237 protein-coding genes, 4 tRNA genes and 3 pseudogenes (2 of these 244 running past the window's edge) are annotated in these 220,918 nt (G+C 63.4%); 122 read left to right on the top strand and 122 right to left on the bottom strand.

The genetic code is table 11. From position 1 onward, the window contains the following. The 5 genes from argF to queE form a co-directional block, all read left to right on the top strand. Positions 1-170 carry the 3' portion of an ornithine carbamoyltransferase gene (argF, locus tag LH20_RS10305; protein ID WP_053556229.1) on the top strand. It extends 757 nt beyond the left edge of the window, so the window shows 170 of its 927 coding nt (coding positions 758-927); the start codon falls outside the window, past its left edge; the stop codon is at positions 168-170. After that, entirely contained in the window at positions 167-1,081 is a 915-nt protein-coding gene (hslO, locus tag LH20_RS10310; protein ID WP_053554118.1) for an Hsp33 family molecular chaperone HslO, read from the top strand. The genes argF and hslO overlap by 4 nt, the downstream gene beginning before the upstream one ends. Before the next feature lie 139 nt (positions 1,082-1,220). Next, complete coding sequence (locus tag LH20_RS10315) at positions 1,221-1,637, top strand: DUF3617 domain-containing protein (protein ID WP_053554119.1); 417 nt, start codon at positions 1,221-1,223, stop codon at positions 1,635-1,637. A 182-nt stretch (positions 1,638-1,819) separates the two neighbouring features. Next, positions 1,820-2,512: a 7-cyano-7-deazaguanine synthase QueC gene (queC, locus tag LH20_RS10320; RefSeq protein WP_053554120.1), complete on the top strand. Its 693-nt coding sequence runs from the start codon at positions 1,820-1,822 to the stop codon at positions 2,510-2,512. A gap of 3 nt (positions 2,513-2,515) precedes the next feature. Then, positions 2,516-3,148, top strand: a complete 633-nt coding sequence (gene queE, locus LH20_RS10325) for a 7-carboxy-7-deazaguanine synthase (RefSeq protein ID WP_053554121.1) — start codon at positions 2,516-2,518, stop codon at positions 3,146-3,148. Positions 3,149-3,151: 3 nt separating this feature from the next. Here the strand turns inward: queE and LH20_RS10330 are convergent, their stop codons facing one another. Together LH20_RS10330 and lipB are read right to left on the bottom strand one after the other, a co-directional pair. Further along, a complete protein-coding gene (locus LH20_RS10330; RefSeq protein ID WP_053554122.1) occupies positions 3,152-3,490 on the bottom strand; it encodes a hypothetical protein in 339 nt (112 codons plus the stop codon). A 9-nt stretch (positions 3,491-3,499) separates the two neighbouring features. Continuing rightward, the gene (lipB, locus tag LH20_RS10335) at positions 3,500-4,153 is read right to left on the bottom strand and encodes a lipoyl(octanoyl) transferase LipB (RefSeq protein WP_053554123.1); all 654 of its coding nucleotides are present in this window, start codon (positions 4,151-4,153) and stop codon (positions 3,500-3,502) included. 134 nt (positions 4,154-4,287) lie between these two features. On the opposite strand from lipB, the gene LH20_RS10340 reads away from it, so the two are divergent. Together LH20_RS10340 and LH20_RS10345 are read left to right on the top strand one after the other, a co-directional pair. Next, a complete protein-coding gene (locus LH20_RS10340; RefSeq protein WP_053554124.1) occupies positions 4,288-5,034 on the top strand; it encodes a hypothetical protein in 747 nt (248 codons plus the stop codon). A 95-nt stretch (positions 5,035-5,129) separates the two neighbouring features. Next, the gene (locus tag LH20_RS10345) at positions 5,130-6,008 is read left to right on the top strand and encodes a hypothetical protein (protein WP_053554125.1); all 879 of its coding nucleotides are present in this window, start codon (positions 5,130-5,132) and stop codon (positions 6,006-6,008) included. A 61-nt stretch (positions 6,009-6,069) separates the two neighbouring features. Here LH20_RS10345 and hemF read toward each other — a convergent pair whose 3' ends face one another. After that, positions 6,070-6,930, bottom strand: a complete 861-nt coding sequence (gene hemF, locus LH20_RS10350) for an oxygen-dependent coproporphyrinogen oxidase (protein WP_053554126.1) — start codon at positions 6,928-6,930, stop codon at positions 6,070-6,072. Next, a complete protein-coding gene (locus LH20_RS10355; RefSeq protein WP_053556230.1) occupies positions 6,927-7,385 on the bottom strand; it encodes a tRNA (cytidine(34)-2'-O)-methyltransferase in 459 nt (152 codons plus the stop codon). The genes hemF and LH20_RS10355 overlap by 4 nt, the downstream gene beginning before the upstream one ends. Positions 7,386-7,608: 223 nt before the next feature. On the opposite strand from LH20_RS10355, the gene petA reads away from it, so the two are divergent. Genes petA through LH20_RS10375 form a run of 4 tightly spaced genes read left to right on the top strand, consistent with a single transcriptional unit; the run spans position 7,609 to position 10,885 of the window. Further along, complete coding sequence (petA, locus tag LH20_RS10360) at positions 7,609-8,166, top strand: ubiquinol-cytochrome c reductase iron-sulfur subunit (protein ID WP_053554127.1); 558 nt, start codon at positions 7,609-7,611, stop codon at positions 8,164-8,166. 13 nt (positions 8,167-8,179) lie between these two features. Then, positions 8,180-9,463 (top strand): cytochrome b, encoded by a 1,284-nt coding sequence (locus tag LH20_RS10365; protein ID WP_053554128.1) that lies wholly within the window; start codon positions 8,180-8,182, stop codon positions 9,461-9,463. Positions 9,464-9,494: 31 nt separating this feature from the next. Further along, complete coding sequence (locus tag LH20_RS10370) at positions 9,495-10,304, top strand: cytochrome c1 (protein ID WP_053554129.1); 810 nt, start codon at positions 9,495-9,497, stop codon at positions 10,302-10,304. Positions 10,305-10,330: 26 nt separating this feature from the next. After that, the gene (locus LH20_RS10375) at positions 10,331-10,885 is read left to right on the top strand and encodes an adenine phosphoribosyltransferase (RefSeq protein WP_053556231.1); all 555 of its coding nucleotides are present in this window, start codon (positions 10,331-10,333) and stop codon (positions 10,883-10,885) included. Positions 10,886-10,990: 105 nt separating this feature from the next. Here the strand turns inward: LH20_RS10375 and LH20_RS10380 are convergent, their stop codons facing one another. Further along, entirely contained in the window at positions 10,991-11,776 is a 786-nt protein-coding gene (locus LH20_RS10380; protein ID WP_053554130.1) for a DUF1134 domain-containing protein, read from the bottom strand. A 247-nt stretch (positions 11,777-12,023) separates the two neighbouring features. Here LH20_RS10380 and LH20_RS10385 point away from each other — a divergent pair. Continuing rightward, positions 12,024-12,116: transfer RNA gene (locus LH20_RS10385), tRNA-Ser, on the top strand. Positions 12,117-12,263: 147 nt separating this feature from the next. On the opposite strand, the gene LH20_RS10390 is transcribed toward LH20_RS10385, so the two are convergent. The 4 genes and pseudogenes from LH20_RS10390 to LH20_RS10405 form a co-directional block, all read right to left on the bottom strand. Then, the gene (locus LH20_RS10390) at positions 12,264-13,469 is read right to left on the bottom strand and encodes an ISL3 family transposase (protein ID WP_083455375.1); all 1,206 of its coding nucleotides are present in this window, start codon (positions 13,467-13,469) and stop codon (positions 12,264-12,266) included. A gap of 14 nt (positions 13,470-13,483) precedes the next feature. After that, positions 13,484-13,717: pseudogene (locus LH20_RS10395) on the bottom strand (transposase); the annotation flags it as partial. 141 nt (positions 13,718-13,858) lie between these two features. Further along, positions 13,859-14,599, bottom strand: coding sequence for an IS21-like element helper ATPase IstB (gene istB / locus LH20_RS10400; RefSeq protein ID WP_053554132.1), 741 nt, complete (start codon positions 14,597-14,599; stop codon positions 13,859-13,861). Positions 14,600-14,683: 84 nt separating this feature from the next. Then, positions 14,684-15,592, bottom strand: a pseudogene (locus LH20_RS10405) (IS3 family transposase); the annotation flags it as partial. A 61-nt stretch (positions 15,593-15,653) separates the two neighbouring features. Between LH20_RS10405 and LH20_RS22920 the strand changes: the two are divergent. Continuing rightward, positions 15,654-16,781 carry an IS110 family transposase gene (locus tag LH20_RS22920; RefSeq protein WP_083455361.1) on the top strand — a complete coding sequence of 376 codons (1,128 nt, stop codon included), beginning with the start codon at positions 15,654-15,656 and terminating at the stop codon, positions 16,779-16,781. A 295-nt stretch (positions 16,782-17,076) separates the two neighbouring features. On the opposite strand, the pseudogene LH20_RS10420 reads toward LH20_RS22920, so the two are convergent. The 5 genes and pseudogenes from LH20_RS10420 to LH20_RS23310 all read right to left on the bottom strand — a co-directional run. Beyond that, positions 17,077-17,340, bottom strand: a pseudogene (locus tag LH20_RS10420) (transposase); the annotation flags it as partial. A gap of 260 nt (positions 17,341-17,600) precedes the next feature. Beyond that, positions 17,601-18,761, bottom strand: coding sequence for a His-Xaa-Ser system radical SAM maturase HxsC (gene hxsC, locus LH20_RS10425; protein ID WP_053554135.1), 1,161 nt, complete (start codon positions 18,759-18,761; stop codon positions 17,601-17,603). Continuing rightward, positions 18,758-20,224: a His-Xaa-Ser system radical SAM maturase HxsB gene (gene hxsB / locus LH20_RS10430; protein ID WP_053554136.1), complete on the bottom strand. Its 1,467-nt coding sequence runs from the start codon at positions 20,222-20,224 to the stop codon at positions 18,758-18,760. The genes hxsC and hxsB overlap by 4 nt, the downstream gene beginning before the upstream one ends. Then, complete coding sequence (gene hxsD, locus LH20_RS10435; RefSeq protein ID WP_053554137.1) at positions 20,217-20,513, bottom strand: His-Xaa-Ser system protein HxsD; 297 nt, start codon at positions 20,511-20,513, stop codon at positions 20,217-20,219. Before hxsD ends, hxsB begins: the two co-directional genes overlap by 8 nt. Before the next feature lie 33 nt (positions 20,514-20,546). Then, positions 20,547-20,819, bottom strand: a complete 273-nt coding sequence (locus LH20_RS23310) for a hypothetical protein (protein ID WP_144423558.1) — start codon at positions 20,817-20,819, stop codon at positions 20,547-20,549. 39 nt (positions 20,820-20,858) lie between these two features. Here LH20_RS23310 and LH20_RS10440 point away from each other — a divergent pair, with 39 nt between their 5' ends. Together LH20_RS10440 and LH20_RS10445 are read left to right on the top strand one after the other, a co-directional pair. Then, entirely contained in the window at positions 20,859-22,160 is a 1,302-nt protein-coding gene (locus tag LH20_RS10440) for a Fic family protein (protein ID WP_200905464.1), read from the top strand. Between the two features lie 543 nt (positions 22,161-22,703). Further along, complete coding sequence (locus tag LH20_RS10445; protein WP_053552601.1) at positions 22,704-23,645, top strand: IS110 family transposase; 942 nt, start codon at positions 22,704-22,706, stop codon at positions 23,643-23,645. A 259-nt stretch (positions 23,646-23,904) separates the two neighbouring features. Here the strand turns inward: LH20_RS10445 and LH20_RS10450 are convergent, their stop codons facing one another. Next, positions 23,905-24,930: an IS110 family transposase gene (locus LH20_RS10450; protein ID WP_053554139.1), complete on the bottom strand. Its 1,026-nt coding sequence runs from the start codon at positions 24,928-24,930 to the stop codon at positions 23,905-23,907. 618 nt (positions 24,931-25,548) lie between these two features. On the opposite strand from LH20_RS10450, the gene LH20_RS10460 reads away from it, so the two are divergent. Further along, complete coding sequence (locus tag LH20_RS10460) at positions 25,549-26,124, top strand: DUF1579 domain-containing protein (RefSeq protein ID WP_144423559.1); 576 nt, start codon at positions 25,549-25,551, stop codon at positions 26,122-26,124. Positions 26,125-26,286: 162 nt separating this feature from the next. After that, a complete protein-coding gene (locus LH20_RS22925) occupies positions 26,287-26,457 on the top strand; it encodes a DUF1328 domain-containing protein (RefSeq protein ID WP_083455376.1) in 171 nt (56 codons plus the stop codon). Between the two features lie 63 nt (positions 26,458-26,520). On the opposite strand, the gene LH20_RS10465 is transcribed toward LH20_RS22925, so the two are convergent. The 6 genes from LH20_RS10465 to LH20_RS10490 form a co-directional block, all read right to left on the bottom strand. Further along, complete coding sequence (locus LH20_RS10465) at positions 26,521-27,450, bottom strand: NAD(P)/FAD-dependent oxidoreductase (RefSeq protein WP_053556233.1); 930 nt, start codon at positions 27,448-27,450, stop codon at positions 26,521-26,523. Between the two features lie 106 nt (positions 27,451-27,556). Then, positions 27,557-28,264 carry a Crp/Fnr family transcriptional regulator gene (locus LH20_RS10470; RefSeq protein ID WP_053554142.1) on the bottom strand — a complete coding sequence of 236 codons (708 nt, stop codon included), beginning with the start codon at positions 28,262-28,264 and terminating at the stop codon, positions 27,557-27,559. A 121-nt stretch (positions 28,265-28,385) separates the two neighbouring features. Next, positions 28,386-29,171, bottom strand: a complete 786-nt coding sequence (locus LH20_RS10475) for a ZIP family metal transporter (RefSeq protein WP_053554143.1) — start codon at positions 29,169-29,171, stop codon at positions 28,386-28,388. A gap of 46 nt (positions 29,172-29,217) precedes the next feature. Next, entirely contained in the window at positions 29,218-30,174 is a 957-nt protein-coding gene (locus tag LH20_RS10480; protein ID WP_053554144.1) for a manganese catalase family protein, read from the bottom strand. Between the two features lie 198 nt (positions 30,175-30,372). Further along, positions 30,373-30,939 carry a hemerythrin domain-containing protein gene (locus LH20_RS10485; RefSeq protein ID WP_053554145.1) on the bottom strand — a complete coding sequence of 189 codons (567 nt, stop codon included), beginning with the start codon at positions 30,937-30,939 and terminating at the stop codon, positions 30,373-30,375. A 33-nt stretch (positions 30,940-30,972) separates the two neighbouring features. Then, the gene (locus LH20_RS10490; protein ID WP_053554146.1) at positions 30,973-33,369 is read right to left on the bottom strand and encodes a membrane-bound PQQ-dependent dehydrogenase, glucose/quinate/shikimate family; all 2,397 of its coding nucleotides are present in this window, start codon (positions 33,367-33,369) and stop codon (positions 30,973-30,975) included. Positions 33,370-33,761: 392 nt separating this feature from the next. On the opposite strand from LH20_RS10490, the gene LH20_RS10495 reads away from it, so the two are divergent. Then, positions 33,762-34,655 (top strand): ROK family protein, encoded by an 894-nt coding sequence (locus tag LH20_RS10495; protein WP_200905465.1) that lies wholly within the window; start codon positions 33,762-33,764, stop codon positions 34,653-34,655. A gap of 78 nt (positions 34,656-34,733) precedes the next feature. On the opposite strand, the gene LH20_RS10500 is transcribed toward LH20_RS10495, so the two are convergent. Further along, complete coding sequence (locus LH20_RS10500) at positions 34,734-35,618, bottom strand: LysR family transcriptional regulator (protein WP_053554147.1); 885 nt, start codon at positions 35,616-35,618, stop codon at positions 34,734-34,736. Positions 35,619-35,708: 90 nt separating this feature from the next. Here LH20_RS10500 and LH20_RS10505 point away from each other — a divergent pair, with 90 nt between their 5' ends. Further along, complete coding sequence (locus LH20_RS10505; protein ID WP_053554148.1) at positions 35,709-37,205, top strand: CoA-acylating methylmalonate-semialdehyde dehydrogenase; 1,497 nt, start codon at positions 35,709-35,711, stop codon at positions 37,203-37,205. A gap of 114 nt (positions 37,206-37,319) precedes the next feature. Here LH20_RS10505 and LH20_RS10510 read toward each other — a convergent pair whose 3' ends face one another. From LH20_RS10510 to LH20_RS10560, 11 genes are all read right to left on the bottom strand, one after another. Then, positions 37,320-37,781 carry a hypothetical protein gene (locus tag LH20_RS10510; protein WP_053554149.1) on the bottom strand — a complete coding sequence of 154 codons (462 nt, stop codon included), beginning with the start codon at positions 37,779-37,781 and terminating at the stop codon, positions 37,320-37,322. Beyond that, a complete protein-coding gene (locus LH20_RS10515) occupies positions 37,768-39,471 on the bottom strand; it encodes an amidohydrolase (RefSeq protein ID WP_053554150.1) in 1,704 nt (567 codons plus the stop codon). The genes LH20_RS10510 and LH20_RS10515 overlap by 14 nt, the downstream gene beginning before the upstream one ends. Before the next feature lie 23 nt (positions 39,472-39,494). Next, the gene (locus tag LH20_RS10520) at positions 39,495-41,897 is read right to left on the bottom strand and encodes a TonB-dependent receptor (protein ID WP_053554151.1); all 2,403 of its coding nucleotides are present in this window, start codon (positions 41,895-41,897) and stop codon (positions 39,495-39,497) included. Between the two features lie 196 nt (positions 41,898-42,093). Then, entirely contained in the window at positions 42,094-43,500 is a 1,407-nt protein-coding gene (locus LH20_RS10525; protein ID WP_053554152.1) for an NAD(P)/FAD-dependent oxidoreductase, read from the bottom strand. Then, positions 43,497-43,862, bottom strand: coding sequence for a cupin domain-containing protein (locus LH20_RS10530; protein ID WP_053554153.1), 366 nt, complete (start codon positions 43,860-43,862; stop codon positions 43,497-43,499). The genes LH20_RS10525 and LH20_RS10530 overlap by 4 nt, the downstream gene beginning before the upstream one ends. Positions 43,863-43,963: 101 nt before the next feature. Beyond that, positions 43,964-44,686 (bottom strand): amino acid ABC transporter ATP-binding protein, encoded by a 723-nt coding sequence (locus LH20_RS10535; RefSeq protein ID WP_053554154.1) that lies wholly within the window; start codon positions 44,684-44,686, stop codon positions 43,964-43,966. Further along, complete coding sequence (locus LH20_RS10540; RefSeq protein WP_053554155.1) at positions 44,683-45,336, bottom strand: amino acid ABC transporter permease; 654 nt, start codon at positions 45,334-45,336, stop codon at positions 44,683-44,685. The genes LH20_RS10535 and LH20_RS10540 overlap by 4 nt, the downstream gene beginning before the upstream one ends. A gap of 7 nt (positions 45,337-45,343) precedes the next feature. Continuing rightward, positions 45,344-46,099, bottom strand: a complete 756-nt coding sequence (locus LH20_RS10545) for an ABC transporter substrate-binding protein (RefSeq protein ID WP_053554156.1) — start codon at positions 46,097-46,099, stop codon at positions 45,344-45,346. Beyond that, on the bottom strand, positions 46,096-47,559 hold the full coding sequence (locus LH20_RS10550) for an NAD-dependent succinate-semialdehyde dehydrogenase (protein WP_053554157.1): 1,464 nt from the start codon (positions 47,557-47,559) through the stop codon (positions 46,096-46,098). The genes LH20_RS10545 and LH20_RS10550 overlap by 4 nt, the downstream gene beginning before the upstream one ends. Then, the gene (gene gabT / locus LH20_RS10555; RefSeq protein WP_053554158.1) at positions 47,556-48,833 is read right to left on the bottom strand and encodes a 4-aminobutyrate--2-oxoglutarate transaminase; all 1,278 of its coding nucleotides are present in this window, start codon (positions 48,831-48,833) and stop codon (positions 47,556-47,558) included. The genes LH20_RS10550 and gabT overlap by 4 nt, the downstream gene beginning before the upstream one ends. 98 nt (positions 48,834-48,931) lie before the next feature. After that, positions 48,932-49,915 (bottom strand): LysR substrate-binding domain-containing protein, encoded by a 984-nt coding sequence (locus LH20_RS10560; protein WP_144423560.1) that lies wholly within the window; start codon positions 49,913-49,915, stop codon positions 48,932-48,934. Positions 49,916-50,653: 738 nt separating this feature from the next. Between LH20_RS10560 and LH20_RS23970 the strand changes: the two genes are divergently transcribed. From LH20_RS23970 to LH20_RS10595, 8 genes are all read left to right on the top strand, one after another. Continuing rightward, positions 50,654-51,661 carry a TonB-dependent receptor gene (locus tag LH20_RS23970; protein ID WP_235527179.1) on the top strand — a complete coding sequence of 336 codons (1,008 nt, stop codon included), beginning with the start codon at positions 50,654-50,656 and terminating at the stop codon, positions 51,659-51,661. Further along, positions 51,604-53,025 (top strand): TonB-dependent receptor, encoded by a 1,422-nt coding sequence (locus tag LH20_RS23975; RefSeq protein WP_235527180.1) that lies wholly within the window; start codon positions 51,604-51,606, stop codon positions 53,023-53,025. Before LH20_RS23970 ends, LH20_RS23975 begins: the two co-directional genes overlap by 58 nt. Continuing rightward, a complete protein-coding gene (locus LH20_RS10570; RefSeq protein WP_053554160.1) occupies positions 53,022-54,371 on the top strand; it encodes an MFS transporter in 1,350 nt (449 codons plus the stop codon). The genes LH20_RS23975 and LH20_RS10570 overlap by 4 nt, the downstream gene beginning before the upstream one ends. Before the next feature lie 31 nt (positions 54,372-54,402). After that, positions 54,403-55,356, top strand: a complete 954-nt coding sequence (locus tag LH20_RS10575; protein ID WP_053554161.1) for a TauD/TfdA dioxygenase family protein — start codon at positions 54,403-54,405, stop codon at positions 55,354-55,356. Positions 55,357-55,558: 202 nt separating this feature from the next. Beyond that, positions 55,559-56,200 carry a PepSY-associated TM helix domain-containing protein gene (locus LH20_RS10580; RefSeq protein ID WP_053554162.1) on the top strand — a complete coding sequence of 214 codons (642 nt, stop codon included), beginning with the start codon at positions 55,559-55,561 and terminating at the stop codon, positions 56,198-56,200. Positions 56,201-56,211: 11 nt separating this feature from the next. Further along, positions 56,212-56,742: a DUF2271 domain-containing protein gene (locus LH20_RS10585; protein WP_053554163.1), complete on the top strand. Its 531-nt coding sequence runs from the start codon at positions 56,212-56,214 to the stop codon at positions 56,740-56,742. A 17-nt stretch (positions 56,743-56,759) separates the two neighbouring features. Next, positions 56,760-57,593: a DUF4198 domain-containing protein gene (locus LH20_RS10590; RefSeq protein ID WP_053554164.1), complete on the top strand. Its 834-nt coding sequence runs from the start codon at positions 56,760-56,762 to the stop codon at positions 57,591-57,593. 65 nt (positions 57,594-57,658) lie between these two features. Next, positions 57,659-58,546, top strand: a complete 888-nt coding sequence (locus LH20_RS10595) for an FAD:protein FMN transferase (protein ID WP_235527181.1) — start codon at positions 57,659-57,661, stop codon at positions 58,544-58,546. On the opposite strand, the gene LH20_RS10600 is transcribed toward LH20_RS10595, so the two are convergent. From LH20_RS10600 to LH20_RS10620, 5 genes are all read right to left on the bottom strand, one after another. Next, positions 58,543-59,319 (bottom strand): energy transducer TonB, encoded by a 777-nt coding sequence (locus LH20_RS10600; protein ID WP_053554165.1) that lies wholly within the window; start codon positions 59,317-59,319, stop codon positions 58,543-58,545. The genes LH20_RS10595 and LH20_RS10600 overlap by 4 nt on opposite strands. Continuing rightward, a complete protein-coding gene (locus tag LH20_RS10605; protein WP_053554166.1) occupies positions 59,258-59,935 on the bottom strand; it encodes a Fe2+-dependent dioxygenase in 678 nt (225 codons plus the stop codon). The genes LH20_RS10600 and LH20_RS10605 overlap by 62 nt, the downstream gene beginning before the upstream one ends. Before the next feature lie 73 nt (positions 59,936-60,008). Beyond that, entirely contained in the window at positions 60,009-62,315 is a 2,307-nt protein-coding gene (locus LH20_RS10610) for a catecholate siderophore receptor Fiu (RefSeq protein ID WP_053554167.1), read from the bottom strand. 118 nt (positions 62,316-62,433) lie between these two features. Then, positions 62,434-63,159 carry an energy transducer TonB gene (locus tag LH20_RS24205; protein WP_053554168.1) on the bottom strand — a complete coding sequence of 242 codons (726 nt, stop codon included), beginning with the start codon at positions 63,157-63,159 and terminating at the stop codon, positions 62,434-62,436. A 38-nt stretch (positions 63,160-63,197) separates the two neighbouring features. Then, the gene (locus tag LH20_RS10620; RefSeq protein WP_053554169.1) at positions 63,198-64,064 is read right to left on the bottom strand and encodes an alpha/beta fold hydrolase; all 867 of its coding nucleotides are present in this window, start codon (positions 64,062-64,064) and stop codon (positions 63,198-63,200) included. Between the two features lie 90 nt (positions 64,065-64,154). Here LH20_RS10620 and LH20_RS10625 point away from each other — a divergent pair, with 90 nt between their 5' ends. Next, a complete protein-coding gene (locus tag LH20_RS10625) occupies positions 64,155-64,946 on the top strand; it encodes an SDR family oxidoreductase (RefSeq protein ID WP_053554170.1) in 792 nt (263 codons plus the stop codon). Positions 64,947-65,064: 118 nt separating this feature from the next. After that, positions 65,065-66,270, top strand: a complete 1,206-nt coding sequence (locus tag LH20_RS10630) for an ISL3 family transposase (RefSeq protein ID WP_083455375.1) — start codon at positions 65,065-65,067, stop codon at positions 66,268-66,270. A 54-nt stretch (positions 66,271-66,324) separates the two neighbouring features. Here the strand turns inward: LH20_RS10630 and LH20_RS10635 are convergent. After that, positions 66,325-66,399: transfer RNA gene (locus LH20_RS10635), tRNA-Val, on the bottom strand. Between the two features lie 71 nt (positions 66,400-66,470). After that, the gene (cpdR, locus tag LH20_RS10640; protein WP_053554171.1) at positions 66,471-66,848 is read right to left on the bottom strand and encodes a cell cycle two-component system response regulator CpdR; all 378 of its coding nucleotides are present in this window, start codon (positions 66,846-66,848) and stop codon (positions 66,471-66,473) included. 138 nt (positions 66,849-66,986) lie between these two features. Between cpdR and LH20_RS10645 the strand changes: the two genes are divergently transcribed. The 5 genes from LH20_RS10645 (at position 66,987) to LH20_RS23490 (ending at position 70,545) form a co-directional block, all read left to right on the top strand. Continuing rightward, positions 66,987-67,856 carry an N-formylglutamate amidohydrolase gene (locus LH20_RS10645; RefSeq protein ID WP_235527182.1) on the top strand — a complete coding sequence of 290 codons (870 nt, stop codon included), beginning with the start codon at positions 66,987-66,989 and terminating at the stop codon, positions 67,854-67,856. 546 nt (positions 67,857-68,402) lie between these two features. Then, positions 68,403-69,083, top strand: coding sequence for a hypothetical protein (locus LH20_RS10655; protein WP_053554173.1), 681 nt, complete (start codon positions 68,403-68,405; stop codon positions 69,081-69,083). A 317-nt stretch (positions 69,084-69,400) separates the two neighbouring features. Continuing rightward, complete coding sequence (locus LH20_RS10660; RefSeq protein WP_053554174.1) at positions 69,401-69,712, top strand: hypothetical protein; 312 nt, start codon at positions 69,401-69,403, stop codon at positions 69,710-69,712. A 19-nt stretch (positions 69,713-69,731) separates the two neighbouring features. After that, the gene (locus LH20_RS10665; RefSeq protein ID WP_053554175.1) at positions 69,732-70,391 is read left to right on the top strand and encodes an SOS response-associated peptidase; all 660 of its coding nucleotides are present in this window, start codon (positions 69,732-69,734) and stop codon (positions 70,389-70,391) included. A gap of 10 nt (positions 70,392-70,401) precedes the next feature. Continuing rightward, positions 70,402-70,545 carry a hypothetical protein gene (locus LH20_RS23490; protein ID WP_158501123.1) on the top strand — a complete coding sequence of 48 codons (144 nt, stop codon included), beginning with the start codon at positions 70,402-70,404 and terminating at the stop codon, positions 70,543-70,545. A 16-nt stretch (positions 70,546-70,561) separates the two neighbouring features. Here the strand turns inward: LH20_RS23490 and LH20_RS10670 are convergent, their stop codons facing one another. The 49 genes from LH20_RS10670 to LH20_RS10895 form a co-directional block, all read right to left on the bottom strand. After that, positions 70,562-71,071, bottom strand: a complete 510-nt coding sequence (locus LH20_RS10670; RefSeq protein WP_053554176.1) for a hypothetical protein — start codon at positions 71,069-71,071, stop codon at positions 70,562-70,564. A 307-nt stretch (positions 71,072-71,378) separates the two neighbouring features. Then, complete coding sequence (locus LH20_RS23495) at positions 71,379-71,540, bottom strand: hypothetical protein (protein ID WP_158501124.1); 162 nt, start codon at positions 71,538-71,540, stop codon at positions 71,379-71,381. 40 nt (positions 71,541-71,580) lie between these two features. Next, complete coding sequence (locus LH20_RS10675; RefSeq protein ID WP_053554177.1) at positions 71,581-71,976, bottom strand: hypothetical protein; 396 nt, start codon at positions 71,974-71,976, stop codon at positions 71,581-71,583. Next, the gene (locus LH20_RS10680) at positions 71,964-72,260 is read right to left on the bottom strand and encodes a hypothetical protein (protein ID WP_053554178.1); all 297 of its coding nucleotides are present in this window, start codon (positions 72,258-72,260) and stop codon (positions 71,964-71,966) included. The genes LH20_RS10675 and LH20_RS10680 overlap by 13 nt, the downstream gene beginning before the upstream one ends. Further along, positions 72,257-72,649 (bottom strand): hypothetical protein, encoded by a 393-nt coding sequence (locus LH20_RS10685; RefSeq protein WP_053554179.1) that lies wholly within the window; start codon positions 72,647-72,649, stop codon positions 72,257-72,259. The genes LH20_RS10680 and LH20_RS10685 overlap by 4 nt, the downstream gene beginning before the upstream one ends. Beyond that, positions 72,637-73,269: a hypothetical protein gene (locus tag LH20_RS10690; RefSeq protein ID WP_053554180.1), complete on the bottom strand. Its 633-nt coding sequence runs from the start codon at positions 73,267-73,269 to the stop codon at positions 72,637-72,639. The genes LH20_RS10685 and LH20_RS10690 overlap by 13 nt, the downstream gene beginning before the upstream one ends. 40 nt (positions 73,270-73,309) lie before the next feature. Then, on the bottom strand, positions 73,310-75,949 hold the full coding sequence (locus LH20_RS10695; RefSeq protein ID WP_144423562.1) for a hypothetical protein: 2,640 nt from the start codon (positions 75,947-75,949) through the stop codon (positions 73,310-73,312). Positions 75,950-76,028: 79 nt separating this feature from the next. Then, a complete protein-coding gene (locus LH20_RS10700) occupies positions 76,029-78,614 on the bottom strand; it encodes a Hint domain-containing protein (protein WP_053554182.1) in 2,586 nt (861 codons plus the stop codon). After that, positions 78,601-78,996, bottom strand: coding sequence for a DUF6950 family protein (locus LH20_RS10705; protein WP_053554183.1), 396 nt, complete (start codon positions 78,994-78,996; stop codon positions 78,601-78,603). The genes LH20_RS10700 and LH20_RS10705 overlap by 14 nt, the downstream gene beginning before the upstream one ends. Then, positions 78,993-79,652 (bottom strand): hypothetical protein, encoded by a 660-nt coding sequence (locus LH20_RS10710; protein ID WP_053554184.1) that lies wholly within the window; start codon positions 79,650-79,652, stop codon positions 78,993-78,995. The genes LH20_RS10705 and LH20_RS10710 overlap by 4 nt, the downstream gene beginning before the upstream one ends. Continuing rightward, complete coding sequence (locus LH20_RS10715) at positions 79,649-80,314, bottom strand: hypothetical protein (RefSeq protein ID WP_053554185.1); 666 nt, start codon at positions 80,312-80,314, stop codon at positions 79,649-79,651. Before LH20_RS10715 ends, LH20_RS10710 begins: the two co-directional genes overlap by 4 nt. Continuing rightward, on the bottom strand, positions 80,311-82,830 hold the full coding sequence (locus LH20_RS10720) for a phage tail tape measure protein (RefSeq protein ID WP_053554186.1): 2,520 nt from the start codon (positions 82,828-82,830) through the stop codon (positions 80,311-80,313). Before LH20_RS10720 ends, LH20_RS10715 begins: the two co-directional genes overlap by 4 nt. A 3-nt stretch (positions 82,831-82,833) precedes the next feature. After that, entirely contained in the window at positions 82,834-83,277 is a 444-nt protein-coding gene (locus LH20_RS24405) for a phage tail assembly chaperone (protein WP_442800463.1), read from the bottom strand. Continuing rightward, positions 83,214-83,627 (bottom strand): hypothetical protein, encoded by a 414-nt coding sequence (locus LH20_RS10730; protein WP_053554188.1) that lies wholly within the window; start codon positions 83,625-83,627, stop codon positions 83,214-83,216. Before LH20_RS10730 ends, LH20_RS24405 begins: the two co-directional genes overlap by 64 nt. 75 nt (positions 83,628-83,702) lie before the next feature. Then, positions 83,703-84,428 (bottom strand): hypothetical protein, encoded by a 726-nt coding sequence (locus tag LH20_RS10735; RefSeq protein WP_053554189.1) that lies wholly within the window; start codon positions 84,426-84,428, stop codon positions 83,703-83,705. Positions 84,429-84,701: 273 nt separating this feature from the next. Beyond that, entirely contained in the window at positions 84,702-85,178 is a 477-nt protein-coding gene (locus LH20_RS10740; RefSeq protein WP_053554190.1) for a hypothetical protein, read from the bottom strand. Next, positions 85,178-85,768: a hypothetical protein gene (locus tag LH20_RS10745; RefSeq protein WP_053554191.1), complete on the bottom strand. Its 591-nt coding sequence runs from the start codon at positions 85,766-85,768 to the stop codon at positions 85,178-85,180. The genes LH20_RS10740 and LH20_RS10745 overlap by 1 nt, the downstream gene beginning before the upstream one ends. Then, positions 85,768-86,088 (bottom strand): hypothetical protein, encoded by a 321-nt coding sequence (locus LH20_RS10750; RefSeq protein WP_053554192.1) that lies wholly within the window; start codon positions 86,086-86,088, stop codon positions 85,768-85,770. Before LH20_RS10750 ends, LH20_RS10745 begins: the two co-directional genes overlap by 1 nt. Before the next feature lie 282 nt (positions 86,089-86,370). Further along, positions 86,371-86,775, bottom strand: a complete 405-nt coding sequence (locus LH20_RS10755; protein ID WP_053554193.1) for a hypothetical protein — start codon at positions 86,773-86,775, stop codon at positions 86,371-86,373. A 42-nt stretch (positions 86,776-86,817) separates the two neighbouring features. Next, complete coding sequence (locus LH20_RS10760; RefSeq protein WP_053554194.1) at positions 86,818-87,261, bottom strand: phage tail terminator-like protein; 444 nt, start codon at positions 87,259-87,261, stop codon at positions 86,818-86,820. After that, on the bottom strand, positions 87,261-87,623 hold the full coding sequence (locus LH20_RS10765) for a hypothetical protein (RefSeq protein ID WP_053554195.1): 363 nt from the start codon (positions 87,621-87,623) through the stop codon (positions 87,261-87,263). The genes LH20_RS10760 and LH20_RS10765 overlap by 1 nt, the downstream gene beginning before the upstream one ends. Positions 87,624-87,682: 59 nt before the next feature. After that, positions 87,683-87,850, bottom strand: a complete 168-nt coding sequence (locus LH20_RS23500) for a hypothetical protein (RefSeq protein WP_158501125.1) — start codon at positions 87,848-87,850, stop codon at positions 87,683-87,685. A 62-nt stretch (positions 87,851-87,912) separates the two neighbouring features. Further along, complete coding sequence (locus LH20_RS10775) at positions 87,913-89,088, bottom strand: hypothetical protein (RefSeq protein ID WP_053554197.1); 1,176 nt, start codon at positions 89,086-89,088, stop codon at positions 87,913-87,915. Next, entirely contained in the window at positions 89,085-89,477 is a 393-nt protein-coding gene (locus tag LH20_RS10780; RefSeq protein WP_053554198.1) for a hypothetical protein, read from the bottom strand. The genes LH20_RS10775 and LH20_RS10780 overlap by 4 nt, the downstream gene beginning before the upstream one ends. Continuing rightward, positions 89,474-89,740 carry a hypothetical protein gene (locus LH20_RS10785; RefSeq protein ID WP_144423564.1) on the bottom strand — a complete coding sequence of 89 codons (267 nt, stop codon included), beginning with the start codon at positions 89,738-89,740 and terminating at the stop codon, positions 89,474-89,476. The genes LH20_RS10780 and LH20_RS10785 overlap by 4 nt, the downstream gene beginning before the upstream one ends. Positions 89,741-89,745: 5 nt before the next feature. Further along, entirely contained in the window at positions 89,746-90,123 is a 378-nt protein-coding gene (locus LH20_RS10790; RefSeq protein WP_053554200.1) for a hypothetical protein, read from the bottom strand. 9 nt (positions 90,124-90,132) lie between these two features. Then, positions 90,133-90,627: a DnaT-like ssDNA-binding protein gene (locus tag LH20_RS10795; protein ID WP_053554201.1), complete on the bottom strand. Its 495-nt coding sequence runs from the start codon at positions 90,625-90,627 to the stop codon at positions 90,133-90,135. Positions 90,628-90,702: 75 nt separating this feature from the next. Beyond that, positions 90,703-90,978, bottom strand: a complete 276-nt coding sequence (locus LH20_RS10800; RefSeq protein WP_053554202.1) for a hypothetical protein — start codon at positions 90,976-90,978, stop codon at positions 90,703-90,705. A 14-nt stretch (positions 90,979-90,992) separates the two neighbouring features. Continuing rightward, positions 90,993-92,048 (bottom strand): major capsid protein, encoded by a 1,056-nt coding sequence (locus LH20_RS10805; protein WP_053554203.1) that lies wholly within the window; start codon positions 92,046-92,048, stop codon positions 90,993-90,995. A 13-nt stretch (positions 92,049-92,061) separates the two neighbouring features. After that, positions 92,062-92,523: a hypothetical protein gene (locus tag LH20_RS10810; protein ID WP_053554204.1), complete on the bottom strand. Its 462-nt coding sequence runs from the start codon at positions 92,521-92,523 to the stop codon at positions 92,062-92,064. Between the two features lie 2 nt (positions 92,524-92,525). Then, on the bottom strand, positions 92,526-93,674 hold the full coding sequence (locus LH20_RS10815; RefSeq protein WP_053554205.1) for a hypothetical protein: 1,149 nt from the start codon (positions 93,672-93,674) through the stop codon (positions 92,526-92,528). A gap of 211 nt (positions 93,675-93,885) precedes the next feature. Then, on the bottom strand, positions 93,886-95,280 hold the full coding sequence (locus LH20_RS10820) for an anti-CBASS protein Acb1 family protein (protein ID WP_053554206.1): 1,395 nt from the start codon (positions 95,278-95,280) through the stop codon (positions 93,886-93,888). Between the two features lie 44 nt (positions 95,281-95,324). Further along, positions 95,325-96,854, bottom strand: coding sequence for a phage terminase large subunit (gene terL / locus LH20_RS10825; RefSeq protein ID WP_235526948.1), 1,530 nt, complete (start codon positions 96,852-96,854; stop codon positions 95,325-95,327). Continuing rightward, a complete protein-coding gene (locus LH20_RS23750) occupies positions 96,835-97,269 on the bottom strand; it encodes a hypothetical protein (RefSeq protein ID WP_053554207.1) in 435 nt (144 codons plus the stop codon). The genes terL and LH20_RS23750 overlap by 20 nt, the downstream gene beginning before the upstream one ends. Then, entirely contained in the window at positions 97,266-97,457 is a 192-nt protein-coding gene (locus LH20_RS10835; protein WP_053554208.1) for a hypothetical protein, read from the bottom strand. Before LH20_RS10835 ends, LH20_RS23750 begins: the two co-directional genes overlap by 4 nt. After that, complete coding sequence (locus LH20_RS10840; protein ID WP_053554209.1) at positions 97,454-97,843, bottom strand: type IV toxin-antitoxin system AbiEi family antitoxin domain-containing protein; 390 nt, start codon at positions 97,841-97,843, stop codon at positions 97,454-97,456. Before LH20_RS10840 ends, LH20_RS10835 begins: the two co-directional genes overlap by 4 nt. Before the next feature lies 1 nt (position 97,844). Continuing rightward, on the bottom strand, positions 97,845-98,090 hold the full coding sequence (locus tag LH20_RS10845) for a hypothetical protein (RefSeq protein ID WP_053554210.1): 246 nt from the start codon (positions 98,088-98,090) through the stop codon (positions 97,845-97,847). Next, positions 98,087-98,920, bottom strand: a complete 834-nt coding sequence (locus LH20_RS10850; RefSeq protein WP_235526949.1) for a hypothetical protein — start codon at positions 98,918-98,920, stop codon at positions 98,087-98,089. Before LH20_RS10850 ends, LH20_RS10845 begins: the two co-directional genes overlap by 4 nt. An 80-nt stretch (positions 98,921-99,000) precedes the next feature. Continuing rightward, the gene (locus LH20_RS10855; RefSeq protein ID WP_053554212.1) at positions 99,001-100,428 is read right to left on the bottom strand and encodes a DnaB-like helicase C-terminal domain-containing protein; all 1,428 of its coding nucleotides are present in this window, start codon (positions 100,426-100,428) and stop codon (positions 99,001-99,003) included. After that, a complete protein-coding gene (locus LH20_RS10860; protein ID WP_053554213.1) occupies positions 100,425-100,862 on the bottom strand; it encodes a hypothetical protein in 438 nt (145 codons plus the stop codon). The genes LH20_RS10855 and LH20_RS10860 overlap by 4 nt, the downstream gene beginning before the upstream one ends. Then, a complete protein-coding gene (locus tag LH20_RS10865; protein WP_053554214.1) occupies positions 100,859-101,080 on the bottom strand; it encodes a hypothetical protein in 222 nt (73 codons plus the stop codon). Before LH20_RS10865 ends, LH20_RS10860 begins: the two co-directional genes overlap by 4 nt. Further along, the gene (locus LH20_RS23505; RefSeq protein ID WP_158501126.1) at positions 101,077-101,253 is read right to left on the bottom strand and encodes a hypothetical protein; all 177 of its coding nucleotides are present in this window, start codon (positions 101,251-101,253) and stop codon (positions 101,077-101,079) included. Before LH20_RS23505 ends, LH20_RS10865 begins: the two co-directional genes overlap by 4 nt. After that, complete coding sequence (locus LH20_RS10870) at positions 101,250-101,912, bottom strand: hypothetical protein (RefSeq protein ID WP_053554215.1); 663 nt, start codon at positions 101,910-101,912, stop codon at positions 101,250-101,252. The genes LH20_RS23505 and LH20_RS10870 overlap by 4 nt, the downstream gene beginning before the upstream one ends. After that, positions 101,912-102,445 carry a hypothetical protein gene (locus LH20_RS10875; RefSeq protein WP_053554216.1) on the bottom strand — a complete coding sequence of 178 codons (534 nt, stop codon included), beginning with the start codon at positions 102,443-102,445 and terminating at the stop codon, positions 101,912-101,914. Before LH20_RS10875 ends, LH20_RS10870 begins: the two co-directional genes overlap by 1 nt. Positions 102,446-102,447: 2 nt before the next feature. Further along, positions 102,448-102,831, bottom strand: a complete 384-nt coding sequence (locus tag LH20_RS10880) for a hypothetical protein (protein WP_053554217.1) — start codon at positions 102,829-102,831, stop codon at positions 102,448-102,450. A 64-nt stretch (positions 102,832-102,895) separates the two neighbouring features. After that, entirely contained in the window at positions 102,896-103,318 is a 423-nt protein-coding gene (locus LH20_RS10885) for a hypothetical protein (protein ID WP_053554218.1), read from the bottom strand. Then, a complete protein-coding gene (locus LH20_RS10890; protein ID WP_053554219.1) occupies positions 103,315-103,983 on the bottom strand; it encodes a hypothetical protein in 669 nt (222 codons plus the stop codon). Before LH20_RS10890 ends, LH20_RS10885 begins: the two co-directional genes overlap by 4 nt. Then, on the bottom strand, positions 103,980-104,132 hold the full coding sequence (locus tag LH20_RS23510; RefSeq protein ID WP_158501127.1) for a hypothetical protein: 153 nt from the start codon (positions 104,130-104,132) through the stop codon (positions 103,980-103,982). The genes LH20_RS10890 and LH20_RS23510 overlap by 4 nt, the downstream gene beginning before the upstream one ends. Beyond that, complete coding sequence (locus LH20_RS10895) at positions 104,129-104,611, bottom strand: hypothetical protein (protein WP_144423565.1); 483 nt, start codon at positions 104,609-104,611, stop codon at positions 104,129-104,131. The genes LH20_RS23510 and LH20_RS10895 overlap by 4 nt, the downstream gene beginning before the upstream one ends. Before the next feature lie 206 nt (positions 104,612-104,817). Between LH20_RS10895 and LH20_RS10900 the strand changes: the two genes are divergently transcribed. Then, on the top strand, positions 104,818-105,069 hold the full coding sequence (locus tag LH20_RS10900; RefSeq protein ID WP_053554221.1) for a hypothetical protein: 252 nt from the start codon (positions 104,818-104,820) through the stop codon (positions 105,067-105,069). A gap of 6 nt (positions 105,070-105,075) precedes the next feature. Here the strand turns inward: LH20_RS10900 and LH20_RS10905 are convergent, their stop codons facing one another. Continuing rightward, positions 105,076-105,297, bottom strand: a complete 222-nt coding sequence (locus LH20_RS10905) for a helix-turn-helix domain-containing protein (RefSeq protein ID WP_053554222.1) — start codon at positions 105,295-105,297, stop codon at positions 105,076-105,078. A 91-nt stretch (positions 105,298-105,388) separates the two neighbouring features. Between LH20_RS10905 and LH20_RS23990 the strand changes: the two genes are divergently transcribed. The 21 genes from LH20_RS23990 to LH20_RS11010 all read left to right on the top strand — a co-directional run bounded on the left by LH20_RS23990 (position 105,389) and on the right by LH20_RS11010 (position 116,561). Then, positions 105,389-106,036 (top strand): S24 family peptidase, encoded by a 648-nt coding sequence (locus LH20_RS23990; protein ID WP_053554223.1) that lies wholly within the window; start codon positions 105,389-105,391, stop codon positions 106,034-106,036. A gap of 3 nt (positions 106,037-106,039) precedes the next feature. Beyond that, complete coding sequence (locus LH20_RS10915; RefSeq protein ID WP_144423567.1) at positions 106,040-106,444, top strand: HIRAN domain-containing protein; 405 nt, start codon at positions 106,040-106,042, stop codon at positions 106,442-106,444. Then, positions 106,444-107,145, top strand: coding sequence for a hypothetical protein (locus LH20_RS10920; protein ID WP_053554224.1), 702 nt, complete (start codon positions 106,444-106,446; stop codon positions 107,143-107,145). The genes LH20_RS10915 and LH20_RS10920 overlap by 1 nt, the downstream gene beginning before the upstream one ends. 13 nt (positions 107,146-107,158) lie before the next feature. Next, the gene (locus LH20_RS10925; RefSeq protein WP_053556239.1) at positions 107,159-107,623 is read left to right on the top strand and encodes a hypothetical protein; all 465 of its coding nucleotides are present in this window, start codon (positions 107,159-107,161) and stop codon (positions 107,621-107,623) included. A 156-nt stretch (positions 107,624-107,779) separates the two neighbouring features. After that, positions 107,780-108,247 (top strand): hypothetical protein, encoded by a 468-nt coding sequence (locus LH20_RS10930; RefSeq protein WP_053554225.1) that lies wholly within the window; start codon positions 107,780-107,782, stop codon positions 108,245-108,247. Next, a complete protein-coding gene (locus tag LH20_RS10935) occupies positions 108,244-108,426 on the top strand; it encodes a hypothetical protein (RefSeq protein ID WP_053554226.1) in 183 nt (60 codons plus the stop codon). The genes LH20_RS10930 and LH20_RS10935 overlap by 4 nt, the downstream gene beginning before the upstream one ends. Beyond that, positions 108,423-108,731, top strand: coding sequence for a hypothetical protein (locus tag LH20_RS10940; protein WP_053554227.1), 309 nt, complete (start codon positions 108,423-108,425; stop codon positions 108,729-108,731). The genes LH20_RS10935 and LH20_RS10940 overlap by 4 nt, the downstream gene beginning before the upstream one ends. Then, a complete protein-coding gene (locus LH20_RS10945; RefSeq protein WP_053554228.1) occupies positions 108,728-109,126 on the top strand; it encodes a hypothetical protein in 399 nt (132 codons plus the stop codon). Before LH20_RS10940 ends, LH20_RS10945 begins: the two co-directional genes overlap by 4 nt. 16 nt (positions 109,127-109,142) lie before the next feature. Next, complete coding sequence (locus tag LH20_RS10950) at positions 109,143-109,925, top strand: hypothetical protein (RefSeq protein ID WP_053554229.1); 783 nt, start codon at positions 109,143-109,145, stop codon at positions 109,923-109,925. Between the two features lie 25 nt (positions 109,926-109,950). Continuing rightward, on the top strand, positions 109,951-110,226 hold the full coding sequence (locus LH20_RS10955) for a hypothetical protein (protein WP_053554230.1): 276 nt from the start codon (positions 109,951-109,953) through the stop codon (positions 110,224-110,226). 14 nt (positions 110,227-110,240) lie between these two features. Further along, positions 110,241-110,744, top strand: coding sequence for an HNH endonuclease signature motif containing protein (locus LH20_RS10960; protein ID WP_144423568.1), 504 nt, complete (start codon positions 110,241-110,243; stop codon positions 110,742-110,744). Next, a complete protein-coding gene (locus LH20_RS10965; protein ID WP_083455380.1) occupies positions 110,735-111,919 on the top strand; it encodes a recombinase RecT in 1,185 nt (394 codons plus the stop codon). Before LH20_RS10960 ends, LH20_RS10965 begins: the two co-directional genes overlap by 10 nt. Before the next feature lie 60 nt (positions 111,920-111,979). Then, complete coding sequence (locus LH20_RS23330; protein WP_144423569.1) at positions 111,980-112,498, top strand: hypothetical protein; 519 nt, start codon at positions 111,980-111,982, stop codon at positions 112,496-112,498. After that, on the top strand, positions 112,495-112,710 hold the full coding sequence (locus LH20_RS10975) for a hypothetical protein (RefSeq protein WP_053554234.1): 216 nt from the start codon (positions 112,495-112,497) through the stop codon (positions 112,708-112,710). Before LH20_RS23330 ends, LH20_RS10975 begins: the two co-directional genes overlap by 4 nt. After that, the gene (locus LH20_RS10980; RefSeq protein ID WP_053554235.1) at positions 112,707-112,919 is read left to right on the top strand and encodes a hypothetical protein; all 213 of its coding nucleotides are present in this window, start codon (positions 112,707-112,709) and stop codon (positions 112,917-112,919) included. The genes LH20_RS10975 and LH20_RS10980 overlap by 4 nt, the downstream gene beginning before the upstream one ends. Before the next feature lie 163 nt (positions 112,920-113,082). Beyond that, positions 113,083-113,331 carry a hypothetical protein gene (locus LH20_RS10985; RefSeq protein ID WP_053554236.1) on the top strand — a complete coding sequence of 83 codons (249 nt, stop codon included), beginning with the start codon at positions 113,083-113,085 and terminating at the stop codon, positions 113,329-113,331. Next, entirely contained in the window at positions 113,331-113,903 is a 573-nt protein-coding gene (locus LH20_RS10990; RefSeq protein WP_053554237.1) for a DUF1643 domain-containing protein, read from the top strand. Before LH20_RS10985 ends, LH20_RS10990 begins: the two co-directional genes overlap by 1 nt. Next, the gene (locus tag LH20_RS10995; protein ID WP_053554238.1) at positions 113,903-114,106 is read left to right on the top strand and encodes a hypothetical protein; all 204 of its coding nucleotides are present in this window, start codon (positions 113,903-113,905) and stop codon (positions 114,104-114,106) included. Before LH20_RS10990 ends, LH20_RS10995 begins: the two co-directional genes overlap by 1 nt. Then, complete coding sequence (locus LH20_RS11000; RefSeq protein ID WP_053554239.1) at positions 114,099-114,413, top strand: hypothetical protein; 315 nt, start codon at positions 114,099-114,101, stop codon at positions 114,411-114,413. Before LH20_RS10995 ends, LH20_RS11000 begins: the two co-directional genes overlap by 8 nt. Further along, positions 114,413-115,117: a hypothetical protein gene (locus tag LH20_RS11005; protein ID WP_053554240.1), complete on the top strand. Its 705-nt coding sequence runs from the start codon at positions 114,413-114,415 to the stop codon at positions 115,115-115,117. The genes LH20_RS11000 and LH20_RS11005 overlap by 1 nt, the downstream gene beginning before the upstream one ends. 148 nt (positions 115,118-115,265) lie before the next feature. Continuing rightward, positions 115,266-116,561 carry a hypothetical protein gene (locus LH20_RS11010; protein ID WP_235526950.1) on the top strand — a complete coding sequence of 432 codons (1,296 nt, stop codon included), beginning with the start codon at positions 115,266-115,268 and terminating at the stop codon, positions 116,559-116,561. Positions 116,562-116,576: 15 nt separating this feature from the next. On the opposite strand, the gene LH20_RS11015 is transcribed toward LH20_RS11010, so the two are convergent. Continuing rightward, a tRNA-Pro gene (locus LH20_RS11015) sits at positions 116,577-116,653 on the bottom strand. Between the two features lie 258 nt (positions 116,654-116,911). Between LH20_RS11015 and thyA the strand changes: the two genes are divergently transcribed. From thyA to LH20_RS11035, 4 genes are all read left to right on the top strand, one after another. Further along, entirely contained in the window at positions 116,912-117,847 is a 936-nt protein-coding gene (thyA, locus tag LH20_RS11020) for a thymidylate synthase (protein WP_268796070.1), read from the top strand. Between the two features lie 94 nt (positions 117,848-117,941). Beyond that, complete coding sequence (locus tag LH20_RS11025; protein ID WP_053554241.1) at positions 117,942-119,255, top strand: 3-methyl-2-oxobutanoate dehydrogenase (2-methylpropanoyl-transferring) subunit alpha; 1,314 nt, start codon at positions 117,942-117,944, stop codon at positions 119,253-119,255. Positions 119,256-119,275: 20 nt separating this feature from the next. Further along, positions 119,276-120,280 carry an alpha-ketoacid dehydrogenase subunit beta gene (locus tag LH20_RS11030; RefSeq protein WP_053556242.1) on the top strand — a complete coding sequence of 335 codons (1,005 nt, stop codon included), beginning with the start codon at positions 119,276-119,278 and terminating at the stop codon, positions 120,278-120,280. Positions 120,281-120,284: 4 nt separating this feature from the next. Then, positions 120,285-121,580, top strand: a complete 1,296-nt coding sequence (locus tag LH20_RS11035; protein ID WP_053554242.1) for a dihydrolipoamide acetyltransferase family protein — start codon at positions 120,285-120,287, stop codon at positions 121,578-121,580. Positions 121,581-121,620: 40 nt separating this feature from the next. Here the strand turns inward: LH20_RS11035 and LH20_RS11040 are convergent, their stop codons facing one another. Further along, a complete protein-coding gene (locus LH20_RS11040) occupies positions 121,621-122,199 on the bottom strand; it encodes a hypothetical protein (RefSeq protein ID WP_235526951.1) in 579 nt (192 codons plus the stop codon). 143 nt (positions 122,200-122,342) lie between these two features. Here LH20_RS11040 and LH20_RS11045 point away from each other — a divergent pair, with 143 nt between their 5' ends. Together LH20_RS11045 and LH20_RS11050 are read left to right on the top strand one after the other, a co-directional pair. Next, positions 122,343-123,542, top strand: a complete 1,200-nt coding sequence (locus LH20_RS11045; protein WP_235526952.1) for an AI-2E family transporter — start codon at positions 122,343-122,345, stop codon at positions 123,540-123,542. Between the two features lie 43 nt (positions 123,543-123,585). Next, a tRNA-Asp gene (locus LH20_RS11050) sits at positions 123,586-123,662 on the top strand. Positions 123,663-123,744: 82 nt separating this feature from the next. On the opposite strand, the gene LH20_RS11055 is transcribed toward LH20_RS11050, so the two are convergent. From LH20_RS11055 to LH20_RS11070, 4 genes are all read right to left on the bottom strand, one after another. Continuing rightward, entirely contained in the window at positions 123,745-123,978 is a 234-nt protein-coding gene (locus tag LH20_RS11055; protein WP_053554243.1) for a DUF2842 domain-containing protein, read from the bottom strand. Then, positions 123,975-124,556: a 5-formyltetrahydrofolate cyclo-ligase gene (locus LH20_RS11060; RefSeq protein WP_053554244.1), complete on the bottom strand. Its 582-nt coding sequence runs from the start codon at positions 124,554-124,556 to the stop codon at positions 123,975-123,977. Before LH20_RS11060 ends, LH20_RS11055 begins: the two co-directional genes overlap by 4 nt. A 221-nt stretch (positions 124,557-124,777) precedes the next feature. After that, the gene (locus tag LH20_RS11065) at positions 124,778-125,266 is read right to left on the bottom strand and encodes a cell division protein ZapA (RefSeq protein WP_053554245.1); all 489 of its coding nucleotides are present in this window, start codon (positions 125,264-125,266) and stop codon (positions 124,778-124,780) included. Beyond that, a complete protein-coding gene (locus LH20_RS11070) occupies positions 125,259-125,465 on the bottom strand; it encodes a hypothetical protein (RefSeq protein WP_053554246.1) in 207 nt (68 codons plus the stop codon). The genes LH20_RS11065 and LH20_RS11070 overlap by 8 nt, the downstream gene beginning before the upstream one ends. Positions 125,466-125,750: 285 nt before the next feature. On the opposite strand from LH20_RS11070, the gene tkt reads away from it, so the two are divergent. From tkt to LH20_RS11095, 5 genes are all read left to right on the top strand, one after another. Then, a complete protein-coding gene (gene tkt, locus LH20_RS11075) occupies positions 125,751-127,718 on the top strand; it encodes a transketolase (RefSeq protein ID WP_053554247.1) in 1,968 nt (655 codons plus the stop codon). A gap of 37 nt (positions 127,719-127,755) precedes the next feature. Beyond that, positions 127,756-128,763: a type I glyceraldehyde-3-phosphate dehydrogenase gene (gap, locus tag LH20_RS11080; protein WP_053554248.1), complete on the top strand. Its 1,008-nt coding sequence runs from the start codon at positions 127,756-127,758 to the stop codon at positions 128,761-128,763. An 82-nt stretch (positions 128,764-128,845) separates the two neighbouring features. Beyond that, positions 128,846-130,042 (top strand): phosphoglycerate kinase, encoded by a 1,197-nt coding sequence (locus LH20_RS11085; RefSeq protein WP_053554249.1) that lies wholly within the window; start codon positions 128,846-128,848, stop codon positions 130,040-130,042. A 99-nt stretch (positions 130,043-130,141) separates the two neighbouring features. Next, positions 130,142-131,011: a fructose bisphosphate aldolase gene (locus LH20_RS11090; protein ID WP_200905490.1), complete on the top strand. Its 870-nt coding sequence runs from the start codon at positions 130,142-130,144 to the stop codon at positions 131,009-131,011. Further along, positions 131,011-131,667 (top strand): O-methyltransferase, encoded by a 657-nt coding sequence (locus tag LH20_RS11095; RefSeq protein WP_053554251.1) that lies wholly within the window; start codon positions 131,011-131,013, stop codon positions 131,665-131,667. The genes LH20_RS11090 and LH20_RS11095 overlap by 1 nt, the downstream gene beginning before the upstream one ends. A gap of 91 nt (positions 131,668-131,758) precedes the next feature. Here LH20_RS11095 and LH20_RS11100 read toward each other — a convergent pair whose 3' ends face one another. Continuing rightward, positions 131,759-132,172: a hypothetical protein gene (locus LH20_RS11100; protein WP_053554252.1), complete on the bottom strand. Its 414-nt coding sequence runs from the start codon at positions 132,170-132,172 to the stop codon at positions 131,759-131,761. Positions 132,173-132,207: 35 nt separating this feature from the next. On the opposite strand from LH20_RS11100, the gene thiE reads away from it, so the two are divergent. Next, complete coding sequence (gene thiE, locus LH20_RS11105) at positions 132,208-132,846, top strand: thiamine phosphate synthase (protein ID WP_053554253.1); 639 nt, start codon at positions 132,208-132,210, stop codon at positions 132,844-132,846. Here thiE and LH20_RS23515 read toward each other — a convergent pair. Further along, the gene (locus LH20_RS23515) at positions 132,831-132,992 is read right to left on the bottom strand and encodes a hypothetical protein (RefSeq protein ID WP_235526953.1); all 162 of its coding nucleotides are present in this window, start codon (positions 132,990-132,992) and stop codon (positions 132,831-132,833) included. The two genes, thiE and LH20_RS23515, sit on opposite strands and share 16 nt — an antisense overlap. 131 nt (positions 132,993-133,123) lie before the next feature. Between LH20_RS23515 and LH20_RS11110 the strand changes: the two genes are divergently transcribed. The 3 genes from LH20_RS11110 (at position 133,124) to LH20_RS11120 (ending at position 136,674) form a co-directional block, all read left to right on the top strand. Continuing rightward, positions 133,124-135,088, top strand: coding sequence for an OPT family oligopeptide transporter (locus tag LH20_RS11110; protein ID WP_053554254.1), 1,965 nt, complete (start codon positions 133,124-133,126; stop codon positions 135,086-135,088). A 105-nt stretch (positions 135,089-135,193) separates the two neighbouring features. Next, a complete protein-coding gene (efp, locus tag LH20_RS11115) occupies positions 135,194-135,757 on the top strand; it encodes an elongation factor P (protein WP_053554255.1) in 564 nt (187 codons plus the stop codon). 98 nt (positions 135,758-135,855) lie between these two features. Continuing rightward, positions 135,856-136,674, top strand: coding sequence for an inositol monophosphatase family protein (locus LH20_RS11120; RefSeq protein WP_053554256.1), 819 nt, complete (start codon positions 135,856-135,858; stop codon positions 136,672-136,674). Between the two features lie 41 nt (positions 136,675-136,715). On the opposite strand, the gene LH20_RS11125 is transcribed toward LH20_RS11120, so the two are convergent. After that, entirely contained in the window at positions 136,716-137,198 is a 483-nt protein-coding gene (locus LH20_RS11125) for a YbjN domain-containing protein (RefSeq protein ID WP_053554257.1), read from the bottom strand. A gap of 214 nt (positions 137,199-137,412) precedes the next feature. Here LH20_RS11125 and LH20_RS11130 point away from each other — a divergent pair, with 214 nt between their 5' ends. The 24 genes from LH20_RS11130 (at position 137,413) to LH20_RS11240 (ending at position 163,796) form a co-directional block, all read left to right on the top strand. Next, a complete protein-coding gene (locus tag LH20_RS11130) occupies positions 137,413-137,787 on the top strand; it encodes an NADH-quinone oxidoreductase subunit A (protein WP_053554258.1) in 375 nt (124 codons plus the stop codon). Beyond that, on the top strand, positions 137,784-138,338 hold the full coding sequence (locus tag LH20_RS11135; RefSeq protein ID WP_144423570.1) for a NuoB/complex I 20 kDa subunit family protein: 555 nt from the start codon (positions 137,784-137,786) through the stop codon (positions 138,336-138,338). The genes LH20_RS11130 and LH20_RS11135 overlap by 4 nt, the downstream gene beginning before the upstream one ends. Continuing rightward, positions 138,338-139,234 (top strand): NADH-quinone oxidoreductase subunit C, encoded by an 897-nt coding sequence (locus LH20_RS11140; RefSeq protein ID WP_053554259.1) that lies wholly within the window; start codon positions 138,338-138,340, stop codon positions 139,232-139,234. Before LH20_RS11135 ends, LH20_RS11140 begins: the two co-directional genes overlap by 1 nt. 35 nt (positions 139,235-139,269) lie before the next feature. After that, positions 139,270-140,487, top strand: coding sequence for an NADH-quinone oxidoreductase subunit D (locus LH20_RS11145; protein ID WP_144423692.1), 1,218 nt, complete (start codon positions 139,270-139,272; stop codon positions 140,485-140,487). Between the two features lie 174 nt (positions 140,488-140,661). Next, positions 140,662-141,330 (top strand): complex I 24 kDa subunit family protein, encoded by a 669-nt coding sequence (locus tag LH20_RS11150; RefSeq protein ID WP_053554261.1) that lies wholly within the window; start codon positions 140,662-140,664, stop codon positions 141,328-141,330. After that, a complete protein-coding gene (locus LH20_RS23520) occupies positions 141,330-141,488 on the top strand; it encodes a hypothetical protein (protein ID WP_158501129.1) in 159 nt (52 codons plus the stop codon). The genes LH20_RS11150 and LH20_RS23520 overlap by 1 nt, the downstream gene beginning before the upstream one ends. Then, positions 141,488-142,777 (top strand): NADH-quinone oxidoreductase subunit NuoF, encoded by a 1,290-nt coding sequence (nuoF, locus tag LH20_RS11155; RefSeq protein WP_053554262.1) that lies wholly within the window; start codon positions 141,488-141,490, stop codon positions 142,775-142,777. The genes LH20_RS23520 and nuoF overlap by 1 nt, the downstream gene beginning before the upstream one ends. Further along, positions 142,777-144,789: an NADH-quinone oxidoreductase subunit NuoG gene (gene nuoG / locus LH20_RS11160; RefSeq protein ID WP_053554263.1), complete on the top strand. Its 2,013-nt coding sequence runs from the start codon at positions 142,777-142,779 to the stop codon at positions 144,787-144,789. The genes nuoF and nuoG overlap by 1 nt, the downstream gene beginning before the upstream one ends. After that, the gene (gene nuoH, locus LH20_RS11165; protein ID WP_053554264.1) at positions 144,786-145,829 is read left to right on the top strand and encodes an NADH-quinone oxidoreductase subunit NuoH; all 1,044 of its coding nucleotides are present in this window, start codon (positions 144,786-144,788) and stop codon (positions 145,827-145,829) included. Before nuoG ends, nuoH begins: the two co-directional genes overlap by 4 nt. Then, on the top strand, positions 145,826-146,314 hold the full coding sequence (gene nuoI / locus LH20_RS11170) for an NADH-quinone oxidoreductase subunit NuoI (RefSeq protein ID WP_053554265.1): 489 nt from the start codon (positions 145,826-145,828) through the stop codon (positions 146,312-146,314). The genes nuoH and nuoI overlap by 4 nt, the downstream gene beginning before the upstream one ends. A 12-nt stretch (positions 146,315-146,326) precedes the next feature. Continuing rightward, positions 146,327-146,938: an NADH-quinone oxidoreductase subunit J gene (locus LH20_RS11175; protein WP_053554266.1), complete on the top strand. Its 612-nt coding sequence runs from the start codon at positions 146,327-146,329 to the stop codon at positions 146,936-146,938. After that, on the top strand, positions 146,935-147,240 hold the full coding sequence (gene nuoK / locus LH20_RS11180; RefSeq protein WP_053554267.1) for an NADH-quinone oxidoreductase subunit NuoK: 306 nt from the start codon (positions 146,935-146,937) through the stop codon (positions 147,238-147,240). Before LH20_RS11175 ends, nuoK begins: the two co-directional genes overlap by 4 nt. Before the next feature lie 4 nt (positions 147,241-147,244). Further along, positions 147,245-149,293 (top strand): NADH-quinone oxidoreductase subunit L, encoded by a 2,049-nt coding sequence (gene nuoL, locus LH20_RS11185; RefSeq protein WP_053554268.1) that lies wholly within the window; start codon positions 147,245-147,247, stop codon positions 149,291-149,293. Continuing rightward, positions 149,290-150,831, top strand: a complete 1,542-nt coding sequence (locus LH20_RS11190; RefSeq protein ID WP_053554269.1) for an NADH-quinone oxidoreductase subunit M — start codon at positions 149,290-149,292, stop codon at positions 150,829-150,831. The genes nuoL and LH20_RS11190 overlap by 4 nt, the downstream gene beginning before the upstream one ends. Further along, positions 150,828-152,267 (top strand): NADH-quinone oxidoreductase subunit NuoN, encoded by a 1,440-nt coding sequence (gene nuoN / locus LH20_RS11195; RefSeq protein WP_053554270.1) that lies wholly within the window; start codon positions 150,828-150,830, stop codon positions 152,265-152,267. The genes LH20_RS11190 and nuoN overlap by 4 nt, the downstream gene beginning before the upstream one ends. After that, the gene (locus tag LH20_RS11200) at positions 152,189-152,989 is read left to right on the top strand and encodes a biotin--[acetyl-CoA-carboxylase] ligase (protein WP_083455382.1); all 801 of its coding nucleotides are present in this window, start codon (positions 152,189-152,191) and stop codon (positions 152,987-152,989) included. The genes nuoN and LH20_RS11200 overlap by 79 nt, the downstream gene beginning before the upstream one ends. 2 nt (positions 152,990-152,991) lie before the next feature. Then, a complete protein-coding gene (locus LH20_RS11205) occupies positions 152,992-153,777 on the top strand; it encodes a type III pantothenate kinase (protein WP_053554271.1) in 786 nt (261 codons plus the stop codon). Further along, complete coding sequence (locus tag LH20_RS11210) at positions 153,774-155,408, top strand: ribonuclease J (protein WP_053554272.1); 1,635 nt, start codon at positions 153,774-153,776, stop codon at positions 155,406-155,408. The genes LH20_RS11205 and LH20_RS11210 overlap by 4 nt, the downstream gene beginning before the upstream one ends. A gap of 21 nt (positions 155,409-155,429) precedes the next feature. Next, positions 155,430-155,690, top strand: a complete 261-nt coding sequence (locus LH20_RS11215; protein ID WP_053554273.1) for a DUF1467 family protein — start codon at positions 155,430-155,432, stop codon at positions 155,688-155,690. Between the two features lie 353 nt (positions 155,691-156,043). Further along, positions 156,044-157,294, top strand: a complete 1,251-nt coding sequence (locus LH20_RS11220) for a lipoprotein-releasing ABC transporter permease subunit (RefSeq protein WP_053554274.1) — start codon at positions 156,044-156,046, stop codon at positions 157,292-157,294. Continuing rightward, positions 157,287-157,964, top strand: a complete 678-nt coding sequence (locus tag LH20_RS11225) for an ABC transporter ATP-binding protein (RefSeq protein ID WP_053554275.1) — start codon at positions 157,287-157,289, stop codon at positions 157,962-157,964. The genes LH20_RS11220 and LH20_RS11225 overlap by 8 nt, the downstream gene beginning before the upstream one ends. A gap of 27 nt (positions 157,965-157,991) precedes the next feature. Further along, positions 157,992-158,468, top strand: coding sequence for a glutathione peroxidase (locus tag LH20_RS11230; RefSeq protein ID WP_053554276.1), 477 nt, complete (start codon positions 157,992-157,994; stop codon positions 158,466-158,468). A 120-nt stretch (positions 158,469-158,588) separates the two neighbouring features. Next, on the top strand, positions 158,589-162,080 hold the full coding sequence (dnaE, locus tag LH20_RS11235) for a DNA polymerase III subunit alpha (RefSeq protein ID WP_053554277.1): 3,492 nt from the start codon (positions 158,589-158,591) through the stop codon (positions 162,078-162,080). Positions 162,081-162,191: 111 nt separating this feature from the next. Continuing rightward, on the top strand, positions 162,192-163,796 hold the full coding sequence (locus LH20_RS11240) for a long-chain fatty acid--CoA ligase (RefSeq protein ID WP_053554278.1): 1,605 nt from the start codon (positions 162,192-162,194) through the stop codon (positions 163,794-163,796). A gap of 120 nt (positions 163,797-163,916) precedes the next feature. Here the strand turns inward: LH20_RS11240 and LH20_RS11245 are convergent, their stop codons facing one another. The 4 genes from LH20_RS11245 to LH20_RS11260 form a co-directional block, all read right to left on the bottom strand. Then, positions 163,917-165,002: a PA0069 family radical SAM protein gene (locus tag LH20_RS11245; protein WP_053554279.1), complete on the bottom strand. Its 1,086-nt coding sequence runs from the start codon at positions 165,000-165,002 to the stop codon at positions 163,917-163,919. Between the two features lie 72 nt (positions 165,003-165,074). Further along, positions 165,075-165,599, bottom strand: coding sequence for a molybdenum cofactor biosynthesis protein B (gene moaB, locus LH20_RS11250; protein ID WP_053554280.1), 525 nt, complete (start codon positions 165,597-165,599; stop codon positions 165,075-165,077). Beyond that, a complete protein-coding gene (locus LH20_RS11255; RefSeq protein ID WP_053554281.1) occupies positions 165,589-167,358 on the bottom strand; it encodes a lytic transglycosylase domain-containing protein in 1,770 nt (589 codons plus the stop codon). Before LH20_RS11255 ends, moaB begins: the two co-directional genes overlap by 11 nt. Positions 167,359-167,361: 3 nt before the next feature. Then, on the bottom strand, positions 167,362-168,150 hold the full coding sequence (locus LH20_RS11260) for a uracil-DNA glycosylase family protein (RefSeq protein WP_053554282.1): 789 nt from the start codon (positions 168,148-168,150) through the stop codon (positions 167,362-167,364). A 119-nt stretch (positions 168,151-168,269) separates the two neighbouring features. Between LH20_RS11260 and LH20_RS11265 the strand changes: the two genes are divergently transcribed. From LH20_RS11265 to LH20_RS11300, 8 genes are read left to right on the top strand one after another with little or no spacing between them, the layout of a single operon-like run. Beyond that, on the top strand, positions 168,270-169,925 hold the full coding sequence (locus tag LH20_RS11265) for an electron transfer flavoprotein-ubiquinone oxidoreductase (protein ID WP_053554283.1): 1,656 nt from the start codon (positions 168,270-168,272) through the stop codon (positions 169,923-169,925). 40 nt (positions 169,926-169,965) lie between these two features. Then, positions 169,966-171,594, top strand: coding sequence for a tetratricopeptide repeat protein (locus tag LH20_RS11270; RefSeq protein WP_235526954.1), 1,629 nt, complete (start codon positions 169,966-169,968; stop codon positions 171,592-171,594). Then, positions 171,594-172,439: a 4-(cytidine 5'-diphospho)-2-C-methyl-D-erythritol kinase gene (locus LH20_RS11275; protein ID WP_053554284.1), complete on the top strand. Its 846-nt coding sequence runs from the start codon at positions 171,594-171,596 to the stop codon at positions 172,437-172,439. Before LH20_RS11270 ends, LH20_RS11275 begins: the two co-directional genes overlap by 1 nt. Beyond that, positions 172,436-173,167, top strand: a complete 732-nt coding sequence (locus tag LH20_RS11280) for an N-formylglutamate amidohydrolase (RefSeq protein ID WP_053554285.1) — start codon at positions 172,436-172,438, stop codon at positions 173,165-173,167. The genes LH20_RS11275 and LH20_RS11280 overlap by 4 nt, the downstream gene beginning before the upstream one ends. 58 nt (positions 173,168-173,225) lie before the next feature. Beyond that, positions 173,226-175,088, top strand: a complete 1,863-nt coding sequence (gene ilvD, locus LH20_RS11285) for a dihydroxy-acid dehydratase (protein ID WP_053554286.1) — start codon at positions 173,226-173,228, stop codon at positions 175,086-175,088. After that, on the top strand, positions 175,088-175,480 hold the full coding sequence (locus tag LH20_RS11290) for a hypothetical protein (protein ID WP_053554287.1): 393 nt from the start codon (positions 175,088-175,090) through the stop codon (positions 175,478-175,480). Before ilvD ends, LH20_RS11290 begins: the two co-directional genes overlap by 1 nt. Positions 175,481-175,531: 51 nt before the next feature. After that, entirely contained in the window at positions 175,532-176,878 is a 1,347-nt protein-coding gene (locus LH20_RS11295) for an NAD(P)H-hydrate epimerase (protein ID WP_053554288.1), read from the top strand. Then, positions 176,875-178,074, top strand: a complete 1,200-nt coding sequence (locus tag LH20_RS11300) for a class I SAM-dependent RNA methyltransferase (protein ID WP_053554289.1) — start codon at positions 176,875-176,877, stop codon at positions 178,072-178,074. The genes LH20_RS11295 and LH20_RS11300 overlap by 4 nt, the downstream gene beginning before the upstream one ends. Before the next feature lie 39 nt (positions 178,075-178,113). Here the strand turns inward: LH20_RS11300 and LH20_RS11305 are convergent, their stop codons facing one another. The 9 genes from LH20_RS11305 to LH20_RS11345 form a co-directional block, all read right to left on the bottom strand. After that, the gene (locus tag LH20_RS11305) at positions 178,114-178,551 is read right to left on the bottom strand and encodes an MAPEG family protein (protein WP_053554290.1); all 438 of its coding nucleotides are present in this window, start codon (positions 178,549-178,551) and stop codon (positions 178,114-178,116) included. 10 nt (positions 178,552-178,561) lie between these two features. Next, positions 178,562-178,993 (bottom strand): MAPEG family protein, encoded by a 432-nt coding sequence (locus LH20_RS11310; RefSeq protein WP_053554291.1) that lies wholly within the window; start codon positions 178,991-178,993, stop codon positions 178,562-178,564. A gap of 86 nt (positions 178,994-179,079) precedes the next feature. Beyond that, the gene (locus tag LH20_RS11315) at positions 179,080-180,456 is read right to left on the bottom strand and encodes an alpha,alpha-trehalose-phosphate synthase (UDP-forming) (RefSeq protein ID WP_053554292.1); all 1,377 of its coding nucleotides are present in this window, start codon (positions 180,454-180,456) and stop codon (positions 179,080-179,082) included. Next, positions 180,453-182,246 (bottom strand): glycoside hydrolase family 15 protein, encoded by a 1,794-nt coding sequence (locus LH20_RS11320; protein WP_200905367.1) that lies wholly within the window; start codon positions 182,244-182,246, stop codon positions 180,453-180,455. Before LH20_RS11320 ends, LH20_RS11315 begins: the two co-directional genes overlap by 4 nt. Beyond that, positions 182,231-182,962, bottom strand: a complete 732-nt coding sequence (gene otsB / locus LH20_RS11325; RefSeq protein WP_053554293.1) for a trehalose-phosphatase — start codon at positions 182,960-182,962, stop codon at positions 182,231-182,233. Before otsB ends, LH20_RS11320 begins: the two co-directional genes overlap by 16 nt. A gap of 66 nt (positions 182,963-183,028) precedes the next feature. Continuing rightward, on the bottom strand, positions 183,029-184,222 hold the full coding sequence (locus LH20_RS11330; RefSeq protein ID WP_053554294.1) for a type III PLP-dependent enzyme: 1,194 nt from the start codon (positions 184,220-184,222) through the stop codon (positions 183,029-183,031). Positions 184,223-184,376: 154 nt separating this feature from the next. Continuing rightward, on the bottom strand, positions 184,377-185,549 hold the full coding sequence (locus tag LH20_RS11335) for a carboxynorspermidine decarboxylase (RefSeq protein WP_053554295.1): 1,173 nt from the start codon (positions 185,547-185,549) through the stop codon (positions 184,377-184,379). Positions 185,550-185,564: 15 nt separating this feature from the next. After that, entirely contained in the window at positions 185,565-185,915 is a 351-nt protein-coding gene (locus LH20_RS11340; RefSeq protein WP_053554296.1) for a DMT family protein, read from the bottom strand. 87 nt (positions 185,916-186,002) lie between these two features. Then, the gene (locus LH20_RS11345) at positions 186,003-187,211 is read right to left on the bottom strand and encodes a saccharopine dehydrogenase family protein (RefSeq protein WP_053554297.1); all 1,209 of its coding nucleotides are present in this window, start codon (positions 187,209-187,211) and stop codon (positions 186,003-186,005) included. A 67-nt stretch (positions 187,212-187,278) separates the two neighbouring features. Between LH20_RS11345 and LH20_RS11350 the strand changes: the two genes are divergently transcribed. The 4 genes from LH20_RS11350 (at position 187,279) to LH20_RS11365 (ending at position 191,011) form a co-directional block, all read left to right on the top strand. Then, positions 187,279-188,268: a threonine ammonia-lyase gene (locus LH20_RS11350; protein ID WP_053554298.1), complete on the top strand. Its 990-nt coding sequence runs from the start codon at positions 187,279-187,281 to the stop codon at positions 188,266-188,268. Between the two features lie 49 nt (positions 188,269-188,317). Then, positions 188,318-188,767, top strand: a complete 450-nt coding sequence (locus LH20_RS11355; protein WP_053556249.1) for a hypothetical protein — start codon at positions 188,318-188,320, stop codon at positions 188,765-188,767. A 20-nt stretch (positions 188,768-188,787) separates the two neighbouring features. Beyond that, on the top strand, positions 188,788-189,384 hold the full coding sequence (locus LH20_RS11360) for a GNAT family N-acetyltransferase (protein ID WP_053554299.1): 597 nt from the start codon (positions 188,788-188,790) through the stop codon (positions 189,382-189,384). Between the two features lie 163 nt (positions 189,385-189,547). After that, the gene (locus LH20_RS11365; protein ID WP_158501130.1) at positions 189,548-191,011 is read left to right on the top strand and encodes a DUF1570 domain-containing protein; all 1,464 of its coding nucleotides are present in this window, start codon (positions 189,548-189,550) and stop codon (positions 191,009-191,011) included. 63 nt (positions 191,012-191,074) lie between these two features. On the opposite strand, the gene hemA is transcribed toward LH20_RS11365, so the two are convergent. Together hemA and murI are read right to left on the bottom strand one after the other, a co-directional pair. Next, complete coding sequence (hemA, locus tag LH20_RS11370; protein ID WP_053554301.1) at positions 191,075-192,295, bottom strand: 5-aminolevulinate synthase; 1,221 nt, start codon at positions 192,293-192,295, stop codon at positions 191,075-191,077. A gap of 115 nt (positions 192,296-192,410) precedes the next feature. Beyond that, positions 192,411-193,217, bottom strand: coding sequence for a glutamate racemase (murI, locus tag LH20_RS11375; RefSeq protein WP_053556250.1), 807 nt, complete (start codon positions 193,215-193,217; stop codon positions 192,411-192,413). 132 nt (positions 193,218-193,349) lie between these two features. On the opposite strand from murI, the gene plsY reads away from it, so the two are divergent. The 4 genes from plsY to topA all read left to right on the top strand — a co-directional run bounded on the left by plsY (position 193,350) and on the right by topA (position 199,537). Next, positions 193,350-193,952: a glycerol-3-phosphate 1-O-acyltransferase PlsY gene (plsY, locus tag LH20_RS11380; RefSeq protein ID WP_053554302.1), complete on the top strand. Its 603-nt coding sequence runs from the start codon at positions 193,350-193,352 to the stop codon at positions 193,950-193,952. Positions 193,953-194,236: 284 nt separating this feature from the next. Further along, complete coding sequence (locus LH20_RS11385; RefSeq protein WP_235526955.1) at positions 194,237-195,781, top strand: vWA domain-containing protein; 1,545 nt, start codon at positions 194,237-194,239, stop codon at positions 195,779-195,781. Positions 195,782-195,895: 114 nt separating this feature from the next. Beyond that, a complete protein-coding gene (locus LH20_RS11390) occupies positions 195,896-196,888 on the top strand; it encodes a hypothetical protein (protein ID WP_053554303.1) in 993 nt (330 codons plus the stop codon). 99 nt (positions 196,889-196,987) lie between these two features. Further along, the gene (topA, locus tag LH20_RS11395) at positions 196,988-199,537 is read left to right on the top strand and encodes a type I DNA topoisomerase (RefSeq protein WP_053554304.1); all 2,550 of its coding nucleotides are present in this window, start codon (positions 196,988-196,990) and stop codon (positions 199,535-199,537) included. Positions 199,538-199,682: 145 nt separating this feature from the next. On the opposite strand, the gene LH20_RS11400 is transcribed toward topA, so the two are convergent. From LH20_RS11400 to lepB, 4 genes are read right to left on the bottom strand one after another with little or no spacing between them, the layout of a single operon-like run. Continuing rightward, positions 199,683-200,057, bottom strand: a complete 375-nt coding sequence (locus LH20_RS11400) for a hypothetical protein (protein ID WP_053554305.1) — start codon at positions 200,055-200,057, stop codon at positions 199,683-199,685. A gap of 8 nt (positions 200,058-200,065) precedes the next feature. Further along, on the bottom strand, positions 200,066-200,959 hold the full coding sequence (era, locus tag LH20_RS11405) for a GTPase Era (RefSeq protein WP_053554306.1): 894 nt from the start codon (positions 200,957-200,959) through the stop codon (positions 200,066-200,068). Continuing rightward, positions 200,956-201,639, bottom strand: a complete 684-nt coding sequence (rnc, locus tag LH20_RS11410; RefSeq protein WP_083455383.1) for a ribonuclease III — start codon at positions 201,637-201,639, stop codon at positions 200,956-200,958. Before rnc ends, era begins: the two co-directional genes overlap by 4 nt. Beyond that, a complete protein-coding gene (gene lepB, locus LH20_RS11415) occupies positions 201,636-202,454 on the bottom strand; it encodes a signal peptidase I (RefSeq protein WP_053556252.1) in 819 nt (272 codons plus the stop codon). The genes rnc and lepB overlap by 4 nt, the downstream gene beginning before the upstream one ends. 203 nt (positions 202,455-202,657) lie before the next feature. On the opposite strand from lepB, the gene pgi reads away from it, so the two are divergent. From pgi to LH20_RS11430, 3 genes are all read left to right on the top strand, one after another. Beyond that, entirely contained in the window at positions 202,658-204,163 is a 1,506-nt protein-coding gene (pgi, locus tag LH20_RS11420; protein ID WP_053554308.1) for a glucose-6-phosphate isomerase, read from the top strand. 107 nt (positions 204,164-204,270) lie between these two features. Beyond that, the gene (gor, locus tag LH20_RS11425) at positions 204,271-205,617 is read left to right on the top strand and encodes a glutathione-disulfide reductase (RefSeq protein WP_053554309.1); all 1,347 of its coding nucleotides are present in this window, start codon (positions 204,271-204,273) and stop codon (positions 205,615-205,617) included. Positions 205,618-205,710: 93 nt separating this feature from the next. After that, positions 205,711-206,727, top strand: a complete 1,017-nt coding sequence (locus LH20_RS11430; RefSeq protein ID WP_053554310.1) for an NAD-dependent epimerase/dehydratase family protein — start codon at positions 205,711-205,713, stop codon at positions 206,725-206,727. 164 nt (positions 206,728-206,891) lie between these two features. Here the strand turns inward: LH20_RS11430 and LH20_RS11435 are convergent, their stop codons facing one another. Beyond that, positions 206,892-208,301, bottom strand: a complete 1,410-nt coding sequence (locus LH20_RS11435) for a helix-turn-helix domain-containing protein (protein WP_053556253.1) — start codon at positions 208,299-208,301, stop codon at positions 206,892-206,894. 109 nt (positions 208,302-208,410) lie between these two features. On the opposite strand from LH20_RS11435, the gene LH20_RS11440 reads away from it, so the two are divergent. From LH20_RS11440 to LH20_RS11475, 8 genes are all read left to right on the top strand, one after another. Next, a complete protein-coding gene (locus LH20_RS11440; protein ID WP_053554311.1) occupies positions 208,411-209,943 on the top strand; it encodes an acyl-CoA carboxylase subunit beta in 1,533 nt (510 codons plus the stop codon). A gap of 123 nt (positions 209,944-210,066) precedes the next feature. Further along, the gene (gene mce, locus LH20_RS11445) at positions 210,067-210,507 is read left to right on the top strand and encodes a methylmalonyl-CoA epimerase (RefSeq protein ID WP_053556254.1); all 441 of its coding nucleotides are present in this window, start codon (positions 210,067-210,069) and stop codon (positions 210,505-210,507) included. A 114-nt stretch (positions 210,508-210,621) separates the two neighbouring features. Further along, positions 210,622-212,769, top strand: coding sequence for a methylmalonyl-CoA mutase (gene scpA / locus LH20_RS11450; RefSeq protein WP_053556255.1), 2,148 nt, complete (start codon positions 210,622-210,624; stop codon positions 212,767-212,769). After that, a complete protein-coding gene (locus tag LH20_RS11455) occupies positions 212,766-214,046 on the top strand; it encodes an O-acetylhomoserine aminocarboxypropyltransferase (RefSeq protein ID WP_053554312.1) in 1,281 nt (426 codons plus the stop codon). Before scpA ends, LH20_RS11455 begins: the two co-directional genes overlap by 4 nt. Then, positions 214,043-214,492 carry a hypothetical protein gene (locus LH20_RS11460; RefSeq protein WP_053554313.1) on the top strand — a complete coding sequence of 150 codons (450 nt, stop codon included), beginning with the start codon at positions 214,043-214,045 and terminating at the stop codon, positions 214,490-214,492. The genes LH20_RS11455 and LH20_RS11460 overlap by 4 nt, the downstream gene beginning before the upstream one ends. A gap of 15 nt (positions 214,493-214,507) precedes the next feature. Next, positions 214,508-215,533: a biotin synthase BioB gene (bioB, locus tag LH20_RS11465; protein WP_053554314.1), complete on the top strand. Its 1,026-nt coding sequence runs from the start codon at positions 214,508-214,510 to the stop codon at positions 215,531-215,533. After that, a complete protein-coding gene (locus LH20_RS11470) occupies positions 215,530-215,922 on the top strand; it encodes a lysozyme inhibitor LprI family protein (protein ID WP_053554315.1) in 393 nt (130 codons plus the stop codon). Before bioB ends, LH20_RS11470 begins: the two co-directional genes overlap by 4 nt. 5 nt (positions 215,923-215,927) lie before the next feature. Continuing rightward, entirely contained in the window at positions 215,928-217,949 is a 2,022-nt protein-coding gene (locus LH20_RS11475; protein WP_053554316.1) for an acetyl-CoA carboxylase biotin carboxylase subunit, read from the top strand. 25 nt (positions 217,950-217,974) lie between these two features. On the opposite strand, the gene rsmA is transcribed toward LH20_RS11475, so the two are convergent. The 3 genes in view from rsmA to LH20_RS11490 are tightly spaced (at most 2 nt apart) and all read right to left on the bottom strand, a layout consistent with a single transcriptional unit that may run on beyond the window. After that, positions 217,975-218,805 carry a 16S rRNA (adenine(1518)-N(6)/adenine(1519)-N(6))-dimethyltransferase RsmA gene (rsmA, locus tag LH20_RS11480; protein ID WP_053554317.1) on the bottom strand — a complete coding sequence of 277 codons (831 nt, stop codon included), beginning with the start codon at positions 218,803-218,805 and terminating at the stop codon, positions 217,975-217,977. Positions 218,806-218,807: 2 nt separating this feature from the next. Beyond that, a complete protein-coding gene (gene pdxA / locus LH20_RS11485) occupies positions 218,808-219,827 on the bottom strand; it encodes a 4-hydroxythreonine-4-phosphate dehydrogenase PdxA (RefSeq protein ID WP_053554318.1) in 1,020 nt (339 codons plus the stop codon). Next, a protein-coding gene (locus LH20_RS11490) for a peptidylprolyl isomerase (RefSeq protein WP_053554319.1) crosses the window boundary here: on the bottom strand, positions 219,827-220,918 show its 3' portion. It continues 249 nt past the right edge of the window; the window shows 1,092 of its 1,341 coding nt (coding positions 250-1,341); the start codon falls outside the window, past its right edge; the stop codon is at positions 219,827-219,829. Before LH20_RS11490 ends, pdxA begins: the two co-directional genes overlap by 1 nt.

Genomic DNA, 220,918 nt, shown 5'->3' on the forward strand with positions numbered 1-220,918 from the left:
TGGGCGCGGCGAAAGCCGACGCGCTCTTCCTCCACTGCCTGCCTGCGCACCGCGGCGAGGAGGTTGTCGACGCGGTGATCGACGGACCGCAGTCGCGCGTGTGGGACGAGGCGGAAAACCGCGTTCATGCACAAAAGTCCGTGCTGCTCTGGGCCCTGGAAAAACTGTGAGCGCCGCGGTCGAAACCTGGTTCGATCAACCGCTGGTCTTCACTATCGCCGCGCGCCATGTGCGCGGGCGGCTCGTGCGGCTTGGTCCGGTGCTGAACAGGATTATCTCAGCGCACAGCTACCCTCCGGTCGCCGAACAGCTGCTCGCCGAGGCGCTCGTCCTCACCGTGCTTCTCGGTTCAACGCTCAAGGACGAAACGAGCCAGCTCACGCTCCAGGCGCAAACGGGCGGCGGGCCGGTCGAACTGCTCGTGTGCGACTATCGCGGCGGCGAGCTTCGCGGCTATCTGAAGTTTGATGCCGATCGCCTCGCCGAGGCGGGGCCCGAGCCTACGCTCTTCGGGCTTTTCGGCGAGGGCTTCCTTGCAATTACCTTCGATCATGCAACGACGGGCGAGCGCTATCAGGGGATCGTACCCCTCGAAGGATCGTCGATCGGCGAGGCGGCTGAACATTATTTCGAGCAGTCCGAACAGATTCCGAGCCTGATCCGCCTCGCCGCGCGCCACGATGCCGAGGCGGGCTGTGTTGCAGGCGGTCTCTTGCTTCAGCATCTGCCCGAGGGCGAAGTCGGGCGCGACCGGCTCCATGTGCGCCATGACCGGCCCGAATGGGACCATGCGCGAACCATTGCAGAGACGCTCAAAGCGGAAGAACTCACCGATCCTGCGACCTCGCTCGAAACACTCGCCTGGCGGCTCTTCCACGAAGAGGAGGTACGCGTCGACCCTGGCGTGATCGTGTCGCGTGGCTGCCGGTGCAGCACCGGATATTTTGCCGGGGTGCTCGCGCAATTTCCCGAAAGCGAACGCCGCGAGATGGCCGATGAGGCAGGGCTCATTCAGGTCGACTGCGCCTTTTGCTCACGCATTTTCCCAATTCCCTTGGGCGAAATCGGCACGTCCGAATAGGCCTCGCTGCGGCTTGTCTTCCCGGCAAACCGTGGCGATTCGGGGGCGAGCGGTTGAAAGCTCGCGGCCGGATTGCTATCTGCTGGAGAACGGGGTCGCGCTCTCGCCCGGTTGTGGGTGGCCAGGTGGATAGGTGGATATGGCGATCTTCTCTCCCTTTTTACGATGGATGTTTGCGGTTGCGTCGCTGGTGTTCGCGAGCGCTCCGGTGCCGGCACAGGCCCCTTCGCTTGCGATGCTCGACCGGCTCGAAAAAGGGCGCTGGCAGCTCAGCGAACGCGGCAAGACCGAAGCGCTCCAATCCATTTGCCTCGGTGACGCGCGGCGCATGATCCAGATCTACCATGCGCGCAGCAATTGCTCACGCTATGTGATCGAGGACAAGCCTGCGTCGGTGACGGTGCATTACACATGTCCGGGGGCGGGGCACGGGCGCACGACGATCCGTGCCGAAACCAACCGGCTCGTCCAGATCGACACGCAGGGCATTGCGAACGGCAAGCCCTTTTCGCAGGCGATCGAGGCCCGGCGCGTCGCGGCCTGCGCCGGCGGGTGACCACGGGTAACGCGAAATTAACCATCGCGGCCTATCAAGGTCGCACGACGCACCCTTGTGTGTCCTTCTCCCTACGGCTTCATGCCGAACTGGGCCGCCGGCGATCGCCGCGCGGCCCATTTTCTTGATGCGGTGCAGCACGCGCCCTTGCGCGCCCGGCTGGCGGGGCGTATCGGGCGCCAATGCACGCCATTATGGGAAAAACGGTCATCGTCCTTCTTTCGGGCGGACTCGACTCCATGGTCTGCGCTGGCCTCGCCCGCGAAGCTGGCGCGCACATCGTCGCGCTCACGGTCGACTATAACCAGCGCCACCGGGTCGAACTGGAATCGGCTGCGCGCATTGCCGAGCATGTCGGCGCCGTTGAACATATCGTGCTGCCGCTCGACCTTCGCCGCTTTGGCGGATCGGCGCTGACCGCCGACATCGACGTGCCCAAGGACGGTCCGCTCGGGGAAGAAAACGCCATCCCGGTCACCTATGTGCCTGCCCGCAATCTCATCTTTCTCTCGCTCACCCTCGGGCTCGCCGAGGCGCGCCAGGCGCAGGACATCGTCATCGGGGTCAATGCCCTCGATTATTCGGGCTATCCCGACTGCCGCCCCGAATTCATCAGCGGCTTTGAAGCGCTCGCGCGCCTCGCTACACGCGACGGCGACCGGGGCGTCGATTTTCATATCCACGCACCGCTCCAGCACATGACCAAGGCCGATATCGCTGCCGAGGCGGCGCGGCTCGGCCTCGATGCGGGAATGAGCTGGTCGTGCTACGATCCCACTCCTGCCGGCCTGCACTGTGGGCGCTGCGATAGCTGCCGGCTGCGCAGCAAGGGCTTCGCTGACGCTGGCCTCGCTGATCCGACGCGCTACGCCTGACCCATGGCCTATGCCGTCAAAGAGATTTTTCTGACCCTCCAGGGGGAGGGCGCGCAGGCGGGCCGCCGCGCGGTATTCTGCCGCTTTTCCGGCTGCAATTTATGGACGGGGCGCGAAGCGGACCGCGCGAAAGCCGTCTGCCGCTTCTGCGACACCGATTTTGTCGGCACCGACGGGACGCTCGGGGGAAAATATGCCGATGCCGCGGCGCTTGCTGACCAGATTGCCGGTATTTGGGGCGAAGGTCCCGATAACCGCTACGTTGTGCTGACCGGTGGCGAGCCAATGCTCCAGGTTGACGAAGCGCTGGTTGCGAGCCTGCATGAACGCGGTTTCACCATCGCGATCGAAACCAACGGCACATTTCCTGTCCCGCGCAGCATCGACTGGATCTGCGTCAGCCCGAAGGCGGGGAGCGTGCTTGTCCAGACGAGCGGCGACGAACTGAAGCTTGTCTGGCCGCAGCCGGGCAGCGATGTCGAGTATTTTGCGTCGCTCGATTTTGCCCATCATCTGGTTCAGCCGCTCGACGATCCGAACGCTGCCGACAATGTTCGCGCCTGCATCGAGCTGGTGATGGCGGATCCGCGCTGGCGCCTGTCGCTTCAGACGCACAAGAGCCTCGGGCTGCGCTAAAGCTTATTCGGCCGCCGTCTTGGCGGCGGGTGCGGTCACGGCCTTCTTGGCTGCAGGGGCAGCGACGGCATCGGTATCGCCCGCTTCGGCCGCATCATCGCCGCTGCTCTCCTCCGCCGCATCCGTCTTCTCGGCTTTTTTGGAGCTTCCCTCATCGGGTACGCTATTGTCGATCGCGGTGCCGTCGAGGCTCGTATCGTCGAGAATGATCATCGCATCGCTGATCGTCCCGGGCTGAACCTCGATCGCATCGAGCTTGGTCGTCGACGAACCTTCCGATTCGCTGCCTCCGCAAGCCGCGAGCGACAGGAAGAGGGCTGAAGACAAGAGATAACGGGTCATGGCTACCTCCTAATCGCTCGGCGAAAGCTTGTCGAGAAAGGCAGGAAAGGCGGCCGCCAGCGCAGCATCGACCTCGCCGAAGCCTACCTCATTCCCGAGAGCCGCAAGACTGGTGACGGGGAATTCGGCGATGCCGCAGGGCACGATTCCACCAAAATGGCCAAGGTCGGGTGCGATGTTGAGCGAGAAACCGTGCAGCGTCACCCAGCGCCGAACCCGAACGCCGATGGCGCCGATCTTCGCCTCGCGTCCTGCCGGATCGTCGGTCCAGATGCCGATCCGGCCCTCGGCGCGCCGCGCCGCGACGCCAAGCCGTGCAAGCGCGTCGATCACCCAGCCTTCGAGCGCGGCGACATAGGCGCGAATGTCGCGGCCGCGGCGGCCGAGGTCGAGTTGAACATAGCCGACCCGCTGGCCTGGTCCGTGATAGGTATACCGCCCGCCGCGTCCCGCATCATAAATCGGAAAGCGCGGGTCGAGAAGCTCGGCGGGGTCGGCGCTTGTCCCCGCCGTATAGAGCGGCGGATGCTCGACGAGCCAGATGCGCTCGCCGGCCTCTCCTTCATGGATGGCCGCCGCGCGCTCTTCCATGTCGGCAAGCGCGGCGGGATAATCGGTAAGACCGGGGGCAACGCTCCATTCGGGTGACGGCAGTCGGGTCATCGCCCGCGTCCTGCCCGGCTCGACGCCCCAGCGCAAGAGGGAGGCCGCCGGTGGAATCGTTAACAAGGCTGGACAAGGGGAGGGGAGGGCGTCAGTCTCGCGCTTTGAGGGGCTAATCAGACACGGAAGTATCGATGCCGAAATTCGACATGGGCGCTGCCTGGGAAGACAGCATGCTTCTCCTGCGCTCGCATAGTGCGCTTACGGGAGCCATCGCGGCGGTTTTTCTCTTCTTGCCGACGCTTGCAGTGAGCTGGTTCGGCCCCGTGCCGATCGAGCCTGCCGCCGGGGCCAGTTTCGATCAGGTCATGGCGACGATGCGTGCCAACGTGATCCAGGCGGTACCCTATCAACTGTTTGTCGCGATCGTCTCGGGGATCGGCGGGATCGGCATCCTGCGTCTCTGGCTGTCGCGCAGCGGCATCAGCGTCGGTGAAGCGCTGGTCTTTGCGTTGACGATGGTGCCGACGGTGATCGTCATCCAGCTCCTCTGCGGGTTGATTGTCGGAGTCGGCTTTGTGCTGCTGATCGTGCCAGGCCTCTATCTGTGGGCCCGGCTCGCGATCGTCGCGCCGGTCGTTGCGGACCAGAGCGAACGCAATCCTCTCGCCGCGATCCGGCAGGGCTGGACGCTGACGAAGGGCAATGGCTGGCGAATCTTCCTCTTCATGTTTCTCGTCACGCTCGTGATCCTGGTCATCGCCGTGATCCTCGCCGGTGTCACAGCAGCGGTGCTCGGCACCGATGAGGGCATCGCACGCATGCTGACGGGGCTCGTCGAAGGCGCCGTCGCCGCCATCAGCGGCATGGTAACGCTCGCAATCGCGGCGGCGACCTATCGCCAGCTCGCGGTGCGCGCCGCCAGCGACATATTCAGTTGAGGGCATGGGAGCTCCCTTCCGCGAGGGCAGGAAGGGGCGCGGGTTAACAAGAGAAAAGAGGGACGCATAAGGTTCAACAAGGCAGGGGAAACAACATGGTCAAGATGAGTATCGGTGCGGCTTTTTCCGAAACCTTTGCGTTTCTGAAAGCCAATTGGAGGCAGATGCTGATGTGGCTTGGGGGCGCTGTAGTGCTTGTCTGTCTGCTCGGCTGGCTCTTTCTGCGCAACACGGTGGCGACCATGATGATGGCACAGGGCGATCCCTCTGCCGCCTTCGGGGCGATGGGGTCATTTTTCCTCTTCGCGATAATCGCCGGGGTGATCGTGACTGCCGCGAGCCTGCTGATCTGGCGGTCGGGCCTTGTCGGCGGCGAGCCCGCGAGCGACATCGGCTGGGGCCTCGGTGCGGGGGCTGCCTATATGTTCGCGATGATCGTCGTCTACATCGCGACCATCATCCTCATGTATATTGTGCTCTTCATCGTCGGGCTACTCGCTGTCGCGATCTTCGGCGCGAGCGGCATGTCTTTAGAAAGCCTGGCAACGGGCGGGGCGTCAGCGGGGCTCATCTTCTTCGCATTCCTGTTCTACGCCGCGATCCTCGTCTTCTTCCTGTGGTTCTTTGGCCGACTGTCGGTCACCGGACCGCTGATGGCAGCGAGCCGTTCGTCAAATCCTTTCACGGCTTTCGGCGAATCGTGGCGACTGACCAGCGCATCGCAGTGGACGATCGTTGGCTTCAACATCCTGATGGCGATCCTGTTTTTCGTCTTTCTCTTCATCGTGTCGATGGTGCTTGGAGGGGTCATAGGCGGAGCGATGTCGTCACCCGATGCGGGGGCGGGCGCACTGATCGGCGCGCTGATCGTTGCGCTGCTTGTCTACGTGCCGATGGTGCTGGTGTCCGTGTCGATGCCAGCCGCGGTCTACCGCTGCGTCGGATCGAGGACCGAAACCGACGTATTTGCCTGACGGGAAGGGATCGAGGTCACTAAAGGGGGCGTCCCGGTGACGGGGCGCCTCTCTTTTGTGGTCAGGCCCATTTGGCGAGCGGCGGCAGGCTCATCAGGATCGCGTCGATATTGCCCCCGGTCTTGAGGCCGAACAAGGTTCCGCGGTCGTAAACGAGGTTGAACTCGGCATAACGCCCGCGCCAGATGAGCTGCGCCTCGCGTTCAGCCTCGGTGAAGGGTTGGTGCATGCGGCGCCGGACAATCTGCGGGAAGATATCGAGGAACGCCTCGCCGACCGCCTGCGTGAAGGCAAAGTTGCGATCGAACTCAGCATCGTCGCCGCATTCGAGATGATCGTAGAAAATGCCGCCGACCCCGCGGTGGACGCCGCGGTGGGGGATGAAGAAATATTCCTCCGCCCATTTGGCGTAGCGCTCGTAGACATCGGGCCCGTAGGGCGCGCAGGCGGCGCGAAACCGCGCGTGGAAGGCGTCGGTGTCCTCGGCATAGGGAATCGGCGGATTGAGGTCGGCGCCGCCGCCAAACCAGCGCTTCGTCGTTACAAGGAAGCGCGTATTCATGTGCACGGCGGGAACGTGCGGGTTCGCCATATGCGCAACAAGGCTGATGCCGGTGGCAAAGAAACGCGGATCCTCGGCCGCGCCGTTGATCGAAGCCGCGAAATCGGGCGCGAAGGCGCCGCCGACCGTCGAGACATTGACCCCGACTTTTTCGAAGACCTCTCCCGTCATCACGCCGCGCACGCCGCCTCCGCCTTCGCCGGGCTCAAGCCCCTCGGCCTCGCGGTCCCAGGGCGTGTAGGTGAAACGCGCCGCGCTGCCTGCTTCGGCTTCGATCGCCTCGAATTCGGTGCAGATGCGGTCGCGCAGCGCCTCGAACCAGTGGCGGGCGGCCTGTTGCTGGGGATCGAGCGAAATCATCCTGGAAAGCCTTTCGTTTGTCTCAGAGCTTCGGCGAGCGCGATGCCAGCCGCAACCGCGACATTCAAGGAGCGAAAGCCCGGCTGCATCGGAATCGCGATCCGCGCTGCTGCCGCTGCATGGACATGCGCCGGCACGCCCGAAGATTCAGCGCCGAGCAATAAGAGATCTGCAGGCGTGAAGGAAAAAGCGGTGAGGGGCGTCGCGCCCGCGGTCGTCAAGAGGACGACCCGCTTGCCGGCGCCTGCAGCCCAGTGGCTGAACGCCCTCCAGTCGGCGTGGCGTCGGCAGTCGGCGCGGGCGGCATAATCCATGCCCGCGCGGCGCAAGGCGGCGTCGGAGAAGGGAAAACCGCAAGGCTCGATGATATGGGCGGGAGTGCCGAAACAGGCTGCAGTGCGCAGCGTCGTGCCGACGTTTCCGGCGATGTCGGGCTGAAACAGGGCGATTTCCACGTGCTCGCCATAGCCGCTAGGGACGAGGGAATCGAGCCCGATCGCGGCTGCTGGCACTGCCAGCGGCGATGAGGGAAATTGCCTGTTGGCAAGCCCCGGATGTGCGGCTATCAGGCCCGCAATTCCCGGAGGGGCCGCCGGGATGCGCCGCGTCCTGCGCGCGCAAACAGGGCGACCCGGCATCCGCGCGAATTTGTCAGTTCAGCCATGCAAGGGCAATCGAATGGCCAGTGAAACCAGTCTCAACGCCGGCATCGACGATGGCGTGCGGCGCCGGGATTTCATCAATATCGCCGCAGTCAGCTTTGCCGGAGTCGGGGCCGCCACTGTGGTCCTTCCCCTGGTCAACCAGATGAACCCGTCCGCTGACGTGCTCGCTCTCTCGTCGACCGAGATCGATATTTCGGCGATCCAGTCGGGACAGGCGATCAAGACGAGCTGGCGCAAGCAGCCGGTGTTCGTGCGCAACCTCACCCCGGCCGAGATCGCTGAGGCCAACAAGGTGTCGCTTGGCGACCTGCGTGACCCGCAGACGCTCGCGGAGCGTACCAAGGAGGGCAAGGAGAATTGGCTAATCACGCTCGGTGTCTGCACCCACCTCGGCTGCGTGCCGCTCGGGGCCGCAGAAGGTGAACCGCGCGGCGATTTTGGCGGCTATTTCTGTCCGTGTCACGGGTCGCACTACGATACCGCGGCGCGCATCCGCAAAGGTCCGGCGCCGACGAATCTGGTCGTGCCGCCTTATGAATTTACCAGCGACACCGTTGTGACGATCGGCTGAGGAGCAAGATAAGATGAGCTTTCCCTGGGCCAAGAATTACGAACCCCAGCAGCCGCTGATGAAGTGGCTGGACGAGAAGCTGCCCCTACCGCGCCTCGTCTATAACGCGGTCGGTGCCGGCTATCCGGTTCCGCGCAATCTCAATTATTTCTGGAACTTCGGCGTTCTTGCCGGCGCAGCGCTCGCGATCCAGATCATCACAGGTATCGTGCTTGCGATGCATTACGCGGCCAATGCGGGCGTCGCCTTCGACTCGGTCGAGCACATCATGCGCGACGTCAATGCCGGCTGGTTCATTCGCTACGCGCACATGAACGGCGCGAGCATGTTCTTCATCGTCGTCTATCTGCATATCTTCCGCGGCCTCTTTTACGGTTCGTACAAGGCGCCGCGCGAGATGGTGTGGCTGCTCGGCGTCGTGATCTTCCTCCTCATGATGGCGACCGCCTTCATGGGTTATGTCCTCCCCTGGGGCCAGATGAGCTTCTGGGGCGCGCAGGTGATCACCGGATTCTTCTCGGCGATCCCGGTCGTCGGCGAGCCGATCCGCGTGTGGCTGCTCGGCGGTTTTGCGCCCGATAACGCGGCGCTCAACCGTTTCTTCTCGCTTCACTATCTGCTGCCCTTCGTGATCGCGGGCGTCGTCGTCCTTCATATCTGGGCACTGCATATCCCGGGATCGAGCAATCCGACCGGCATCGAGGTGAAGGACGAACAGGACACCGTCCCGTTCCACCCCTATTATACCGCGAAGGATGGCTTCGGGCTCGGCGTCTTCCTGATCCTGTTTGTCGCGCTGACATTCTTCAGCCCGAACCTTCTGGGCCACGCCGACAACTATATCCCGGCAAACCCGCTTTCGACCCCGGCGCATATCGTTCCGGAATGGTATTTCTGGCCCTTCTACGCGATTCTGCGCGCCTTCACCTTCAACTTCCTGTGGATCGACGCGAAGCTCTGGGGTGTGATTGCGATGTTCGCCTCGATCGCGCTGCTGTTCTTCCTTCCCTGGCTCGACAGCTCGCCGGTCAAGTCGTCGAAATATCGTCCGCTCTACCGCATCTTCTTCTGGGTGCTCGTCGCTGACGTTTTCCTGCTGGGTCTGTGCGGCAAGATGCCTGCAGAGCAGCCGTGGGTCATCCTCAGCCAGATCGGTGCGGCTTATTATTTCGCCCACTTCCTGATCATTCTGCCGATCGTCTCGCGGATTGAACGCCCGCTGCCGATGCCGAATTCGATCACGGAAGCCGTTCTCGCGAAGCATGCCGACGCCTCGTCGGCTTCGGCAACGGCCTGAGCGCCGGACTTTAATAGGAGCTGAAACAGCCATGGTTCGTCCGCTCGGATTTCTCGTTGGTCTGGGGTTTATCGTTGCGCTGCTGTGCGCGATCTTCACCACGCCGCTGACGAATGAGCCCCAAGCCGCTCACGCGTTCCACAAGCATCCGCGTCACCTCGCGCTGTCGAGCGACGGTCTGTTCCCGCACTGGGACAAGGCCAAGCTTCAGCGCGGGATGCAGGTGTACAAGGAAGTCTGTTCGGCCTGCCACAGCCTCAACTATGTCGCCTTCCGCGACATTGCTGAGCTTGGCTACACCGAGGGCCAGGTGAAGAGTTTCGCCAAGGGCTTCCAGGTGCCGTCGATCAACCCCGACACGGGTGAGCCGGCGACGCGCGACGGTCTGCCTTCGGATCATTTCCCGGCGCCCTATGCCAATGAGGTCGCAGCGCGTGCGGCGAACAACAATGCGCTCCCGCCTGATCTTTCGCTGATCACCAAGGCGCGCGAAGGCGGCAAGGACTATGTCTATTCGCTGCTGACCGGTTACCAGAACCCGCCGAAGAACCTGCCGAAGGAGCTTCAGCCTGGAACAGGGCTGCACTATAACCCCTATTTCGCCAACCTGAACCTCGCCATGGCGCCGCCGCTCGCCGACGGGCAGGTGACCTTTGCCGACGGTTCGCCGAACGATGTGAAGGCGATGGCGAGCGACGTCGCGGCCTTCCTCGTGTGGACCGCCGAGCCCAAGCTGGTGAAGCGCGTCTGGACTGGGTGGGCGGTGCTCCTCTACCTGCTCATCTTCACCGGTCTCACCTATATGGCATACCGGAACATCTGGGCCGACAAGGAACATTGAGGGACAAGGAAGGGCGATTGTCGCCGATGATCGCCCTTCCGCCCCGACCAGCGCTTGACCTTGCGGCGCTCGTCCGCACCATCCCCGACTTTCCGAAGCCGGGGATTTTGTTTCGCGACATCACCACGCTCATAAGCGACGCCGCTGGCTTTTCGGAAAGCGTGCGCCGCCTTAGTGAGCGCGCCGCTGCTCATCGCCCCGACTTGATTGTGGCGGTGGAGGCGCGCGGTTTTCTCTTCGGCGCTGCCATGGCGAGCGCGATGGGGCTTGGCCTCGTCCCGGTCCGCAAAGCGGGAAAGCTTCCCGGCGTCACCATCGGCGTTGACTACGAACTGGAATATGGCACCGACCGGCTGGAACTGCACGAAGGCGCGGTTGTCCAAGGCCACCGCGTGGTGCTGGTCGACGATCTGCTTGCCACGGGCGGTACCATTCTTGCTGCGGCCCAGCTGATACGAAATGTCGGCGCCGAAGTGGCGGCCGCTATGTTCGTGATCGACCTTCCTGATCTTGGGGGTTCAGAGCGGCTGGCTGCGGCGGGCCTTGTGTGTGAAACGCTGATCGCCTTCGACGGGGATTAGGAACCGGTCCTCCTGAGGCGTGCCCGCACGACGGCAAGCCCGCCTTGCGCAAAGAAAAGCCCGCGCCGAAGCGCGGGCTGTCGCCCCCTTGGCAAGCAGGCGGAATCAGAAGGGTAGCCAACTCTGTTTCTTGCGGAACTTCATATAGCCGACATTGGCGCCAAGGCGGGCACCGACGCCGACGCGGATCGGGATGAGCACGATGTCGCCGCTGCGCATATAGGAGGCATTGAAGCCGCCGATCAGATATGCGGCGCCTTCGCCGGCGGGAAAGCGCTTGTAGAGGTCCTCGCTGTCGAAGAGATTGTAGACGAGAATGAAGGTATTGCCGGCATTGGCCCCCGCGTCGAACCCGATCGACGGGCCCGTCCAATAAGCCGGACGCTCGCCCTCGACCTTGTGATAGAGCGTCCCTGAACCGTATCGCAGGCCGAGACCGATCGCGCCGCTGGCCTCGCGGCCCACAATATAGGCGTTGGGTTCCCCCTGCTTCTTGAGGATGTCCTCGATCAGCCCGGCAAGACCCTGCGCGCCCTTGCCGAAGACGCCCTCGGCAGCGCCGATCAGGTCATCTTCCTTGTAGGTCTCCCCTGGGGTGGCGTTCGTTGCGGCCGCCTGCGGGTCGATGGGCGTCGCAGGCGCCGCTTCGGCCGCTTCCGACACGCCGCTCGTCTGCTCGTCATCGGTGGCAAGATCGCTGTCGAGCGCGGGATCGGCATATGGGTCCGTGGATGTCACCGGGGGCGGGGCGGGCTGGGGGTTGTCGAGGTCCGAGTCGAGTACCGTATTGGGATCGACCTCGGTCATCTGCGCGGCAAGGGGCAGGGGCGAAAGAGCGAGCCCAAGGGCTGCAATCCCCATTGTGGCGAATTTGGTAAACATATGGCGCATTATAGTCCCCCAAGGGTTGGCTGCGGTCCGCATTACAGCCGCAACCCTGCGTTAATCATGACTCTCTTTGCAAGGGGGGCAATGAACGCTCGATGACCCGAGTCGATTTCGGGCTGGATCGAATCACGCTCGCGGTCAAAATCGCGTCCTCTTAGGGACAAAAGGATAATATTGGTCGTTGCGGCGCGCTGCCGGGCTGGCTATAGCGCCCGCCAAGGCCAAACTGCCGTTAGCCCGGCAGCCATGCGGAGACGTGGGTGAGTGGCTGAAACCAACGGTTTGCTAAACCGTCGTACTGGTAAATCCGGTACCGAGGGTTCGAATCCCTCCGTCTCCGCCAATATCCTGATTCGTGAAAACTCAAATCGTATCAAAAACGGCTGATTTCGGCTCTTCCCCGTGAACGGGGGATGAGGGTGGATCAGACCCGATTGATGACGCCATTCCAACCGCAGGCTCTTCCCCGTGAACGGGGGATGAGGGTGGATCAGACCCGATTGATGACGCCATTCCAACCGCAAAGAGCGAGCACGCGCAAGCGGTAGTTGTGAAAGTTGCGGAAGCCGAACGCGCGGCGCGAGATCATCTCCATCTTTGTGTGAAAGCCCTCGGTGATTCCATTGTTCCTGGAAAAGCGCCACATGCGGGCGACGGGCTCGAGCCAGCTGGTCAGGGTATCGGCGAGGGACTTGAGGGGGCTGGCGGCGAACTGATCGATCAGCCTGAGCAGGTCGGGGATAAGCTGGCTGGCCTTTTTGGCATTGAGGGATTTTTGCGTCAGCAGGAGGGCCATGTCCTGCTTGGCAGTGTAGAGGGCTTCGAGCACCGGATTGGCTTTCAGGTAGACGGCCAGCCTTTTGCGCTGTTCTTCGCTTAGCTTCCATCGATGGCGCCGCATCAAACTGAGCAGCCCGCGATTCTTTCGGCCCTCGGGATCGAAGCGCTTCCATCCTTCGAGGAAATGCTGGTTGAGCAGCCGAATGACATGGAAGCGATCGGCGACGATCTTCGCGTTCGGAAAATATTTGCGGGCGATTGCGCGATAGGTTTCCGACAGGTCCATCACGATGACCTTGACCTTGTCGCGCCCTGGCAACCTTCGCAAATAGCTTCGTAAACTGTCTTCCGAGCGTCCCGGGACGACATCGTAGACCTTGTGATTCTTCAGATCGACAAATGTCGTCGCATAGCCTCTCTTGCGCGAGAAAAAATGCTCGTCGATCCCCAGGACCTGCGGGCAGGGCCGACCGGACAGCTCCGAGACGCGCTGTTCGATGAAATGATGATACCAGCGCTCGATGGTTGCACTGCCGATCGCATGGGTGCTCGTCAACTGGCTTTGGCTGATGCCTCCGTGGTGACCGTCGAAGACCTCAAGACGGTACGTCTCCGTCGCGCGATAGCGCGGACGGATGCCCGAAAAGCGATGACGGAAATAGCGGCCGCAACCGGCACAATGATATTTGGGCACCGCAAGGTGCACGATCAGGATCTGGTTGCCTTGACGCGTGTGCTTGAGCTCGCGCTCATAAGTCGCCTTGATCCGCAGCCCCCCGTGGCCGCAATAAAGGCAAACAGGCCGCTTCGTTGGCCGCGCCCACACACGAATGTCGCGTCGCCGCTCGACACGGACAATCTCAACATCCGACAGCCCTAATATGCCGTCGATTCCCTGATCAGCCTTCTTCTTCATCAGACTTGTCCTTCCTATGACAAGTCTAACCCAATTTCCCTCATCCCCCGTTCACGAGGAAGAGCCCAACCGCAAAGAGCGAGCACGCGCAAGCGGTAGTTGTGAAAGTTGCGGAAGCCGAACGCGCGGCGCGAGATCATCTCCATCTTTGTGTGAAAGCCCTCGGTGATTCCATTGTTCCTGGAAAAGCGCCACATGCGGGCGACGGGCTCGAGCCAGCTGGTCAGGGTATCGGCGAGGGACTTGAGGGGGCTGGCGGCGAACTGATTGCGGATTCCGACGATCGCGCGCATGTATTCCGATCTGATGCCGCGCAGCGTTCCGATTTGATCGCGCGCAGTTGGAGCACCTGATCGTCGGGTAAAGATGTCATGTTGCTAGTGGCCGGGTCAAGCTGCTGCGACGGCGAGTTGCCTGCGCATGGATTCTCCGGTGAGTTCGAGGCGGTGAGCGTTGTGAACGAGGCGGTCCAGGATGGCGTCGGCGTAGGTTGGATCGCCGATCAGGTCGAACCAGCTGGCCACCGGGAGCTGACTGGTCACGAGCGTTGACCGGCGGCCGTATCGGTCTTCGAGGATCTCGAGCAGATGGTGGCGGGCATTGCCGTCGAGCGGTTGCAGGCCCCAGTCGTCGAGGATGAGCAGGTCGACGCGGGCGAGGCTCTTCATGCGGCTGGCGATCCGGCCATCGCCTTTGGCGAGCGACAGGTCGTCGATCAGGCGGGGCAGCCGGGTGTAGAGCACGGAGCGATTGTCGCGGCACGCCTTGTGGCCCATGGCGCAGGCGAGCCAGCTTTTGCCGACGCCTGCAGGCCCGATGATGGCGCAGTTCTCGTGGGCGGTGATCCAGTCGCCCCTGAGCAGCCTCTCGAACAGCCGGGGATCGAGCCCGCGCTGCGCACGGTAATCGACGTCTTCGGGAACAGCATGATGGCGCAGCTTCGCGTGGCGCAGGCGAAGGGCGAGACGCCGATCGTTGCGGTATGTTGCTTCATGATCGAGTAGCAGCCCGAGCCATTCGGCATGGCTGAGGCTCGTCGCATCGCCATTATGTTCGAGCTCGCAAAACGCGTGCGCCATGCCGGAAAGGCCGAGTTGGTTCAGCTGATCAAGTGTCGGATGTTTGAGCATTGTCGTCCTCTCAGTGAGGTGGTCCCGCCTTCTTGGACAGGTTGGCGGCTAAGTTAAGCTAATCCCGGTTGTCGTTCATGCCGCCTATTTGATCATCAGATCATGGGGGGCATGCCCCCCATGATCTGATTGCCCTATCCGCCGATAGGCCTCTGCCGGGGTTCTCCCGGCAAGGCCCGAGTGTGGACGCTGGGTGTTGTAATAGGTGATCCACCGGCCAAGACCAGCCCGCAACTCGGAGCCGGTCTCGAAGGCGTGCAGATACACGCATTCGTATTTCAGCGATCGCCAGAGGCGCTCGATGAAGACATTGTCCATCCACCGGCCCCGACCATCCATGCTGATGCGGACCTCGGCGTCGCGCAACACGCTGGTGAAGGCGAAGCTGGTAAACTGGCTGCCCTGATCAGTATTGAAGATCTCGGGTTTGCCGAAGCGCGTCAGCGCTTCCTCCAATGCCGCGACGCAGAAGCTTGCGTCCATGGTGTTCGACAGCCGCCATGCCAGCACCTTCCTGGTTGCCCAGTCCATGATCGCCACCAGGTAGAGGAAGCCTCGCCGCATCGGGATGTATGTCACGTCGGCGCACCAGACGTGGTTCGGCCGCTCGATCGCCAGCTTGCGCAGCAGATAAGGATAGACCCGATGCTGCGGATGCCGATCGCTCGTACGCGGCCGCTGGTAGATCGGCGACAGACCCATCTTCGCCATCAGCCGCCGCACCCGTCGTCGCCCAACGTCATGACCATTGCGGCGCAGATGCCGGACCATCTGCCGGCTGCCGTACCACGGCATGTCGAGGAACGCCGCGTCGATCACCCGCATCAGCGCCAACGTCTCCTCGGTCTCCGGCACTGGCGCGTAATAGTAGCTCGACCGGCTGATCGACAGCAGCCGGCATTGCGCCGCAATCGACAGGCGATGGTGAGCAGGCTCGATCATCGATCGCCTCCGTGCCACGCTCATCGACCGGAGGCTTTCGCTAAAAAGATCCTATGAGGGCAGCGTTGGACCAGCCGGTATCCTGTCGCTGTCGTCATCGAGGAGATTGGCTATGACAATTGGGAAGGAACAAAGCGAACGGCAGCAAACACTCTACGCGGCGATTGAGCTCAGCAAGAAGAGCTGGGTCCTATCTGTCGCGCACCCAGATCGCACGAAGCCGAGCATTTATCGCTTGGCGGGCGGCGACTTTGAAGCCTTGGTCGCGCGATTGCGCGCAGCGGCCGGCGCTGTAGTCAGGATCGTGGTCTGCTATGAGGCAGGGTACGATGGCTTTTGGCTCGCGCGGCGGTTGGGCGGCGCGGGTATTGAATGTCGAGTGCTGGATCCAGCGAGCCTTCAGGTGAACCGCCGAGCCCGGCGCGTGAAGACGGATCGGATCGACGCGTTGATGCTGCTCAGGGCAGTGATTGCGATTGACCGAGGAGACCATCACGTTTGTGCGGTCGTACGAGTACCAACCATAGAGGAAGAAGATGCTCGCCGCTCTCACCGCGAACGTCAGCGCCTGGTGCGCGAACGAACGGGCCATATCAATCGAATCAAAGGACTGCTTTTCGGCCAAGGAATACGGGGCATCGAACCGAAGCTTCGCCTCACCCGCATCGACTTCGCGGCTCTTGTTACCGCCGAAGGCCATTCTTTGCCCGATCGCCTGCGGCGGGAACTGGAGCGTGAGTACGCCCGCCTCGCCGTCGTTGAAGATCAAATCCGATCCGTCGAGAAAGAGCGAGATTTGGCGGACGCGCAAGACCCGAGCGTCGAAAAGAAGCGCCAGATGCTGATGTTGATACCAGGGATTGGCGGCACGACAGCCGCGGTCATGGCGCGGGAAATTTTTGCTAGGTCGTTCAATAGCCGATCACATCTGGGATCATATCTCGGGTTGACGCCAAGTGCGTTCGACAGTGGCTCATCGACGCGATGCCAAGGTATTTCCAAAGCCGGCAACAGCTGGGCGAGGCGCATCCTTATCGAGATCGCATGGATTTGGCAGAGCCGACATCCGGAAAGTCCGCTGTCAAGGTGGTATAAAGCGCGAACGAAGGCGCAGTCGCCAAGAATCCGGCGCATTATGCTGGTGGCCATGGCACGAAAGTTGGCCATCACCCTCTGGCGATACGTGGAGACTGGCACCGTGCCGGAGGGCGTCGAACTGGACGCCAAAGCCTTCGCCTGACGGCGGAACTGAACAGTTTCAGACCCTGGCCAGGGTCTGAAAGCGGGGTGACGGAATTCGAGAGCGCGATTGGTGCGGAAGGCACCGGTAAAAAGTATGAAGCCGTCCCCTCGATCGTCTGTGCTGTGCATGCAGGATTGTGGCAAGCCGTCACGGAGCTGCCGGATATAAGTTGATGCGCCAGGCGCACGGCTGCACGATGATGATCGACCCCGCAGAATTCTATCTCATGCGCAAAGCAGTCCCAACGGGACGGCTACCGACGAATTGCGCCCTCCTTGACAAAACGGCCCTCATATAAATCCCGCTCGACCAGCAACTGCCCGATCTTCGCATGCAGCTTGTCTACCTCGGCCTCGCTCGCTGCCCTGGCCGCTTCACCTGCACCGGAAAATGTGCCCGTCATCCCCGCGATGGCCTGCCGCTTCCACGACGCAATCATCGTGTGGTGAACGCCATGCTTTGCGGCCAGCTCCGCCAGCGTCAGATCGCCCCGGATCGCTTCCAGTGCCACCTTCGCCTTGAAATCCGCGCTGTAGCGCTTCCTCGTCGTCTTCATTCCCGTACCATTCCTTCAGGTCGGGAATAGCTTAACACCCTGTCCGGAAAACCGGCACCACCTCAGACCGCCATCGTGGAGGCAGCCATGCCCACGCCAGCCGTGGACAAGGCGGCGGGGGCTGGGATGGGATGAATTTGCGCGCGATCAAGCAACCCGCTTGTAATTCTCACCCGACCTCGCATGGCGTGCGCAAACCAAGCATAAAGCAGAATTACCGTGCCATGATAGCACCTAGATATTCAGACATCGCAGGAGGTTCACGCTACAATTGCGTTTATACGGTCACTATACCGATATTTTGCTGACGCAAAGAATCCGGCGCAATCTTCCTTCACGGAACACCCATCGCATTCGGGCATATATTCCTGCTTCCAATCGCTGATCGAGCGCTTGGCAAAACGCCAGATGCTCTGGTCTGTCAGGCAGAGTTGAGCATTGTAGAGAGAAACCCGCATACGGGCGCGGTCGAGAATGCCAATCGCTTCGGTTAGCTCGCTCCGGTAGTCATCGGGGTCAATCCACAGGGCATCGAGATTGGCACGGGTGAACCCCATCATCTCCAAGCCCATCAGGGCGACGTGATCCACAAACAGGAGATTGCGCGCGAGAAAAGCGGCCAGCGCAGGCAGGCGCGTCACCGTTTGTTTGTGCAGGACTACCCTGACTTCCACCCGCACTCCATGACGTTTCAGGTTCAAGATGCCGCGAATAGTCTCGTCAAACGCACCGTCCGCCTGCACGATATAGTCATGGACGTGGGGGAGATCGGCATAGATCGGAATGCCGAGCATCAGGTCGTGATGATGCAATGACCCAAGCGCCCGCGCGAATGCGTCATCACTGAAGGTGCGCCCGTTGGTCAGAATATGGAGAGCGGTGCGCGGCAGGTATGATTTGCACGCCTGCACCAGCTCTAAGAACCGACCGCCCAGAAGGGTCGGCTCGCCACCCGTAAAACCAATCTCTCCCGTGTCAGGGTCGATAAGCGGGATCGTTTCAAGGATTTCGTCAACGATCCAGCCATCGTTCACATCGCGCGGGGGCTGCGAACACATGAGGCAGTAGTTGTTGCAGCGTTCCGTCAGCAGAAAGCTGTTATGCGGGGATGACCGCCGATAGAGTGTGCGGATTTCCCCGCGCTCCGGCACCAATCGCACCACATCGCCATCTTCCAGATAATCAAACTCTGGCGGGAGATGGACGCGCCGCTGCGCGGCCACATTCTCTGGGCACCGGCCATTGGGGAGCACGAGATAAGAAGCAAAACCAACGGGGGCATCGTCACCCCGAACAAGGAATGCTTCACGAGCGCGCAGCGGCAGCGGGCGGTGGAAATCCGTCGAGACGCGAACGATCGCGCGTGGGTCGATCTCTTGCGCCGCAGTGAAATCAATCTTTCTGGAACCGAGCGTAATCATCTGATGTTCGCCCACCGTTCAAATACTTCGCGCACATGCGGGCGATCATTGAGGCGTTCTAGCAGCCCTTTGAAGATCATCATGTTGCGTCCGCAGAAAGCGGATAGCGGCTTCTTCCCTACGAAATCGCCTTGCGTGGCATGGTGGAAAACCGGATCAGAGCCACACCACGGCTCGAAAGCGCACCACGAGCACATCGGGACACTGGCAGCAAATGACTGTTCCAAGGGATCGAGCAAGGCGTCTCCGAGAAAAATCTCCTCATAGGTGTTCGCGTGGACGTTCCCGATGCGAAAACGGGTATCGCCCATTTCCGCCAGCATTCGGGCTTCATCGGACGCATACACGTCGCCATCGTAGTTATAGACCACCGCCCCAATGCCGATACCGGCCGGACTCATTAGATCAACATAACCCGGCTGAAAGGGAGTGAGCATCTTCTGCAAGATCATCGCCGCATAGTGTTCGACGAACGGGAAGCCGCCAAGGTTCAGGTCGATGATATAGTCTAGACCTTCAAAATAGAAATCGAGCCACTTGGTTTCGTTGTATGCGGCATAGGATTTCGTTTTGACGGCAAACCCATACGGGCTGAGCGGTCGCAGGAAGATGCCGTCGAAATCCTGCGCAATGTATTCGTCAATTATGTCGCGCACCCGCGACAGGCTGGCCGCCGTGGTCGTCATCAACGCGCCCACTTGGTCACGGCCCAACGCCATGCGCGCGCGATGAATGCCCGCGATGGCACGGGCATGAGAGTCGCCGCCTGGGCGCGGCCGGTTTTTGTTGTGCAGATCGGCAGGCCCATCAAGCGACGTGGAAATCAGGACTTGATGGCGGGCCGCCAGCGCCAGCGCTCGGTCATCTAAGACGGCAAGGTTGGTTGCCAACACGAACGCCAGATCGCGCTGTTCGTGTTCGTTCCGCCGTTTGGCTTCCTCAATGATAAACTCGACCAGATCGAGGTTCAGCAACGACTCACCGCCCTGAAACTCAATCTTGATGGCGGGCGATGGCGAACGAAACACGAGATCAAGGCTCTTGAGCGCCGTTTCCCGTGTTATATCGAACTCGCGGCGATCATCGTTGGCGCGAGACACTTGGCAGTATGGGCAGGAGTGTTCGCAGCGAAGCGTCACCACAAAGATGTGCAGGCCGGTAAAGTTGGCCAGCGGGCTTAGCTTGGTGCGGACTTTGAGGGCCAAGAGATCGAGCGCAACGTCAGAGTCGCCGTCTATCAGGAAATGCTTGGACTTTAGCTCATTGTATAATTCGTCCTGATACGAAAGCTGCCCATCGGCAAAGGCACGCAGGGACTTACGTTCCGTAATGACGAACTCGCCAACGAGATTGGTCAACACATAGCGATCACCTGAAAGCGGCATAAACCGATAGGGCAACGGCTGGTAGCCACCAGCCGCCATCGGCTTCTCATATTCGGCAAGGGTAAGGAACTTAGCCATTTTGGGATAGGTGCGAGAACGCCAGCCCAAGGATCATATTGCGCAGCGGCTCGGTCTTGGCTTCGACTTCAAGCCGCAAGTCTTGGTCGAGCACTTCGCGCTGAAAGTCGCGCACAAGCTGCGCCACGTCCTCACCTGACGCTGGCTCAATCGTGCAGCGCACTTCGGCATCACTCGGATCAATGGAAATGGTCCCTCGCGCCATGAGGGCGTAGGCAGCCCGCTTAATCGCTTCAAGCGAGTATAGACCGGCCGCAAACGCGACCGTCGCACCCCCAACCTGACTCACATTCCCCCCTAACCGGCGGACGAACCGCCGTTGTTAATACGAACTGGAGTAATGCGAGCGATGGCTCGAATGGGACGAGTGCGAACTATGCGACGAGTGCGAGCGATGAGAAGAATGGGCTGCAAAATGAACAGCCGCGTCGCTGGCGCGATCAATCGTCAGGTCAGCACCGGCAAGCGGTTCGGCAGATGCAATGCTGGCCGCCGTCTTTTCCGAGACAAGCTCAGGAACCGCAGCTTGCGCCTGCGCGGAACCGAGTAGCGCTGCTACGGATACAGCTAACGGCTTTAGAAACTTGCGATTCATCCACTACCCCCTCTTACTCAACCACTTTGCGCGCCCCACTTGTTCACGCGCCAGATCAATCGGATACCACGACAATCGCGCAAAATAGTTATTAAAAAGTATCAGGAAAGCAGTCGAGAGTCCATGCTTGTGGAGGCATGGGGGCGTATCACGGCGACACAACTAGCGATGACGATGGAGCGATGTGAGATTCCTGCTCGTGAACGCCCCTACCGAATCGGATGGAAATGGATGGATAATTGGTTTATCCCGCCACAGGCATCGGATGGAAATGGATGGAACAATAGCATGGCGCTCGAAATTTCAACGCTTCGCATCACCCCCGCAATCCTGTCTTTGATCGCCGAGATTGACGAGTTCAAGGGGGCGTGGCGCGCGTTGGGACGGATCGCGCCGGAACGGCTCTCCAATTTGCGACATGTAGCTACCATCGAAAGCATAGGTTCTTCCACCCGCATCGAGGGTGCGAGACTCAGTGATCGCGACGTGGAGAAGCTGCTGGCGAATTTGCGTATCGGCTCGTTCGCCACACGCGATGAGCAGGAGGTGGCGGGCTATGCCAAGGCGATGGACACGATATTCGGGGCCTATGATTCGATACCGCTGACCGAAAATCATATCCGGCAACTTCACCGCGACCTTCTGGCCCATTCGGCAAAGGATGAGCGGCATCGCGGGTCATACAAGACCTTGGCGAACCACGTGGAAGCCTTCGATGAGGACGGGAAAAGCCTAGGCGTCATATTCGAGACGGCCACGCCGTTCGACACGCCCCGCCGGATGGCGGAACTGCTGGAATGGACGGCCGAGCGGGAGAAGGACAAGAGCCTTCACCCGCTGCTGGTGATCGGAATCTTTGTCGTGGTGTTTCTCGCCATCCATCCCTTTCAGGACGGCAATGGCCGTCTTTCCCGTATCCTGACCACGCTGATGCTTATGCGCGCCGGATATGCCTATGTGCCCTACAGTTCGCTGGAAAGCGTGATCGAGCAGAACAAGGACGGCTATTACCTGTCGTTGCGGCGCACCCAAGGCACCATCGCAACCGCCGACCCCGACTGGAATCCGTGGCTGGAATTCTTCCTGCGGGCATTGCAGCGCCAGAAGCAGCGGCTTGAAAAGAAGATGGAGCGCGAGCGGATCATTCTTGCCGATCTTCCCGAACTGTCCGTCCTGATCCTCGAACTGGCGCGCGAGCATGGCCGCATCACCGTGGCAGAGGCGGCGCGTGCAAGCGGCGCGAGCCGCCACACCGTCAAGGACCATCTCAAATCGCTTGTCGAGCAGGGCCATCTAGCCTTGCACGGTGCCGGGAGGGGCGCTTGGTATGGCCTTGCATGACCACAACGCTTGGCTGCTGCAATTTTTTGTGACTTAAGGGGCGATGTTTGCAACTTTTTGGGGTTTAAGGCCGTCGCGCCTGCCTGACTATTGACCCATTGCACCGATCCACCGAAGGTGAATTGCCGTGCAAATGCAGGCAAAAAATCCGGCATGGTTTGGCTGTCGATTTGCCGAGTGTGGGAGCAGGTGTGGGAGCAAAATCTGACCTATTTACACAAAAGTATAAGAAACAAAACGATTTTTATGGAGGTTCTACAGCCTCCGTCTCCGCCAACATCTCAATTGTCCAGCCCGGACACATGGGTAACGTTTCGTACCGGAGACATGGGTCGTCTTGTCTTATGACTTTTCTGGCGGTTGTGGGCATTAAGGGCTGCCCGATCCGGGGTGGCCACCCCGGATCGGGCGGAAGGGGATGGATCGAAGTTGTCTCGGTCGTGGAGGACCGTCGATTAGTGTGATCACCCCTTTCTTTTCCACCAGACCTGGACGGAAACCAGGGCTTCGGGCCCGGATGACAAGAGTAGGACAGCGGAAAAGATGGACAATCCCATACCCCAAACCATCGGCATCGACATCTCAAAAGCGACCCTTGATGTATATGCCCATCCTGCAGGCTGCGAGCGGCAATTCACCAATACCGCCAAAGGCCACAGGGAGCTGATAGATTGGCTCGGGCAATGGCAGATCGATCGGATCGCCTATGAGGCTACTGGCGCATACCACCGACAGCTCGAGCAGGCTTTATCGGACCTGCCATGCGTCAAGCTCAACCCGGCTCGCGCACGGCGGTTCGCCCAAGCGATAGGCACTCTCGCCAAGACGGATAAGATTGATGCGGTGATTCTGGCCCGTATGGCGACGACGCTCCAGCCTCCCGTACGCCCGGCAAATACGCCCAAGCAAGCCAAGCTCGCCGAATTGATCAGCGCTCGCGATGGCTTGGTCCGTGATAAGATCGCGCTTCAAAATCAAGCGAAGAACCTGACGCTACCTCTCCTCAAGCGTCAGCACAAAAAGCGCCTGGATCAGATTGAGCAGCATATCAAACAGGTCGATGTCGAGCTTGCGACGATCATTGCTGCTGACGCAGAGTTGGCGCGGCGGCACGAAATCATCTCCAGTATTGCCGGGGTAGGCACACGTACCGCCGACCAGTTGGTCGCAACCATGCCAGAGCTAGGAGCACTGGATCCTAAACAAGTCGCTTCCCTTGCAGGCCTGGCTCCCGTCGCCCGTCAATCGGGGCAATGGAAAGGGCGCAGTTTTATTCAAGGGGGACGGGCCAATGTAAGACGTGCGCTTTACATGCCGGCCCTCGTTGCCGCCCGCTACAATCCAGATCTCAAAGCAAAATATCAAAGCCTCATCGCGTCCGGAAAACCGGCAAAGGTCGCTGTGGTCACACTTATGCGCAAGCTCATCGTCATGGTCAACGCGCTGATTAAAGCCGACCGCCTATGGGTTGAAAAACGGGCTTGATCACAACGGAAACTAATTGCGGACACCTTTCGCGGTCTCTTTTTCCATTTTCGAAGCCTAATGCCTGCCTTGCCGGTTGCAGGGTCGTCTTCGCGGTCGACATGAGTCGCCGCATGATGGAGCTTCGCGGGGTGAGCCTTCCAATGTTACACGCGCACTCGGCTGAGCCAGCGGTGCATCCCATGTCTCGGAATGGCTCTGCCCACGCCCCGGCAGGGAGGCGCCCAGGCGACCCAAGGAGCGAGCGCCCGGGACGACTTTACTGCGCGGCTGGTGCACTCCTTTCGAAAAGCGTTCCTGACTTGAGCATCGCATGCATGGTGACGGCGAGCTTGCGCGCCAGTGCGACGGCGGCTCGCTTGAAGCCGATCCGTTCCTTGAGCTGAAGTCCCCAAGTTCGCAGCCGGTTGTCGGCGGTGCTTCGCGTCAGCATCACGGTTGCCGCCTCATAGAGCAGCCCGCGCACATAGCTGTCGCCCCGCCGCGAGATGTGCCCGTCATAGTCGACCTCGCCCGACTGGTAGCGCCGCGTCGTCAGCCCCAGCCAGGCGCCGACGGATCGTGATTTCCTGAAGTTCCCGGGGTCCTCGATCGCCGTGGCAAACGCCGTCGCAGTCACGGCGCCCACCCCTGGAATCGACATCAGGATCTGGCACGCCTCGCTCTTGCGCGCGGCCGTAACGAGCTGCTCGCCCAGCTCTGCTGCGCGCTGGCGGGCCGCACGCCAGACCTCGAGCAGCGGCCGCACGATCGACGCTACTTCCTGCTGGTCGATGAGACGCTCCTGGACATGTCTCTCGAACCGGCTGCCCTTGCCGGCTGGGACAACGAGACCGAAGGTCTTCATCAGCCCGCGGATCTGGTTGGAGAGTTCGGTCGTGATCCTGAGCAGTCGCATGCGCGCGGCGATCAGCGTCCGCGTTTGCATACTGTCAAAGCCCTTTACGCGCACTTCGCGGAAGAAGCCCACTTCGGCGAGCTGCGCCAGGCCATCGGCGTCGTTGGCGTCGGTCTTGTTGGCTGCCATATCCAGTGCCGCCTTCGCATGACGCGCATCGACGCAGATCGCCGGCAGACCCTCCTGCCTCAGTGCATGATAGAACCACACCGACAAAGGTCCGGTCTCGAACACGACCCGCTTTGCGCCAGGCGCATGCTTGCGGATCAACTCGGCGATCAGCTTCGGGTCTGAAGGGCACTTTCCGCGCCAGATCCGCTCCCCCGCCCGGCGAATGGAAACGGCAGTGTCTTTCATCGAAACGTCAAGGCCAATATACTCGTCCATGGCTGTTCTCCGTTGATGTTGGGCCCGGCGTCTGATCGTGAGCCCGTACTTCCATCATACTGGGGAACAGCCACTCCTGGCATCACCGCGCGAACCACTAAACCCGCAATTACACCATGTTACAACCTCGCGCCGAACGGGTTGTCGAGGGAGCGCAAGGCTGATTAGCCCAGCGTTCGTCCATGACCTTGCCCAGTCGAGTGTCATCGGGACCCCGAGTAGGCGGCCGAAGAACGCGATCTCCACCGGTAGCGGCAGGTTGATTACGAGCGTCCCAAGAAGAACCGAGGGCCACCAGTCCCGCGGGGAGCGCACGCGCCATGCGAACCAGCCGATCCACAAGAGCAGGTTGGTCCCAATGAGCAGCGACCAGAATGCGAGCCGTTTCGGGAGGGGAAGGTCGAGTGTTGCAAAGGCGCCTGACGTCGTCATCAGCAAGATCGCCGCCGCGCCGCCCGCGAAATAGATCGGAAGACCCGGAAGGTTGCGTGCGCGGTTCACGAAGCCAAGGACCCGGTTCGCGAAAATGCGATTGCCGACCCTACCCTGTTGTTTTTCCCTGAAGCGCGCACCCTCATTCATGAGGGCCTCATGACATTGCAAGAGAAGAGGAACAAGATGAGACGCCTTATCCCTGCATCGATCGCCATGCTCTTGATTGCGCCAATTCCGGCCAGCGCTGTGGCTGGACCGGAGAGTTCTGCTGCCCGGATCGCGGCGGAGCGGGAGGCGATGCGAAAATTTTCCTGGATGGACGGCGAGTGGCGCGGCGTCGCAGTGACACAAACGCCTGCGGGCGAGCAACGCATTACTCATACCGAGCGCGTGGGTTCTACGCTTGATGGTTCGGTGCGCCTGATAGAGGGGCGCAGCTACCGGGCCGATGGCTCGACCGCATTTCATGCCCTCGCTATGCTGAGCTTTGACCCCGATACCAGATCCTATCGACTGACAAGCCATGCCGAGGGGCGGTACGGAAGCTTCCCCCTTGTCCCTACAGCGTCGGGCTATAGCTGGGAAATAGCCTCGGGGCCCGTCACGATCCGCTACACCGCCACATTTCAGGACGGGGTGTGGACCGAGACTGGCGTGCGTGTGGTGGGAGCTGGCTCCCCGACGCCCTTCTTCCGCATGGAATTGAAGCGTATCGGGGACAGCAGCTGGCCGGAAGGCGGCGGCGTCAAGCCCCTCTAGCTTGCGGATGCACACTGTTTGCCCAGGCTGAGGGGAGGAACTTTCGCCGAAACACGGCGTCTCTTCTCCATTGCAACAAGATGATCGGGCGGGTCTCCTCGCCGCTCCTGCACGCCATGTGCGGGGAGGATGGAGCACGCTCTCGTGAAAGGGAGAATAGTCATGCTTCGTTGGGCCATAATCTTTGCCGTCATCGCGCTCATCGCTGCGCTGCTCGGGTTCGGCGGCATCGCCGGCCTGTCGGCCGAATTTGCAAAAATCCTCCTAATCGTCGCAGTCGCCCTCGTTGTTCTCGGCCTGATCTTTGGTCGCGGCGGACGCCGGGTGCCCTAAATCCCTTATCATCTCTAAGCTTTCCTGCCGGCGGCCAGTGGCCGCCGGCATCTTGCGCATCGGCTATATCGAGGGGCGCAGCAGGGGGCGGCGGTGAGCAAGATCGTTCCTGATCGTCGTCGCGGCCACGCCCCCTTCACCCATCGCGTGGCTGATCTGGTCCAGGCCGAGTACCACGTCGCCTGCGGCATAGAGGCCTTCGACATCGGTACGCTGGTGCGCATCGACGAGGAGGCAGCCCTCCTCGCTCCGCCCCGCATCCACGTCACCTGCAAGTTCGGAGCGCACATCGGAGCCGAGCGCCGGATAGAGGGTATCGAACCGTTCGGTAAGGGGACCGAAACCCAGTTCGATTTCCTTGTCCTTCACGCTGATTGTATCGCAGCCTTCGATAAGCCGAATTCCCGCGCGCTCGATTTCAGTTCGGTGCGCTTCGGATAGCGGCGCTGCACCCTCAGGCAATGCGAGCGTGACATTTGCCGAATAGCCACGCAGAAAAAGCGCCTCCTTCAGCCCCCGCTCCCCGCTCCCCAGAACCGCGATCGCCTTGTCGGTGACCTCATAGGCATCGCAAATCGGGCAATAGCGCAGCAGCCCTGCGGCAAGCGCCTTACGCTGCTCGTCTTCCCCGAGCATCGGCGGCGGACGGTTGACGACGCCGGTTGCCAGAAGGACAGTTTGCGCCCGAAGCGGCCCCGACGGGCCCTCGACTTCGAATAGGCCGCCCCGCTTCCTCAAGGCGGTTGCTTTCTCGGCAAGGATCCTCGCCCCGTAAAGCTCGGCCTGACGGCGCATCCTGACGAGGAGGTCGTTGCCGCTGATTCCTCCTGGAAAGCCTGCGTGGTTGCGGGTGCAAGGGATGAGGGCGGCGCGGCTGTCACCCGCGTCGAGAACGAGGATGTCGAGAAGAAAGCGCGCCAGATAGATTGCGGCGGTGAGGCCGGCGGGGCCTCCGCCGACCACGAGGCAGTCATAGATGCGGTCCTTTTCCATGTAGGTCTCCCCGTGTCCCGCGCGCGCGGGATGCGCGGCCATCCTACGCACGCGTGATGGGCGTTGCCGTTCCACTCGCGCGTAGGAGAGCTCGCCTGCCCTGGAGCTATGCGGCGGCGGCGAGGCGGGGCAGGGGACCGGCGGCTTCGGCGGCGAGATAGGCGCACTCGAACCCGCAAAGCTTCGCGAGACGATCGAAATCGAGAACCCGCAGCCGGCGTCGGCGCAACTCGATGAGACCGTGCTCTTTGAGCTCCTTGAGCGTCCGGCAGACATGCACGGGCGTCATTCCGGTGAAATCTGCCATGTCCTGCTGTGACAGGGGGAATTCGCAGCGATCCTCCTCGACCCGGTCGCTTGCGGCGAGCCGGCAGAAGAGTTCGCAGATGAGCTGGCTGAGCCGCTCGGTCGCGGATTTGCATCCGAGCGTGACAAGCCATTCGGACTGAGCCCTGAGCCGCGCAAAACCCTCAAGCGCCCATCGGCCCGAAAAGGCGGGGTCTGAGTGGAGTCGCGTCTCGATCCGCGCCCGATCGAGCGCAATAGCCTTGATTGGTGTGATCGACACGACCAGCTGATCGACACCGTCGGCCGCGAGCCAGCTCGGATCGCACAGATCCCCCGGAATATAGAAGCGCGAGATGTGGCGCCGGCCGTCGCGAAGGAGCTTGTAGCCCGACGCCCAGCCTTCCTCGATCAGCCAGAGCGTCCTTGGTCGCTCGCCGCGATGCGCAAGAAAGCTGCGGCTGCGAAAATGCGCTCTCGCGGCGGTACCGGGGACGGTGTCAAGGAGCGAAGCGGAGGGGAGGGGCATGGTCTTCTCCTGAGCCCCCGGCCCACCTTCGCACCATCCTCTTCTTCGGGCGATAACCTAGGTTTCCAAATTTGCACGACAATCATTTACGAAAGAAAAGGGCTCTGCTGCCGGGCGATCGTCAGCCCAAAGTCGTGTCGAGGAACAGCATGGCACCGAGACCGATCATCAGCCCGGCGGTCGCCTTGCGCCCATCGAGACGGCTGTGTGTGTCGGGAATGATCTCTGAGGCGACCACCCAGATCATCGCGCCGGCGGCAAAGCCGAGCCCCCATGGCAGGAGCGGCTCCGCCAGCGAGACGAGCGCGGCACCGAAAATGCCCGCGACGGGTTCGACAAGGCCCGAGGCGAGCGCCGCGCCGATCGAGGCGCGCGGCGAATAGCCAAGGCTCGCGAGCGACCCCGCGACCGCGAGACCTTCAGGAATGTTCTGAAGGCCGATGCCGATCGCGGTTGCGACCCCTGTTGCATGATCGCCCCCGCCGAAGCTGACCCCGACAGCAAGGCCTTCGGGAAAATTATGGAGCGTGATCGCTGCAACAAAGAGCCAGATCTTTCGAAAGCGGGCGTCGGCGATCCCTTCCGGCCCAAGGCCCCAGCGGTCAAGCGGCGGAACGAGAGCATTGACATGTGCAAGACTGAACCCGCCGATGAGGATCGCAAGAACAACCATCCCCGAGGCCATCGCCCGGTTTGCGCCCTGTGCTTCCGCCTGCTCGATGCCGGGTATGATCAGCGAGAAGAAAGAGGCGGCGAGCATGACGCCGGCGGCAAAGCCCAGCATGAGATTTTGCTGCTGCTCGGTCGGACGGCCGATAGAGAGAATGGGAAGCGCTCCCAGGACGGTCGCCAGCCCGGCGAGCAGGCTGGCGACAAAGCCGGTGAGCACGACCGAGTCTGCGATCATGGGTGGATGCGCCGGCGCGAGACGCCATGACGGGAGGCTTTCCGTGTCATTTGGGCGCCTTGCCGTCCGCCATCGATTTCGCGTCGGCCATATCGGCAGCGCCGCCCATATCCTCGTCTGTGAGCTTGCCCGCGCCCGGGCCGGCGCCGAGATCGGCGCCCGTTGTCGGGTTCGCCTCCGGCACGGACTGGAGCCGGGTCATCATGGCCTCGAGCGCGTTCATCTGTTTTTTGGAAACGTCGACTGACGCAAGACCGTCGCCGCCGTCGAGCGGCAGGTTCGCTTCGATGTCATCGAGCCTTTCCCACTGTTCGCCCTCGTTCCAGGGGCCGGTCGTGTCACCTTCGCCCTGCGAGGTGTTGACGTAGAGATTGGCATAAGGCTCGAGCCCCGGCAGCTTTCCTGACGGGAAATTGTCGGCGATCGAGTAGAGCGCTTTTTCAAAGCTTTTCTGATGGGCGACCTCGCGCGTCATCAGGAAGCCGAGCGCGTCCTTGATGCCCGGATCGTCGGTGATGTTGATGAGCCGCTCGTAGATAATCTTGGCGCGGCTTTCTGCCGCGATGTTGGAGCGAAGGTCGCAGGTCGGATCGCCGCGGCTGTCGACATAGGCCGCGGTCCACGGCACGCCCGAGCTGTTGGTGAGCGATGGGCCGCCGCCGTAGAGCAGCGACTGGGTGTGACTGTTTCCGCCGGCGTGGAGCGACATGTAAAGATCGGCTTCCTCGAGCGCGGCTTCGGATAGCTCCGACTTTACGCCCTTGTTGAGCATGGCGACGATCGAGCCGATCACCTCGAGATGACTAAGCTCCTCGGTTGCAATGTCGAGAAGCATGTCCTTCCGCCCCGGGTCGTCTTCGGCGAGGCCTTGCGTGAAATAGCGCATCGCGGCGGCAAGTTCCCCATCCGGACCGCCAAATTGTTCGAGCAGCAGCGATGCCAGCGCGGGATTGGGCTCGGAAACACGGACGGTATATTGCAGACGTTTGTTATGCATAAACATGGCAGCTTCTCCTTCACATGGGCGAAGCGCACGCTCTTCGTAACCTGTTCCTGTTCTTGCTGCAGGTTAGAAACTTTAGGGTTTTTGTCGCGAGTCGGGGGCTCGGGCGCGCGCCCGACGCGACGTCGCGGTCGCTGGCAGGATGGCGCCAGCGACCGCGACAATGGTGCATTTGGAACGTAACGCGGCGAGCCTGCGTCAGGCAGCCGCGAACCCCGCCTTGTTCATGGCATGGGTGACATGCTTGTTCCCATCCTCGCCGAGCGCGGCGCGCAGGCGGGGGAAGAGTTCTTCTTCCTCCTTGCGGACATGCTCTTCGATGTCGGCTCGAAAATCGCGCACCTTCGCGATCCATGCGGGGTCGTCGGGTGAAAGTTCAGAAAGGTCGAAGAGATACTGCTTCACATAGCCATGGTCGTGAACCAGGCCGTCGGCCTCCTTCACCTGTCCATGATCGCGCATCGCGGGGTAGACAACATTTTCCTCTTCGAAGGCATGTTTGCTGAGCGCGTGCTTGAGCTGTACGAGAAGCATCTTGCGGCGCACGCCCTGCTTTTCGCTCGTCGCCTCGATGGCATCAAAGAGCTTCAGGGTCGCGCGGTGCTCCGCCTTCAACTCCTCGTCCCATTCGCCTTGCACGGCGGAGACACCTTGTACGATGGCCTTGCGGCCAAGATTGGCCGCAAGACCGACGACAAAACCGGTTGCGACCGCGCCGGCGAGCGATGCGGGATGCTTGAGTGCTTGCGATGTCAGGTTTACCATTTTTATCTCCTTGCTTGGGGAAGGGGGGGCTGGTCAGGGGAGGGCATAGGCAATGACCTCGTCGCCGATCGGCGTTTCCATGAAATGATGTCCGCCAGCGTAAATGACGACATATTGCTTGCCGTTTGCCTCATAGGTCATCGGCGTTGCCTGGCCGCCTGCGGGCAAGACGTCCGTCCAGAGGGTCCGGCCCGTCTTGAGGTCGATTGCGCGGATCAGATTGTCGGTTGCGGCCGCGATGAAGATGAGTCCGCCCGCCGTGACGGCCGCGCCCCCATTGTTCGGGGTGCCGATCGTCACCGGTAGCATCGAGGGGATGCCGAACGGGCCATTGGTCCGCGCGGTGCCGAGCGGACGGTCCCAGATCGTCTTGCCGGTCGCGATATCGATGGCGCGGATGCCGCCATAGGGGGGCTGCTTGCAGAGCAGGCCGGTCCAGGGCAGGCGCCAGCCCGCATTGACGTCGATGGCATAGGGTGTGCCGGCCTGAGGATCGCCTGCCCCCTCGGCGCCGCCGATATTGCCGCGCGCCTGGTCCCGCGGCGCCCAGCCCCTTTTATCGGCTTCCGCGCGGGGCACGAGACGGACATAGTTGGGCATGTCGTTGTAATTGGCGATAATCACCCCGCGGACCGGGTCGACCGCGACGCCGCCCCAGTCGGTTCCGCCGTTATAGCCTGGATATTCGATCGAGCGGCGGTCGCTCGTCGGAGGAGTGTAAAAGCCCTGGTAACTCGCCTTCCGGAACTGGATGCGGCAGACCATCTGGTCGATCGGGGACATGCCCCACATGTCGCGCTCGGTGAGATCCGTCCCGCGCAAACTATGCCAGAGCGACACGATCTGGGTCGGCGCGCGTTCGGCGGGTTCGACCCCGCCGCGGGGCGCCTTGATCGTTCCGATCGGGGTGAGCGGGCGCCCAGTCCGCCGGTCGAGGATATAGATGTCGCCCTGCTTGCTCGGGAGCACGAGCGCCGGGGTCGCGCCTTCAGGGCCCGGAAAGTCGATCAGCGTCGCCTGGGCACCGAAATCATAGTCCCACACGTCCTTCTTCACCGCCTGGAAGCGCCAGCGCGGCTTGCCTGTGGTCACATCCAGCGCGACGAGCGACGTTGCGTATTCATTTTCCGGGCCGCGGCGCAGGCTTGAATAATAATCGGCCGCGGCGTTGCCCATCGGCAGATAGACAAGCCCCAACGCTTCATCGCCCGAGGCAATCGTCCACATGTTCGGCGTCCCGCGGGCCCAGGTCTCGCCCGGCGGGGGATAGCCCTTCCAGTCGGGGTTCATCATGTCCCATGCCCAGGCAAGCTTGCCGGTCACCGCGTCGAAACCGCGGATGACCCCCGATGGGGCCCAGCGGTCCTGGCCATCGAGGACCTGATGGCCCGTAACGATGATGCCGCGCACGATCGTCGGAGGCGAGTTGATGGAAACATACCCCGGCGGGGTGGGGCCCATGCCGATCTTGGTGTCGACCTCGCCATTGCTGCCAAAGTCCTGGCACGGCCGCCCGGTCGCAGCATCAAGGGCGAACAGGCGGGCGTCAAGCGTGCCCAAGATGATCCGCTGCGCGCAGGGCTGTCCTGCCCCAGGGTTCGGCACGCCATAATAGCTTACCCCTCGGCACGCCGCGGTATAGGGGATCGCGTCGTCTGGGACCTTCGGATCAAAGCGCCATTTCTGGCGCCCGGTCGCCGGATCGAGCGCTAGGACAATATTCTTCGGCGTGCAGACATAGAGGCTGTCGCCGATCTTCAGAGGCGTATTTTCAGCGCCATAAGTCCCGTGCGCAGCCTTCGAAGGCAGGTCTCCCGTGTGGATCAGCCAGGCGCGCTTCAGCTTGCCGACATTTGCAGGCGTGATCTGATCGAGCGGCGAATACCGCCGCGCGCTATAGGTGCCGCCATAGGCGGGCCAGTTTGAACCTGCCTCCATGAGCGCGGGATCGGCCATCGCCCAGCGTTCGCCCGGCAGATCGCGCAAGGGCCGCGCGGTGTTGAGCCATCCAAGCATTGCGCCGCCCGCCGCAACCAGCCCGATGGCAAGAGCGCTTGCAGCAAGCGCTCGTCGCCAGCGGTGGGGCCGCCGGGACAAGGACGCCACCGCGAAGAATACCAGAATCAGAAGGAAGACGGGGGCGATGATGCGCGGGACGAGGGCCCAGCCGTTTGCACCAACCTCCCAGAAGGCCCATATCAGGGTGAAGAAAAGGATTGCGGCATAGAGCCAGCCCCCGGCCATGCTGCCGCGCATCAGAAGGGCGCCCGCTGCCAGCATCGCGGCGCCGGTCACAAGATAATAGGGCGAGCCCCCGAGAGCGGCGAGCCACGCTCCTCCCACCAGCAAGACGACCGCGATAAGAGCGAGGATAAGCCCCGTCAGCAAGGCGAGCCAGGGAGCCGGGAAAATCTGCCGCAGCCGGTTCATCGCCTCCGCCTTCCAATCCTGCCGGGCCGCGCGCCCGCTGGCGGCGCGCCCTCTGCAGCCGCGAGGGGCGCGCGGTTACTCGCGCATTCGAGGAGAGGCGCGCGCGCGCGCCTCTCCTCGAAGCCGGGCCGGGTTAGAGCAACGCGCGCCATGGGGATCATCCTCTCTCCCTTGAGACGCGGGCCATGGGTGAGGGTTCCAGCCTCTCTTGCGAAAGAAGCATCGCAAAACCGCCCAGTCGGGAAAAAATTGATCTATGTTGTGCGCATCGCTTTGGGGCGCCGCCAATAGAATGCGGGGGCGATCGGCGCAGTCCGGCAGACCCGCAGGCGTGAAACGCAAGGGAGCATCAGAGCCGATGAACGGCTCCTCATCGCGAGGTAGATGTGCAAATGGCCCATTCTCGATTGATTGCAGGACTCGAACTGGGCGGCACCAAATGCGTTGCCATCCTGGGAAGCGGACCCGGCGATGTGCGCGCGCTGGAAACATTGCCCACGAGCGACCCCGAGGCGACACTTGGCGCACTCGAAGAGATCCTCGGCGGCTGGCATTTCGATGCTCTCGGCATTGCATCCTTTGGTCCGCTCGATCTTGATCCGCTTAGCGCCGACTTCGGATCGATCCGCGCGACCACCAAGCCCGGCTGGAGCGGGGCCCAGATCGCGCGCCGCTTTCGGGCGCGCTTCGGCGCGCCGCTCGCGATTGAGACCGACGTCGTTGGCGCGGCGCTCGCCGAGCAGCGATGGGGAAGGGCGCAGGGGCTCTCAAGCCACTGCTATATCACCATCGGTACAGGGGTCGGTGTGGGGCTGATCTCGTGCGGCATGCCGGTACAAGGCGCAGCGCATGGCGAGGCGGGGCATATGCGCGTGCCTCGCGCGAGCGGCGACAAATTTGAAGGTTCGTGCCCCTTTCATGGCGACTGCGTCGAGGGTCTGATTTCGGGGCCAGCCCTTGCCCGGCGGTTCGGCCGCCCCGGGCAGGAGATTCCCGATGGGGGCGCCGAATGGGACCTGTTCGTCCACGATCTTGCCGCACTGTTGCACAATCTGGTCGTCACCGCGGCGCCCGAGCGCATTTCAATTGGCGGCGGGGTAATAGCGTCCCGTGCCGGGCTGTTTCCGAGGCTGCGCGCCGCTCTTGCCGCCAATATCGCCGCCTATGGAGCGCTTGCCGACTATGCAGACCAGCTCGAAGATCGTCTCGGCCCGCCCGGGCTCGGCGTAATGGCCGGCCCTTTGGGTGCGCTTGCCGTAGGTTTGCGCGCCGCGACGGGCGCCTAGGCGCGGCCGCGATAGCGTCGCCGGTGGGCGCACGGTGCGCCGGTGGCCGGGCTTGCGGCTATCCTGCCGGCCAATACCTCAGAAGCGGTATCGCTCGCGCGCGACGAGGTTGGCAAGAAAGTCCGCGACCGCCCGAATACGGGGGAGTTGGCGGAGGTCGGCATGGATGACGAGCCAGTAACTGCGGATCGCTTCGATTTCATCCTCAAGGACGCGCACGAGCCGGGGATCATCACGAACCGCGATGTGGTGAAGCATGGCAAGGCCCGTTCCGGCCGCCGCCGCGGCTATCTGGGCGGCGCTGGTGCTCGCGCGGAACACGACCTGCCCCTTCATGTCCATGCGCCCGAGCACGAGCAATTCTGGAACTTCCACCAGATCGTCAACATAGGCGATGAAACGGTGATCGGCGAGCGCATCTGCCGAGTGTGGCGTGCCAAAAGTCTCAAGATAAGAGGGCGCTGCATATAAGCCGAGCCGGTAGTCCGTGAGCTTTCGCGAGAAGAGCCGGCCGTCCGCCGGGCGGCGGACCGCGATCGCAATATCCGCTTCGCGCTTTGAGAGGCTCGTCGCCCGCGACTCTGGCACGAGCTCGATGACGAGCTCGGGATGCCGGGCGGCAAGTTCGGGTATCAGCGGGGCGAGGAAGTCGGAACCGAAGATTTCGGGCGTCGCGACGCGCACCGTCCCCGCGATCGGCACGTCGCGCCGCGATACGGCATCGGCGGCGACGATGAGCTCGCGCTCGATACGCTCGGCGTGTGTGAGAAAGGCAGTCGCGGCGTCGGTCGGCGCAAGCCCTCGGGGTGAGCGGTCGAAAAGCCGTGTTCCAAGCTGGGCCTCGAGGCTCACGAGGCGCCGGGATACGGTTGAATGATCAAGGCGAAGGCGGCGTGCCGCTGCAACGCAATTGCCCTCGCGGATCACCGCGAGAAAAGCGCTTATCTGGTCCGAGTTCAGCACGGGAATTCCTGCACACCGATTTAGCTCTGCTTGGCATTTTAGCGCAAAGCGCGCGCATGTAACGCGATTTCCTCACACGAAGGAGGAATTATGCGAACGATTCATCATTTCATTCACGGGGAAGCGCAGCCCGGAGGCGAGCATATGGCGCCCGTCCATAACCCGTCGATTGGCAAGGTACAGGCCATGGTTCCGCTCGGCGGGGCCGATCTCCTCGCGCGCGCGGTGGCCGATGCAAAGGCTGCGCAGCCTGCATGGGCCGCGGTCAATCCGCAGCGGCGCGCCCGCATCCTCTTCAAACTCAAGGCCCTCATCGAACGCGATATGGACGAGCTTGCCCATCTGCTTTCGAGCGAGCACGGCAAGGTTATTGCGGACTCGCGCGGCGACATTCAGCGCGGGCTCGACGTCATTGAATTCGCATGCGGCATCCCGCACTTGCTGAAGGGCGAATATACCGAGGGTGCAGGCCCCGGCATCGACGTCTATTCGATGCGACAGCCTCTCGGAATCGTCGCGGGTATCACGCCGTTCAACTTTCCCGCGATGATCCCGCTCTGGATGATCGCGCCCGCGATTGCTTGCGGCAATGCCTTCATCCTGAAGCCATCGGAGCGCGATCCATCGGTCCCGGTTCGCCTCGCCGAGCTTGCGATCGAGGCCGGCTTGCCCGCCGGCATCCTGAACGTCGTGCATGGCGACAAGGAGATGGTCGATGTGATCCTCGATTCCCCCGACATCAAGGCAGTGAGCTTCGTCGGCTCGTCGGACATTGCAAATTATGTCTACGGACGCGGCGCGGCCGCGGGCAAGCGCGTGCAGTGCATGGGCGGCGCGAAGAACCACGGCATCGTGCTTCCCGACGCCGATCTTGACCAGGCGGTCGCCGACATCATTGGCGCTGCGTATGGCTCAGCGGGCGAACGCTGCATGGCGCTCCCTGTTGTCACGCCCGTGGGCGAGACGACCGCTGCGGCGCTGCGCGAGAAGCTGGTCAGCGAAATCGCGAAGCTTCGCGTGGGCACGGCAACCGATCCCGATGCGCATTATGGCCCGGTGGTGAGCGCGGAGCATAAGGCACGCATCGAGGCCTATATCGCGATGGCGGCCGAGGAGGGCGCCGAAATCGTCGTCGATGGCCGCGGGTTCACGCTTCAGGGTCACGAGGAAGGCTATTATCTCTCGCCGACCCTGATCGACCATGTCACCTCCGACATGCGCTCCTACAAGGACGAGATCTTCGGCCCGGTGCTTCAGATCTTGCGCGCCGAGACGCTGGAAGAGGCCATCGCCTATCCCTCGCGCCACCAATATGGGAATGGCGTTGCCATCTTCACACGCAATGGCGACTTTGCCCAGCGCTTTGCCTCCGAGGTCGAAGTTGGCATGGTCGGCATCAACGTTCCCATTCCGGTGCCGGTCGCTTACCATAGCTTCGGCGGCTGGAAGCGCTCAGGTTTTGGCGACCTTGATCAATATGGAACCGACAGCATCCGCTTCTACACCCGGAGCAAGAAGGTCACGAAGCGCTGGCCTTCGGGCGGCGAGGTGATCGACCAGAGCTTCGTCATCCCGACGATGCGCTAAGAGCTGAGGCGAGGAAAAAGGGGCGGGGGCAGCACCGAAGGGCTGCCCCCGCCAGGGGGAGAGAACTGTTTATGACGGGACCGGCCAAGCGCGCCGCGGCCCTCCCGCGAAGGCTCAGGGCCTGCCCCCGCTCTCGAGACGGAAGAAAAGGCCTGCATGACCATTTTGCTGGAGGCCGAAGCGTCCGGTGACCCGGATCTCGCGGCCGAGCGGCAGTCGCTCCGCCTTCGCAAGATGCACCTCGATCACTTCGTTCGGCCGCGCGGCGGCGTGGTAGGGGCAGTCAGGTGAAGAGCGCGAGAGCAGGAAATGATCGCTCTCTGCGTCCTGCCCAAGCAGAACCGCATACCCACCAATTGTGAGATCCTCGCCGGCCAGCGCCAGGACGTCAGCGGGGATCCGGGCGCGATACTGATAGTCGGGCGGTGCCTGCGAGACGGCGACCTTGGCAAGCAGCGCCCAGTGGGGATCGTCCGATACATCGGCATGATCCCCCTCGCCATGCGCAAGTGCCGGCGCCGCGCCGAGGAGGAGCAACGCGCCGAGCGCGGCGCGAAGCCATCTATTTGCGCTCATAGACAATCCTGCCATCGATGATCGTCATCGCCACCGGGATTTCATCGATCTCGGCGGGCGCCGCGGCGAGCGGGTCCTTTTCGAGAACCACGAAGTCGGCGAGTTTGCTGACCTCGATGCTGCCCAATGATTTTTCGAGGTAATTCGCCTCGGCCGCCCAGATGGTGAACATCTTGATGCCCTCCATCACCGTGATCGCCTGCTTGGGCTGGACGATTGTTCCGAACTTCGTATCCCGGCGCACCGCGCGCTCGATCGAGAAGAGCGGCGAAGTCGCAAAATTCTGCGTCCCGATCGTGTCGACGCCCCCCGGCGGGTGCATGCCGCGATCGATGAGGTCGCGCAGCGGGAAGAATTTGACCGCGGGCTCCTTCACATTGGTGTCGGTGAGGCGCCAGAGAAATGCGACCTGCGGCGAGGGGATGATCCTGTTTTCCGACATCCGCCGCAGCCGGGCCTCGGTCCGTTCAGGATCCTGGGTGAGAAAATGCGCAAAATGCTCGATCCGGTCCCGGCTGTCGGGGTTCGCCGCGATCTTGTTCGCCTTTTCGAAGGCGCTGATCACCATGTCCTGGGCCCGGTCGCCGTTTGCGTGGGTCAGGACCTGCCAGCCATGCTCGCGCGCCGATAGAATGATGGCGTCGAGCGCGGTCTGATCCATGCTGGTGCCGCCATAATTTTCCGGCACCCAGGTCGTTCCCGATCCCTTCCATGCGGGTTTGTACGTCGCCGCCGTCGTGCCCCAGACGCCGTCGATGAAGAGCTTGAGGCCGCCAACCCGCATCCAGTCATTGCCGAAACCCGTGAAGAGGCCGGTGTCGAGAAGCTTTCGGGCCGAGGCGGCGTCGCGCGCGATATAGTTCATCCGGATACGGGTCGGAAGCCGGCCCTCATCGAGAAGTTCGGCATAGGCGCGGTAGGTCTCGCCGGGCGAGAGGTCCGAGACGGTAGTCACGCCTTTTTCAAGGTAGAAGTCATTGAGGACGCCGCGCACGGCTTCCTTCATTTCAGGGTAGGTGAATTCGTCCTTCGGCCACGGCGCAGGCGCGTCGCGGACAATCGCAACTTCGCCGTCCGCCGTTCGCTCATAGCGTCCGGTCGAGCCCTTGGGCGGATCGGGAAAGTCGCGCCCCATCCCGAGCACCACTGCCGCGCGGTGGTTGATCAGCCTGTCGTGCGCGCTCCAGTCGAGCCGCACTGGGTTGTCCGGGAATGCGGCGTCGAGCTCCTCGCGGGTCGGAAAAACCTGGTTGTATGTGCCTTGGCCAATGATCCAGGCACCCGCCGGCTTCTTTGCGGCAGCCTCGCGCAATTTTGCGATAATGGCTTTCGTGTCGGCCAGCGGCGGCACCTGCACATTGACATAATGCGCCTCGACATTGGCCATTCCTGCAACATGCGAGTGAGCATCGATGAAGCCGGGGAGCATCGTGCGGCCTTGAAGGTCCACGATCTTCGTCGCGGGGCCCTTCCATGGACCCGTCTCGCCGACAGCGACGATCCGGTTCTTCCGGATCGCGACGCTGTCGACGATACGTTCCTCGCTATCGACGGTGACGACCTTACCGCCGGTAAAGATGACGTCCGCGTAGAGCGGCTCGCCGGGTGACTGCGCTGCGAGCGAGACGCTCCCGAACGCCGTTGCCAGAAGCATCCCCGCCGTCAACCGACGAATTCCGGTCATCATCATCGATAGCTCCTTCGCGTCTGCGATCAGTAGCGGGCGATGAGCTGCAACCCGAGCGTGCGCGGGCGAAGCGTCATGCCGCGCCACAGCGGGCCCCGGGCGTAGGTCGGGCCATCCGTGACATAATCGACATTGTTGAGCAAATTCTCGGCGTAGACCTGAACGTCCACTGGGCCGAGGCTGACGCCTGCGCGCACGTCGAGCGTCGAGGGCTCGGCGGGGAAGCGGCGGGTGGGGTCATAGCTCGTCGAAGTCGGGACCTGGTAGAGGAACGGGCCGCGGTTGACCGACTTGTAGTTGTACTGGACGCGGATGAATGGATCGAGATCGCCTGCATCCGGATAGCGGTATTCGGCGTTCACATTGATCGTCCAGGGCGTCGCGCCAAGCTGCTGGCCCGCGACGACGATCGGGGCGGTGCCGATCTGGATGGTGTCGTCGTAGGTCGCGTCAGTGTAGCCGACCGCAGCGCCGAAGCTGAAGCTGTCATCTGGACGGATGTTGATGTTCGCCTCGAAGCCCTTCGAGGTTGCCGATGCGGTATTCGCAACGAGGCTGAAGGCGCACTGCAGGCGAAGCTGCTGCTGGATATTGTTCCACTTGGTGTAGAAGGCACTGACGTCGAGCTGGAGAGCGCCGCCGAGCATGCGGTTCTTCATCCCGATCTCGTAGCTGTCGGTACGGTCGGACTTGTAGACATTGGCATTGCCGATGCCGAGCGCCTGGGCTTCGGCGTCGCAAATATTGGGCAACGCCTTGTTCACCCCGCCAGTACGATAGCCCCGCGCGAAGCTGGCATAGTAGAGCGCATTGGGGGTCGCCTGGAATGACAGACCGATCTTGGGGAGGAACGGATTTTCCTTGAGCGACCCCGCGGCCGTCGAAACACCGGTCGCGTAGGATACGCCGCGCTCGACCACGTCGAAATCGAGCTTGTCGCGCGAATAGCGGCCGCCGAGCGTGAGGGTCAGGCGGTCGACGAGCTTGACGTCGACGTTGGCGAAGAGAGCCAGGCTCTTCTCGATGGTGCTTTCATTGCCATAGTAGCGGGCATTCCCGTTGACGAGCGGCGGGACGCCGGCGGCCTCGGGGGTGCGTCCGTAACGAATGAAATAGAGCGCATTATAGTGGGGCTCGAAAATCGGGAGGTCCGACTTGATCGAACCGCGCGAATAATAGGCGCCAACGGTCCATTTGATCGGATCGTCGGCCGTGCCACCGGCGAAGCGGACCTCCTGCGTGAAGACCTTCTGGTAGATGTTGGGGTTCTGCCAGGTGATCGACTGATCAAAGCCCGGTGTGATCGGGAAGAGATAGGCGTTGCCGAAGGACGCGCGGTCGTTGATGTTGGTCGCGTCGTTCACATCCTCGACGTGGCGGTCGAAATAGGAGGTGACCGACGTGATCGAGAAGGAGCCAGCATCATAGCCAAGCTTGAGAGCAGGGAGGTAGAAGCGGTCGCGGCTCGGCTGGCGCAGCGACGCATAGGAGAGGAACTTGCCCGCCTTGGGATCGGACACGCCGTTGACGCAGGGAACGCGTGTGGGATCGACCGGGCCGCCAACGGTCTCGGGGCAACGCGTCCAAAGGTCGGCGCGGTCGTGGAATTTCAGATCCTGGAAATAGATGCTGGGCGAGATGGAAAGTTCAGGCGTCGGCTCCCAGAGCGCGGCGGCGCGCAGGACAGTCGTGTCGCTTGAGTTGACGTTATTTTCCGCGTCCGTCGGGTCCTGCCAGCTCTGACGGTCGATCCAGCCCGCATCGTGCCGGCGGTAGGCGCTCAGCCGCAGGCCGAGCGAGCCTTCGACGATCGGCACACCGACGGCGATGCCGCCTTCATAGCCCATACCGCCATTTTTTACGGTGTTGACCGCGGCGCGCCCGTAAACGCTGAACTCGCTGAGGCTCGGTGTCGGCGTCACGAAGCGGACCGCGCCGCCTTGCGAGCTTGCACCGAACAACGTTCCCTGGGGACCGCGCAGGACCTCGACGCGTTCCAGATCGAAGAGGAAGGGAATGGTCGTGCCATTATAGTTGAGCGAGGCGTTGCGCGCCATGATCGGCGTGTCGTCGATATAGACGGCCGAGGTCGCCGCACCCGCGGTCGAATCAATCCCGCGGATCGAAATGCGCGTCTGGCCCGAACCGCCCGTCGATGCGCGCGAGATGTCGAGCCCGGGCGTCTGGTTCGCGACGTCGCGGATGTCGCGGATGCCGCGCTGATCGAGGCCTTCCTGGCTGTAGGCGGTGATCGAGATCGGAACCTTCGAAACCGATTCCGAACGCTTCGTGGCGGTCACGACGATATCCCCCGACATATCGTCACCCCCCTCGAATGCCTCCTGGGCTGCGGCGGGGAGAGCGACCAGCAGCGCCGAGGCGACTGCGATGGCGGAAAGGCCGGTCATATGTTGTGTTATCTTGCGCATGATTATTGTGCTCCCTGTGATGATTTCCCTGATCAGGCAACGCCGCACGTTGCTGACCGGGCTCCTCGCTTCTCATGTGAAATCTGACTGCCGCCCCTTCGGGCGGGAAGTTGCGAAAGTTCGGTCAGATGTTGACCTTTCGACACCATTGGTGTCGCATTTAGTCCGGTCGCCGCCGAGCAGGCTTCGCGCGCGCTCATTGATCGCCGAGATATTCGGCAAAGCGGGCGTCGAACGGACGCTTGCGCTGCGCGCTTTCCGCCTCGTCGATCCGGGCGAAGGCGCTCTGCACATAGCGCACCCCCATCCAGCGGAAGGGCTCGACCTCCCAGCGCGGCGCCCGCGGGCGGTGGACCGGGAGGCTCTCAAGCCCGGTCGCCCATCCTCCGATAAGGCCTGAAAGAAGCTTGGCGCACAGCGCGCTCGTCGAGACGCCGCGCCCTGTATAACCGTAGAGAGTCGCAACGCGGCTGGTCTTGTCGAAATTGACGGTCGGCAGCCAGTCGCGCGGCACGCCGAGATAGCCGCCCCACGCGTGCGTGAAGGAGAGGTCGGCAAGCTGCGGCCACCATTCGCGCACACAGCCGCGCATCCATTCGAAGACTGGCTCGTCGCGGATCGCATTTTCCGGCATCGCGGACCCGAAAAGGTAGGAGGCGCCCCGGCTTCCGTAAAGGATGCGTCCGTCGCAGGTCCGGGTGAGGTAGTTTTTCGTGTGTACCTGCGAGCTCACGCTTTCGCCGCCGTGCCAGCCAATGTCAGCCCACTGGCTCGGCGTGAGCGGCTCGGACAGCACGATCATCGAGGACATCGGGAGCAAGGAGCGCCGATGGCCCGGGAGGGTAGTGCGATAGGCCTCGCAGGCCACGACGACCGCTTTACGGGCTCTTACCGTGCCGCCCCGGGTGAGAATGGCAGCGTCGGGTGCGGGGCGGACCGCGGTTGCCTCGCTGCCCTCGCAGATCACCGCCCCAAGCTTCTCGACCGTGCGAGCAAGGCCGCGCACGAGCTTGCCGGGATGGACATTCGCGCCGTGACGCGACTGGAGCGCGCCATGAAGGCGGGTCACATTGATGCGCTCGCGCGTCTCGCTTTGCCCGAGGAGGCGGTTGCCGTCCTGAAGCCCGAGCGATTGGTAGGTTGCCAGGGTCGCTGCAAGGCCGATCAACTGCTCTTCGCTGCGTGCGAGGCTGAGGAGGCCCGTTGCGCGAAAATCCGCGTCGATCCCTTCCTCATCAAGGGTGCGTCCGATCTCGTCGACGATCTGCTGCTGAGCGAGGATCGTCTCGCGCGCGCGCTCGGCGCCGAAGCGCTTGACGAGCGCGCCGGGATCGACCGGGAAGCGGGGCGAACACCAGCCGCCATTGCGGCCCGACGCGCCGTAGCCGCAAATTTCGCGCTCGACGATCAGCACCTCGAGCGATGGCTCGTTGCGCAGAAGGTGATAGGCCGTCCAGAGCCCCGAAAAGCCGCCGCCCAGGATCGCGACGTCGACCTCGACGTCGGCCGAAAGCGGCGCGCGGGGGGTGAGGTCGTCGCCGGAGTCCGAAAGCCAGAAGTCATTGCTGATGGGGCGCGGCTGCGCCTTCGAACCCGAGCTCACGAATCGCGCTCTTCGTCGAGCACCATGAAGACCTTGCGGCTCGTCTCGAGAATCTCCCAGACGCCGCGGCTATTCTCGGGGAAATGGGCAACGTCCCCTGCGCCGAGCGTGATCGGTTCGCCGTCTTCGGGGGTGAAGATGGCCTTGCCGCTGAGGAAATGGCAGAATTCGGCCTGCTTGACCTGGCGCACCCAGCGGCCCGGTGTGCATTCCCAGACCCCGAGCCGCGTCGATGCGCGCGAGCTTGAAGGAAGGGAAATCGAGCGGACCGTCGAGACCGGTTCGCCTAAAGGTACGGGGACCGCTTTGGGTGGGGGGGCGGTTTCGAACAATGACGCGACATTGAACAGCGTAACGGACATCGGACGGCTCCAGCAAGATGGGAGCCCTTCATTGCGTCATGGCCGGCGGCCTCAGGAGTTGTGTAGCGCTTACATGCCGGTGTGAATTAATCACCAGTCCTTCAATGATGAAGAACCCGCTCCAGAAACAGGCGGGCGCGTTCGGTGGAGGGCGCTGTCAGCACGTCGCGTGCCGGGCCGTTCTCGACGATCACGCCCTCGTCGATGAAGAGCGCGCGGTCGGCCACCTCGCGGGCAAAAGCGATTTCGTGCGTGACGACAACCATCGTCATCCCGTCCTCGGCCAGCTCGCGAATGACCGCGAGCACTTCGCCCACGCGTTCAGGATCCAGGGCCGAGGTTGGCTCGTCGAACAATATGGCCTGAGGCTGCATGGCAAGCGCGCGGGCGATACCGACGCGCTGTTGCTGGCCGCCCGAAAGCTGCCCCGGATAGGCATCGGCGCGGTCCGCCAGACCCACCCGCTGCAAGAGTTCGATTGCCCGGGCGCGTGCCGTCTCGGCATCTTCGCGCAGCACGTGGACGGGGCCTTCGATGATATTCTCGATGACCGTCCGGTGCGGGAAGAGATTGAAACGCTGGAAGACCATCGAGACCTTGCGGCGGATCGCAGGCAGGGTCTTGTCCGAAAGAAGCGTGCCATCGACGGTGATCCGCCCCGCGTCATGGCTTTCAAGGCCATTGATCGTGCGCAGGATCGTCGATTTTCCGGATCCCGAAGGGCCGATGAGACAGGCGACTTCGCCGGCGCTCACAGTGAAGCTTATATCGCGCAGGATCTGCCGTGCGCCGAAAGCCTTTGCGACGTTGGAAAGTTCGATCACCGCCAGGCCGCCTTCTTCTCGAGCGCGCGCACGGCCATGGCGAGCGGGATGCTCGCGGCCAGATACAGAAGGGCAATCAGCACGTAGACGGTTCCATTTTTGAAGGTCGAGATGGCAAGAAGCTGACCCGACCGAGTGAGCTCGGCGACGGTGATGGTCGAGGCGATCGAGCTGTCCTTGAGGAGCATGACCGTCGTGTTGCCGAACGAGGGAAGCGCGGTGCGCAGGCCGAGCGGCATGACAATGCGCCGCGTGATCATCCCCCGGCTCATGCCAAGCGCGGTGCCCGCCTCGATCAGTTGCCGGTCGACCGATTCAAATCCGCCGCGCAGATTTTCCGCCTGATACACCGAATAGGCGATACCGAGGCCGATGACGCCGGCAAGGAACGGCGGGAAATCGATCCCCCAGTCGGGAAGGACAAAATAGACGCAGAACAATTGTACAATGATCGGAATGCCGCGGACCGTGTTGATGACGAGCTTGTTCGTCCAGCGTAGCGGCGCATGATGCGACATGCCCATCAACGCCCAGACAAGGCCGAGCGCGAGGCTGACCGCAAGGGCACATAGGGTGAGCAGGACCGTGGTCCACAAACCGCGCGCCAGCACGGGAAGAAACGCGACCGCGTCGGTCAGAAATTCGGACATGATCAGGTCAAAGCCCCCATTTGCGGTTGATGGCCGGTATCTCGCGCGCCTTAAGACGGGCGATCGCGGCATTGATTTTGGGCAACCGTGCGTCGTCCGGCCGCATGACAAGGCACAGTTCCTCAAGCGCGGGCGCCCGGAACTGCTCGACGATGCGGACGTTGCGGCGGCTGCCAACACGCAGCTGGTACCTCAGGATAGGCTCGTCGCCATAGCCGATGTCGATGCGGCCGTTTTCGAGATCGCGCATGATATCGACGAGCGATTCATAGGTCGCGACATTCGTTGCCCCCGCCGCGTGGAGCTGGTCGATGAAACGCGATCCGATCTGGGCGCCGACGCGCGTCGCCCCGATTTCACCCAGGCTGACGATGACCCGCGGGTCGTCGCCGCGAACAATAAGGGCGCCTGCATAATGGTAGACGGGGTCGCTGAACGCAACGACGCGCTCGCGCTCTGCCGTGCGCAGCATCGCTGCTGCGATCATGTCGATCTTTCCCGCGACGAGGGATGGAATCAGTGCGGAGAAGGGCGTGATCGCCGTTTCCGCCTTGAAACCGGCTCTGCGCACGACCGCAGTTGCCGCATCGACCATCGATCCGGTGAGCGCGTTGGTCCAGGGATCAACGAAACTGAAGGGAACGCCGGTCGGCGAGGAGCCGATCACCACCGTTGCAGGGTCACGCTCACGCCTGCGGCAGCCCGCGAGCATCGCCGCTGCAAGCGGTAACCACAACATGTCCCGGCGGCCGAATATTGTCATGCGGGCGCAATCTCCGCGACAACGAGCTTGATCGACACATAGTCGTCGATCCCGAATTGCGACCCTTCCCGACCGAACCCTGATTCCTTGATCCCGCCAAAGGGCGCGACCTCGGTGGAAATAAGCCCAGTGTTGAGGCCGACCATTCCATATTCGAGGGCTTCGCTGACCCTCGTTGCGCGGCTGTGGTCCGCCGTGAACAGATAGGCGGCGAGCCCCGCGGGCGTATCATTGGCGAGCCGGATCGCTTCTTCCTCATGGTCGAAGCGGATCAGTCCGGCAAGAGGGCCGAAGGTCTCCTCGCGCACGAGGAGCGCGTCGGGCGCAACGTCAACGAGGAGCGTCGCCCGGGCGAAATGTCCCTCGGGCGGACCGCTGACCTGACCCCGGGCAAGAATCCGCGCGCCGCGTTCGACTGCGTCGGCGCAGTGACGTTCAACCTTTGCCACCGCTGCGGCATTGATGAGCGGGCCCTGATCACTCGCGCCCGCGAGGCCATCGCCTGCGTTCAGCATTCCGACCTTTCGGGCGAGCGCGGCAGCGAAGCGGTCGTATATTCCGTCCTGAACAAGGAAACGATTGGCGCACACGCACGTCTGCCCGCTGTTGCGGAATTTGGAGGCGATGGCGCCCGAAACGGCCGCGTCGATATCGGCATCGTCAAAGACAATGAAGGGCGCATTGCCGCCAAGTTCGAGCGAGACGCGCTTGACCGTCGCCATGCACTTTGCTGCAAGCATTTTCCCGACCGCCGTCGAGCCCGTGAAGCTGAACTTGCGCACGCGCGGGTCCCCGGTGAGGACCTCGCCGATCGCGGGCGCCTCGCCCGAGACGACATTGAAGACGCCCGGCGGTACGCCCGCCTCGGCGCCGAGATGAGCAAGCGCCAGGGCGGAGAGCGGGGTCAGTTCCGAAGGCTTGAGAACGACCGTGCAGCCGACGGCCAGGGCAGGGGCGACCTTGCGCGTGATCATGGCGGCAGGAAAGTTCCAGGGGGTAATCGCCGCGACGACGCCAACCGGCTGGCGTATCACCGTGAGACGCCGGGTGGGGGCATTGCCGGGAATGACCGAGCCATAGACCCGCCGCGCCTCTTCGGCGAACCAGAGGAGAAAGGAGGCGGCATAGGCGACTTCGCCCCTTGCTTCTGCGAGCGGCTTGCCCTGCTCGGCGGTCATCAGCCGGGCAAGATCCTCGGCGCTTTCGAGAACAAGCTCGTGCCAGCGGCGAAGTATGGCGGCGCGCTCGCTTGCTGTCGTGGCTGACCATGCGGCGAGCGCTGCGCTCGCCGCATCGACTGCGCGCGTCGCCGCCTCGGCGCCATGCTGCGTCACACGCGCGAGGCAGGCACCCGTCGCCGGGTTCAGCACATCGTAGCGGGTATCGCTCTCTTCCCAGCGCCCAGCAATAAATCCCTCGGTTCGCAGAAGGTCGGGGCGCGAAAGCCAGGCATCGCTCATGCCCTGAGCGCCCGCTCGATCGCGGCAAGACCTTCGTCCACGATTGCGTCGGAGGCGGTGAGCGGCACGAGAATACGGATCGTCTCGCCCGAGGGGCCGCAGCTCAGGAGAATAAGGCCTTCCTCGGCGGCGCGCATCGTGACGGCCTTTGCGCCATTGATCGCGACGGTATCGGCGCCGCGGCTTTCGAGGATGTCAAATGCGATCATCGCGCCGAGCCCGCGGATGTGACCGATCGGGAGAAGGTCGCTGCGCTGGGCGAGCTCATGAAGACGGCCCGTAATCCGCTTGCCGATCGCGTCGGCGCGTCCGAGAAGCCCCTCGTCCTCGATGATGTCGAGAACCGCAAGGCCCGCGGCACATCCGAGCGGGAATCCCCCGTAGGTTCCGCCAAGCCCGCCCGGCTCGACCGCGTCCATCACTTCGGCGCGGCCGATCACGCCCGAGATCGGCAATCCGCCGCCCATCGACTTTGCGACTGTGACGAGGTCGGGCTCGACCCCGCTATGCTCGATGCCGAACAGGCGGCCCGTGCGGCCGAAGCCGGTCTGCACTTCATCTGCGATCAGCATGATGCCATGCTCGTCGCAAAGCTTGCGCAGCTCGGCGAGCAATTCCCTCGGAGCAGCGTGGAAGCCGCCCTCGCCCTGTACGGGCTCGATGATGATCGCTGCCACATCCTCAGGCGGCAAGTCGGCGGCAAAAAGATAATGGAGCGCGCGCAGCGTGTCCTCGACCTCGATCCCGTGATGGGGAACGGGGAAGGGGAGGTGATAGACATGGGGTACAGGGGCTCCGAAGGCACGCTTGTAGGGGGCGACCTTGCCCGTCAGCGCCATCGTCAGCGCCGTCCGGCCGTGGAAGGCGCCGGTGAAAGCAATCACACCGGGGCGGCCCGTCGCAGCGCGCGCGATCTTGACGGCATTTTCCACGGCCTCGGCGCCTGTCGTTAGCAGCAAGGTCCGAGCCTCGCCCGAGAAGGGGGCGAGTGCGTTCAAACGCTCGGCGAGTTCGACATAGGGTTCATAGGCGGTGACCTGGAAAGCAACGTGCATGTAATTGTCGAGCTGCGCACGCACCGCGTCCGCCACGCGGGGGTGGCGATGACCGACATTGAGAACCGCGATCCCGCCTGCAAAATCGATGTAGCGCTGTCCCTCTTCATCCCACAGTTCGGCATTTTGCGCGCGCGAAACGAAGATGGGGAGCGCGGTTGCGACGCCGCGAGGGACCGCGACGTTGCGGCGGCTGAGCAGTTCGATGTTACGAGCCATGGGGGGCCTCCTTTTCGGCCCCTGCCTTCGGCGAACCGCCCCTCGCGGGGCAAGTTGACTATCCCCCCGCCGCCGTTGTTCGTTAGTCACCGCATCGATCAGCTCGCGAGCGCGCGTTCGATCCAGCGGCGGAAATGGACGAGAGCTTGCCCGCGCCAGCGTGTCCGCCGGGACGTGAGAACATAGGAGCCGAGATAGACCGGAGGAAAGGCGCCGACCTCGACAAGTTCGCCATCGCGCAGGCTGTCACCGACGAGCAGTGCGTTGGCAAGCGCAATGCCCTGGCCGCGGCGCGCTGCGGCGAGCGTGAGATGGCCCTGCCAGAATCGCGGTCCCTCAAGCTTGCTCGCGCTGTCGACCCCGTGCTGCTCGAACCAGCGGCGCCATTGGTCGAAGCTCGCCTCGTGAAGCAGGGGTACGCCGAGAAGATCGGCAGGCTCCTTGAACGGTGGCACGCTCGCGAGAAAGGCCGGACTGGCCACCGCGAGAATTGGCGGGCGCAAGAGCTCGACCGAGCGAAAAGCCGGGCCTTCCTCATATCCGGTCGCATCGACGACATAGTGAATGTGCGCATCGACATTATTGTCGACCGCCTCGGGCAGGATTTCGATCGGCTGCAACTCGATCTGAATGTCGGGAAAGGCTGCGGAAAATTCGCCGATCCGGCCCGTCAGCCACTCGGACGCGAGGCCTGGTGCGCACCAGAGCACGAAATGCTTGTCGTCGAGCTGCGGGATAAATTCCATTGCAGCAGAGGCAATGTCGGTGAGGCTCTGCGCGATCGCCTTGTGGAAGCGGGCGCCCGCCTCGGTAAGTTGCCCGTTGGAGCCCGAGGCGCGATCGAAGAGGGGGGTGCCGGCCCATTCTTCAAGCGCACGCAAATGCCGGCTGATCGCGGCATGGTCGATCGACAGTGCCTCCGCCGCGCGCCGAATTCCGCCGCAGGTGCCGATCGCTTCGAAGGCCTTTAGTGCAGCAAAGGGCGGGAGCGCGCGCCGCTGGTCGGGCGTCAACCCATAGTGCACGACATTGGCCCGCGCGCCCGCGGGATCGCGCTGCTTTGTATCCGCCTTCATTGCCATGCGCGGCCGATAGCATTGAGGCGGCCCACTGTCACTTTCGATGAGATGCCCTTGCCGCAGGCGCGACAGAATGTGCGGCTCAACGTCGGCGTTGCGACGCGACCGGGGCGAAATCAGTGTGTCTGAAACGATGTTTAGGCGCAATTCGTCGCGAGAAAGATTTTCTTCACCGCACGTATCGCGGTGCCGGGTTGACGCGGATAATATCTATCTTTTAAGTTGAGTTTGTCATCGGGAAATGGTCGATATCGATGACAGGCTCTCCTCCTTCGACCCGCGGCTTTTGACCGGGAAGCAGCTTGCTCCGCGTTACCAACGGCTAAAGCGCGTGATGCTCGGGCGACAGCGCCAGGCATTGCGTTCCCCCAATAGGGGTATTGCGATGCGTATGTGTAGCACCAGTTCTTAATCCAATGCCGATGGCATCGGGCGCCGGGTAGCGGACCCACCGCGCCTGGCCCTTTTTCATCGGCCTGTCCCTCATCCAGGCTGCGCCTCCTCACGCGAGCATAGCGCGGTTTTGTGTCCGGCGCCGCTGTGCGCCGGCAGCAGGTGAATCATGCCTTCGCTGACCCGATCCGACCTGTCGGACCTGGCCCGCTACCCTGCGTCCTTGCGCAGCGCCGCCCGTGCGCTGTGGGGGGCAGAGCTTGCGGCTGTCCGGTCCGCACCGGCGCCTCGCGCCGCCATTCATCACACAAAAAAGGGGGCGGGATTGCCGCCCGGGGAATTTTCATGATGTCCAGAGTCTCTCCCGATCATCGTTTGACGCTTTTGCTGGGGGCCGCGCTGATGGTCCCGGCTGCGCCCGCTCGGGCCGAGGCAGCCGCCGCGGATACGGCGGTTGCAAGCCATGACGAGGCCGAAATCATCGTCTCGGCGCGCCGCCGCGACGAAAGCGCGCAGGACGTGCCCATCGCCTTGTCGGTGGTCGGGTCCGAAACGCTCGAGGCAACAGGCAATTACACGCTGGCCCAGGTTCAGCAGATCGTGCCGAGCCTTCAGGTCTTCAGCTTCAATCCGCGTAACACCAATATCAATATTCGCGGGCTCGGCAGCAACGTGTCGCTGACGAACGACGGGCTCGAAAATGGCGTCGGCTTCTACGTCGACGGTGTTTACTACGGCCGCGTTGGCCAGACCCAGTTCGATCTGGTTGATCTTGCGCAGATCGAGGTTCTGCGGGGGCCGCAGGGGACGCTGTTCGGCAAGAACACGACGTCGGGGGCGATCAACATCACCTCCAGGCGGCCGAGTTTCGACCCGGAATTCGCGGGCGAGGCGAGCGTTGGCAACTACGGCTACTATCAACTGCGCGCCTCGGCGTCGGGCGGATTGGTGGACGAGCTTGTGGCCGTGCGGCTCAGCGGTGCGGTTACGGGCCGCCGCGGCTTTCTTTACAATACGGTCCAGAAGGCGCGCGCGCAGGACTATTCGAACTGGAGCGTGCGCGGGCAGCTGCTGATCACGCCCACGCCCGACTTTGAAGTCCGGATCATCGGGGATTTCTCGCGCCAGAAGCAGAACCACGTGCTCAATGTCTTCGCCGACTATTTTGGCACCTATGCGAACGGCGCTGCCATCCCCAACAATTTTGCCGAGCGTGCCGCCCGGTTTCCAGAATATGCCTTCCCTGCAATCGCCCCTTCGCCCGGCTCGGGGAGGCCGACGGTCATTACCAGTCGAACATGGACGGCTATGGTGTGTCGGCCGAGGTCGACTGGGATGTCGGCCCCGCGAAACTGACATCGATCACCTCCTACCGCGGTTGGAAATGGAACCCCGCCAATGATGGCGATTCAACCGCGCTTCCCGTGGTCACGCTCGCCGAGCAATCGAACCGGCAGCGGCAATTCAGCCAGGAGTTCCGCCTCGCCTCGGACAGCGATGGTCCTCTCGATTATGTCGTGGGCGCCTATTATTTCTGGCAGATAATCCGCGGCTATGGGAAGACCGGCTATGGCAGTGCTGCGCCGGCATGGTTCATACCCTCTGTGCCGGCGGCCGGTGCCCAGGCCGCGCTCGTCGGCTTCGAGGCCCATTCCACGTCCGATCCATCGACCAAGAGCCTCGCCTTCTTTGGTCAGCTTGACTGGAAGATCAACGACCGGCTGAGCCTCACCACGGGGCTTCGCTATACGCGGGAGAGGAAGGCTGGGTCGTTCCACCAATTCTGGGCCGCAGGTATCGACCCAGGGACCCTGCCGGGTACGCTCGCCGCCGCAGTGATCGCGATCCGCGGCAATTTCAATCCGGTCACCAGTCGGTCGACGAGCTTTGCCGACAACAGCCTCTCGGGTCTGGTGACCCTCGCCTGGAAGGTCACCGACGACGCGCTGATTTACGCAAGCTATGCGCGCGGCAACAAGTCGGGGGGCCTCAATCTCACGAACCTGCCCGCCGATGTCGAGCTCGACGTCGCGCCCGAAACCGTCGACAACTATGAAATTGGCGTCAAGAGCCAGCTATGGGGCCGGGCGATCACATTGAATGCCGCGGCCTATTGGACCAGGATCCGCGATTACCAGACCGCGATCTTTGAACGGGTCTCGGATTCGATATCGCGCCAGTATATCGCGAATATCCCCGGCGTTCGCTCGCGCGGCTTTGAAGCGGATCTCTCGGTGGCACCCGCCGAGCGGGCGAGCTTCTATGTCTCGCTTGCCTACGCTGACACCGAATATCTGAGCTATCCCAACGCCCCCCAGGCGCCCGAACGCCAGAATGAGGGCGGAGTCCAGGACCTGACCGGCGAAAAGCTGCCGGGGGTCCCGAAATTCACCTACACGGTGGGCGGCGACATTTCGGCGCTGCTCGGGCGGCTCGGCGGACGGGACCTCGCGGTCTATGGCCATGCCGATTATTCGCACCGCTCGAGCTTCAACACATCCTCGAGCAACAGCGCCTATGCCGATGTGCCCGCCTTTGGCATCGCCAATGCACGGATCGGGCTGCGCACCGAGGACGGCCTCCTCGATCTGTCACTCTGGGCGCGAAATCTGTTCGACAAGAAATATTTCCAGACCTTGTCGCCTGGTGCGACCGGCCTCGTCACAGCGCTGATCGGCGAGCCGCGCACCCTTGGCCTCACGCTGAGGACGAAGCTGTGAGCGCCGCTCCGCCCACCGCTGGCCAGCTCATCCGCTTTTCGGCGCTGGCCGTACCGCTTGCCGCCGCTGGCCTGCCGCTCGGCGTCTATCTTCCCGCCATTTATGCGCGCGACTACGGCCTTTCGCTGACGGTGATCGGCGTAATCTTCCTCATCGGAAGGCTGTGGGATGCGCTCGCCGATCCGGTGATGGGCTCCCTCAGCGATGCGACCCGCAGCCGATTTGGCCGGCGAAAGCCCTGGATCGCGGCAGGCGGGGTCATCTTCGCCATTTCGGCGGCTTTCCTTTTCTTCCCCCCCTTCGGCGTGACGCCGCTGTCGCTCGGGATCGTACTTTTTTTCCTCTATCTTGGCTGGACCGCAGTTCAGATCCCGTTCCAGGCCTGGTCCGGCGAGGTTTCAGGAGATTATCACGAGCGGACACGCATCGCGACCTATCATCAGGTCGTGGCGGCCTGCGCCCTCTTGCTGACGCTCGTTCTGCCGACGATCGCCGACCAGCTTCGCCCCGGCGATGGGCGCTTGCAGCTCAGCCTGATGGGCGGCCTTGTACTGCTGACGATCGGCCCTGCGCTCCTCTTGTCGCTGACCGCCCTTGACGAACCGCCGCTGCCCGCGCGCCCGCCCAGCAAGCCAGAGCTTCGCGTCGTCGTTCGCGCGATCATCGGTGAGCCCCTCCTCCTTCGCGTCCTTGCGTCCGATTTCGCGGTCACCCTCGCGCAGAATATTCGCGCCGCGCTGATCGTCTTCTTCGTGACCTTTTACATGGGCCGGCCCGAATGGGCGGGTGGATTGTTCCTCTTCCAGTTCGTCTTCGGCATTTTTGCAGGGCCGATCTGGCTGAGGGTCGGTCGGCGTTACGGCAAGCATCGCACCGCCGTTGCGGGCGAGTTGCTGCAGGTCGCGATCAACTTCGCGCTGCTGCTCGTCACGCCCGAGACCTTCCCGCTGCTCTTGGCGCTGACGCTCGCGCAGGGGCTCGCGCAAGGGTCGGGCAATCTGATGCTGCGTGCGATCGTTGCCGATGTCGCCGACAAGCACAGGCTCGACAGCGGCGAGGACCGCACCGGCCTATATTATTCGGTGTTCAGCCTTGCCGGGAAGACTGCGACCGCGGTCGCGGTCGGCATCGCGCTTCCCCTCGTCAGCTGGCTCGGCTTTGACCCCAAGTCGGCCAATGGCCCTGACGCGCTCGGTGGCCTGCTGCTTGTCTTCGCGGCTGGCCCCGCCATCGCCCACACCTTGTCCGCTGCCCTCATCGCGCGCTTTCCGCTCGATGAGGCGACGCACGCCGAAATTCGCCGACGGCTCGATTCCGCACCCCCGGATTACGCCTTCGCCGAATGACCCCGCCTACCAAACCCCAAAGGAGACTGACATGAGTGATCTGCACAATAGCTACGCCAATGCACGCGACAAGAACATCCCCCTCGACATCACCCCGGTGACCGGCACCATCGGCGCGATCGTCGAAGGTGTGGAGTTGTCCGGTGACCTGCCCGCGGCGGTGGTGCAGGCGATCGAGGCGGCGCTCGTTCGGCACAAGGTTCTGTTCTTTCGCGACCAGCACCATCTCACCGACCAGGAACATGAAGACTTCGCGGCCCTGCTTGGCGATCCCGTCGCACACCCGACCGTTCCCGTCGCGGAAGGATCACGCTACCTCCTAGAGCTCGACAGCAAGGAAGGCTACGCCGCGTCGAGTTGGCATACCGACGTGACCTTCGTCGATGCCTATCCCAAAGCCTCGATCCTGCGCGCGATCACCATCCCGGAGGCGGGCGGCGATACGCAATGGGCCAATGGCGAGACGGCCTATGAAGGCTTGCCCGAGGTGCTGCGCCAGCTCGTCAACAATCTCTGGGCGACGCACACCAATCTCTACGATTATGCCTCGATCCTCCAGTCGGCACCCGATGGGGAGACAGCGCGCGAGCGGATCGCGCAGCACCGCAGCGTCTTCGCCTCGACGGTTTACGAAACCGAGCACCCCGTGGTTCGTATCCATCCGGTGAGCGGGCAGCGAAGTCTTCTGCTGGGCCATTTCGTGAAACAGTTCGTCGGTCTCAATGCGGTCGATTCGGCCCGGCTCTTTCAGACGCTCCAGGACCACATCACCAAGCCGGAGAATGTCGTGCGCTGGCGTTGGCGTGCCGGCGACGTTGCGATCTGGGACAATCAGGCAACGCAGCACCGCGCGACCGCCGATTTCGGGCTCCAGCGCCGGACACTGCGCAGGGCCACCATCCACGGCGAGGCCCCCGTTGCGATCGATGGTCGCCGCAGCCGGACCGTGCGGCAGGAAAAGGCGGTCACTTACGAGCCTGCCTGACCGAATGAGGCCGGCGCGAAGGCGCCTCTCCTCCAGCAAAAGCGCCGGCTAAACTGCGGCGCGCCGGGGTGCTTCGCTCCGGCGCGCCGCCTCTCCTTTGAGGGTCCGCTCATGGACATTCGATCGCTCGCGCCATTTATTATTGTAATTGATAATCGTTCGCGATAGAGGCAGCTCGTTCCCATCTCAGTCAGACGATCCGATGCATGCACCCTTGTCTCCGCGACCGGCACAGAGGAAGAGCCGGAAGGCCTTCTGGCTGAAACAGCTGCACATGTGGCACTGGACGAGCTCGGCCGTGAGCCTCGTTGGCCTCCTGCTGTTCGCGATCACGGGACTCACGCTCAATCACGCCGCGGATATCGAAGGGCAGCCCATTATCGCCGAGCGGTCGGCGCAGCTCCCCCCGCCACTTGTCCGCGCCGTCGCGTCGGGTCCTCCCGAAGGCAGGGCACGCCTGCCGCGGCCCGTTGCCGCCTGGGTCGAGGAGGCGCTGCCTCTCCGGGCGTCGGCAGAGGCTGAATGGTCCGAAGGCGAAGTCTATCTCCCCGCGCCGCGTCCCGGCGGCGATGCGTGGGTTGCGATCGACCGCGCGAGCGGGGCGGTGACAGCGGAGATCACCGATCGCGGCTGGATCTCTTATCTCAACGACCTTCACAAGGGCCGCAATTCGGGCGCCATGTGGAGCCTGTTCATTGACGTGTTTGCCGGCGCCTGCCTGATCTTTGCGCTCACCGGACTCTTGCTGCTCCAGCTTCACGCAGCGAAGCGGAAGAGCACCTGGCCACTGGTCGCCTCCGGCTTTGCCTTCCCGGCCGCGCTCGCCATCCTGTTCATCCATTAGGAGTATATCGCATGCAGCCCCTCTCCCGTGCCGCTCTCACTGGCCTCACGCTGGGATTGAGCGGGACGCTCGCGGCTCCGCTGCTCGCGGCCGAGCCCGCGACGATGGACGTGACCGTCACCATTCCCCGGCTGAAGGTGGCCGAATATCACCGCCCCTATGTCGCGATCTGGGTCGAGAAGGCCGGGGGGGCGGCGAAGAGTGTCGCTATCTGGTACGATTATGACATGAAGAACAACGAGGGGACCAAATGGCTCCGCGACGTGCGCCAATGGTGGCGTGTGTCGGGCCGGTCGCTCCGTTTCCCCGCCGATGGCATCACCGGGGCCACGCGCGCGCCGGGGACGCACAAAATCTCCTTTTCGCGCGCGCAACTCGGCGCGCTGGCGCCTGGTCAATATATTCTCGCGATAGAGGCTGCTCGCGAGGTTGGCGGGCGCGAACTGCTGCGCATCCCCTTCAGCTGGCCCGGCAAGGCGGGCGCCGGCGGCCGCGCAGTGGGCAAGGCCGAACTCGGCGCCGTCTCCATTTCCTTCCGCTAAGCTGAGAGGAATAAGCAATGAAGAAGCATATTATTGGTTTCGCGGCGACGGCCGTGCTGGCGGTTCTGGCGGCGGTGCCCGCAAGCGCGCACCGGCAATGGCTGCTCCCCTCGTCGACCATCGTGTCGGGCGACGACGTCTGGGTGACGGTCGATGCGGCAGTGTCGAACGACCTTTTCTATTTCGAGCACCAGCCGCTCCGGCTCAATGCGGTGAAGGCGTGGGCACCTGACGGCAGCGAGGCGCCGATCGAGAATGCCTCAACCGGGCGCTATCGCAGCACCTTCGACGTGCATCTCACGCAAAGGGGAACCTGGCGGATTGCCTCGGTCTCCGATGGGCTGATGGGCAGCTATGACCTTGGCGGCAAGACCGAGCGGCTGCCGCGTGGAACGACGGGTGCGAATCTCGCCGAGCGACTTCCCGCAGGCGCGACCAATGTGAAGACGGTGGAATCGAACAGCCGAAACGAGATTTTTGTGACCTTGGGCGAGCCGACGACCGGTTTGTTCACGCCCACCGGCAAGGGCATCGAGCTGGCGCCGGTCACTCACCCCAACGACCTCTTCGCGGGCGAAACCGCGATCTTCCAGTTTCTTCTCGACGGCAAGCCGGCCGCGGGGCTGCCCGTGACAGTAATTCCGGGCGGTATCCGCTACCGTGACCAGCTCGGCCAGATCGACCTGACGACCGATGCCGAGGGCAAGGTAGACGTGACGTGGCCCGAGGCCGGCCTCTACTGGCTCAATGTCACGACGCCGCGCGCCGGGGGTGACGAGGGGGCGGCCGAGACGGCGGAGCCGCAGCGGCGGGCAAGCTATGTCACGACGCTCGAAGTGATGGCGCCCTGACCGACCGTATCCTGATCCCGCGGGCGCTGACGCCTGCCGCTTTCACTGCCCGCGACAGCGGCGCGGTGATCGAAACCTTCGCCGGCGAGACCATGGGGACGCGCTGGTCGCTTCAGGCTGTCTCGCCCCCGGTAGGGGTATTGCAGGGCGTTCAGTCGGTACTTGACCGCGTGGTCGCGCAGATGAGTCAGTGGGAAGCGGCGTCCGACCTCTCGCGTTTCAACCGCGCCGCGCCCGGCGCCTGGCGCGACGTGCCGGCGGAGCTTGCCCATGTTCTGGAAGCTGCGCTCGCGATCGAACGATTGAGCGGCGGCGCGTTTGAGCCCGCGCTGGGCCGGATCACCGAGCAATGGGGTTTTGGAAGCACGGGGCCGGTCGATCAGGCGCCGGACGACACCCCCGCAACCGGCCGGATCGAGCTTGATACCGCGCAACGGAGAGCGCGGCGAAGCCAGGACGCGCTACTCGACCTTTCGGGAATCGCCAAGGGCTATGGCGTCGACGCAGTGGCTGCATGGCTGCTGGCGGGGGGCACGCGCCATTTCCTCGTCGAAGTCGGTGGAGAATTGCGCGGCGAAGGCATAAGGCCCGATGGCCAGCCCTGGTGGGTCGATGTCGAGCTGCCGCCGTCCTGGTCCGGCGCCGGCTGGCGGATCGCATTGCACGACCTCTCGGTAGCGACTTCGGGCGACTATCGCCGCGGCTTCGAGGTCGATGGCCAGCGTTATTCGCACAGCTTCGACCCGCGCACCGGCCGGCCGATCGTCAACGGCGTGCGCTCGACGACGGTGATCCACCGCAGCTGCATGATGGCCGACGGCTGGGCGACGGCGCTCACGGTTGTAGGCCCGGAGGCCGCGATCAAACTCGCCGATGAACAAGGGCTCGCCGCCTGTGTGCTGGCGCGGGGGCGGGAACATATCTCGCGCGCGTGGCGTGCGATGCTCGATTAGGGGCTTTTCCCGCGCAGCATGAAGGGGATTTCGACCAGTCCCTTGACTTTCACGGCCTGTCCGCCCCGTATCGTCGGCGCCCAGCGCCATTTCCGGACAGCCCGAAGGGCCGCCTCGTCAAGACGCTGAAAGCCGCTGCTTTCCGCAACCGAGATCGCCGCAACCGAACCATCGACATCGAGCGTCAGCGCGAGAACCACCGTGCCTTCCTCGCGATGACGCCGGCTTTCCCGCGGATAACTTGGCGGTGCTCCCGAGATCATGCGCGTGCCCAGATCGTCTGTCTGGACCGTCGCGGGTGGCGCCGGAGGGGCCGGAGGAGCAGGGGGAAGGGCGACCGGCACCGGCGGGGCCGGGGTCGGGTCCGGCGTGACCAGCAACGGCGGCTGCTCGTTCGGCAATGTGACGAGCGGGCGGGGCGCGGCGACCGGCGCCTGTTGTTGCTGCGGCACATCCTGTGGTGCGGGCGGCGGCGGGGGCAGGACGGCAGACAGGTTGACCACCGCCAACTTTGCAGCCCCGGTCTGTGCGCGTCGATAATTCGTCTGGGCTAGCGCCGCGAGCAATATCGCCGACAACAGCAGCGTTAGCGTGGCTGCGGGCAGATTCGGCTTGCGATCCTCGCCATAGCGGCCTGGCGCCAGGCGCGTGCCGGCGGGCGTCGCGCAAGCGCTTCCCCCGGCCTCGCTGCGACGCGGCGCTTCGACCTCGTCAGGTCTCGGACCAGTGCCGAAGGAGGTTGTGGTAGACGCAAGTGAGTTGGAGGACAGCATCGTCGTCGGCTCCGTCGAGCGTGAGTTTCTGGATCGCGGTATCCATTTCGAACAGCATCCGCCGTTGTTCGTTGTCGCGCACCAGACTCTGGATCCAGAAGAAGGATGCGAGCCGCGCGCCGCGGGTCACCGGCTCGACACGGTGAAGGCTGTTTGCAGGATAGAGGATGGCGTCGCCCGCTGGCAGCGCAATCCCGCGCCCGCCGGGGCTGCCGCTGATGATCAGGCGGCCGCCGTCATATTCCTCCGGATCGCAGAGGAAGAGCGTACAGGACAAATCCGATCGCAGATGTTCGCCGTTCGCCATCTGCATCACGGAGCCATCGACGTGGAACCCATATTCGCCGCCGCCGGCGTAGCGATTGAAGCGCGGCGGCAGGATTTTGCGCGGAAGCGCCGCGGCAAAGAAGGTCGGATTGCGCTTCAATGCGGCAAGGACCGCAGCACTGAGTTCGACCTTGAGCGGAGAGGTGTCGGGCAATTGTTCGTTGCGCTTGACCTTGGCACCCTGCGCCCCGACCGTTTCACGCCCGTCGGTCCAGTCGGCACCGTCGAGGCGGCGGCGGAACTCGGCCACCTCGTCGGGCGTCAGAACTTTCGGGATGTGCAGCAACATGCCGGTCTCCAATATCTTTCACACGGCAAAGGCGGTAGGCAAGCCCCCCGCCATGCCCCGGTGCCCTTCCTGCCTAGAAGCGGAAGTCGGCACTGAACAGGAAGGTTTGCGGCTGCCCCGGGACGTAGCGGTAGCCACTCTTGTTGATGGCGGCGACATAATCTTTGTCGAACAGATTATAGGCGTTCGCGCGCAGCTTGACGTTGTCGTTGATCGCATAACCGAGCATCGCGTCGACGACCGTATAGCCTTGGGTGCGTGGCGGCGTCCCGACCGCGCCATCAGTCCCGCGCCGCATTCCGCTGGTGTAGCGAACGCCGCCGGCCAGCTCGAGGCCGAAGGGCGTGCGGTAGCTGGTCCACGACGAGAAGCTGTCGTCGGGCGCATAGGTCAGGCCGCTGCTGCCGTCGACCGCGACGGCGTCGCCGTTGGTCACCTTGGTCTTCTGATGCGCGTATCCGGCGGATATCGACCAGGCGTCGGTAATATTGCCGACCACTGACAGTTCGAAGCCCCGCACCCGCTTCGAGCCGCTCTGGATGTCAGAGGGGTCGGCGGCGTTGATTTCGTTCAGAACCTTGGTCTGGAACACGGCCGCGTTAAGCGCGAGTGCGCCATCGAGGAGGTCCCACTTCAGGCCCGCCTCGATCGTCCTGGCTTTCTGGGGAGCGAAGTCGGGGTTGTTGGCGTTGTTGCCGGTCGCGAGCGTGAAGGTCTCGCCGCCTGGGGGCTGCTGTGACAGCGCGTAGTTCACATAGAGGCTGACCGGCTCGCTCGGCTTCAGGACGGCGCCGAGCTTCCAGTTGAAGAGCGTATCCTTGGCCTTCAGGTCGGCAGTGGTGACAATCGTGCCGACTGGCGCGGTGCCGCAAGGCACGGCGCCGCGGCCGGTTCCGTTGTTGCAGACCGCATTGGTGAAATAGGTCGTCTTGAAATGGTCGACCCGCACGCCGCCGGTGACCAGCAACAGCCCGTCAAAGAATTTCGCGGTGTCAAAGGCATAAAAGGCGAGGGTGTTCGTCTTACCCCGCGACGCGGCGCCGTTGCGCGAATGGGTGTAGTCGCTCGTGTCGTTCCAGTCGGGATTATAGAGATTGGCGACCGGCAGTGTGCCCGTGGAGCTGTGGCTGTAGAGGACCTGCTTCTCGCCGGTGATCTCGGCGCCGATGCTGAGATTATGCTCGATCGCTCCGATCGCGAAATCGGCCCGAAGGTTGAGCTGGTTGGTGAGGATGCGATTTCTGCTGTCGCGGATCGTCGGGTTTCCGCGCGTCATGTGATAGGCTGAAAGGTCGTCAGGATTGGCTGGATCGCCACTAATATTGGCTCCTGTCGACATGAAGGCGGTCAGCAGATAGTCCTGCCGGGTCTCACCGGCGCGTGCGATATTGGTAAGCCGAACGCTGTCGGAAAAATCATGCTCTATGATGAGCGTTGCCATTCTCGCTGTCACATCGTCGTGATCCTTGCGCGTGCCGTAGAAATTCTCCGAACGGACCGGATGGCCGGCCAGCGGCTCCAGTCCAGGTTGCGGCTGCCAGCCGGGGAGGGCGATCGTCGGGACATAGCCGTCGGGAATATTGTCCTGATCGACGTAGAGAAGATTGAGCCAGGCGCGGGTGGAGGTGTCCAGCCCGAGGCCGAGCGAGGCGGCAAGGCCGACGCGCTGGTTCTCGACATGGTCGCGCCCCGGAACGTCGCTGTCCTGCCACAAGAGATTGAGGCGCAGCGCGTTGTTGCTGGAGGCGCCGAGCGTCTGGTTGACGTCCGCCGTCACGCGCCTCTGCCTGTCGGTCCCAATCGATAGCGCCCCCGAAAGCGCGTTTTCCAGCGAAGCGCGCTTGGTCACCATATTGATCGCCCCGGTCGGGGCGGTGCGGCCGTTGTCGGTGCCTGCCGGCCCCTTCGCGACCTCGACCGCTTCGGTATTGAAGACATCGCGCGAGATCGAGCCGAGGTCGCGAATGCCGTCCACGAAGATGCTGCTCGACGTGTCGAAGCCGCGCATGCGGATCGAATCGCCGCTCGTCGTGTTGCCGTTCTCACCGGCATAGAAGGTGCCGACGCCCGGGCTGTTGCGCAGCACTTCGGCCAGCGTCGTCGCGCCCTGTTCGGTGAACAATTGTTTGTCGATGATCTGGATCGTCTGCGGCGTGTCGCGCAGCGGCTGGGTGAATTTGGGCGAGGAGGGCTTGTCGACCTTGTAGCCGTCTTCCTCGATCGCGGTGTCGACAACGGTGACGCCGCCGAGCACGGGATGCTTGGCTTGTTGTCCGCTCTCTTGCGCCGTTGCAGGATAGATGGCGACACCGAAGCAGCTCAGCGCCAGATAGGCCGGCGCCGCCGCGGACATGGTTTCGCGCAAACGCAAGATCGACATCAATTTCCCCTTTTATTTCGAGTGTGTCCTTTGACCAGAGGGCTGCTATTGCGAATCGATCGCAGTGTCAATGAAATTGAGAATCGTTCGCGATATAGTCGCAGCCGGGGAGGTGAGATCAGCGGCGGGGCTCAAGCCACCAAGTCTGGCGCCAGCCATAAGGGGTCGCTACAGGCGTTCCGCGGCCATCGGTCGCGGGCTTGAAGCGAAAGCGCATTTCGATCAGGCGGCACGTCGTCGCATCGAGCGACGGATCGCCGCTGGACTGAGCGATGCGGCAACCGGTAACATGCCCTGTTGTCTCGATGGTGAAGCGAACCTCAACTTCGCCACCGACCTTCGCGCGGGCCGCGGGCCTCGGATAATCGGAATCGCGGATCGTACCGCTAATCCAGGCCGGACGTGTTCCCCCGCCGGTGCCGATGCCCGATCCGCCGGCGCCGAGTCCGTCACCGCGGCCGCCCGCGCCAGAACCCGTTCCGGCGGTGGGCGCGGCACCCGCGGAGGATTCGCTACCCGCGCCGGGTGCTGGCGCGGCGGGGACTGTCGGCTCGAACGGCTTCAGCTTGGCTTTGGGCGCCGCGACCGGGGCGGCCTTGGCTCTCTTGTTTGCAGCCCCCTCTTTGCCGCTCGCTTTTTCGGCGAAGCGCGGCTCCGATGGAGGCTCCTCGCGGGGTGGCGGGGGTGCTGCTATGGTGATTGCGCTGATCGCGGCCTCCGCGACACGGACGACCGAGAGATCGAGCCCGCTTACCAGACCTGTTCCCACCGCCGCGACGGCGAGCACCGTGGCAGTTGCCGCGATCCCGCGTTGCCGGCCCGAAATCTGACCGCTGTAGTTCATCGTTCCATCCACGGCGGCCAAGCGCCTCGGGGCTGAGCCTACAGAAATTCGTCTAGCGTGGACATGAACCGTTCGAACTGGTCATGATGCAGCCAGTGGCCGGCATTTTCAAATTCAATCACCTTAGCGTTGCGAAAATGGGCGAGCCGGCCGTCCTTTTCCGGGTTCGAGGCCCAGCTGTCGGCACCGTAGAGAAGCAATGTGGGGCAGGTGATGGCCGACCACAGCGCCTCGATATCGGCCTCGGGCATGTCGAACACCGACCAGACGTTGAGATAATTGTCGAATTTCCAGCTCCAGCTCCCATCCTCGTTTCGGTTGATTCCCTGGACGGTGAGGTGGCGCGCCTGCTCGGGAGTGAGATACGCGTTTTCGGCCATCATCCGGGCGAGGGCGTCGTCGAGCGTCGCATAGCGCTTGGGGATTCTGCCCGCCGCCGCGCGCTTGTCCTCGATCCATTTGCGGAAGCGCTCGGCAACCGGCACCGCCGCGCGTTCTGCACGCTCCTTTGGGGAAGGCCCCAGGCCTTCGATCGCGACGATCTTGCGGACATGGTCCGGGTAAAGACCCGTGTAGCGCAGCGCAATATTGCCCCCCATCGAATGGGCGACAATCGTGATCGGGGCGAGGTCGAGCTGGTGGATGAGCTGCGCGAGGTCGTAGACGAAGGCGTCCATGTCGTAATTGGCGTCCGGTGACCAGGCGCTGTCGCCGTGGCCTCGAAGGTCGGGCGCGATGATATGATAGCGGTCGGCAAGTTTCTCGGCGACCCAGTCCCAGCTTCGGCAATGGTCGCGTCCGCCGTGCACGAGCAGCAGCGGCGGGGCGCCTTCATTTCCCCAGTCGACATAGTGCAGCTTCAATCGCTGCGAAATGAAGCTGTTGGAGGTGGGGCCTCTTGCCATCGGTTCGTCCTTGCTGTCTGGTTGGGTTTCAAAAGGCGACCGAATCCGATCCGTCAACCCCGGATCGTGCGCTTCAGGGGAGATAGCAGCATGACGAGTTTTCGCGACAATCTGTTCGAGGGCAAGACGGCATTCATCGCCGGCGGGACGAGCGGGATCAACCTCGGCATTGCCAAGCGTTTTGCCGGGTTGGGGGCCAAGGTCGCGGTCGCCGGCCGCGACCCTGACAAGGCCCAGCGCGCGGCCGCCGAAATCGGCCATGATGCGATCGGCCTTTCGGGCGATGTGCGCGATTACGCCGCCATCCGCGGCGTGATGGAGACGGCCGCGGGCAAGCTTGGCGCGCTGGACTTCGTCATCTCAGGTGCGGCGGGCAATTTTCTCGCCCCTGTGCTTGGCATGTCGGCGAACGCCTTTCGCACCGTTGTCGACATTGACCTTAACGGCACCTTCAATGTCTTTCGCGGCTGCCATGATCTGCTCAGCCGCCCGGGCGCCTCGCTGATCGCGATCACGGCGGGGCAGGCGGTCAACGCCTCGGCGCTGCAGGCGCACGCCTGCGCCGCGAAGGCGGGGATCAACCAGCTTATCCGCGTGCTCGCACTCGAATGGGGCCCCGACGTGCGCATCAACGGCATTTCGCCCGGCCCGATCGCCGATACCGAGGGTATGAAACGTCTGGCCCCCGATGCCGCCACGCGCGAGGCGCATTATGCCCGGATCGCGATGAAGCGCTGGGGCCGGATCGAGGAAGTCGCCGAATCGGCCGTGTTTCTCTGCTCGCCTGCCGCTGGCTACATCACAGGGACGATCCTCGACTGCGATGGCGGCAGCCAGATCGGCGACGCCTCGCGCGGCGACCTCGCGCGCGGCATGGCTTGATCTGGGCGCAGGACGACGAAACGCAAAAACGCCGCCAACCCCGAAAGGGTCGGGCTCTTCCTCGTGAACGGGGGATGAGGGAAATTGGGTTAGACTTGTCATAGGAAGGACAAGTCTGATGAAGAAGAAGGCTGATCAGGGAATCGACGGCATATTAGGGCTGTCGGATGTTGAGATTGTCCGTGTCGAGCGGCGACGCGACATTCGTGTGTGGGCGCGGCCAACGAAGCGGCCTGTTTGCCTTTATTGCGGCCACGGGGGGCTGCGGATCAAGGCGACTTATGAGCGCGAGCTCAAGCACACGCGTCAAGGCAACCAGATCCTGATCGTGCACCTTGCGGTGCCCAAATATCATTGTGCCGGTTGCGGCCGCTATTTCCGTCATCGCTTTTCGGGCATCCGTCCGCGCTATCGCGCGACGGAGACGTACCGTCTTGAGGTCTTCGACGGTCACCACGGAGGCATCAGCCAAAGCCAGTTGACGAGCACCCATGCGATCGGCAGTGCAACCATCGAGCGCTGGTATCATCATTTCATCGAACAGCGCGTCTCGGAGCTGTCCGGTCGGCCCTGCCCGCAGGTCCTGGGGATCGACGAGCATTTTTTCTCGCGCAAGAGAGGCTATGCGACGACATTTGTCGATCTGAAGAATCACAAGGTCTACGATGTCGTCCCGGGACGCTCGGAAGACAGTTTACGAAGCTATTTGCGAAGGTTGCCAGGGCGCGACAAGGTCAAGGTCATCGTGATGGACCTGTCGGAAACCTATCGCGCAATCGCCCGCAAATATTTTCCGAACGCGAAGATCGTCGCCGATCGCTTCCATGTCATTCGGCTGCTCAACCAGCATTTCCTCGAAGGATGGAAGCGCTTCGATCCCGAGGGCCGAAAGAATCGCGGGCTGCTCAGTTTGATGCGGCGCCATCGATGGAAGCTAAGCGAAGAACAGCGCAAAAGGCTGGCCGTCTACCTGAAAGCCAATCCGGTGCTCGAAGCCCTCTACACTGCCAAGCAGGACATGGCCCTCCTGCTGACGCAAAAATCCCTCAATGCCAAAAAGGCCAGCCAGCTTATCCCCGACCTGCTCAGGCTGATCGATCAGTTCGCCGCCAGCCCCCTCAAGTCCCTCGCCGATACCCTGACCAGCTGGCTCGAGCCCGTCGCCCGCATGTGGCGCTTTTCCAGGAACAATGGAATCACCGAGGGCTTTCACACAAAGATGGAGATGATCTCGCGCCGCGCGTTCGGCTTCCGCAACTTTCACAACTACCGCTTGCGCGTGCTCGCTCTTTGCGGTTGGAATGGCGTCATCAATCGGGTCTGATCCACCCTCATCCCCCGTTCACGGGGAAGAGCCAAGGGTCGGCGGCGTTTTGAATGGTGGGCGTGGCAAGGATTGAACTTGCGACCCCTGCGATGTCAACACAGTGCTCTACCACTGAGCTACACGCCCATCCCTTGGGGTGACGCGCCCCCTAATCACCTCGACGCGGCTTGGCAAGCCCTTCGCACGTCGAGGCGGCGTTATTGTTGACTTGACCGGTCGGCGCGGCCGAAGAGATTGTCGACTTCGCGCACCAGATCCTTGAGGTGAAACGGTTTCGACAGCAGTTTCGCTTGCGGAACATTTTCCTCGGCGCGCAGCGAGACCGCAGCGAAACCGGTAATGAACATGACCTGCGTCTGCGGGGCGGCCTTCGCCGTGTGCTGAGCAAGTTCGATTCCGTCCATCTCGGGCATGACGATGTCGGAGAGTAGCAGGTCGAACGTGCCCGAATCGATATAAGGCACCGCCTCGGTGCCGCGGTCGACCGCGGTGACGTGATAGCCGGCGCTGGTCAGCGCGCGCGCGAGATATTCGCGCATCACATCATCATCCTCGGCGAGCAAGATGCGAATCATGTGAACTTCATGCCCCTGGTCCCGTGCTGCCGCCTTTGGGGCGAAGCCTTCAAGTGACGGCCCATATAGCGCGAGAGATTTAACAAATTGACCCCGCGCGGCTGGATTCGCGCGCGCTTTTTTGGCACGCCTCTTTCCATGCCGCGCCGCTCCATTCCGCCGCCTGCCATCGCTGTCAACCGCCCCGCGGCGAACGGAAGCGTGATCGTGTCGGTTCCGCACGCCGGGCGCATCTACCCTCCCGAAATACTGGCTGCGATGCGGGTGTCTCGCGAACAGCTCGAGCGTCTCGAGGATAGCTGGTGCGACGCGATTGCTGCGCGGGCCTGCGAGGCCGGGGCCGTCGTTGTCGAGGCTCTCTGGGCCCGCGCCGTCGCGGACTGCAACCGCGGCGAGGGACAGATGGCGCCGGGCGAGGTCGACGCCTCGCTGCACGCGCAGTTCTCGGCGCCGGGGCGCAAGGAACGCGCCGGCCTTGGCGTCATACCGACTCGGCTTGCCGGCTGCGGCCCGCTCTGGCGCCGCCCCATCGATCGCGCGGCGCTGCACTGGCGGCTCGAAGCGTTCCACCGGCCCTATCATGCCGCACTCGCCGAGGAGCTCGCGGCCGCGCGGGATCGGTTCGGCCGCGCGGTCCTCATCGATCTTCATAGCATGCCCCCCATCCCCGAGGGGCAGCCGGGGCACGGCGCGCAGATTGTTATCGGCGACAGATTCGGGACGACGGCGGACGCCGAACTCGTCGATCTCGTGATGGAGGCGGCGAGGGGGCTCGGTGTGCCCGTGGTGCGCAACCAGCCCTATGCGGGCGGTCATATTGTCAGGACGCACGGGACGCCCGAGCGCGGCGTCCACGCTGTTCAGATCGAGATTGACCGGCGCCTTTACCTTGCCTCCGACCGGATGCCGGATCGCGCCCGGGCCGCGTGGCTCGCCGACTGGTTCGCGCATCTGGTCGCGCGCCTTGCCGAGACGGGCGACGATTCGCTCCCGCTTGCCGCTGAATAAAAAACCACCTCGTACCAGGGTACGAGGTGGCCAGGGTCAAGGGAGGACGCGCCCACGTCATGCGACGGGGCACTCGCCGTAATGGAAAGGGGGTAAACCAGAACGGCGTGACACCAATCTAGGTGTTCCGCGCGCAGGTTACAAGAGCAGTGATTGCGAAAGGAACTGGTCGGGGAGAGAGGATTCGAACCTCCGGCCCCTGCCTCCCGAAGAGAGGGGACGGACTTAAAAGCCGCAGATTTCCGTCAGACAGGTGCAGTTGCGTTGAGTGTGCGCGAGAACAAGCGCGGAACATCACCCGCCTTTCCGGGCCTTTCACCGGAGCAACACCGGAGCGTCGGCGCTGATGGTTTGCCAGTGCGTCGACCTGCCGGGCGGAGGATCCGCGATCGTCTGCGGACCTCGCCAGCGTACGCGCAAGTGCGTGAGCTGCGGCCTCCCCGCGGGGCTTCTGTGCGACTGGAAGGTGAAGACCAAGAAGTCGGGCACTTGCGACGCGCCGATCTGCGACCGCTGCACGCACGTTCCTGCCCCTGACAAGGATCTATGCCCGAAGCACGCGGCGGAATGGAGGGCGAGGCAGCGATGATTTCGCACGGCGAGGGCTTCCTCGCGCGCCATCGCAGCGGGCGATATCTTGACGCTCGAGCGCATTTCGTCACTCTCAAGACCGTCGACGGCCGCGACACCGGCATGCACGATCCGGTGCATCCGATGGCGACGATATTCTCGCTCGTCGATAGCCCCTTTGCCGCTGCGCCTGTCCCCGACCGAGGAAAGCTCGAGGAATGGCTGCGGCTACATGACTGGGGTTTGGTCTGGGACCAATGGGAGATTGTGCCCGGCCCCGGCTGCATCGTATGCGGCGAGCGCTGGCACCACCCGATGAAGACCGACACGCGCGGCGAGCATCGGTGCAAGAAGCATCACGGCCGCAATCCCTGCGCCATCGAGGGGTGCAAGCGGACGACCGCAGCGAAAGGGTTCACGGCGTCCGATCAGTATCTCTGCGCCGAGCATTGGCGACGATACGTCCCGGCGCGCTCTCGCATGCGTAAACTATATTTCGCGCACCTTCGCCGGGGAAAGCGATACGGCTGGAACCGCAAGAGCGCTCGCGCCTTCGAGAGGTTATGGCGCTTCATTGTCAAGACGGCGCGCGCCAGACATGAAGGCGGGTTTCTCGACGAAGCCGAGATCAACCGCATCATGGGATGGGACAAATGATGGACGACTCGCCGCCCTCGCTCACAAAGACGTGAACGCATGAGCGATCGTTGTTCACATATTTGTGACCAGCTGCCCGTTAACCGATATGGCGGCGAGCCGACCGGGAACCCCCTGTCCTAACTCGCCGCGCAATCCCCCCATACAACAATAACCAAATTGAGGACAGTTCCGTTCGCCAGCGCGGGCTCGATTCCATATGATGCTCGCGGCTGGCCGGCTCCTGTCTTGAGAAGCGGGGGCTTTAGGGCGATGCTCTTGGTGCGCTCCCCTTGGGAGTGTGGTTTCGCCCGCCAGTCGCTATCCTGCGACAAATCATGAGTCGGGAATATGTATACGAGGCGCGCGATCTCGTTGACGCGGGGGCGATGCACTACAATGTGCTCGCGCGCTGCCCGTGCGGTCACGCGTCGATCCTCGAGAGCATCGATCTATGGGACTGGTTCCGGCGCCGCGGCTGGGACATTCGGATGCGCTCGGTCCCGCGGCGGCTCAAGTGCTCGGCGTGCGAGGACGCGGGGCGGGCTCGGCAGGGTCCCTCAATCGAGCTCGTGCGGAAAGAGGCGACAGTGATGTTGCCGAGCGCGGACATGCGCGAATTCAAGCGTGAGGTTCAGCGACGCCGTTGACTCTCGATGCGCGCGCGCCATGCTCGGGGGCGTGTGCAACCTCTACACCACCAAAACGACCGTGGCGGAGATAGCCGACCTGTTCCGCGCCCAGCCCGCGCGCGGCTTCAATGCGCCCGAAGACACCTATCCCGGCTATCCCGGCCTCGTCGTGCGCGAGCAGGACGGTGAGCGCATCATAGAGCAGATGGCGTGGGGCTTCCCCCGTCACACCGTCAACAAGCGCACCGGGAAGCCGAACAAGCCCCAGCCCGTCAACAATCTCCGCGACGATCGACTCTGGACCTTCTGGCGAAAGCAATTCGTCGACCCCGCTGCGCGCTGCCTGATACCCTTCACCGCCTTTGCCGAGGCTGAGGGCGAGAAGGGCCAGATGACCCGCACGTGGATCAGCGTCGCCGACCAGCCGATCGCCGCATGGGCGGGGCTTTGGCGGCAAACCGATGAATGGGGAAATGCCTATTCCGGCGTGATGTGCGACGCGACGCCGGAGATGATGGATATCCATGACCGGATGCCGGTTATCCTTCACCCGGAACATCACGACGCCTGGCTGCGCTCGCCAGCGGAAGAAGCGATGCACCTGGTCACGCAATATGCTGCCGATCGGCTCGTCGTGAACCGGACCGATCAGCCGTGGTTCGCGCGAAAGGCCAAAGAGAGGCCGGCACTGATTTGAGGGGATGACGATGACCTACAAAGTCCGTGGACCTGATCCTGATGGAGATTATTTCATCGTCGAAGTGATCGACGGCGAAGAGCACTTTCTGGACGAGACCTTCCGCTGCGAAGAAGATGCGCTTGATGCTGTTCGCAGGATGGGCGGCAGTTAAGGAACTGCCGCCCCATTCACGCTGGAACGCAGATACGTGTCTTCGAATGCCACATCCTGTCAGCCGCTTCCACAACGGGCGCGACCTGCGGCTCAGTGACAACAGCCTTCTTGTCGCCAACAGTCGTGGTGAGCCAATATAGCCATCGCCGGAGGATGAAACCGCTGAAGGTCGTGTGAAGTGAGTCGAACAGCAGCGCGCTCAACATGAAGCGGCCGAACTGTACACCTTGGCCGCCCGTCAATTCTGGCATAGGTCGAGGTGACTTCTTCGGGTGCAATACGGCTTTCAGAGCAATCCGGGTCATGCGGCCCGAACCAAGCTCCCCAACGACAAAATCTATAAAGTCGCCGATCCGCGGATCAAGGTGGCGATCTTCCAAGAGAACTCGAGCCGACTGCTCGACGTTGTCCCAGATCTTCTCTGCGTAGGCCAACCGCGCCTTCGCTCGACGAAAATTCCACGCGATCACATACGGGCCGATTATGGCGGCGATGATGGCAGCGACCGCGATGTACACAGACATGCTAGCCTCCTTTCCGGCGATTGGGTCGATTCTGCCGCGCATTGCTTAACCGACGCTTACCAGGGGCGGTGCGCGCGTGCAGCTTCTTCATCTCGCTCCGGTATTCAATATAGGCTTTCACCGGTCCATTTGGCAAGAATGACACCAAAAATGCCAGCCCCATTATAACGAACACGAAAACGAAAGGATGCCTTCCAGCCGCCTCTAATAAGGCGGAAAGAAAATTCGATGCTTTTTCCGCATCGTCTAGCGAATCGGAAACCCCCATCGGCCCCTCATATTAATTCAGGGGGGAGAAATCTACTTGTTACTCTGGCGGCTCCGGCCCGCAGTCCACCGGTGTCGTCGCGAACTTATTGTAGAGCTGACACCAACGCCATGCGACGCCGTTCCGGCGCTCGCCCCAATCGAAAACGTCGCTCACCCATGCCTCATAGGCGGCCTCGCTGGTCGCTGCTGTCTCGGGCATGATCGGGCGGGGCTGTGACCGCTGATCCGTCGCAAGACGCTCAGGGGGCGGCGGCAGGTGCCGGACATCGGCGTCCCTGCCGCATGAGCTCCCGGCAAGCGCGAGCCCGCTGACGATCGCTGAGAGGCTGATCAGGTAGATTCGCCGTTTCATCGTCCAGTGCCTTTCGGTTTTCGGTGATGCTGGTTTCGAGCGCGTCGGCATCCTTGGCGTCCGCCGCACCGAGCGCCGCCATCGCGTCGTCGCGCTCCTTACGGATTTCGGCGACCTCGGTTTGCCATGCCGCGCGTTCATAATCTCGGCCCCGATCCCATGCCCAGCAATAGGCGGCGTAGAGCGCACCGAGGACGAGCAGGGCGATGAAGGCCCACGACGCGGCCTTGGCGAAGCGCTCGCCTACCAGACGGGTCGCGAGGGGCAGGATTAAGCCGAGCATTTCCAGCTGCCCGAGCTTTGCGATTTCAGCCAGCGGAAGCGGCAGAACGCATAGGTGATGAAGGCCGTGTCCGCGCCGACGAAATGCCAGCTCACCGGCGTGTCGGCGAGCGCATGGGCGAGCAGGGCAGGGGACAGGAGCGCGAGCCCCAGCCCGAGCAGCCACTCGCAGCCAGCATGCCAGCGACCCCGCATGGCGATGATTTTGGGCATGTTGCTATGCCAGGTGAGCAGCGCCATCGCGCCCGATGCGGCAGCGAGGCCGAAATTGATTGCCGCGTTCATTCGCGTTCTCCCGGTAGCTTGAAGCCCCCAGGCAGGTTTCCGAGACGATCCTTGAGCCCTCCCCCGAATGCGAGAAAGCCCTCTGCGAGCGATTGCGACAGGCCGCCAGCGAGCGCCATCTGAGCCTGAAGGCCCAGCGAACCCCATAGCCAGACGTCCGCGGTGACTTCGTGCGCACCGGCCGCGAGAATTGCCACGAGCGCTCCCGTGAAGAGCGACAGGACGATGCCCTTTCGGGTCTCAGCGCCGCGGAACGATCGAACAGCATAGGCAGCGCCGAGCGCGAGCAGCATCCCGCCCGCGAAGGCCGGAACCGGCGCTGCAACCCCGAGGGCGAGCAGGATCGCCGCGATGATGCCGTTGATCTCTTGTCCGGTCACCGTGCCCATGCTCCCGTCTTTCCGTGCAGCCACGTCAGAAACTGGCCCACGGTCTTGCCCCTCAAGATCGAAGGGTTCGCGTTCGTTGCTGCCGTTCCCGCGATCAGATCCGCGCGATCGTCGACGTCTGCGCCGATGACCTTCGCCGCGGTCAGCGGCCCGAAGAAGTGCGCCGCGTAGAGCGAGGCCCGGTTGATCGGGATGCCCTGCCTTTTCAGATAGGCCGCGTTCTTTGCGGTGAAGGTCTTGGCGCGGGCAAGCTGCTCGTCAGCGGTCGGTTGCAGGCCGCCGAACGCTTTCATGGGATCGGTGCCCCATCGCCCACCTTCACCCTCCCACGTCGACTTGATGAACTGGTAGAGCCCCGACGCGCTCGAATAAGGCCGCCCTGTCTTTGGGTTGATCGGCGGCAGTGCATAGAGCCGGTCATTGCTCTCGATCTTCGACAGCATGGGCCAATAGTCTTCGGGGATTTCGCCGGTGGCGGCATTCTGCTCGGTCGAGGGGCGCGGGGGCAGCAGTTTGTCCAGCTCAGCCAGCGTGTCCTTGCCCGCCCATCCGTCGACCGGATCGAGCCCCGCGCGCTCCTGAAACAGGCGCACGAATGCGTCATCGCTGATAGTCGTCATCGCGCGTCCCCTTCATGGGTGTGGAGTTCGGATTGGGAGGTCACGCCGTCACCTCGATCACGACATAGGCGTTGTCGTCTTCCGCATCGAGCGTGACCGCCAAGGCGCCCGACAACACGCTGCCGACGACAGTGGCATTCTTGCTGTCCACGACCATAAAGCCGCGTCCGATCAGGTCGGCGGGGATCGGTAAGTGGACGAGGCCGCTCCGGTCGCGCCAGTCCTTGATGATCCATGTCGAACCGGGTTGCCGGACGATGACGGTATCGGGATCGCCGTCGACCATCGAGACGACCTGCCGATAGGCAACGATCGAATAGGTGTCGCCGGGCTGGGCATCGTGGACGCCCTTGTCCAGCGCGCGGAAATAGACCTTGCCGTTGGTCGCGAGTTGCAGCGCGCAGTTCGATACGCGGGTACGGCGGACATCGAGGGCGGCATCGCCGACCGGCAGGAAGCCCATGACGAGGGCATTGGCGCCATAATCGACGATGACCCGGTGACCATATTCGCCTTCAGCCTGAAGTTCATCGCTGCCGAAGAGAATTTCTTCCTCGCCCGCAACGGCGATGTCGGCGGCTTCGCCCATCGCGAAGTTCACGCTGTTGCCCTGATAGGTGAACGGAACCGCGCTGGGGACGATGATTTGCTCGGCACCCGTCATCATGTGCTGGAGCCCGCGCAGATAGGTGACCGGCGTTTCCTTGACGAACAGCCAGTTCCAATAGATCGACATCTGGCCATAGGCGTCGAAGCGGTAGGCGGTGTTCGTCCAATAGGAGGGATCGCCCTCGGGCTCGCTCCCCGCCGAGGCGCCGCCGTTGGCGATCCACCAATTGATGATTTCCGACCGTGCGAGCATCCCACAGGTTTCGGAGATCAGCACGCTGTCCGAATAGTCCCATGCCCCCTCGTGCTGGGCGACGGGGCTGCCATCGACCTGCACCGACCGCGTCAGGCTTGTGTGGGGCGGGTACCACTGGATGTTGCCGCCGTTCGCCGTGGTGGTGAATGACCCGGTATTCGTCGCGCCGCTCACATGGGTAAAGGTACCAACCGCTGGCCCGAGGTTCGCCGTGCGGCGTGCGAGCAGAAGCGTATTGGCGTCCACGACCTTGACCAGCACCGATTCATTGCCGCCGCTCGACCAGACAGATCCTTCATCGTCCGAGGTCTTGCCGTGACCTGTGCAAGTCGAACTGTTGAGCTTGAACCCGTGATTTGCACCAATATCGTCGGCCCAGACGCGATCCGGCGCGATATTGTCTGCCCCTGCGTGGACCTGGGCGCCGCCGAGATAGGCCCCGGTCAGGTTGAGACGGCAGGGGAAGGCGGTCAGGTTCGCTGCGGGAAAGGCGATGAAGTCATGCCGCACCGACTGGCCCGAACGGGCGCTTTCGACATTGCTGGCATTGGAGCCGTCGCCGGAGAGGGTGACACGCCCAAGCCCGCTGCTTACGCTCCTCTCGACCGCATCGCCGCGCACCGCCGTATAGGGCGCGAAATAGGGTTCGTAAGGCAGCGCCTCTTCGCCCTCGTTGATCATGATCCAGTCGGGTTTCGGGAAGGTCGGAGACCGGACCGTAATGACCATGTAGTGCGCGTCCGCCGGCGCCTGGACCGTTCGCGTACCGTTCGAGCCGCCCGTAGCGCCGAGCGACGATCCGGTATCTGCGGCAGCGCTGTAAAAGCCAATGCCAGCCTCGCGGTTCGCCGACGCGCTGACCGTGTAATACTGGCCCGCCTCGACTGGAATGAAGTCGGATGCCCTCCAGCCCCCTGCCGCGCCGATGTTCCCGCTCGTCGTGTTGACATAAAAGCCATCGCGCACGGCAGCCGGGTTGAACAGGTTGGTCGGGGTAACGGTCGTCAGGATGTCCGCCGCGATCGTGTCCAGAAAGGCTTCCGTAGGCTTGGGCAGCGCCTGCTCCTGAAGGCGCGTCGTCGCCGCCGCGAACGCAACCCAGCGCAGCGGGATGGCACCTTCGTTGACCATGATCCATGCGGGCTGGGTGATCGCGTTCGACTTGACGTTGATCACCATATATTTCGCCCCGGCAGGCGCGACGACGGCCCGCCAGCCCTCCGACCCGGTGCTGCCGCCGAGCGACGATCCGGTGTCATTCGCCGCGCTGTAGAAAGCGACGCCCGATGGGCGCGCCTTGGCGGCGCTGATAGAATAGGTCTTGCCTTCCTCAACCGGAATGAAGGCTGAGCAGGACCATGCCGCGTCGGATGCGATGTTACCACTCGTCGTGTTGACATATTTTCCCGCGCGGATCGCCGTGATGTCGAACATATTGTCCGACCCCGATACCTCCTGCACGATGCCGTTCAGGCTGTCCGCGATCCCCTGCACTTCATCGACGAGGGGTTGGACCGCAGCCGCAAGGGCGCCAGTGAATGAGTTGTCCACCTCCCACTCGCCGTCCTTGACGATCCAGAATGTGTTGTTGCCGGGATCCTCGTCCGCGAAGACGCGGGCTTGCTTGCCATCGTCATCGGCTGTCACGGCGGGCAAATCATCCGTCGTAGGGTAGGAAGGAATGCCGCTGACGATGCCTGTGATGTTTTGCTGCATCTCGGAAAATGCAGCCAGCACCCCCTCACGCGAAGGCTCCATCGTTGGCGAAGGGGGGTTCCCGAAGAGTGCGTCCCTGAGGGTGTCGACTGCGCTCATGCTAGCACCTTTGAAAGATTATTACGCCGTCATACAGAATGCGGCAATAATCAGCAAGCGCAGCGAAATTTTCGGAAACTCAGACCTCGGGTTTGATGTTGTGCGAGAGGACGCCCGCCGAGATGTACGTATGCGCATCCTCGACTGTGATCTTCGCGACCATCGCCACTCCGTCGGGTTCGCCAAAGCTGCCGATTTCCGTCCATTCCCCATCGAGGAAGAAGCGGTGATGCTCCGTCGCGCGCGGGTAACCGTCCGCCTTGAAGACCGGCTGCTCGACGAATTCGATCGCGGTGACGCGATACGCGCCGATCTTCATCGTGATTTCGTGGTTGGTCCAGACATAGTCACCGACGCGGATATCGGCCGCGATCTTCTCAGCGCCAGGTCCGCGCCGGTCGCCGCGCGCCATGAGGATCGGCGTGTCGACCGTGACGCAGGGCCCGCCCGGGTTGCCGCCGCCGCCGCCGCCGCTTGAGCCGCTGGTCGGCACGTAAAAATAGCCCATATAGTGCCGCCCGGGGTTGGCCTCGCTGGTCCGTGCCTCGTTGTCATCGGCATAGAGGTCATAGGTCACCGTCCCGCCGGCGCGATTGATGTCGTCATAGGCCACCGATCGGCCATCGCCCGGTGAAAGCCCGGTCGCGATGACGTCCCCCTCGACCTCAAGGTCTGGATAGCCGTCGGGATAGCGGCGCGTATGGTCGATGATGGTAAGCGTGCCGTCTGAGGCGATCGTCATCACCGCTTCGCCCTGCGACGCCTCGACAATCCAGCTGTTATAGATGGCGAGTCGAAGCGCCGCAGTGATCGCCACGACGCTCGACGGCTCGGTCCAGTCCGACGACAGCCCCGACGCGGACACGGCGCGCATGCGGACCAGATATTCGGCGCCCTCAATGATCTGCGGGGAGAGGGCAACGCCGTTCTCCATGTCGACGTTCATTGCCGCCCATTCGTCGGAAGGGTCGTCGGCATAGGAGGACGCGAGGATATATTGCGCCTCAAAGGTCACGTCCTCGCGCGTCGGCGCGTCGAACTCGGTACGGATCCGCGCATCGGCAAAGGTCGAGGACAGGCCGGTCGGCTCGGCAGGGGGCACGCGGCCCGCATCGGCGCTGTCGAGCACCGGCTGCGACTTTTCCTCGCCCTCGAGCAGCGTCCAGCGGTTCTCATTGATCGGCACGGCGCCGAAACTCGTGAAGATGCCGGCGCCTTCAAGCTCGACCGGCGTCGCGATCTCATAGTCGCCCGCAAAGGTATTGTCGTAATTGAGGTTAATGATGCGCTCGTGCCGCGCGCGGAGACCGCGGAGCCCGACCGTCGGCGCGATCTTGTGAAGCGGTTGCGAGCGTAGGCCGATCGCCTTGGCAAGGCGCATCGCCTGATTGTGGTTCTGGCAGGCGAGGATGTCGACGGTCAGGAAATTCGGTGTCGTCTCTTCGTCGTAATAGTAGGGGTTGAGCCAGGCGCGCGAGGGCTGCGGCGTGTAGTTCGCATTCGGGTCCGTGTAGCGCACGATAACGCCCTGCGTGTCGCTCTCGCCGTCCTGCGCCTCGACGCTCTCCATCGCCATGATGTCGCGGTTTCGGCTGAAACTGAGCGTGGGCGCGTACCAATAGCCAGCCCGCGCCCATGTCTTGCCGTCTTCGTCGAAGACAATGAGCCCGTCCATCGCGAGAAGGATCTCGATTTCGGCGTCGACGCGGCGCTTCGTGTCGATGATGCCGACCCCTGCCTCGTAGCGCTTTTGCGTGCCGTCGATACCGACGACCTCTTGATCGCAGATGTCGGCCTGCTCGGCGACGCGCTCCCAGTTGATGCTGCTCTCGGGCTTGTTGCGGCCGTAGGGATGCGTGCGGAACCATGCCCAGATGAGCGCGGCGTTGCGGCTGGGCTTGTACGTCGTGCGATCGCCGAGCGTCTGGGTCTCGTCGCGCGGATCATAGACGTTCGACCAGTCGGCAACGACGCTAACCGAGGGCTCGCCGAGACCGATCGGACCGCGCGAGCGGTAGATCTTGTAGCGATGCTCCGGCGGCAAGGCCTTCATCTTCACGACGCTGAACGTCGTGCCGACCAGCCGATGGTCGCTGGTCCATTTCGTGGGGAAGGCGCCGTCGAGCGCGGTGATGCGCGGCGGCGTCGGGTTGGTTTCGGTGTAAGTCGTGGTCCAGATTTGGACGTATCCCGTTCCTTCGCCGTCGACGGTGGCGGCGTCCTTTTCCTTGTTGTTTTTGAGGCGGAAGTCCTTCTGGATGACGGTATGCGAGCCGTCGATCGTGACCGGCTGATCGTCGAGAAAATAGGCGGGGGTTCCGGTCATGAGGCTATCGCTGTGAACGACGAGATACCAGAGGTTCCCGGCGCCATCGAACTCGGCGAAGAGTACGCCGCCGCCCTGCCGGGCGCGTCCGGCGTTCAGCCAGCGCGAAGGCTCGGCAATGCGGACGTTGACTTTGCCCGCGTCCATCGCCGGCGTATCGCGCCCACCCATCAACACCTTTTGAATAAGCATCGACCCGACGGCAAAGGCGACAGCGCCGAGAACGCTGGCCAGAAAACCTTGCCCGACTAGCCCGACGAAGATGTTTCCCGCGCCAAGTGTGAAATAGGCCAGGGCCCCGATCGCGACGATCGCGACCAGCTTCTTAACGAACGACACGCCACGCCCCCCGCCATTTGACGAACCGCAGGTCGACCTCAGTCACGCCGCGCTCAAGCCGAACCGCGACGCCCTCGCCCGTGCAGAGCGCGCCAATCGTGTCGATTTCGCTGTGCACGAGCTCGAGCGCGTCACCGCGCTGCGGCTGCCCCTCGACCCGCTCGAGCCCCATTGCCGCGAACAGCGCCCCGGCGCCGCCGTGCTCTTCCATGATCGCGAGCGCTTCGGCCTGCGTCGAATATCGCCCGAGAAAGTCGCCGGTGATATCCTTGCCGCCTGCCGCAGCGACATATTTGCCCATCGAGAGCATGCAGTCGCTCTCGCCGTAAACGAACGGATGCGAGCGCCAGTCCCGGAGCGTGAGGTCGACCAGGTCCGTCATGGGATTTGATAAGTCCGGTTGGCGAGCAGCGCGAGATATTCGGAGCCTCGATCGACCGTGACGCCGAGCTGGGCCGCGTGGCGCTTCTGCATCGTGTCGGCATAGGTGCGCCCGGGGATCATGCTCCGGCCCGAGTTGCTGTCGCGGGCGATGACCGAGCAGCGATATTGCTTGGTGATCCGCCCGGCATTGTCGCGGGTGATCGACTCCGAGAACTTCGGCGCCTGCATCACGAGTTGCTTGTAGAAAGAGAGGGGAGAGCCGGGCCGCACTCCTTCACCGTCAAGAAAGAGCGCAAGATAGCAGGTGAGCGTGCGGCCCGAGACTTTGGCCTGCTCTGCCTTGAGGCCGTTGTAAAAGGCGAGGGCGTCTATTTCTTCGGAATTGGGTAAAATGAGCTGGAAAGTGTAGGATGCGCTCGTGCCGTCGCGGCCATCTTGCAGTCCGGGCGTCGTGTGCATATTTCCGCCGTTGGCATCAATTGTTCCCAACCATTCGTTGCCATCAGAGTCTATGAAGATACCTTGGCCGTCCCAGAGCCGAACCGGGTCATCTCTGAAATCGTAGAGCCAGCACTTGCGGACCGTCGCCCGAATGTCGGCGACGCTATCGGCGTCCCCGATGATCGCGTCGATTTGATCGTAGAATTCGCTCATACGATCGCCTCGTGAAGGATGATGTTGCCCGGCTTTACATGCCCGAGGCTATTGTAGGCGTCGCGGATATCGCCGCCGTTGCTGATCCGCCCGGTGAACCAAGGCCGCAGATAGCAGTTATCGCCCGCGCCGACGTCGCGGCGCAGCGGCGGCGTGATGGTCGCAGTCGCGACGTCGCCGTCGTAGGTGATCTCGTCGACCAGATAGCAGTCATATTCGTGGCCGATGACATGCCCGGGCCCGACGATCGGCCCGACGCCGGTGAGGTCAAACTGGACGGTCGTCGTGCCCTTGAGCGAGGCGGCCGCAAAAGTGGCGGTGAAATCGCCGTCCCAGTCCTCCTGATTGGACCATGACTGCCCGTTGTCCCACGGCACGGCCATCATGCCCCGCTTGCGGCTGTAGGCGACCTGCGGGGAGGGGGCGAGGCGCACGCGGAAGACCTGCCCGCTGATCTTCGACATGACCCACGAGGCGAGAGGCACATCCCATTCGGTGTCGATGATCGCCGGCGCGATCTCCAAAACGCCGAAGCCGCCGGGCTCGGGAGAGATGAACTGCGCGCCGCCCGAGGTCAGGCCGCCATCATAGCCCGCGCCCGGGGTGTGGAAGAGCTGCCGCTCAATCCGGAACGTGGGGAACTGATAGATCTTGATCGTCATTGCAGCGTCCCGTCCTGATCGAGCTGAACAAGCATTGAGCGCAACTCGCGGCGGATCTGCTCAATAGTAGCCTGCCCCCCCTGCCGGATCATGGCGACTGCGGTTTCAGGGGTGAAGCCACCGTCGATGCGTATTTCTTGATGGATATCTCCCATCTTGATTGTTGCAGGACTTCCACCGCCACCGCCGCCCATCGCATGAACGCCGAGCTTCCCGTCAGGCGTGCGCCCGAGGGGCATAACGGCTTCCGGGCCCGCCTCGCCCATCAGGCCAAGCTTGGTCCCCTTGGCGAATTTGAAGAGGGTCGGGGTCGATATGATGCTATTCGCGAATGCCGATCCAGTCGCGAAGCGCTGCGCCTGATCAAAGGCGCCGCCGTGCGCGAAAATCGAAGGGTTATTGGCGATCATCGTAAGAGACGAGGACTGTAGCTTGGCCGCGCTGGACGGGAACAGGTTGAATAGGAAATCATCCAACACTTGGTTCAACAGCTTGTCGATTATACGATCGAGCGCGTTAGTTGCTGCATCGGCGAAGGCCTGAAAAGCGTTGCCGCTCTGGCGCAGTCCACTCATCATGTCCGTAAAGAAGTTCCGCGCGATCTCGCGCGTGTCCGCGATCTTCTTCGCCTGCTGGTCGAGCGCATAGCGCTGGGCTGCGTAGGCTTCGGCCGCGTCATAGATCGCCGCAAGTTCGGCGGGCGAGAGATTGATGCCGGCACGCTTGGCGTCGTTGAGGCGGTCGACAATGAAGGAGTATTCAAGCGCGGCTTGGCCGGTCAGCTCGAGCCCCGCACGCTCAAGGTCCATCGCATAGGTGGCATCCTCGGCGCCCTGCTTTATCTCCGCGATGCGACGGTCACGATTTGCCTTCTCGATATCGTCGGACATCCGGCCAGTCAGATTGTCGCCAACATAGATCGACCCCTCGGGAAGAGACCCCCGCAACTTGCGCTGGGCGTCCTGTTCGCGACGCGCGCGATCATAGGCCTCGCCACGAAGCCCGATCAGCGCGATCTCGTCGGCGATCGCGTCACGCTGACGCTGAATCTCGTCGGTCGTCTTTTTGACCACCTCGGACGTGTCCGCGTCGACCTTGGCGGCGGCGTATGCCTTTGCGAGCTTGTCGATATCTTCGGTGAGCTGGGGGGTGATCTTGATTTTCGACTGCTCGGCCTGATTGAGCAGCTTGGTGCGCTGCTCGAGCTCCGCGGCCTCGACAGCGCTCATCTCGATCGCCTTGGCGCGCGCCTCCTCGACCTCGATCGCGTCTTTCGCCTGGCGGATGAAATCAGCGATGCGCTCGGCCTCGGTCTTTCCACCCCCGCGAGTGCCCGACGTGCGGGCGCGTCCCGCGGGACCGTCTTCGCGGAACACGTCGGACAGACTGCCCGTATCGAGCGATTTCTCCAGCTCTTCGGCAATTTTTATTTTCGCGACCGAAGAATAGCGCTTCGCAAGCGTGTTCAGAAAGTCGCTCTCGCTAATCCCCGTTTTGGAGAAGTCGATATTTCGTGCCTCTTTGGCCGCCGCGCTCTCGCCCAGAATCCCAATATCGACCCGCCGGGCGATATCTTGCAGCTTCTCACGTTCGAACTGCGATGCCTCATATGCTCGCGGGTTGAGCGTCCGCTGAAGAGCTCCGGCATAACCGCGTATCGTGGCGTTGCGCGCATCAGACAGACCGGACGCCGCCGCCTCTTTATCCCTCGCCGCCTCACCGCGCAAATTGGCCGCCATAAGCCGGGCGTTCAGGATTAGCATCTCATTCTGAGATTTAATCTTGCCTGTGGTTAGATCGAAAATCTTGCCGAGCGCACTTTGGGCATCACCCAGCCCGTCAGACGCCATCTCGACGGCCTTCATCGCCTTGTCAGCTTCCCATAGGCCGGCGACCCATTCCATCACGGCGCCAATGAGCGACCCGATGATGACGCCGACAAGCCCGCCTAGTATGCCCATGAGTCCGGATGCTAGCGATGACGTCGTCCGCGTAGCTGCGCCCACGGCGGTAACCTGTGCCGCCGCCGTCCCGCTGGCCCCAGCCGCCGCCTTGTTCGCCGTCGCCAGACGTTCCAGATTGGTCCGATATGCGATGACGTGGCTATCGGCCTGCTGCGTCAAGGCAGAGAGACGCGTGACCGCCGTCGCTGTGTTGGTCACGCTGGTCGCGGCCTGGTTGGCCGCAGCGGGCAGGGAGGCAAGATGCTTGCGGTAAGCGTCGATATGAGCGTTCGCGCTGGCAAAGCTGCGACCGGTGTTGTCATTCGCAGCCACGAGCGCCCGGTTCGCTCGCGCGACGGTGTCGGCAATGCGGCCGATGCTGCCCGACGCTTGATCGGCGGCGCGTGCGGCGCGGTCATATTCCTGCCCGAGCTTCGCCGTGCTGCCGGTGCTGCTGACCTTCTTCGCGGCGTTGGCGGCGCGATCGGAGGCGGCCGCAAAGCGGTCGAGCCGGTCAATGGCCTGCTCGACGGGTTCGGAGTTGATGTTGAGGGCGAGGGCGGCGATATCCACGGCCTACTTCCCCCTGCGGCCCGATGTGGCGCTTCGGAACGCCTCCATCGGCGAGCCTACGGCTGGGATGCTGTCCTCGGTCTTGTTCATCCGCATCATGTAGACCCTGTCCATCTCGCGGATGCAGACTTCGAACATTTCTACATCCTCGTAACTCCATCCGGCGACGTGCCGGTCGATCTCACTTTGCGGGATAGGTCCGACGCCGAATCCGATCTGGCGGTTGGTGGAGAGGAGCCAGAAATCCTCGTACCAGCCGCCGAAGCCTTCGAGGATTTCGGGGGGCTCCAAGATTTCCGGGATCTCGGAGCCCTCCGCGTCGGCCTTCGCCTTGGCTGCCTTCCACTCCTCGTTGTGGTCGAGCGACCAGAGGAGCGCCGCCGTCAGTTTCCCGCCGCCTCCTTCGCTGCACTCGAGATCCGTTCGGCGACCCGGTCGCCCGCATATTCAACGCCGCGGCGGAAGGTCTCGCCGATGCCGAAATCATCGTCTGCAGTCAGGATGGCGAGCGCGCGCTTGGGGTCATACTTGACCGGCTTGCCGCCCTCTTTCACGCCGTCCCAGTCGAGGAGGATATGCTCGGCGAGGGGCTTGCCTGCGCCGATCGTGTAGGAGACCATGCCTTCGTCGGTGCGGAGCTTCTTGCCGCTGCGACGCGCGAGCCCGGCGGTTGCGACCCGGAAGGGCTTGTAATTGGTGCTGCGGACCTTGAAGCGGACGCCTTCCATGTCCGGAATGTCGTCGATCCAATGGCCCTCGTTGAGGTCAACTTTCTTGTTGAGGTTGGCAATATCCATCGTGGTTCTCGCGGGGGTCAGTTCGGGGTCTAAGAGCGGCGGCCGACCCCGAGCAGGCCGCCGCCCTTAGCTTGTTCAGACTTCGACGATGTTGCTGTCGACCGCGATCGACCAGTTGCGCAGGAGCGCGGTGTTGGCCGCGCCGCCCTGCTTGGCGCCGGGCATGGCGAGGCCAAAGAAGAGATCAGTCTGGCCCGCCGGCTGCGCGGTGGCGGTGATGCTGGAAGCGGTCGCGGCGACCGTGGTCTCGATCGCTTCGCCGCCGGGCGTTGCCGCAACGCTGAACGCGGTCGGGGTCAGCCCCGCTTCGACGACGTAATAGACGGTGTCCGGCGAGAGACCGGTCGGCAGGTTGCCGCCAGTCGGCGTAAAGATGACGGGCGAACCTGCCTCGAGGCCGTGACCGCCTGCCCATGTGACGACGCCGGGGTCGGCAACGCTGATCGTCACCGGGCCTTCGTTCGCGCAGCCAGCGCCCCATTCGACCTTGAAGGCATAGGGCGAGCAGCTGTCGATCGCGGCCTTGAACTTGGTCTGCCCGGGATCGTTCGCGATCGGCGCGAAGGTGTTTTCCATGGCGCCGCCGATGCGAGTGCCCTTGATCTGCCGCTCGCGGCCCTCGCCGATAAAAGGCTGGGTGATGAGGTTTTGCGTGTCGCCGAGGGCGCCGCTCTGGGTCCAACCGCCGATCTCGGTCCACTCGGTTTCCTGCGCGGTGAAGTCGGCCAGCGTTACCTCACCCTTGGGCGCGACCCGCGTCCCGATGAAGATTTTCGATCCATTGACAGCCTGCAATGCCATGTCCCGGCGCTCCTGTTTCCCACGAGGGGGCGGTTCCAAAGTGACGGAACATTACATCACAGAGAGCAGATGCGCAATAATCTTACATTCAAGGCTTCTTATCGTGCGCCATCGAAAAGGGCGGCCCCGGAGAGCCGCCCTTCCCTTGCGGTGACACGCCATTCCTGGACTTGCCGTGCCAAGACGCGCCCCGCCCCGCCTGCCGCGCCATGCGTCGCCATTCCTGGCCTCGCCTCACCACGCCTAACCCCGCCAGCCATGTTTTGGGCCCATTTAGGCGGCCCGAGCCTGATCCATCGCAGCGAAAATCTCCGCGAGTTCGACCAGCTCTGCATGACGTTTCCGCCATGCTTCCAATTCCGCCCATGCCGCGGCGACGACTTGGGCCCGAAGTTCATCATCCGACAGAGCATGTTGGACTGAGGTATAAGACCGATCCGCGTCACGCTTCACCGACACGAACGCGCGGATCGGTTTCGGCTCGGTCGCGTCTTTCGTGATGACGACATCGATCGATCGGATGAGATAGCCCGCCTGATCCAGTCGATACGCAGACGCTGCCTTCTTGTCGTCCCATTCGAACGCCGGATGGAGCGGCGATTTCTTGTCCCGCGCAGCATCGACGACATCGGCGTTTTCGAGGCGCCCGTTATTCCTGACGCGGATGCGCTCAAGCTCCTCACCGGCGACCTGCGCCTCGATCGCGGGCGAGTGGTGCGCGCCCGGCTTCCAGCTATAGACCATGCCCATTATTCAACCTCCTCGCTGCTCGCGACATGAAACCGTCCATAGGAGCCGTTCTTCTCGGGTCGCCATTCGCCGATGCCGACGCCGAAGCCGGCTGCGTTGAGAAGATTTGCGATCTGCTCGGCGCTGATGACGGACGCATTAAATTTGATCATGACCGGGATTTTCCATTCAGGAAACTCCGGGCGATAACGAATGTCAGCAGTACCCATGCCGACGCGCACCATATCCTCGCGCGGTCGTGGCTCGCCGTTCACGGTCAGCATTTCGCAATCGATGTGGAAGGCTCCGCGCATCACCGTCATCTTGGCGTCAACGAAGCGGCATGCAGAAACCATCGCGGCCTTCACGCCGATCGCCGGGAAGCCGTAGGCGCCGGTTTCGGTCTTGTAGAAGCATGCCTCATAGTCAGCCTCGGGGTCTTTGGCCTCCTTTGCCTTCGTCGCCTTTTTCATCTGCTTGTCGAGCATCTGGCGCTTTGCCTTCTCGCTCCATGCGTGAACGATGAGCGGGCTATCGCCGATGAGGACGAAGGTTACCGTCTGAATGTTCAGCGGGGGCAGCTCAATTGCGGCTGTGGATTTTGTGACCATCACGCGGCCTCCCCGAAGGCGATATGATTGCAATGCAGGGCGGTCGCGACCAAGCGAGCCACACCGTTGAGACTTTGCGCTTTGATGCTGTCCCGGAGGGTGCGGATACTGTTTTCATAGATCTCGCCGTTACGCGCGCCCTTGAATGTCTGGTCTCCGAGGCCCTCGCTCATTTCTAGGGCTGCCGCCATGAAGGTCAGCATAGCGTGCGCTTCGGCCAAGCAGTCTTCCGCGGCGTGCCTGGCAGACCAGAAGGGCTTCATGCCGCCAATATCGAGGTCGACGATGCGCGGATCGGCGTGTAATGTATGCGTAGCCATGCGATCACTCCTGTTGATCGTTTCGGTTAGGGCGGCGGGGAAGGCTCAATTTCCCTTGCCGCCCGAACTTTATGGCGCTATGAAATCGGCATGTCAACAGATAATAGCGCTAACAAATCAAAAAAGATGGGGCGCCCGCCGGTGGACTCGGAGGCCGTCAATGTCCGTTTCGAGCGCTCAATGCTCGACGCGATTGACAGCTTCCGTCGTGAGCAAAGCGATTTGCCATCCCGGCCCGAGGCCGTTCGGCGCCTGGTTGAGCGCGGCCTTAATGGGACTGAATTATAACGCTGGATCGATGTTGACGACCTTAAGGCAGTGCCGTCGCATTTTCTCAACTTGCTTGGCGACTCGCTTTTTATTTACCGGATGGCGATAGAAAACGCGGAGCACGATGCTTCCATCGACCTCCCTTACCTTGAAGGTCTGCCAAGGCTCATTGACGGTGCCGCCGAAAAAGCCTGATGATGCTTTAAAATCGATATCGTTTCCGCCGTCGGCGGGGATGACTGTTGCGCTGCCGGACCTGCTCAGTTCCCTTGTGATGCATGCGGTCGCCTCAGTCACGGACATGTCGAGCGTGGCGACCTGCCCCCAGTCCCTATGGGGATAGTCCGTGTCCGATCGCGCGGATGCGGATGCGGATAATGCCAGGCTGGCGGCGAGCATGGTGAAGGCGCGGGTCATGGCGCGGAAAGTGCCACCAAAGCCGAAGATTGAACAGCCCTTCTAAATCGACGACCAAAACACCCGCACGACGGCGACCCGGTAAGCGCCATCGACATAGTCCTGCATCGCGTCCGCGTCGCGCGTCGTCCGTAGGCGCGATTGTCCAAAGTTCATGCACGTATCGGCGGGGAAATGCGCTGCGATCTGTCCGGCAATCTCCCTGAGCTGGGCATGCGTCACCGCGCGCGCGATCGGCCACTGCACCGCGAGCATGAGCGTGCCCGAGCGGATATGGTCGACGCCAACGACGGGCCGCGCGGAGAGGCCGACGCGGACTGGCTCATTCGTGACGTCGGAGAGCAGGATATACGGCGCGGGTCCGTTCGCGTCGGTCGGCGGGGTGAGGATGTCGCCGGGCTCGAATTTCGTCATCGCCGGATTGGTGACCAGCGTGTCGATGCGCGATTTCAGCGCCAGCCAATCCGTCGTCTGAATTGATGGCATTACCTCCCTCCCATCTTGGCGGCCTGCTCTTTGACGATCGCGGGCCACTTCGCTGCGACACGCTCCGCAAAGCCGTTTCCACTCTGGTTATAGGTTCTTCCGAGCGAGTCTTCGCCGACGAAGCCGTAGTTGACGCGCGCCGAGTAGATCGCCTGCCAGCCCACATACGCTTCGCCACCTGGCACGAGCTTTGTAACGCCGAGCTGAAAGTCTTCCGGCTCGTGTTTCTGATCGGGCTCGCCGCGCTTCGGTGGTTTGTCATCGACTACCACCGACTTGGCAAGGTTGCCGGATTTCACAGGAACCTCCGCCGCAGCCGCCTCCGCAAGCTTCTGGACAGAGTTCCGCAGCAGCGCCGTCATGCGCTTTTCCGCGTTATCTGCCCACGCAGCCGGGTTCACACCTGACCAGCCCGTAGCCATTATTTTTTCGGCTTGGCCGTGACCTTGCCCGAGAGGGGCTTAATCTCTTCCGGCACGTCTTTCTCGATCGCGACGACGCCAGCAGCATAGCCGCCGGTCGGCTCGGCTTCGACGAAACCGATCTTCTCGCGCAGCGCGGTCACGGTGAGCCCTGCCGCCTCGGCCATGCGGCCATGGAGGATCGCGGAGCGGATTCGCGCGCAGTTCTGACAAGGCATGTTCGTTCTCCTCAGGTTAAGCCGTATGCAAAGTTTAGGAAAAAGTCGGTGCCGCATCGGCAGTTGGCGTTGTTCTTCACGCCGCCCGCCGGGTCGTGACTGTGAAGCATGACGCTGCCATCGGGCAGGAAGAACGGTGCATTGATGCCCTTGACGACCTTCCCGTCCATGGCTTCGTGCGTATCGCGGGCATTCAACGGGTCGCCGTAATGGCGCCACGTCTTCTCGACCGCTTCGGCAGGCAGTCCCTCCTTGTCGAGCGCTTGCTGATAGGCCTCGGCGCGGGCAAGCATGACGCCCTGCGCCGTTTCTGTTCGCGCGATGTCCTCGGCACGACGGGCAACCAGCCGGTCCGAATATTTGGCTACCATCTCGTCAATCTTGTCGCCAGCGAGCGGATTGGGCTTCCCTGCAGCGACCGCGGCAATCGCCTTCTTGATGGCGGGATCGAATCGACGATCGCGCAGCGTCATTCCCGTGCCGGGAACCCATTTGCCCTGCCTATCGAAGCGGCCGAGCACCTTCATCATCTCCTCAGGGTCACCGGAGAGCAGGCGCCGGCGCATGTTCTCGACGTATCCGGCCTGTGGGTCCGAGAGCCCTATTATCCCGCCTTCCCGGCGACCGCTCAGCGGATTGATGCGCCCAGCGATATCCGTTGCAATGGTTGTCGGCCCCTCTCCTCGTGCGAAGCCGTCAGCAATCACCTTGCGAGCAGTGTCGACCTGTTCGGAGACATAGCCCGCGACGCGCGCCGCGGCCTCGCTGCGGATTTTCTCAGCCGCGCGAGGATTCGACATGTCGAAGCGAAACGTCACGCTACCGCCGCCGGGCGCGGCCAATGTCGGCGGAGGCGGCGGATCACCGGACGGCGGGAGCAGCGGCGAGCTGATCGAAGGCAGGTCCGTCGTCTCGCGCTTTGGGAGCGCGGCGCGGCGCTTCGTGATCTGCTCGGACACTGCGGCGCCGGCATCCGCATATCCCGATTGCCGCTCGAGAAGGTAATGAGAGAACGCTGAGCTTTCGATATTCAACGCCGCAATGGCCCGATCAACATCACCTGCGCGCAGAGCAGCTTCCAGCGCGGGCATATCGATGCCGTCGCGTAGATCGCGGATCGCTGCGAGGAACGCGTCGCGAAGCCGCGGCTCGAGCTCGTCAATAAGGGCCTGCAGGTCGTCATTCATCGCACGATGAACCGGATCGCGCAGACTGTGCCAGCGGCTGGGATATTATCGATCTTGAGGACGGTGACCGGTGCGCCGTCGATCTTGAGCACGTCGCCGGGCTCATAGGTGCCGCCCCATGGCGAGACGATGACCATTTTGTCAGTGGCGACGATCTGGCCGCCGGTTTCGACAGGGGCGCCGATCAGTTCCTTCGCGACGCCGCGCGCTGCGCCGTGGAGCGTCGTGACCTGAGGCGTCGGCGCCGTAGGCGGATCCCAAGGGTTCGTCGGCTCAGCGCCCGGAACCAAGCGCACGAGCTGGATGGAGCCTTGCCCGAGTCCGCCTTCACTGGTCGGGGCGAGCAGTTCCGTCGCCATCTGGCGCGCGTCGGCGTAGAAATCACTCACGACAGCCTCACGAGCGGTGACGTCTCAATCAGATGTCGATCGTCGCCGATGAGATAGGTGTTTTCGATCGTCGTCTCGACGCCGTAAGGCGCATAGCCTTCCGGTGCGGCCGCCTCGGCCTCAGCGCGGGTGAGGAATATCGAGCCGCCGGGATATTCCTCGCCGGGCTTCTGTGGGTGCGGACCACGGCCAAGCTTGTGCAGTTCGCCTCGCTCTCGGAAGTAGCGCTCATAGTTTTCGCGATATCCGATGGTATAGAGCATGCCCATCACTCATCAGCCACGTATTCCGCCGTGACGACGCCGTCGGCGACCGCGAGCGTGACCGTGCCGCCGTCTACCAAGAGCTCCTGCCCGTCGGTGACGATCGCCTGATCGCCGGGCAGATAAGCGGGCTCTTCATCGCCGACGCCGCCGACGCTCACCGTCGCGCCAGGCGACAGCGCGCGGGCGTAGACTGGTACCAGCGGGCCGATGATGTTCTTGCGGTGGCCGTGGGCGCTCATCTCGACATGAAAGCTCTCGCCCTCGGGATCGCCGACGCTCACGAGCGCCTGGCCTGAGGTGACGATGATCGACTTGCAGGTCGCGCCGCCCATCCCGACGATTTCGGTCCATTCGTCCGCGCTCAGTTCATGCAAAGACATGTCGTTCTCCTAACAACCCAGTGTCCAAAGGAAGGCGGCCCCGCTGTCGTCGCAGACGAATTGCGAGAGAAGCCCGTCGATCTGGCTGTCGATGAACGACGGACCGCCGCCGATCTCCGCCTTGCCGTCGTCGAAGAATTCGCGCTCGATGACGTCGACCTTCTGGCGCTTCACTCGCGAGCCCGCAGTGCCCGCCGAGCCGTTGAGGATGCCCGGCGTCACTGCATCGAGCCATGCGGCACGGTACGCAGCGGTGATGACCGCGGGAGGGATGACGTCGTCGGGAATCGCCATCGTGCAATTGACGGTCGCCCCGGAGCGCGGCCAGCCCAGCTTCTGCGTCACGCCTCCGGCGCGCTGGCCCGTCCAGAATTTCTCGTAGCTGTCGACATAGAGGCTGCCCCGGGCGCGAAGGACAGCGGGCGCGGGTGCGTCAGCGGGCAGCACAAGGCCTTGCTCGGCGAGCCAAGCCTCAAATCCCTCGTCGTCGCCATATGCCGCCATAGGTCACCTTCAACAAAAAGGGCGGGCGGCTATTCACCGACCCGCCCCTGTGCGCCCCGGGAGAGGAAAGGGCGATTAATTCGCGCCGGCTTCGCGCTTCAGTTCGATAGCGGCCTTGATGTCGGCGACCGTCGCGTTCGCTTCGACCTCGACACCCTCGGCCTCGGCGATCGCGAGAAGGTCGGCCTTGTTCTTGCCGGTCAGAGCGACAGCGCCTTCCTTCGGGTCGCCGTCGATCACGACATAGCGCCCGGCCCAGCCCTTCGGCTCTTCCTTGACCTCGAGCACGGTGCCGATTTCGACCTCGCCCGTCGTCCCGTAAATGCCGCCGGCGGTGATGCGGATTTTCATGGCGCTCGCTCCTGTCAGGCGTTGACGACGGTCGAGTAGAAGACACCCGACTTGCCGTTGTAGTCCGCGCGGATTTCGATGCCCATCGCATCCCAGACTTCGAACTGGTAGTTCGCTCGGGGATGCAGGCGGGGCATTGCGACGGTCGAGGTTGCCATGGCGACGAGCGGGCGGATGTACTCGCTCGACGGCACGAAGCCGAAGAACTCGTTACCCGAGAGCTCGAACGACACCGCGATCTTGTTGATGCGGCGGTTGGTGAGCAGGTAGCTCAGCAATGTGCCGCCCTTGAAGCCGTCGGCGCCCGAATAGGAGCGATCGAGGTTGCGACCGATCTCCGGCGAGACGTAGATGTTGACCTTGCCGGTGATGAAGTTCGCATCGAGCATCGCGCCCAGCGTCTGGGCGAAGAAGGTGTCGATCTCATCCGAGGTCGTTGCCGCGTCGGTGAGGTCGATGTCCGCACCGCCGGCTGCGCTGCCGAGGTTGATCGCCTTCGACAGGGGCGAGGTCCGGATGCCGTAGGCGGTATAGCCCTCGACAACGATCGAGGCGTCGCCGTCGAGCACGTACAGCGCGTTGTCCTGCCGGATCTTGGCGACTGCCGCTTCCTGATCGTCGCCCAGCGCGTCGAAGTTCTCGCTCTGCAGCGTGTTCCACTCGCGCCACTCGCGGCCGTAACCGGTCGAGAAGATCGGCACCGGCGTGCCGCGATAGTCGTAGCTGACCTTGTCGAGGGTCGTCGGCACCTGGCCCGACATGCTGCGCGTCACGCGGCCCGCATCCGACGACACGCGGTTCAGGTGAACCAGCTTGCCGATGTTGACGGGCTTCGCGAGCGGCATGAGGTCGGCCATCCAGACCTGGCCTTCATCGGCGCGCATGACGCGGCGGGTGATGCCGTCGAGGTCGAGCCATGCGTCGCGCGGCAGCACCGCAGCGGCGTTGCCGAGCGCGGCGAGACCATCCTCGGTCTGGTGGAAATGCTCGCGCACAACGCTGAGTTCGTCCCACCATACGCCGTGCTGGCGGGGGTGGTTGGCGATGAGCTGCTGATCGAAATAGCGCATTTCAGATGCCCCCTTATGCCGCGGCCGAGAGATACGACTGGCTGCCCGCCGGTCGGATCATGAGCAGCTGCTCGCTGCCCGAGTTGTTGTTGTAGATCTCGGCCGAGTAGGCGACGATGAGGTCACCGGTCGACGCGATGCCGAGCGTGCCGTTGGCGGCGGGGGTCAGCGCCGTGCCCTTGGCAGCGACGTTCACGCCGTTGGCGATGCGAGCCGCGTAGAGGCACTGGTCGTCCATCTCGATGGCGACCGCGGTGCTGTCCTGCGCCCAGTCGGTGTCCACGCCCTTCTGAGCGAGGTAGTTGTCCTGCACGAGCAGGACTTGACCGATGGTCGCGGCGCCGGCGAGGGCGAACTTGCCCGACGACATGACGACGAGGCGGCCCGGCTTGAGGGCGGCGGCAGCCACAGCCTCGCGAACCTGCGGGAAGTTCTTGTCGGTCGGGCCGAGAAAGATCTTGTTGTAGCGCGCCATGGTCAGTCATCCCCCTTGGGAGCGGTGAAGCTCGGCTTCTTGTCGCCGGGCTTGAACGCATTGTTGACGCGGAAGGCGGTGCCCGACTGCTCGGCCTTGGCCTTCTCGAGGAGGGCGTTGAGAACCGGAGCGGGCGAGGCCTTGGCCAGTTCCTCGGTCAGCAGCTCGGCTTCGACGACCTGGTTGACGAGAGCGGCATGTTCCTGCTCCGCCTTTTCCTTGTCGGCCTTGGCCTGCGCTTCGAGCGCGTCGGCGATGGGCTTCACAGCGTTACCGACTGCGGCGGCGATCTTGTCGTCGAGGCCGGTGACGGCGTCGGACAGAGCCGCGACCTTCCCCGAAAGCTCGTCAAACTGGGCTTTATCCATGGTTTCCTCGCTTGCATTCAGGGCTGCGCCCGGTTCACTTTCGGGCGTCGGGTCGCCCTGAACGATGTCGGTGATATACTTTTTGATGCGTTCGATCAACGAAATTTGTTTTTTCCGTTCAATGCTGCGCAACATACTTTCAATAGACCAGCCGATATCGCGGTCGATGTCGTCGACGAGGCTGCAGTTGATGACGTCGATCTGGGCGCCATCCTCGGCCTTCGCGGCGTTCACGAGCAGACCCACGCCCTGCGCCGGGGTGGCCGCACCTTCCTCGCCGATCAGGATGGCGTCATGATCGAAAACGATATCGGATGCTTCCCAGTCGACCTCGGCGTCGTTCTGGACCGCGGTCAGCATGCAGTAGAGGCCCGTCGACGAATGGATCGGCTCGCCCTTGTCGATCACTTCAAGTACGGCTTTGCCGCCGTCGAGCTGGTTCGCGGTGGCGACGTCGATCACCTTGTCGAGGAAGACGCGGCCGTTCTCGCGCCGGACGTTCTTGTTCCACGCGCCGATCCAGCCGCGGGCGAGGCCTTCGGGGTCTTTCGCCGAGACGAAAGCGCCCTCGATCGTCGGATGGCCGAGCGGGGCAGGAGTGTTTTCGAGGCTGCCGAACGCCTTGGCGATCTCGTCGGCGGGGTAGCGCACGCGGTTCATGACGATGCCGTCGGGCATGGTGGCGCTGGGGACGATAATGTAATCGCGGCCGTCGCGGCGCTCGCGGCGGATGGCGCTGTTGTCGATCGCGTGGCGGACGTTGACGCGGACGGTCTTGCTCATGGTCAGTCTCTCTTCGGCTCCGGGGGTGGTCCAGGAGGCGGCGGGTAAGCAGGAATGGTGATAGTGACAGGCGCGCTTCTCCACGGGCCGCAGCGCCCGCAGACGCATTCCTGTCGCCAAGCGCGACGGCGCAGCATCTTCGGGGCAACCCAGCGCATCGTGTCGCCGCATTCGCACTCGTTCGTCGCGAGCACCTTCCGGGGGTAGAAGTTCATTCCACCACCTCATCACCGGGGATTGTCTGCGTCGGCCCATCCTCGGCCATCTCGCGGGCCCGGGCCTCGCGCTCGCGCATGAACTCCTCGAAGCCCTCGACCTCATCGCCGGGCTTGTAACCGGCCTCTTCCCTGATCTCGTCGGGCAGGAATACCGGCTCACTCCCGGCCTGCTGGTTGATCTGCGACATCTTCGCCGCGCGATCGAGCTTGTCGTCGGGCGAGGCCTCGAGGAGGCTGGTCCAGCCGATGGTCCAATCCTTTTTTTCGAGCACTCCCCATGAAACGAGGCGCTCGACGAACTCATTCAGGATCGGCAGCACGCGGTTTTCGCGCCGCGACATGCAGGTTTCGGCCCACTCGGTCTTGTCTTCGGTGCTGGCGCGCTCGCCGGTGATGTTGCCGACGAGGATCTTGAACGGGATGCCCATCGATGCCGCGAACGACTGCACGCAGGGCTCCCAGAATTCCTTTGGCTGCGGGAGGGTGATGGTCATCGGCTTGGCCGAGAAGCCGCCGATCATGAGCGCCTTGTCGAAGCCTGCCTGAAAAACTTCGACCTTCTCGTTGAGCTTTTCCAGCACCTCCTCGTTGGTGGAAGCTCCCATCCCGCGCTTAACGTCTTCGACGGTCACGCCCTGCGGCGCTTCGATGATCGGCGCGCCGCGGGCCGACTTCCAGAAGCCTTCGCCGCCGGCGCCCTTGACCTTCATCGCGTCGCAGAGGTCGTCATACCCGGGCTCGAGCGCGGAGCGGCAGTTGAGCGTCCCGTCATCCGACCAAATCAGCACGCGGTCGCGGTGAATGCGCACCTGGCTGTTTGCGGTATTCTGGGGATTGCCGACGGCCTGCTCGTCGAACTGGTAGAACATGGGCTCGCCATAGGTCTCGCTGCCTTGGACGCTGTCCCAATCGACGACGGTGAGCTGGCCCTGCCACGCGGGGATGATTCCCGCGATGCTCTCGACGCCGCGGCGTACCCCGCTGACCGGCTGGTCGAGCGGCTTGCCGTCGCGGAGCAGGATGATGGCACCGGCATATTCGCCGACCATCGACCGGCGATCAGCTTCCATGAGCGAGCGCCAGATGTTCTTCTTGGCGAAATGCTTGCGGATCGCGACCTCGGCCTTGCTCTCGGCAGGCTTCTCGCTTTCCCAGAGCGCGGGCATGGTCTGCCACGTTTTTGCGATCGTCTTGTCGACCGCTGCGGCAGCGAGGCCGGAGCGGCAGTACATCCGATAGAACTGCTCAAACCCGAGGCATTCAGGCCAGCCGTAGTCCTTTGCGAAGTCGTGCTTCGAGTTGAAGCCGTAGGCCCACGGCATGAGGCGCGCGAGGCGATCGCGGATCGCACCGGCGGCATTTGCGATGAGAGAACCTTGCGCCTGCATGGCGCATAGTTACGCGATGTTGCGTTTACGCGCAATAATGTTGCTCAGATGAACCAGCCGCTCTTCTCTTGCCCGAGGGCCAATTCGTTGATTGCGTCGGACAGTGCGTCGACCTGGTCGTCGTTCGCTCCCGCGGGGAAGGCGCAGACCTCATCGAGGAAGGCGGTGACCCAAGGTCCGCGCAGCAGCTTGATATTTCCGGCTTCGGCCTGCGCCGCAGCCGGGCGTGCACGAACAGACTTCTCGCCGGTCGGGCGCACCTTTGTGACTGGATATCCCTTGAGGAGCTTCACCTTGGTCTCAGCGTCCGCCTTGCCAGCGGCGCCGGGATCTTCGGGAATTCGAACCGTGACATCGGGCCCGTCCTGCGACGCGGTGTTTTTGAGCACGGTCTCGACGCCCGAGGGCTTCCATTGCCCACGCTCGACATCCTCGACGATGAACAGGTCGCCGATCAGCGCAGCCTTGAGGCCGACGGTCCAGTCGGGCTTGCTGCCTGCCTTGGCCTCGCTGGCCGCGAAGTCCCAAGCGCGCACGCGGCGAGCCTCGCCGGCGGGCAAGGCGTCGATGATCTCGAAGTCCGAGCGCTGGAACATGCCGCCCGAGCGCGGCGTCGGGCGCTGCTGGTACTGGCCCGAATAGGCATAGGAGCCCTTGGCCTTCTTGAGCCGTTCGATTTCGAGCCGCGGGAATCGTTCGGGAAACAGCAGCTCGCCGTCTTCGGTGCGCGGATCCTCGAAGAAGAGTTCGCCGTTGACGTATGTCTGGCAGCGACGGTCCGCCTCAAACTCCATCGGGAGGTTGAGATGCACGAAGCCGATATCGAGCTCGAGCGCCACCGCGGCGATATCCTGCTCGTGGAGCCGCTGCATGATGATGACGATCGCCGACGAGGTCACGTCGTTCAGACGGTCGGTGATCCCCTCACGGAAGATACGGACCGCGGTCTGCCGCTCGGTCTCACTCTCGGCGGTCTCGGTCGAATGCGGGTCGTCGATCTTGACGCGGTCGCCGCGGCCGCCGGTCATCGAACTGAACGGTCGCGCCTCGGAGAAGCCGTTGCCGGTATTCTCGAATTTGCCCTTCGCGTTCTGGTCGTCGCGCAGCTTGAGCGGCCAAAGCGCCTGGTACTTATCGCTCTCGACCAGCCGGCGGAGCTTGACGTTGTCGCGCAGCACGTTCGGCTGGCTGTACGAGGTCGCGAGAACCTGAATATCGGGCCGACCCTTAGGGCCCCACTCCCATGCCGTCCAGAAGACGAGCAGGAGCGATTTCATCATGCCGGGCGGCACGGTCATGAGGAGGAACTGGATAAGCCCTTCCGTGACCGCGGTCAGGTGCTTGCACATGGCGAGCAGGGCCCAGCCGAACCGAAGCTCGCGCTTGGGCTCGAGGATCGTCCAGAACTCCTGAATGAAGCCGTCAAGCGTCTGGCAGCGCTCGCGGATGAGCGCCTCGTTCTCCGCGGTTACGCGCCGCGCCTCTTCCGCACGCCGCGCCTCTTCGCGCCGCGCGCGCTCGTCGAGCAACGCAAGATATTCCCGGTTATCAAGTTCAATCGGTGTCGACGCCACGCGCTGCCTCATGCGCCCGGATGCGGGCTTCGATTTCTTCGTCGGACAGGTTGCGGTACTCGATCGGCGCGCCGTTTCGCCCGGTGTGCTCATGGCGATCGGGGAGAAGGCCGAGCACCTTTGCCTTGCCGAGCGTGGCGCTCACGGCCGCGGAGCTCTGCTTGTTCTTCCTCGCGAACTCCCGGTCTTCATCCAGCTGCTTGGCGATGTCGGCGACGGTGACGACGGTCTTTTCCGCGGCGCGAGACTGCAGTTCGGCGATGCGAGCTTGCACGCTTTCATTTGCGTTCAAGCGGGCAGCGTTGCCGCGGTTGGCTCGGAACCCGGCGGCGACATAGGATCTGTCCACGGAATTGCCCTTGGCGCGCTCCTGCGCGAACTTCTCGTGTCGGGCGTTTTTCAGGGGGCCGCTCATATCGATTTCACCAGTTCCAATGCCTGCGCCTCGCTAAATCCCTCCGCGACATACGCGAGGAACAGCGTGCGGCGGCTGTGCGCGATATCGGTCGCGACCTTCGCCAATTCACCCCAGAGGCGAGCCATGTCGCGTGCGCCTTCGGCCATGTTCGCCTTAGGCGGCTCGCTGCGGTTCAAGTCTTTCATGATCCCGGTCCTTCCACGTCGGCGTAGTGCGTTGCGCCCCGGACGATGCGCCCGACCGAATCCCGCCAGCCGTCGCGCCATGAGCAGAGCGCCGAGTGACCATCGACCCAGAGCAGCACGTCGCGGCCGTCGCGGCGATCATCGGGGATATATTCGATCCCGCGCCAGAAGATCGGCGAGACCGCGGTGCTCCGGCGCGCGGAGAAGTTCTCGGGATCGTCCATGTAGCCGCGAAGCTCAGCTGCGGGCACGAAGACGCGCGAGCCGCGCTTGATGCGGGACAGGCGCCCCGATGCGACGAGATTGTAAACCTCGTAGTACGACTTGCCGCTCGCCTTCGCGGCGTCGTTGAGGCTCACGAGCGGGATTTGTTCCATCATCGCCATCTCATCTTCTCCTCGCGTAGCCAGGCCGTGTCAGGCATTTGACGCCCTTGGGCAGGACGGTGACGACGGCGATCGCGCTGCAAACAACGCGGTGGCCGCTGGGCAGGATGACCGAGCCCCCGCCCATCTTGGCGACCATGTCGAACTGAGGCCCGGTCAGTGTCTGGACGATGCACTCGTCGGGGATATCCTCGACCCGTTCGCGGTAGCGAGTGATCGCATGGTCGGTGACGGTCAGCACGGTCATTGCACTCCTGCTGCGGTGGCGGAAACGTGGATGCCATGCTCGGCGAGGCGCTTGCGGGCGGCTTCGAGTTCGTCGGGAGAACGGTCTCGCTGGGGGCGGGGCGCAGGCGCTGTGGCGCGAGCGAATAGGCCGCCCGGCTCGTCTCGGCCGCGGTCGTAGTTTCCTTCGAGAACCTTGAGGATGTTCTCGTCGTTTCGGATCAGCCAATCGAGACTGAACCACGAGGGCGCCGGGTCAGACGACAGGAGAGGGCTATGCCATGCCTTGGTGAGGGCCTGGCGCCAGCCTTCGAGACCATGCACCCGCAGCCTAGCCGCCAGCTTCTTTCGGCGCTGGTCGGTCAACGCCCTCGGGACGGGCCAGCCGCGCTTACGGGCGGATACTGACCATTGCTCAATCGCCGTGTCGATATCGGCTTTCGAGACTTTCGGCTGCGCAGGTATCCCTTCATCGGAACAACCCTGAGCATCCGCCGAATGCGAATTCGCAAGAACCGTAGGTTCTATATATTCTTGTCTTTCTTCTTTTATGTCCCGCTGCTGTCCCGCTGCTGTCCCGGTAGGCGTCCCGTTTGCTGTCCCGGTTGCGCCGGGCTGGCTCTGATATTTGTCGTAATTACGGATAGTTACGATCAACTTGCCTGTCCCGGCATCTGTCCCGATCATTGTCTCGGTTTTCAAACGGGTCAAAAACCGGTCCACGGCAGATTTCGACCATCCCCATGCCTCGGCGAGCTCGCGAACCGAGCAACAGAACTGGCCACGCTCGAGCGTGATGATGCGCCCGGCAACGTCGAACCGGGTCGGTTTCCAGCACGCGCGGGCGACCATCCAGAACCACGCGCGGAAGCGATCGCCATCCTTGAGCAGCGGATGGTCGAAGACGTCGCGAGAAAGATTTATCGTGCCGCTCATGCCGCTCCCCGAACAGCTTGGTTCTCGCGCACGAACTGACCCACGGCGGTGCCCTCCGGCCCGTCGCGACGCTTCGCCACGATGAATTCGATCTTGTCTTTCAGAGCCTCGCGATCGGCTTCCCACTCGAGGATGCGGGTCTCGTACATCTTGTCCGATTCCAGCGGCCGCGCTCGCTCGTGGTAGTAGGATTCGCGGTAGACGAACACGATCTTGTCGGCATCCTGCTCGATGCTGCCGCTCTCGCGGAGGTCCGACAGCTGGGGGCGCTTGTCCTCGCGGTTCTCGACCTGGCGGCTCAGCTGCGAGAGCGCCATCACGGCCACCTTGTGACGCTTGGCGATCTGCTTGAGGCCGCGGCTGATATGCGTGACCTCTTCGGTGCGGTTGCTGGTCGCCCGGCCTGCATTCATGAGCTGCAGATAGTCGACGACGACCAGCCGGAGCGGCGTGCCCTTGGCGGCAAAGCTGCGAGCGAGGCGGCGGACAATGCCGTCGAGGCGCGCAATTGTGAGCGACGCGGTATCGACGACCGTGAGCGGGATCTTTCGGGCTTCCTCGCGGATAGCGCGGGCCCGGGCCTTCTGGTCGTGGCCCATCCAGCCGTTCGTGATCGACGCGAAGGCGATCGGGTGCGAATAGGCGGCAATGTCCGCAAGCGCGCGCTGGCCGATCTGCAGGGCCGACATCTCGAGGCTGATAAAAGCGACGCCGCCGCCATCGGCGCGCTCGTCTTCGACCGGCGAAATCGCCTGCCGGGCGACACCGACAGCGTAGGATATGGCCGCGGCAGTCTTGCCCATGCTCGGGCGCCCAGCGAGGATTATGAGGTCGTCGGGGCGCGAGCGGCCCATCGTCTTGTCGAGCGACAGGATGGAGCCCGAGAGCACGCCCGTCGGGGGCTTGTCCCATTCTTCCTCGACCTGGCCCATGCAGTCGGCCAGGTGGAAGGTGATCGCATCGGAATTGTCGCCGGCGACGCTCGCGAGGTTTTCCTCGGCGTCCGATATCAGCGCCTCGGGGTCGATGCCCGCCGCGGTGTCTCGTGCGCGGGCGGCAAGTTCCTCGGCGATCGTGATGACGCCCCGGAGCTTCGCGAGGTCGCGGATCTGCGCCGCGAAATCGCGCGCACCGATGACGCCAGCGCCCGAGCCGGTGAGCTGGGCGAGATAGCCGACGCCGCCGACCTCCTTCATCGCCTCGTCAGCCTCGAAGAAGGGTTTGACCGTGACCGGGTTCGCAACCTTGCCTTGAGCGGCAAGCGTCGTGATCGTCTCGAAGATCCTGCCGTGCAGCGGCTCATAGAATTCATCCGCCGACACGCGATCGGCGACGCCGTCGATGACCCGGTTATCGATCATCATCGCGCCGATGAGCGCCGCCTCGGCCTCGACGTTGCGGGGGAGTTTGAAATCGTCCGTCACGCGCGCACCGCCAATCGCTCGACGACATTGCGGGAGGCCTCGCCCATTGTGATGACTTTGCCGTATCGCCGGAAAAGCGGCCGCTGATGTGCGCAGCCTACATCCGAGCGGATGCCGCACTGCCAGCAGGGAACGACCGGCTCCGAAGCGACCGCGGTGCAATCCTTCTTCCGTGCGTCGGCCTCGCGCACGCGCTTCACGTCCTCGGGGTGCGCCGTGTGCGCTCCGGTCGCCATGATGGTCACGACGCGCTTGCCGCTGCCGTAATTGGCGATGTCGATGATGCCGGCGTCCTGCATCTGGTAGAGCGCGGAATTGACGCTGGTTATCTTCACGCCCGACCGCTGCGCTATCTGGGGCCCGGTCGGCATGATTTCATTGACGGCGATCGTCTCTTTGATGACGCGGAAGACGGCGGCTTGGTTCGATGTCATGCGCCTTTCCCCCGCCAGCTCGCGACCATCATTTCCATTGCGCTGGGGGCGCCGCGGAGACTGATCTTGACGCCGGGCGCATAGGGTGCGGGCTCGGCCGCGCGCTTCGGCTTGACGACGACGACCGCGACGGCATTGGCGCGCCACTTGCCGCGGCACGAATAGAGGCGGCCGTCTGCGTCGATGGCATATCGACCGGGATGCGATACGGAGTTCATCCCCGCGCCTCCCGCATCCATTTGAGCACTTGGTCGGGGGTGGTCTTCACCAGCGGCGCGACGGCATTCGCTATGCGCTGGTCTGACATCGGGTGCCGGTGAGCATCCGCGCGGAATCGGGCCACCTCTTTGAGCGCGATCTTGCGTTGGAGTTTCAATGCTTCGGGCTTCATGCGGCCTCCGCCATCATGTCGAGTAGGGATCCCCACTGGTCGGCGCAGGCGTCGGCCATTCCGGGAAAGGTGTCTGAGCGCAGGCGCGAACGATCGGGGCCGGGCTGCATCCGGTGAATGCGGCTCCACGCCTTGTGCTCATCGGTTCCGGCCTTGGGCGGGATCAATCGATTGGTCGGTGTCAGCTTCGGCAGGTTGATGAGCTCAAAGCCGGTCGCCTTGAAATATGGATCGCCAAACCACCACGGCTGGACAAACTGCGTCGGGCCGCGCTTGGTAAGTTCCTTCGCGTATCGGTGCATGACCGGGTTTTCCAGCGCGCGCCGCGGGCAGTCGCCCGTTTCTCGGCACGCGCGATAGAAGGCGGCGGCGCGTTCGAGCTCCGACCAGCGCGCTTCGTCGCGACCGTTGACCTTCTTCCCGCCGATGTAGAGCCACCGGCCACCGCTATTGCAGAGCAGCGGGCAGGGCGGGTGCAGGAGGATGAACAGACCGAACCGACCCGATCGCAGGACTTCCAGAACGTCGCCGATGATATGGCGGTTGGTCCGGTCGTATGAAGGCTCGAGGTCGCAGGACCATGCGTCGTAGCCTCGCGCGAGAAAGGCCCGGCGCATCATGCCCGACCGTTCGCAGCCGATGAGAACGCTTCCGGCCATTATCCCACCCTCCCCAGCGGAAGCGGCGGGTCTTTTCGCCAAGGCGGCACGATGTTTTCGAGCGCCAGCCCATGATCCAGAATGTGCAGTGCATCGGCCTCGTTATCGTTGCCGGGCTTCATCCCGAGCTCGCGGGCCGTGCGGATGCTGAGCGCCTTCCACTCGGCGCTGCTCAGCCGCTTGCGTTCGGGGTTGAGCTGGGTCGCCTTCCACGCGCGATTGTTCGCCTCGTGGCAGCGGACGCGCTTGCACTTGAAATAGAACTCGACGAGCGCCGCCAGCGCATTGGCTAGGCGGTTATTGTACTCGTTAGTCTGCGCGTCGCCGCGGATGGGCGATTCGTAATAGACGACGTCCGGCTCACCGAACGCGCACGTCTCGTTGAGGCGCTTGTAAAGCTCGACCATCGCGCCGGCGCGGTCGGTGTATTCGTTTCCGAGCTTCCACGTGCCGAAGGTCGGACGCGCATCGCCTTCACGATAGCGCGCCCAACCCGTCGCGGATTTGCTCAGGTCAAGGCTGAGTACATCCATGGTCAGTTGACGACCGGCATATCGATCTTGTCGGCCGCGCCGGTCGGCACGACTTCCAGATCAGCAGCGTTGACGCCCTGCATCATGTCGACGGCGTCAGCGTGGAGGCGCACGCCGTTCTGCTCGAGGCCAACCTTGAAGGAGCGGAGCCAGGCCTGCTGCTCGGCTTCCTCCATCTCGGCGACCTGCTGGGCCTTGTGGTAGCCGCCCTTGTGGACGCGGCATTCCTTCTTGATGGCCTTCCACGCATCACCGGCCTCTTTCATGGCCTGTTTCTGCGCCTTGTGGGCGGGCATCACGTCCTGCTTGTAGATCCGCTGCGCCTTCTCGAAATCGGGCGGCGTGATCGGGCCGCCGTTCTGGCCACCCTTCTCTTTCTTAGCCATTGGCCATTCCTTTCTTCATCGGCAGGTCAACATCAGGCCGCGCTGCCGATCCGCGGCGGTGAGACTAAGGCGGGAGAGAGCCGGAGCCCTCCCCCGCAGTGCTGAGCGCCGGGCTAGCTCCCCGTCCGGCGTCCAGTGGATTGGTTGCGGCTTTCCGCGCAGCGCGGCGGGCAATGATCTCGGCCTCAATCTCAGCGCGCGGACGCGGCGGGTTCGGCGCTGCTCTGCGCAGCGCTTCGGTCGTGGCAGCCCGGAGGGCGCGTGTTGCGCTGTGGGCGGCCTTACCGGCCTCGACATGCTTGTGATGGTTGAGGTCGAGCCGGGCCTCTGCCCGGAGAGCGCGGGTCTCGGCGTCGACCATGCACGCCTTGAACAGCCGGGCCGACGCTCTCGCCGCGCTCAGGCGGGACCCGAAATAAAGGGCGGTCGCTCCCGACGCAGCAAGCGAGGATGCAAGCGATAGCGCGATGGTCGAGGTCCACGTCATGCGGCCTCCGATACGTCGGAGGCGGGGGCCTGCTCCAAATGATCCGCGGGATAATCCTGCAGGCGCTCAAGGCGCTTCCGGCAGGGAGCTATCCAACGGAGTTTTGTGTTGCCGCTGCCGTGGCGCTTCCAAACTAGCCAACAATAGCTCGTCGCTGTCGACGCCTTTGGATCGTATCGACCTTTGACCATCGGGACGCGCTCGGCGAACTGAAATAGATAGTCGGGCGGATCGATTGCATAGAGCGTGTGGTAACGGTCGATGCCTTCAATAAAGGCGCTGCGGACGAGCGCCGCGACGCCGCTCAGGCTTTCCCGTTTGGCCTTTTGAATGAATTGCTGCGCGAGCCGAAACGGCGGGTTCATGAAGGTCCAGTTGACCTCCATCAGGTCGCCGCCGAACAGATAGTCCTCCTGACGATAACCTGCGCCATAATCGTGAATGTCGAGGGCATCGACGGTGACGAAATATTCTTCGAGCGGCCGAACCATGAAGCCACGATTCGCACATGGCTCACGCGCCGTGTCGTTCCGGTGGATCAGCCCGACACGGTGCAGCTCGTCGAGCAGCGCCCGCGTCGCCCAAGGCGGCGTCGGGAAATCGTCGAGGCTGTCGTGCGGCTCACTGCGCTGCTGCATGACGGCGGCGGATCTGTTCTGGCTCATTCCCGCCCCCGCAAGCGCTCAAGCTCGGCCTGCGCGTCGTCCAGCTCATCGAGCAGGTTGAAACGGGCCGAGAGGTTGTGCGCGCAGCCGAAGATCAGGCCGACGAAGCCGCCCGCGAGGAAAATGTCGATGGCGAGCAGGGCGTTCATGCCGCGATCCCCAGCCGCTCGGCGCGCGCGATCAGCGAATTGACCAGCCGCTGCGTCGCCTTGAGCTCTGGGAGCATGTCGGCGAGCTCAAGGTGCGTGATCGCTTCTTTGCCGTCGCTGTCAGGGTCCGTTGCCAGAGACAGCTTGTGCAGGCTGCCTGTGACGGCGGAGAGGGACACCCGGGCGTCCGCGCCTTCCCGCGGCACGTTCCGCCCGCCGAAGCATGCCGACCAAGGGTCGAGGCATTCGGGACCGAACCGGGCGCCGAGCTTCGCGATCGTTTCCTGATTGAGGTCAGTCCGCTCGTTGCGGACGTTGCGGATCGTGCCGTCGCTTACGCCGAGAAGATCGGCCAAGCCCTCGTCGGTGAGGCTGTTCGAGGCCTGCACTGAGCGCACGATCTGCGCGAGAGCCTTCCGAAGTTCATTTCGGGTCGGCAGGCACATCGGCAGCAAGCCATTTCGGAAGGAGTCAGTCAATTAGACCTCCATGAACAGGGGTTTCGCAAACAATCGCCCGGCCATGATGTCCGTCACAATGACGGGCGATTTCAGGCTGCGCGCGCAGGCCTGCGCAAAGGTGTCCCGGCTGGCCGAAGAGGGGGAAAGACCAGCCGGGACTTCGCCGGGACCGGCGGCGAATGGCGAGGGGGCGCTCACGCGAGCACCGAAGCGAAGGAGGAGAGATGGAGCACGGATCGGTGCAGATGGGCCTCGCGCTCGTCACCGGACTGCGCGATGCGGGCGTCATCACCCCGAGGCAGATGGAGCGCGTCGGTCGATCGATGGTTGAATTCTTCAAGGAGCCGTCGGACCTTCTCAGCCCGGCCGACCTCGAAGACCTGCGCGGCCTGGCGGGCGACATCGTGCTTGAAAGCGGCGCGCCTATCAGGCGATGCGACGGGTTCGACGCGATCGTTGAGGTTTGGACGGCGTGACATCGGTCAGTTCGACACTGCCGCGATTTCAGCCTCGCGTTCTTCGACGAGAACGGCGAGCGCCTTCTGCAATTCGAAGAGCTTGTCCGCCGTCGGGCGCGTCAGGCCACGCTTCCAACGAGATGGGGTGGTGGGGTCGACCCCAGCCCGCTCACAGACGCGCGACATGGGGATGCGATTAGCCTTTGCCGATGCAAACAGGCTGTCCAAGGGGTGCTGCTGTTCCATGTCTAGGCGAGATATAGGCATTTCTGCCTAAATGCAAATGCAAACTTGCCTAACGCCTAAAATAGGCATCCCTGCTATCGCTCGCGCCGATATGAGCAGCGTTCAGGATGATATTCGCCTTGTGCAGGAGCTGGTTGAGTGGTCAGGGACCAACGTCAACCAGATATCCAAGCGGATCGGCGTCGCTAACACGACCATCAATCGCTTCGCGAACGGATCCGCGACCGGTCGCCTTCATCGCGACACTATTGCGAAGCTGAGAGATGAATTTCCTGAGTTTCCGGGCTTTGCCACACTCGGCCTTCCGGCGGTTCCTCAGGCCTCGGAGGACGACGTCGAGATCCAGCAATGGGACGTCGCCTATGGCATGGGCGCCGGCGGCTATCTAGACCTTCCGGTCACCGGTGCGAAGCACAAATTCTCGCGGTCGTGGCTGCGGCAGTTCACTTCGGCCCCGCCTGACAAGATATTCCTCGCGGACGGGACGGGGGATTCGATGTTTCCGACCATCCTCGACGCCGACAAGGTGATGATCGACACGACACAGCGCGAACTCCGGATGAGCGATCGCATTTGGGCCGCGGCCTATGGGCAGACCGGGATTATCAAGAGGCTCCGCCCGGCGCCCGACGGCAGTGTTAAGATCCTATCTGACAATCCTTCCGTCCCGCCCGAGGTCGCCTATGACGGTGAGCTGCATGTCGTCGGCCGCGTCGTGGCGATCGTGCGCAAGACCTGACCCATGCGGGAGATGTCGCTCGCGGTCGTTGGGGTCGGGTTCGACAACAAGAAGGGACCGCCGCGGCAGTTTGAAATCGCGATGTGCACGCCAGGCGAGCCGGTGAAGCTGGTTCCCGAGCCTCGCAATCCGGCCGACCCCAACGCGATCGCCGTCTATTCTGCGAGAGACATCCAAATCGGCTATTTGCGAGCCGAGCGCGCGCCGATGATCGGCGCGGCAATGAGGCGCGGTGTCGTGATCGCGATATTCCAGCGGAAGGAAGAATGGGGCGCTACAATCCGGGCGAACCTCGAGGGGAGGGCGCCCACGCTGCCAGCCGAGCAGGAGCGCCGAGCAGCGCCAGCGGAAGGCGAGGGGGATGGGGCCCCGGATTGGTGGCCTGACGAAATTTGGGAGGATGATTGATGAAGAATTATGTCCATGGGGCGGCCGCTGCGGGGATCGCACTTGCTCTGGCCTTTTCAGCCAGCGCCGAGCCCAGCTCGGGGGCTAGGCCGTTCGACTTCAAGGGTGTGGCGCTTGGTACGACTATCGAAGAGTTTCGTGCCATGCCGCACCCCGACGGCAAGGCGGCGGAGGTCGTATGCACTGGCGAGAAGATCGAGGTGACGCGTAATTACAGCCGCGAGCCGATCGACGTCATGGTCTTTGATGAAACCGAAAAGACGCTCGGAGTTCGGCGCTGCGTCTGGATCACGGTCGATTCGCCATATGGCAAAGGCAGCGCGGCTATGCTTTCGTTGGCGAGCTCGGGCTATGGCACCGGGCACTACAGCTTTTCGTTCGTCACTGACCCGGTGGACGGAGAGATGCGCTTATTCAAGTTTATGGGGACATCGAACGCGGCCGCCTACCCCGCGACGATCGAAGCCCTGACCGGGAAATGGGGGAAGCCGGTGACCGAGAAGGGCACAGTGCAAAACCGAATCGGCAACACCTTCGACAAAGAAACAGCCGTTTGGGCCAATCCAGCCGGATCGATCCTCGTCGAATCCCGCTTCAGCAAGATCGACGACATGGCGATCATCATGACCGATGCGAGGCTGTCGAAAATTGTGGTAGATGCAGAGGCGGCAGCGAAGGCAGCGAAGCCAAATGCGATTTGAAATGGGGAAAAGAATGAAGCGATATCTACTTGCGATCACCATCGCACTTGCGAGCGCGCCCGCTGCAGCGCAGAACATCAACCCGGCCCCCGCTGAGGCCCCGCCGACCTACCAGTCTGTCCTAGCGATGAAGGTGCCAGTCGTGGCTGGAGATATCACCGATCGCCCTTATCGCGTCGTCGGCGAGATCGAAACCGGTGTGAAGAAGCTGACGCTCTTCAGCAAGGATCCGTCACAAGAGAAGGTTTATAAGGAGTTATGGGAGCGCGGCAAAAAGATGGGCGCCGACGCTGTCGTGAATGCGACCTATGGCGATCCGCGCGTCACCTTTATGAGCTGGGGTTCGCGCAAAGCGCGCGGACAGGCGATCAAATTCCTCACCGATGAAGAGATTGCAGCGCGCACTGTTACGCCGCCGGCGCCGATCGTTACGCCAGTCGATCCGCCGCAACCGGTGAACGTCGACGCGCCACAATAGGCACTAGTAAATAGCTCTTACGCCCCGCCCTCACCCGGCGGGGCTTTTTGTAGCCGAAACGAGAGAATAGGCACGCGCGCATAATTATGCTTGACTGCCTAGGCATCTTTGCCTAATCAATCTCCATCAGCCAATCACGGCAGATGGAGAACCCCAGTGGCCCGCCACTTCAAAATCCCCGCCGACACACTCCGCCAGACGCTCGACTATGCCGAGCAGGTCTGCGGCAAGTTCAACTTTCACCTGCTCAACGGGATCGAGGATCGGCGCGTTGACTTTCGCATGGTCGCCGGTCGGCTGCTCGACATGGGCGCGCCGATCGCGGACTGGCGCTTTGATCCGCGGGTGTTCGAGGTTCGCATCCCCGATCATCTGCCCGTCTATTACACGAGCACGCATTCGCGTGAGGACACGAAGAATTACGGCGGCGAGGCGGCCGAGACCCTGCGCGGCATCCGTGAAGAATATCGCAAGCGCCTGACCGACTGGCTGTTCGCCGACAAGGCGCCGGTGGACTTCAAATCCGACGAAGCCTTGGTCTGCGTCTGGCTCATCCATCACATGCCCACGGTCGAGGAGTTCATCGACGAGGGATTTCCGGTGACGGGGAGGGTGGCGGCATGACCACCCTCCAAGCCGCCGAGCGCCCGAGCGTCCTGAACGCTGTTTCGGACATGCCATCCGACGAGCGCCGCGAATTCCAGGCCTTCGCCCTCGGCTGGTTCGGCCAGGCGAGCCCCGACGAGGCGCGCCGTTGCCTTGAGAATTATAGGCGGATGAAGGCTGAAGGGGTGAAGGCATGACCCCCGACACTTATCGCGGCTGGGAAATCCACCAAGGTCGCTGGCCCGAACCCGCATGGTACGCGGTCGGCCCCAACTATGACGCCTCTTATGAGGGGCCTGAGGACGGATGGGTCGACAATGGCGAGAAGGCCTATGCCGACACCCGCGCCGCACTGCTCGACGAGATAGACGCTTGGTTTGAATATCAGGCCGAGCCCGCGCCGAGCATCACCCTCCGCTTTGCCATAGGCCTCGCGTTGATCGTCACCGCGATGATCGGTGCGCACGCGGTCTGGGCGGCGAACGGGATGCCGACGCTGTGACCCGCTCGGCTCGCCCCTATGCCGCAGGCGCGGAGAATGCGCAGCGCTTCGACGGGATCGACGTCGAGGAACCCGTCGCGGGCTTCTATCGGATCCGGCTTGGCGCCGAGACCGTCGCCGTCGGCATTCGCCTCTGGTTCGGCGCACCGCTCGACCCTCTGACCGGCGAGGAATTGGACCGCGGCTGGCGCTGGCAGGCTCAAGCCGACGACGGCTCAATCCTCGACTTCGAGCGCGTCTGGCCCGCCTGCGCCCGCGATCCGATCACCGAAGCGGACTTCAATGCCAGGCGCGCCCGCCGCGCGTGGGCCCGCGAGAACGCGCCGGACAGCGCATACGCCGAACTCGGTCGGAAGGTCGACCGCCTCTCCCGATCCGAACCTTTGCCGTTTTAAGAAAGGACAGACCGACATGGCCACCAATCCCGTATTCCCCGACGCTCCGGCATGGCCCGGCGCCAAGGCTGGCCCCGCGCCGATAGGCCACAATGCCCCGCCGCTCGAAGAGCGCATTCCCGAGGAATTCCGCGCGGCTCTGCTCGAAGAGCGTCCCGACTTCCTGAAGAAGCTCGACGACATGCTCGGCGCTGGCGACCCGAACAGCGAGGAGTACCGCCCGGGCGCCGTCCAGCGCGCGAAATGCGTCGACACTGACACGATGGCGCGCTGCGCTTCGCTGGTCGGCTTGCTCCGCGCGGCCGAGAAGCACGTCGGCGAAATCCATACGCAGATGAAAAAGCCATATCTCGAGGCTGGCCGACTGGTCGACGCGCAGAAGAACGCGATTGTCGCCCGCATTCAGGTCGGGCGCCAGAAGGTCGAGGACATGCAGGCGGCTTATGCCCGCGAGCAGCGCCAGGCCGAATTGAGGCGGCTCGAGGCGGAAGCCGAGCGGCGCCGCAAGCTGGAAGAGCTGGCGAAGGAAAACGGTCTCGCGGAGGCTGTGCCGCCGCCGCCTGAACCCGCCCCGGTGAAGCGCGCGCCGCTGCGCTCGGACGATGGCGCGACGGTGTCGACGACGACCGTGCTGGTTCCGACCGTCACCGATTACGCCAAGGCTTTCCGCCACGTGAAGAACGACGCGAAGGTCCGCGAGGCGATCGACGCCGCGATCGCGCGGCTCGTGAAGGCGACGAAGGCCAAGGAACTGGCGGGCGTCACGATCACCGAAGACGTCGTCGTCAACAATCGCTGAACCTCCAACCCGAAGGAGAATGACAATGCCCCAGTTCGTCGCCTGCAAATTCCGCCCCGATGACCAGCGCTCCTACACCTATGTTTGGGACGGCGAGCCGCTGAATGTCGGCGACGTGGTCAAGGTGCCCGATCGCTCCGGCGATGGCTGGAAGCGCGTTCACGTCGCTTCGATCAGCAACGATGCTCCGCCCTTCGAGTGCAAGCCGATCCTCGGCCTCGCTCCTGAGGAGGATGAACCCGCCCCCGAACCCGAAACTGCAGCGTCCGCCCTCGATGGCGATGACGGTCTGCCCTTCTGAAAGGAATAGCTTACATGGCAACCCAGCTCGCCAATCGCGAAACTTGCCGCCCTGCGTTCTCGCGGGACGATATAGCGCGGTTTCAGAGCCGGGTTTCCCCTGAGCCGAACAGTGGTTGTTGGCTATGGCTTGGAGCGGCCAATGAGCAGGGTAGGGGATCGTTTCGCTATGGCATGGCTGGCGAGCAAAAGCGGACCGGGCTCGCATCGAGGATCTCCTACGAAATGGCAATCGGGCCAATTCCCGATGGCATGCAGGTGCTGCATCGCTGCGACGTTCCGCTTTGCGTGAACCCTGACCATTTGTTCCTTGGCACCGTCACCGACAACATGCGGGACATGGTGGCGAAGGGACGTCACCGCCTGACCGGTCTTCCGCTCGAAAACAGCCTCAAAACGCACTGCCGACACGGGCACCTGCTCGACGGCGACAACCTTTGGATCCGGGCCGACGGCGCCCGCATCTGCAAATCTTGCCGCGCGAGAATTGCGCGCAATTACCGGAGGAAATGCAAATGAATGCCCAGACGCAAATCGCCACCCGAGCGGACAATCCGCTGGCGATCCTCAAAACCCAGATCGACGAGCGCGCAAAGGAATTTCAGGCCGCTCTCCCCAGCCACATTTCGCCGGAGAAGTTCCAGCGCACCATCCTGACCGCCGTTCAGGCGGACCCGGAATTGCTGAAAGCAAGCCGCAAGAGCCTGATCCTTGCTTGCATGAAGGCGGCAAACGACGGGCTTCTTCCGGACCGGCGCGAGGCGGCGCTGATCGTCTTTAAGCGCAACTACAAGGATGCGCAGGGCGCATGGCAACAGGCGCTTGAGGTCCAGTATCTCCCGATGGTTTTCGGGCTCCGCAAGAAGATCCTTCAATCGAAGGAGGTCACCGATATCAAGCCGAACGTCGTTTACCGGCGCGAGGTCGAGGAGGGCCATTTCATCTACGAGGAAGGCACCGAAGCCATGCTTCGCCACAAGCCCATCCTCGACCTTACGGATGAGGAATCGTCGGACGATAACATCGTCGTCGCCTATTCGATCGCGACATACAAGGATGGCACCAAGTCGTACGAAGTGATGCGCCGGTTCGAGATCAATAAGGTCCAGAACTGCAGCCAGACCGGCGCGCTCATCGATAAGCGCGGGAAGCCTCGCACTCCGAGCGGGCCTTGGGTCGACTGGTATCCCGAGCAGGCCAAGAAAACGGTGATGCGGCGGCACAGCAAGACGCTGCCGCAGTCCGGCGACCTGGTTGACGTCGAAGGCAGCGAGATTGATCAGCAGCGCGCCGCGCTCTCGGCAATGGGCGCGCTCGGGGCAGGCGAGCCGATCGATGCCACTCCGGTGGCGCCAGCGCTGCCACAAGCTGACGACCTTCCCGACCACGACGCCGATACCGGCGAAATCATCGACACCGTGACCCCCGATAACCCGAACGCTGCGGAAGGCCGCGCCGACGAACAGCACGGCGACCAGCACGACGGAACCGAGGAACCGCAGGGCGACGAAGACCAGCCCTATGCCGCGACCGTCTCCGAACTCATCGAACGCGCCGCGGCTGCCGGGACCGTCATCGACCTGAACGCGGTCGAGAAGGACTGGCAGAAGCACATGGCGGCGCTGCCCGACGTCGAGAACGCGCGCATCGACACGGCCGTCAAGGAACGCCGCGACCAGCTGACCGCGAAATAGGTTTCGACCTGAGAGAAGGCGGGCGGGCACCTAACAAGGCCCGTCCGAGAATTTCGAGCAATGACCGACACTGTGACGCGCCTCATTGCAGGTCACGCCGTTACTGGCTCCTACTGCCAGCCTGGCGGATTTTGGACGACATTCTGCCGATGCGAAGAGACTTTTGACGGGCCGACAAAGGACGCGTCTCTAGACGCTTGGGCGGAACATGTCGCCGCCCGCGCCGATGGGGGATCGGCCACCCCGATGCGGGAGGCGGCAAGCAGCGTGGGGGCGGACGCACTCGCCCATCTCGAAAGCGAGGCTAGGCGGTTCGCTGGTTTCTATAAACCCAACAGCGACATGGCAAATACGCTCAACATTCTCGGGAACAAGATCGCCGCCCTCGCCGCCATCTCGACCGCACAGGTTGATGAAACCGAGCGTGTCACCGTGCCGCGCGAACCCACCGAGGCGATGTATCTGGCCGCTTTCAACAGTGACCTATGGGGAGGCAGGCAGCCAATCCGCCGCGTCGTGGACGAAATATGGGACGCCATGCTCCGCGCCGCCCTCGCCCCCGAAGGAGATGCGCGGTGACTGACGCGCACAAGCATTGCTTCGCCTATTGCGGCGATGACCGTTGCGACTGTCCTGCTCGCGAGGCCTTCGAATTGCTGGGGCGCGTCTCAACCGCTCTGCCGGTCCTCGGGACCATGCTCCACAAGATTGGCGCAAACGGCGGCGCTCGCCTCGCCACCGAAATGCAGGAGGAAGTCGCCTCCCTGAAAGCTCGGGAGGCGCAGGCATGATCGTCAAAATCCAACGACCGATTGTGTCGAACGCCGACGAGCCAATGGCGCTGGTCTACAACCGCGACCGTTCGCTTGAAGCGCACATGCTGATGACGCCCGGCATCGAGGCGCTGTTCGCCGATGGATCGCTCAAGGTCTATCATCGGGCCAGCCTTCGCGGGACGGAGCTGCACATCGGCCGCCGTGTGAAGGAGCCGAACTGGTGAGAGGGCACCGAACCTATCTCGACATAGGAAACCCGCATAGGCCGGGCAAGTTCTACGTGCCGCCCGCCCCTGTCACGCCAGAGCAAGCGCGGAGGATGCGCGGGCCGATCCTGCCGATGGAGGATCGCAAAGGCTTGTTCGCGCGGATGCGGGGGAGGGCGCTGTGAGCCTCGCCAACCTCCGCGCCGCCGCGCGCCTCGCCCGCGAAGCATCGCAGGGACGGCGGACTATCGAGCTGGTCCTGACCGAGGAAGGTCTGCTCGTGCGCGGGTGGACCGTCGTCGACCCCGAGTTCAAGCGTCGGGCCTCGCGCGACGTGCCATGGCCCGAACTGTCCAGCCCCGCTGACCTCGCATCAAATGCCGTCGAACTCGTCGATCGCGAGCTTTCGGCGATGGAAGGGAGGGCGTGATGGCCGAAGCTCTCGACCTTCTCGGTGAGCCGGTGATACGGCGCGATGCGACATTCCTGCGCCCCGGCGTGCGGCTGACACTGTCTCGCCGCTGGGGGCCGGGCCCGATCGCTTGCGTGATCGGCTGCAATCCATCGGACGCCGATGCACTCAAGGATGATCCGACCTCGAAGTGGTGGAACCGCTGGTTTCAGCGTTATGGTTTCGGCGGATACGACGCCGTGAACGTCTTTCCCTTCTGCTCGCCTGACCCGCGCGTTTGTAAGGATCGCGTAGCAGCGTGCTTCCAAGGGGAATGGCACGATCGCGACGCGCTGCACGCCAATTTCAGCCACGTGTCCAATCTCGCCAAGGCGGCCGATCAGGTTTTCGTCTGCTGGGGCAACATCGCGCGCGACATAGACTTCGATTGTGTCGAGCAGATGATCGAGGAAATACAGTCGAACGAAGGGCCGTGGCCCGATCTATGGTGCTGGGGAGCAACAAAAAGCGGCGCGCCCGTACACCCGATGGCGCGTGGCAAGCATCGCATCGATCCGCTCGGCCCGGCGATCCTTTGGAGGGCCGCGTGATGCCCTACGCCGTCCACAACCTGCACACCCGAAGCGTCGAGATTGACCACGAGCTGTCTTACGAGATCCAGCCCGGCGGTCCGCGCTTCACCGTTGCCCCGCTCAGCATGGGCGACGGGCCGGCGATCTTTCCCGATTTTGATGAGGCCGAGGCTTGGCGAGAGAAGCGCCTGGCCGAGATGGAAGGCGAAGCCAATGGCTGACGACCCGGTAAAAATGAACAAGACCCCCGAATATCGTGAGACGCAGGGCGTCGCGCTTCCTCTTGGGCTGCAGCTCATTGAGACCTCGCGCGGCGTAATCCGCGCCGTGGACGCGCCCGGCTACACGACGCTGACCATTAAGCATCTCGACCCCGAGTTCAATCGGGTCGGAATGTTCCTTTATGCGCCCGAAGAAGGCGGCGTCGGTGCGGGCATGATCGCCCAGATGACGCCGACCGAAGCGCGCACAATGGCGGCCTCGCTTCTCAAGTTGGCGGCCATGCTGGACCCCGGAAAGCCGAACTGATGACCGATCGCCCCATCCTCTTTTCCGCCCCGATGGTCCGCGCGCTGCTCGAAGGCCGCAAGACGCAGACTCGGCGCATCCTCAATCCGCAGCCGTTCGCCAATGGCTTCCATTACAGCGCCGAACTCGGGGACATCCTTTGCCACAACGATTACTTGCCGCCATCCGCGCTGCTGAGGCGCGTTGGCAAGGGCAAGAATTCTTACGTCGCCTCCGACCTCGAGGGCGGGGCAGAAGGCATGTCGGGCTATTATGTGGGCGATCGCCTCTATGTCCGCGAAGAGTGGTTCACGACGCCAGCCTATGACGACCTCGCCCCGTCCGAGATGGGCGGTGACGAGCCGCTGCGATACAAGGCTGACGACGCCACCTTCAATTGGACCGAAGCCGACGGATCGCGCGTGGGTCGCCGCCGCGCCGGCATGCACATGCCGCGATGGGCGAGCCGTCTGACCCTCACCGTCACCGACGTCCGCGTCGCGCGGTTGCAGGATTGCAGCGAGGCCGACGCGCTCGCAGAGGGCATCGGGCAATTCGGCCGCTTCTTCGGCCTGCCGGATGCGGATTGGGATGAGGGCGAACTGTCTGCCGTCGCGGCTTATCACCGGCTCTGGAACAGCATCAACGGCCCCGGCTCATGGGAAGCGAACCCTTGGGTCGTCGCCGTCACTTTCGCCGTCGAGAATAGGAACATCGACGCATGACAGACCTTTCCGATCTCGCCCGCCACTGGATTCGCCAGACGGACTTGCGGAAGGGCATCCGGCTCGAACCGACGCATCTCGACCTGCTCAACGCCCTCGGCGTGGGCGAACTCATCGTTGCGAAAGCTGCAGAAGCACAGAGGCACCAATGTCTGAAACGAACGACCCGCTCTATTCCCGCGGAAAATACCGACTCGACTGGGACCGAAGGAAGGACGGAACCCTCCGCTCCCCGTATCTCCAAGTCTTCTGGTACGATCCCGCCGCAGGACGTGAGCGCAGCCGCTCGACGGGCACGAGCGAGGTCGTCGACGCGGAAAAGGAGCTCGATCGGATCTACCTCGAGCGAGAGCGCGGACAAGCCGTCTGCCCGACCTGCCACCGGCCCCTCACCGACAAGACCGGGCTTCTGCTGACCCAGAGCATTTCGGACTATCTGCTCGCGCGTGAAAGCGTGCCGTCGATCGTGTCGATCCGGGCGCGGCTCGACCATGTGCTCGATTATCTCGACGCCGAGAACCGCAACGACGTGACGTGCGAAGAGGTCGGCGATGATTTCATCCGCAAGTTCAGGAAATGGTCCGCGCGCCAGCCCGTCATTGAGGGCACCGTGAACCGGACCGTTCGCGATCGGGCGCCTGGCACGACCGAAGCCAGCGTGCGGTCGCTCGCCGCGGCCATCAATTATTCGCACAAGCGGAAGGACACGCCTTTCCCCGCTGGCTTCGCTGCGCTGCCGGCGGCGCAAGTGAGCCATACACCGACCTATCGCTCGGACGTGCCCGAACTCGCCAAGATGTTCCGCTATTGCCTGCATCCCGTCGCCCCGGAGGGGGAGGCGTGGAGCGACGCAATGGTCGCCCGGCAGGTTCTCCACCGCCACAGCCTACTCCGCTTCCTGCAGGCCAGCGTGGCGACGTGGGCGCGGCCCGATGCGATCTACGACATTTCCACTGACCCCGAGCGCCGCCAGTGGCTTTCCAATGCCCAAGTGCTCGTGCTGAACCCACGCGGTCGCGCGCAGACGAAGAAATATCGCCCGGCGGTCCCGGTGCCTCCAAGGTTCGCGCGGCTGCTCGACGAGACGGACGGGTTCTTCGTGACGGTCAAATCGGTGCGCAAGGCCTTTGAGGCGATGCTGGATTTCCTCGGACTGCCCCGCGATCGCGAGACGGGCCAAAAGCTCATCCGCCGTTCGATGGCAACGATCGCGCGCAAGCGCCTTGGCGAGGAACATTGGCAGCAAGGGCGGATGATGCTCGGGCACGTCAAGGCGGACGTGAGCGACCTCTACGCGCTGCCGGACCCCGCGAATCTGGGCCTGGCATTGGCTGTCACGACGGCGATCATCGACGAGATTGAGGGGCTTACGCCGGGCGCTTTCACCGGAGCAACACCGGACCTGAAATTGATCCAAGGAGGAGCGGCAAATGCAAACGCTTGAGAAAAGCGGAGAAACTGGTCGGGGAGAGAGGATTCGAACCTCCGGCCCCTGCCTCCCGAAGACAGTGCTCTACCAGGCTGAGCTACTCCCCGACCGATCCTGCGCTGGCGGACCAGCGCGAAGGCAGGGCGGTCCTCTAGACGCGCGTTTCGTGAACTTCAAGCGCCAATCGGCACATTGGCTGTGATTGCCGTTTCGAGGCGGGTGGAAGAAGGCTGACGCAGGCACGCGGCGCTCCGAACTGGACGGAGAGCCGGGACGCAGCCGACCTTTAAATTGGCCGTCGCCCGCCGGAGCTTGCCGCCTCGGCGCGCGGGCCTTAGCTAGGTCGGGCAACCCGGGAGCGATTCTTGCCTGATTCCACTCATTATGAGCTCCAGTACCTCGACTTGATGCGGCGGATCTGGAGTGAAGGCGACGAACGCGTTGATCGCACCGGGGTCGGGACGCGCTCGCTGTTCGGCGAAACAATGCGGTTTTCGCTCGCGGACGATGCCGTCCCGCTGCTCACCACCAAGCGCGTCTATTGGAAAACCGCGCTGCGCGAGCTTTTGTGGTTCCTCACCGGGAACACCAATATACGTCCGCTCGTCGCGCAGGGCGTGCGCATCTGGACCGACTGGCCGCTCGAGCGCTACCGCCGGGAAAGCGGCGAGGCGATCAGCGCGGCCGATTTCGAGGCGCGCATTCTCGCTGACGAGGAGTTCGCCGCGACCTGGGGCGACCTCGGGCCCGTCTACGGGCATCAGTGGGTGGATTGGCCGCGTTATGAGCCCGTGGAGGGCGGACTCTATCGGCGTGCCGAGCGCGGGCATAACCAGATTGCAGCGCTGATCGAGGGGCTGCGCCATAATCCGGGCTCGCGCCGGCACATCTTCACCGGCTGGAACGTCGCCGATCTCGACCGGATGGCACTGCCCCCCTGTCACATGACCTATCAGTTCCACGTTCGCAGCGACGGCGGTCTCTCGTGCCTGCTCTTCCAGCGCTCGTGCGATCTTGGCCTCGGCTTTGCCTTCAACGTTTTCGAGGCGGCGCTGCTGACGCGGATGATCGCCCAGCAATGTGATCTTCACGCGCATGAACTGGTGTGGACGGGGGGCGATGTGCACCTCTACCTCAATCACGCTGACCTCGTCGAAGCGCAACTCGCCCGCGTTCCCGCCGGCGCGCCGAAGTTGCGGATCCTCCGGCGTGCAGAGACGATTTTCGATTACCGGTTTGAAGATTTCGCGGTCGAGCATTATGCACCGCAGGCTCATATTCCGGCGCCCGTGGCGGTCTGAGGTGCAGCCATTGCATTGGCGGCATGAAAGCAATAATATGTCGAAAAATTGAAATATAACGGCGCGGCGATTCGCGCCTCGAAGGGACGAAGATATGCCCGAAACGCCCCCCGAACGCAGTGAGGGGAGCCGGCCAGCGAGCAATTTGCCGCCATTGTCGCTCCACATTCCCGAGCCGCGCTACCGCCCCGGCGACACGCCCGATTTCGGCGGCATCGAAATCCCCGCGGTCGAAGCGACACCGCGCCCCGGCGAAGCGACCAAGCCCGATGCGATGCGTGACCTTTGCTACGGGCTCGTGCGGGTTCTCGACTTCGATGGCGCCGCGAAGGGGCCGTGGAACCCCAACCTCGCGCCCGACCGGCTGCGCTCGATGCTGCGCACGATGATGCTGCTGCGCGCGTTCGACGACCGCATGTTCAGGGCACAGCGCCAAGGCAAGACGAGCTTCTACATGAAGTCGACCGGCGAAGAGGCGACCTCGGTCGCCTCGACGATGGCGATCGACCGGACCGACATGGTTTTTCCCAGCTATCGTCAGCAGGGGATCCTGATCGCGCGCGACTATCCGCTGATCCAGATGATGAACCAGATTTATTCCAATCGCGGCGATCATCTGCTCGGACGGCAGTTGCCGATCATGTACTCGGCGCCCGAGCACGGATTTTTCAGCGTTTCGGGCAATCTCGCCACCCAGTATCCGCAGGCCGTGGGCTGGGCGATGGCGTCGGCATCGAAAGGCGACACCCGCATCGCGACCGCCTGGTGCGGTGAGGGCTCCTCGGCCGAGGGCGACTTTCATTCAGCGCTCACCTTCGCCACCGTTTATAATGCGCCCGTCATCTTCAACGTCGTCAACAACCAGTGGGCGATCTCGAGCTTTTCAGGCTTCGCCGGGGGAGAGCGGACCACCTTCGCGGCGCGTGCCGTCGGCTATGGTATCGCGGGCTTGCGCGTCGATGGGAATGACCCGCTCGCGGTCTATGCGGCGACCCAGTGGGCGGCGGATCGGGCGCGGACCAATAACGGCCCGACATTGATCGAACATTTCACCTACCGCGCCGAGGGGCACAGCACCTCCGACGACCCGAGCGCCTATCGCGCGGCACAGGAGGCAAGCGCTTGGCCGTTCGGCGATCCGATCGCGCGGCTACGCCAGCATCTCGAGCGGCTCGGCGAATGGGACGCCGAGCGCCACGAGGCGCAGGAAAAGGAGCTCGACGACCTCGTCAAGACGACCCAGAAACAGGCAGAAAAGCTTGGTATTTTGGGCCATGGTATGCACCAGCCATTCGAAACGATGTTCGAGGACGTGTTCGAGGAGATGCCATGGCACCTCAAGGAACAATGCGCGCAGATGCTGGCCGAACAGGAAGCGAAGTTCGGACCCGACTGGAAGCCTGAATGATGGCGCACGACACCAAGACCATGAACATGATCGAGGCGATCAACAGCGCGATGGACGTCATGCTGGGGCGCGACGACAAGGTCGTCGTGCTGGGCGAGGACGTGGGCTATTTTGGCGGTGTGTTCCGCGCGACCGCGGGGCTGCAGAAGAAGCACGGCAAGACGCGCGTGTTCGACACGCCGATCAACGAATGCGGCATCATCGGAGTGGCGGTCGGCATGGGCGCCTATGGGCTGCGCCCGGTGCCCGAGATCCAATTTGCCGACTATATCTACCCTGGCCTCGACCAGCTCGTGAGCGAGGCGGCGAGGCTGCGCTATCGTTCGGCGAATGACTATATCTGTCCCATGACCGTGCGCACGCCCTTTGGCGGCGGCATTTTCGGCGGCCAGACGCACAGCCAGTCGCCCGAAAGCATCATGACACATATTTGCGGCGTAAAAACCGTGATCCCCTCGAACCCCTATGACGCCAAGGGGCTGCTGATCGCCGCGATCGAGGACAATGATCCCGTCGTGTTTCTCGAGCCGAAGCGCATCTACAACGGCCCCTTCAGCGGCTATTATGACCGCCCCGTCGAGCCGTGGTCCAAGCATGCCGCAAGCGCGGTACCCGAGGGCTATTACCGCATCGACCTTGGCAAGGCTGCGACCGTGCGCGAGGGTGAGGCGGTGACCGTACTCGCCTATGGCACGATGGTTCATGTGGCCAAGACGATCATCGAGGAAATGGGCGTCGACGCTGAAATCCTCGATCTGCGCACCTTGCTGCCGCTCGACGTCGAGGCGATCGAGGCGTCGGTGAAGAAGACCGGCCGCTGCCTCATTATTCACGAAGCGACACGGACCTCGGGCTTTGGCGCCGAACTTGCCGCTTTGGTGCAGGAACGCTGTTTCTATCACCTTGAAGCCCCGGTCGAGCGCGTCACGGGCTTCGACACGCCCTACCCGCACAGCCTCGAATGGGCCTATTTCCCCGGCCCCGTTCGTATCGCAACGGCGCTGACCAAGATTTTGAAGGACTGACGTCATGGCCCGCTACTCATTCCGTCTGCCCGACATCGGTGAAGGCATTGCCGAGGCCGAGATTGTCGCCTGGCACGTGCGTGTCGGCGATCGCATCGAGGAAGATGCCCAGCTTGCGGACATGATGACCGACAAGGCGACCGTCGAAATGGAGTCGCCGGTGTCGGGAACGGTAGTCGAAATTGCGGGCGAGGTCGGCGATCTCATTGCAATCGGATCGACGCTCGCGGTGATCGAGACCGACGGCGAGGTGGACGAGGTCCCCGACGAGGAAGCGCAAGAGGTTGCTGCGCAAACGCCGGGCGCGGAAGAGGTGTCCGAGGCCGAGGTTGCAAAGGCCGCGCCCGAGCCGGTGCGCGCCGAGCCTGCCGAAAAGCCCGCCCAGGCGCCTCGAGAGACGGACACGGTCGCACCCTCCCCAAAGAGCGCAGGACAGGAAAAGCCGGTGCTTGCATCCCCCGCGGTTCGCGCGCGTGCCAGGGATTTGGGCATCGACCTGTCGCAGGTTCACAGCGAGGGCGAACGCATCCGACACTCGGACCTCGATGCATTCCTGCGCTACAATAGCGGCGAGGGCTATCACGCGCCGGGCGCGAGCCGTGCGCGGGCTGACGAGCCGGTCAAGGTTATCGGGATGCGCCGCAAGATCGCGGAGAATATGGCGGCATCGAAGCGCGCGATCCCCCATTTCACCTATGTCGAGGAAATGGACGTGACGGCGCTCGAAGAGATGCGTGCCGATCTCAACGCCAATCGCGGCCAGCGTCCCAAGCTGACCATGCTGCCCTTCCTCATTGTTGCCATTTGCCGCACGATCCCGCAGTTTCCGATGATCAATGCGCGCTACGATGACGAGGCGGGCGTGGTGACGCGCCACGGCGCGGTGCACCTTGGCATGGCAACGCAGACCGATGCCGGGCTCATGGTGCCCGTGATCCGCGACGCGCAGGACAAGAATGTCTGGCAGCTTGCAGCCGAGATCAGCCGCCTTGCCGAAGCGGCGCGCAGCGGCAAGGTGAGGTCCGCGGAACTGACGGGCGGAACGCTCACCGTGACCTCGCTCGGCCCGCTCGGCGGCATCGCGACAACGCCGGTCATCAACCGGCCGGAGGTGGCGATCATCGGCCCCAACAAGATCGTCGAACGCCCGGTTTTCGACGGTGACGACATCCGCCGCGCCAAGCTGATGAACCTGTCGATCAGCTGCGATCACCGCGTCGTCGATGGCTGGGACGCTGCAAGCTATGTGCAGGCGCTCAAGAAGCTCATCGAAACGCCGGTTCTCCTGTTCGCTGAGTGATGGAAGGGTGAGGCGAGGGGCTATCGCCCCGCGCGCGTCTTTAGCGGACCACGCCGCGGAACATCAGCTTGCCCGAGGCCCCCGCCGGAATCGGCTTTTGAATCGCCCAGCGAAGATGCGTGACGTCGGCGGGCTGCGCAGGGCGGCGCGTACCGTCAGCAAGCGCGACAGTCATTTCGCCAAGCCGGCCCCACGTGCGTCCGCCATCGACGGAGACGAGGGCGGTGTTGTCGCCGGCATCAGCGTATCGCACCGCCGCGGGAAGGGGATTGGTGATGACGAAGCGGTCCGCCGCGCGCTCACTGGCGTTACGATAGTTGAGCACGAACACCAGCCTGTCGCCGGGAACGACGGCCTTTGGTTCTTCGAGCCGAATGCGCGTCCTTCCAGCGCCGTCCCTTGTCACGCGCTCGACGAATATATTGTTATCGAGCGCGATCTGGTCCGCAGCCAGCGCCTCCGCTGGCGCGAGCGCCGCGAAGGCAAGGAGGGCGGCCATCCGCACGACGAGCGCGCGAGGCGGCAGGGAAGGGGCGAGGGCGTGCGTCCGGCTCGCGCCGGCGGCGCGCACGAAAGGCAGGAAGGCTGGAATGATCGCGTCTCCGATGGCTGATCCCACGGGATGTCCTGGAACCGAAACGGTAATTTATGGTTAACATCGCGGTTACTTTGTTGGCCGGTTCTGCTGCCCCGTTTGGCACCCGGCTGGCGCGGCGAGCAAAGCTCGCGTAAGAAGAGGCGATTGACCGGGAGACAGGCAAGGTGGCGGACGACGGGGGGAAAAGGGAGGCTCGCGGCCCTCGCGCCAATCCCCTGCATCAGATCGAAGTCGACGACCTTCGGCGCGACCGCCTTCTCGCGGCCTTGACGCTGATTATCGGGGCCGCCTTTTGCCTCGGCCTTCCTTTCGCGCTTCAGGCGGGCGCAGAGTTCTTCTTGCCTTTGACCGCAGCGATCGTGATCGCGATCGCGCTCGTTCCGGTGCTCGAGTGGCTCGAGCGGCGCGGTGTGCCGTCCGCGCTCGCGTCCTTTCTGTCGCTTGCGGCCTTCTTGCTCGGGATCAACGCGGCGCTCGCAATCATCGTCGTGCCCGCGACCGGATGGTTCACGCGGCTCCCCGAGTCGATTCCGCGTATCCAGAGCAATCTCGCGCCGCTCATCGACTTTTATTCCACCCTCCAGAAATTCGTCGATCGGACGCTCGCTTCGGTGGCCTCGGGGAGTGAGGCGACCGCGCAGGCGATGGCGGCAACCGCGCCGACCTCAGTCGTCGACTATTTCATCTCGGCGGCGCCTGCTGCGGCGATCCAGCTCTTCTTCGCTGTCCTTGTGGTCTTCTTCTTTCTCGCGGGCTGGACGAGGCTGCGCAAAGGGACGATTCGCCGCCGCGGCAGCTTTGACGGTGCGATGCAGACTGCACGGGTCATCCAGAACGTGGTCGATGCGACCGCCGATTATCTGGCGACCATCTCGATGATCAACGCGCTTCTGGGGCTCATCGTGTCGCTCTTGCTGTGGGCGCTTGGCATGCCGTCGCCCTTCATGTGGGGCGGCATCGTCGCGATTTGCAACTTCGTGCCGTATCTCGGGCCTATTGTCGCGGCAATTCTGCTCGCGCTTGGCGGCCTCATGACTTTTGATGTGGTTGGATTTGCGCTGCTGCCTGCCCTGATCTTCATCGGCGTCCATCTCGTCGAGGCGAATCTGATCACCCCGCTGGTTCTCGGCCGACGACTGACCGTCAATCCGCTGCTGATTCTCGTGTCGCTGAGCTTCTGGGGTTGGGTGTGGGGCACCCCCGGGGCCCTTCTTGCCGTGCCGCTGCTGCTCATCCTCCAGACGATCCTGCACTCGACCGGAACGCCCGATTTCGCAGGATTCCTTTTCGAACGCGGCACGCTGACAACTGCCGACGAGATGCGCGCGCGTTTAAATCGCGACAAGACCGAAAGCGACGGTTGACAGGCCGCGACGCGGCGCATATTGGCGCGGCTCCCAAGCACACGCGGGTGTAGCTCAGTTGGTTAGAGTGCCGGCCTGTCACGCCGGAGGTCGCGGGTTCGAGCCCCGTCACTCGCGCCATTTCTTGTCCCTCTGGACGAAATGGCAACCGCAGCTTGGGAAGCTCATGTCATGCGGCAAGGCCCCGCGCGGGCGCGGCTCCTTAGCTGCGCCAGCGCCCCAGTTCCATCCAGCGCAGCAAGGGTTTCAGCGGCAGGATCCAGACGATACCCGCCGCGAGATAGAAGATCGCCTGGACAAGGATCGGCCAGGCGCCGACCCACGGCGACAGGCTGACGATGAGGACGGCCCAGACCGCGATCAGCAGCAGGATCAGGAAAATGCCCGCTGGCTTGCGCCAGCTTGGCTGCTCAGGACTGGCGGGATCTTCACTCACAAGCGGTCTCCACAGACGATAAATTCCTGCTCTGTCAGCACGGCGTCGAGCCGCGCGTCGGTCGATTCGGCAGGTATGGCATCGACTTCCTGCACCGACCAGCCGACGCCGATACGAAGGATGTGGGGATGCGTGGCGAAATAGCGGTCATAATGCCCCCCGCCCTGGCCGAGCCGGCCCCCGGTCCGGTCGAAGCCGAGAAGCGGGCAGAGAATGAGCGCGGGCTCGACAGGGCGCCCTTCGTCAGCAGGCTGATGCGTGCTCCACGGCCCCTTCGCCAGCGCCTCACCTGGAGCCCAGCGCCGAAATTCCATGGTCTCGCTACGCTCGCGATGGAAGGGAAGAGCCAGGGGATAGCCTGCGAGCGCCGGGAGGACATCGGGCTCATCGCCCCAGGCGACATAGGCCGCGACCGGATCGCGTCTCGCGATGAGGTGGGTGAGCAGCTGGGGGATGGTACGGAAGGCAGCGAGACCCGCCATGCCATCCAGATTTGCCGTAAAATGCCGGCGGCGAAAGCGGAGCCGTTCGCGCAGAGCCTGCTTTTGCCGGACAGGGTCGGCGGGGATGTCGGTCATCGCCGTTCCTGGCTCTTTCTATCGGCGGGTTGGCGGGACCGCCATGGTCGTTTGCCGGAAAATCCTCTGACGCCAGTAACGTCAGGTGGGGGCCATATACGTCGGGCCAGGGCCCGGGCAGGGACAGCTCCCTTGGATGATGTATCGCCTCAGGGATATTCGCAGCGGCTCGTGCCGGGCAGTGCCCGCCGCCCCCTATTTAGGGACGCGCGGGCGGCGCCTCAAGGGATTTGCTCGACTTTCGTCGCAAGCGCCTCGATCCGGTCCGCAATCTCGATCAGCGCGCGGTCGTGACGCCCGGAGGGCGGGGTGGGGACGACTGGCGCGCCCTGGCGCAGCTTTTCGAGTTCGGCAAGGGCGGCCGCCTCCCGCTCGGCAGCGGCGCGCGCTTCGGCCAGTGCCTCCGTCTCGCGTAGCTGTGCGGCCTTAAGTTCATCCTTCGCTGCCGCCTCGCGGCTTTCGGCTAGCGCAACCGCTGCGCGAAGCGAATCGGTCTGGGGCGTCGCCTTTTCGACCTTGCCCCGCGCCTCCTGCGTTTCGTCGGCGAGCATGAGCGCCGCGAAGAGAAGCTGGCGAACCTCGGTTCCGCCCTGTACGCTACGCGCCTTCTCGTCGATGACGGCAGCGAGCTGGCGGAGCCGATCCTCCTGTCCGTCGGCGCAATGAACGTCATAGGCGCGCCCGGCAATGCTCAGGCGGACGTCAGCCATGCTTCGCCTCCGCGATCAGCCGGTCGAGTTCACCGATAACCGCCGCGACCTCGGCCTTCAGCGCAGAGGATTCCGGGGGCGAGGCTGGTGCCAAGGGGGCAGGCCGCGCGGCCCGCTCGGCCAGCGCCTTCTCGATCCGGCTCAGCGCCCGTTCGATGCGGCCGATGGCGAGGCTGGATTCGTCGAGATCGAGTTCCATGGGCGAAGACGTAGCAGCGGCGCCCGGCGGGCGCAATTGCCGAGCCGGCCTGGCAGGGGCAATCGCTTCTTGCCAAGGGGACTTGGCTTGGACGTGCTGGGCTGATTCAGCGTAGCTCCCCTCAGGAAGGGGCATTTGATGGTGGGGACTGCGTCGCTGCTGCAGAACGCGGTCGGGGCGCGAAACCAGCTTTTTGCGGGATTTCTTGCCATGGGCGGTTGACTCCTGCCCGCCGCGCCGCAAAGGGCAGTCGCGCACGCCAGCCCAGCCATTTCCGGGGGACGAATGACACTGCCCGAACGCCAGCTCGCCAACGCCATCCGCGCGCTTGCGATGGATGCCGTACAAGCCGCGAACAGCGGTCATCCGGGAATGCCGATGGGCATGGCCGACGTCGCGACCATACTCTATTCCGACTATCTGAAGTTCGATCCCGCCGACCCGGCGTGGCCCGATCGGGACCGATTCGTTCTGTCTGCAGGGCATGGCTCGATGCTCGCCTATGCGACCCTTCACCTTGCAGGCTATGAGCACCCGACGATCGAAGAAATCCGTGGATTTCGCCAGATTGGCAGCCCCTGCGCGGGGCACCCGGAGAATTTCGAGCTCGCCGGCGTTGAAACGACAACCGGGCCGCTGGGGCAGGGGCTTGCGACTGCGGTCGGCATGGCGATGGCCGAGCGGCACCTCAACGCGATCTATGGCGACGCGCTGGTCGATCACCGTACCTTTGTGATCGCGGGCGACGGTTGCTTGATGGAAGGGATCAACCATGAGGCCATTGGCCTCGCGGGGCATCTGCAACTTTCGCGGCTGGTCGTGCTGTGGGACGACAATAAGATCACCATCGACGGATCGACGGATCTCTCGACGAGCGAGGACGTCAAGGCGCGCTACGCGGCCACCGGTTGGCACGTCGAGGCGTGCGACGGGCACGACCCCGCCGATATCCGCCGGGCGATCGACGCCGCGCTTGCGGACCCGCGGCCGTCGCTGATCGCGTGCAAGACGATCATTGGCTTTGGCGCGCCGAACAAGCAGGGCACGTCAGCGACGCACGGCGCTGCGCTCGGCGCCGACGAAGTCGCGGCAGCGCGCGAGACGCTCGGCTGGAGCGCAGAGCCCTTCGTGATTCCCGACGATATTGCCGCCGCCTGGAAAGGCTTCGGCGACAGGGGCAAGGCGCTTCATGCTGCGTGGAAGGACCGCCTTGCAACGAGTGAAAAGAAAAAGGATTTTGAGGCGCGAATTGCAGGCAAGGTAACGCCAGGGCCGGCCTTCCAGGCCTATCTCGACGGGCTCGTCGCCGAGCCGCCGAAGGTTGCGACCCGCAAGGCGTCGGAAAATACGCTGAGCGCCCTCACCGCCGACATCGCGGCGCTCGTGGGGGGAAGCGCTGACCTTACGGGTTCGAACAATACGAAAACGTCTTCGACCAAGCCGTTGACAAGAAACGACTATTCTGGACGCTACGTCTATTATGGCATTCGCGAATTCGGCATGGCCGCGGCCATGAACGGCATGGCCCTGCACGGCGGCATCATCCCCTACGGCGGGACATTCCTGGTCTTCTCGGACTATTGCCGCGGCGCCATCCGCTTGTCGGCGCTTCAGCGTCAGCGCGTCATATATGTCATGACGCATGACAGCATCGGACTGGGCGAGGACGGGCCGACGCACCAGCCGATCGAGCATCTCCAGTCGCTGCGGGCGATGCCGAACCTCGTCGTCATGCGTCCCGCCGATGCCATTGAAACCGCCGAGTGCTGGGCGCTCGCGCTGGCGCAGGAGGATCGTCCGACCCTGCTCGCGCTGACGCGCCAGAACCTGCCGCCACTGCGCCATGACGTCACGGAAAATCTTTGCGCAAAAGGTGCTTATCGTCTTCGCGATGCCAAGGCCGCGCGCAAGGTCGTCCTTGTTGCAACAGGCTCCGAGGTGGCGCTCGCAATCGAGGTCGCTGACCAGCTCGAGGCGGCGGGGCAGGGTGCCGACGTCGTCTCGATGGTGTCGTGCGAGCTGTTCGACGAGCAGGACGCGGCCTATCAAGCCGATATTCTGCCCGAGGACATGCTGATCGTGTCGATCGAGGCAGGGACCACCTTCGGATGGGAACGCTATACCGGACGTCGCGGCCTGCGCTTCGGTATCGACAGCTTCGGAGCGTCGGCGCCGATTGAAGACCTATTCAAGCATTTCGGCCTTACTGCCGATGCTATCGCTCCCCAAATCCTGACCCGGCTGGGCCAGTAAGGACCCCGCCGCTCCCACGCAGAAAGGACGTTTCGTCATGGCAGTGAAAGTCGCAATCAACGGTTTCGGACGTATCGGCCGCCTCGTCGCGCGCGCCATTCTGGAACGCCCCGATTGCGGGCTCGAACTCGTTGCGATCAACGATCTAGCAGACGCGAAGGCCAATGCCCTTCTTTTCAAGCGCGACAGCGTCCACGGGCCTTTCCCCGGCGAGGTAAAGGCCGAGGGCGACCAGATGTTCGTGAACGGCAAGGCGATCCGCGTGACCAAGGAACGCGACCCCGCAAACCTGCCGCACGGCGAACTCGGGGTCGATATTGCACTTGAATGCACCGGCTTCTTCACCGACGCCGAAAGCGCCGGCAAGCACCTTTCTGCCGGTGCGAAGCGCGTCCTCATCTCCGCCCCGGCCAAGGGCGTCGACCAGACCGTTGTCTACGGTGTCAATCACGACAAGCTCACCGCCGATCACAAGATCGTCTCGAACGCGAGCTGCACCACCAATTGCCTCGCGCCTGTCGCGAAGGTGCTCAACGATACGCTCGGGATCGAGCGCGGTCTTATGACGACCGTGCATGCCTACACGAACGACCAGAAGATTCTCGACCAGATCCACAGCGACATGCGCCGCGCGCGCGCAGCCGGCATGTCGATCATCCCGACCACGACGGGCGCGGCGCGCGCGGTCGGCGAAGTGTTGCCCGAACTCAAGGGCAAGCTCGACGGGTCGGCGATCCGCGTTCCAACGCCGAACGTCAGTCTCGTCGACCTCACTTTCACGCCGAAGCGCGACACGAGCGTCGAGGAAGTGAACAAGATCCTCAAGGATGCGTCGGAAGGTGCGCTGAAGGGCGTTCTGGCCTATTCGGATGAGCCGCTCGTCTCGATCGACTATAATCACTGTCCGGCAAGCTCGACCGTCGACAGCCTCGAGACCGCAGTGCTCGAGGGCAAGCTCGTCCGTGTCGTGAGCTGGTACGACAATGAATGGGGTTTCTCGAACCGCATGGTCGACACCGCGACCGTGATTGCGGGGCTCCTCTGATCCTCGATCCCGCTCGGGCTGAGCTTGTCGACGCCGGGGCGGGGCAATCCCTGGGCAGGTTCAGCGTGGGCGGAGTATAGCAATGGGCGGTTTCAAGACCCTCGACGATATCGGTGACGTCACCGGCAAGCGCGTGCTCGTGCGCGTCGATCTCAATGTTCCGATGTCCGAGGGCGCGGTTGCTGACGATACGCGCATCCGCGCGGCGATGCCGACGATTCGCGAACTGGCTGACAAGGGTGCGATCGTCCTCTTGCTCGCCCATTTCGGGCGGCCCAAGGGCGCCAAGAACCCCACCCAGTCCTTGAGCCTCGTGATCGACGGCGTCGCCGATGTGCTCGGTCACTCGGTGATGTTCATTCCCGATTGCATCGGCGACGGCGCCAAGGCGGGAGTGGCAGTGCTCGCCGCGGGCGACGTTGCCGTGCTTGAGAATACGCGCTTCCATGCGGGCGAGGAACTGAATGACCCCGCCTTTGCCGATGCGCTTGCCGAAGTGGGCGATCTTTATGTCAACGATGCCTTCTCGGCGGCGCACCGCGCCCATGGCTCGACCGAAGGCATTGCGCACCGGCTGCCAGCCTATGCAGGGCGCGCGATGGAGGCAGAGCTCAAAGCGCTCGATGCCGCGCTTGGCAATCCCGCGCATCCCGTCGCAGCCGTGGTTGGAGGCGCGAAAGTCTCGACCAAGATCGACGTGCTCCGGAATCTGGTCGGCCGGGTCGACCATCTGATCATCGGCGGCGGAATGGCGAACACTTTCCTTGCAGCGCGCGGGGTCGATGTCGGCAAATCTTTGTGCGAGCATGACCTGGTCGAGACCGCGAATGCGATCTTCGACGCCGCCGACAAGGCGGGCTGCACGATCCATCTGCCCTATGACGTCGTGGTTTCAAAAGAATTTGCGCCCAATCCGCCGACGCGCACAGTCAATGTTCACGAGGTCGCCGCCGACGAGATGATCCTCGATGTCGGCCCGGCGGCGGTCGAGGCGCTCGCCGATGTTCTCAAGAATTGCCGTACACTTGTGTGGAACGGTCCGCTCGGTGCGTTCGAGACAGCCCCGTTCGACGCCGCGACGGTGGCTCTTGCCAAGACGGCCGCGGCGCTGACCCGCGAGGGATCGCTCATTTCGGTCGCGGGCGGCGGCGATACTGTCGCCGCGCTCCGCCATGCCGGCGTCGCCGATGATTTCACTTTTGTTTCGACCGCGGGAGGCGCCTTCCTCGAGTGGATGGAAGGCAAGCCGTTGCCCGGTGTCGATGCGCTGAAAGCATAGAGTTTTCGTGCCATTGCATCCGGCGTGCGGGACCGCTATGCGCCCGGCCACATACGTATGCAAACTACCGGAGATCTTATGACCACCGCCAATGCCGCCATGCTCGACCAGATCAAATCGGGGCAGGGTTTCATCGCCGCGCTCGACCAGAGCGGAGGCTCGACGCCCAAGGCATTGAAAGGCTACGGCATCGGCGAGGACGCCTTTTCAAACGACGAGGAGATGTTCGCCCTCATTCACGCGATGCGCAGCCGCATCGTCACGGCGCCCTGCTTCAATGGCGCAAAGGTCATTGGCGCAATTCTCTTCGAGCGCACTATGGACGGTGAAGCCGGGGGAAAGCCGGTCCCCGCGCTTCTGTGGGAGCGCGGCGTCGTCCCATTCCTGAAGGTCGACAAGGGGCTGGAGGCCGAGGCCCAGGGTGTTCAGCTGATGAAGCCGATGCCCGACCTCGATGCGCTGTGCGATCGCGCGGTGGCAAAGGGCGTGTTCGGGACGAAGATGCGCAGCGTCATCAACCTCGCCAATCCCGCGGGCGTGAAAGCGATCGTCGAGCAGCAGTTTGCCGAGGCGCGCCGGATCGCGGCGCACGGCCTTGTCCCGATCATCGAGCCCGAGATCAACATCAAGAGCCCAGAACGCGACGCCGCCGACCGCCTGCTCCTGACGGAAACTCTCGCCGCGCTCGACGCATGGGACGGGGCGCCGGTGATGCTGAAGCTGTCGCTTCCGACCGAGGCGGGTCTGTTCCAGCCGCTGGTCGACCACCCCAAGGTGCTCAGGGTGGTCGCGCTGTCGGGCGGTTTCTCGCGTCCCGAGGCTTGCGCTGAGCTGGCGAAGAACCCCGGCATCATCGCGAGCTTCAGCCGCGCCTTGCTCGAGGATCTTCGCGCCTCGATGAGCGACGAGGAATTCAACGCCTCGCTCGCTGGCGCGATCGACGAGATTCACGCCGCGTCGGTGGCCTGATGGCGAGCGGCTGGAAAGCCGTCGACGACTATATCGCCGAAAAACTGCTCGGCGAGGATGAGGCGCTGTCCGCAGCGCTTGCCAACAACAAGGCGCAAGGCTTGCCCCCGATTGATGTATCGGCGGCGCAAGGCAAGATGCTGTCGTTACTCGCGCACGCGATCGGCGCGCGCCATATCCTCGAGGTCGGGACGCTTGGCGGCTATTCGACGATCTGGCTTGCGCGGGCGCTGCCCGAGGGCGGAAGCCTCGTCACGCTTGAGATCGATCGCAAGCATGCCCAGACCGCGCGCGAAAATCTGGAGCGTGCAGGCGTATCGGACAAGGTCGAGATCAGGGTCGGCCCCGCGAGCGATAGCCTTGCTGCTATGAGCGCCGGGAAGCCCTTCGATTTCGTTTTCATCGATGCCGACAAGCAGGGCAATGCCCATTATGTCGCCGAGGCGATCCGGCTCGGTCGCAGCGGTACGCTTATTGTCGTCGACAATGTCGTGCGCGAGGGCGGGATTCTCGACGCGAATAGCGGCGATTTGCGCATTGACGGCACGCGCGCGCTTTTCGACATGCTGAGCGCCGAGCCGCGCCTCGACGCAACCGCCGTGCAGACCGTGGGGGCCAAGAAATGGGATGGGTTCGTGCTGGCGCGGGTGCGATAGGCCGATCAGCCTTTCTCACCGGGCGCGTCGAGGCCTTGCCTCATGGTCCCTTGAGCAAGCAGGCGCCCGCGCATAGCTGATGCCGAGGGCGTCAAAGACCGCCGTCGAACCGAAAGGAAAAGCGATAGTCCTCAGGCCTGATCGGCCGATCGACCTCTTTTGGCGGCGTGACGCTTTCAAGCAGGAGCGTGCCGTCCGCAAGTGGGACCCGCTTCCCCAGAATTGCCTCGAACGGCTGCGCCCGGGCCCCGGGTCGGATCCACAGCATCTTGAGACGCACCTCTCCGGCCCAGACGCAGTGGACATCAGCGGGGCAGCGGCTGTCTTTGAGGAGCTCCACCGGCTGGATCACCGGTCCCTCGGCATAGGCACTCTGTCCGAGCGCGACACTGGAAGCCTCGGCAAGCGGCGGCGACCCGGACAGCGCAGCGGGGCTTGCGGCACAGGCCGAAACACCGAGCGAAAGGACGAGCAGGAGGGCTTTATGATGCGGCATCTTCTGCATTTGCCCGGCGATGCCCGCGTGGCTATGAACCCGCCATGACCAGACCGAATTGCCAGCTTTATCTGATTTCGCCGCTCAAGGTTGATGGCGATTTTCCCGCAAGGCTTGAGGAGGCGCTTTCCGCCGCTCCTGTCGCGGCCTTCCAGTTTCGCGTCAAGGGCGTGGACCAGCATGAAGCCGCGCGCCTTGCCGCACCGCTGCAGGCGATCTGCGCGGCGCACGACACCGCGTTTATTGTCAACGACGATATGGCGCTCGCGAAGCGTTTGCGCGCCGACGGCGTGCATCTGGGGCAGGGCGATGGAGACCCCAGGGAGGCGCGGCGCCTGCTGGGACCCGATGCCCAGATCGGTGTAACCTGCCATGCCAGCCGCCACCTTGCGATGGAGGCGGGTGAGGCGGGGGCCGACTATGTTGCTTTTGGCGCCTTTTTTCCGACCACCACCAAGGCGATCGAGCATCACGCCGACCCTGAGATCCTGCGCTGGTGGCAAGGCCTGTTCGAACTTCCTTGCGTCGCGATAGGCGGGATCACGCCCGCCAATGCCGGGGAACTTGTCGACGCCGGCGCTGATTTCCTCGCGGTCTCGGGCGCGGTCTGGAACGACAAGGACGGGCCCGCGTCAGCCGTGCGCGCTTTTGCTGCTCTGCTCGAGGATCAGGGGGCCGGATAGTCGCGGTCGGGGGCGTCGCTGTCCTTGTCTCGCCGTCGTTCGTCCTTGCGCCAGCCGAACAGGCCCGCGCAGGGCGTTGCGCGCCGCGGGTTTTTGGGCGCCGTCCGGCGCGGGGGGCGAAACTGGTCGCTATGATCGATGCTCATCATGCGCGCCGCTATGACAGCGGCGTGCGGGGCAAGATTGGATCGATGCGACAAATCGGCTTCGGTTCGTCGCCTTTTCGCTTGCGCAATGCGCTTCGCGGCGCAACAGCATGGCGCCGGGGAGACATTTTATGACAACGACCGATCAATCCGCCCTGGGACTGCGCGAACTCACGCTGCGTGGGATCATCCTCGGCGGGCTGATAACCCTCCTGTTCACCGCGGCAAATGTCTATCTCGGTCTCAAGGTCGGTCTTACCTTCGCGACGTCGATTCCCGCGGCAGTTATCTCGATGGCCCTGCTGCGCTTTCTGCCGGGCTCGACGATCCTTGAGAATAATATCGTCCAGACGATCGCCAGCGCGGCAGGGACACTCGCGGCGATTATCTTCGTGCTGCCCGGGCTCGTGATTGTCGGTTGGTGGCAGGGTTTCCCTTATTGGACGACCGCCGCGGTCTGTTTCATCGGCGGGACGCTTGGCGTGATGTTCTCAGTGCCGCTGCGCCGCGCGCTCGTGGCGGGATCGGACCTGCCTTATCCCGAAGGCGTTGCCGCGGCGGAAGTGCTGAAAGTCGGCACGCGAGCCGGGGACGGGGCTGAGGAGAACCAGCGCGGGTTGCACACGATCATCCTGGGCTCGGTCATTGCGGCGGGTTTCTCGCTGCTTGGCGCGATGAAGGTCGCCGCGACCGAAGTGGGCAGGAATTTCAAGCTGGGAGCAGGCGCCAGCGGGGTCAGCGCCAGCCTGTCGCTCGCGCTGATCGGTGTGGGCCATCTCGTCGGGCTTTCAGTGGGCCTTGCCATGTTCATCGGCATGCTGATCGCCTGGGGCGGGCTGATGCCAGCCCTCACTGCAGCCCAGGGCGTCGCCGGGCCGGTCGACGATGTCGTCGGAGCGGTCTTCTCGCAGCAGGTGCGCTTTATCGGCGCGGGAACAATCGGCGTCGCGGCGCTGTGGACCCTTCTCAAGATCGTCGGACCGATCATCAAGGGAATCCAGGGTTCGATCGCCTCATCGCGGGCGCGCGGGCACGGCGAGGTCGTCGAACTTGGAGAGCGCGACCTGTCGTTCGGCATCGTCGCCGGCACGATTTTCGGCTCGCTGATCCCGATCGCCGGACTGCTCTGGTTCTTCGCACAAGGCGGTCCGATCGCGCAAAATCCGGTGGGCGTGATTTTCGCAACCCTGCTTTTCGTTCTCATCATGGGCGCCATCATCGCCGCTGTCACGGGCTACATGGCCGGCCTGATCGGCGCGTCGAACAGCCCGGTGTCGGGCGTGGGCATCCTCGCGGTGATCGCCGCTTCGCTGATGCTGCTCCTTTTCTTCGGCCGCAGTCACGGCGAGGCCGACACTGCAGCGCTTGTCGCCTATGCGCTCTTCACCACTGCGATTGTCTTTTCGGTCGCCACCATCTCGAACGACAATCTCCAGGATCTGAAAACCGGACAGCTCGTCGGCGCAACGCCCTGGAAACAGCAATTCGCGCTCGTGATCGGCGTCGCTTTCGGCTCGCTGGTCATTCCGCCCGTGCTCGACCTTCTCAATCAGGCATTCGGCTTTGCCGGCGCCGCCGGAGCAGGCGAGAATGCGCTTCCCGCACCGCAGGCGGCGCTGATCAGCGCGCTTGCCAAGGGAGTGCTCGGCGGCGATCTGCGCTGGGATCTCATCGGCTACGGCGCCTTGATCGGTGTGGGCGTGATCGCGCTCGACGTGGGTCTCGGCCGCCTGGGCAAGATGCGGCTTCCGCCGCTCGGCGTCGGCATGGGTATCTATCTGCCGATGTCGCTGACACTCCTGATCCCGATCGGCGCGCTCATTGGCCATTTCTGGGAGAAACGCGCCGCGCGCAGCAGCAAGCCTGAATTCTGCAGCCGCATGGGCGTGTTGCTTGCGACCGGCTTCATCGTCGGCGAAAGCCTGTTCGGGGTGCTCTTTGCAGGCATTGTCGCTGGATCGCGAAGCGATGCACCGCTCGGTGTCATGGGCGCCGATTTCGAAACGGCCGCGATCGTTATCGGGGTGCTGCTGTTTGCCGGCGTGATTGCCTACGCCTACCGCCGGACGCGGACCATGACCGACGGCACGGCCTAAGTCGCTTGCCCTTGAGCGCGTCGGCGGCTAAGGGCGCGCTCCTGTGACCGGTGCGCAATTGTGCGCCGGCGGCTCTTTCCATCCTTGTTGAAGCGAGTGTGCGCGATGAAGATCACCGGCGTTGAAATCCGTCCCGGCAATATTATCGAGTTTGAAGGTGGCATCTGGAAGGTCACCAAGATCCAGCACACCCAGCCGGGCAAGGGCGGCGCCTATATGCAGGTCGAAGCCAAGAACCTCATCGACGGACGCAAGCTCAACAACCGTTTCCGCAGCGCCGACACCGTCGAGAAGGTCCGGCTCGACACCAAGGATTTCCAGTTCCTCTACGCCGAGGGCGATGACCTCGTGTTCATGGACAAGGACACATTCGAACAGATCAACATCGCGAAGGAAGTCGTCGGCGAGGCGCATGAATTCCTGCAGGACGGCATGGACGTCGTGCTCGAGCTCTGGGAAGAGCGTCCGATCTCGGTCGAACTGCCCGAACAGATCGAGGCAACGATTGTCGAGGCTGATGCGGTGGTGAAGGGCCAGACAGCGTCATCCTCCTACAAGCCCGCCATCCTTGACAATGGCGTGCGCGTTATGGTGCCGCCGCATATCACGAGCGGCACGCGCATTGTGGTCAACGTCTATGACCGCGAATATGTGCGGCGCGCCGACTGAATAACGTCGCTCCAACGAAAGCTGGGGCCGCAATCATTTTAGAATGCCGACTGCGATCCTGAGCTTGCGCCGGGACGACATGTTGGAGGAAAAGAGCAATGGCCATTTCCGGCATCATCACCGTCATGGAACGCGCGGCCCGCAAGGCAGGAACCAAGCTTCGCCGCGATTTTGGCGAGATCGAGCATCTTCAGGTTTCGCAAAAAGGCCCGGCCGACTTTGTGTCGAAGGCCGACCAGGCCGCCGAGCGCACCCTTTACGACGAACTTAGCCACGCCCGCCCGGGCTGGGGGTTCCTGATGGAGGAAGCGGGCGAAATCGCGGGCGAAGAGGGCAAGCCGCGCTTCATCATCGACCCGCTCGACGGCACTTCGAATTTCCTTCACGCCATCCCGCAATTCGCGATCTCGATCGCGGTGCAGGAGCCGAAACTCGGGGGAGGCTGGGGCGATATTACCGCGGCGCTCGTCTACCAGCCGGTGACCGATGAAAGCTATTGGGCCGAACGTGGTCGCGGCGCGTGGCTGCACGATCGCCGCCTGCGCGTTGCATCGCGCCGTCATCTTCATGAATGTCTGATCGCGACCGGCATCCCCTTCATGGGACACGGCGACATGGCGCAGTGGAGCCGCATTTTCGGCGCGGTGGCGCCCGAAGTCGCCGGCATTCGCCGCTTCGGGGCGGCGAGCCTCGATCTTGCGTGGGTCGCCGCCGGCCGCTTCGATGGCTTCTGGGAAAGCGATCTCAACGTCTGGGACGTGGCTGCCGGCATGCTGCTGGTGCGCGAGGCGGGCGGCTTCGTCAGCGATTTTCGCGGCGGCGACCGAGCGGTCGAGCGCCGCGAATTCATCGCAGGCAGCGGCGCGGTCCATTCCAAGCTGCAAAAGCTGGTTGCCGGCGCCCTGCGCGGCGCCTGACCCGGAAGGAACGAGGCTTCCCTTCCAAGGGCCGCGCCGTCCTACTTCTCGAAGATGTGCTCGCGAAACGAGTCCATCAGTGATGCCCATGTATTGAGCGTCTCGCCGACATTCTCGCGCGGGATTCCCGCAAAATCGAGATCAACGTCCATCTCGAGCACCGGGTCGCCCTCGTCGTCCTTGTAGGCGCGGGCGAAGCGCTTGGTCTTGTTCCACTCGTTGAAACGCTCAAGGTCGAGATTCTTCGCGTCGCTGAACCCCATATAATATTGCAGGGTCTTGCACCGCCGGTTGTCGGTGCAATTCATGAAGATGACGAGGAACTGCACATTGTTCCGGGTGCTTTCGATATAAGGGTCCTTGCCGTCTTCCAGGACAAGCCTTGCGGGCCAGCCGCGCGACTCGAGGATCGCCCTGATCGCCGCGGGGTTCTGGGCGCTGACAAGTTCGGCTTGGGCAGGTGTCGCGGCCAGCCCCGTGGCAGCGATTAGGGCGAGAGCCGCCCCGAGCATCGATTTCGGCATGAAAACTCCCCATTCTCGGCCGGGCGCTGGCTGCCCGGCTCCTCGACCCGCTGCACGCGTAACACAGCGGCAACACCCGCCGCCAGCCGCTCTTGCGCTTTTGTCAGCAGCGCCCGCATTTTCCTGCCCGCAATGCTTGCGAGCCGCGACGTGCTGGCCTAAAGCGCCCGCACAAATGGGTGGCCCACACCCGAAAACATGACTGCGAGCTCCCATGGTCGACCTGACGCAATATCTGCCAATCCTGATTTTCCTGGCCATCGCGCTCGGATTGTCGGCGGCCTTCGTCTTCTTGCCGATGGGGGTTGCCCGCCTCACTGGCGCGCACAAGCCCGACCCGGCCAAGCTCACCGAGTATGAATGCGGTTTTCCCGCCTTTGAAGACGCCCGCAGTCAGTTCGACGTGCGATTCTATCTTGTCGCCATTTTGTTCATCATCTTCGACCTCGAGGCCGCCTTCCTCTTTCCCTGGGCCGTCAGCCTGAAGGAAATTGGCTGGGCGGGCTGGGCGACGATGATGGTCTTTCTCGCCGAGCTTTCGATCGGCCTTGTGTACGCGTGGAAAAAAGGCGCGTTGGATTGGGAATGAGCAGCTCAACGATCCTGACCCCCGGCCAGATGCCGGTCGCCCCTGGCACCAACCCCGACCAGGGCTTCTTTGACGATCTCAATGCCGAGGTCGGGGACAAGGGCTTCCTTGTCACCTCGACCGAGGATCTGTTCAACTGGGCGCGCACCGGTTCTTTGTGGTGGATGACCTTCGGTCTTGCCTGCTGCGCGGTCGAGATGATCCACGTCAACATGCCGCGCTACGACATGGAGCGTTTCGGCGCCGCGCCGCGCGCATCTCCGCGCCAGTCGGACGTGATGATTGTCGCCGGCACGCTGTGCAACAAGATGGCGCCGGCGCTGCGCCGGGTTTACGACCAGATGTCGAACCCCAAATATGTCATCTCGATGGGCAGCTGCGCCAATGGTGGCGGCTATTATCACTACAGCTATTCGGTGGTTCGCGGCTGCGACCGCATTGTGCCGGTGGACATCTATGTCCCTGGCTGCCCGCCGACCGCTGAAGCCCTGCTCTACGGCGTCATGCAATTGCAGCGGAAGATCCGCCGCGTCGGAACGATTGAACGCTGATGACACATCCCGCTCCCCTCGTTGCGCCGCGCGAAAATCTCGCCGCCGCGCTGGAAAAGCTGCTTGGCAGGGACCTGCTCGCGCATGTGCGGGCTGTGGACGAAGACAGCATCACTGTGACCCGCGACGCGATCGCCGGGGTGATGCTGCAGCTTCGCGATGCGCTTGAATATCAGCAGCTCATGGAGATGGCCGGGGTCGACTATCCCGATCGGCCCGAGCGCTTCGAGGTGGTCTATCACCTGCTCAGCGTCACGAAGAATCACCGGCTGCGCGTGCGCGTTTCGACCGATGAGGCGACGCCTGTGCCCTCGGTTGTGCCGGTATGGCCGAATGCGGGCTGGCTCGAGCGCGAGGTGTTCGACATGTATGGGGTGCTCTTTAGCGGCAATCCCGACCTTCGCCGCATTCTCACCGACTATGGCTTTGAGGGCCATCCGCAGCGCAAGGATTTCCCGCTCACCGGCTATACCGAGCTGCGCTATTCCGAAGAGGACAAGCGCGTCGTCTATGAGCCGGTGCGACTGGCGCAGGACTTTCGCAACTTCGACTTCCTCTCTCCGTGGGAAGGGGCGGACTACATCCTGCCAGGCGATGAGAAGGCTGGCGGCACGGGTGAGGCGCCTGGCAAGGGCGCGCCGAGCCCGATGACCGCGGATGCGGTCAAGAAGGCTGACGAGGCGAAGGCCCCGCCGCCGCCGACTCCGAAGACCACCGACCGCGAAGCGCAAACAGGGGCGGGAAAAGGCGCGAACAAGGCGGCCGCCCGGCCGAGCAAGGACGGCGCGAAGACAAGGCCCGCGGCAAAGGCCAAGACGCCGGCCACGGCAAAGGCCGAAAAGGCTCCCGCCACGACGCCCGCGAAACCGCGCAAGCCTAAAGGAGGCGACGCATGACCGACTCTCCCCAGGTCAAGCATCACGGCAGCGACATGTTCGAGGGCTACCCGGTCGATACCGCCGACACCGCGGGCGATCAGGTCGTCACCAATTACACGATCAATTTCGGGCCGCAGCATCCCGCGGCGCACGGTGTGCTGCGCATGGTGATGGAGCTCGACGGCGAGATCATCGAGCGCGTTGATCCGCACGTCGGACTGCTTCACCGCGGCACCGAAAAACTCATCGAATACAAGACCTACCTGCAGGCGCTGCCCTATTTCGACCGGCTCGATTATTGCTCGCCGCTTTGCATGGAGCACAGCTATGTTCTCGCGATCGAGAAGCTCCTCGATCTCGAAGTCCCGGCACGCGCGCAATATCTGCGCACGCTGTTTGCCGAGCTGACGCGCATCTGCAATCACATGCTCAACATCGGGTCGCACGTGATGGACGTCGGCGCGATGACCCCGAACCTCTGGGTGTTCGAGCTGCGCGAGGATTGCCTCAACTTTTTCGAACGCATGTCAGGCGCGCGCATGCACCACGCCTGGTTCCGACCGGGCGGCGTGCATCAGGACGTGCCTGAAAAGCTGCTCGTCGATATCGGTGAGTGGGTCGAGACGCGGCTGCCCAAATTGTTCGGCGACGCGATGAGCCTTGTCGTCGACAACCGCATCTTCAAGCAGCGCAACGTCGACATCGCGACGGTGAGCAAGGAGGACGCGCTGGCCTGGGGCTTCTCGGGCCCGATGATCCGCGGCAGCGGCATTCCCTGGGACATCCGCAAGGCGCAGCCCTATGACGCTTATGCCGCGATGGAGTTTGACATCCCGGTCGGCACCAAGGGCGACTGCTATGACCGTTTCATGGTCCGCGTGCAGGAAGTCTATCAGTCGGCGCGCATCATCAAGCAGTGTCTGCGTGACATGCCTTCCGGTCCCGTTGCGAGCCTCGACCGCAAGGTCGTGCCCCCGAAGCGTGGCGAGATGAAGCAGTCGATGGAATCGCTCATTCATCACTTCAAGCTTTACACCGAGGGATTCCACGTTCCGGCAGGCGAAGTCTATGTCGCGACCGAGAGTCCCAAGGGCGAATTCGGCGTCTATCTGGTGAGCGACGGCACCAACAAGCCGTACCGCTGCAAGATCCGCCCGACGGCATTCAGCCACCTGCAGGCGATGGACATGATGTCGAAGGGCCACATGCTCGCCGACACCACCGCGATCATTGGCGCCATCGACGTCGTGTTCGGGGAGTGCGACCGGTGACGCGCTTTCGGTCGTCCGCCATCCCCCCGCTTTCGATGGCCGGCAGAGCCTTTGCCGCAGGGTGGCTCCGGAACAGGTGCGGCGTAGCCTTCGGTAGGGCGAATTCTATCGTTGGCGCTGCTACGGTTCTTTTGTTCGCCTGTCTGGCGATGCGTGATTTCTGGAAGCTCATTCATGGCTGACGCACCCCAAATTCCCGACGAAGCCGAAGTCCGCGCGCGCTGGGGCGCGTTTGCATGGACGCCGGAAAATGCCGAGAAGGCCAAGCAGATTGTCGCGCGCTACCCCGCGGGGCGGCAGCGCTCGGCGGTGATGCCGCTTCTTGATCTTGCACAGCGCCAGGTCGGGGCCGAGACCGACACGCAGGGTTGGCTGCCAGTCCCTGTGATCGAATATGTCGCAGCGCAGCTCGATATGCCCTACATTCGCGCCTACGAGGTCGCGACCTTCTACACCATGTACAATCTGGCGCCGGTAGGCCGCTATCATGTCCAGGTGTGCGGTACGACGCCGTGCCTATTGCGCGGGTCCGACGATGTGATGGCTGCGTGCAAGAACCGCGGCATGGTGAAGGGCCGGACCACGCCCGACGGCCTCTTCACGCTGACCGAGGTTGAATGCATGGGCAATTGCGCCAACGCGCCGATGGTTCAGATCAACGACGATAATTATGAAGATCTCGACTATGACAGCATGACGCGCATCCTCGACGATCTCGCGGCAGGCAAGCAGCCGAAGACCGGGACGCAGAACCCGCAGCGTCACACGAGCGAGCCCGAAGGCGGCCCCACGACGCTCAAAGCCATGGTCGAGGCCAATCACGACTACCGGAAGGATTGGTGATGACCCAGAAGGAAATCATCACAATTCTTGCGATCATCGGCGCGCTCGTCGTGCTCGGCTTTGTGCTGCGCGTGACTTTCGCGCTGCTCGGGCCGCTGCTGATCCTCGCGCTCGCTTATATTGCTTACACGATGCTCAAGAAGGGTGGGGGTCGCTGATGCTCGCCGACAAGGACCGGATTTTCACCAATCTCTACGGGTTCCAGCCTTGGAATCTTTCCTCGGCGCAGGCGCGCGGTGACTGGGATCAGACGAAGGATCTGATGAGCCGCGGCCAGGACGCGATCATCGAGGAGATCAAGGCGTCGGGCCTGCGCGGCCGCGGCGGTGCGGGCTTTCCGACCGGGCTCAAATGGTCGTTCATGCCCAAGGAGCCGCGCCCCGACCGGCCGAGCTTCCTCGTCATCAATGCCGATGAATCCGAGCCGGGTTCGTGCAAGGATCGCGAGATCATCCGTCACGATCCGCACAAGCTCATCGAAGGCGCGCTGATTGCGGGCTATGCGATGCGTGCGCGCGCTGCCTACATCTATATTCGCGGCGAATTCATCCGCGAGGCCGAAACATTGTTCGCCGCGGTGCGGGAGGCATATGATGCGGGCCTCCTTGGCAGGAATGCGGCGAAGTCGGGCTATGATTTCGACGTCTTCGTTCACCGCGGCGCCGGCGCCTACATCTGCGGCGAGGAAACCGCGATGATCGAGAGCCTCGAGGGCAAAAAGGGCCAGCCCCGCCTCAAACCGCCGTTTCCGGCGGGCGCGGGCCTCTATGGCTGCCCCACGACGGTCAACAATGTCGAGAGCATCGCGGTCGTCCCGACGATTCTGAGGCGCGGTGCGGCCTGGTTCTCAAGCTTCGGGCGCGAGAACAACAAGGGCACCAAGCTCTTCCAGATCAGCGGCCATGTGAACAAGCCGTGCGTTGTCGAGGAGGAGATGGGCATCACTTTTCGTGAACTCATCGATACCCATTGCGGCGGCATCCGCGGCGGCTGGGACAATCTGCTCGCCGTGATCCCGGGCGGTTCGTCGGTTCCGCTCGTCCCGGCCGCGCAGATCATGGACGCGCCCATGGATTTCGACGGACTGAAGGAACTGGGCTCGGGCCTCGGCACCGCGGCCGCCATCGTGATGGACAAGTCAACCGACGTCGTTCAGGCGATCAGCCGCATCAGCTATTTCTACAAGCATGAAAGTTGCGGGCAGTGCACCCCGTGCCGCGAAGGGACCGGCTGGATGTGGCGCGTGATGGAGCGGCTGCGCACCGGAGACGCCGACATCAGCGAGATCGACACGCTGTTCGACGTGACAAAGCAGGTCGAGGGTCACACCATTTGCGCGCTCGGTGACGCCGCTGCCTGGCCCATCCAGGGCCTGATCCGCCATTTCCGCCCCGAACTCGAACGCCGCATTCGCGAAAATGGCGGCGCGCTGGAGGCCGCCGAATAATGCCTAAAGTCACCGTAGATGGCGTAGAGATCGACGTCCCGCAGGGGGCGACCGTCCTGCAAGCGTGCGAGCTGGCGGGGAAGGAAATCCCCCGCTTCTGCTACCATGAACGCCTGTCGATCGCCGGCAATTGCCGCATGTGTCTTGTCGAGGTTTCGCCGGGGCCGCCGAAGCCGCAGGCCTCGTGCGCGCTGCCCGCGGCCGATGGACAGGTAATCAAGACCGACAGCCCGATGGTCAAGAAAGCGCGCGAGGGGGTGATGGAGTTCCTGCTCATCAATCACCCGCTGGACTGCCCGATCTGCGACCAGGGCGGCGAGTGCGATCTGCAGGACCAGTCGATTGCCTATGGCCGCGGCGCCTCGCGCTTTGACGAAAACAAGCGCGCGGTGACCGAGAAATATATGGGTCCGATCGTGAAAACGGTGATGACGCGCTGCATCCAGTGCACGCGCTGCGTCCGTTTCGCCGAGGAGGTCGCGGGGGTCGAGGACATCGGCGCGATCTATCGCGGCGAAAATATGCAGATCACCTCCTATCTCGAGCGCGCGGTCGCGAGCGAGCTTTCGGGCAATGTCGTCGACCTTTGCCCGGTGGGCGCGCTGACGTCGAAACCCTATGCGTTCGAAGCCCGCCCGTGGGAACTCACCAAGACGCTCGGCATCGACATGATGGATGCGGTGGGGACCAACGTTCGCATCGACAGCCGGGGACGCCAGGTCCTGCGCGTCCTGCCGCGCGTCAACGACGAGGTGAACGAGGAATGGGCGAGCGACAAGACGCGCCATCACGTCGACGGCCTCATCCGCCGCCGCCTCGATCGTCCGTTCGTTCGCAAGCACGGCGAGCTTGCCGAAGCGAGCTGGGCCGAAGCGTTTGAAGCGATCCGGGCCGCGAACGCCGGCGCGTCGGTCGCCGCGATCGCGGGTGACCTCGCCGATTGTGAGACGATGTTCGCGGCCAAGGCGTTGGTAAGGGCGCTCGGCGGCCATCTCCTCGAGGGACGCCAGACCGGTCTCGACTATGACGTCACCAGCCTGGCGGCGGTCAACTTCAACACGACGATCGCCGAGGCCGAGAATGCCGACGTGATCCTGCTTGTGGGCACCAACCTGCGCTGGGAGGCGCCGCTCATCAACACGCGCGTCCGCAAGGCGGTGTGGAAAAAGGGCGCGAAAGTGTTCGGCATCGGCCCCGAAATCGATCTTACATACAAGGTCGAGTGGCTTGGCGACGACGCCTCGCTGGTCGCAAAGCTGCCGTCGCATGTGACCGACGCGCTGAAGAACGCCGAGCGGCCGATGCTGGTCTTCGGCGGCGGCGCCCTCTCGGTACCGGGCGTCCACGGCGCGGGTCTTGGGCTTGCCAAGGCGGTGAACGCCGTCAAGGACGGGTGGAACGGCTTCAACGTTGTCCATTTCTCGGCCGCGCGCATGGGCGCGCTGATGCTCGGCTATTCGCAGCCGGGCGGAATCCGCGACATCATTGCGGCAAAGCCGAAACTTGCTTTCTTCCTCGGCGCTGACGAGGTCGATTTTTCGGCCTTTGCGGAGACGTTCAAGGTCTATGTCGGCCATCATGGCGACAAGGGCGCACACGCGGCCGACGTCATCCTGCCCGCGGCCGCCTGGACCGAGAAGGATTTCACCACGGTCAACACCGAAGGCCGCGTCCAGCGCAGCGAGAAGGCGGTGTTCGCGCCAGGTGACGCCCGCGAGGACTGGAGCATCTTCCGCGCGCTCGCCGATGCGCTCGGCGTCCATGTCGGCTTCGACAGCTTTGCTGAATGCCGGGCCGCGATGATTGCCGAGGTCCCGGCGCTCGGGATCGAAGGGCTCGCCGATTACGGCTGGAATGTTCCGGACTTGCCCGCAAAGCCCGAGGCAAGCGCGATTCCCTCGCCGATCAAGGATTTCTATCTCACCAACGCCATCTGCCGCGCTTCGCCGACGATGCAGCGCTGCTCGGAAGAATTGCTACACGGCGTCGACTATGCGGAGGCGGCGGAATGACCGCGTTTTTCCAATCGCTTGGCATGTCCTATGAGTGGGCGTGGGGCGTCGCGACGGTTTGCGGCATCTTGCTGATCGCACTGCCGCTGATGCTCGCGGTCGCCATGATCATCTACGCCGACCGCAAGATCTGGGCGGCCATGGCGCTGCGGCGCGGACCGAATGTGGTCGGGCCCTTCGGTCTGCTCCAGAGCTTCGCCGACGGTCTCAAGGTGTTTCTGCAGGAAACGATCATCCCGAGTTCGGCGAACCGCGGTCTCTTCCTCATCGCGCCGATCATCACCTTTACCGTCGCGCTCATGGCGTGGGCGGTAATCCCGTTCAATTCGGGCGCGGTGCTCGCCGACATCAACGTGGGGCTTCTTTACATCCTCGCGGTGAGTTCGCTCGGCGTCTATGGCGTCATTCTGTCGGGTTGGTCGTCGAACTCCAAATACCCCTTCTTCTCCGCGATGCGCGCTTCGGCGCAGATGATCAGCTATGAGGTCTCGATCGGGTTCATCCTCATCGGGGTCGTGCTCTTCGCCGACAGTTTCAACCTTAACGAGATCATCAAGGCTCAGATCGGGCACGGGCTCGGGCTCGTCAACGCCTTCGGCTTCAACCTGCTCCTCTTCCCGCTCGCGGTACTCTTCTTCATCTCGTCGCTCGCCGAAACGGCACGCACGCCGTTCGACCTCACCGAGGCCGAAAGCGAGCTCGTCGCGGGCTATCAGACCGAATATTCGTCGATGAGCTTCGCGCTCTTCTGGCTCGGCGAATATGCAAACGTGCTCCTGATGTGCACGCTCAACGCCGTGCTCTTCTGGGGCGGCTGGCTGCCTCCTCTCGACTGGGCGCCGCTTTATGCCGTTCCGGGGATCATCTGGCTGTTCGCGAAGATCCTCTTTTTCTTCTTCGTCTTCAGTTGGGTGAAGGCGACCGTTCCCCGTTACCGCTATGACCAGCTCATGCGCCTGGGCTGGAAGGTCTTCCTGCCGATCTCGCTGATCTGGGTCTTCCTGGTCTCCGGCTATCTGATGCTGACGAGGTATTCATGAGTTCCATCGCCCACTTCGTCAAAACCTTTACCCTGTGGGAATTCGTGCAGGCGCATTGGCTGACGCTCAAATATTTCTTCAAGCCGAAGGCGACGATCAACTATCCCTTCGAGAAGAATGCGCTGAGCCCGCGCTTTCGCGGCGAGCATGCGCTGCGCCGTTATCCGAACGGCGAGGAACGCTGCATTGCGTGTAAGCTGTGCGAGGCGATTTGCCCTGCACAGGCGATCACGATCGAGGCCGAGCCGCGCGACGACGGCAGCCGCCGAACGACGCGCTACGACATCGACATGACCAAGTGCATCTATTGCGGTTTCTGCCAGGAAGCCTGCCCGGTCGATGCGATCGTCGAGGGGCCGAACTTCGAGTTCTCAACCGAGACGCGCGAGGAACTGCTGTATGACAAGGCGAAGCTGCTCGCCAACGGCGACAAATGGGAGCGCACGATCGCGGCCAACCTTGCCGCCGACGCGCCCTATCGGTAAGGGCGCGCGCACATGATTCAGCTCATCGCCTTCTATCTCTTCGCGTTCCTCGTCATCGCCTCTGCAGCGATGGTGATTTTCGCGCGCAACCCGGTCCACAGCGTCATGTGGCTGATCCTTGCCTTCTTCAACGCGGCGGGTCTGATGCTGCTCGCGGGCGCCGAATTTATCGCGATGCTGCTCGTCATCGTCTATGTCGGCGCGGTCGCGGTCTTGTTCCTGTTCGTCGTGATGATGCTCGATATCGATTTCGCCGAGCTTCGCGCCGGTTTCGTCCGCTATCTGCCGCTCGGCGCGCTCGTTGCGATCATCCTCGCGGCCGAGCTCGTCTTCGCGCTGGGCGCATGGAGTGCTGGCGGCATCGACCTTGCAGCGCGTGCCGCGCCCGCCGTCGCTGACAAGAGCAATATCCAGCAGATCGGCGAACTGCTCTACACGCGCTACATCTTCCTCTTTGAAGCGGCGGGCATCGTCCTTCTCGTCGCGATGATCGGCGCGATCGCGCTCACGCATCGCCAGCGCGGCGGAACCCGCAGTCAGAAAATCGCGGCACAGAACCGCCGCCGTCCGGACGAAGCGACGCGGCTGGTCGATCCGGGTGTCGGGCAGGGGATGGAACTGTGATTTCGGTCGGCCATTATCTCGCCGTTTCGGCAGTGCTCTTCACGCTCGGCGTGCTCGGCATCTTCATCAACCGCAAGAACATCATCGTCATCCTGATGGCGATCGAGCTCATCCTGCTCGCGGTGAACATCAACCTCGTCGCGTTCAGCGCGGCGCTCGGCGACCTTGTCGGGCAGGTGTTCGCAATGTTCGTGCTGACCGTCGCCGCCGGTGAAGCGGCGATCGGGCTTGCGATTCTCGTCATCTATTTCCGCGGCCGCGGCACCATTGCCGTCGACGATGCCAACCGGATGAAGGGGTAAACCGGTGATTCAGGCGATCGTTTTCCTGCCGCTGCTTGCGGCTCTCGTGGCAGGCCTCGGCCAGCGTTTCATCGGCACCGCCGCATCGAAGATCGTGACGACCGGCGCGCTCTTTGCAAGCTGCGCCTTGAGCTGGCCGATCTTCCTTTCTTTCCTCGGCGGCGATGCCGAGGCGAGCGTGACGCCCGTGCTCCACTGGGTCTCCTCGGGCGCCCTTCAGTTCAACTGGGAGCTGCGCGTCGACACGCTGACCGCGGTGATGCTGGTTGTGATCACGACCGTGTCGGCGCTCGTCCACCTCTATAGTTGGGGCTATATGGAGGAGGATCCGGACCAGCCGCGCTTCTTCGCCTATCTCTCGCTCTTCACCTTTGCGATGCTGATGCTGGTGACGGCGAACAACCTCGTTCAGATGTTCTTCGGCTGGGAAGGCGTCGGTCTCGCTTCCTATCTCCTCATCGGCTTCTGGTACAAAAAGCCGAGCGCGAACGCCGCGGCGATCAAGGCATTTGTGGTCAACCGCGTCGGCGATCTAGGCTTCATGCTCGGAATCTTCGGCACATTCCTCGTCTTCAATACCGTGTCGATCCCCGAGATCCTGGCCGCAGCGCCCGGCATGGCGGGCTCGACGATCGGCTTTCTTGGCCAGCGGTTCGACACTATGACCGTGCTCTGCCTGCTGCTGTTCATCGGCGCGATGGGCAAGTCGGCGCAGCTTGGGCTGCACACCTGGCTTCCCGACGCGATGGAAGGCCCGACACCCGTCAGCGCCTTGATCCATGCCGCGACGATGGTCACGGCGGGCGTGTTCATGGTCTGCCGCCTGTCGCCGATGTTCGAGGTTGCGCCGATCGCGCTCGGCGTCGTCACCTTCGTGGGCGCAGCGACCTGCCTTTTCGCTGCCACGGTTGGCACGACGCAGTGGGACATCAAGCGCGTCATCGCCTATTCGACCTGTTCGCAGCTCGGCTACATGTTCTTTGCAGCAGGCGTTGGCGCCTATGGCGCCGCGATGTTCCACCTGTTCACCCATGCCTTTTTCAAGGCGCTCCTGTTCCTCGGCGCGGGGTCGGTGATCCACGCAATGCATCATGAGCAGGACATGCGCTACTACGGCGGTCTTCGCCGGCACATCCCGCTCACCTATTGGGCGATGATGGCGGGCACGCTGGCAATCACGGGCGTTGGCATCGCGGGCATATTCGGCTTCGCAGGCTTCTATTCGAAGGACGGCATTCTCGAGGCGGCCTATGCGTCCGGTGGGGGCGGCCAGATTGCCTTCTGGGTCGGAACTTTCGCCGCGCTCCTGACGAGCTTTTACTCGTGGCGTCTCGTTTTCCTGACCTTCTTCGGCAAGCCCCGCTGGGCCGCGAGCGAACATATTCAGCATGCCGTTCACGGCGATCATCACGATCACCCGGCCGACGAACATGCAGGGGGCGATGTCCACCACGCCCACGCGGCCGACGCGCACGAGGGGACGGCGGGCTATCATCCGCACGAAAGCCCGCTTTCTATGCTCATCCCGCTCGGCGTGTTGTCGATCGGCGCGATATTCGCAGGCTATCTCTTCCACCACCCGTTCATCTACCCTGAAGAGGGAATGGCGTTCTGGAATGGCAGCCTCGCATTCGACGCGCATCTGATGCACGCAGCGCACGAGGTGCCGACGATCATCAAGTGGATGCCTTTCGCGGCGATGGCGATCGGGCTCTTGATTGCGTGGAACAGCTATATTCGCAACACGGCGCTGCCCGCGCGGTTCGTCTCGCAATTCGGGCTGCTTCACCAGTTCCTTTTCAACAAATGGTATTTCGACGAGCTCTACAATCTCCTGTTCGTGAAACCCGCTTTCGCGATCGGCCGCTTCTTCTGGAAGCGCGGGGATGAAGGCACCATCGACCGCTTCGGTCCCGATGGCGTCGCGGCGCTCGTCCAAGGGGGGACCCGGCTCGCGGTCCGGCTGCAATCGGGTTATGTTTATGGATATGCGTTCGTGATGCTGCTCGGTCTTGTCGGCCTCGCCAGCTGGGCGATGGTGAGGTTCCTGTGAGCGGGCTTCCCATTCTTTCGCTGATGCTGGCGATCCCTGCGGTCGCCGCCATTTTCTGCCTGTACCTTGAGGCAAGGCCTGCGCGGGTCGTGGCGCTCGCGGCGACGCTCGTCGATCTCGCGCTCGGCATCGCGCTGTGGGCGAATTTCGATATTGGCGGTGCCCAGTGGCAGTTTGTTGAGCGCGCCGATCTGTTCGGCCGTTTCCAGTGGGCGCTTGGCGTCGATGGCGTTGCGATGATGCTGATCGTGCTCAGCACCTTCCTGATGCCGCTGTGCATCCTTGCAAGCTGGGAATCGATCAAGCAGCGCGTCGGCCTCTACATGGCGATGTTCCTGATCATGGAAGTCATCATGATCGGCGTCTTCGCCGCCCAGGACCTGCTACTCTTCTACATCTTCTTCGAAGGCGTGCTGATCCCGATGTATCTGATCATCGGCATCTGGGGCGGACAGAACCGCATTTATGCGTCGTTCAAATTCTTCCTCTACACGCTGCTCGGCTCGGTCCTGATGCTGCTTGCGATGATCGCGATGATCCGCGAGGCAGGGACGACCGAGATTCCCCTTCTCATGAACTACGACTTCCCGCCCGAAATGCAGACATGGCTGTGGCTTGCCTTCTTCGCGAGCATGGCGGTGAAGATGCCGATGTGGCCGGTCCACACCTGGCTTCCTGACGCGCACGTCCAGGCGCCAACCGCAGGTTCGATGATCCTTGCCGGTGTGCTCCTCAAAATGGGCTCCTATGGCTTCCTGCGCTTCATGATGCCGATGTTCCCGGACGCGTCGGCGCAGTTCATGTGGCTCGTCTTTGCACTGTCGATGGTGGCGGTGGTCTACACCAGCCTCGTCGCGCTGGTGCAGAGCGACATGAAGAAACTCATTGCCTATTCGTCGGTTGCGCACATGGCGATCGTCACCGCGGGCCTCTATGCCTTCAATCAGCAGGGGATCGAGGGCGCGCTGATCGTCATGCTGAGCCACGGTGTCGTCTCCGCCGCGCTCTTCTTCTGCGTCGGGGTGATTTACGACCGGCTGCACACGCGTGAGATCAGCCGTTATGGCGGGCTGGCCGTCAATATGCCGGCCTATTCGCTCTTCTTCATGCTTTTCACCATGGCGTCGATCGGCTTGCCGGGCACGAGCGGCTTCGTTGGCGAATTCCTCAGCCTCGCCGGCATTTACGAAGCCTCAAGCTGGACCGCGTTCGTCTGCACCACGGGGATCATCCTCGGTGCCGCCTATATGCTCTACCTCTATCGCCGCATCGTGTTCGGCGAACTCACCAAGGACGATGTGAAGGCCATGCCGGACATCACGCCCCGCGAATGGGCGATTTTCGTACCGCTTGCCGCGGTCGCGCTGTGGATGGGGGTCTATCCCGAAAGCTTCCTTGCGCCGATGCGCGGCGATGTGACCACAGTGGTCGCACGGCTCGCCCCGGCAAAGCCTGAAGGCGACGCCGGTCTGACGGCAGGCAAGCCAGAGGCCGCGGCGCCGCACGGCGAAGCGCATCATGCCGGAGGCGTCCAATGACCGGCGATCTCGCGCTCATCTGGCCCGAGCTGATCCTGACGATCGGCGGGCTCGTCACCCTGATGCTCGGCGCCTTCGCGGGCGATCGTCGGGTCGGACTTTATCAGCTCGCTGCGCTGTTGACGCTCGCGGCGGCGGCAGCGGCAGTGGTCGCCTTGTTCGGTACCGACGCTTCGGTCTTTTCAGGCACGCTCGCGGTTGACGGCTTTGGCGGTTTTGCAAAGCTCATCATCTATGGTGCAAGCTTGATCTGCATCGCTGTAGCCCCCCGCTATTTTGGTGAGGCGATGCGCGCCGAATATTCGGCGCTGATCCTGTTTGCCGCGCTCGGCATGGGTATCATGGCGTCCTCGCGCGACCTCATGACCCTCTATGTCGGGCTCGAGCTCAATAGCCTTGCCTCTTATGTGCTTGCGAGCTTCCTGCGCGGCGACGACCGGTCGAGCGAGGCGGGTCTCAAATATTTCGTGCTCGGCGCGCTCGCCTCGGGCATTCTTCTGTTCGGAATCTCGTTGCTCTACGGCTTTTCGGGCACCACCGATTTCGCTGGCGTTGCGACCGCAATGGGCAGCGGGATCGATATCGGCCTCCTGTTCGGTATCGTCTTCGTGATTGCCGGTCTCGCCTTCAAGATCAGCGCGGTTCCCTTCCATATGTGGACCCCTGACGTTTACGAGGGCGCGCCGACGCCGGTCACGACCTTCTTCGCCAGCGCGCCGAAAGTTGCCGCGATGGCGCTGCTGACGCGCGTCCTCATCGACGCGATGGGCGCTTCGGGTCCGGCGCTTGCCGCCTGGCAGCAGATCATCATCTTCCTCTCGCTCGCCTCGATCATCCTCGGGGCGGTCGGTGCGATCGGGCAGAAGAATATCAAGCGGCTGCTCGCCTATTCCTCGATCAACAACGTCGGCTTCATGTTGATCGGCCTCGCTGCGGGAACGCAGCAAGGGGTTGAGGCAGTCCTCACCTATCTCCTCGTCTATGTTGTCACGACGATCGGTGCCTTTCTGTTCGTCATGCAGTTGCGGGATGCCGACGGGCGGATGGTCGAGAGCATCCCCGCCTATGCCGGCTTGTCGAAGCGCCAGCCCGGGCTTGCCGCGGCCATGGCAGTGTTTCTCTTCAGCCTCGCGGCGATCCCGCCGCTGTTCGGTTTCTGGCCGAAGTATCTGGTTTTCGAAGCTGCAGTGAATGCGGGGCTCGTGCCGTTGGCGGTCGCGGGCGTCGTGGTCTCCGTGATCGGCGCCTTCTATTATATCGCGATCGTCAAGACGATGTTCTTCGACGACGAAGCCGAGTCGGCGATCCGCAATGATGGGACGAGACTCGAAGGTGCGGTCATCGCGGCAAGCGCCCTGTGGCTGTCGCTGATCGGCTTTTTGTTCATCCCGATGCTCGCGGTGGCAGCTCAAAGCGCCGCGTCGGTGCTGTTCTGATCGCGCCGATCGAGCGCATCGCCGAGACCGGTTCGACCAACGCCGATCTGCTCGCGCGGCTTGCGCGCGGCGAACATGTCGGCGAGGGGCACTGGCTGATAGCCGACCGGCAGACCGCTGGGCGGGGGCGGCTCGGCCGCGCCTGGGGCGACGGAGAGGGCAATTTCATGGGCTCGACCGTCGTGCAGCTGACGGCGGGCGATCCGTCGCCGGCAACGCTCGCGCTGGTCGTTGCGGTCGCGCTTGCAAGAGTGGTCAAGGCATTGGCGCCGGCGGTTGCCTTCGAGCTCAAATGGCCGAACGACCTCATCGTCGATGGCGCGAAATGCTCGGGCATCCTGCTTGAACGCACCGGAGACGCGGTGGTCGTGGGTGTCGGGGTCAATCTTGTCTCGGCACCCGACCTGCCGGACCGGCCGACCTTTGCGTTCGCGAACGCAGGGATTGCGGTCGATCGCGACCGCTTCGCCGAGGCGCTGGCGATCGCGCTCGTCGATGCGCTGCGTAGCTGGCGGCAGGAAGGCGTCGAAAGCATCGTCAGGGCCTGGCTGCCGCTCGGTCATCCGGTCGGAACACCGCTTCGCGTGTCTGAGGCGGATGTCGCCGGGACATTCGACGGTCTTGCCCCTGACGGCGCGCTGCGCTTGCGCCTGGCAGGCGGGAAGGTCATGCTCATCCATGCGGGAGACGTCGAGCTTCGTCCCGCCGATAAAGGGGAATAACCGTGCTGCTCGCGATTGATGTCGGCAACACCAACGCCAAATTCGCGCTTTATCGCGGCACCGAGCTGCTCGCGCGCTGGCGGATCGCGACCGACGACCGCCGCACGGCGGACGAATATATGGTCTGGCTCGACCAGCTTCTGCGCATCGAAGGCCACGACCGCGGCGATGTCGACGCGGTGATCATTTCGACCGTCGTGCCGCGTGCGCTCCACAATCTGCGCCTGCTGGCCGACAAATATTTCGGGGTCGAGGCGCTCATTGCGGGCCGCGAGCCGGTGAGCTGGCGGATTGCGCTCAAGGTCGACGAACCGCAGTCGGTTGGCGCTGACCGCGCGTGCAATGCGATTTCGGCGCAGGCGATTGCCCCCGGCGTGGACAAGCTTGTCATAAGTTTCGGGACCGCGACCACCTTCGACCATATCGGGCCTGAAGGCGGCTATCTTGGCGGGATCATCGCCCCGGGCGTCAATCTTTCGCTTGAGGCACTGGTCGCTGCGGCCGCAAAGCTGCCGCGGATCGCGATCGAAGCACCGGCGAGCGCAAGCGTCATTGGCCGCACGACCGAAAGCCAGATGCTGATCGGCGTCTATTGGGGCTATGTCGCAATGATCGAAGGGCTCATTGCGCGGATGAAGGCCGAGGTCGCGCGGCCGATGACCGTCATCGCAACGGGCGGCCTTGCCACGCTCTTTGAGGAACATGCCCATTTGTTCGACCGAATCGAACCCGATTTGACGCTGAACGGCCTGATGCACCTTTATCAGCAGCGGAGTGCTGGCGCATGACGACACCCGGCAAGGAACTGCTCTTTCTCGCACTCGGCGGGTCGGGCGAGATCGGCATGAACGCAAATCTTTATGGCTGCGACGGCAAATGGATCATGCTCGACCTCGGCGTGACCTTCGGCAGCCAGGACTATCCGGGTATCGACATCGTCATGCCGGACCTTGAATTCATCGAGGATCGCAAGGAGGATCTGATCGGCATCGTGCTCACCCACGGGCATGAGGATCATATCGGTGCCATTCCCTATCTCGCGGCCGACCTTGGCGTCCCGCTTTATGCCAACCGCTTCACCGCGGGGCTTATTGCGCACAAGCTAGCCGAAGAGGGGCTGGAGAAAGACGTCGAGATCAAGGTCGTCGATATCGACGACAATTTCCAGCTCGGTCCCTTCGGCATTCGGCTCGTCCCGCTGGCCCATTCGATCCTCGAAATGAGCGCGGTGGTGATCGACACGCCCTATGGCCGCATTTTCCATACCGGCGACTGGAAGCTCGACGAAGAGCCGATCCTCGGCGTTCCCGCGACCGCCGAAGCGCTGACGGCGATTGGCGATGAAGGAATTGATTGTCTCGTCTGCGACTCGACGAACGCCTTCAATGTCGAAGCCTCGGGCAGCGAGGGCGCCTTGCGCAAAGGGCTGGAGGCAGCCGTCGGCGCCGCAAAGGGCAGGGTGGTCGTCACGACATTCGCCTCGAATGCGGCGCGGCTCGCGACGCTCGGCGCAGTTGCAAGAGCCACGGGACGCAGCCTGTGCGTTGCGGGGCGCTCGCTTGACCGCATCCTTGGCGTTGCGCGGTCGGTTGGCTATCTTAAGGACTTTCCCGCGACGGTCGATTTCGATGAGGCCATGCGCCTTCCGCGCGACAAGCTGATGGTGATCGCCACCGGCGGGCAGGGCGAACCGCGCGCAGCGCTCGCGCGCATTGCAAACGACATGCACCAGATCAAGCTCGAGGCGGGCGACACCGTCGTTTTCTCCTCGAAGCAGATCCCGGGCAACGAGGTCGCAATCGGACGGATCATGAACCAGCTCGCTGCGCGCGACGTGCTCACCGTTACCGAGAAGCAGGCGCATATTCACGTCAGCGGTCACCCCGGTAAGCCCGAACTCGCAGCGCTTTATGGCTGGCTGCGGCCAAAGCTCATCGTTCCCGTTCACGGCGAAATCCGGCACATGCATGAGCAGGCCCGCTTCGCTCTCGAAAGCGGTGTGCCTGGCGCGCTGGTACAGGAAAATGGTGATCTTGTCCGCCTCGCCCCAGGTCCAGCCGCGATCGTCGAACGCGTCCGCTCGGGCCGCCTCATCCTCGATGGCGACGTGATCCTCCCCGCCGATGGCGATACGATCAATGAACGGCGCAAGCTCGCGCTCCATGGCCATATTTCGGTGGCGACGATCTTCTCAGGCAACCGCTTCGTTGAAAGCGCGATCAGCTATCGCGGCGTACCCGTCGAGGATGATCGCGAGGCTTTCATCGATGAAATGCGCGATGCTGCGGAACAGGCCGCCACGGGACCTGCCCGCGACCGCGAAAAGCTGCGCGAGGCGATCCGGCTCGGCGTGCGGCGGATCGCGACCGACTGGACGGGCAAGAAGCCCGTCGTCGACGTCATGCTTGTCGATATCTGACCAGCAAAGGTAGCGATTGCGATGAAATGGACCTCGGCGCTTGCCATCTATCTGCTCTTCTGGGCGTTCAGCGCCTTTTTCGTGCTACCCTTTCACGGCCGCAAGGCTGAGGATGATGCGGAGCCCTTGGTGAAAGGGCAGGAACCAGGGGCGCCGGCCACAGTCCGCCCGCTCCGCATTCTCGCGCAGATGACCATCGTCGCGACGATCAGCTTCGTCATCTATTACATCGCTTATGTACGCGGCTGGGTCGATCCTGACGTGCTCAGCGGGCGGGCCTGAACATCGCTTGCGGGAGAGTCACAACGCCCGGGCCTCGCAAGAGACCCGGGCGCCTGTGACGAACACTCGCCATCCCCCTTTGCGCAGACCAGGCGAATGGACTGCACTCCCTGGCACCGGGCCTTTCGCCGCTTGAACCAGATGGTGATGGGCTACGTTGATCGCCGGGCTTTGTCACCCTCGGCAAGCGCTCGTCTGCCGCTTTTGCCTCGCCCTGTGGCCGATGGGCAACAGGTTGTCGCGAACCGTTCGCAAAAGCGCGACTTCGGCGGCCATTGCCAGCGGCGCAGCGCGCCCTTAAAGCGGCTGACATGTGTATCGCTACACATGCGTTCTGAAGGACCTTCCAACCGATGATTCTGCGTCCTTACGAGCGCACCATCTTCAAACGTTACATGCTGCCGCAGCGCGGCGAGGGGTTCATCTTCGTCGCCGCCGCTTTCAGCTTCATCGCGGTTACGCTCGGCGTCGCCGCGCTGGTCATTGTGATGAGCGTGATGAACGGGGTGCGCGCAGATCTGTTCGACAAGATCGTCGGGCTCAATGGCCATGCGGTCGTGCAGGGCTTCGGCGGCCGACTTGATGACTGGCAGGATGTCCTGAAACAGGCGCGCGCCACGCCGGGGGTGGTGTCGGCGACGCCGCTGATCGAACAACCCTTGCTTGCCACGTCGAGCGGTCGCGTCGAGGGCATTTTGGCGCGCGGGATGCTGGTCTCGGACATTCGCCGCAACGAGACGCTCAACGCCAAGGTTTTGCAGGGCGGCCTCGATACGCTGACCCCTGGATCGGGCAATGTTGCGATCGGCAGCGAACTTGCGCGCAATCTGGGGGCGCAGGTCGGCTCCACGTTGACGATCATCAATCCTGCGGGCCGCTCGACCCCCTTCGGCACCGTGCCCCGCGAAATCGGCTACCGCGTGTCGGCGGTGTTCGAGATCGGCGTCTATGATTTCGACAAGGCCTATGTCGTCATGCCGATGGAGGACGCGCAGCTTCTTCTGCTCACCGGTGACCAGATCGGGATGATCGAGATCAAGACCACCGACCCCGACAAGGTCGGCGCCATTCTGCAGCCGCTCGCCGAGAAACTGGCCTCGCAAGCCGTGATCTCCGACTGGCGTTCGATGAATTCGAGCCTGTTCGAGGCGCTCTCGATCGAGCGCGTTGCCATGTTCGTGATCCTGTCGCTGATCGTGCTCGTTGCAGCATTCAATATCGTGTCCTCGCTGATCATGCTGGTGCGCGCGAAAACCCGCGACATGGCGATCTTGCGCACAATGGGCGCCCCGCGCGATGCAGTGCTGCGCATCTTCATGGCGATCGGCCTTTCGATCGGCATTGCGGGCACCCTCTTTGGCATGGCGATCGGTTTCAGCCTCCTTTATTTCCGGCAGGGTGTGCTGCGTAGCGCCGAATTCATCACCGGCCAGCCGCTTTGGGATCCCTCGATCCGCTTCCTGTCCGAACTGCCGTCGAAGCCTGATCCCTTCGAGATCGTCGGCATCGCGGTGATGGCAATCGTTTTCAGCTTTCTCGCGACCCTCTATCCCGCGTTAAAGGCCGCCAACACCGACCCTGTGCAGGTCCTGCGCTATGAGTGACGTCGTGCTCGACCTTGTCGGCCTCAAGCGCAGTTTCACCCAGGGCGAGGTGACGATCGACGTGCTGCGCGGCGTGTACGCGCATCTGAAGCGCGGCGAGATCGTCGCGCTGCTGGGCCCGTCGGGCTCGGGCAAGTCGACGATGCTGCAGGCGGTGGGCCTTCTCGAAGGCGGCTTTGGCGGCACAATCCGCATCGATGGCGAGGATGTCACCCGGCTGAGCCAGGGCGAGCGCACCCGCACGCGGCGCGAAAAGATCGGCTTTGTCTATCAATTCCACCACCTGCTTCCCGATTTCAACGCGATCGAGAATGTCGTGCTGCCGCAGCTCATCCGCGGTGCGCCGCAGCGCGAGGCGGAAGAACGCGCTGCCGATTTGCTCGGACGATTGGGCCTTGCCGAGCGATTGCACCACAAGCCGAGCAAGTTGTCGGGGGGGGAGCAGCAGCGCGTTGCCGTGGCGCGCGCGCTTGCGAACCGTCCGCTGCTGGTACTCGCCGACGAACCCACGGGCAATCTCGATGAGGCCACCGCCGACCGCGTGTTCGACCAGTTCGTAAAGCTGGTCCGCGACCATGGCTCGGCCGCCCTCGTTGCGACCCATAACGAGAGACTTGCAACGAAGATGGACCGCGTGCTGCGCTTGCATGAGGGGCATATCGAGGCCTAGGCTGGCAAGGACAGAAGGGGAGGAACCATGGCGCTTTACGATCTTTCCGCGCCGCTACCGGGTGGCGGCACGCAGTCGATGGCCGATTATCGCGGAAAGGTGCTGCTCATCGTCAACACCGCGTCGAAATGCGGCTTCACGCCCCAATATGCCGAACTTGAAGCCCTCTACCGCGATTACAAGGACCGCGGATTCGAGGTGCTGGCCTTTCCGTGCAATCAATTCGGCGGGCAGGAGCCGGGCGACGCCGACGAGATCGCGAACTTTTGCTCGCTCACCTATGATGTGACTTTTCCGGTGATGGCGAAGATCAGCGTCAACGGCAGCGATGCCGACCCGATCTTCAAGCATCTAAAGCGCGAGAAAACCGGGCTGATTGGCAGTGGGATCAAGTGGAATTTCACCAAGTTCCTGGTCGATCGCAGCGGCAAGGTCGTCTCGCGCCATGCGCCAACAACAAAGCCTGAGCAGCTTCGCGCCGAGATCGAGGCACTGCTGGGATAGAGGGGCAAGCGGGGGATAGCGCAAGGTCGAGCGGCAATCTCCCCATGCTGTGTCCTCAAGACGCGCTGAGCGGGTAGATGGGCCTTTTCCGAATCGTCCCGTCCGCCTAGCGTCACCCGCATGGCCTACAGCCCCTTCGTTCCGTTGCGCGTCTTTTCCAGCTTCACGATGCTGGAGGGTGCGATCGAGCCCAAGACGATCGCCAAGGCCGCGCGCGACCGGGGCTTTCCCGCGATTGCTGTTGCCGATCGCAACGGGCTTTACGGCGTCATGGCTTTCGGCGATGCGTGCAAAGCCGCGGGCGTACAGCCGATCATCGGCGCGCTTTTGAGCATCGCGCGGCCTGGCCAGCGCATGGCGAATGGGGCGCCGCTGATCGACTGGGCGGCGCTCTATGCACAGGACGCCAAGGGCTACGACAATCTTTGCGCACTTGTTTCGGCCGCGCACCTTGATCGACCCGTCGAGCAGGATCCGCATGTTGCGCTTTCAGCGCTTGCCGGGCGCACCGATGGACTCATCTGCCTGACCGGCGGGGGTGAGGGGGCGCTGGCGCGCCTCCTGGCGGATGATCAGAAGACACCGGCCGAGGATTATGTCGAGCAGCTCGAGGCGCTTTTCGGCGACCGGCTCTATATCGAGCTGTCGCGGCGCGGCGATCCGGTCGAGACGGCCGCGGAGGCGGCGCTGATCGAGATGGCCTATCGACGCGCATTGCCTTTGGTCGCAACCAATCCAGCCAATTTTGTCGAGCCGCAATTTCATCCCGCGCACGATGCCATGCTCTGCATTGCCCAATCGGCCTATGTCGAAAGCGAGGATCGGCGCGTATCGAGCCCCGAGGCCTGGCTGAAGCCCGCCGAGGCGATGGAAGATGCGTTTTCGGATCTGCCTGAGGCGATACGCAACACGCTCGTCGTCGCGCAGCGCTGCGCCTTCATGGCGCCAAAGCGCGCCCCGATCCTCCCCAGCCTGGCCGGCGACCGCGAGGGCGAGGCGGCGCAGCTCAAGGCCGATGCCCACGCGGGCCTTGCCGCGCGCCTGGCGCTCTATCCCGATCTCAGCGATGCGGAGAGGCAGGCCTATGTCGACAGGCTTGAATATGAGATCGGCGTTATCACGCAGATGGGGTTTCCCGGCTATTTTCTGATCGTTGCAGACTTCATCAAATGGGCCAAGGCCCATGATATTCCGGTCGGGCCGGGGCGCGGTTCGGGCGCGGGGTCGGTGGTCGCCTGGGCGCTGACCATCACCGATCTTGATCCGCTCAAGCTCGGCCTCCTTTTCGAGCGCTTTTTGAACCCTGAACGCGTGTCGATGCCCGACTTCGATATCGACTTTTGCGAGACGCGGCGCGGCGAGGTGATCCGCTATGTGCAGGAAAAATACGGCCGCGACACGGTCGCGCAGATCATCACGTTCGGGAAGCTGAAAGCGCGCGCTGTTCTCAAGGACACCGGCCGCGTGCTCCAGATGAGCTATGGCCAGGTCGACCGGCTGGCAAAGCTCGTACCGAACCACCCGACCGATCCCTGGACGCTCGAGCGCGCGCTGAACGGCGTGTCCGAGCTCATGACCGAATATAAGCAGGACGACGGGGTTCGGCGCCTGTTCGATATGGCGCGGCAACTCGAGGGTTTGCCGCGACACAGCTCGACCCACGCGGCGGGGGTGGTCATCGGCGACCGGCCGCTCGACCAGCTCGTGCCGCTCTACCGCGACCCGCGCTCGGATATGCCGGTGACGCAGTTCGACATGAAATATGTCGAGAGCGCAGGGCTGGTAAAGTTCGACTTTCTGGGGCTCAAGACGCTTTCGGTTCTGAAAGAGGCCGGGCGCCTCCTAGCGCTGCGAGGGATTGACGTTGACCTGGGGCAGCTCGGCTGGGACGACCCTGCGGTCTATGAACTGCTCCAGCGCGGCGATACCGTCGGGGTGTTCCAGCTGGAATCCGAAGGCATGCGGCGCACGCTGTCAGCGGTGAAGCCGACAAATTTCGGAGATATTATCGCGCTCGTGGCCCTCTATCGTCCAGGGCCGATGGACAATATCCCCCTCTTCGGCGCCCGCAAGAACGGGCGCGAGGCCATCGCCTACCCGCATCCACTGCTGAAAGACATCCTCGAGGAAACCTACGGCATCTTCGTCTATCAGGAACAGGTGATGCAGGCCGCGCAGATCCTCGCGGGCTACAGCCTCGGCGGCGCCGACCTCTTGCGCCGCGCGATGGGCAAGAAGATCCAGGCCGAGATGGACGCCCAGCGTGAAACCTTTGTGAAGGGTTGCGCTGAACATAATGGAATTGACGCAAAAAAGGCGAACGAGCTGTTCGATTTGATCGACAAGTTCGCAGGCTATGGCTTCAACAAGAGCCACGCGGCCGCCTATGCGCTTCTCGCCTACCAGACCGCCTGGCTCAAAGCCCATCACCCGCATGAGTTTTTTGCCGCCTCGATGTCGTTCGACAGCCACCAGACCGACAAATTGTCCATCTTCATCGACGATATGCGACGGCTCGACATCGCCGTTGCGCCTCCTTCGGTGAACGAGAGCGAGGCGGATTTCTCGGTCGGCCGGACCGACGAAGGGCTCGTGGTGCGCTACGCGCTCGGCGCGCTCAAGGGCGTGGGCGAGCGCGCGATGGAGGAACTGGTTGCCGAGCGGCGCGCGCGCGGCGATTTTGCGAGCCTCGACGATTTTGCAAGCCGTATCGATCCCAAATTGCTCAATCGCCGGCAGATCGAAGCGCTGGCAGGCGCGGGCGCGTTCGACGGTATCGAGCCCGACCGCCCGCGCGTCTTCGCGGGCGCAGAGGCGCTGCTCGCCTGCGCCAATGCGTCGGCGCACGAACGCTCGACGGGGCAAGGCGGACTGTTCGGCGGCGACATCGATCTCGCGCCCGTCCTCCAGCTTCCCGCTGCGGAACCCTGGACGCTTGCCGAGCGGATGAGCAGGGAAAAGGACGCTTTCGGCTTTTATTTCTCGGCGCACCCGGTCGAGCAATTTGATGCGATCGTAGCGGCGCGCGGCGCGCGAACCTATGGCGAGATCTGCGAGACGGTCGAAATGACGCCTGGCACGCGAATTCCGATGACGATGGCCGCGATGGTCGAAAGCGCGCGTCCGCGCGTTTCGCAGCGCGGTAATCGCTTCCTCAACCTTACCCTCTCGGACCGCAGCGGACAGTTCCAGTCAAGCTGCTTCGACGAGCAGGCGGGCAAGGTTCTGGAAACCCTGGCCGCGGACGGGGGCTGCGCTCTGCTTTCGGTCGAACTTGATCTGCTCGAAGGCGAGGAGACGCCCCGAGTGACGGTACGCGGGGCGCAATCGCTCGCAGACATGGCGGCAACCGCCGCGCTGCAGCTGACCTGCCGTATCGAGCAAGCGAGCGCCATCGACGACATGGTGCGGATATGCGAACGCCGCGATGACGCGCGGGGGCGCATTATCATCACGACCGAGGATCCGCTCACCGGCGATCCGGTACGGATCAATCTGGGCCGCAACTTTGTCCTCGGCCCCGACGTGGTGGCGCGGCTCGAGGTCGTGGCCGGGGTCGCCCAGCCGTCGCTCTCGCTTTACACCCCCCGGGATTTTCGGGCGCGCGGCTGAGCCTTGCAGCTCCCACGGCGCGCCCAGACGGCTTCCACGCCACGCGCTTGATGCTTGCACAGCGCGCAATCGCGATTATCCCATAAACCATAGCAATGAGAGGATGCCGATATGGGAATGCAAGGCCAGCCGCTTCTCGTCACCAGCCTGATCGATCATGCCGCGCGCGAGCACGCGAACCGTGAGATTGTTTCGCGCTGGGCCGACGGCCGCATCACGCGCTCGACCTGGGGCGAGGTGGGGGGCGATGCGCGCCGCTTCGCGTCGGCATTGACCAGGCTCGGCATGAAAAAGGGGGACCGCATTGCAACGCTTGCGATGAACCATGGCCATCACCTCGTCAGCTGGTACGGTACGGCAGGAATGGGCGGGGTGCTTCACACGGTGAACCCGCGCCTATTCGACGAGCAGCTCGTCTATATCATCAACCATGCCGAAGACCGGATGCTGTTCCTCGACGCCGCCTTCTTGCCGATCGTCGAGCGGTTGCGCCCGTCGCTTGCGAGCGTCGAGCATTTTGTCCTGTTCGACGCGCCCGCGCAGGAGGGTTATCTGTCCTACCGCGAACTGATCGCCGGGGGCGATGCCGCCTTCGCCTGGGTCGATCTTGATGAGCGCGATCCGGTGGGCCTTTGCTACACCAGCGGAACGACAGGCAATCCCAAGGGCGTGCTCTACGAGCATCGCTCGAACGTCATTCACGCCGTGACCGAGATTCAGCCCGACGCCTTCAATCTTTCCAACCGCAGCGCTGTCCTTCCGATCGTGCCGATGTTCCACGCCAATAGCTGGGGCATACCCTTTGCGGCGGCAACCGTAGGCGCAAAGATGATATTCTCGGCAACCAACGACGCTGAGTTGCTCTGCGAGCTCATGCATGCCGAGGGGGTTACCCACAGCGCTGGCGTACCCACGGTATGGCTCGCCATGTTCGCGCACATGGACGCGACCGGGATCGATTATGGCGCCCTTGAGCATGTCATTATCGGGGGATCAGCAGCGCCGCGCGCGATGATCGAGCGCTTCATGAAAGCGGGGGTCTATGTCGGGCACGCTTGGGGCATGACCGAAACGAGCCCGATCGGCACGATGGGGCGGCGGCCATGGAACTGGGACGGGCTCAGCTTTGACGAGCAGGTCGATGTCATCTGCCGCCAGGGCTGCCCGCCGTTCGGGGTCGAGCTGCGCATTGTCGACGATGAGGACCACGTCCTGCCGCGCGACGGTCAAACCAGCGGACGGCTTCAGATCCGCGGGCCGTGGATCATCCAGCGCTATTTCAAGGGCGAGAGTGACGCTGCCGATGCCGATGGCTGGTTCGACACCGGCGATGTCGCGGTCATTCATCCCGACGGGGTCATGCAGATCACCGACCGGGCAAAGGATGTGATCAAATCGGGAGGCGAATGGATCAGTTCGATCGAGCTGGAGAATGCCGCGGTCGGCGCGCCAGGTGTGCAGGAAGCGGCAGCGGTCGGCGTCTACCATCCCAAATGGGATGAGCGCCCTATTCTGCTCATCGTACCCAAGCCCGGCGCCGAAGTGAGCGCGTCCGCTATCATCGATTATATGAAAGACAAGGTCGCCAAATGGTGGCTGCCCGACGAGATCGTTTTCGTCGACGCCTTGCCCCACACCGCGACGGGCAAGATCCTGAAGCGCCAGCTTCGCGATGATTACAAGGATTACAAGCTGAAATCGCTTGCAGAGACCTGATTCCAGCCCGCCTCCTCGCACTCGGGGGATACCCGACGCCAACGCGAGACGCCTGGTTTGGGCAGGCCTGACGCGCGAAGGATCGCGCCCTTTTTCCCCGGGGATGCACCTCGCTTGAGGTCAGAATAATTCCATCTGCCCGCCACGTTCGGGCGGTCGGAAGAGGTCGGTGCGGATCGCGGGAAAGCTCCGGTCCATACCATTCGCGCGCGCTGCGCGCTTCACTCGTTGACGGATCAGTTGCGGCCAGATGCCGCGACCTTTCATACGGCTGAAGAAATTGGGATCGTTGTCGCGGCCGCCGCGAATGTCCTGAACCATATGCATCACCTTGTCGGCGCGATCGGGGTAATGCGCTGCCAGCCATGACCTGAAAAGGGGGGCGACCTCGAAGGGGAGGCGCATCAATATATAGGAAGCTCGGATTGCCCCCGCGCCGGCTGCGGCGGCCATGATCGCTTCGATTTCATGGTCGGTAATCGCGGGGATGATCGGCGAGATATTGACCTGCGTCGGGATGCCCGCGTCGATCAACGCGCGGATCGCCGCGAGGCGGCGCTGCGGATGCGGCGCGCGGGGCTCGAGGGTGCGGGCGAGTGCAGCGTCAAGCGTTGTCACCGAAATCGCGACCCCGACAAGCTCGTCTTTCGCCATCTGCGTCAGCAGATCGATGTCCCGCAGAAGCCGGTCGGACTTGGTGGTGATGAGCAGCGGATGTTTTGTTTCGGCAAGGACCTCGATCACCGACCGGGTAATGCCCCAATCGCGTTCGATCGGCTGATAGCCATCTGTGTTGGTTCCGATGGCAAGCGGTGCGACCTTGTAATTGGGCCTCGTCAGCTCCTGCCGCAGCAGCTTGGCGGCGTCAGGCTTGGCGAACAGCCTGCTTTCGAAGTCGAGCCCGGGAGAAAGATCGTGGAAGGCGTGGGTCGGACGCGCGAAGCAATAGATGCAGCCATGCTCGCAACCGCGATAAGGGTTGATCGAGCGGTCGAACCCGATGTCGGGAGAGGTGTTGCGCGCGATGATGGTCTTTGGATGCTCGATCGTTACGGTGGTGCGCAATCGGGGCGGTGCGCCGTCGATTTCGGCCGCTGCGTCGAGCCAGTCGCCGTCGGCCTCGCGGTCGAGCGAGCCTGTGCGAACGGGAGGTCGATTTTCGGGTGCGCCGCGGCCGGCGAGGGGAGGAAGGGGCTTGGCAGGCACCCTCCAAGACTATCGCAATAAATAGAACAAAGAAAGAACATTCTTGGCCCCGTCAAATGCCGGGGTCTGCGATCACTCCATCAGCCGGGGCATGAGCTCGACGAAATTGCAGGGCCGGTGCCGGCTATCGAGCTGCGTCGACAAGATTCCCTCCCAGGCATCTGTCACTGCGCCCGTCGAGCCGGGGAGCGCAAAGATATAGGTGCCGCGTGCGACAACGGCGCAGGCACGCGACTGGATCGTCGAGGTGCCAATCGCCTGATAGCTCAGCCAGCGGAAGAGCTCACCAAAGCCAGGAATCTCCTTCCCGTCGAGGCGGCGGAGCGCCTCAGGTGTCACGTCGCGTCCGGTGAGCCCGGTGCCGCCAGTCGTGATCACGGCGTCGACGTCGGGGTCGTCGATCCAGTTGTGAAGGCGCGAGACGATGAGGTCGGCCTCATCGCGGATGATCGCGCGCGCGGCGAGGATGTGGCCCGCCTCGGTGAGCAATTGCTCGAGCCTATCGCCGGATCGGTCGTCGGACGCGCTGCGGCTGTCTGAAATCGTCAGGACGGCGATGCGGACGGGCTTGAAGGGGAGGGCCGGATCAATCGGCATTGCCGAGGCCGCCTGCCCAGGTCAGGCGGATGCGATCCTTGCTGTCCGGAAATCGGGGCCATTTGCCCTGTGCGAGGGCGGCACGGCTGACCGAGGGCTTGCCCTGCTGCGCCTCGTACATCCAGTAGTTGCGCAGGACCGTGCCGACATAGCCCCGGGTTTCCCAATAGGGAATCGACTCCATGTACAGCAGCGGATCACCTTGATCTCGAATTTCGGTCTGCCAGCGGGCGACGGGGGCGGGGCCGGCGTTATAGGCGGCGATGACCTTGGGCAGGAGTCCGCCGGTCGAGGCGTCGCGGCTCAGATACTGAAGATATCGCTGGCCCAGATCCATGTTTACCGACGGGGTTTTGAGATCTTCAAGCGCTGCCTTGATCTTGTCGCCGTCCCAGCGGGCGACATCACCCGCGGTGCCGGGACGCACCTGCATCAGCCCATAAGCGCCCGCCGGGCTGACCGCAGTGCGGCGGAAGCGTGATTCCTGAAGCGTGTGCGCGAAGACCAGCGCCGGGTCCACTTTCCAGCCGCCATTGGGCTCCCACTTGGGCTGCGGATAGCGCATGGAGGCTGCGAGCTTGCGGCCTTGCGGCGTGTTGTGGGCAAGCCAGAGCTGGGTCTCGGGAAGGCTCAATGCCTCGGCCATGCTGATCAGCTGCTCATGCTGGCGGGGATCGCCGATTTGGGCCTGGCGACGGAGCGCTTCGCCCGCATAATTGTCCTCGCCAATCTCCACGAGCGCGATCGCGGCGCGGACATTGGGCTGTTTCTCAAGCGCGCGCCACGCGCTGCGATCGGCGCGCAGGTTCTCGCGCTGGCTCGCCGCTTCCTGCCCCAGCGTTTCGCTCGCAAGCAGGCCGTAGAAGGTTTCAGGGTTCGCAGCCGCAGCGCGCAGGCGCGACTGGACGAGTTCGGGCCGGGCCGAGGCGATGGCGGCGCGCGCGGACCAATAATAGCCTGCGGCTCGCAATTCGCTGTCGGGGGCTTCCCTGGCAACGCGGTCGAAAGCGGCGAGCGCGGTGGGATAATCGCGCATGCGCCACGAGGCGAGGCCCCGCACCCAGGCGCCCTGCGTCGCCCAGGCGCTCTTCCCGCCCGTGCAGTCGGTTGCAAGGCGCAGCGCGTTCGCGTCGTCATTCTCGATATAATAGGACCATGCGACCTTCTGGCGCCATTCGTCGCGGGCCTCCGGGCTGAGCTTATCGATCACGGCATTGAGCAGCGCCTCGGCGCCCGCGGGGTCGTCCTTCTTGATCCGCTCGGGTATGCTCGTTGCAAGGCCGGCTGCGAACGGGTCGCTGACCGTGTCCGCCCCGCGACGCCGCGGCGCGCTACCCGCCCAGGAAAGAGCCGTTTCGGGCGGAAGGGCTGGCAGGTCGCTCGCGCCCCGCCGCGTGGCAAGACGTCCCAATTGGGCTGCTTGCGGCAGCCAGGGCGAACGCGAGAGGATCGGCATGATGTCGGCGACTTCAGCGCGCGGGCTATTGGCCGCCAGCCAGAATTCGGCGCGAAGGAAATCGTCGAGCGGTCCGTCATTCGCGTCTGCGAGCATGGACTTCGCATCGGCCCAGCGCTGGCCGCGGATCGCTGCAAGGACCTGCGAATAAAATTGCCTTTGCTTGGCTGAAAGGATCCCCGGCACCGTCTGCGGCGCGCCGTAAAGGGCGGGATCGCCGGCGTCGGTCGCCATCGCAGGCGACGCGGTCGCTGCGGCGGCAAGAAGGAGCGGAGCGGTCAAGGCCGCAATCGAGGTCTTCATCTGTCAACGTCCCCGGTTGAACAGTTTGAGGCTATCCCAGGCGGCCGCCTTGTGGGCCGGACGGGCGAGCAGCATTGCAGGATGCGCGATCGCTGCCGCGGGTACCCTGCCGCCTGAATGGTTAATATCGAGTAACCTTCCACGCGCATCGGGAAGCGCAAGGCCTGCCGCCATCTGCACAATGTCACCGCCGATCAGCAGCAGTTTTCCAGGATCGGCCAGCGCCAGATGATGGGCGAGCAAGCGTTCAAGTTCAGCGCGGTCACGCGCGTCGCAGCGCCCTCCCGGCGGACGTGTGACAGCGAGACTGGCGAGGTAGCAGTCATCGCGCGCTGCCCCGATCGCCTTCAGCGCAGCGTCGAGAAGCTTTCCCGGCGCGCCGCTGAACAAGGCGCCTTCGCGCTGATCGTCAATCTCGGGCCAGGCGGTAAGCAGCATCAAGGGCGCGCGCTGCGCGCCCACAGGAAGCACTCGGCGATTGTCCCATTGGCTCCCCGGCACGTCCGGATGATCAGCCAGAAACGACTGAAAGCCGTTCCAGTCATCGGGGAAGGTCACGGGCCCCTCTGCTCGGGGGGCGGCGTCCGCCAGGGCAGCGCGCTGCAGCGCGGGAGGCAGGGGCGGGGGGGCGGTTTCGGCCGCGACAGGCGGACGCGCCCTGTGCGCCGGGTCATTTGCGGGCGGCGCAAGAAGCCAGCCCGCAGGCTTTTCTCCGACGAGTGCGTCTACCCCCGCAAGCGACCACCAGTCGCAGATGCTTTTCGCCAGCAAGGCCGATTTTTGCCCACCCATGAATTTGTTTCAAACAGGCAGTTGACGGACGCGTCAATTGGCGGGCATCGCAATTCGTGACAAGGTGAGCGCCGAACGCGATGAATGATCGGCGCGGGGACTGCAGAAAGGTATTATCGGTGAGCGAACGGGAATCGATGCCCTATGACGTCGTCATCGTCGGCGCAGGTCCGGCGGGGCTTTCAGCGGCGATCCGCCTCAAGCAATTGGCGAACGAGGCTGGCAGCGACCTCTCGGTCTGCATCCTTGAAAAGGGATCCGAGGTCGGCGCGCATATCCTGTCGGGAGCCGTCATCGACCCCAGGTCGCTCGACGAATTGATCCCGGACTGGCGGGAGATGGGCTGCCCGCTTGCCGAGGTGCCGGTCAACGACAATCAGCACTGGGTGCTGACGAAGAAGAAGAAATTCGCTCTGCCTGAATTCATCTCCCCGGGTTTCATGCACAACAAGGGGACTTACACCGGCAGTCTGGGCAATCTGTGCCGCTGGCTTGCCGAGCAGGCCGAGGGACTGGGAGTTGAAATCTTCCCCGGATTTCCCGCCGCCGAAATCCTCTACAACGAGGATGGGTCAGTGAAGGGTGTCGCGACAGGCGACATGGGCGTCGCGCGCGATGGCAGCCACAAGCCCGATTATGCGCCCGGCCTTGAACTCCACGCCAAATACACCTTCTTCGCCGAGGGCGTGCGCGGGCACCTAACAAAGATATTGAAGCCGCAGTTTGCGCTCGATGCCGACTGCGAACCGCAGGTCTATGGCCTCGGCGTCAAGGAATTGTGGGACATTGATCCTGCGAACCACGCGCCGGGCCGGGTGATTCACACGCAAGGCTGGCCGCTCGATTCCAACACCAATGGTGGCGGCTTCCTCTATCACCAGGCCAATGGCCAGGTCGCTTTGGGCTTTGTCACCTGGCTCAACTATCGCAACCCGCACACCTCGCCTTTCCAGGAAATGCAGAAGTGGAAGACGCATCCCGAGATCGCGAAGATATTGAAGGGCGGCAAGCGTGTTTCCTATGGAGCGCGCGCGATCAGCGACGGCGGTTATCAGTCGGTACCAAAGCTCGCATTCCCGGGCGGCGCGCTGATTGGGGATAGCGCTGGCTTTCTGAACGTGCCGCGCATCAAGGGAACGCATACATCGATGAAATCGGGCATGATGGCCGCCGAGGCAGCTTTCGCCGCGGTCACCGCCGGGCGCGGGGGCGACACGCTTGAGGCCTATCAGGCGGCCTATGACGAAAGCTGGGTCAAGAAAGAGCTCAGCATCGTCCGCAACGTCCTGCCGCTTGTTGAAAAATATGGTGATCTTGCAGGCACAATTTTGTCGGGCATCACCATGTGGCTCGAAAGCTTTGGCCTTCGCATGCCGTTCACGATGAAGCATCACCCCGACAATACGACGCTTTACCGGGCCGACATGATGCCCAAGCCCGACTATCCGAAGCCCGACGGCGTTTTGACGTTCGACCGATTGTCCTCTGTATTTCTTTCGAATACCAATCACGAGGAGGACCAGCCTGTCCACTTGCAGCTGAAAGATCCGTCGATTCCGGTCGAGTATAACCTGCCGCTCTACGATGAACCCGCGCAGCGATATTGTCCGGCTGGCGTTTACGAAATTGTCGGTGCCGAAGAGGGCGACCCGAAGTTCGTGATCAACGCGCAGAACTGCGTCCATTGCAAGACGTGCGACATCAAGGATCCAACCCAGAACATCAACTGGGTCACTCCTGAAGGCGGCGGAGGCCCCAATTACCCGAATATGTAAGCCTGCTCGTTCCATTGCGATCCTGACCACTCTTGCAGCCGTGCTTGCGGCGCCCCCCGCGCGCGCGGCGGCCGATCGCGGCGGCGAGGCACTGAATGCGTTCGTTCGCGCACGGCTCGCCCAGGAAGCGGGCGAGCCAGCCGCTGCGCTTTCGGAGCTGAAGACGGTGGCGAGCCTTGCCCCCGATCTTCCAGGCGTGCGGGGGCAGATTCTCGAACAAGCGATCCAGGCCGGTGATTTCGCCGCCGCCCGCGGCGCGGCGGCAGCGCTTTGGAAAAGCGGCGATCGCCGGTTCGATGCGCAGCTTGTGCTCCTTGTGGACGCGTTCCGCCGCTCGGACTGGAAGGGTGCACGCGCCCTTATGGCGGGGCGGCCCGACAAGGCCGGGGTCGATGCTGTGGCAAGGCTCATTACCCCCGCAGTCAATGCCTGGATCGACGTGGCCGCGCGCGAGCCTAATCCTGAGCGTCATCTCATTGCCGCCAGTCCCGCCGCGCGCCCCGAACCTTCGCTCTTGCTCGAGGCGGCGCTCGTTGAACTTGCAGCGCGGCGTCCCGCCGACGCCGTCGCGCAGGTCGACACGATCACGCTGAGCGACCGCTCAAGCCAGCTCGTCGCGCTGCGCGTCGCGGCCTCGCTCGACCAGGCGGGAAAGGCTGCCGCCGCCAAGGGACTTCGAGGGCGCATCGCTCTGGCCGCCGGGGAGCGCGATGACCCGCTTTTGCTGTTGCCCGACCAACCGGTTTCGACGCCGCGCGCAGGGGTCGCGCACTGGTTCGGGCTGCTTGCCGACGGCCTGTCGCGCACCCCGCACAGCAGGCCCTCGGTTCCGCTGCTCTTTGCGCGCTCGGCGCATTGGCTGAACGAGGAGGATCAACAGGTCCAGGTCACCCTGGTCGAGGCGCTCCACCGTAACGGGCAGCAGGAGAGCGCGCTCGCTCTGCTGTCCGGAGGGCGAACAGCGCTCCCGCCGGTGCTCGAAATGCGCCGCGCGGAGTTGCTCGCCGACGGCGGCGAGATGACGCGCGCCCTGAGTGCGGCCGAAGCCGCGGTGGCGGGGGAGGGGCAACCGCGCAGCCTGCTCCTTCGTCTCGCCGACCTCGCGCGCCGATCGGGCGACGGCGACGCGGCCTTGCGCGCCTACACGCGACTGGAAGCGGGTCTTGGCGAGCGTGAGGAGGATCGTGCGCTTCGCGCGCTCCTCCTGATCTCGCGCGCGGACCTGCTCATGAAGGCGGACGACTGGGACGGCGCGGAAGCGCTGATCGAGCAGGCCGTTGCCTTGCGGCCCGACGATGCGACCGTGCTGAATTTTGCGGGATATTCAGCGCTCGAACGGCGCAAGAATGTCGAGCGATCGCTTGAGCGGATCGAAGCGGCCTGGCGGAAGGAACCGCAGGACCCGAGCATCACGGACTCGCTCGGCTGGGCCTATTTCCTCACAGGGCGGATCGACGATGCCGTGCCTCTGCTTGAGAAGGCGCAGCGCGGTGATCCTGAAAATGCCGTGATCGCGGAACATCTGGGCGACGCTTATTGGAAAGCGGGGCGCCGCTTTTCGGCGCGCTATGTCTGGCGCGCAGCTTCGCTGACCGCCGAGGCGGACATGGCGACGCGGATTGCCGCAAAGCTGCGCGACGGGCTCACGCCTGCAACCGTTGCACCGTGATGCGCTTTGCCGAAACGGGCTGGGCGAAGATCAATCTCGCGCTGCATGTGCGGGCGAGGCGCCCTGACAATTATCATGAAATTGAGACCCTGTTCGCATTTGCCGACGGGGGCGACGCGCTCGAGGCGGCCATCTCCAGCACCGATACGCTTGCGATTGCGGGCGAGTTCGCAGCAGGGCTGAGCACGGGTCCCGACAATCTGGTGCTCCGCGCGGTCACCTTGCTGCGCGAGCGCTATGGTGCAGCGCGCGTTCCGCCGCTTGCCGTGCGGCTCACCAAGACATTGCCGGTCGCGGCGGGCATCGGGGGCGGGTCGGCGGACGCTGCCGCGATGGTGCGGCTTGTGCGGCGGCATTTTCTTCCCGAACTTGGCGATGAAGCGCTCGCGCGGCTGGCGGCTCCGCTCGGGGCCGACGTTGCTGCTTGTATTGCCAGCGAAACCTGCCTTGGCGTCGGGACGGGCTCTGAACTTGTCGCAGCGCCCGAAATCGCGCTTGCCGGAACGCCGGTGCTTTTGGTCAACCCGAGGCAAGCTGTCGCGACCGGGCCGGTGTTCGCAGCGTGGGACGGAACTGATCGCGGACCGCTCTTCACCGGCGCCGATCATCGCGCGCAGCTTCTTGCCGCACGCAACGATCTCCAGCGCCCGGCGGTCGCACAATGTCCCGCGATCGCCGAGATATTGACCGAGCTCGGCGGGCTGAGACCGTGGCTCGCGCGCATGTCGGGGTCGGGTGCGACCTGTTTTGCACTGTTTGACGCGCCCGCCGAACGGGATGCAGCGGCCCTCTATCTGAAGGAGCGCAGGCCGCAGTGGTGGCAGATGGCAGGAGCGTTGAGATGAACGAAGCCTGGCGCGATGTTGGGACACCGCGCGCAGGCGGTGTCCTGCTGATCGGCGATCACGCGGCGAACCATGTCCCGGCCGATATCGACCTGGGAATCGATCCCGCCCTCCTCGAAACGCACATCGCGATCGACATAGGCGTTGCCGAGGTGGCGGCGCTGCTCGTCGAAAGCGGGGCCGTCGATGCCGCGATCCTGGGCGGGGTGTCGCGGCTGGTTGTCGATTGCAATCGCGATGAGGAAGCGCCAGGGGTCATCCCGATCGCGAGCGACGGCCATGCCATTCCGGGCAACGCGCTCACCCCTGCTGTCCGGGAGGCGCGGCTTGAGCGCATCTTCCGGCCCTATCATGCCCATATCGCCGAGGTTATCGCAGCGGCACGGCCCGCGATGATAATATCGCTGCACAGCTTCACGCCTGAACTTGCGAGCGATCCCGAGCAAAAGCGACCCTGGGACGTTGGCATACTCTACAATGCCGACGATCGCCTTGCACAGCCCGTGATCGCGGCGCTTGCGGGCGAGGGGCTCCTCGTCGGAGACCAGCAGCCCTATTCGGGCAAGCTCCTCAATGCGACGATGAACCGTCACGCCGAGGCGAACGCGATTCCTTATGCAGGGATCGAAATGCGTCAGGATCTGGTCGGCGATGCGGCAGGGCAGGCGCGCTTTGCAGATCTCCTGGCACGCACGCTGCGGAAAGCGGCGTTGAAACTGCCGGCATAGGCGTGTAGAGGCCCCCCAAGCGCTATTTCATGAAATAAAATTATCAGGACGTCTCCAAATGCCTTCTTATCGTTCGCGAACCACAACCCACGGCCGCAACATGGCCGGCGCCCGCGGATTGTGGCGCGCAACGGGGATGACGGACAGCGATTTCGGCAAGCCGATCATTGCGGTGGTCAATAGTTTTACGCAGTTTGTTCCCGGGCACGTCCACCTCAAAGACCTCGGTCAGATGGTCGCGCGCGAGATCGAGGCGGCGGGCGGTGTTGCCAAGGAATTCAACACGATCGCGGTCGACGACGGCATCGCGATGGGTCACGACGGCATGCTCTATTCCTTGCCAAGCCGCGACCTCATTGCCGATAGCGTCGAGTATATGGTCAATGCGCATTGCGCCGATGCGATGATCTGCATTTCCAACTGCGACAAGATCACCCCGGGGATGCTGATGGCGGCGCTGCGCATCAACATCCCGACGATTTTCGTCTCCGGCGGACCCATGGAAGCCGGCAAGGTTGTGCTCAAGGGCAAGGAAATCGCGCTCGACCTGGTGGATGCGATGGTTGCGGCCGCCGACGAACATTATAGCGATGAAGAGGTCGCTGCGGTGGAGCGCTCGGCATGCCCTACCTGCGGCTCCTGCTCGGGCATGTTCACCGCCAATTCGATGAACTGCCTCACTGAGGCCCTCGGCTTGTCGCTGCCCGGCAATGGATCGACCCTGGCGACGCACGCTGACCGCAAGGCGCTGTTCCTTCGCGCAGGACACATGATTGTCGACATGTGCCGCCGCCATTATGAGGAAGGTGATGAGCGCGTGCTCCCCCGTACGATTGCGAGCTTTGAGGCATTCGAAAATGCGATGAGCCTCGATATCGCGATGGGCGGATCAACGAATACGGTGCTCCATCTCCTGGCAGCAGCGCACGAGGCGGGCGTCGATTTCACGATGGAGGACATCGACCGGCTATCGCGCCGTGTGCCGTGCCTGTCGAAAGTCGCGCCCGCGAAGAGTGACGTCCACATGGAGGATGTCCACCGCGCGGGGGGTATCATGGCGATTCTCGGCGAACTTGAGCGCGCGGGGCTGATCCACGCGCATCTGCCGACTGTGCACAGTGCAACGCTCGGCGATGCGCTGAGCAAATGGGATATTGGCCGCACCAATGATCCGGCGGTGCAGCAGTTCTTCATGGCCGCACCGGGCGGCGTGCCGACCCAGACCGCATTCAGCCAGGAGAGGCGCTGGCCCTCGCTCGACCTCGACCGCGAAGCGGGGGTGATCCGCTCGGCGGAACATGCGTTCAGCAAGGATGGCGGGCTCGCGGTGCTCTCAGGGAATATTGCGCGCGACGGCTGCATCGTGAAGACCGCCGGCGTCGATGAGACGATCCTCCAGTTCACAGGTCCTGCGAAGGTCTATGAAAGCCAGGATGCGGCGGTCGCCGGGATACTGACGGGACAAGTCGAGGCGGGCGACGTGGTCGTCATCCGCTACGAAGGGCCGAAGGGTGGTCCGGGTATGCAGGAAATGCTCTATCCGACGAGCTATTTGAAGTCGAAGGGGTTGGGCGCAGCCTGCGCCTTGATTACCGACGGGCGCTTTTCGGGCGGCACATCGGGGCTCTCGATCGGGCACGTATCCCCCGAAGCCGCCGAAGGCGGGGCAATCGCGCTCGTCGAGGATGGCGACCTCATCAAGATCGACATTCCCGCGCGCACGATTGACCTCATGATTCCCGACGAGGAGCTCGCGGCGCGCCGCGCGGCGATGGAAGCAAGGGGCGAGGCGGCCTGGCAGCCCGCCAAACCTCGCCCGCGGAAAGTTTCGGTCGCACTTCAGGCCTATGCCGCAATGACGACCAGCGCCGCGCGCGGCGCGGTGCGGGACCTCTCGCAGCTGAGGAAAGCTGGAGGGTGATGCTGAAGAAAGCGGGAAGGCTGGCAATACCGCTGTTGCTGCTTGGCGGCTGCGACCCGGCCCCGGATAATAGCGCACTTGCTCATGCCGAGGCGCGGCAGGGTGAGAAGGCTGCGCTCGACGGCCGCATCGACTGTGCGCTCGAAGGCGCGAAACTCTTCGCCCGCACCTGCACGATTGAGGAAATGAGCGGGGCGCAAGCCAATATCCTGGTCGTGGGCCGCGCCGATACCGGCTATCGGCGTCTGGCGATTGCGAAGGACGGGCGCGGTGTCGTGTCTGCCGACGGCGCGGAGCCGGCAAGGGTCACGATCGTCAAGGAGGGGTTGATCGAGGTCGCGGTCGGCCGCGACCGCTACCGATTGCCGGCTAATACGACCGGGGCGAGATAGCCGGCGCGCAATGGCGATTCCCATGACCGAGGCGATGTCGTAAGCTTAACCATGCCGTCTTCCGCCGACGCCCCCATTCTCACTGCAGACGCGATGCGCGCCGCCGAGGCAGCGTGCGCTGCGTCAGGAACCTCGCTCGCGACGCTGATGGAGCGCGCCGGCGCTGCGGTCGCGGATCTTGCGTGGCGGATGGCGTCAGGAGCTCCCGTGCTCGTCCTTTGCGGACCTGGCAATAATGGCGGCGACGGCTATGTGGCGGCCCGCCTGCTTGCGCGGCGGGGTGTGCATGTCCGGGTGGCCGCGCTGGCGGAACCGGGGACCGAGCTTGCGCGCGCGGCGCGCCGGGCATGGGCGGGGCCCGTCGAGGCGCTGGGGGACGAACTCGCTTTTGCACCTGTGATCATCGATGCATTGTTCGGTGTGGGGCTCTCACGGCCGCTCACAGAAGATATTGCTGCACGCCTGCGCGGTCTTGCAGGGCGGCGGATCCTTGCGGTTGATGTGCCAAGCGGAGTTGATGCCGACGGCGTGCAAGCCTGGACGCCGGCGCTTCCCGCCGATGTGACGGTGGCGCTCGGCGCGCTCAAGCCCGCGCATGTGCTTTTACCCCCCGCCGCCTCTTGCGGAAAGGTCGTGCTCGCGCCGATCGGGATCGAGGCGCAATCCCGGCTGCGGACGCTGCCGCACCTCGAAGGCGATACTCCCGGGGCAGCGGCACACAAGTTCAGCCGCGGGATGGCGCTCGTGCGCGCTGGCCCCATGCCGGGAGCCGCGGCGCTTGCCGCTTCGGCTGTGCTGCGCGCGGGGGGAGGCTATGCGATATTGAGCGGCGCGACTTCCGTCCCTTTCTCGGCGATCATCGCGGAGCGCGGCGAAAATTTTGCTGAGCGGCTTCTCGATGAGCGGCTGGGTGCCGTGGTGATCGGGCCGGGCTACCCGCCAGGCGCTGCGCTCGATCGCGATGTGGCGGCGGCACTGAAGAGCGGAAAGCCCCTCGTCCTCGACGCCGCAGCCATTCCATCAGCACTGCCAAGGCTTGGAGATACGCCGGCGATCCTGACACCGCATGCCGGTGAGTTTGCGCGCGCCTTTCCGGGCCTGGAAGGAAGCAAGATCGAGCAGGCGCGTGCGGCCGCACGCAGGAGCGGTGCCGTCCTTGTATACAAGGGCGCGGACACTATTATCGCGGCACCCGACGGACGCATCGTTGCTGCATGGCCAGGATGCCCCTGGCTCGCTACCGCCGGGACCGGCGATGTGCTCGCGGGAGCGTGCGGCGCGATGCTGGCGCGCGGCGGCGATGCGTTCGATGCTGCGGTTGCCGCGGTGAGCTGGCATATTTCGCGCGCGCGGGCTATCGGCCCCGGCCTTATAGCCGATGATCTGGTAAAGGCATGACAGACAAAGATTTGATCGAACGCATCGCCGCGCGGGGTGACGGCGTGACCGCGGACGGACGCCACGTCACAGGGAGTGCGCCGGGCGACCGCGTTGCTCCCGACGGGACGCTGAACCCGGGACCCAACCGCGCCGAACCGGTTTGCCGGCACTTCACGCGATGCGGCGGATGCCAGCTCCAGCATGTGGCAGAGCCGGCGCTCGCCGACTTTGTGCGCGATCGCATCGCCGGCGCGCTTGCAGGACAGGACGTCCGCTCGCACGCCATACGCGCGGCGCTGCTTTCGCCCCCGCAAAGCCGTCGCCGCGCGGCGCTGACTGCCTTGAGGACGGGACCGCAGATCGCTGTCGGCTTCAACGCCGCGCAGAGGAACCAGATTATCGACATGCGCGAATGTCCGCTCCTGTTGCCAGAGCTGTTCGAGCTGATCGCGCCGGTGCGCAAACTGCTGGGGTTGATTGCGCCGCAGCGCCGCCCGGTGAAGGTCAAGCTGCAGATGCTCGATCAGGGTGCCGAGCTGGTGCTCGAGGGCGTGCGCGCCGAAGGGCTCGACGCCGCGATGGCGCTCCAGGATTTTGCGGGCGCTAATCGCCTTGCACGCCTCGCGATCGATCAGGGCGAGGGCGTTGAAACAATCTGGCAGCCTGAGCCGCCAACGGTACGCTTCGGCGACGTTGCGGTCGAAGTGCCGCCTTTTGCCTTTTTGCAGGCGACCGCTGGCGGGCAGGCAGCGCTGGTCGCAGCGGTGCGCGAGGCGATCGGCGATGCTCCGGCGGTGGCGGACCTGTTCGCGGGAGTAGGGACCTTTGCGCTTTCGGTTCAGCAAGGGCGCAAGGTCTATGCCGCCGAAGGCGCGCGCGATGCCATTTTGGCGCTGGGCAGCGCGGCGAACCGCGCGCGCGCGCTGGTGGCGACCGAGCATCGCGACCTGTTCCGGCGGCCGCTCATACCCGGTGAACTCGACCGCTTCGGCGCGGTAATACTCGACCCGCCCCGCGCGGGTGCCGAGGAACAGGTCAAGCAGCTTGCAGCATCGAAGGTGCCGGCGATTGCCTATGTCAGCTGCAACCCCTCGAGCTTTGCGCGCGATGCCAAGCTGCTCGCCGCCGGCGGCTACCGCCTCGAGTGGGTGCAGCCGGTGGGCCAGTTCCGCTGGTCGACGCATGTCGAGCTGGCCGCGCGCTTCTCGAAGTAGTCGGCGCCCTGTTTTTTTTGAGGGGGGCGCCCCCCATGCTCAGTGCAGCACGAAGGCCATGAAGGCGTGCAGGCACAAGGCGAACAAGGCGAGGCTCGCGAGTGCAAAAACGCCAAAGCGCCACATTACCCGGTTCACCGTTGCCTGAATGATGCTGTGAAGGATCCGCAAGCCGACATAAGCCCAGGCGATCTGGGCGTTGAGGCCGCCCCCCAGGCCCGCGATGGCGAGCGCGATGGAGACAGCGTAAAAGACCGTCGGCTGCTCCATCAGATGATTATAGTTGTGCGCTTTCCACTGCACCTCGGGTGGCAACACATCGTCGAGATTTTTGCCTGTGCCGCCGACCAGCTTCGCGGCATCGATCTTCGCTCGGCTCATCGCGGGAAGGCGCGTCGCGTACATCCAGACCCACATCACCATCGACCAGAGAGCGAGCGTCGCAACGGGTCCCAGAATAGCATTCGTATCGGTCATGGCCGCCTCCTCAACCCAGTGTCGCGATCACGGCGAGTACCGACAGCGCAAGCAGACACAGTGTGGAAAGCGAAAAGAGCATGAAGCGCACCGGAACGCGGTTCACGGTCACCTGCCATATGCTGTGAAGGATGCGCAACAATACGTAGGCCCAGGCGATCCAGCGGGTGTAGCTGACGTCGCCGCCCGAGAGGTGCAAAAAGACGATGACCGCGTAGAAGAGCGTCGGCTGCTCGAGCAGATGCGTGTAATTGTGGGATTTCCAATTGACGCTGGGCGGCAGCACGGTTTCAAGGTCGGCGCCTCGGCCGCCCGGTGGCGCAGCTTTCAAGTCGATCCCGGCCTTGGCCATCGCCGGAAAGCGCGTCGCCGCGACCCAGAAAAGCACGATCAATGTCCAAAGGACAAGCACCGCGCCAGGCGCAAGAATGCTTTGTGACATAATTCCCCCTTTCAATCGCGACGCTTGGGTGATGGGCCGCGTGAGGGGGATGCTAGGGCGCGGCCGCCACAATGCAAGGCGGCGCGTCAGCCCTTCAGCGCTGCGATGAAATCTTCAGCCCAGCCGATGACGTCGCGGTCGCGCACGACAGCGTTAAGCGCGCTCCAGCGCGCCTTGCGCTCCTCCAGCGGCATATGGATCGCAGTCCAAAGCGCGCGGGTCACCTCGTCATGGTTGAGCGGGTTGACGAGGAGCGCATCGGTCAGTTGCTCGGCTGCACCTGCAAAACGCGAGAGGATGAGAACGCCCGGATCCTCGGGGTCCTGCGCTGCGACATATTCCTTGGCAACGAGATTCATCCCGTCCCGAATGGGCGTCACCAGTCCGATCTTGGCCGCGCGATAAAAGCCGAAGAGTTCGGCACGGCCAAAGCCGCGGTTGACATAGCGGATCGGAACGAGATCGACGTCTGAATGCGCGCCATTGAACTGTCCCGTTTTCTGTTCGAGGGTCGCCCGGATTTCCTGATAGGAACGCACATCCTCGCGCGAAGGGGGCGCGATCTGGATGTACAAGAGGCGGTTCACCATATCGTCCTTGGTAGCGAACAATCGCTCCATCGCGTCTATCCGCTCGGGCAGCCCCTTGCTGTAATCGAGCCGGTCGACCCCGATCACGACCGTCCTGCTGCGCGCGCTGCCGACGAGCCGCACCTGCGCGCGGCGCGCGACTTCGGTCTCCCCGAGCGCCATGAATTCCTTATGATCGATCCCGATGGGGAAGGCGCGCGCTGTAACGGTGCGGCCGCCGAGCGCTACCGTGCCCCTCTCTTCATCGACGTCGGCATTCAGCTCCTTGCGGCAATAATGGAGAAAGCTCTCGAGCCATTCGAACGATTGAAAGCCGATCACGTCGTAATGGAGCATGGCCTTCACCAGCCGTTCGTGAAAGGGAAGCGAAACGAGCAGGCGGGTCGGCGGCCAGGGAATATGGAGAAATAGCCCGATGCGGTTCTCGAGGCCATGCGCCCGCAGACGTTCGCCGAGAGGCAGGAAATGATAATCATGCACCCACACGAGATCATCGGGCTCAACGAGCGGGATCAGGCTGTTCGCGAAGCGCTCGTTGACGCGTTCATAGCCCATCCCGAACTCATTTTCATATTCGGCAAGGTCGATGCGATAGTGGAAGAGCGGCCAGAGCGTCCGGTTGGCATAGCCGTTGTAATATTCCTCGACATCCTGGGGTTCGAGGTCGATGGTGGCCGTGGTGAAACCGTTGCTGCGTGCCATCGTGAGCTGGCCGGTAAAATGCTCGACTTCCTCGCCCGACCAGCCGAACCAGATCCCGCCATGCTGACGCAGCGCGCCATTCATAGCGACCGCGAGGCCGCCCTGCGCCCCTGCGGCGCCCCGCCCCTTGTCGACCGACACACGGTTGGAGACAACGATCAGCCGGCTCATCGCACCGTATCCCAGCTTCGCGACAGCAAGCCCGCGCAATTGATGATGCCGACCAGCGAATAGGTCTGGGGGAAGTTCCCCCACAATTCGCCATTTTCGAAATCCATGTCTTCCGAAAGAAGCCCCGACGGCGTTCGGTGCGCGAGCATCGTCTCGAACAGTTCGCGCGCCTCTTCCGACCGCCCAGACAGATGCAGCGCCTCGATCAGCCAGAAGGTGCAGATATTGAAGGCGGTTTCGGGCTGCCCGAAATCATCTTCGCTGTCGTAGCGCAGCATGTTTCGGCCGCGCCGCAGCGCCTTTTCGACCGCGGCAAAGGTGGCCTGAAAGCGCGGATCGTCGGCGCGAATGAAGCGCAGTTCAACCATCTGGAGCAGGCTCGCGTCGAGGTGGGAATGACCAAAGGCCGCGCCATAATGCCCCTCAGTCTCGCTCCACGCTTCGCGCTCGATTGTCGCGCGAATCTTCGCGGCGCGATCATTCCAGAAGGCTTCGCGTTCGGGCTTGCCCAACCGCGCTGCCACATTAGCAAGCCGGTCGCACGCCGCCCAGCTCATCACCGCCGAATAGGTGTGGACCAGTTGACGGGTGCGAAATTCCCAGAGGCCGGCGTCGGGCTGGTCGTGCATCTTCCACGCCACCTCACCGACGCGCTCGAGGCTTTCGAAATCGCGTTCGTCGGCAAGGCGAAAAAGGCGCTGGTCGAAGAAACCCTGCACCGTGGGCAGCACGATCTGGCCGTAGGCATCATGCTGTATCTGCGTCCAGGCGGCGTTACCGACGCGCACCGGCCCCATTCCGCGATAGCCCGCGAGGTTCGAGGCAACACTTTCGTCGAGCTCGGTCACCCCCATCACCGAATAGAGCGGCTGGATGTACCCGCCCGCGGCGCGATCGACGATGTTGCGCAGATAGGCGAGATATTTTTCGAGCACGTCGAGCGCGCCGAGGCGGTTGAGCGCCTGCACGGTATAATAGGCGTCACGGATCCAGCAGAAGCGATAGTCCCAGTTGCGCCCGCTGTTGGGTGCTTCGGGGATCGAGGTGGTGAGCGCGGCGACGATCGCGCCAGTCTCTCCGTGCTGGCAAAGCTTGAGCGTGATGGCAGCGCGGATGACCGCGTCCTGCCAGTCCATCGGCGTTGCGAGCCCGCGGACCCAGCTTCGCCAGTAGAGATCGGTTGCCTCTTCCATGGCGCGGAGTGCCTGCGAGACATTGCCGGTGAAGGGCTCATCGGGGCCGAGGAAGAAATGCAGATCCTGCTCGACGCGGAAGGAACGGCCTTCCATGAGGTAACCCACGGGCGCATCGGTCGTCAGCCGAAGCGGCTGGGGACCGATCAAATAGCGGATATGATTGGTCCCGCGCGTTGTTGCAGCAGCCTCGGCGCCATAATCGCGCATCGGCACCAGCTCCATCTCGAGCCGCGGGCTGCCTGAAACCGGACGAACGATGCGGACGAAGGCCACGGGGCGGAACATCCGCCCGGACCGCTCGAAGCGCGGGCAGAAATCGATTACGTCGACCGCGCTGCCGTCCTCGGCTTCGAGGCGGGTGACGAGGATTGGCGTGTTGCGGCGATAGTGCGGGGTGGCCTTGACCTGTCCTGCGAGCCGGAATCGCCAGACGCCGGCGTCCTGCCGGTCGCCCCCGAGAAGCGCACAGAAGACAGGGTCACCATCAACACGCGGAACGCAGCCCCACACAAAGCCCGCTTCACCGTCGACGAGCGCGCTGACCTGGCAATTGCCGATAGGCCAGAGCGCAAGCGAGCTCAAAGGATGAGCCATTGATGCACCATTTCAGGATCGGCGAGGCGGTAATGGGCAGCCGTCGGCCGCGGCGCGCCTACGAGAATGCCGTGACCGCCAGCGGCGGCCACCGCGATGAATCCGTCCTCGTCGGTCGTGTCGTCGCCGATGAAGATCGGCATCGCGCCCGCAAACGGCGGGGCGGCCATCAGACGGGCCACCGCAACGCCTTTGTTGGCACTTTTCGGGCCGAGTTCTACCACCATCTTGCCGCGCCGGGCGGCAAGGTTTTCGCGGGCTGCCATGTCATCCATGACCGTATAGACGGCTGGGGCGGCTTCGGGTTCCTGCCGGTAATGCACCGCGATGCCGTGCGGCTTGATTTCGATGAGAAGTTGCGGCCAGGCGGCCACCAGCGCGGTCAGGGCAGCGCGGCTCGCGTCCGACAAGATGGGAGAGGTCTCCGCCGCTTCACCCATTTCCGCGCCGTGGGAGCCGACCATCAGCAGGCCAACAGGGCCGAGATAGGTTCGTATGTCGGCAATCGCACGGCCGCTGACGATGGCAATGCGGCCATCAAGGGCGCGGTTAAGAGCCATGAGCTGCTCGGGCACGCCGTCGGGCACATGGATACCGTCGGGCGTGTCGGCGATCTCGACGAGTGTGCCGTCGAAATCGAGAAAGAGCGCGAGCGGATGGTGAGCGGCGAGCCCGGCAAAAGGCGGGGGCAAGGAAAGATCGACGCTTTTGTGCATTGCGACAAAAAAATTAGGGACGGCGACCCGTCGGGTCAACCGTCCCTGAAATGCACGCGCTGGGTCTCAGAACAGCTTGGTCACCGTTGCAGAACGGCGTTCTTCTTCGACCTCGCCGGTGTAAAGGCTCGCCATCGGCTCGTCACTGACGACGTGGATATCTTCGGCGCCGAAGCCGTTGAACCTGGTGCGCATTGCGCAGCCATAGGCGCCCAGCATCCCGATCTCGATGAAATCGCCCGCCTTGACATCGCCCGGGAGGAAGAAGGGGCCCGTCATATGGTCAAGATCATCACAGGTCGGACCGTAGAAGCTGAACGGCAGCATCTCGGCGTCGCTTTCCCTGTCACGCAGCAGCGTGACGGGAAAACGCCAGCCGACATGGGCGGCGTCGAACAGAGCGCCATAGGCCCCGTCGTTGATATAGAGCTCCTCGCCGCGGCGCTTTTCGACGCGCACGATGAGCGAGCTATACTCGGCCGAGAGCGCGCGGCCCGGCTCGCACCATAGCTCGGCAGAATAGCTGATCGGCAGGCTTTCGAAGCTGCGGTGGATCGTTTCGAAATAGGCATCGAGCGGGGGGGGCTCCATGCCGGGATAGGATGATGGAAAGCCGCCGCCGACATCGACGATGTCGACGGTCACCGATGCGGCGACGATCGCGGCACGAACGCGCTCCATCGCCTGGGCATAGGCATGGGGCGTCATTGCCTGGCTGCCAACATGGAAACAGAGGCCAAGCGCATCGGCCGCCTGCCGGGTTGCCATGAGCAACTCAGCCACTTCGTCTGGCTCGGCGCCGAACTTGGCTGCAAGGCTGAGCTTCGAATGGTCGGATGAGACCCGCAGACGCACAAGAAGATTGAGATCGGCGGCGCCTTCGGTCGCGCGGACAATCTTCTGGAGCTCGTCCATCGTGTCGAGCGAGAAGGTGCGCACCCCGTGCTTCCAATAGGCCTCGGCAATCGCTTCCTCGGCCTTTACCGGATGCATGAAGCACAGCGTTGCTTGCGGCAAAGTGCGCGCCACCAGCCGCACCTCTGCGATCGAGGCAACGTCATAATGGGTGACACCGGAATCCCACAGCACGCGCAAGAGGTCGGGCGAGGGATTCGCCTTGACCGCGTACATGGTCGTGCCGGGAAATCGCTCGATGAAGAAACGCGCTGCGCGCCGCGCGGCATGCGGGCGGACAAGCGTAACAGGTTCGACCGGCGAAAGTGCCTGAATCAGCCCGTGGGCGCTATGGTGCTGGTGCAACTCAAGGGACCCCCAAAAAATATGTTAAACGACAAGGGCTGCCTTGCGGTTATTGGAAGTCCCCCTGGGGCAGCGAGGGGCGCATATATGGTTGGGGGGGCGGGCTGTAAAGACCCTTTGCATCGCAAAAATCGCGCGGCCGCCGCGCCGCCGTCTAGCTGAGCCGTGACTTGAAATCCTCATAGCCGAAACGGCGAATCTGCGTGATTTCATCGCTTTCGCTGTCCCATAGCCAGATCGAAGGGAGCGGAACGCCGTTGAATGTATTGGTCTTGACCATCGAATAATGCGCCTGGTCGAGGAAGGCAAAACGTTGCCCGATACCGGCGCCGCCGGGCAGGCGATAGTCCCCGATCACATCGCCCGCGAGACAGGAGGGACCACCGAGTCGGGTCGCGACACCGCTCTCCTCCTCGGCCAGCATGGCCGGACGGTAGGGCGCCTCGATCACGTCGGGCATATGGCAGGTCGCGCTGATATCGGTGATCGCGATCGGCATGCCATTGCTGAACAGATCGAGGATTTCACCGATGAGAATGCCCGCGTCGAGCGCCACCGCTTCGCCCGGCTCGATCATCACCTCGCAGCCGGTTGTGGCCCGTACAGCCTTGAGGAAGGCGATCAGATCGTCGACTTGATAATCGGCCCGGGTCACATGGTGTCCGCCGCCGAAATTGATCCAATTGAGCTGCCCGAAGAAGGGACGCAGCATGGGCTGCACGGCGTGCCAGGTGCGCTCGAGTGGCGGGAAATCCTGCTCGCAAAGGCTGTGCATATGGAGGCCATCGACCCCCTCCATATGCTCCGGCAGCAATTGAGTGACCGGAAAGCCAAGCCTGCTGCAGGGCGCTGCGGGGTCATATTTTGCGACCTCTCCTTCGCTGTGCATCGGGTTGATGCGCAGGCCGATGTCGAACCTCTCGCCCTTCGCGCGAAGCGCATCGAGGAGCGGGCGGAAGCGCGCGATCTGGCCTGGCGAATTGAAGATCAGATGATCGGATAGCGCCGCAATCTCCGGCAGATCCGCTTCCTTGTAGCCAGCACAATAGGTCGCGACTTCCCCGCCATATTCCTCGCGGCCGAGCTTCGCCTCATAAAGGCCCGACGCGCAGACACCGTCGAGATAGCGCGCCACTGTAGGTCCGAGCGACCACATCGAAAAGGCCTTGAGCGCCGCGAGCACGCGCGCGCCCGATGCATCGCCGATCCTGCGCAATACAGAAAGATTGGCGCGAACCTTGGCCGCGTCGACGACAAAGGCAGGCGAGGGGACGCGGCTGAGGTCGAAGCGGGCGAAGGCTCCGGGGTCGCCGGCACGGGTTTCCATGGACTTGCGTTCCTGTCAGGCCGGAAGCGGCCCCTTGAAGATGAAGAAGGCTCCCGCTGCGATCAGGGCGAAGCCGACGAGGTGATTGACCGTCAATCGCTCACCAAGCCAGAAGACCGCGAAGCCTGCGAAGACGAGCAAGGTAATCACTTCCTGCATCGTCTTCAATTCGGCGGTCGAATAGACGGCGTGGCCGATGCGGTTTGCCGGCACGGCAAGGCAATATTCGAAGAAGGCGATCCCCCACGCCATGACGATCGCCAGCCAGATCGGGCGCGAAATATCGCCGAGATGGCCGTACCAGGCGAAGGTCATGAAGATATTGGAGACGAAGAGAAGGCCGATCGGGAGGAGATAGGCGGTCATGATGCCCCCGCGTCATGCCAGCGGAAGCGGTAACGCTGGCCCTGTTGATGTTCGATAAGCGCCCCGGCTTTTGCCGGAGCGCCGCATTCAGAAACCGAGCGGTGCGTCGAGCTCCTTCACCTGCCAGGGCAGACCGTGCTTCATCAGCATGTCCATGAAAGGATCAGGATCCATCTGCTCCATGTTGAAGACGCCGTTGCCGCTCCACGTGCCGGTGACCATCATGGTGGTGCCGATCATCGCGGGCACGCCGGTTGTATAGCTGACCGCCTGGTTACCGGTTTCGGCGTAGGCGTCCTCATGATCGCAGATATTGTAGAGATATAGCGTCTTTTCCTTGCCATCCTTGCCAAGACCGGTCGCGATCACACCGATGTTGGTTTTGCCCTTTGTCGTTTCGCCGAGGCTTGACGGCTCGGGGAGCACGGCCTTGAGGAACTGCAAAGGGATGATCTCGCGGCCTTCGTAAATGACCGGATCGATCCGCGTCATGCCGACGTTCTGGAGAACAGTGAGGTGCTGGATATAGGCATCGCCGAACGTCATCCAGAAGCGGATGCGCTTGATCTCGGGGAGGTGTGTCTTGAGGCTCTCGATCTCCTCATGATACATCAGGTACATGTTTTTCGGCCCGACCTCTTCGAAGTCGAAGCGTTGCTTTACCGACATGGCGGGGGTTTCGACCCAGGCACCATTCTCCCAGTGACGCGCGACCGCGGTCACTTCGCGAATGTTGATCTCGGGGTTGAAGTTCGTTGCGAAATGCTGCCCGTGATCGCCGCCATTGCAGTCGAGAATGTCGAGCGTATCGATGCGCTCGAAATGATGCTTCTTCAGCCAGGTCGTGAAGACGCTGGTCACGCCAGGGTCGAAGCCCGATCCCAACAGAGCCATCAGCCCGGCGTCCTTGAACCGGTCATGATAGGCCCATTGCCAATGATATTCGAACTTCGCCTCGTCGCGCGGCTCGTAGTTCGCGGTGTCAAGATAATGGGCGCCGGTCGACAGGCACGCCTCCATGATTGTGAGGTCCTGATAGGGAAGCGCGAGGTTGACGACATGCGTTGCGCCGATTGAGCGGATCAGCGCCGCCGTCGCATCGATATGGTCGGCGTCGACCTCGGCTGTCTTGATTGTGACCCCGGTCCGCTCCTTCACCGATTGTGCAATCGCGTCGCACTTGAACTTGCGGCGGCTCGCGAGCGTGATGTCGGGAAAGATATCGGCGTTCATCGCCATCTTGTGCACCGCAACCGAGCCGACCCCGCCTGCGCCGATCACCAGAACCTTGCTCATCGTGAAAATCTCCTGTCCGCGAACCGTTGCGGCTTGCCTTGTATGCGCTGCCCTATAGGACGAAGCCATGACACAGCAAAGCCCCGATCCCCTGCGCGATCCGGCCCGCACCCCGACCCTTCGAGGGATCGACCGCGCCGCGGCGAAAGTCGCTGCATTGCTTCCAGCCACGCCGCTTCTGCCGCTCGAGATCGATGGCACGACCGTCTGGTGCAAGGCCGAGTGCCTGCAGCCGGTGGGCGCATTCAAGATCCGCGGCGCGTGGCATCGCCTGACCGACCTGACGGAGGAACAGGCGGCTGCTGGCGTCGTTGGCGTCTCGAGCGGCAATCACGCGCAGGGCGTCGCGTGGGCGGCGCGAAGGCTCGGCATTCGATCGACGATTGTCATGCCCAGCAATGCGCCGCGCATGAAGCTTCAAGCGACAAAGGCGCTCGGGGCTGAGGTGGTGCTTTATGACCGCGTGACGGAGTCGCGCGATGCCGTCGCGGCGAAACTGCTCGAAGAGCGCGGCGGAACGCTCGTCCACGCCTATGGCGATCCCTGGATCATCGAGGGGCAGGGAAGCGCCGGGATCGAGGCGCGCGCGCAGCTTGCCGCGCGCGGCATCCAGGGACCCGACAGGGTGGTCGCCTGCTGCGGCGGCGGCGGCCTTTCCGCCGGGCTCGCGCTCGCGTGCCCCGATGCCGAAATCATCGCGGTCGAACCTGAAGGGTGGGACGATGTCACCCGAAGCCTCGAGGCGGGGAGGATTCTTTCGGTTGATGATTTTTCCTTTCCTACCGAATGCGACGCGCTCCAGACGCCCGAGACCTGGCCGATCAATTTCGCCGTGCTTCAGGCGCGCGGCGTGCGCGGGGTCGCGGTCTCGCGCGAGGAAGTGCGCCTTGCAATGCGCGTCGCCTTCGAAAAGCTGCACCTCGTCGTCGAGCCAGGCGGCGCGGCGGCGCTCGCGGCTCTCCTCGCGGGCAAGGTGGCGCCTGGCCGTGCGACGCTCGTCACTCTATCGGGCGGAAATGTTGATCCGCGGCATTATGCCGAGATTGTCGCGGGATAGAGGAAACTTATGCCTGCGCGCGCGTTCTCACGATGAAAGGAGAGGCATGATGAAAATGGGCATGATCCTTGCGGCGGGGGCGGCGATGGCGCTGCTCGCGGGCTGCGAGAAGGCAGAAGCGCCGGCGCCTGACACTGCGACCTCGATCGACGCGCCTGTGGAATCCTCGTCCGACGAAACCGCACCTGCCCGTGAAAGCGACCCCGCAACCGCACCACATCGGTTTGCAAGCTGGGCAGGGAAATGGACGGGGGTCGAGGGCATGTACGTCACTATCACGCCCACGGAACCTGAACGCTATGCGCTGGAAATGCAGTCCGATCTCGACACCAAGGGAAGCTATGTCGGGCGCGACAGCGAACATGGCATCAAGTTCGAGCGTGGCGGCGAGGCCTTGTCGCTCCATCGCGGCAATGGCGAGGATACCGGGCTCAAATATCTTGCGGGCAAGAAGGAGTGCCTGATCGTCAAGGAAGGCGAGGGTTATTGCCGCGACTGATCCTGACATAAGGAGGGGGAATGACCAAGATTGCAGCGGCCGCACCGGCTGAGCACCCGGCCGTGACCGAGACACTCGCGCAGGCGTTTCAGACCGACCCGGCGCTGTCCTGGATCTTGCCCGACCCCGATCACCGCGCGAAGGCTTTGCGCGCCTTGTTCCGGGTACTGGTGCCTGCCGATGCCCGCTCCGGCGTCGTTCTGCGCACACCCCTCGACGAGGCGGCTGCATTATGGCGCTCCCCGGGTCACGCGCACGGCGGCGCGATGGAGATGCTGCGCACCCTGCTTCCGATCCTTTCAGCTTTCGGTACCGCCCTGCCGCGCGGGCTCAAGGTTCAAGCGAGCATCGATGCGAACCGGCCAGGGGGGCGCTTCTGGTATCTCCACTATGTTGGCGTCCGGCCCGCGCAGCAGGGCAAGGGGTACGGCGGACGAATTATCCGAGCCCAGACCGCGACCGCTGATGCACAGGCGCTGCCTTGCTGGCTCGAAACCGCAACGCGTGAGAATGTCGCGCTCTACGAGAGGCTTGGTTTCTCCACCATGGCCGAATGGGACGTGAAGGGCGGCGGCCCGCATTTCTGGGGGATGGTGCGTGAGCCCCTGCGCCCGTAACCTTGGCCCTCCGGCCTTGATCAGGGGTGGAAATCGTCGATGCTCACGTTAGACTGGCTCCCTGCTATTCCCGGGGGAAATCATGCGTCTACACCGTCTTTTCTATATCCTCATGCTGGCGATTCCACTCTGTATGGGGGCGCCGGCACAGGCGGAATGGCGTGTGGCCAGTAGCGCGCATTTCCTCGTCTATGGCGACGTCAGCGCGAGCAAGCTGCGCGATTACGCGGAACGTCTTGAACATTATGATAGTGCGCTGCGGCTCATTACGGGCCAGCCCGAAACGGGCGCTTCGAGCCGGAACCGGGTCAACGTCTATCTGCTGCCGAGCCTCAGCGATCTGCGCAGGCTTTATACGGGCGGTCGAAGCGGCTCCACGGTCGGGGGATTTTATCTTCCCTCCTTTGAAGGATCGCGTGCCTTCATGCCCGCCGACATGTCGAGCGACGATCTTTCTGCGCAGGCCGTGATGTTTCATGAATATGCTCATCACCTGTTGTTGAGCAGCGCGACCGAATATTATCCGCGCTGGCTCTCGGAAGGGATGGCCGAATTCTTCATGGTGAGCCGCCTCAACCGGGACGGCAGCATCACGATCGGCATGCCGAACGAGGACCGCTCCTACGCCTTGACCGCCTTCAGCCGCATGCGTGCGTCGGAATTGCTGGCCTCCGACACGAAGAAGCTTTCGGTGTTCGACGAAAGCCAGCTTTACGCGTCCGGCTGGCTGATGACCCATTATCTTTTGCTCGGCGGCGAACGCGATGGTCAATTGGTCCAATATATAGCGCGGATCAACAAGGGTGAGCCATGGGCCGAGGCTGCAAGAGCGGTCTTCGGAGACCTGGGCAAGCTTGATCAGGATCTTGAACGCTATCGCCGCACGCGCGGGATGAAAGTATTCACCATTCCTGCCGAGAAGCTCCGCACGGGCAAGATCGAAATAACCGAGCTATCGCCTGGCGCAGCGGCGATCATGCCCTATCGCATTCGCTCTGAGCGCGGTGTGACCGAGAAGATGGCGGCGGCCCTGGTGGCCGAAGCCCGCCCCGTGGCGGCCCTTTATCCGAATGACGCCTTCGTGCAGCGCACCATGGCCGAGATCGAGTTCGATGCCAAAAATGACGTCGAAGCGGAGGCGGCCGCCGATCGCGCGATTGCGCTCGACCCCAAGATGGTGCCGGCGATGATCTACAAAGGGCGCATCCTTGCGCGGCGCGCCGCGGAAAGCAAGGAGGCGAAGGATTGGGCAGCGGCGCGATCCTGGTTCATCAAGGCAAACCATGCCGACCCAGATTTCGCGCTGCCGCTCGTCCTCTACTATGATAGTTTCGCGCAGGCAGGGGAGGCGCCGCGCAAGGACGCGGTCACCGCGATCATGCGCGCGATCGAACTGGTTCCCCAATCCTCGGAGATCCGCATGCGGGTAGGGCGCCAGCTGGTGATCGAAAAGGATATTGCGCTGGCGCAGAAGGTTCTCGCCCCCGTCCTCTTCAACCCGCACGCCTCGCGAAATGAAAGGCTGTCGAAAATCGCCGCGCTGTTCGAGGCGAAGGCAGCGCCTGATGATATACTGAAGGCGATGGACGCGGCAGGCCCGAAGGAGGAGGCCGACGACGCAGAATGAGCGGCGGCCAGCCCGGGTCGTCCGTGCACCACGGTGGTGCCCGGATCGTCCAAGGGCCCGCGCTTAAGCCGCTTTTTGAAGTTCGAGGTCGAGACGGTCCCAGATCTCGACTAGCGCGGCTGTCAGGTCGCGCATCATGGCTTCGTCATGCGTGGGTCCTGGCGTGAAGCGCAGGCGTTCGGTACCGCGCGGAACGGTCGGGAAATTGATCGGCTGCACATAGACGCCATATTCGGCGAGGAGTATGTCGCTGATCTTTTTCGCGCGCACCGGATCGCCGACCATCAGCGGAACGATGTGCGTGGTCGAATTCATTACGGGCAGGCCCGCATCTCGAAAGCTCTGCTTGAGGAAAGCAGCCGCTGCCTGCTGAGCGTCGCGCTCCACGCTCGACTGCTTGAGGTGGCGCACGCTTGCAAGCACGCCAGCGACGAGCACCGGCGACAGACTGGTGGTGAAAATGAAGCCGGGCGCGTAGCTGCGAATGACGTCGATGATATTCTTGTCAGCCGCGATATAGCCGCCCATGACGCCGAATGCCTTGCCGAGCGTTCCCTCGATGATGTCGACGCGGTGCGCGGCCTCGTCGCGATCGGTTATGCCGCCTCCGCGCGGGCCGTACATGCCAACCGCGTGCACCTCATCGCAATAGGTCAGGGCGTTATACTTCGCAGCGAGGTCGCAGATGGCGTGGATGGGAGCGATGTCGCCATCCATCGAATAGACGCTCTCGAAGGCGATGACCTTTGCCGCCTGCGGATCGTCGGCGGCAAGCAGTTCCTCCAGATGAGCAAGGTCATTGTGACGCCACACGCGCTTCTCGCAGCCCGAATTGCGGATGCCCGCGATCATCGAGGCGTGATTGAGCTCATCCGAATAGATGATGCAGTTCGGCAGCAGCTTGCCGAGCGTGCCGAGCGTTGCTTCGTTCGAAATATAGCCGGAGGTGAAGAGCAAGGCGCCCTCCTTGCCGTGAAGATCGGCAAGCTCAGCCTCGAGATCGACGTGATAATGGGTATTGCCCGCGATGTTGCGCGTGCCGCCAGCGCCCGCGCCGACGTCGTGCAGAGCCTCTTCCATCGCCGCGATGACCTTGGGATGCTGGCCCATCGACAGATAGTCGTTAGAACACCAGACGGTAATCGGCTTGGGTCCGTTGTGGCCGGCAAAGCAGCGCGCGTTGGGAAAGGCACCCTTGTTGCGCAAGATGTCGATGAAGACGCGGTAGCGCCCTTCCTCGTGAAGGCGGTCAATGGCCCGGGCGAAGATGTCGTCGTAATTCACTGCTATAGCCCCGCGGGTTGGTCGGCGTGCGCCGCCCCCTCCGGCGACGGTGTTTGGCGGGGCGATAACCCCAAAATCCACCCGAATCCAGTGCGAACGATTCGCAATGGGTAGGTCAAATTGTCTCAATATGCCCGATGCCATAGGGTGCGAGCGCGCTCAGCGATGGTGGCGGTGCGGCTTTGCTCTGGGTGAAGGCGGCGATCCCGGGTCCTGCCTCTGCAGGCCAGCGCTGGCCTTGGGTGAGCGAGGCGATACGCCGCGCAATGCCGGCGGCGCCGTCGATGAGCGCGACATCGGGACCGGCAAGCGCCTGCAGTTCGTCTCGCAGCAACGGGAAATGCGTGCAGGCAAGAACGATGACGTCGATCGCATCGCCAAGCGGCTGGTCGCGAAGCCCGGCAATAGCATCGCGAACGGCCCCGGGGGCGACGGGAAGGCCATGAAGCTTGGCCTCTGCGGCGGTGACGAGACCAGGACTTCCATGTCGCAGCACCGTCTTGCCGGCCGCGAAGCGCGCGCTCAGATCGTCGACATAGGGCTGGCGCACCGTGGCCTCGGTCCCAAGGACACCGATCACACCGCTTGTCGTCATTTCCGCGGCAGGCTTGATTGCGGGCACCGTGCCCACAATGGGAAGATCGAGCGCGGCGCGGACATGTGGAAGCGCGATGGTGGAGGCGGTGTTGCAGGCTATGACCGCGAGCCGAGGCTGATAGCGCTCGACCAGCCGCCCAAGCAGCGCCGGGACGCGCGCGGCGAGTTCCTCGTCGCTTTTCTTGCCATAGGGGAGCCCGGCGTAGTCGGCAGCATAGACGATGGGCGCGGTAGGCAGCAGCGCGCGTGTGGGCCCGAGCACTGTGAGCCCGCCGAGGCCGCTGTCGAAAAAGAGGATCGGGGCGTCGGGGGAGGGGGCGTGCATGGCGAACCGCGTAGCAGGCGCGGCGCCGCGGCTCAATCGGTTGGTCGATTTTGGCGAGCCTTCCAATCGAACCCGTTGATTGCGCCGCCCGGTATCGCCACATTGGCGCGCAACGCGAACAGGGGAAGAGGGATGACGATATTTTTGCTGGTCGCTGCAGGCTATCTGCTCGGTTCGATCCCCTTTGGCGTTCTTCTGACGCGCGCCTTCGGAGCGGGCGACCTGAGGCAGATCGGTTCCGGGAATATCGGCGCGACGAATGTCCTGCGCACCGGGCGAAAGAGCCTGGCGGCGGCGACGCTGCTCCTCGACGGGGCAAAAGGGGCGGTGGCGGTTCTGCTTGCGCGGCACTGGCTGCCGGAACTTGGCGATCACGGCGCCATGATTGCGGGCGCAGCGGCGGTGATCGGGCATTGCTATCCAGTCTGGCTCAACTTTCGCGGCGGCAAGGGCGTCGCAACGATGCTCGGCCTCGCGCTGGCGCTCGCCTGGCTGGTCGGTGCGGTTTTTGCCGCCGTCTGGCTCGGGACGGTGCTCGCGAGCCGCATTTCGTCGCTCGGCGGAATGACGGGGGCCGTATCGGCGCCCCTTGCCGCGCTTGCGTTCGGTTTTCCCGTCTATGCGGTCGGACTCGCCGGGCTCGCCGTCCTCCTTCTGTGGCGGCACCGCGAGAATATTGCCCGGCTACGCGCGGGAACCGAACCCCGCGTGGGTAAGAAGACGGGCGCTGCCTGACGCCGGTCAGGTGCGGGTTCGCCTTGTCGATGCACGGCAGGTGAGCGACACCTGTAACAGGATTGCAAGGCGTTCCCATCAAGATGCGTGGGGGTGAGATCGAAGACCCCTTTCGGCTCGAAGACATTTGGCTGCAGCGGTATCGGGCGGCGCATCGGCGAGCGTTGCTGGGTTTGCCACTTGGGGCATCACACCGACCGTCATCGTGTTCGCCGCGGTTCAGCCACGGTTCAGCAGCCGAGCGACAGGCTGATGATATTGTATCACATGCGGGGAGATGGTCGATGCGAAGCCGGTTTCTGACGGGGGTGATGATGGCCGCGCTCGTTGGAGTTGCTCCAGCGCCTCTTCCCCAGGTCACGGCGCAGGCGCAGCCCGCGGGGCAGCGTGAGGGCTTTTGCCGTAGCGCTGACCCCCTGCCGCGCCTCGGGCCTGAAGCGTCACAGCAGCAACAGCGATCCGCGGGCGAGCGCGGCCGCGAACGGACTTATGACGCGGTGCCTGCGGCGCCGCCGCCCCCGCCCGCTCCGCCCGTGCCCACCGCGTCCGCGGCACCGGGCAGAGACGTCATCGTCACCGAAACGCCCGTCACTGAAGAGCGCGCGATGGCGGCGCCAGCGCCTTCGGATACGGCATCGTCTGGCGGCCCTTCCGAGGCTGCCCGCGCGGTTGTGCGCCCCTGGCCGCACCCGCGGCCTCAGCCGCAACCGCAATCCGGCATTCTCACCGCGGGCGAGCATGATGATCTGCTCAATCCCGAGCTCTATGCCGCTTATGTGAACCGCAGCAATCTCGGTCAGAAAATTCGCGCGCTGCCGCGCGTCGACACGATGCGGGTGGTGAGGGTGAAGGTGAGCGACCGCAATGGTCAGCCGATCCCCTTTGCCGAGGTGACCGTGACGTGCAGCGATGGCAACAGCCTTGCGCTTGCAACGCACACCGATGGTAGCGTCGTCTTCTTCCCGGGACTCGACCGGCTGAGCGAGAGGATTACCGTGTCCGCGCGGCGGGGAGGACGGACGATCGCAGAGACGCGCCCCGTCTTTGTATCGAATGCCCCGGGCGGGCAGCTTGTCGGACTGACCGCCAACCAGATGGCAACGCGCGTGACGAAGCTCGACCTGATGCTGGTCGTCGATACGACGGGGAGCATGGGAGACGAGATCGCCTATCTGCAGGCCGAAATCCGATCGATCATCGCTGCAATAACTGCGAAGCACCGCGATCTCGATATCCGCATCGGCTTCGTCTTCTACCGCGATCTTGGCGATGACTATATAACGCGGACGATCGCTTTCGATCGGGACATCGGACGCGCGCAGGGCGTGCTCGCCCAGCAATATGCCAGCGGCGGCGGTGATTATCCGGAGGCTATGGACCAAGCGCTGATCCGTGCCGTGGGCCAGAATTGGCGGCCAGATGCCGTGAAGTCGCTGCTCCTCGTCGCTGATGCCCCGCCGCACGACGAACTCTTCGCCCGGACCTGGGCCGCGGCCGAGGCCGCACGTGCGAGGCGTATCCACATCACGCCCGTTGCAGCGTCGGGCGTTGCTGACGAGGCCGAATATGCCATGCGCGCGATGGCGGCGGTGACCCAGTCGCGCTATCTCTTCCTCACCGACGACAGCGGCGTTGGCAATCCGCACGCGGCGCCCGCCATCGATTGCTACCTCGTCACTCGTCTCGACGCCCTTGTTCGCCGCGTCATCGACAGCCAGATCAGCGGTCGACGGATCGAGCCCGAGGATCAGGAAGTTATCCGGCGTGTCGGCGAGTATGACGCCGGAAGGTGCATCCTGCCCGCGGGCTTTCGCTGGGACAATCAGTAAGGATTGACTTGCCTTTGCATCTGCCCGATGCGCAGGCTGTGGGTTGCTTCGATTAGCCTTTCTCTCCGGTCGGTGGGGTCGACTGGCGGGGGGAGGGGTCGGAGGGTAATAGTCATGAAGACATTGCTGTCGGCAGCCGCGATCGCGGCGTTGCTGGCTCAACCCGTTGCTGTCGTCGCGAAGGACCAGGAACCCGTCAAGATATCGGGGGCCGTCAATGCGAAGGGCGTCACCGCTGTTGCCATCGGCGCTTTCAATGTCGGTTTCATCTTTGAATCGATCGACCGCACCGCGACCAGCGGCGGTTTGATGGGGGCGTTCGGTGGAACCACGAAGGCGAAGAGCGAACTCGTGGGCGTCACACCCGAGATGATGCAGGCGGTGACCGACGCGGCTTATACCGATTTTGTGAACCAGCTGACGGCGGGCGGATATGAAGTCCATCCCGCTGACCAGCTCTTTGGTCACACGGCGCTCGCCAAGACCAAGTCCCAGGAGGTCCCGCTCGACATCAATATCGCGCTCGAAAAGGGCAGCAAGGGCAAAGCCACCTATTTCAAACCCTCGGCGCTGCCGTCCCTGCTGATGATTCCGGGAGATTTCATGGGATCGGGAATGAGCAGCATGGGGATCAACATGTCCGCCGGACAGGCGAGCATGGCGCTCGCCAACTATGCAAGGGAGGCCGGGGTTGGGGTCATCGACGTTGTCTACCTGATCGACTTTTCACAGCAGAAGCGCCCAGGCGCCTTCAGCTTCGGGGGGCTGCAGGTGAACAGCGCGCTGTCGGTAAGCGCCGACTATTCACGAATGACCCTGATCGCGCCGAGTGGCAAGCAGTCGGTGATCACCGTCAAGGCCCCCGTCGCGGTCGAGGGCGAGTTCATCGAAAAGAGCGATGCGACGAGCGGGACCGACAAGGCGCTGCAATCAGGAGCGAATGTCGCGGGCGGCGTCGCCGCGGTCATGGGCTTCGGCGGCCTGCGCTTCGGAAAGGCGCGCAAGTTCGCCTTTACGGCCAAGACCGGCAACTATGAGGATGGAGCGGCGAAAGCGGCGAGCCTTGCAAGCGAGATGCTGCTCGGCCGATTGAGCGCGCTGCGTTGACCCCGGCGCGGGCGCTCCCTAAATCCGCTTGACGGAGGGCGGGAGCGCCCGCCACCCTCGCGCGTACGTACGTAAGAGTTTTCGGGGAACGAATTTTCCATGCAATTGGTGATTGTGGAGTCGCCTGCGAAGGCGAAGACGATCGAGAAGTATCTGGGTCGCGATTTCAAGGTGCTGGCCTCCTATGGCCACGTGCGCGATTTGCCCCCCAAGGACGGTTCGGTCGACCCCGATGACGGCTTTGCCATGCAGTGGCAGCTCTATCCCGACAAGGCGAAGCGGCTCAAGGAGATTTCGGATGCTGCAAAGCAGGCCGAGCGCCTGATCCTCGCAACCGACCCTGATCGAGAGGGCGAGGCGATCAGCTGGCATGTTCAAGAGCTGCTGCGTCAGAAAAAAGCGCTGCCCGCCGCCGTCGACCGCGTCACCTTCAACGCGATCACCAAGCAGGCAGTAACCGACGCCATGGCGCATCCGCGCGGGCTCGATGATGACCTGATCGACGCCTATCGCGCCCGCCGCGCGCTGGATTATCTGGTGGGTTTCACCCTGTCGCCCGTGCTTTGGCGCAAACTGCCCGGCGCGAAGTCGGCAGGGCGTGTCCAGTCGGTTGCACTACGGCTGGTTGTCGAGCGCGAACGCGAGATCGAAGCTTTTGTCGCGCAGCAATATTGGTCGGTCACCGGTCTCTTCGAAATGGACGGCACGCCCTTCAAGGCGCGCCTCGCGCGCTGGCGCGGCGAGAAGATCGAGCGGCTCTCGATCGGGACCGAAGCCGACGCGCGGGCCGCCGAAGCCGATGTGAAGGCGGGCCATTTTACCGTCGATGCGGTCGAGACCAAGCCGCTGACCCGCAACCCGCCACCGCCCTTCACCACCTCCACTCTCCAGCAGGAGGCGGCGCGCAAACTCGGCTTTTCGGCGAGCCATACGATGCGGATTGCCCAGAATCTCTACGAAGACGGCGCGATCACCTACATGCGAACCGACGGGGTCCAGATGGATGGCAGCGCAATCAGTGCAGCGCGCCGGGCGATCGCCGACCGCTACGACGGGGGCTATGTGCCTGACAAGCCGCGCCAGTATCAGACCAAGGCGAAGAATGCGCAGGAGGCCCACGAGGCGATCCGCCCAACGGATTTTGCCAAGGACAAGGCCGGCAGCGGCGACCATGCGCGCCTTTATGAACTCATCTGGAAGCGCGCGCTCGCAAGCCAGATGGCTTCGGCGCGGCTTGAGCGGACGAGCGTTGACCTTTCCGATGGCACCGGCAAGACGATGCTGCGCGCAACCGGGCAAGTGGTCAAATTTCCGGGCTTCCTCGCGCTTTACGACGAAGGCCGCGACGACAGCAGCGACGAGGATGATGCGCGCCTGCTCCCTGCGATGACAAAGGGCGATGCGCCCGCCAGGACGGGGGTCGAGGTCGAGAGCCACGAGACGCAGCCGCCGCCGCGCTATTCGGAGGCGAGCCTCGTCAAGAAAATGGAGGAACTCGGCATCGGGCGTCCCTCGACCTATGCCTCAATTCTCCAGGTGCTCAAGGACCGAAACTATGTAACGGTTGAGAAGAACCGTTTTATTCCCGAGGAAAGCGGCCGACTTCTGACGGCATTCCTCGAACGCTTCTTCACCCGCTACGTCGGCTATGATTTCACCGCGGAGCTTGAGGAAGAGCTTGACGACGTCTCGGGGGGACGTGCGCAGTGGCAGGCAGTGCTTGACCGCTTCTGGCGCGACTTCAAGCCGCGCACGGGCGAGGTGATGGAGCAGAAGCCTTCGGAGATCACCGCAGCGCTGGACGAATTTCTCGGTCCCTATCTCTTTCCTGACAAGGGTGACGGCAGCGACCCGCGCCTCTGCCCCAATTGCGGCAGCGGGCGCCTGGCGCTGCGTGGCGGGCGCTTTGGGCCCTTCATCGCGTGCAGCAACTATCCCGATTGCAAATATACCCGGAAATTTGCGCAGCCGGGCGGGAGCGAGAATGGAGGCGACAGCGGCCCTGAATCACTGGGGACCGATCCCGAAAGCGGGCTTGAAGTGACGAAGCGGAGTGGGCGTTTCGGCCCCTATATCCAACTCGGCGAGGGCAAGGAGGCGAAACGCTCGTCGATTCCGAAGGATATACCGGCCGAAGATTTCGACCTCGATTATGCGCTGCGGCTTCTGAGTCTGCCGCGCGAGGTCGGGGTGCACCCCGAGAGCGGAAAGCCGATCATGGCGGGCCTCGGGCGCTATGGTCCCTATCTGCTTCACGACGGCAAATATGCAAAGCTCACCGGCACGGCCGAAATCTTCGAGATTGGCATGAATGCCGCGGTCGCGCGTATCGCCGATGCGGCCAATGGCGGGGGCCGTGGGCGCGTGAAGGCGGAGCCGCTTCAGACCTTCGGCCCGCATCCCACAAGCGGCGGCGAGATGAAACTGATGGAGGGGCGGTTTGGTCCCTATGTGACCGACGGGACGACCAACGCGACCTTGCCGAAGACGGCGGACCCCGCAACATTGACCGCCGAGGAGGCCACCGCGCTGATCGACGCCCGCGCGGCCAAGGGGCCAGCGAAGGGCAAGAAGAAGGCGGCGCCGAAAAAGAAGGCCGCAGCGAAGAAGGCGCCAGCCAAGAAAAAGGCAGCGGCGAAGGAAAAGTGACGGGGTAAAGCGCCGCCACGGCGATTTTCGCGCCATCCCGGAAGATGCGCGGCGGAGCGCCCTCGATGCTGCGCGCGCAGGTCTGCTGCTTGTTCCCGGCGGCATCGGCAAAGCGCGTGCCGTGCTTGCCCGCTCACTTGGCCGCTCATTTGCCGCCCAATGGCTGGCCGCGGACCTGTTCCCGGCAGGCCGCAAGAGCGGCGCGGAAGCTCCTGCCGGCCTTATTGTCGCGGCGTATCAGCTCGATCGCCGAGCCGGTGCGGCAGCTGGTTCTTGATGGCAGCGCGACCGTGACCTGGCCGTCATTGAGGCGCACCACGGCCCGGGCGCTCAGGGATCTGGTGCCGGTCTGTTCGATGCGAACCACGGTTCCCATGATCCGGTGATCCTCGCCCGTCGTCAGGAAGAGTCCCCAGAGCGCCGAAAGCACAAGCGCTCCTCCGATGACGAAATAGGCTCCCAATTGCCGGAGCGCGACGCAAATGCGGTGAGCAGGGCCGTCAAGGTGCGCGCGCGCCATGCCTTCGGTCAATCGACCCAGTCGAGCCCCATGTCGCGATAGACGCCTCGGTCTTCGTCCCAGTTTTCCTTGACCTTGACATGGAGGAAGAGGTGGACCTTCCGGCCCATCAATTCGCTGAGTTCGGCGCGCGCGCGCGCGCCGATTTCCTTGATGCGGCTGCCGCCCTTGCCGAGCACGATCGCGCGTTGATTTTCGCGCGCGACATAGATCTGCTGATGGATTTCGGCGCTGCCGTCGGGGCGGGTCCTGAAAAGTTCGGTTTCGACGGTCGACTGGTAGGGCAGTTCCTCGTGGAGTTGCCGGTAGAGCTGTTCGCGCGTGATCTCGGCGGCAAGCATCCGCTCGGGCGCGTCGCTCACTTCATCCTCCGGGAAATGCCACGGACCCTCGGGCATCAGCCCGGCAAGATGGGCCTTGAGATCGGGCACGCCGTCGCCGCTGCTCGCCGCGATGAAGAAGGTTTCGTCGAACTGGACTTTCGCATTGAGTTCGATCGCGATGGCGAGCAGCTTGTCCTTCTTGGTCAGGTCGACCTTGTTGAGGACGAGATATTTCTTCTCGGGTCGGTTCGCCACGCCCTCGAGTACGCGTTCGACGCGACCCGTCCGTTTCGCCGCGGCATCGACCATCACGAGGATCGCCTCGGCCTCTTCAAGACTGCCCCAGGCGGCTGCGACCATCGCGCGATCGAGCCGGCGGGTCGGCGCAAATATGCCTGGCGTGTCGATCAGGATGATCTGCGCCTCGCCTTCCATCGCGACCCCCATCAGCCGCGTGCGCGTCGTCTGCGCCTTGGGGCTGACGATCGCGACCTTCTGACCGACAAGCGCGTTGACGAGAGTCGATTTCCCGGCATTGGGAGCACCGACGACGGCGACGAAGCCGCAGCGCTGAGTCATTTCGTGTCTTCCTCTGCAAGCCGCGCGAGCAGGGCCGCGGCGGCATTTTTCTCCGCCGCCTGCTTCGAGGCGCCTTCGCCTTCCGCTTCGGCGAGTTTGCCGATGCTCACCGCAACGCGGAAGCGTGGGGCATGATCGGGACCATCGCGCTGCACCATCCGGTATTCGGGCGGCCGCCGCTTGCGGGCGAGCGCCCATTCCTGAAGCGCGGCCTTGGGATGCTTCGGCGCTGCGAGCTGCCCCTCGATCATCTCGCCCCAGTGCCGGAGGATGAAGGCGCGCGCTGCTTCTTCGCCAAGGTCGAGCCACAGCGCGCCGATCAGCGCCTCAACGACGTCGGCGGCAATATTGTCGCTCTTTCGTCCCCCGTCTCCGATCGCTTGCGCCCCGAAGCGGACATGTGCGTTGAGGTCGAGGCCTTGTGCGATGCGCGCGCAGGTTTCACCAGAGGCGAGCGCGTGAAGGCGAGAGGAGAGCTCTCCTTCGGTCGCCTTGGGGAAGCGGCGGAACAATTCCGACGCGATAACCAGTCCAAGCACCCGGTCGCCGAGAAACTCGAGCCGCTGATAATCGCCTGCGCCGCTGCTGCCGTGGGTCAGAGCCTCGTGATAGAGCGCAAGGTCGCGAGGGGCAGCCCCGGTGAGGGCGGCGATGGTCTCGAATGACGCGCCCGCGCTCAAAATCCTTCCCCGATGCGCTCCCACCGCGCGGCCGTGAACCAGCTGACCGGGTTGATCCATCGTGCCGAACCATCGGTTGAAAACATGCCGACAAGCGCGTGGCCCACGAGATTCTTCATGGGAACCGCGCCGCCAAGGCCGCCCTCTTCCATGGGGACCCGGCTGTCGGCGCTGCGATCGCGGTTGTCGCCCATCAGGAAGACGCTGTCCTTGGGAACCGTATAGGGCACGGTATTGTCGACCGGCAGGTCTACAATGTCGAGAACGGCATAGCTCTTGCCGTTCGGCATGGTTTCCTTGAACTGTTTGTAGCGGCACTGGCGCTTGCCGTCAGGGCCGACTTCCTCGAACTGCATCTGGTAGCAGGGAAGCGCGTTGTTCGCGCGCGCGGCCTCGATCATGTTTTCGGTGACGGGAATGACAAAATCGGCCATCGGTTCGCGTTTCAAGGGCTCGCCATTGATCCACACGGTGCCGTCGCGCACCTGGACCGTGTCGCCGGGCAGCCCGATAACGCGTTTGATCCAGTCGTCCCTGTTCTGCGGCGGCGCCTTGAACACGACAACGTCACCGCGTTCGGGCGTGCGGGCGAAGAGATGCCCCGGGATCAGCGGAATGCTGAACGGCAGGCTGTATCTCGAATAGCCATAGGCCATCTTGTTGACGAGCAGATAGTCGCCGATCAACAGCCGCGGCTGCATCGATTCAGAAGGGATATTGAAGGGCGAGAGAAAAAAACTGCGAAAGATGAGGACCGCCACCGCGAGCAAGGCGAGGAAGCGAACCGTATCGACGGCCTCTTCCTTCGCCGACATCGGCGGCGTCGCTTTGGGGTCGGTGTCGGGCGAGTTATCGGCAGTAACGCTGGCGTCGGTCATGCCGCGCATTGGCGACGAATAGGTCTGCACGTCAAGCGAATAACGGCGGATGACGCTGGCGCAGCGGTGGCCGCGGGCCTATGGAAGAAGCGCTTTTCAACTCTCTTCGCTCGACGCGAACGAAAATCAGAGGAATTGTGATGACCACCGCCGCCGACGCCTGGAAAGCGCTTGCCGATTGGGAGCCACGGACGCTCGCCGACCTCGTTGCCGCCGATCCCGAAGCCCGCCTGCAGCTCCTCGTGCGCAGCGTCGCCGATATCCGTTTCGATTTCGCCAAGACCCATCTCGACGAGGCCGCGATCGCTGCCCTTTTGGGCCTCGCCGAAGCGCAGGATTTTGCCGGCAGGCGCAAGACGCTTTTTTCGGGCGGTATCGCCAACCCGAGCGAAGGCCGCGCAGCGGAACATAGTGCGGAGCGCGGCGAGGGCGCGCCTGACCCGGTTCATCGCGCCCAGATTTTGCACCAGCGGATGCGGATGCTCGTCGACGCAATCGAGGCGGGTGCATTCGGCGAGATCCGCCACCTCCTCCACATCGGCATCGGTGGATCAGCGCTCGGTCCCGACCTGCTCGTGGACGCGCTTGGCCGCCATGGCAGCCGCTACGACGTTGCCGTGGTATCGAATGTCGACGGCGCGGCGCTGAGCGAGGCTTTCGGCAGGTTCAGTCCCGAGCATACGCTGGTTGCCGTCGCGTCGAAGACCTTCACGACGACCGAAACCCTGCTCAATGCGGCCTCGGCGCTGCAATGGCTCGAAGAGGCAGGCATCGAGGATGCGCTTGGCCGCTTCATTGCGCTCACGGCCCATCCCGAAAAGGCGATGGAGTGGGGGATCGACGAAACACGTATCCTGCCTTTCAGCGAAACGGTGGGGGGACGCTATTCGCTCTGGTCGTCGATTGGATTTCCTGCGGCTCTCGCGCTGGGCTGGGACGCCTTTGCCGATCTCCTCGAGGGTGCGGCCGAAATGGACCGGCATTTCCGCCTGGCCGAGGGCGCCGACAATATATGCCTGCTCGCGGCCTTCGTCGATCAGGTCTATGCCAATCGCCTGGGCTGCCAGACACGGGCGGTCTTCGCCTATGACGAGCGGCTGCGGCTGCTTCCCGACTATCTCCAGCAGCTCGAAATGGAATCGAATGGCAAATCGGTGACGCTGGACGGCGCTCCGCTCGGCCGGGCCAGCGCGCCGATCACCTGGGGCGGGGTCGGCACCGATGCGCAGCATGCGGTGTTTCAGCTCCTCCATCAGGGCACGCACCTCACCCCCGTCGAGTTCATCGTGGCGCGCGAGCCCGACCATCTGCTCGATGATGCGCATCACGAGACGCTGCTGGGCAATTGCATCGCGCAGGGCGCGGCGCTGATGGCGGGGCGCGCGAGCGAGGACGGTGCGCGCCATTATCCGGGCAATCGTCCCTCGACGACCATCCTCCTCGACCAGGTCAATCCGCGCAGTCTGGGCGCATTGATCGCCTTTTTCGAGCACCGCGTCTTCGCCAACGCCGTCCTGCTCGGCATCAATCCGTTCGATCAGTTCGGGGTCGAGCTCGGCAAGGAAATGGCAAAGGGGCTTGCCGAAGGGTCGATGGAGTTCGACCCCGCGACACAGGCGCTCATGCACGCTGCGTTCGGAGATTGATGCGGCTTTGGTTTTTCTCGAGCGTAAAAATCGATTGGAATTGCGCGCCCGCGTAACCAAATAGGCCGCGGCGGCGAACGACACGCCGCCAGCTCTAGGGGTCCTCCATGTCCAAATTCGACTTTGATCTGTTCGTCATCGGCGCGGGTTCAGGCGGCGTGCGTGCGTCGCGCGTTGCCGCTTCCCACGGTGCGCGCGTGGCAGTGGCGGAGGAGCATCGGGTCGGGGGAACCTGCGTTATTCGGGGCTGCGTGCCCAAGAAACTGCTCGTTTATGGCGCGCATTTTGCCGAAGACATCCATGATGCCCGGCAGTTCGGCTGGGACGTCCCTGACTGCCGCTTTGACTGGGCACGGCTGCGCGACAATGTCCTCGCCGAGGTAAGCCGGCTTGAAGGTCTCTATGGCCAGACGCTCGACAATCACAAGGTGGCGCTGTTCAAGACGCGCGCTACCCTTGTCGGCCCGCAGAAGGTCCGGCTCGCCGACGGGCAGGAGTTGACCGCCGAACGCATATTGATCGCGACGGGGGGATGGCCTTTTGTGCCGGAGTTCCCTGGCAGCGAGCATGCGATCACCTCGAACGAGGTGTTTCATTTGCAAGAATTTCCCAAGCGTATCGTGATCGCCGGCGGCGGCTATATCGCCAACGAGTTTGCCGGAATCTTCAACGAGTTCGGCAGCAAAGTGACGATCGTCAACCGCGGCGACGCAATCCTGCGCGGCTATGACGAGCAGATCCGTGACCGCCTGCTCCAGATTTCCATGACCAAGGGCATCGAGTTCCGCTTCAACGCGCCCTTTCAGTCGATCGAGAAGCAGGCGGACGGCTCGCTCCTCGTCCATCTTGAAAATTGCGAGCCAATTCCCGCTGACGCAGTGCTGGTGGCGACCGGGCGCGTGCCCAACACCAGGGGGCTGGGCCTTGAAGAAGTGGGCGTCGAGCTCGATCGGAATGGCGCGGTGAAAGTCGATGAGACCAACCAGTCGTCGGTCGAGAGCATCTATGCGGTGGGGGACGTCACCAACCGCATCCAGCTCACCCCCGTTGCGATCCGCGAAGGTCAGGCCTTTGCCGACAGCGTCTTTGGCGGCAAGCCGACCGCTGTCGATTATTCAAATGTACCAAGCGCGGTTTTTAGCCACCCGCCGATCGGCGCGGTCGGAATGACCGAGGCCGAGGCGCGCAATAGGTTGGGATCTATCCGCGTCTATACGAGCGATTTTCGCGCCATGAAGAACGTCCTTGCCGGCCGCAACGAGCGCGCACTCTACAAGATGGTGGTCAATGAGGCGACCGATCAGGTTGTCGGCCTCCACATGATCGGCCCCGATGCGCCCGAAATATTGCAGGCGGCGGCCGTCGCGGTGAAGGCGGGATTGACCAAGGCGGATTTCGACGCGACGGTTGCGTTGCACCCGAGCATGGCCGAGGAGCTTGTGCTGCTGAAATAAGGAGGGCCCGCCCCGAGGCGTCGTCCCCGATCCCTGACTATCGCGAGCGAACGCGGCCTGCTAAATTCCCGCGATGCAATCGGGGGAGGGCGTATGGCGGACACGGTTCTGGTCACAGGAGGCAGCGGCTATATCGCCGGCTTCCTGATCCGACAACTGATCGAGAATGGTTGGCAGGTCCACACCACGGTTCGCAGCCTGGCGCGCGAGGCCGAGGTGCGAGGCTGGCTGCAAGTCGACGACAGCAGGCTGCGCTTCTTCGCTGCCGACCTGGAACATGATGCGGGGTGGGCCGAGGCGATGGCGGGGTGCAGCCATGTAGCGCACGTCGCGTCGCCCTTTCCGATCGATGTTCCAAGCGATGCCGACGCGTTGGTGGTCCCGGCGCGCGAAGGGGCCTTGCGTGCGCTGCGCTTTGCGAAGGCGGCGGGGGTGCAGCGCTTTGTCCTCACCTCTTCGATGGCGGCGATCGCTTATGGGCACGGCAAAGGCCGCGATCTTTACGACGAGGCGGACTGGACCAATCTCGATGATCCCAAGGTGATGCCTTATCCGCGATCAAAGACCGTTGCTGAACGATCTGCCCGAGAGTGGGCCAGGAGCGAGGCTCCCGAGATCGAATTTGCCTCGGTGAACCCGGCTGCGGTCTTCGGACCTTTGCTGTCGGACGATCTCTCAACGTCGATCGAAGTCGTAAAACAGCTTCTCGAAGGCAAGGTGCCCATGTGCCCCGACATCGGATTCGGCATCATTGACGTGCGCGACGTGGCCGATCTTCACTATCGCGCGCTGAGTGCGCCGGGGATTCGCGACGACCGATTTGTCTGCTCGGGACCATTTCTCAAGATGATCGACGTTGCGAACATCCTGCGGGCCAATCTTGGCGATCAGGCAAGAAGGGTTCCTGCGAGGAAGATGCCCGACTGGCTGCTCAAGCTGTTCGCCTTGGTGCGGCCCGAACTCAAGCAACTCGTTGCCGAGCTTGGTAATGTGCGCGGAGGCGATAGCCGGCATGCGATCGAACGGCTCGGATGGACCATGCGCTCGCCGGAGGAGGCAATTCTCGCAACGGCGCGTGACTTGATCGGCCGCGCTATCGTGAAGGTCTAGGCGCCTTGCCCATCGTCCGCCCGGGTGTGCGGGGGCGGGCAATTTTCAGGAGCCGTACCTTGTTCGGTGGGATCGCGGCCTCCAAAGCCTTGCGCGCTGGCGACAGCACCGCCTTGCGCATCCTGGTTTCATGATAACCTCCAGGACGACCTGCTGATCGCCCGCTAGCCGATCCGGTACGGCACGACATCGCGGCGGTCGGGGTCGACCAGTATCGGCCGATCGCTTGGCGGAAAGGCGCGCTGATCGCAGTCATCGCGCGGACAGATGCGGCACGAGGGGCCGATGCGCGCAGCGGCGTGCGGGGCATCGACATCGACACCGTCGGCGTAGATGAACTCGGCAGAATATTGAGCCTCACACCCCAGTGCGACAGCGTAGCGGCGAGGACTGCGGGCGTAGCTGCCCGAGGGCTTCACAAGCCCCTTTGCCATCGACACATAGCGTAGTCCGTCGGGGGTTTCGGCAAGCTGAAACAGGATGCGGTCGGGGATCGCCGCGGCCTCGTGAACGATCCACAAGGGGCAGGCGCCGCCAAAGCGCGCAAACTGGAGGCGCGTTGCGCTGTGCCGCTTGGTGATATTGCCCGCCATGTCGACGCGGCAGAAGAACATGGGAATACCGCGCGCACCCGGCCGCTGGAGCGTCGAGAGCCGGTGGCACGCCTGCTCGAAGCTGACCCCGTATTCGAGCCGCAGCCGATCGATGTCGTGGCGAACGGCGCGCGCGCTCGAGCGGAAGGGGGTGTAGGGCATGAGCACTGCGCCCGCCGCGTAATTTGCAAGGCCGACGTGAAGAAGCTGACGCGCCGCAGCCGTGCGCAGCGGGGAGTCTTCGACGACGGCCGCAATTTCGCCGGCGAGGGCGAGGGCGGCGAGTTGGTGCGCGAGCTGGAAGCGGCGGCTTTCGGCTGGCTGCGAAGGATCGATCACCAGGTGGCGCATCGTCGCGTCGAAATCGCGCAGGCTCTGCGATTGCTGGTAGACAATCGAGATGCCGAGCGCATCGCGCAGTTGCCGCTCGATGGCCTCGATCGGGGGAGAGGGGGCAGGGCCGCGCAGCCCATTTGCCAACGTCTCGGCCGCGCGGTCGATGGAATCCACATAATTGCCCGCGTCGTGAAACCAGTCGCGAACCTCCTCCCACGGCAGTCGGCTGCCCTCTGCCGTACCGCCGGTCAGCGCCTCGTCGATGATCTGGAGCCTCTGCCCGGCGCGGCGATACGCCGCATGGAGCGCGACAAACTGGTCGGCGAGTTGCGGCTGCTGAAGCGCAGCGCGCTCGAGTTGCTCGGGTGCCATCGGGGCGGCAGCAAAGAGCGGGTCGGCGGCGGCTTCGCGTAGGGCGGCGGCGCGGCGGTCGCCAGCGTCGGCGGCAATTTCCTCCCATTCAAGCGGGAAGAGTCGTTGCAGGCGGTCGAGCAGGCCAGGCGTGAGCGGACGATCGTCGTGCTCGATCTGGCTGAGATAGGAGGCTGAGATGCCGAGCTGGGCGGCAAAGTCGGCCTGGCGAATGGCGCGGGCCGCCCGCAGGTCGCGAAGCTGGCGTCCAGCGTAAAGGCGGGTTGGAAGCATCGATGCGAACCTAATTTGCAAAGCGCGACTTTGCAACTTTGCAAATTCGCATTTGCCCTTGAACACCGAAGCGGGCATGGGCGGGCCTTCATTTTCGTGGAGAGCCTGCATGTCCGCCAATATCGCCGAAATGGAACGCCGCCGCGCCGCTGCTGCTCTCGGGGGCGGACAGAAGCGCATCGACGCCCAGCACGCCAAGGGCAAGCTCACCGCACGCGAGCGGCTCGACGTTCTGCTCGACGAGGGTTCGTTCGAGGAGCTCGACACCTATGTCGAGCATGACTGCGTCGATTTCGGGATGCAGGAACAGAAAATACCGGGCGACGGCGTCGTCACCGGTTCGGGCACGATCAACGGCCGACTTGTCTATGTCTTCAGCCAGGATTTCACGGTTTTTGGCGGCTCCTTGTCGAAGCGGCACGCCGAGAAGATCTGCAAGGTGATGGAAAAGGCGATGCTCGTCGGCGCGCCGGTCATTGGGCTCAACGACAGCGGCGGCGCGCGCATTCAGGAGGGCGTGGCATCGCTCGGCGGCTATGCCGACGTCTTTCAGAAGAATGTTCTCGCATCGGGTGTGGTGCCGCAGATCAGCCTCATCATGGGACCGTGCGCCGGCGGCGCGGTGTACAGCCCGGCAATGACCGACTTCATCTTCATGGTGAAGGATTCAAGCTATATGTTCGTGACCGGCCCCGATGTCGTGAAAACGGTGACGAACGAGGTGGTCACGCAGGAAGAGCTCGGCGGCGCGATCACCCATACGACAAAGAGCTCGGTTGCCGATCTTGCATTCGAGAATGATATCGAGGCGTTGCTCAGCGTCCGGGACTTCTTCGACTATCTGCCTGAAAACAATCGCAGCGGCGTACCCGTGCGCCCGACGAGCGATCCTTATGACCGTGCCGAGGAAAGCCTCGACACGCTGATCCCGCCCAATGCGAACCAGCCCTATGACATGCACGAGCTGATCCGCAAAACGGTCGACGAGGGCGATTTTTTCGAGGTTCAGCCAGCGCATGCTGCGAACATCATCTGCGGTTTCGGGCGCATCGAGGGGCGCACGATCGGCATCGTTGCGAACCAGCCGATGGTGCTTGCCGGTGTGCTCGATATCAACTCGTCGAAGAAGGCCGCGCGCTTCGTGCGCTTCTGCGACGCCTTCGAGATTCCGATCATCACCTTTGTCGATGTCCCGGGTTTCCTGCCCGGCACCGCGCAAGAATATAACGGCATCATCAAGCACGGCGCGAAGCTCCTCTTTGCCTATGCCGAAGCGACAGTACCCAAGATTACGGTCATCACGCGCAAAGCCTATGGTGGCGCCTATGACGTCATGGCGTCAAAGCATCTTCGCGGCGATCTGAACTACGCCTGGCCCACCGCCGAGATCGCGGTGATGGGCGCGAAAGGGGCGGTCGAGATCATCTTTCGGGCCGATATCGGCGATCCTGAAAAGATCGCGCAGCGCACGAAGGAATATGAGGACCGCTTCGCCAATCCCTTCGTCGCAGCCTCGCGCGGCTATATCGACGAGGTCATTCACCCGCACAACACGCGCAAGCGGATCGCGCTGGGGCTGCGCAAATTGCGCAACAAGCAGCTTGAGAACCCTTGGAAGAAGCATGATAACATTCCGCTTTAGGCGTTCCCCGTCCGCGCGGAGCGCTCAAGCTCTCGCAAGGGAGTTTTCACCTTGCCGCTTCACCGCCAACTCAGCATCTGTGACGAAGGCGGCCGATACGCAGCATCAATGGGATTTGGAGCGATGAAACTAGGCCGTCTCAATCATATCGGCGTTGCGACACCGTCGATCGCCGACAGCATCGTCTTCTACCGCGACGTGATGGGCGCGACGAAGATCCATGAGCCGTTCGACCTCCCTGACCAGGGGGTGAAGGTCTGCTTCGTCGATACACCGGGCGCCGATGGCGCGCTTGGCGGTACGCAGATCGAACTGATCGAGCCGCTGCCGGGAAACACCTCGATCGCCGGTTTTCTTGAAAAGAACCCCGCGGGCGGGCAGCATCATATGTGCTACGAAGTGCCGGACGTTCATGCCGCGAAGTCGTGGTTCGAGCGGCTCGGCAAGCGCGTGCTTGGTGAGCCCCGGATCGGGGCGCACGGCACGCTGATCTTCTTTGTTCACCCGCGCGACATGGGCGGGGTGCTGACCGAGATCATGGAGACGCCGAAGGGGGATCATTGATCTTCCTTTGATCGTCGCCCCGGGGCCGAGCCGGGGCTTCCGCCATTTATCGACGGAAAGCGGTGTGCAGGATCACGTCCGCCCACGACGAAAAAAAGAGTAGAGATGCGCAATATGACCGACAAACCCACACTCGACCAATGGGCCGAAGCTGCCGCCAAGGAAGTGAAGGGCAAGGATTTGACCTGGCACACCCCGGAGGGGATTGCGGTGAAACCGCTTTATACCGCCGAAGATGTGAGGAGCGATCCCGGGCTTCCCGGCTTTGCGCCGTTCACCCGCGGCGTGCGCGCGTCGATGTATACCGGGCGGCCGTGGACGATCCGGCAATATGCCGGCTTTTCGACTGCGGAGGAATCGAACGCCTTCTATCGCCGGAACCTTGCGGCGGGGCAAAAGGGGCTGAGCGTCGCTTTCGACCTTGCGACCCATCGCGGCTATGACAGCGATCACCCGCGGGTTGTCGGTGATGTCGGCAAGGCGGGCGTCGCGATCGACACGGTCGAGGACATGAAGATTCTCTTCGACGGCATTCCGCTCGACCAGATGTCGGTCAGCATGACGATGAACGGGGCCGTGATCCCGATTCTTGCCTTCTTCATCGTCGCAGGCGAGGAGCAGGGCGTCGATCGCAAGCTGCTCGACGGGACCATTCAGAACGACATTCTGAAGGAGTTCATGGTCCGCAACACCTATATCTATCCGCCCGAACCCTCGATGCGGATCATTTCGGACATTTTCGGTTACACGAGCCGCGAGATGCCGAAGTTCAACAGCATCTCGATTTCCGGTTATCATATGCAGGAGGCGGGGGCGACGCAGGTCCAGGAGCTCGCCTTCACCATCGCCGACGGTATCGAATATGTGAAATATGGCGTCGCGAGCGGCCTCGACATCGACAAGTTTGCGGGCCGATTGTCCTTCTTTTTCGCCATCGGCATGAATTTCTTCATGGAGGCAGCCAAACTGCGCGCTGCGCGCGTCCTGTGGCACCGCGCGATGACCAAGCTCGGCGCGCAGTCCGAACGGTCCAAGATGCTGCGGACCCATTGCCAGACCAGCGGCGTGTCGCTGACAGAGCAGGACCCCTATAATAACGTCGTACGCACGACGATCGAGGCCATGGCAGCGATGCTTGGCGGTACCCAGAGTCTTCACACCAACGCGCTCGACGAGGCCATCGCGCTTCCCACCGATTTCTCGGCACGCATCGCGCGCAACACGCAGATCATCATCCAGGAAGAGACCGGCATGTGCAATGTCGTCGATCCGCTGGGTGGGTCCTATTATGTCGAGGCGCTGACGCAGGAACTTGTCGATGCGGCCCAGGCGATCATCGACCGGGTCGAGGCCGAGGGTGGCATGGCAAAGGCTGTTGCTGCGGGCTGGCCCAAGGCGATGATCGAGGAAGCGGCCGCCGCGCGCCAGGCGCGCGTCGATCGCGGCGACGATGTGATCGTGGGCGTCAACAAATATCGGCTGAAGGACGAGGACCTGCTCGAAACGCTGGAGGTCGACAACACGAAGGTTCGCGAGGCGCAGGTGGCGCGGATCAACCAGGTCAAGGCGAGCCGCGACGAGGCAGCGTGCCAGGCGGCGCTGGATTCGCTTCGCATGGCGGCTGCCGCGCCGCAGTCGATCGAGACCAACTTGCTGGCGCGCGCGGTCGAGGCCGCGCGCGCGCGCGCGACGCTTGGGGAGATTTCCTCGGCCATGGAAGAGGCTTTCGACCGATATGCGACGGTGCCGACGCCGGTGAAGGGCGTCTATTCCGCGCCCTATAAGGATGACAGCCGCTGGCAACAGGTCGTCGACGGGGTGAAAGCGGTCGAGCGCCGGCTGGGCCGCGCGCCCAAGCTCCTGATTGCCAAGATGGGCCAGGACGGACACGACCGCGGTGCGAACGTCATCGCGTCGGCCTTTGGCGACATGGGGTTCGAGGTGATTTCGGGCCCGCTCTTTCAGACGCCCGAGGAAACTGTGGTGCTCGCGCTCGAGAACGGGGTCGATGCGGTCGGCGCCTCGAGCCTTGCCGCAGGTCACAAGACGCTGATCCCCGAGTTGATCAGGGGACTGAAGGAGGCGGGGCGCGGTGATATCAAGGTGATCGCAGGCGGCGTCATTCCGCCGCAGGACTATGACTATCTTCGCGACGCGGGCGTGCAGGGAATCTATGGTCCTGGATCAAATGTCGTCGAATGCGCCGCCGATGTGCTGCGCCTGCTCGGCCACAATATGCCGCCACTGGAGGATGCCGCATGACCGGACACAAGCCCGAAACGCTGACCGTTCACGCCGGGACCCAACCCGATCCGACGACCAAGGCGCGGATTACGCCGATCTATCAGACATCCTCCTATGTCTTTGACAGCCCCGAGCATGCCGCGCGCCTCTTCAATCTTGAAGAATTCGGCAACATCTACACGCGGATCATGAACCCGACCAACGGGGCGCTCGAGGGCAAGATCGCGGCGCTCGAAGGCGGGCCAGCGGCGCTTGCCGTCGCATCGGGCCACGCGGCGCAATTTCTGGCATTCCATACGCTGATGGAGCCGGGCTGCGAAATCGTCGCGGCGCGCAAGCTTTATGGAGGGTCGCAGAATCAGCTCGGTCAGAGCTTTCGGAAAATGGCGTGGTCGACGCATTTCGTGGACGCCGACGACGCGGGCAATGTGGCCGCCGCGATCAACGACAACACCCGCGCCGTGTTCATCGAAAGCCTCGCCAATCCAGGCGGCGTCGTGCAGGATATCGAGGCAATTGCGAAGGTCGCGCATGATGCCGGCGTGCCGCTGATCGTCGACAACACGATGGCAACCCCGGTCTTGTGCCGTCCGATCGATCATGGCGCGGACATTGTTGTTCATTCCACCACCAAGTTTCTGAATGGCCATGGCAATGCGATCGGAGGCGTGATTGTCGATGCGGGCAGTTTCGACTGGGCAAAGGGGGGGAAATATCCGGCGCTGAGCGAGCCCAACGCCTCCTATCACGGACTCCGGTTCACCGAGGCATTCGGCAATCTGGCCTTCATCCTTGCCGCGCGCACGCTCGGGCTTCGGGATCTGGGCCCGGCGCTCGCGCCGATGAACGCCTTTCTCGCCCTGACCGGCATGGAGACGCTCGCGCTCCGCATGGAGCGGCATTGCAGCAACGCGCTTGCGCTTGCCAAATGGCTTGAAACGCATCCGGCGGTGAGCTGGGTCTCCTATGCGGGGCTCGGCGACAGCCCCTATCACGAGCTGGCAAACAAGTATCTGGGCGGCCGAGGCGGGGCTGTATTCACCTTCGGCCTCAAGGGCGGCTACGATGCGGGCGTCAAACTCGTCTCGTCGGTCAAGCTGTTCAGCCATCTGGCGAACCTCGGCGATACCCGATCGCTGATCATCCACCCCGCTTCGACGACGCACAGCCAATTGTCCGAGCAAGAGTTGCTGCTGTCGGGCGCGGGGCCCGAGGTCGTGCGCGTCTCGGTGGGGATCGAACATATTGAGGACATTATCGCCGATCTCTCCCAGGCGCTTGAGGTGCTGGCATGATCTGCGTTTCCCGCATCCTTTCTCTTGCCGCGCTGGCCGCTACCCTTCCTGCGAGCGCAGCGCAGGAGGAGGGACGCGAAAGCGCGTTTCGCCCAGGCGTCGCGGTCGAGCTTCTTCATCGCCAGCCGATCGGCGACGTCTATTTCACCAATTGGTTTGCGCGTCTTGAGAGCGAACAAGGGGCGTCGCGCGACGTCTATTTCGAGACGAACGACAAGTTCGTGAACAAGGGCATCATCCGCCTGAACTGCGAAGACCCCGAAGCCGATATCGATCTCGTCCTCTACGGCAGCGGCGATTATGGCAGCGCCGCCGACCGCCGCGAGGTGACAGTGCGCTATGCCGATCGCCGCGCCTGGGCCGATGGCGGCTATGAGGCGCTCGCTGGCGAGACTCCGCCGTTCGAATTCTATAGCGCTGCGCTCGCGCGCTTTTGCGCCTCTTGAAAAGGGTCGAAATCCATGAAGCTTTCCCAAATCTGCGAAGCGGACGATCAGCCGCGGACCGACTGGACGCGCGAGGAAATCGCCGAACTCTTCGACCTGCCGTTCGATGAGCTCATGTGGGAGGCGCAAAGCGTGCACCGACGGCACCATGCGCGCGGGCAGGTGCAGCTTTGCACCTTGCTTTCGATCAAGACGGGCGGTTGCGCGGAGGATTGCGGCTATTGCTCGCAGTCGGCGCACGCCGACACGGGGCTGAAGGCCACCAAGCTGATGGACGTTCGCGCGGTGCTCCAGGCGGCCGCCGTGGCGAAGGATGCAGGTTCGCAGCGCTTCTGCATGGGCGCCGCGTGGCGCAATCCCAAGGACCGCGACATGCCCGCGATCGTCGAAATGATCGAAGGCGTGCGCGCGATGGGCATGGAAACCTGCATGACGCTCGGGATGCTGACGAGGGAGCAGGCGCAGACGCTCGCGGTCGCGGGTCTCGATTATTATAATCACAATGTCGACACGAGCCCTGAAAATTACGGCAACATCATCACGACGCGGACCTTTCAGGACCGGCTCGACACGCTCGAAGAGGTCCGTGCGGCAGGAATCAATGTCTGCTCGGGCGGTATTGTCGGGATGGGGGAGAGCAGGGCGGACCGTGTGGGTTTCATCCACGCGCTCGCAACCTTGCCGCGCCACCCCGAAAGCGTGCCGGTAAACGCGCTCGTGCCCGTGAAAGGCACGGTACTGGGAGACATGCTCGCCGATACGCCGCTGGCCGAGATTGACGACATTGAGTTTGTCCGCACCGTCGCGGTCGCGCGCATTACCATGCCCAAGTCCATGGTTCGCCTCTCGGCCGGACGCGAGAGCATGTCGGAGGCGTGCCAGGCGCTCTGCTTCATGGCGGGAGCGAACAGCATCTTCACTGGCGACAAGCTGCTCACCACGGGCAACCGCGGCGACAGCGCCGATGCGGCGCTGTTTGCAAAGCTCGGGATCGTGCCGATGGAGGCCGAGGAGCCGATGCGGATGGAGGCGGCCGAGTGATCCTTTCGACCCTATTGGTCCTGGTCTCGGCGGCGCAGGAGCCCGCGCTCGATTGCGACAATGCCGGGACGCAGTTCGAGCTCAATGCCTGCGCCTACAAGGACTATGAGCGCGCCGATGCGGCGATGAATGCCCAGTGGAAGATCACCGCGGCGCGGATGAAAGGTCTCGATGCGCAGTTCGACAGAGCGCAGGACGATCGCCCGGGTTATTTCGACACATTACTCGCCGCGCAGCGCGCGTGGCTCGATTATCGCGACAAGCATTGCACGAGCGAGGGCTATTCGATGCGAGGCGGCTCGGCCGAACCGATGGTGGTCAGCGGCTGCCAGGCCGAGCTCACCGATGCCCGAACCCAACAACTCAAAGCCCTGATCGAGGAATATTGAGGCCCATGTTCAAGAAAATACTGATCGCCAATCGCGGCGAAATCGCCTGCCGCGTCATCAAGACCGCGCGCCGCATGGGAATCCAAACCGTTGCGGTCTATTCGGATGCCGATGCGCGTGCGCCCTTCGTGCGCATGGCGGACGAGGCGGTGCATATCGGGCCCTCGCCCGCGTCGGAATCCTACCTGATCGCGGACAAGATCATCGAAGCGTGCAAGGCGACAGGGGCCGAGGCCGTTCATCCGGGCTATGGATTTCTGTCCGAGCGCACAAGCTTCGCCGAGGCGCTTGCGAAGGAAAATATCGCCTTCATCGGCCCGCCGGTGAACGCGATTGCGGCCATGGGCGACAAGATCGAATCGAAGAAGCTTGCGAAAGAAGCCGGCGTCAATGTCGTCCCCGGCTTTGTCGGCGAAATCCGCGACACCGAGCATGCCGTCGAGATTTCGAACGAAATCGGCTATCCGGTGATGATGAAGGCCAGCGCTGGCGGCGGCGGCAAGGGCATGCGCCTCGCCTATGATGAGAAGGACGTCCGCGAGGGCTTCGAGAGCGTCAAGCGCGAGGGGCTCAACAGCTTTGGTGACGACCGTGTCTTCATCGAGAAGTTCATTCTGAATCCGCGTCACATCGAGATTCAGATTCTCGGAGATCAGCACGGTAACATTCTTTACCTCAACGAGCGCGAATGCTCGATCCAGCGCCGGCATCAGAAGGTCGTCGAAGAGGCGCCGTCGCCCTTTGTTACCGAAAAAATGCGCAAAGCCATGGGCGAGCAGTGCGTGGCGCTCGCAAGGGCGGTCGGCTATTACAGCGCCGGCACCGTCGAGCTCATCGTGTCGGGCGCCGACCCGACGGGCGAGAGCTTCTACTTCCTCGAGATGAACACCCGCCTGCAGGTCGAACACCCGGTGACCGAGGCGATCACCGGAATAGATCTCGTCGAGCAGATGATCCGCATCGCCGCGGGCGAAACGCTCGCCATGAAGCAGGACGATGTCAAGATCGACGGCTGGTCGATCGAGAACCGGGTGTATGCAGAAGATCCCTATCGCGGCTTCCTGCCCTCGACGGGGCGGCTCACACGCTATCGTCCGCCCGTTCCGGGCTGGAGCGATGACGGCGCGGCAAACGGCCGCCGCGGAATCGACGGTGTGCGCGTCGATGACGGCGTCTATGACGGCGGCGAGGTATCCATCTTCTATGACCCCATGATCGCCAAGCTGATCACCTGGGGCAAGACGCGCGATGAGGCGGCTGACCTCCAGGTCGCAGCGCTCGACCGTTTCGAACTCGAAGGCCTCGGTCACAATATCGATTTCGTATCGGCGATCATGCAGCATCCGCGCTTCCGCTCGGGCGAGCTCACGACAGGCTTTATCGCCGAGGAATATCCCGAGGGGTTCAGCGGTGCGCCGACCGACGAGAGAGTGACGCGCGCGCTCGCAGCGATCGCGGGCTTTATGGCGAGCGCCGAGGCCGACCGGGCGCGGCGGACCGACGGTCAGCTCGGCGAACGGCTCGATCCGCCCGCCAAGTGGCACGTGGTGATCGCGGGCGAGAGCCACAAGGTGAAGATCGGCCGAAAGCACATCAAGGTTGATGGCGAAAAGATTGATATCGCTCTTGAATATACACCGGGCGACAGGCTTGTCGTCGCCGAGATCGATGCGAGCGAACTCGCGGTGAAAGTTGCCAAAACGCGCAGCGGCTGGCGTATGACCACGCGCGGACATATTCACGATGTGCGCGTCCTTCCCTGGCATGTCGCGCCGCTTTCTTCGCACATGATCGAGAAAATCCCGCCTGACCTTTCGAAATTCCTCATCTGCCCGATGCCGGGCCTGCTTGTCGCGCTGCACGTGGGCGAGGGCGATGCCGTCGAGGCGGGTCAGCCGCTCGCGACAGTCGAGGCGATGAAGATGGAAAATATCCTGCGCGCAGAGAAGGCTGGCAGGGTGAAGAGTGTCAACGCCGCACAGGGCGACAGCCTCGCGGTGGACGCGGTCATCCTGGAAATGGAGTAGGGCCGAAGGAGTCTCGGCCGCGCGGTCAAGTCCCGAGCGTACGTGCGAGCGCGACCCACTCGGCCACGCTCACTGTCTCGGCGCGCCGTGTCGGATCGATGCCGATCGTCTTCAGGCTCTCGACCGCGCCTGGCACGCCCTTGAGGCTCTGTCGCAGCATCTTGCGGCGCTGACCGAAGCCTTTTTCGGTGAGGCGCGAGAGGAGCGCGGGGTCCACGCTCGGTGGCTGCTCGCCGGGCACGACGTGGACGATCGCCGACATGACCTTGGGGGGAGGGGTGAAAGCCGAGCGGTGGACTTTCATCGCGATGCGGGCAGACGCGCGCCATTGGGCAAGAACGCTGAGCCTCCCATAGGCAGGGGTGCCCACCGCGGCAACGATACGCTCGGCAACCTCCTGCTGGAACATCAGTGTGAGCGAGAGCCACCGCGGCGGCCAAGCCGCCGGTTCAAGCCAGCGGGTGAAGAGCGCGGTCCCGACATTATAGGGGAGGTTGGCAACGATGTGATAGGGGCGGCCCGCGAGCGCTTCCGGGTCGATCGCCATCGCATCGCCTGCAATGACGCGCAGCCTGCCCTCAAATGCGTCACTGAGCTCGCCAAGCAGCGGCAGGCAGCGGTCGTCGCGCTCGACCGCGATCACCTCGGCTCCCGCGCGGAGCAGCGCGCGCGTCAGCCCGCCGGGACCGGGGCCGACCTCGAATACGAGGTCGCCGTCGAGATCGCCGGGAAGCGCCGCGATGCGATCGAGCAATTGTTCGTCGAACAGGAAATTCTGCCCAAGTGCCTTGCTTGCAGAGAGGCCGTGCGCACGTACCGTTTCTCGCAGCGGCGGGAGCGGACGCGCCGGAGTCACCGTCACTTGGCAGGCGCGCCGCTGCGTTCGCGAGCTTCGGCCATCCGCGACGCCATCGCAATCGCCGCGATCGTCGGACCGGGGTCGGCCTGACCCGTCCCCGCGATGTTGAATGCGGTCCCGTGATCAGGGGAGGTGCGGACAATCGGCAGGCCGAGGGTCAGATTGACTCCGTCGTGGAAATGCAGCGCCTTGAAAGGGGCCAGGGCCTGGTCGTGATAGGCGCAAAGCAGCGCATCATATCGCGTCCGGATCGTGGGTGCGAACAGCGCATCGGCGGCAAGCGGGCCTTCCACGCTCAGACCTTCGCCGGCGAGCTGTGCGACGGCAGGAGCGATGATCCGGAATTCTTCGTCGCCGAGCTGCCCGTTTTCGCCGGCATGCGGGTTGAGCCCCGCGACACCGATCCGCGGGCGCTCGATTCCGAAATCGCGGTGCAAGCCGCGCGCGACAATGCGCGCCTTCGCGATGATCAGATCGCTTGTAAGCCTATCTGCGACCTGCGCGAGCGGGATATGCACGGTGAGCGGTACGACGCGTAGCGCGGGGCCCGCCAGCATCATCACCGCGTTGGTGGCGGTGACGCCGCAGCGTTCGGCGATGAATTCGGTCTGACCGGGGTGCGTATAGCCGATGCCGTGGAGGGCATGTTTTGATACCGGCCCGGTGACGAGCGCGGCGCAGGCGCCGTTGCGGGTCAGGCCGATCCCCGTTTCCAGCGCATGAAGCGCACAGGTCGCGCCCGCGGGTGTGGGCACGCCCGGCGGCAGCGCACCGCTGTCCTCAAGGTGCCAGACCGGCAGCGCGTCAGCAAAAATGCGCGACGCTTCGTCGATTCCGCCTACGCGGGCGATCGGGCCGTCCCACACGGCCTCGATTGCGGCGACGTCGCCGATCGTGACGAACGGGGGCAGCTTATGTTCGCGGCGAGCGCCCCAAGCGCGCGCCGCGACTTCGGGTCCCACGCCGGCGGGGTCACCCATGGTGACCGCGATCGGGCGCGGGCTGACATTGTCCCTCATCAGCTATATTCGATCACGGCATCCCGGCGCAGGTCGCGCAGATAGCGCTGGGCGCGCCTGTTGACCTTTTCATCGAGCAGACGCTGCTCGATCTGCTCGGCGCTCGGGGCGCCAGCGGCTTGCGGCATATCGCGTCCGCAAAGAACGAGAACGCTGATTCCGTCGGACGCCGATCCAAAAGGCTGGGTGGTTTGACCGATCTGGAGGTCCATCAGCGTCTGCTGCAGCTGCGGCGGCAACTGACGCATCGACAGATTGTCGCGCGAGACGACGGACGCACCCAGGTTCTGCGCCACGGTGTCAGCAGTACCGCAGCCCGAGATGGCGCTTGTCGCTTCGGTGAACTTGCTGGCCAGTGCGGTTGCCTGGGCTTCGGTGGTCCCGGGGGGAAAATCGAGCGAGATTTGCTTGAGGCTGAGGAGCGCGTCGCGCGGGTCGGCCGTCAAGACCTGACGACGGTCGACAAGCAGCATGATCGACACACCCCCCGGCACCTCGATTGGACCAACGAGCTGGCCTGGCTGCATCTGCGCTGCCGCTTCGGCCATAGAGTCGGGCAGCTGGCCCGCGCGCACCCAGCCAAGGTCACCGCCCACCACGGCCGTCGATGCGTCAGAGAATTGGCGGGCGTAGGCTGCGAACGAGCCGCCTGCCTGGAGCGCCGCCATGATCTTGCGGGCATTTTCGGCAACTTCGGCGGCGTTTTCCGAGGTCGCCTCGAGATAGATTTCACCGAGATGGAATTCATCCTGACCCTTGGCAGCCTCAAGACGCTTGAGCACGGCGTCGACCTCTTCGGTCGACACGTTGGTCGTAGACTGAATATTGCGCGACAGCAGACGGTCCCAGGCGAATTCGCCGCGGATCTGCTGCTTGACAGCGCCGGCGGACGATCCCTTGGACTTCAGATATTCGGTGAACTGCTCGGGCGTTTGCTTGAAGCGCGCAGCGAGCGAGGCGAACTGCTGATTGATCAGATTCTCGTCGATCGTAATCTCGGCCTGACGCGCGGCCTGTATCTGCAATTTTTCATCGATGAGATTGCTGAAGACCTGCTGGCGCAGCCGCTGCTCTTCCTCCGCACTCAGCGT

This window comes from Sphingopyxis sp. 113P3 (assembly GCF_001278035.1).
Classification (GTDB): domain Bacteria; phylum Pseudomonadota; class Alphaproteobacteria; order Sphingomonadales; family Sphingomonadaceae; genus Sphingopyxis.

What these genes read in the sequence shown, in the direction of transcription:
- LH20_RS11290 (WP_053554287.1), top strand. Translation starts at nt 175,088, where the DNA reads ATGCTGAAGAAAGCGGGAAGGCTGGCAATACCGCTGTTGCTGCTTGGC.
- LH20_RS23970 (WP_235527179.1), top strand. Translation starts at nt 50,654, where the DNA reads ATGTCCAGAGTCTCTCCCGATCATCGTTTGACGCTTTTGCTGGGGGCC.
- LH20_RS10475 (WP_053554143.1), bottom strand. Translation starts at nt 29,171, where the DNA reads ATGATCGCAGACTCGGTCGTGCTCACCGGCTTTGTCGCCAGCCTGCTC.
- LH20_RS10630 (WP_083455375.1), top strand. Translation starts at nt 65,065, where the DNA reads ATGAAGAAGAAGGCTGATCAGGGAATCGACGGCATATTAGGGCTGTCG.
- LH20_RS11305 (WP_053554290.1), bottom strand. Translation starts at nt 178,551, where the DNA reads ATGACCGATACGAATGCTATTCTGGGACCCGTTGCGACGCTCGCTCTC.
- ilvD (WP_053554286.1), top strand. Translation starts at nt 173,226, where the DNA reads ATGCCTTCTTATCGTTCGCGAACCACAACCCACGGCCGCAACATGGCC.
- LH20_RS23310 (WP_144423558.1), bottom strand. Translation starts at nt 20,819, where the DNA reads ATGAATCGCAAGTTTCTAAAGCCGTTAGCTGTATCCGTAGCAGCGCTA.
- LH20_RS10585 (WP_053554163.1), top strand. Translation starts at nt 56,212, where the DNA reads ATGCAGCCCCTCTCCCGTGCCGCTCTCACTGGCCTCACGCTGGGATTG.
- LH20_RS10730 (WP_053554188.1), bottom strand. Translation starts at nt 83,627, where the DNA reads ATGGATATTGCCAACCTCAACAAGAAAGTTGACCTCAACGAGGGCCAT.
- LH20_RS10760 (WP_053554194.1), bottom strand. Translation starts at nt 87,261, where the DNA reads ATGCCATCAATTCAGACGACGGATTGGCTGGCGCTGAAATCGCGCATC.
- LH20_RS11140 (WP_053554259.1), top strand. Translation starts at nt 138,338, where the DNA reads ATGACACATCCCGCTCCCCTCGTTGCGCCGCGCGAAAATCTCGCCGCC.
- LH20_RS11025 (WP_053554241.1), top strand. Translation starts at nt 117,942, where the DNA reads ATGCCCGAAACGCCCCCCGAACGCAGTGAGGGGAGCCGGCCAGCGAGC.
- LH20_RS11220 (WP_053554274.1), top strand. Translation starts at nt 156,044, where the DNA reads ATGATTCTGCGTCCTTACGAGCGCACCATCTTCAAACGTTACATGCTG.
- LH20_RS10735 (WP_053554189.1), bottom strand. Translation starts at nt 84,428, where the DNA reads ATGGCATTGCAGGCTGTCAATGGATCGAAAATCTTCATCGGGACGCGG.
- LH20_RS10590 (WP_053554164.1), top strand. Translation starts at nt 56,760, where the DNA reads ATGAAGAAGCATATTATTGGTTTCGCGGCGACGGCCGTGCTGGCGGTT.
- LH20_RS24205 (WP_053554168.1), bottom strand. Translation starts at nt 63,159, where the DNA reads ATGAACTACAGCGGTCAGATTTCGGGCCGGCAACGCGGGATCGCGGCA.
- LH20_RS10665 (WP_053554175.1), top strand. Translation starts at nt 69,732, where the DNA reads ATGCTCGGGGGCGTGTGCAACCTCTACACCACCAAAACGACCGTGGCG.
- LH20_RS10690 (WP_053554180.1), bottom strand. Translation starts at nt 73,269, where the DNA reads ATGACGACTATCAGCGATGACGCATTCGTGCGCCTGTTTCAGGAGCGC.
- LH20_RS11100 (WP_053554252.1), bottom strand. Translation starts at nt 132,172, where the DNA reads ATGCAGAAGATGCCGCATCATAAAGCCCTCCTGCTCGTCCTTTCGCTC.
- LH20_RS10925 (WP_053556239.1), top strand. Translation starts at nt 107,159, where the DNA reads ATGAAGCGATATCTACTTGCGATCACCATCGCACTTGCGAGCGCGCCC.
- LH20_RS10610 (WP_053554167.1), bottom strand. Translation starts at nt 62,315, where the DNA reads ATGTCGATCTTGCGTTTGCGCGAAACCATGTCCGCGGCGGCGCCGGCC.
- LH20_RS10465 (WP_053556233.1), bottom strand. Translation starts at nt 27,450, where the DNA reads ATGGAAAAGGACCGCATCTATGACTGCCTCGTGGTCGGCGGAGGCCCC.
- LH20_RS23505 (WP_158501126.1), bottom strand. Translation starts at nt 101,253, where the DNA reads ATGAAGCCCGAAGCATTGAAACTCCAACGCAAGATCGCGCTCAAAGAG.
- LH20_RS11110 (WP_053554254.1), top strand. Translation starts at nt 133,124, where the DNA reads ATGACAACGACCGATCAATCCGCCCTGGGACTGCGCGAACTCACGCTG.
- LH20_RS10575 (WP_053554161.1), top strand. Translation starts at nt 54,403, where the DNA reads ATGAGTGATCTGCACAATAGCTACGCCAATGCACGCGACAAGAACATC.
- LH20_RS10655 (WP_053554173.1), top strand. Translation starts at nt 68,403, where the DNA reads ATGCCCGAAGCACGCGGCGGAATGGAGGGCGAGGCAGCGATGATTTCG.
- LH20_RS11340 (WP_053554296.1), bottom strand. Translation starts at nt 185,915, where the DNA reads ATGACCGCCTATCTCCTCCCGATCGGCCTTCTCTTCGTCTCCAATATC.
- queE (WP_053554121.1), top strand. Translation starts at nt 2,516, where the DNA reads ATGGCCTATGCCGTCAAAGAGATTTTTCTGACCCTCCAGGGGGAGGGC.
- LH20_RS23750 (WP_053554207.1), bottom strand. Translation starts at nt 97,269, where the DNA reads ATGAGCGGCCCCCTGAAAAACGCCCGACACGAGAAGTTCGCGCAGGAG.
- LH20_RS10785 (WP_144423564.1), bottom strand. Translation starts at nt 89,740, where the DNA reads ATGCTCTATACCATCGGATATCGCGAAAACTATGAGCGCTACTTCCGA.
- hxsB (WP_053554136.1), bottom strand. Translation starts at nt 20,224, where the DNA reads ATGGCTAAGTTCCTTACCCTTGCCGAATATGAGAAGCCGATGGCGGCT.
- LH20_RS11225 (WP_053554275.1), top strand. Translation starts at nt 157,287, where the DNA reads ATGAGTGACGTCGTGCTCGACCTTGTCGGCCTCAAGCGCAGTTTCACC.
- gap (WP_053554248.1), top strand. Translation starts at nt 127,756, where the DNA reads ATGGCAGTGAAAGTCGCAATCAACGGTTTCGGACGTATCGGCCGCCTC.
- LH20_RS11145 (WP_144423692.1), top strand. Translation starts at nt 139,270, where the DNA reads ATGTTCGAGGGCTACCCGGTCGATACCGCCGACACCGCGGGCGATCAG.
- LH20_RS10560 (WP_144423560.1), bottom strand. Translation starts at nt 49,915, where the DNA reads ATGGCAATGAAGGCGGATACAAAGCAGCGCGATCCCGCGGGCGCGCGG.
- LH20_RS10900 (WP_053554221.1), top strand. Translation starts at nt 104,818, where the DNA reads ATGGAGCACGGATCGGTGCAGATGGGCCTCGCGCTCGTCACCGGACTG.
- LH20_RS11350 (WP_053554298.1), top strand. Translation starts at nt 187,279, where the DNA reads ATGACACAGCAAAGCCCCGATCCCCTGCGCGATCCGGCCCGCACCCCG.
- LH20_RS10775 (WP_053554197.1), bottom strand. Translation starts at nt 89,088, where the DNA reads ATGAATGACGACCTGCAGGCCCTTATTGACGAGCTCGAGCCGCGGCTT.
- LH20_RS10495 (WP_200905465.1), top strand. Translation starts at nt 33,762, where the DNA reads ATGGCCCATTCTCGATTGATTGCAGGACTCGAACTGGGCGGCACCAAA.
- thiE (WP_053554253.1), top strand. Translation starts at nt 132,208, where the DNA reads ATGACCAGACCGAATTGCCAGCTTTATCTGATTTCGCCGCTCAAGGTT.
- LH20_RS11255 (WP_053554281.1), bottom strand. Translation starts at nt 167,358, where the DNA reads ATGAAGACCTCGATTGCGGCCTTGACCGCTCCGCTCCTTCTTGCCGCC.
- LH20_RS10675 (WP_053554177.1), bottom strand. Translation starts at nt 71,976, where the DNA reads ATGCTCGGCTTAATCCTGCCCCTCGCGACCCGTCTGGTAGGCGAGCGC.
- LH20_RS22920 (WP_083455361.1), top strand. Translation starts at nt 15,654, where the DNA reads ATGACAATTGGGAAGGAACAAAGCGAACGGCAGCAAACACTCTACGCG.
- LH20_RS10810 (WP_053554204.1), bottom strand. Translation starts at nt 92,523, where the DNA reads ATGGCGCGCTACAACAAGATCTTTCTCGGCCCGACCGACAAGAACTTC.
- LH20_RS11460 (WP_053554313.1), top strand. Translation starts at nt 214,043, where the DNA reads ATGATCTGCGTTTCCCGCATCCTTTCTCTTGCCGCGCTGGCCGCTACC.
- LH20_RS10695 (WP_144423562.1), bottom strand. Translation starts at nt 75,949, where the DNA reads ATGAGCGCAGTCGACACCCTCAGGGACGCACTCTTCGGGAACCCCCCT.
- LH20_RS10745 (WP_053554191.1), bottom strand. Translation starts at nt 85,768, where the DNA reads ATGGTCACAAAATCCACAGCCGCAATTGAGCTGCCCCCGCTGAACATT.
- LH20_RS11475 (WP_053554316.1), top strand. Translation starts at nt 215,928, where the DNA reads ATGTTCAAGAAAATACTGATCGCCAATCGCGGCGAAATCGCCTGCCGC.
- LH20_RS11345 (WP_053554297.1), bottom strand. Translation starts at nt 187,211, where the DNA reads ATGAGCAAGGTTCTGGTGATCGGCGCAGGCGGGGTCGGCTCGGTTGCG.
- LH20_RS23520 (WP_158501129.1), top strand. Translation starts at nt 141,330, where the DNA reads ATGACCCAGAAGGAAATCATCACAATTCTTGCGATCATCGGCGCGCTC.
- LH20_RS11135 (WP_144423570.1), top strand. Translation starts at nt 137,784, where the DNA reads ATGAGCAGCTCAACGATCCTGACCCCCGGCCAGATGCCGGTCGCCCCT.
- LH20_RS11455 (WP_053554312.1), top strand. Translation starts at nt 212,766, where the DNA reads ATGACCGGACACAAGCCCGAAACGCTGACCGTTCACGCCGGGACCCAA.
- era (WP_053554306.1), bottom strand. Translation starts at nt 200,959, where the DNA reads ATGACTCAGCGCTGCGGCTTCGTCGCCGTCGTCGGTGCTCCCAATGCC.
- LH20_RS10750 (WP_053554192.1), bottom strand. Translation starts at nt 86,088, where the DNA reads ATGGCTACGCATACATTACACGCCGATCCGCGCATCGTCGACCTCGAT.
- LH20_RS10550 (WP_053554157.1), bottom strand. Translation starts at nt 47,559, where the DNA reads ATGAGCGATGCCTGGCTTTCGCGCCCCGACCTTCTGCGAACCGAGGGA.
- LH20_RS23330 (WP_144423569.1), top strand. Translation starts at nt 111,980, where the DNA reads ATGACCGACACTGTGACGCGCCTCATTGCAGGTCACGCCGTTACTGGC.
- LH20_RS10790 (WP_053554200.1), bottom strand. Translation starts at nt 90,123, where the DNA reads ATGTCTTTGCATGAACTGAGCGCGGACGAATGGACCGAAATCGTCGGG.
- LH20_RS10480 (WP_053554144.1), bottom strand. Translation starts at nt 30,174, where the DNA reads ATGTTTATGCATAACAAACGTCTGCAATATACCGTCCGTGTTTCCGAG.
- LH20_RS11030 (WP_053556242.1), top strand. Translation starts at nt 119,276, where the DNA reads ATGAACATGATCGAGGCGATCAACAGCGCGATGGACGTCATGCTGGGG.
- otsB (WP_053554293.1), bottom strand. Translation starts at nt 182,962, where the DNA reads ATGCACAAAAGCGTCGATCTTTCCTTGCCCCCGCCTTTTGCCGGGCTC.
- LH20_RS23515 (WP_235526953.1), bottom strand. Translation starts at nt 132,992, where the DNA reads ATGAGCATCGATCATAGCGACCAGTTTCGCCCCCCGCGCCGGACGGCG.
- bioB (WP_053554314.1), top strand. Translation starts at nt 214,508, where the DNA reads ATGAAGCTTTCCCAAATCTGCGAAGCGGACGATCAGCCGCGGACCGAC.
- murI (WP_053556250.1), bottom strand. Translation starts at nt 193,217, where the DNA reads ATGCACGCCCCCTCCCCCGACGCCCCGATCCTCTTTTTCGACAGCGGC.
- tkt (WP_053554247.1), top strand. Translation starts at nt 125,751, where the DNA reads ATGACACTGCCCGAACGCCAGCTCGCCAACGCCATCCGCGCGCTTGCG.
- LH20_RS10905 (WP_053554222.1), bottom strand. Translation starts at nt 105,297, where the DNA reads ATGGAACAGCAGCACCCCTTGGACAGCCTGTTTGCATCGGCAAAGGCT.
- LH20_RS11355 (WP_053556249.1), top strand. Translation starts at nt 188,318, where the DNA reads ATGAAAATGGGCATGATCCTTGCGGCGGGGGCGGCGATGGCGCTGCTC.
- LH20_RS10515 (WP_053554150.1), bottom strand. Translation starts at nt 39,471, where the DNA reads ATGATGATGACCGGAATTCGTCGGTTGACGGCGGGGATGCTTCTGGCA.
- LH20_RS11000 (WP_053554239.1), top strand. Translation starts at nt 114,099, where the DNA reads ATGGCTGACGACCCGGTAAAAATGAACAAGACCCCCGAATATCGTGAG.
- LH20_RS10815 (WP_053554205.1), bottom strand. Translation starts at nt 93,674, where the DNA reads ATGAGCAAGACCGTCCGCGTCAACGTCCGCCACGCGATCGACAACAGC.
- LH20_RS10520 (WP_053554151.1), bottom strand. Translation starts at nt 41,897, where the DNA reads ATGCGCAAGATAACACAACATATGACCGGCCTTTCCGCCATCGCAGTC.
- lepB (WP_053556252.1), bottom strand. Translation starts at nt 202,454, where the DNA reads ATGTCGGCGAAGGAAGAGGCCGTCGATACGGTTCGCTTCCTCGCCTTG.
- LH20_RS11035 (WP_053554242.1), top strand. Translation starts at nt 120,285, where the DNA reads ATGGCCCGCTACTCATTCCGTCTGCCCGACATCGGTGAAGGCATTGCC.
- LH20_RS11385 (WP_235526955.1), top strand. Translation starts at nt 194,237, where the DNA reads ATGCGAAGCCGGTTTCTGACGGGGGTGATGATGGCCGCGCTCGTTGGA.
- LH20_RS11435 (WP_053556253.1), bottom strand. Translation starts at nt 208,301, where the DNA reads ATGCTTCCAACCCGCCTTTACGCTGGACGCCAGCTTCGCGACCTGCGG.
- istB (WP_053554132.1), bottom strand. Translation starts at nt 14,599, where the DNA reads ATGCTCAAACATCCGACACTTGATCAGCTGAACCAACTCGGCCTTTCC.
- LH20_RS23495 (WP_158501124.1), bottom strand. Translation starts at nt 71,540, where the DNA reads ATGCCCGAGACAGCAGCGACCAGCGAGGCCGCCTATGAGGCATGGGTG.
- LH20_RS10365 (WP_053554128.1), top strand. Translation starts at nt 8,180, where the DNA reads ATGAGCTTTCCCTGGGCCAAGAATTACGAACCCCAGCAGCCGCTGATG.
- nuoI (WP_053554265.1), top strand. Translation starts at nt 145,826, where the DNA reads ATGAGTTCCATCGCCCACTTCGTCAAAACCTTTACCCTGTGGGAATTC.
- LH20_RS10800 (WP_053554202.1), bottom strand. Translation starts at nt 90,978, where the DNA reads ATGAAAATCCGCATCACCGCCGGCGGCATTTACGGGACGACGGGCGAG.
- LH20_RS11125 (WP_053554257.1), bottom strand. Translation starts at nt 137,198, where the DNA reads ATGCCGAAATCGATGCTCGGGGCGGCTCTCGCCCTAATCGCTGCCACG.
- gabT (WP_053554158.1), bottom strand. Translation starts at nt 48,833, where the DNA reads ATGGCTCGTAACATCGAACTGCTCAGCCGCCGCAACGTCGCGGTCCCT.
- LH20_RS10485 (WP_053554145.1), bottom strand. Translation starts at nt 30,939, where the DNA reads ATGGTAAACCTGACATCGCAAGCACTCAAGCATCCCGCATCGCTCGCC.
- LH20_RS11215 (WP_053554273.1), top strand. Translation starts at nt 155,430, where the DNA reads ATGAAATGGACCTCGGCGCTTGCCATCTATCTGCTCTTCTGGGCGTTC.
- LH20_RS10870 (WP_053554215.1), bottom strand. Translation starts at nt 101,912, where the DNA reads ATGGCCGGAAGCGTTCTCATCGGCTGCGAACGGTCGGGCATGATGCGC.
- LH20_RS11090 (WP_200905490.1), top strand. Translation starts at nt 130,142, where the DNA reads ATGCTCGACCAGATCAAATCGGGGCAGGGTTTCATCGCCGCGCTCGAC.
- LH20_RS10795 (WP_053554201.1), bottom strand. Translation starts at nt 90,627, where the DNA reads ATGGCGGCATATGGCGACGACGAGGGATTTGAGGCTTGGCTCGCCGAG.
- gor (WP_053554309.1), top strand. Translation starts at nt 204,271, where the DNA reads ATGTCCAAATTCGACTTTGATCTGTTCGTCATCGGCGCGGGTTCAGGC.
- LH20_RS11320 (WP_200905367.1), bottom strand. Translation starts at nt 182,246, where the DNA reads ATGGCTCATCCTTTGAGCTCGCTTGCGCTCTGGCCTATCGGCAATTGC.
- LH20_RS10685 (WP_053554179.1), bottom strand. Translation starts at nt 72,649, where the DNA reads ATGGGCACGGTGACCGGACAAGAGATCAACGGCATCATCGCGGCGATC.
- LH20_RS10885 (WP_053554218.1), bottom strand. Translation starts at nt 103,318, where the DNA reads ATGACGTGGACCTCGACCATCGCGCTATCGCTTGCATCCTCGCTTGCT.
- LH20_RS10960 (WP_144423568.1), top strand. Translation starts at nt 110,241, where the DNA reads ATGGCAACCCAGCTCGCCAATCGCGAAACTTGCCGCCCTGCGTTCTCG.
- LH20_RS11010 (WP_235526950.1), top strand. Translation starts at nt 115,266, where the DNA reads ATGTCTGAAACGAACGACCCGCTCTATTCCCGCGGAAAATACCGACTC.
- LH20_RS23510 (WP_158501127.1), bottom strand. Translation starts at nt 104,132, where the DNA reads ATGAACGCCCTGCTCGCCATCGACATTTTCCTCGCGGGCGGCTTCGTC.
- nuoH (WP_053554264.1), top strand. Translation starts at nt 144,786, where the DNA reads ATGACCGCGTTTTTCCAATCGCTTGGCATGTCCTATGAGTGGGCGTGG.
- LH20_RS10865 (WP_053554214.1), bottom strand. Translation starts at nt 101,080, where the DNA reads ATGAACTCCGTATCGCATCCCGGTCGATATGCCATCGACGCAGACGGC.
- LH20_RS10860 (WP_053554213.1), bottom strand. Translation starts at nt 100,862, where the DNA reads ATGACATCGAACCAAGCCGCCGTCTTCCGCGTCATCAAAGAGACGATC.
- LH20_RS11085 (WP_053554249.1), top strand. Translation starts at nt 128,846, where the DNA reads ATGGGCGGTTTCAAGACCCTCGACGATATCGGTGACGTCACCGGCAAG.
- moaB (WP_053554280.1), bottom strand. Translation starts at nt 165,599, where the DNA reads ATGCCGATTGATCCGGCCCTCCCCTTCAAGCCCGTCCGCATCGCCGTC.
- LH20_RS10755 (WP_053554193.1), bottom strand. Translation starts at nt 86,775, where the DNA reads ATGACCCGCGCCTTCACCATGCTCGCCGCCAGCCTGGCATTATCCGCA.
- LH20_RS11005 (WP_053554240.1), top strand. Translation starts at nt 114,413, where the DNA reads ATGACCGATCGCCCCATCCTCTTTTCCGCCCCGATGGTCCGCGCGCTG.
- LH20_RS10935 (WP_053554226.1), top strand. Translation starts at nt 108,244, where the DNA reads ATGACCACCCTCCAAGCCGCCGAGCGCCCGAGCGTCCTGAACGCTGTT.
- LH20_RS11065 (WP_053554245.1), bottom strand. Translation starts at nt 125,266, where the DNA reads ATGGCTGACGTCCGCCTGAGCATTGCCGGGCGCGCCTATGACGTTCAT.
- petA (WP_053554127.1), top strand. Translation starts at nt 7,609, where the DNA reads ATGGCCAGTGAAACCAGTCTCAACGCCGGCATCGACGATGGCGTGCGG.
- LH20_RS11210 (WP_053554272.1), top strand. Translation starts at nt 153,774, where the DNA reads ATGACGACACCCGGCAAGGAACTGCTCTTTCTCGCACTCGGCGGGTCG.
- LH20_RS10530 (WP_053554153.1), bottom strand. Translation starts at nt 43,862, where the DNA reads ATGTCCGTTACGCTGTTCAATGTCGCGTCATTGTTCGAAACCGCCCCC.
- LH20_RS10345 (WP_053554125.1), top strand. Translation starts at nt 5,130, where the DNA reads ATGGTCAAGATGAGTATCGGTGCGGCTTTTTCCGAAACCTTTGCGTTT.
- LH20_RS11260 (WP_053554282.1), bottom strand. Translation starts at nt 168,150, where the DNA reads ATGGGTGGGCAAAAATCGGCCTTGCTGGCGAAAAGCATCTGCGACTGG.
- LH20_RS11070 (WP_053554246.1), bottom strand. Translation starts at nt 125,465, where the DNA reads ATGGAACTCGATCTCGACGAATCCAGCCTCGCCATCGGCCGCATCGAA.
- hemF (WP_053554126.1), bottom strand. Translation starts at nt 6,930, where the DNA reads ATGATTTCGCTCGATCCCCAGCAACAGGCCGCCCGCCACTGGTTCGAG.
- LH20_RS10880 (WP_053554217.1), bottom strand. Translation starts at nt 102,831, where the DNA reads ATGGCTAAGAAAGAGAAGGGTGGCCAGAACGGCGGCCCGATCACGCCG.
- LH20_RS11120 (WP_053554256.1), top strand. Translation starts at nt 135,856, where the DNA reads ATGGCCATTTCCGGCATCATCACCGTCATGGAACGCGCGGCCCGCAAG.
- LH20_RS10545 (WP_053554156.1), bottom strand. Translation starts at nt 46,099, where the DNA reads ATGACAATATTCGGCCGCCGGGACATGTTGTGGTTACCGCTTGCAGCG.
- LH20_RS10540 (WP_053554155.1), bottom strand. Translation starts at nt 45,336, where the DNA reads ATGTCCGAATTTCTGACCGACGCGGTCGCGTTTCTTCCCGTGCTGGCG.
- plsY (WP_053554302.1), top strand. Translation starts at nt 193,350, where the DNA reads ATGACGATATTTTTGCTGGTCGCTGCAGGCTATCTGCTCGGTTCGATC.
- LH20_RS10625 (WP_053554170.1), top strand. Translation starts at nt 64,155, where the DNA reads ATGACGAGTTTTCGCGACAATCTGTTCGAGGGCAAGACGGCATTCATC.
- LH20_RS11295 (WP_053554288.1), top strand. Translation starts at nt 175,532, where the DNA reads ATGCCGTCTTCCGCCGACGCCCCCATTCTCACTGCAGACGCGATGCGC.
- LH20_RS10915 (WP_144423567.1), top strand. Translation starts at nt 106,040, where the DNA reads ATGCGGGAGATGTCGCTCGCGGTCGTTGGGGTCGGGTTCGACAACAAG.
- queC (WP_053554120.1), top strand. Translation starts at nt 1,820, where the DNA reads ATGCACGCCATTATGGGAAAAACGGTCATCGTCCTTCTTTCGGGCGGA.
- LH20_RS10710 (WP_053554184.1), bottom strand. Translation starts at nt 79,652, where the DNA reads ATGAGCGAATTCTACGATCAAATCGACGCGATCATCGGGGACGCCGAT.
- LH20_RS10460 (WP_144423559.1), top strand. Translation starts at nt 25,549, where the DNA reads ATGAGACGCCTTATCCCTGCATCGATCGCCATGCTCTTGATTGCGCCA.
- LH20_RS10875 (WP_053554216.1), bottom strand. Translation starts at nt 102,445, where the DNA reads ATGGATGTACTCAGCCTTGACCTGAGCAAATCCGCGACGGGTTGGGCG.
- LH20_RS11130 (WP_053554258.1), top strand. Translation starts at nt 137,413, where the DNA reads ATGGTCGACCTGACGCAATATCTGCCAATCCTGATTTTCCTGGCCATC.
- LH20_RS10835 (WP_053554208.1), bottom strand. Translation starts at nt 97,457, where the DNA reads ATGAAAGACTTGAACCGCAGCGAGCCGCCTAAGGCGAACATGGCCGAA.
- LH20_RS10765 (WP_053554195.1), bottom strand. Translation starts at nt 87,623, where the DNA reads ATGACGGCGCTGCTGCGGAACTCTGTCCAGAAGCTTGCGGAGGCGGCT.
- LH20_RS10600 (WP_053554165.1), bottom strand. Translation starts at nt 59,319, where the DNA reads ATGCTGTCCTCCAACTCACTTGCGTCTACCACAACCTCCTTCGGCACT.
- LH20_RS10845 (WP_053554210.1), bottom strand. Translation starts at nt 98,090, where the DNA reads ATGACCGTGCTGACCGTCACCGACCATGCGATCACTCGCTACCGCGAA.
- LH20_RS10660 (WP_053554174.1), top strand. Translation starts at nt 69,401, where the DNA reads ATGAGTCGGGAATATGTATACGAGGCGCGCGATCTCGTTGACGCGGGG.
- LH20_RS10890 (WP_053554219.1), bottom strand. Translation starts at nt 103,983, where the DNA reads ATGAGCCAGAACAGATCCGCCGCCGTCATGCAGCAGCGCAGTGAGCCG.
- LH20_RS11390 (WP_053554303.1), top strand. Translation starts at nt 195,896, where the DNA reads ATGAAGACATTGCTGTCGGCAGCCGCGATCGCGGCGTTGCTGGCTCAA.
- LH20_RS11300 (WP_053554289.1), top strand. Translation starts at nt 176,875, where the DNA reads ATGACAGACAAAGATTTGATCGAACGCATCGCCGCGCGGGGTGACGGC.
- LH20_RS10330 (WP_053554122.1), bottom strand. Translation starts at nt 3,490, where the DNA reads ATGACCCGTTATCTCTTGTCTTCAGCCCTCTTCCTGTCGCTCGCGGCT.
- LH20_RS10805 (WP_053554203.1), bottom strand. Translation starts at nt 92,048, where the DNA reads ATGCGCTATTTCGATCAGCAGCTCATCGCCAACCACCCCCGCCAGCAC.
- LH20_RS10940 (WP_053554227.1), top strand. Translation starts at nt 108,423, where the DNA reads ATGACCCCCGACACTTATCGCGGCTGGGAAATCCACCAAGGTCGCTGG.
- LH20_RS10375 (WP_053556231.1), top strand. Translation starts at nt 10,331, where the DNA reads ATGATCGCCCTTCCGCCCCGACCAGCGCTTGACCTTGCGGCGCTCGTC.
- LH20_RS11310 (WP_053554291.1), bottom strand. Translation starts at nt 178,993, where the DNA reads ATGTCACAAAGCATTCTTGCGCCTGGCGCGGTGCTTGTCCTTTGGACA.
- pdxA (WP_053554318.1), bottom strand. Translation starts at nt 219,827, where the DNA reads ATGAGGGACAATGTCAGCCCGCGCCCGATCGCGGTCACCATGGGTGAC.
- hxsC (WP_053554135.1), bottom strand. Translation starts at nt 18,761, where the DNA reads ATGATTACGCTCGGTTCCAGAAAGATTGATTTCACTGCGGCGCAAGAG.
- LH20_RS10840 (WP_053554209.1), bottom strand. Translation starts at nt 97,843, where the DNA reads ATGGCGATGATGGAACAAATCCCGCTCGTGAGCCTCAACGACGCCGCG.
- LH20_RS10370 (WP_053554129.1), top strand. Translation starts at nt 9,495, where the DNA reads ATGGTTCGTCCGCTCGGATTTCTCGTTGGTCTGGGGTTTATCGTTGCG.
- cpdR (WP_053554171.1), bottom strand. Translation starts at nt 66,848, where the DNA reads ATGATTCGCATCTTGCTCGCCGAGGATGATGATGTGATGCGCGAATAT.
- LH20_RS10605 (WP_053554166.1), bottom strand. Translation starts at nt 59,935, where the DNA reads ATGTTGCTGCACATCCCGAAAGTTCTGACGCCCGACGAGGTGGCCGAG.
- LH20_RS11150 (WP_053554261.1), top strand. Translation starts at nt 140,662, where the DNA reads ATGGCTGACGCACCCCAAATTCCCGACGAAGCCGAAGTCCGCGCGCGC.
- nuoG (WP_053554263.1), top strand. Translation starts at nt 142,777, where the DNA reads ATGCCTAAAGTCACCGTAGATGGCGTAGAGATCGACGTCCCGCAGGGG.
- LH20_RS11060 (WP_053554244.1), bottom strand. Translation starts at nt 124,556, where the DNA reads ATGACCGACATCCCCGCCGACCCTGTCCGGCAAAAGCAGGCTCTGCGC.
- mce (WP_053556254.1), top strand. Translation starts at nt 210,067, where the DNA reads ATGAAACTAGGCCGTCTCAATCATATCGGCGTTGCGACACCGTCGATC.
- LH20_RS10505 (WP_053554148.1), top strand. Translation starts at nt 35,709, where the DNA reads ATGCGAACGATTCATCATTTCATTCACGGGGAAGCGCAGCCCGGAGGC.
- LH20_RS11400 (WP_053554305.1), bottom strand. Translation starts at nt 200,057, where the DNA reads ATGGCGCGCGCGCACCTTGACGGCCCTGCTCACCGCATTTGCGTCGCG.
- LH20_RS11430 (WP_053554310.1), top strand. Translation starts at nt 205,711, where the DNA reads ATGGCGGACACGGTTCTGGTCACAGGAGGCAGCGGCTATATCGCCGGC.
- LH20_RS23990 (WP_053554223.1), top strand. Translation starts at nt 105,389, where the DNA reads ATGAGCAGCGTTCAGGATGATATTCGCCTTGTGCAGGAGCTGGTTGAG.
- LH20_RS11440 (WP_053554311.1), top strand. Translation starts at nt 208,411, where the DNA reads ATGTCCGCCAATATCGCCGAAATGGAACGCCGCCGCGCCGCTGCTGCT.
- LH20_RS10715 (WP_053554185.1), bottom strand. Translation starts at nt 80,314, where the DNA reads ATGACGATCAAGATCTATCAGTTCCCCACGTTCCGGATTGAGCGGCAG.
- LH20_RS10380 (WP_053554130.1), bottom strand. Translation starts at nt 11,776, where the DNA reads ATGCGCCATATGTTTACCAAATTCGCCACAATGGGGATTGCAGCCCTT.
- topA (WP_053554304.1), top strand. Translation starts at nt 196,988, where the DNA reads ATGCAATTGGTGATTGTGGAGTCGCCTGCGAAGGCGAAGACGATCGAG.
- LH20_RS10315 (WP_053554119.1), top strand. Translation starts at nt 1,221, where the DNA reads ATGGCGATCTTCTCTCCCTTTTTACGATGGATGTTTGCGGTTGCGTCG.
- LH20_RS10490 (WP_053554146.1), bottom strand. Translation starts at nt 33,369, where the DNA reads ATGAACCGGCTGCGGCAGATTTTCCCGGCTCCCTGGCTCGCCTTGCTG.
- LH20_RS22925 (WP_083455376.1), top strand. Translation starts at nt 26,287, where the DNA reads ATGCTTCGTTGGGCCATAATCTTTGCCGTCATCGCGCTCATCGCTGCG.
- LH20_RS10510 (WP_053554149.1), bottom strand. Translation starts at nt 37,781, where the DNA reads ATGAGCGCAAATAGATGGCTTCGCGCCGCGCTCGGCGCGTTGCTCCTC.
- LH20_RS11240 (WP_053554278.1), top strand. Translation starts at nt 162,192, where the DNA reads ATGGGAATGCAAGGCCAGCCGCTTCTCGTCACCAGCCTGATCGATCAT.
- LH20_RS10850 (WP_235526949.1), bottom strand. Translation starts at nt 98,920, where the DNA reads ATGGTCGCCCGCGCGTGCTGGAAACCGACCCGGTTCGACGTTGCCGGG.
- LH20_RS10990 (WP_053554237.1), top strand. Translation starts at nt 113,331, where the DNA reads ATGGCCGAAGCTCTCGACCTTCTCGGTGAGCCGGTGATACGGCGCGAT.
- LH20_RS10445 (WP_053552601.1), top strand. Translation starts at nt 22,704, where the DNA reads ATGGACAATCCCATACCCCAAACCATCGGCATCGACATCTCAAAAGCG.
- nuoF (WP_053554262.1), top strand. Translation starts at nt 141,488, where the DNA reads ATGCTCGCCGACAAGGACCGGATTTTCACCAATCTCTACGGGTTCCAG.
- pgi (WP_053554308.1), top strand. Translation starts at nt 202,658, where the DNA reads ATGACCACCGCCGCCGACGCCTGGAAAGCGCTTGCCGATTGGGAGCCA.
- LH20_RS10620 (WP_053554169.1), bottom strand. Translation starts at nt 64,064, where the DNA reads ATGGCAAGAGGCCCCACCTCCAACAGCTTCATTTCGCAGCGATTGAAG.
- LH20_RS10580 (WP_053554162.1), top strand. Translation starts at nt 55,559, where the DNA reads ATGCATGCACCCTTGTCTCCGCGACCGGCACAGAGGAAGAGCCGGAAG.
- LH20_RS11335 (WP_053554295.1), bottom strand. Translation starts at nt 185,549, where the DNA reads ATGGAAACCCGTGCCGGCGACCCCGGAGCCTTCGCCCGCTTCGACCTC.
- LH20_RS10980 (WP_053554235.1), top strand. Translation starts at nt 112,707, where the DNA reads ATGATCGTCAAAATCCAACGACCGATTGTGTCGAACGCCGACGAGCCA.
- LH20_RS11095 (WP_053554251.1), top strand. Translation starts at nt 131,011, where the DNA reads ATGGCGAGCGGCTGGAAAGCCGTCGACGACTATATCGCCGAAAAACTG.
- LH20_RS11230 (WP_053554276.1), top strand. Translation starts at nt 157,992, where the DNA reads ATGGCGCTTTACGATCTTTCCGCGCCGCTACCGGGTGGCGGCACGCAG.
- efp (WP_053554255.1), top strand. Translation starts at nt 135,194, where the DNA reads ATGAAGATCACCGGCGTTGAAATCCGTCCCGGCAATATTATCGAGTTT.
- LH20_RS10820 (WP_053554206.1), bottom strand. Translation starts at nt 95,280, where the DNA reads ATGCAGGCGCAAGGTTCTCTCATCGCAAATGCCGCCGGTGCGATCCGC.
- LH20_RS10740 (WP_053554190.1), bottom strand. Translation starts at nt 85,178, where the DNA reads ATGGGCATGGTCTATAGCTGGAAGCCGGGCGCGCACCACTCGCCCGCG.
- dnaE (WP_053554277.1), top strand. Translation starts at nt 158,589, where the DNA reads ATGGCCTACAGCCCCTTCGTTCCGTTGCGCGTCTTTTCCAGCTTCACG.
- LH20_RS10340 (WP_053554124.1), top strand. Translation starts at nt 4,288, where the DNA reads ATGCCGAAATTCGACATGGGCGCTGCCTGGGAAGACAGCATGCTTCTC.
- scpA (WP_053556255.1), top strand. Translation starts at nt 210,622, where the DNA reads ATGACCGACAAACCCACACTCGACCAATGGGCCGAAGCTGCCGCCAAG.
- lipB (WP_053554123.1), bottom strand. Translation starts at nt 4,153, where the DNA reads ATGACCCGACTGCCGTCACCCGAATGGAGCGTTGCCCCCGGTCTTACC.
- LH20_RS10705 (WP_053554183.1), bottom strand. Translation starts at nt 78,996, where the DNA reads ATGACGGACCTGGTCGACCTCACGCTCCGGGACTGGCGCTCGCATCCG.
- LH20_RS10680 (WP_053554178.1), bottom strand. Translation starts at nt 72,260, where the DNA reads ATGAACGCGGCAATCAATTTCGGCCTCGCTGCCGCATCGGGCGCGATG.
- LH20_RS23975 (WP_235527180.1), top strand. Translation starts at nt 51,604, where the DNA reads ATGGACGGCTATGGTGTGTCGGCCGAGGTCGACTGGGATGTCGGCCCC.
- LH20_RS10670 (WP_053554176.1), bottom strand. Translation starts at nt 71,071, where the DNA reads ATGTCTGTGTACATCGCGGTCGCTGCCATCATCGCCGCCATAATCGGC.
- LH20_RS10920 (WP_053554224.1), top strand. Translation starts at nt 106,444, where the DNA reads ATGAAGAATTATGTCCATGGGGCGGCCGCTGCGGGGATCGCACTTGCT.
- LH20_RS11360 (WP_053554299.1), top strand. Translation starts at nt 188,788, where the DNA reads ATGACCAAGATTGCAGCGGCCGCACCGGCTGAGCACCCGGCCGTGACC.
- LH20_RS10645 (WP_235527182.1), top strand. Translation starts at nt 66,987, where the DNA reads ATGCCGCGCCGCTCCATTCCGCCGCCTGCCATCGCTGTCAACCGCCCC.
- LH20_RS10965 (WP_083455380.1), top strand. Translation starts at nt 110,735, where the DNA reads ATGCAAATGAATGCCCAGACGCAAATCGCCACCCGAGCGGACAATCCG.
- LH20_RS11175 (WP_053554266.1), top strand. Translation starts at nt 146,327, where the DNA reads ATGATTCAGCTCATCGCCTTCTATCTCTTCGCGTTCCTCGTCATCGCC.
- LH20_RS23490 (WP_158501123.1), top strand. Translation starts at nt 70,402, where the DNA reads ATGACCTACAAAGTCCGTGGACCTGATCCTGATGGAGATTATTTCATC.
- LH20_RS11315 (WP_053554292.1), bottom strand. Translation starts at nt 180,456, where the DNA reads ATGAGCCGGCTGATCGTTGTCTCCAACCGTGTGTCGGTCGACAAGGGG.
- LH20_RS11280 (WP_053554285.1), top strand. Translation starts at nt 172,436, where the DNA reads ATGAACGAAGCCTGGCGCGATGTTGGGACACCGCGCGCAGGCGGTGTC.
- LH20_RS10955 (WP_053554230.1), top strand. Translation starts at nt 109,951, where the DNA reads ATGCCCCAGTTCGTCGCCTGCAAATTCCGCCCCGATGACCAGCGCTCC.
- LH20_RS10470 (WP_053554142.1), bottom strand. Translation starts at nt 28,264, where the DNA reads ATGCCCCTCCCCTCCGCTTCGCTCCTTGACACCGTCCCCGGTACCGCC.
- LH20_RS10950 (WP_053554229.1), top strand. Translation starts at nt 109,143, where the DNA reads ATGGCCACCAATCCCGTATTCCCCGACGCTCCGGCATGGCCCGGCGCC.
- LH20_RS10450 (WP_053554139.1), bottom strand. Translation starts at nt 24,930, where the DNA reads ATGGACGAGTATATTGGCCTTGACGTTTCGATGAAAGACACTGCCGTT.
- LH20_RS10995 (WP_053554238.1), top strand. Translation starts at nt 113,903, where the DNA reads ATGCCCTACGCCGTCCACAACCTGCACACCCGAAGCGTCGAGATTGAC.
- LH20_RS10390 (WP_083455375.1), bottom strand. Translation starts at nt 13,469, where the DNA reads ATGAAGAAGAAGGCTGATCAGGGAATCGACGGCATATTAGGGCTGTCG.
- LH20_RS11275 (WP_053554284.1), top strand. Translation starts at nt 171,594, where the DNA reads ATGCGCTTTGCCGAAACGGGCTGGGCGAAGATCAATCTCGCGCTGCAT.
- nuoN (WP_053554270.1), top strand. Translation starts at nt 150,828, where the DNA reads ATGACCGGCGATCTCGCGCTCATCTGGCCCGAGCTGATCCTGACGATC.
- LH20_RS23500 (WP_158501125.1), bottom strand. Translation starts at nt 87,850, where the DNA reads ATGGCCGAGGCGGCAGGGCTCACCGTGACCGCGCTGCGCGAGAAGATC.